The sequence below is a fragment of the Cupriavidus sp. LA-1 genome (assembly GCF_055385985.1).
In genome coordinates this window covers 2,256,826-2,482,872 of record NZ_AP031387.1, presented here as the reverse complement: position 1 = coordinate 2,482,872, position 226,047 = coordinate 2,256,826, and the positions used below count along the sequence as shown (strand labels likewise).

The window sequence follows — 226,047 nt, the reverse complement described above, 5'->3', positions numbered from 1 at the left end:
GCGTCTGGCGGATCTGCCACAGGATGTTGTAGGTGCCGTAGCTGGCGTTGCGTTCGAGCGGATCGTAGAACGTATAGACCGACGACAGCCCGTCGTCGAGCACGTCGATCATGCTGACCATGCGCAGGCGCCCGGCCTCGGGCGAGCCCGGCGGATCGCGGAATTCCACCAGGCGCGAGTTGACGCGGCTCTGCAGCAAAAACTGCTCGTACTGGTCGCGGCTGTCCTGGTCCATGCCGCCGCCGGCGTGGCGCATCGACTGGTACAGCAGGTACAGCGAATAATGCTCTTCGACGTAGGTCAGCGGCGCCACCAATGCCTGCAGGTGCTGGTGGCGGCTCCAGGCGCGGCGCTGCGAGCGGTCCGGCGTGAACTGGTCGACCACCACGCGGCACGGCGTGCAGGCGTGGCATTCGTCGCAATACGGCCGGTAGGTGAAGATGCCGCTGCGGCGAAAGCCCGCGCGTACCAGGCGCGAATAGACATCGGCGTTGATCAGGTGCGCCGGGGTGGCCACCTGGGAGCGTGCCATGCGGCCCTCGAGATAGCTGCAAGCGTAGGGCGCCGTGGCGTAGAACTGCAGCGCGGAGAGCGGTAGTTCCTTCAGCTTGCTCATGACTCAGGGGGCTCCGGGCGGGACGGTGCGGCCCAGCGCTCCAGCACCGATTTGTCGAACCGCCACGGACTGATCGCCGGCTGTGCCGTCGCCGCCCGCACATGGGACACGAACTGCGCGCGGGGGATCGGGTGCGCACCCAGCGAGGCCAGGTGGTCGGTTTCCTGCTGGCAGTCTATCATCGCCACGCCGTGGTTGCCGAGGAACGCGCACAACGCCGCCAGGGCAATCTTGGAGGCATCGGTGCGGTGCGCGAACATCGATTCGCCGAAGAACATCCGTCCCAGCGCCACGCCATACAGGCCGCCCACGCGCTCGCCGCGATACCAGCTTTCGACCGAATGGGCCATGCCGTTGCCGTGCAGCGTGCCATATGCGGCAATGATGTCGTCAGTGATCCAGGTGCCGTCCTGGCCGTCGCGCGGCGTGGTTGCGCAGGCGCGCATCACCGCCAGGAAGTCGTCGTCGACGCGGATCTCCCAGTCGGCATCGCGCAGCACGCGCCGCAGCGTCTTGCGCAGGTTGACCGAGACGCGCAGCGCCGGCGGGGCCAGCACCATGCGCGGGTCGGTGCTCCACCACAGCACCGGCTGGCCGCTCGAATACCACGGAAAGATGCCCTGGCGATACGCCAGCAGCAGCCGCTGGGGCGACAGCTCGCGGCTGGCGGCGAGCAGCCCCGGGGCCTCGGAATCAGGCCCGAGCGCGTGCTCTACCGGGGGAAACGGATCTTGCGGGTCCAGCCAGGCAATCATGCGGGCTGCGCCGGAGGGCGATGCGCGGCAGGCCGGCCGCTCAGGGGGTAACCGTGGCCCGGCTGGTCAGCGGGCGCATGGGTTTGTCGATGTCCAGGCTGTGCAGCCGGAAGCTGCCGTCCTGCAGCCGGCCGGCGGCGCGGTCGGCAAAAAAGCAGCGCAGCGTGTGGATCACGGTGGGGAAGGCCAGTTCATCCCAGGGCACATCGGCTTCTTCCACCAGCTTGACCTCCAGGCTTTCCTCGCCCGGGGCGATATCCAGGTCGTCCAGCGTGGCCAGGTAGAACAGGTGCACCTGGTGCACATGCGGCACGTTCAGGATCGAGAACAGTTCACCGACCTGGACGCGCGCGCCGGCTTCTTCCAGCGTCTCGCGCGAGGCCGCCTGCGCGGTGGTCTCGCCAATCTCCATGAAGCCGGCCGGCAGGGTCCAGAACCCGTAGCGCGGCTCGATCGCGCGCTTGCACAGCAGGACCTTGTCCTCCCACACCGGGATCGTGCCCACGACGTTGCGGGGATTGACGTAGTGGATGGTGCCGCAGTTGTCGCAAACGCTGCGCGGGCGGTTGTCGCCGTCAGGCACGCGCAACACGACCGCATGACCACAGTTCGAGCAGAATTTCATGAGGGGCGTCCGGGAGGAATGGCGAAAGTGTATCACCCTCGGGGAGGCGGCCGGCAGCGGTGATTGGGGCAGTGGGGCGCCAATGGGCAGCGCCGCCTGATGCGGCAGCAGAGGCTGCCATGCAGCCACCAGCGTGGCGTGCCGGCTGCCGGGTTGCAGCACAAAACAAAAAACCCGCCAGTGGCGGGTTTATCTGCTTTGACGGTGCCGCGCATGATATGCATCATGCGGTTGGTTGCGGGGGCAGGACTTGAACCTGCGACCTTCGGGTTATGAGCCCGACGAGCTGCCAACTGCTCCACCCCGCGTCCGTCGAAGAAAAGATTATATGGCACCCGGTTGCGCAATGCAACACCTGATTGAAAATACTTTCCTGCGGTGCGCATCGCCGCCTGCCATAACGATTAGATCGCCGGCATGGGGAGTAGGTTCAGCCGTCGCCGGGGTTATCGCTTGTGCGCTGCCACAGCGCGGCTTCGAACTCGAAGCTGTCGCGTTGCTGCAAGTCGTCGCGTTGCCAGATCACGCGCTCGCGGCGCACGGTCAGCATCCAGGTGGTGGTGGCCAGCGGCGTGGGGTGCGAGAACGCGCGCGGGGACAGCACGGCGCCGCAGGGGCCGTGCAGCGGGTCGCGTACCGAGGTGTAGCGGATCATGCCGAGGCCGGCCTCGCGTGCGATGCGGCCGAAGGCCTGGCAGGGCTCGTGGTGGTCGGGGTCGGTCCAGGTGGCGCGGTCCTGGTCGAAGGGCGGTGCGTCGAGTGCCACGCCCGAGGTGTCGATGCGCACTTCGAACAGTGTCTGCGCGCGGGCGTCGATGCGCGGCAGCGCCGGGCTGTCGTTGAGGAAGCGCCAGCGCCAGTAGCCGAGTTCGGCGCAGGCGGTGCGGATCTCGTTGGCGCCATAGAACACGCCGGGGTCCTGGCTGGCGCGAAAGCGCGAGCCCCAGGGCGAGGGCGGATAGCGGAACGGGGTGAACAGCAGGTAGTGCAGGTGGCGTGCCTCGGCGGGCACGGCGGGTTTGCCGGCGTCCAGCACGGCTTCGAGCACAGCCTGTTCTTCCAGGCTGTCGACCAGCGGCATGGTGGATACGACATGCTGGGCTTCCACCGCCCGCCACAGCGTGAGCGCGAACGGCCGGCGCTCAGATGCGACCGCGGGTGGCGTCCAGGTAGTGAACGACACGGACCAGACCTTCCGTTGTGCGGATCAATTCGACGGGCTTGCCGCCCAGTGCCAGGTTTTCATTGGTCAGCCATAGCCGGGCCTGGTCGCCGTGGCCCAGGATGGCATCCAGCGAGCGGAACAGGCGCACGAACAGGACGCCGAACTCCCATTCCTTGCGGTGCGCATCGAGCACATAACCACCCGATGCCATGCGCGACACCGAAGCCGTGCTGATGCCCAGCACGCTTGCCACCATGGCCTGGCTGATGCCGAGAAAGCCGGCGGCGCGCATGACCGCCTTGGTCAGCGTGGTGCCGGGGTCGGGGCCGCCGGCGGGATCGGTTTCCGGAATCCGCCTAGATTGCATCGCCTTTGCTCCTGTTTCTTGAGAAAGATTATAGGCGATGTATTTCAGAAGTGAAGCCCTTGCTGAATAAATCAGCACGCCGCGAGGGTGCTTTGTCGTTTTTGGCTAGTAAGTCTCGATATGCAGCCGGCCTTCCGCCTTCATCGTGGTTTCCAGCGCCTTCCAGTTGAGACCCGCGTTGGCGCAGACCGTTTCAAATGCCGCCAGCACACCTTCCTCCATCCCCTTCAGGCCGCAGATGTACACATGGCCATTGGTGTCGCCCAGCAGCGCGGCCACGCTGCCGCCCGCCTCGCGGATCGCATCCTGCACATAGCGGCGCGGTGTCGCCGGGTCGCGCGAGAAGGCGAAGTGGATATCGAGGAAGTCCCTGGGCAGCTTCAGCAGCGGGCCGAAGTAGGGCAGTTCGTTGGCGTTGCGCGCGCCGAAGAACAGCAGCCGGCGCCCGCTGAAGTGCGCCATGTTGCGGCGCATGCGCTCGGTCATGGCGCGCATCGGCGCCGAGCCCGTGCCGGTGCAGATCATCATCACGCTGGCCTCGGCATGGTTGGGCATCAGGAAGGTCGAGCCGAACGGGCCCACCACCTGCACCGTGTCGCCCTTGGCCAGGTCGCACAGGTAGTTGGAGGCCACGCCCAGCACCGGCTTGCCGTCGTGGTCCTGGTCCACCCGTTTGACCGTCAGCGCCAGGTTGTTGTAGCCCGGGCGCTCGCCGTCGCGCGGGCTGGCCACCGAGTACATGCGGATGTAGTGCGGCTTGCCCGACGCATCCGTGCCCGGCGGCATGATGCCGATCGACTGGCCTTCCAGGATCGGGAAGAAGTGCGTGCCGAAATCCAGCACGATATGGTGGATGTCGCTGGATGCGTCGTCGCCGGTCAGCCGGTAGTTGCCGGCCACGGTCGCCGCGACCGGCGCGCGCACGCCATGCAGGTTCACATAGGGATGGGCCGCCGACCACGGCGCACGCGCCGAGGTGTGGTGGCTGGTCTCCACGGACTGGAGGGCGGCGCCGGTGGCAGCCGCAGTTGCCACGCCGCTGTCGGCGGTGGCATCCGGCGCTTCGCCCAAGCTGGCCAGATCCGGCAACGGCACCTCGGCCGGCAGTTCGTCCCACAACAACTGGGCCTGGATCGGGTAGGCCTGGCCGCGCAGCATGGTGCGCCAGTTGTCGATGGCGCCAGTCGGGCAGGGCGACAGGCAGGCGTTGCAGCCGTTGCATACGTCGGCCCTGACCACGTAGTTGCGGTCATCGTGGGTGATGGCATCGATCGGACAGGTGTCCTCGCAGGTATTGCAGCGGATGCAGATTTCCGGATCGATCAGGTGCTGCTTGATGATGTCGGGGGCGCCCATGGCGTGTCTCCGGTGTCTCCCTGGCCTGCCTGGCAGTTCTGGTTCAGTTGAAACGCACGTACTCGAAATCCATCGGCTGGCGGTTGATGCCCACCGCCGGCGGCGCGATCCAGTTGGCGTATTTGCCGGGCTCGGTCACGCGGCCCATCAGCGAGGCGACGAAGGCACGGTCTTCCTCGGTGGCCAGCCAGTTGCGCTCGTTGGCCTGCCATTCGGCTTCGGATATCAACTGGCCCTCGGGCGACACATGGACATTGGCCAGCGTGCCGATCTTGCGGTTGAAGGCCTTGTGCGGCACGGTCAGGCGGAACGCGATCCCGGCCTTCTCGATGACCTTGTTCCAGCGCGCCACGCCGCCCATGCTGTCCTTGATATAGTCGTCGCGCAGCACTTCATTGAGCGCGTTGAGCATCGGCACCTCGCGCTCGCCCAGGTGGCCGTCGCGCACTTCCAGCACGCGGTAGACATCGCCCTTGAGCACGTGGTCGTCGGCGCGCTTGCCTTCCTCGAAGCGGCCTTTCAGGCCCGCGCTGTAGAAAATGGCGGCGTTGGACGACTGGTCGGCGCCGAACAGGTCGATGGTGACGCTGTAGTGGAAGTTCAGGTAGCGCTGGAGGGTCGGCAGATCGATCACGCCGGCGGCGCGCACCTCGGCCGGGTCTTCGATGCCGCGCTCGCGCATCACCTCGCAGGTGCGCTGGATCACGCGCGATACGCCCGATTCGCCGACGAACATATGGTGCGCCTCCTCGGTCAGCATGAAGCGCGTGGTGCGCGCCAGCGGATCGAAGCCGGACTCGGCCAGCGCGCACAGCTGGAACTTGCCGTCGCGGTCGGTGAAGTAGGTGAACATGAAGAACGACAGCCAGTCCGGCGTGCGCTCGTTGAAGGCGCCGAGGATGCGCGGATTGTCCTGGTCGCCCGAGCGGCGCTCCAGCAGCGCCTCGGCTTCTTCGCGGCCGTCGCGGCCGAAATGGCGGTGCAGCAGGTACACCATCGCCCACAGGTGGCGGCCTTCCTCCACGTTGACCTGGAACAGGTTGCGCAGGTCGTACAGGCTGGGCGCGGTCAGGCCCAGGTGGCGCTGCTGCTCGACCGAGGCCGGCTCGGTGTCGCCCTGCGTGACGATGATGCGGCGCAGGTTGGCGCGGTGCTCGCCCGGCACCTCCTGCCAGGCAGCTTCGCCCTTGTGCTCGCCGAAGTGGATCTTGCGCTCGGGGTCGGCCGGCTGCAGGAAAATGCCCCAGCGGTAGTCCGGCATCTTGACGTGGTCGAAATGCGCCCAGCCCGATGGATCGACCGACACCGCGGTGCGCAGGTAGACATCGAAGTTGTGCGAGCCATCGGGCCCCATGTCGCGCCACCAGTCCAGGAACGCCGGTTGCCAGTGTTCCAGCGCGCGCTGCAGCGCGCGGTCGTCGGACAGGTTGACGTTGTTGGGAATCTTCTGGCTGTAGTCGATGCTCACGTGCTGTCTCCTGTGTTGTCTGGTCGGGCGCGGCCGCTACACGCGGTCCCAGTCGAAGCGCGCCTTGTTGCCGCTGCCGAAGACCTTCAGCGCGCCGTTCTCGCCGACGGCGTTGGGTCGCTGGAAGATCCAGTTCTGCCATGCGGTCAGGCGGCCGAAGATGCGGGTTTCCATGGTTTCGGCGCCGCCGAAGCGCAGGTTGGCTTCCATCCCGGTGAGCGCATCCGGCGACAGGCTGGCGCGCTCTTCCAGCGCGATGCGGATCTCGTCCTCCCAGTCGATATCGTCGGGCGCGGCGGTAATCAGGCCGAGCGAGTCGGCGCTGAGCGCATCCAGCGGCGCGCCGATGTGTTCCTGCACCGCCGTGAGCGCGACCTCGTCGCCGTAGAAACGTGCCGACAGCCGGGTTTGCCCGTTGGGCATGGGGTAGTGGCCGAAGTTGAGCGCGGAGACGAATACGCGCGGCGCGTCGTCGGGGGCGTCGGGCAGGTGCAGCATGTAGCTGCGGTCGGCGGCCAGCGCCAACTCCAGCAGCGTACCGGCAAAGCAGGAATCCGGCTCGATCAGCGCGATCAGGCTGCGCGAGGACACGTCAAGCCGCGCCAGCGTGCGGCGCAGCATGCCGATGGTCTCGCGCACGAACCAGTGGCCGGCGTGTGCCTGCAGCAGGGCATCGGCCGCCAGCACCGCGGCGGGGGCGCCATCGGTCTTCAGTACCCAGATGCCGATATCGAGATGATTGGCGCGCAGCGTCAGGATGGCGTCGTCGAGTTCGCGGGCCATTTTCAGCGGCCACCATTGCGCGCCGGCAGCGACCAGGCCAGCGAGATCGGCTGGCTGGTGCTTGTCCGGCCCGAATACGGTCAGCGTGGCCCTGCGTGCCGCGGCGTCGACATGCACGCGCACGGTCTCGTAACGGTAGCCATCCGGCTCGACGGTACGCGACAGCGGCGTCAGCGTGATGCCGTGGTGGCCCTGCGGGCGATCGCTGGTGGCCGCCAGCGCCGCCGCGCGCTCGGCGATGTGCTCGGCAAAGCGGGCCGGCTTGACCACCTCGTCGACCAGCTTCCAGTCCTTGGCGCGCTGCCCGCGCACGCCCTCGGTGGTGGTGCAGAAGATATCGGCGTGGTCGCGGCGCACATGGCGCTTGTCGGTCACGCGTGTGAGCCCGCCGGTGCCGGGCAGCACGCCCAGCAGTGGCACTTCGGGCAGGCTCACCGCGGACGAACGGTCATCGACCAGCACGATCTCGTCGCAGGCCAGCGCCAGTTCATAGCCGCCGCCGGCAGTCGTGCCATTGCAGGCGGCGATGAACTTCAGTCCCGAGTGCCGGCTGGCATCCTCGATGCCATTGCGGGTCTCGTTGGTGAACTTGCAGAAGTTGACCTTCCACGCATGCGACGACTGCCCCAGCATGAAGATATTGGCGCCCGAGCAGAAGATGCGGTCGCGCGCGCTGGTCAGCACCACGGTGCGCACTTCCGGATGCTCGAAGCGGATGCGCTGCAGGGCGTCGTGCAGTTCGATATCGACGCCAAGGTCGTAGGAATTGAGCTTCAGCGCGTAGCCGGGACGCAGGCCGCCTTCCTCGTCGACATCCATGGCGAGCGTGGCGACGGGGCCGTTGAAGGTCAGTTTCCAGTGGCGGTACTGGTCGGGATGACGCTCGAAAGTGACGGGCGCGGGCGCGTCCGTGGCGTCTGCGTTGCCGGGGCGATGCAGGGCGGTTGCCGGCGTGGACATGGCTGTCTCCTGAGTGCACTATAGTGCCTTGCGGCTTTTGATGAAATATAGTGCATGGAGACGGCCGGTGCAATGACTTTGTCAGTCACACTTACTGGGGCGTGGGGGATCAGGCGCCGGCGGCCTGCAGCTGGGCGCGCAGTTGCTGCAGCGAGGTGGCGGCGTCCTGGCCGCTGGTGTCGATCGCGATATCGGCGCGGTCATAGAGCGGCGCGCGCGCCTGCAGGATGCGGCGCAGGTCTGCCATGGCCTCGCGATTGCCTTCCATCGGCCGCATGTCGCCCTGCGCCACCACGCGCGCCATGTGCTCTTCGGGCGAGGTACGTACCCAGATGGTGTAGCACTGGGCCAGCAGCAGGTTGAAGGTGGCGGGTTCCGAGACCAGGCTGCCGGGCGTGGCCAGCACCATGCGGTCGTGCTCGCGCAGGGTGCGCTCCAGCGCGCGCATTTCGTAGCGGCGGTAGGCGGCCTGGCCGTAGAGCGAGTGGATCTCGGACAGGCTGGCGCCCGCTTCGCGCTCGATCACGGTATTCAGCTCGACAAAGGGCACGTCGCGGGCGGCTGCCAGCGCGCGCCCGAGCGTCGACTTGCCGGCGCCGCGCAGGCCGATCAGCGCGATGCGGCGGTGGCGCGCATCGCCGGATTCTTCCGGTGCCAGCGCCTGGCGGCTGGCCTCGCGCACGCGCGCTAGGTCGCCGGGGGGCAACTGCGCCAGCCATTGCACCATCTGCGCGAACTCGGTGGCCTGCTGCCCGTTGAGGCTGTCCACTTCGGCCAGCACCACCGGCAGCGGCACATCGAGCGCGCGCGCCACCTGCCGCAGCAGCAGCACCGAGGCATTGCCGGTGCCGGTTTCCAGGTTGGCCAGGTAGCGCTCGGAGACGCCGGCGCCGCGCGCGAGGTCCTTGCGCGACATGCCGCGCGAGGCGCGCAGCGACCGGATGCGCTCGCCCAGTTGCGTCAGGTAGGGATCGCGTTCGCCGTTGGCGGCAGGCGCGGGGCGCGTGTCGGCCTCGGCGGCGCTGTCGGCATTCTCGGCATTGGCGGCGGGCAGCGGGGCGGGGTCGCGGCGCATGGTGGCGGTCGGGTTGGGTCCGGCGAAAAAAGCAAGGGCGCATTATACGGGCAGCCAGCGGGCAGTCCTGCCACGCCAAGTGGCGCCTCAGGCGGCTGCCATCGATAAGCACTGTCCTATAGTGCATCCCCTCGCTTGCATAATAGTTGATATGAAATAAAATGCATCAACAAGCGGATGCCGGCGTGCCAGATTGCCGGACACCACAACAGCGACTGGCCTGACGCCGGCGCGACGCCTGCCGGATCGCGGCGGGCACGCGGCGCGCGACACCAAGGAGTGGAGACATGACGCCCCCCAATACCGCCGCCGGTGCGCAGAGTGCCGCCACGGCGCTGCCGCCACGCTATAACGCCGCCGAGGACCTGTTGTCGCGCAACCTCGGGGCGGGGCGCGGCGGCAAGACCGCTTATATCGACGACACCACCTCGCTGACCTATGCCGAACTCGATGCCCGCGCGCGCCGCTTTGCCGGCGCGCTGCGCGAGGCCGGCTTCCGCCAGGAAGAGCGGCTGTTGCTGTGCGCGCTCGATACCATCGATTTCCCGACCGTGTTCCTCGGCTGCCTGCTGGCGGGCGTGGTGCCGGTGGCGGTCAATACCCTGCTGACCGCGGACGACTATGCCTACATGCTTGGCCACAGCGGCGCGCGCGCGGTGGTGGTATCCGAGCCGCTGCTGCCGGTGATGAAGGCCGCGATCGACAAGAGCGGGCTCTCTCCGACGGTGATCCAGGCCGCGCCGCATGGCGACGCCGCGCCGGCCTGCAGCGTTGGCGCGATGCTGGCGCGCACGCGTTCCCACGCGTCGGCGGCAGGCACGGGCCCCGACGACATGGCGTTCTGGCTGTACTCGTCCGGCTCCACCGGCCGGCCCAAGGGTACCGTCCACACCCACGGCAACCTGTTCCACACGGCCGACCTGTATGCGCGGCAGGTGCTGGGCATCCGCGAGGACGACGTGGTGTTCTCGGCTGCCAAGCTCTTTTTTGCCTATGGGCTGGGCAATGCGCTGACCTTTCCGATGTCGGTCGGCGCCACCACCGTGCTGATGGCCGAGCGGCCAACGCCGGCGGCCGTGTTCAAACGGCTGTGCGAGCAGCGGCCCACGGTGTTCTGCGGCGTCCCCACGCTGTTTGCGGGCATGCTGGCCGCGCCCGATCTGCCGCCGCGCGCCGGGGTGGCGCTGCGCGTCTGCACCTCGGCCGGCGAGGCGCTGCCGCGCGATATCGGCGAACGCTTCCTGGCGCATTTCGGCTGCGACATCCTGGACGGCATCGGCTCCACCGAGATGCTGCATATCTTCCTGTCGAACCGGCCGGGCGAGGTGCGCTACGGCACCACCGGCGTGCCAGTGCCGGGCTACGAACTGAAACTGCTGGACGAACAGGGCGAGCCCTGCGCGCCCGGCGAGATCGGCGATCTCTACATCAAGGGTCCCAGCGCCGCGCTGATGTACTGGTGCAACCGCGACAAGAGCCGCGATACCTTCGTCGGCGCATGGACGCGCAGCGGCGACAAGTATCTGTGCGACGCCGACGGCTACTACACCTATGCCGGGCGCAGCGACGACATGCTCAAGGTGGGCGGCATCTACGTCTCGCCGTTCGAGGTCGAGGCCGCGCTGGCGCAGCATCCGGCCGTGCTTGAGGCGGCGGTGATCGGCGTGGCCGATGCCGATGAGCTGGTCAAGCCCAAGGCGTTCGTCGTGCTGCGGCCCGGCCAGCAATGGCATGACGGCATGGCGGCGGAACTGCAGGCCTTTATCAAGTCGCGCCTCGCGCCGTACAAGTACCCGCGCCAGATCGAATGCGTGCCCGAGCTGCCCAAGACCGCGACCGGCAAGATCCAGCGTTTCCGGCTGCGCCAGCGCGAGGAAGCCGCGCGCGCCTGACCATCCCTTCCTGAACCGATGCAAGAGAACAAAGTGCCCATGCCAAGCAGCCTGGTTGAAATTCCCTTCGACAACCGCCGTATCCAGATCGAGTACCAGTGGCTGTGTCCTGAGCGCAAGGAGCGCCCGCTGGTGGTGTTCCTGCACGAGGGCCTGGGGTCGGTCAGCATGTGGCGGGATTTCCCGCGTGAATTCTGCGAGGCCGGCGACTACCGCGGGCTGGTGATTTCCCGCTATGGCTACGGGCGTTCCACGCCACGGCCGCACGACGAGAAGTGGCGGCCCGACTTCATGCACAGGCAGGCGCGCGAGGCGCTGCCCGCGCTGTTCGATGCGCTCGATATCGGTCCCGGCCGCGCGCACGGCGTGCCCTGGCTGCTGGGCCACAGCGATGGCGGCTCGATCGCGCTGATCTATGCGGCCAGCTTCCCGCGGGCAGTGGCCGGCATCACCGTGCTGGCGCCGCATATCGTGGTCGAAGACCTGTCGGTGCGCAGCATCGCCGCCACGCGCCAGGCCTACCTTGAAACCGACCTGCGCGAGCGGCTGGCGCGCCATCACGCGGATGTCGATTCGGCCTTCTGGGGCTGGAACGATATCTGGCTCGACCCCGATTTCCGCCACTGGGACCTGCGGCCGCTGCTGTCCGGACTGCAGTGCCCGGTGCTGGCGGTGCAGGGCGAGGACGACGAGTACGGCACCATGGCGCAGATCGAGGGTATCCATCGATATGCCCCCCAAACCACCTTGCTTAAACTCGCGCGATGCGGACATTCGCCACACCGGGATCAAAAAGATCCGTTGACGCTGGCTGCCGTTCGGCATATAAATCTGCATACTTCAAACCTAAAATAATTCGGCTTCCCGCCGGTTGCGAAGGGTCCCCAGGGTGCTTGCACCAGCGCGGGACACGCCACGGGCAGGGGTGACCGGCAACGGTCCAGCGAGCCACCGGCTTGACCACCAGGAGACACCATGCGTCGCTTCACCTCGCGCGGGCTTGCGCCTGCCTGCCTTGCCGTCGCCACCGTCTTTGCCATGGCCAGCGCCTCCGCGCAGCCGGCGGCCCCCGCGCCCGCGGCGCCGGGAGGCAAGATCAAGGTTGGCTTCATGCTGCCGTACACCGGCACCTATGCCGCGCTGGGCACCGCCATCGAGAATGGCTTCCGCATGTATGTGCAGCAGCAGGGCGGCAAGCTCGGCGGCCGCGACATCGAGTACTTCAAGGTCGACGATGAATCCGATCCGGCCAAGGCGCCGGAGAACGCGACCAAGCTGGTCAAGCGCGACCAGGTCGATGTGGTGGTCGGCACGGTGCATTCCGGCGTGCAGATGGGCATCGTCAAGGTGGCCAAGGAAAACAACACGCTGCTGATCATCCCCAACGCCGGCGTGGATGAAGCCACCGGGCCGCTGTGCGGGGCCAATATCTTCCGCACCTCGTTCTCCAACTGGCAGCCTGGCTACGCCATGGGCCAGGTGCTGGGCGAGCGCGGCCTGAAGAAGGTGGTGACGCTAACGTGGAAGTACGCCGCCGGCGAGCAGTCGGTGAAGGGCTTCAAGGAAGCGTTCGAAGCCAAGGGCGGCAAGGTGGTGAAGGAGCTGAACCTGCCGTTCCCCAATGTCGAGTTCCAGGCCCTGATCACCGAAGTGGCCTCGCTCAAGCCCGATGCCGTGTTCGTGTTCTTTGCCGGCGGCGGCGCCGTCAAGTTCGTCAAGGACTGGGCCGCGGCGGGGCTCAAGGACAAGATCCCGCTGTATGGGTCGGGCTTCCTGACCGACGGCACGCTCGAGGCGCAGGGCACTTCGGCGCAGGGGCTGGAAACCACGCTGCATTACGCCGATGGCCTGACCAACCCGCGCGACAAGAATTTCCGCCTGGACTACGCCAAGACCTACAAGCTGCAGCCCGACGTGTATGCGGTGCAGGGCTACGACGCCGCCCAGTTGCTGGCGGCCGGCGCCACCGCGGTGAAGGGCGACATGACGCGCAAGGCCGACCTGTACAAGGCCATGGGTGCGGCAAGGATCGACAGCCCGCGTGGTGCCTTCACGCTGTCCAAGGCGCATAACCCGGTGCAGGACTTTTACCTGCGCAAGGTCGACGGGCGCGAGAACAAGGTCAGCGCGGTGGCGGTGAAGGCGCTGGCAGATCCTGCGCGCGGCTGCCGGCTGTAAGGCCGTCCAGGCCTGACGGTTTGCGCCTCCTTCCCGCTTGCGGGAGAGAGGCGGGGGAGAGGGCAGGAGCCCCCACGAAGTCATGGCCTTCGCATCCCGCAAGCGCCGGCCCTCTCCCCCAACCCCTCTGCCGCGCGCGGGAGAGGGGAGCCTGCCACCGGCACGCGTGGCGCTGTCGGATATTTGGTGCATGACCCCGCATGGATATCGTCTCCTTCCTGATCCAGTGCCTGAACAGCGTGCAGTACGGCCTGCTGCTGTTCCTGGTCGCCAGCGGCCTGACGCTGATCTTCGGCATCATGGGCGTGATCAACCTCGCCCACGGCAGCTTCTACATGCTGGGCGCCTACCTGGCCTTCACGCTTGCCGGGCTGACCGGCAACCTGTTCATCGCCATACCGCTGGGCATCGTGCTGGCGGTGGCGTTCGGCTACGTGCTGGAGTGGGCCTTCTTCAGCTACCTGTATGAGCGCGACCACCTGCAGCAGGTGCTGATGACCTACGGCCTGATCCTGGTGTTCGAGGAACTGCGCAGCATCCTGGTCGGCGATGACGTGCATGGCGTGCAGGCGCCGGCGCTGCTGGACGGCGCGCTGGCGATCGGCAACGACATGACCTACCCGGTGTACCGCCTCTTTATCTCCGCCATCTGCCTGGTGGTGGCGGTGGCGATGTATTACGTGATCCGCCGCACCCGGCTGGGCATGATGATCCGCGCCGGCGCCACCAACCGCGAGATGGTGCAGTCGCTCGGCATCAATATCACGGTGTTGTACCGCTTTGTGTTCGCGCTGGGCGTGGCGCTGGCCGTGCTCGCCGGCATGATTGCCGCGCCGGTGTCGTCGGTCTATCCGGGCATGGGCGCGCAGGTGCTGATCGTCTGCTTCGTGGTGGTGGTGATCGGCGGCATCGGTTCGGTCAAGGGGGCGCTGGTGGCGTCGCTGTTGCTGGGTTTTGTCGATACCTTCGGCAAGGTGTTCTGGCAGGAGGCGGCCGGCGTGCTGATCTACCTGCTGATGGCGGTAATCCTGCTGTGGAAGCCGCAGGGGCTGTTCAAGGCGGGATGACATGAATCCGACGACACTGCCGGCGCGCCGGCACGCTGCCCGCAACGCCACGCTCGCCACCGCGCTGGGCTGGCTGGTGGCCTTTGCGGTACTGGCCGGGCTGCCGCTGCTGCTTACCGCTGACAGCCACAAGTTCTATATCGAGCTGCTCAGCAAGGTGATGATCATGGCGATCTTCGCGCTGTCGCTGCAGCTGCTGATCGGCTATACCGGGCTGGTCAGCCTGGGCCATGCCGCGTACTTCGCCATGGCGGCGTATGCCACCGCGATGCTGGCGCCGCAGGCCGGCCCGGGCAACGGCTGGCTGCTGCTGGCCGGTGCGCTGGCCGCATCGGCCTTGCTGGCACTGGCGGTAGGCGCGCTGGTGCTGCGCACGCGTGGCGTGTATTTCATCATGGTGACGCTGGCGTTCGCGCAGATGGTGTATTTCGTCTTTCACGACACCAGCGTCGCGGGCGGCAGCGACGGTACCTATGTCTACTTCCGGCCGGAATTCCCGGTGCCCGGGCAACAGCCGCTGACGGTCAACGACCCCATGCACTTCTACTGGATGGTGTGGCTGGGGCTGGTGGTGACGGTGGCGGTGCTGATGGTGGCGCTGCGCTCGCGCTTCGGCCATGCGCTGGTCGGCATCCGGCACAACGAGCAGCGCATGCGCGCGGCCGGCTATGCCACGTACCGCTACCAGCTTGGCGCCTTTGTCGCGGGCGGGCTGCTGGCGGGGCTGGCGGGGTTTCTGTATGCGATCCAGTTTGGTTTCGTCAATCCGGAGATCGCGTCGTGGCACCAGTCCGGCAACGCCATGCTGATGGTGATCCTGGGCGGCGTGGGCAGCCTGGCCGGCGCGGTGCTGGGGGCCTTCTCGTTCGTGCTGCTGGCAGAGTGGTTCAGTAGGCTGACCAAGCACTGGCAGCTGCTGATGGGCGGCTTCATCATCGTCGCGGTGGCGCTGCTGCCGCGCGGGCTGGTCAGCCTGCCGTCGGTGCTGCGGCACGGGCGGCGCGGACGCCGCAATGGCGACGCCGGCACCGGCACGGATGAGGCCGCAGGCACCGTGGACAGCCGCGGCGAAGGACGCCGGAATACGGAGGCCGCATGACATCGCAAGGCACCCCGATCCTGCAGGCGCAGCAGCTGACCCGGCGCTTCGGCGGCCTGACCGCCGTGGCGGGCGTCGACCTGTCGCTGGCGCTGCATGAAATCCATGCGGTGATCGGCACCAACGGCGCGGGCAAGTCCACGCTGATCAATATGCTGTCCGGTGAGTTGCCGCCGTCGTCCGGCCGCCTGCACCTGAAGGGCGAGGACGTCACGGGCTGGTCGCAGCCGCGGCTGGCGCGCCATGGGGTCGGGCGCAGCTACCAGCGCAACAACATCTTCCTGCCGCTGACGGTGCGCGAGAACTGCCGGCTGGCCGCGCAGTCGCGCGCGCAGCGCGCCTGGCGCCTGTGGGAAAGCGCCCAGGGCTGCCGCACCAGCGCCGCGCTGGCCGACGAGGCCATGGAGCGCGCCGGCCTGGCGCACCTGGCGGACCGGCTCGCCAGCGATCTTGCGCACGGCCAGAAGCGCCAGCTGGAGGTGGCGATGTGCCTGGCCACGCAGCCGGTCGCGCTGCTGCTGGACGAGCCGCTGGCCGGCATGGGCGCGGAAGAATCGGCGCGGATGCTGGCCTTGCTGCGCGGTCTGCGCGAAGGCCATGCCATCCTGCTGGTCGAGCATGACATGGACGCGGTGTTCTCGGTCGCCGACCGCATCACCGTGATGGTCAACGGCGCCGTGATTGCCACCGGCACCCCGGATGCGATCCGGACCAACCACGAAGTCCAGGTTGCCTACCTGGGCGAGGAAGAGGGCGAGGCCGCATGAATGCACCGAGCAAAGCAGCGACCAGCGCGCCGATGATCGAAGCCACCGGCATCAACGCCTGGTATGGCTCCAGCCACGTGCTGCGCGATGTCGACTTCACCGTGGGTGTGGGCGAGACCGTCGGGCTGCTGGGGCGCAATGGCATGGGCAAGAGCACGCTGTTGCGTACGCTGCTGGGCCATGTGCGCCAGCGCCAGGGGCAGATCCGGGTGGCCGGCCGCGATGTCTCGCGCGCGCAGGCGTTCGAGGTGGCGCGCCTGGGCGTGGCCTACGTGCCGGAGGGTCGTGGCATCTTCCCCAGCCTGTCGGTGCGCGAAAACCTGCTGATGGCCGCGCGCAAGGGCTGCAACGGCCGCCATGACTGGGACGAAGCGCGCGTGCTTGACCTGTTCCCGCGCCTGAAGGAGCGCCTGTCCCATGGCGGCCAGCAGCTGTCCGGCGGCGAGCAGCAGATGCTGTCCATCGGCCGCGCGCTGATGACCAACCCCGACTGCCTGGTGCTTGACGAAGCCACTGAGGGGCTGGCGCCGCGCATCGTGCACGAGATCTGGGAGGTCATTGCCACCGTGCGCGGCACCGGCATCGCCTCGGTGGTGGTCGACCGCAATTTCCGCTCGGTGCTGGCGCACGCCGACCGCGCCGTGGTGCTGGAGAAGGGCCGGGTAGTGATGGCCGGCCCCGCGTCGGACCTCGCCGGCAAGCCCGAAGCCCTGGACCGCTATCTCGGTGTCTGATTGAAGAGTGCCTTATAAGGCACTCATGTTGCTGTGCCGCAACGCCCCTTGCGGGCGCAAGGTCACGCAGTTTTGCTCAGCCGGGGCTTGACCATCGGCCGCTTCCCTCCCATCCTTGCGAAGTCACGAAAGCGGCATCCCTGTTTGCCGCAGTGGTCGATTACCGACAGTTCAACTAGAATTGCGCGCGTTTGTGCAATGCAATAAGAACCGCAAGATGAACCGGAAACGGGCGCAGCCTCCTGCTGCGCTGGATGGGACCGGACCGCGGCGGAGCCAACAGAGCTGCCGGCGAGCCGGCCGAGCAGACCCAATTTCATGACCCAGTCCACAACCAGCCATTATTTTGTCGAGAGCCCCAGCACGCGCGCCCTGGTGCTCGGTGCGGTAGGCGTCGTCTTCGGCGACATCGGCACCAGCCCGCTCTACTCGCTCAAGGAATGCTTCAGCCAGGAACACGGCATTCCGTTCAGCCCTGAGGCCGTGCTTGGCATCATCTCGATGCTGTTCTGGGCGATGATCATTGTCGTTTCGCTCAAGTACGTGATGTTCGTGATGCGCGCCGACAACGACGGCGAGGGCGGTGTGCTGGCCCTGATGGCACTGGCGCTGCGCACCGCGGCACCGCGTTCGCGCATGGCGCACCTGCTGATGATGCTGGGCATCTTTGGCGCCTGCATGTTCTATGGCGATGCGGTCATTACGCCGGCAATCTCGGTGCTGTCGGCGGTGGAAGGCCTGGAGATCGCGGCGCCGGGCCTGTCGCATTACGTCATACCGATCACGCTGGTGATCCTGTGCGCGCTGTTCTTCATTCAGCGCAGCGGCACGCAAGCCGTGGGCAAGCTGTTCGGCCCGATCATGGTTGTGTGGTTCCTCGCGCTCGGTGCGCTTGGGCTGCTGCACCTGGTGAAGGCGCCGGGCATCCTTCTGGCAGTCAGCCCGCACTACGCGGTCAGCTTCCTGATGGAGCATTCGCTGCAGGCCTTCGTCGTGCTGGGTTCGGTGTTCCTGGTGCTGACCGGTGCCGAGGCCCTGTATGCGGACATGGGCCACTTCGGCGCGCGCCCGATCCGCTACGGGTGGTTCGCACTGGTGATGCCCTGCCTGATGCTCAACTATTTTGGCCAGGGCGCGATGCTGCTGAACAATCCGGCCAACGTCTCCAATCCCTTCTACCTGATGGTGCCGGACACGCTGCAGCTGCCGATGGTGCTGCTGGCGACCGCCGCCACCGTGATTGCTTCGCAGGCCGTGATCTCGGGAGCCTTTTCGCTGACCAGCCAGGCTATCCAGCTGGGCTTCGTGCCGCGCATGCGCATCCGCTATACCTCCGCGGCGGAAATCGGCCAGATCTACCTGCCGGTGATCAACTGGATCCTGCTGGTACTGGTGGTGATCGTGGTGATGGCGTTCAAGAAATCTGACAACCTGGCTGCTGCCTACGGTATTGCCGTCACCACGACAATGGTGATCACGACCTTCCTGGCGGCGGTCGTGATGCGTAATGTCTGGAAGTGGAATCCGGTGCTGGTCACGCTGATCGGCCTGTCATTCCTGCTGGTCGACCTGGCGTTCTTCTCGGCCAACCTGCTGAAGATCGCCGAAGGTGGCTGGTTCCCGCTGTTGATGGGCGGTACGGCCTTCTTCCTGCTGATGACCTGGCACAGCGGCCGCAAGCTGCTGCGCGCGCGCAGCCTGGAAGACGGCATCCCGCTCGAGCCCTTCATCGCCGGCCTGCTGGCGCACCCGCCGCACCGCGTCGAGGGTACCGCGGTGTTCCTGACCGGCAATACCGAGTCCGTGCCGGTGTCGCTGCTGCACAACCTGAAGCACAACCGCGTGCTGCATGAGCGCGTGGTGTTCCTGAGCTTTGTCACGCGCGATATCCCGTACGTGGACGATGACAATCGCGTGAGCTGCAAGGACCTGGGCGGCGGCGTCTATATCCTCAAGTCCGAATACGGCTTCAAGGAAACGCCGGATGTGCAGCGGGTGCTGGACCTGGCCGACCGCAAGCTGGGCATGCACTTTGAACTCATGGAGACCTCGTTCTTCATCGCGCGCGAATCGGTGATCCCGTCCAAGCTGCCGGGCATGCCGATGTGGCGCGAGAGCCTGTTTGCCTGGATGCACCAGAACGGCGCCAAGCCGTCCGATTTCTTCCAGATCCCGGCCAACCGGGTGGTGGAGCTGGGCACCAAGGTCGAGATCTGAACGCGAGGGCCGAGGCGCCCGCATCCGTCTATCCTTCGCAACCCCCGGGGCGCGCCGCCAGGCCACCCGGGGGTTTTGTCATCCGCACGAACTTGCCCGACGGGCCGGGACTTTAGTCCTGGTTCACCAGGGTGCGGGCATCGCTCACGTGGCCGCGATACGCCTCGAAGATGCGGCGCAGCGCCGCTTCCATGCTGATCTCGGGCTTCCAGCCCAGTTCCTCGATGGTGTTGTCGATCTTCGGCACGCGGTGCTGCACGTCCTGGTAGCCCTTGCCGTAGAAGTCGCCCGACGAGGTCTCGACGATCTGCGACTTGCGCGCTTCTTCCGCGTATTCCGGATAGTCCGCGGCCATCTTCAGCATCATCTCGGCCAGCTCGCGCACCGAGTGGATATTGCCCGGGTTGCCGATGTTGTAGATCTTGCCGCTGGCCACGCCGTTGGGGTTCTCGATGATGCGCATCAGCGCGCTGATGCCGTCGGCGATATCGGCGAAGGCACGCTGCTGCGCGCCGCCGTCGACCAGCTTGATTGACTCGCCGCGCACGATATGGCCGAGGAACTGCGTCACCACGCGCGACGAGCCTTCCTTCGATTCGAAGATCGAGTCCAGCCCGGCGCCGATCCAGTTGAACGGGCGGAACAGGGTGTAGTTCAGGCCTTGCTCCATGCCGTAGGCGTGGATCACGCGGTCCATCAGCTGCTTGGAGCAGGCGTAGATCCAGCGCGGCTTGTTGATCGGGCCGTAGACCAGCGGCGAGGCCTCGGGATCGAATTCTTCGTCGCTGCACATGCCGTAGACCTCGGAGGTCGACGGGAACACCAGGTGCTTGCCGTACTTCACCGCGGCGCGCACGATCGGCAGGTTGGCCTCGAAGTCCAGCTCGAACACGCGCAGCGGCTGGCGCACGTAGGTGGCCGGGGTGGCGATGGCCACCAGCGGCAGCACCACGTCGCACTTGCGGATGTTGTACTCGATCCACTCCTTGTTGATGGTGATGTCACCTTCGAAGAAGTGCATGCGGGGGTGGTCGACGAGGTCGCCCAGGCGGTCCGACGACATGTCCATGCCGTAGACTTCCCACGGCGTGGTTTCCAGGATGCGGCGCGTCAGGTGGTGGCCGATGAAGCCGTTGACGCCAAGGATGAGTACTTTCTTGCCTTGCATGGGGTTTAACTGTGGCAGGGATTCAGGGATGCGCCGGCGCGTCTAGCGCTCGCCGGCGAAGGGAAAGTTGGTAACAGCAACGCGCCGCCAGTCGCGCGCGATGACATGCATCGGCGCGCGCGCGCTCAGCTCGGCGAACGCCGACGGCGACAGCAGGGCGACGGCGGGCGGGCCATGCTGCCAGGCTTCGACGAAGGCATCGCGGGTCGGGAGCCACTTCTGCGGCTCCTGCTCGGTGCCAAAGGCAAGCTCGTCGGCCTGGGCCACCATGGTGAGCGGATGGCGCAGGTAGAAGGGCAGGGTATGGTCAAGCAGGCCGACGGCGTAGAGCGGCATGGCGGGACGCAGCACGCGCTCGATCGGCGCGATCATGTCGATGCCGGACGCCGAACGGCCGATGGTTTCATGGCCGAGCAACGCCGTGGAGAATGCCAGCAGCATGCCGAAGGCATAGGCCGTGACGCTGGCCATGCTGCCCCGCCGCCGCAGCAGCCACAACGCGACGGCGGCGCTGGCAATCACCAGCGCGAAAGCCAGCGCCGCCCAGATCGCATAGGCGCGGTACAGCACGTTCGGCGTGTTGTTGGAATTCAGCGTGGCCACGATCGGGCTTGCCAGCAGGCCGATGGCGCCGATGACCAGCATGGCGCGCAGTTGCCGGGTCCAGGCGCGTTCGCCGGTCTGGGTGAAGGCCACGCCTGCGAGGATGGCCAGCGCCGGGAACACGGGCACGATGTAGCCCGGCAGCTTCGACCCCGACAGGCTGAAGAACACGAAGATCGACACCGCCCACAAGGCGGACAACAGTGCTGGCTGGAACGGCTTGCTACCGCCGGGGCCGCCGGTGTCGCGCACGCCGGCGCGCTGCCTGACGGCGCGGACCATGCCGGGCACCAGCCCCAGCCAGGGTAGGAATCCGCCCACCAGCAGCGGCACGAAGTACCACAGCGCACCCTTGCGCGCATGCACCGTCGAGGTGTAGCGCTGCCAGTGCTCATGGATAAAGAAGAAGCGCAGGAATTCCGGGTTGCGCTCTGCCACCAGCCAGAACCAGGGCACCGTCACCAGCAGCATCAGCGCAATCCCGGCCGGTGCATGCAGGCGCCGCCACAGTCCAAGGTCGCGCGTCACGCAGGTGTATACCACCAGCACCAGCCCCGGCAGCGCCAGGCCTACCAGTCCCTTGGTCAGAACCGCCACGCCCATTGCCGCCCAGCACGCCAGCATCCAGTTGCGGCGCGCCGCCGGCGTGGCGTCCGGATGCTGGGCCAGCAGCATGAAGGCAAGCACGCAGGCCATGACGCCTGACAGGGTCATGTCCAGCGTATTGAAATGCGCGGCAACGTTCCACATGGGCGCGGCCGCCAGCACCAGTCCGACCAGCAGCCCGGCACGCGCACCAAACCAGCGCGCGGCTGCCAGCATCGACACGCCCAGCCCGATCATGCCGGACAGCGCCACGCACAGCCGCGCCTGCCAGTCGCCGAGGCCGAACAATGCGAAGGAAACCGCGGTGGTCCACATGTGGAACGGCGGCTTTTCGAAGTACTTCAAGCCGTTGTAGCGGATCGTGACCCAGTCGCCGGTGCTCAGCATCTCGCGGGCGATCTCGGCATAGCGGCCTTCGTCGGGGCCCAGCAGGTGGCGCACATCCAGCGTGCCGAACCACAGCAGCGCGAAGGCCAGCGCCACCAGCGCAACCACGGGGATACCAGCGAAGCGGGCGGCATGCCACGGCGCGGCGGGCCGGGCGGTGTCGTGCCCAGGCTCGTCGGCGAGGCGATCGGAACGATGCTGCATGCGGGATGGGCTCGGCGTGAAAGGGGTGAACGAGGAATGGAGGGGGCGTGGGTGGCTAGGCTTGTCCACGCCAAAGTTCAGCGCCACGTTGAACCGCCAGGCGCTGGCAAGGAGAGCGGGAGGATAATTCGCGAACCTTAACGGAATATTAAGGCGGCTCGCGCACAATGCCGTGATACGTTCGCGATACTTGCGCCTGGCGTGGCGCGCACGCAACACACGCCGCAACCGATCAGAGCATGAGAATCCTTATTGTTGAAGACGACCCGATGCTGGGCGATGGTCTGCGGCGCGGCCTGCAGCTGCTCGACTATGCGGTCGACTGGTTCAGTGCCGGCGCCGAAGCCGACCATGCGCTCGACGTGGTCCACTACGACGCCGTGGTGCTGGACCTGGGCCTGCCGGGGGAAGACGGCATGTCGCTGCTGTCGCGCTGGCGGGCGCGCGGCTGCCGCATCCCGGTGATCGTGCTGACCGCGCGCGATGCGATCGACAGCCGCATCGGCGGCCTGGATGCCGGTGCGGACGACTACCTGGTCAAGCCGATCGCCCTCGATGAGCTGGCGGCGCGCTTGCGTGCCGTCACCCGCCGCGCCGCCGGCCTGTCGTCGCCCGTGTGGAAGCACGGCGCGCTGGAGTTCCACCCGGCCGCGCGCCAGGCGTACTGGCAGGGCAAGTCGGTGGAACTGACCAGCCGCGAAGCCATGCTGCTGGAGCTGTTGCTGGCGCATCCCAACCGGCTGCTGACGCGCGACTTCCTGCGCGACAAGCTCTATGACTGGCAGGGCGGGGTCGAAAGCAATGCGCTGGAGGTCCATATCCACCACCTGCGCCGCAAGATCCACCCCAAGATCGTGCGCACCTTCCGCGGCGCCGGCTACACCCTCGGCGCGGCCGAGGACTGCGCATGACGCTGCAGCGCCGGCTCATCCTTGCGGTGCTCATTGCGGCGCCGGTGGTATGGCTGCTGACCATCGGCATGACCTATGTGCGCGCCCGCCACGAGATCAACGAGCTCTACGACACCGACATGGTGCGCATGGCGCTGCAGCTGCACTCGGTGCTGCCGCTGGTGGACGTTGCCGCGGCGCCGTCGCGCGCGATGCAGCCCCACCTGGTCGAGGGCGACCAGGGCGACGCGGGGCTGGGCGACCTCGCCATTGCCGTGTGGCTGCCGGACGGCAAGCCCCTGCATATCGATCCGGACGGCGACCTGCTGCCGCGCGCGCCGGGCATCAAGGGCTTTACCGACGTCGCCATCAACAAGGTGCGGTGGCGCCTGTACTACCTCGACGATCCCGACCATGGCTGGCGCGTGTGCGTGGGCCAGCAACTGGGTGAGCGCAATGAGCTGATCCTGTCCTATATCGCCGCGCAGGTGCTGCCCTGGGCGGTGGGCCTGCCGGTGCTGATCGGCCTGCTGATCTGGTTCATGCGGCGCGCCATGACACCGGTGCGGGCCCTGTCGACGGACATCGAGGGCCGCGCCCCCGAGGACCGCCGGGCGCTCAGCCTGCAAGCCGTGCCGGGCGAACTGGTGCCGCTGGTCAAGGCGATGAACTGCCTGCTGGCGCGGGTATCGGATTCGATCGACCACGAACGGCGCCTGACCGCCGATGCCGCGCATGAGATGCGCACGCCGCTGGCCGCGCTCAAGGCGCAGTGGGAGATCGCCGAGCGCTCGCCCGACGAGGCCGAGCGCGCGCAGGCACGCGCCAACGTGGCCGCCGGCATCGACCGCATCAGCCGGCTGGTGTCGCAGCTGCTGACGCTGAGCCGGCTGGAAGATGCCGCCGGCCTGCCGTCGCGCCAGCCGGTCAACTGGGTACCGGTGGCGCAGCAGGCGCTGTCGGACTGCCTGGCGCTGGCGCAGCAGAAACAGGTCGACGTGGAACTGGAGTGGCCACCGGAAGGACAGGCGCCATTGCCGGTCGCGGGCGACACCAACCTGCTCTCGCTGTTGCTGCGCAACCTGCTCGACAACGCCATCCGCTACAGCCCGCCGGGCGCGCTGGTGACGATCGACTTCCGGCCAGACAGCGTCACCGTGCGCGACCAGGGCCCGGGCGTGGCGCCCGACGTCCTGGCGCGGCTGGGCGACCGCTTTTTCCGCGGCGGCTCGGGGCAGCGCGAGCAGGGCCACGGCCTGGGCATTTCCATCGCGCAGCGCGTGGCGCGGCTGCACGGGCTGGAGATCGCATTTGCCAACCGCGCGGATGGAGCGGGCGGGGGGCTGGCCGTGCGGATCGCATACAGCGGCTGAAATGATGGCGGCTGAAATGAAACACGCCCCGCACGGTTTCCCGTGCGGGGCGTGTTGCCATCCTGGTGCGGCTCAGCGCTTGAGCTTGGCGAAGGCCGCGGCCATGGCGCCAGCCGGCTCCGCATCGCGGCGCCCGCCGTTGGATCCCTTGCCGCCGCCATTGCGTTGGCCACCGCGGTCGCCACGGTCGCCGCCGGCGCGCGCCGCGGCCTGGCCGGGCTCGTCGTCCAGGCGCATCGACAGGCCGATGCGGTTGCGCTTGACGTCGACCTCCATCACCTTGACCTTGACGATCTGGCCGGCCTTGACCACTTCGTGCGCGTCCTTGACGAACTTGCTGGACAGCGCCGAGATATGGACCAGGCCGTCCTGGTGCACGCCGATATCGACAAACGCGCCGAAGGCCGCCACGTTGGTGACCACGCCTTCCAGCACCATGCCGGGCAGCAGGTCCTTCACGTCCTCCACGCCGTCCTGGAAGGTCGCGGTCTTGAACTCGGGGCGCGGGTCGCGGCCCGGCTTTTCCAGTTCGGTCAGGATGTCGCGCACGGTCGGCAGGCCGAACGACGCATCGGTGAATGTTTCGGGCGACAGGCCGCGCAGCGCGTCGCGGTTGCCCATCACATCGCGCAGGCCCTTCTTGATGTGCTCGAGGATGCGCTGCACCACCGGATACGCCTCCGGGTGCACCGAGGAGCGGTCCAGCGGATTGTCGCCGTCGTTGATGCGCAGGAAGCCGGCGGCCTGCTCGAAGGTCTTGTCGCCCAGGCGCGGCACTTTCTTCAGCGCGTCGCGGTTGGTGAAGGCGCCGTTGGCGTCGCGGAACTCGACGATATTGCGCGCCAGCACTGAATTCAGGCCCGACACGCGCGCCAGCAGCGGCGCCGAGGCGGTGTTGACGTCCACACCTACGGCGTTCACGCAGTCCTCGACCACGGCGTCGAGCGCGCGCGCCAGCTCGCGCTGGTTGACGTCATGCTGGTACTGGCCCACGCCGATCGACTTGGGATCGATCTTGACCAGTTCCGCCAGCGGATCCTGCAGCCGGCGGGCAATCGACACCGCGCCGCGCAGCGACACATCCAGGTCCGGGAATTCCTTGGCAGCCAGTTCCGACGCGGAGTAGACCGAGGCGCCGGCCTCGCTGACCACGATCTTGGTCAGCTTCAGCTCGGGCATCTGCTTCATCAGGTCCTGCACCAGCTTGTCGGTCTCGCGGCTGGCGGTGCCGTTGCCGATCGACACCAGTGCCACGTTGTGCTGTTTTGCCAGGCGCGCCAGCGTGGCGAGCGAGCCGTTCCAGTCGCGGCGCGGCTCGTGCGGGTAGATGGTGGCGGTTTCCAGCAGCTTGCCGGTGCTGTCAACGACCGCGATCTTGCAGCCGGTGCGGATGCCCGGGTCGACGCCCATCACCGACTTGGGGCCGGCCGGCGCGGCCAGCAGCAGTTCGTGCAGGTTGCGGCCGAACACCTTGATGGCCTCGCCCTCGGCGGTTTCGCGCAGCTGCGTCAGCAGTTCGGTCTCGAGGTGCGGCTGCACCTTGACGCGCCAGCACCAGCGGCACACGTCGCCCAGCCACTTGTCGGCCGGGCGGCCCAGGTTCTGGATGCCGACGTGGCGCGCGATCATGCCTTCGCACGGATGCGGCACCATCGCGTCCTGTTCTTCGCCCAGGCCCAGCTTGACCATCAGCACGCCCGCGTTGCGGCCGCGGAACAGCGCCAGCGCGCGATGCGACGGCACCGTGCGGATGGTCTCGCTGTAGCTGTAGTAGTCGCGGAACTTCTCTTCCTCGGCGGTTTCCTTGCCTTCCATCACGGTGGAGGCCACCACGCCGTTGTTCCACAGGTGCTCGCGCAGCTTGCCCAGCAGTTCGGCGGTCTCGCCGAACTGTTCGGACAGGATGTCGCGCGCGCCGTCCAGCGCGGCCTTGACGTCGGGCACGCCGCCGTCGGCGGTGGGATTGCCGTTGACGTACCTGGCGGCCTCGGCCTGCGGGTCCAGCGTCGGGTCCGCCAGCAGCGCCAGGGCCAGCGGCTCCAGCCCGCATTCGCGCGCGATCTGGGCGCGCGTGCGGCGCTTGGGCTTGTAGGGCAGGTAGAGGTCTTCCAGCGTCTGCTTGGTCTCGGCGGCCTCGATGGCGGCCTGCAGCTCGGGCGTGAGCTTGCCTTGCTCCTGGATCGACGCGAGGATGGCCGCGCGGCGGTCTTCCATGTCGCGCAGGTACAGCAGGCGCTCTTCCAGGTTGCGCAGCTGCGTGTCATCCAGGTTGTCGGTCACCTCCTTGCGGTAGCGGGCGATGAAGGGGACGGTGGCACCTTCGTCAAGCAGCGCCACGGCCGCAGCCACCTGGCGGGGCTGCACGGACAGTTCAGCCGCGATGAGCGAGACAATCTTTTGCGAGACGGATGCGGGCAGGTTGGACATCGGAGAGCAGCGTGAAACGCAGTCAGTCGAAAGCGGGGCATTTTGCCACAAGCGCGGGAGCGGTTTGACGGGGCGGACGACGGGGGCGCGGCGGGCGGCTTCCCGAGCACGTTTGGACGGGAGGCGGGGCGGGCCGGTGCACGGCCCGGATGCTAGAATCCGGTCATGATCGTCAAGTCCCGTCCGGCCGCCGTCCAGGCCACCCTCCTGGCCATGCCAACCTTCGCCAACGTGCCCGCATCTTCCCTGTTCCGCTTCGGCCGCCTGGCGGCACTGGCCGCGGCGGCTTGCGCCGTGCTGATGCCGCTGCGCGAGGCGCAGGCGCAGGCTTCCGCGCCTGCCGCCAGCGCTGCCCCGGGCGCCCCGCGCGACTTTGCCGCCGAGCGCCAGGCGATTGGCGATTCGCGCGCCTGGACCAACTACCGCTTTGCCGTGGCCGAGCGCGAGTGCTACGGCAAGTTCTTTGTCAACCACTGCATCGACAAGGCCAAGGAAGCCCAGCGCGAGGAACTGGTGGTGCTGCGCAAGCGCGAACTGGAAGTGGGCGAGGCCGAACGTGCCCACCGCGCCGCCGAGCGCGACCGCGAACAGGCGCTGCGCCGCGCCGAGTTCGAGGCCAGCCAGCCGCAGCGCGCCGCCAGCGAGCAGACCAGCCGCCAGGCCTTCGAGAAGAAGCAGCAGGAACAGCAGTTGCGCGACGCGCAGCGCCAGGGCGAGGCGCCGCAGCGTGGCGCCAATGCGCAGGCGTATGAGAAGAAGCAATCCGACTTCGATGCCCGCATGCAGGAGGCGCAGCAGAAGGGCGCGGAGCAGGCCCTCCAGCGCCAGGAGAACGTGAAGGCATACGAGGCCAAGCAGCGCGACCTCGAACAGCGCCAGAAAGAACTGGAAGAGCGCCGCGCCAAGGCGAAGGAGCAACAGGGCCAGGCGTCGGCGCCGCGCCCGTTCGGCTTCTGAGGCCCGGCACCGTGACTGCGCAGCGGAGGCATAGATGGACAGCAACCTGAACACCCTGGAGCGGCGCATCATGGAGTTGCAGATCGAGCACCGCGACCTCGACTTCCTGATCGACCGGCTCGCCAGCGACGCCGTGCATGACGAGCTGCAACTGCGCCGGCTGAAAAAGCGCCGCCTGAAGCTGAAGGACGCGATCACGCTGCTGCAGCTGCAGCTCGAACCCGACGTGCCGGCCTGAGCGCATCCGCGCCGGGCTGCCGAATGCCGCCGGCCTCGGCCGGCGGCCCATAAAATATTCCCCCCTGCCTTGTCCGATCTTCCAGATTCCCCTGAGCTGTCAGATGACCTCGGCGTGAGCGACGCCGAGGCGCCCGCACATGCCGGCCCCGCCGACGCGGGCGCCAGCCGCGGCGCCGAGCTTGCCACCATCTTCGCCGATACCGGCACGCTGGCCCAGGCCATTCCCGGCTACCGGCCGCGTGCCTCGCAGCACAAGATGGCAGAGGCCGTCGCCGACGCGATCGCACAGAGCGATTCCGTCATCGTCGAGGCGGGCACCGGCACCGGCAAGACCTACGCCTACCTAGTCCCGGCCATGCTGTGGGGCGGCAAGGTGATCCTGTCCACCGGCACCAAGAACCTGCAGGACCAGCTCTACCTGCGCGACATTCCCACGGTGCGCCACGCGCTCAACGTGCCGGTCTCGGTGGCGTTGCTCAAGGGCCGCGCCAACTACGTCTGCCACTACCACCTGGAACGCGCGCAGGCGGGCGGGCGCCTGGCATCGCGCCAGGATGCGGCGTGGCTGCGCGATATCGGCCGCTTTATCAAGGAAACTTCCACCGGCGACAAGGCCGAGCTGGCCTCCGTGCCCGAGAACGCGCCGGTGTGGCAGATGGTGACCTCCACGCGCGACAACTGCCTGGGATCCGAATGCCCGCATTACAAGGAATGCTTTGTGATGCGCGCGCGCAAGGAAGCGCAGCAGGCCGACGTGGTGGTGGTCAACCACCACCTGTTCTTTGCCGACGTGGTGCTGCGCGACACCGGCATGGCGGAACTGCTGCCCGCGGCCAATACCGTGATCTTCGACGAAGCGCACCAGTTGCCCGAGACCGCCACGCTGTTCTTCGGCGAGACCCTCTCGACCAGCCAGTTGCTGGAAATCGCCCGCGATACCGTGGCCGAGGGCCTGTCGCATGCGCGCGATGCGGTAGACTGGGTGGCGTTGGCCGCACCGCTGGAACGCGCCGCGCGCGACCTGCGCCTAGTCTTCAGCAAGGACAACGCGCGGCTGGCGCTGGGCCAGATCGAGGCCGACCGCCGCATCGCCGAGCCTTTCAACGAAACGCTCGATGCGCTGGACGAGGCCTTGTCCGATTTCGTCGAGATGCTCGAAAGCCAGGCCGAGCGCGCCGAGTCGCTGCAGCAATGCCACCGCCGCGCGCTGGAGCTCGCCAACAAGCTGGCGGCCTGGCGCACCGATGCCGCGCCGGCCCCGCAGCCGCCGGAAGGTGATGGCGAAGCAACGCCCGCGGTGTCCGCCGGGCCCGAAACCGTGCGCTGGGTCGAGGTGTTCTCGCAGACCGTGCAGCTGCACCGCACGCCGCTGTCGATCGCGCCGATCTTCACGCGCCAGCGCGACGGCCAGCCGCGCGCGTGGATCTTTACCTCGGCCACGCTGTCGGTGAAGGGCAATTTCACCCACTATGCAGCGCAACTGGGGCTGGACAAGGACCGCTCGCTGACGCTGCCCAGCCCGTTCGACTACGCGAAGCAGGGCCTGCTCTATGTGCCGCGCGACATGCCGGCGCCGCAGTCGCCGCAGTTCACCGATGCCGTGGTGCAGGCGGCGTTGCCGCTGATCGAGGCGGCCGGCGGGCGCACCTTCCTGCTGTGCACCACGCTGCGCGCCGTGCAGCGTGCTTCCGACCTGCTGTACGACGCCTTTGCCGAGCGCGGCCTGAACCTGCCGCTGCTGGTGCAGGGCCAGGCCAGCCGCACCGAACTGCTGGACCGCTTCCGCGAGCTGGGCAATGCGGTGCTGGTCGGCAGCCAGAGCTTCTGGGAAGGGGTGGACGTGCGCGGCGAGGCGCTGTCGCTGGTAATCATCGACAAGCTGCCGTTCGCGCCGCCGGACGACCCGGTGCTGGCCGCGCGCATGGAAGTGCTGCAGAAGAAGGGCCTGAGTCCGTTTGCCGTGCACCAGCTGCCGCATGCGGTGATCACGCTCAAGCAGGGGGCGGGGCGGCTGATCCGCTCGGAATCGGACCGCGGCGTGCTGGCGATCTTCGACACGCGCCTGGTCGAAAAGCCCTATGGCCGCCAGATCTGGCAGAGCCTGCCCCCGTTCACGCGCACGCGCGAGGCGGCGACGGTGGTGCGGTTCCTGGAGTCGCTGCGCAGTCCCGGCAAAGCGGCTGCGGCGGAGCCGGCCGACGCCAGCGCCGAAGACCCGGCAGAGGACTGATCGCCGCAGGCGCTGTCGCGGCGCCGGGCAAAGAAAAACGGGACGTACCGGATGATACGTCCCGTTTTTTATGGCCGCTGGCCGGCCGGCGTCAGAACACTTCCCACCAGGACTTGTCCTTGCGGCGCGCACCATACTTGATGAAGTCGCTCTCGGGGAAGTTCTTCTCCATCACGCGCGCGGTGTCGTCGCGCAGGTCCTTCATGCCCATCGCATCGTACGAGCGGATCATGATGTACAGGGCCTCTTCGTTGGCCGGTGCGCCATCGTAGTCCTTCAGCGACTGCTGGGCACGGTTGACCGCCGCCAGGTAGGCGCCGCGCCGGTAGTAGTAGCGCGCGGCATGCACTTCGTGCTGGGCCAGCGCGTTGACGATGTACTGCATGCGCAGCGTGGCGTCGGGGGCGTACTTGCTTTCCGGGTAACGCGTGATCAGCGTATGGAAGGCGTCGTACGCGGCGCGCGCGGCCTTGGGATCGCGCTCGCTCAGGTCCTGGCCCGAGAAGCGGCCCAGCCAGCCCAGGTTGTCGTTGAAGTTGATCAGCCCCTTCAGGTAGTAGGCGTAATCGATATTGGGATGGTTCGGGTGCAGCTGGATGAAGCGGTCCACCGCCGCCAGTGCCGCCGCGGTCTCGCCATCCTTGTAGTTGGCGTAGGCGGTATCGATCTGCGCCTGCTGCGCATAGCGGCCGAACGGATAGCGGCCTTCGAGCTTTTCATACAGCTTGACGGCGCGCGTGAAGTCGCCGCCGTCCAGCGCATCCTTGGCTTCCGAATATAATTTGTTGGCCGACCAGCCTGCGGTCTCGTCGGGCTGGTCCGCGAGCAGGCCGCATGCAGACAGCATAACGCAGCCGCCTGCGAGCAGAACCGCTCCTATTGTCGTGCGCCAGCGCGCGCGTTTCATGCTCTGCAATTGCATGGGCAATCGTATCCCGGATGAAGAAAAATAGCGTCAAGCATTATAGCCCAAGCCCCCAGCCCAACTCAGAAGCAGGAGATGGCGTGGGAGGACTTCCACCAGAACGGGTGCGCGCGGCCGCGTCCGTGGCCGATTTCGAGGCCAATCCCGAGGAATTCGAAGACCTTGCCGAGACCCCGTCCGTCAGCGCCAGAGTGGCCGTGAGCCTGTCGTTGGAGGTGGATAGCGCCTCCCACGGCGAGCGGCTCGATAAATTGCTGGCGCGTCACTTCAGCGAGTTTTCGCGCAGCCGCCTGCAGCAGTGGATCGAAAGCGGCGCGGTGCGCGTCGACGGCCAGGTGCGCCGTCCGCGCGACGCGGTGCAGATGGGCAACCGGATCGAGATCCAGCCGCAGGCCGCGCCGGAATCGTCCGCTTTCTCGCCCGAGGACGTGCCGCTGGACGTGGTCTATGAAGACGACACCCTGCTGGTGATCAACAAGCCCGCCGGGCTGGTGGTGCATCCGGCTGCCGGCAACTGGAGCGGCACCGTGCTCAACGGCCTGCTGCACCGCGACCCGGCCGCCGCAGCGCTGCCGCGCGCGGGCATCGTGCACCGGCTCGACAAGGAAACCTCGGGGCTGATGGTGGTGGCGCGCTCGCTGACCGCGCAGACCGACCTGGTGCGCCAGCTGCAGGCGCGCACGGTCAAGCGCGCCTATATCGCGCTGGTCTGGGGCCGCACTTACGACGAAGGCACCATCGACGCGCCCATTGGCCGCGATCCGCGCGAGCGCACGCGCATGGCGATCGTGCATACCGCTAGCGGCAAGCCGTCGCGCACGCACTTCCGCACGCTGGCCACGGTGCCGCTGGGGCGGAGCTTCGTGTCGATGGTGATGTGCAAGCTCGAAACCGGCCGCACGCATCAGATCCGCGTGCATTTCGAATCCATCGGCCATCCGCTGGTGGGGGACCCGGTTTATTTCCGCGCCACGCAGCGCGGCCAGCGCCCGGCGATCCGTGTGCCGTTGCCGGTGCCGTATGAGCGCCAGGCGCTGCATGCCTACAAGCTCGGCCTGGTGCATCCGGCCACCGGCCGGCACATGTCGTGGACCGCGCAGCCGCCGGAAGATCTGCAGGCGCTGATCGATGCGCTGGACTTCGAAAGTGCCCAGGCCGACGAAGAAGAAGAGGCCTGGGACGAGGTCTGGGAAGGCGGCGAAGCTCACTGGGAATACGCTGGCGATGATGACGACGCAGACGACGACAGTCATGACGATGAGCGCGACGCCTGATCCTGCCTGGCTGGTGCCCGACTGGCCCGCGCCGGCGCGGGTGCGCGCGTTGTCGACGACACGCCAGGGCGGTGTCAGCAAGGGCCCGTATGGCCTTGTCGACGGCGCGCAGGGCGGCCTGAACCTGGGCACCCACGTTGGCGACGATCCCGCCGACGTGGCGCGCAACCGCGAACGGCTCGCTGCGTGCCTGCCGTCGATGCCGCAATGGCTGGAACAGGTGCACGGCTGCGCGGTGGCGACCGTGGATCATGTGGCGGCGCCCGCCGATCCCGTGCCGCGGGCCGACGCCAGCCTGGCGGTGACGCCCGGCCACGTCTGCGCCGTGATGACGGCGGATTGCCTGCCGGTGCTGCTGTGCGACGCGCAGGGGACGGTGGTGGGCGCCGCGCATGCCGGTTGGCGCGGCCTGTGCAACGGCGTGATCGAAGCCACGCTGGCACGAATGCAGGCGGCTGCCGGCGGTGGTGCGGTGCGCTGGCTGGCGTGGCTGGGTCCTGCGATCGGCCCCGATGCCTTCGAGGTGGGTGCCGAAGTGCGCGAGGCCTTCCTCGCCCAGGCCTATCCCGGCGAACAGGCCGCGGTTGCCGCGGCCTTCCGCGCGGGTGCGCCGGGCAAGTACTTCGCCGACATCCATGCGCTGGCCCGCACGCGGCTCGCCCGCGCGGGCTGCGTGGATATCCATGGTGGCGACGCCTGCACCGTGGCCGACGCCGGGCGCTTCTACTCCTACCGGCGCGACGGCGTGACCGGCCGCATGGCCAGCCTGGTCTGGCTGGCGGACTGAGCCGGCCGCTGCCTCCTACTCGTCCTTGCCCCCGGCGGCCACATCGGCCGCCTCCTTGGCCCGCTGTGCGCGCTCGGCTTCGGCCTTGCGCCGCCGCCGGCCGGGCGTGCCCATGATGTAGAGCACCAGCGCCACCGGGGCGATTCCATACATCAGGAAGGTGGCAACCCCCGCCACCACGTTGTGCTCGGTGATCGCCATCATCAGCGCCACGTAGAGCCAGCCAATGGCCACGATGTACATCAAACTTTCATCCTTCTCGCCTATGCTTTGTGGCCTCGGCAGATGCGAGCGCTGCATACCGTCCGGTAGGTCGGGGAGCGCGCGGGGCCGGGGCTGATTCCCGCATTGACAGCGCGTGCGTTGCAAGGCAACAATGGGCTCAAATGTCTCGGGATCGCTGACGATTCCCAGGTTTTTCCGGCAAGCATACCGCATGGCACTGCCATGCCCGGGTGTTGCGCTTGCCGGATAAAAGGGGAGCCGCTATCGGGAAGGACGCAAGCCACGGCCGCAGCAGTGCGGTCGAGGCTTCCAGCCTGTTCCAGGGCAGATGTGCCGGCAGACCCCCCCTGTTATCGGGGAGGCGCAAGCCGGGTCCATTCGGATAGCATCTCCCCATGCAGAAAGCGCCGGCCAGGGCAATGCCCGGAGCCGGTTCGAATAGTGACGGCAGAGAGACAATCAGATCATGGCGACCGGCAAAGGTGCGGCAGCTTCCACACAGGAAGGCAAGTCCCAACCATTCAAGCTCACGCCGGGGCCATTCGATCCAGCCACGTGGCTGGAATGGTCCCGCCAGTGGCAGGGCACTCAGGGCAACGGCCACGCGGCCGCGGCAGGCATTCCAGGCCTGGACGCGCTGGCGGGCCTGAAGATCGAGCCGGCGCAGCTGGCCGATATCCAGCAGCGCTACATGAAGGACTTTGCGGCGCTGTGGCAGGCCATGGCGGAGGGCAAGCCCGAGGCTACAGGGCCGCTGCACGACCGGCGCTTTGCCGGCGACGCGTGGCGCAACAACCTGCCGTTCCGTTTTGCGGCCGCCTTCTACCTGCTCAACGCGCGCGCCATGACCGAACTGGCCGACGCGGTCGAGGCAGATGCCAAGACACGCCAGCGCATCCGCTTTGCGATCTCGCAATGGGTCGATGCGATGTCGCCCGCCAACTTCCTCGCCACCAACCCTGAAGCGCAGCGCCTGCTGATCGAGTCGGGCGGCGAATCGCTGCGTGCCGGCGTGCGCAACATGATGGAAGACCTGACGCGCGGCAAGATCTCGCAGACCGACGAGACCGCGTTCGAAGTCGGCCGCAATGTCGCGGTGTCCGAAGGCGCGGTGGTCTACGAGAATGAATACTTCCAGCTGCTGCAGTACAAGGCGCTGACCGAGAAGGTTCACGCGCGCCCGTTGCTGCTGGTGCCGCCGTGCATCAACAAGTACTACATCCTCGACCTGCAGCCGGAGAGCTCGCTGGTGCGGCACGCGGTGGAGCAGGGCCATACGGTGTTCCTGGTATCGTGGCGCAACCCCGACGCCAGCATGGCCGCGACCACCTGGGACGACTACATCGAGAACGCCGCCATCCGCGCCATTGAAGTCGCACGCGACATCAGCGGCCAGGACAAGATCAATGTGCTGGGCTTCTGCGTGGGCGGCACCATCATCTCGACCGCGCTGGCGGTGCTGGCCGCGCGCGGCGAGCACCCGGCGGCCAGCCTTACGCTGCTGACCACACTGCTGGACTTTGCCGACACCGGCATCCTCGACGTCTTTGTCGACGAGGGCCACGTGCAGTTGCGCGAGGCCACACTGGGCGGCGGCGCCGGCGCGCCATGCGGGCTGCTGCGCGGCCTCGAACTGGCGAACACCTTCTCGTTCCTGCGCCCGAACGACCTGGTGTGGAACTATGTGGTCGACAACTACCTGAAAGGCAACACGCCGGTCCCGTTCGACCTGCTGTTCTGGAACGGCGACGCGACCAACCTGCCCGGGCCGTGGTACTGCTGGTATCTGCGTCACACCTACCTGCAGGACGATCTCAAGGTGCCCGGCAAGCTGAACGTATGCAACGAGCCGGTGGACCTGGGCAGCATCGACGTGCCGACCTATCTCTACGGTTCGCGCGAAGATCATATCGTGCCGTGGACCGCGGCCTATGCCTCGACTGCGCTGCTGAAGAACAAGCTGCGCTTCGTGCTGGGTGCTTCGGGCCACATTGCCGGGGTGATCAACCCGCCGGCGAAGAAGAAGCGCAGCCACTGGACCAACGATGCACTGCCGGCGTCGCCGCAGCAATGGCTGGCCGGCGCCACCGAGCATCACGGCAGCTGGTGGCCGGACTGGTCGGCATGGCTCGCCAGCCATGCCGGCGCCAAACATGCCGCACCTGCCGGGTACGGCAATGCGCGCTACCCGGCGATCGAACCCGCGCCTGGGCGATACGTCAAAGCCAAGGCATGATGCTTGCTTGACGGCCGGCGTGCGCCATGCACGGCGCCGGCAGGCTTGCAGGTTTCCCCGTTTTCATTGAGAGGACTACACCATGACTGACGTTGTCATCGTATCCGCGGCCCGCACCGCGGTTGGCAAATTTGGCGGCTCCCTGGCCAAGATCCCGGCGCCTGAACTGGGTGCCATCGTCATCAAGGCCGCGCTGGAACGCGCCGGCATCAAGCCGGACCAGGTCAGCGAAGTGATCATGGGCCAGGTGCTGACCGCCGGCTCGGGCCAGAATCCGGCGCGCCAGGCGTCGATCAAGGCCGGCTTGCCGGCAATGGTGCCGGCCATGACCATCAACAAGGTGTGCGGCTCGGGCCTGAAGGCCGTGATGCTGGCCGCCAACGCGATCATGGCGGGCGATGCCGAGATCGTGGTGGCCGGCGGCCAGGAGAACATGAGCGCCGCCCCGCACGTGCTGCCGGGCTCGCGCGACGGCTTCCGCATGGGCGATGCCAAGCTGGTCGACACCATGATCGTCGACGGCCTGTGGGACGTGTACAACCAGTACCACATGGGCATCACCGCCGAGAACGTGGCCAAGGAATACGGCATCACGCGCGAAGCGCAGGATGAGTTCGCGGTCGGCTCGCAGAACAAGGCCGAAGCCGCGCAGAAGGCCGGCAAGTTCGACGAAGAGATCGTGCCGGTGCTGATTCCGCAGCGCAAGGGCGATCCGGTGGCCTTCAAGACCGACGAGTTCGTGCGCCACGGCGCCACGCTGGACAGCATGTCCGGCCTCAAGCCCGCTTTCGACAAGGCCGGCACCGTGACCGCGGCCAACGCCTCGGGCCTGAACGACGGCGCCGCCGCGGTGGTGGTGATGTCGGCCGCCAAGGCCAAGGAGCTGGGCCTGACCCCGCTGGCCACGATCAAGAGCTACGCCAACGCCGGCGTGGATCCGAAGGTCATGGGCATGGGCCCGGTGCCGGCCTCCAAACGTGCGCTGTCGCGTGCCAACTGGACCCCGCAGGACCTGGACCTGATGGAAATCAACGAGGCCTTCGCCGCGCAGGCGCTGGCGGTGCACCAGCAAATGGGCTGGGATACCTCCAAGGTCAACGTGAACGGCGGCGCCATCGCCATCGGCCACCCGATCGGCGCGTCGGGCTGCCGTATCCTGGTGACGCTGCTGCACGAGATGAAGCGCCGCGACGCTAAGAAGGGCCTGGCTTCGCTGTGCATCGGTGGCGGCATGGGCGTGGCGCTGGCAGTCGAGCGCAATTAAGGGTGCGCCGGCCCGCGCAGGTTCGCGCGGGCCGGCGGCAGATAACGAAAAGCCAATCAAGGAGTGGACATGACTCAGCGCATTGCGTATGTGACCGGCGGCATGGGTGGTATCGGAACCGCCATTTGCCAGCGGCTGGCCAAGGATGGCTTTCGCGTGGTGGCCGGCTGCGGCCCCAACTCGCCGCGCCGCGAAAAGTGGCTGGAGCAGCAGAAGGCCCTGGGCTTCGATTTCGTGGCCTCGGAAGGCAACGTGGCTGACTGGGACTCGACCAAGACGGCATTCGACAAGGTCAAGGCCGAAGTCGGCGAGGTCGATGTGCTGATCAACAACGCCGGTATCACCCGCGACGTGGTGTTCCGCAAGATGACCCGCGCCGACTGGGATGCGGTGATCGACACCAACCTGACCTCGCTGTTCAACGTCACCAAGCAGGTGATCGACGGCATGGCCGACCGCGGCTTTGGCCGGATCGTCAACATCTCGTCGGTGAACGGGCAGAAGGGCCAGTTCGGCCAGACCAACTACTCGACCGCCAAGGCCGGCCTGCACGGCTTCACCATGGCGCTGGCGCAGGAAGTGGCGACCAAGGGCGTGACCGTCAACACGGTGTCGCCGGGCTATATCGCCACCGACATGGTCAAGGCGATCCGCCAGGATGTGCTCGACAAGATCGTCGGGACCATCCCGGTCAAGCGCCTGGGCCTGCCGGAAGAGATCGCCTCGATCTGCGCGTGGCTGTCGTCCGAGGAGTCCGGTTTCTCGACCGGCGCCGACTTCTCGCTCAACGGCGGCCTGCATATGGGCTGACCTGCCGGGCTGGTTCAGACCAGTCGGCAGCCCGCGCCGGCGCCCGCGTATTGCGGTGCAGCCAGCGCGGCGCACAAGGCGGCGGACGCTTCGTTTCGCCACTCGTTTCGCGGGCCGTCATGGCCCGCGAATCGTTGCTGCCTGCGTGCTATTCCCTCCTTTTTGCGCCAATTCACCGGGTTTTCCTTAAGGCCGGTCGCTTTTCTTAGTGCCTTGTTGGGCATAGAATCAGGGCAGCGGCGCAGCCAGCACCATAGTCGTGCAGCGCGGCCCTCGCGGAGCGAGGTTGCCGGCCGCCACGCGCAGCCATGCGCGAACAGGCCACAAGACGGCAGGCACGACAACAAGCAGATGGGGCGGGCGGTACCGATTTGCGCACTGCACCCCATGCGGTGCAGCAGCGCGCAAACAGCGACGACACAAGGACAGAGCACCGATGGCCACGACCAAAAAAGGCGCAGAGCGACTGATCAAAAAATATCCAAACCGCAGGCTCTACGATACCCAGACCAGCACCTACATCACCCTGGCCGACGTCAAGCAGCTGGTCATGGACACAGAGGACTTCAAGGTCGTCGACGCCAAGTCTGGTGACGAACTGACCCGAAGCATCCTGCTGCAGATCATCCTGGAAGAAGAAACCGGCGGCGTGCCGATGTTCTCCAGCGCCATGCTGTCGCAGATCATCCGCTTCTACGGTCATGCCATGCAGGGCATGATGGGCACCTACCTGGAAAAGAACATCCAGGCCTTTATCGACATCCAGAACAAGCTTGCCGAGAACTCCAAGGGCCTGTACTCCGGCGAAGCCTTCAGCCCCGACATGTGGTCGCAGTTCATGAACATGCAGGGCCCGATGATGCAGGGCATGATGAGCAACTACATCGAGCAGAGCAAGAACCTGTTCGTGCAGATGCAGGAGCAGATGCAAAGCCAGGCCAAGAATATGTTCGGGACGTTCCCGTTCAACCAGCCGGACAAGAAGTAACACGCCAGCAGCGGCGGGCCCTGCGTCCGCCGCGCATCCCACACGCTGGCTGCCAGTCAGCCAGCGCTCGCATGCAGGCGGATGCCCAGCGCCCGCATCACCTTCCAGATCGTCCCGAACTCAGGATTGCCTTCGCCTGACAGCGAGCGGTAGAGGCTTTCGCGCGACAGGCCGGTTTCCCGCGCCAGTCGGGTCATGCCACGCGCGCGTGCCACCACGCCGAGCGCGTAGGCGATGAAGCGATCGTCGTCGCCAGCTTCGGCGAGGCAGCCATCCAGGTAGGCGGCGATTTCCTGCTCGGTCCTAAGATGCTCGGCGGAGTCCCAGGGGCGGGTTGGTTCTTTCATGGCTCACTCCAGATCAAGAATTGCCGCCAGATTGCGTGCTCTGTCGATATCAGCGTGCTGGGTCGACTTGTTGCCTCCGCAGAGAAGAATCACAAGTACCCGGCCGTGTTGCTGAAAGTAAATACGGTAGCCGGGGCCATGGTCCACGCGCATTTCGCTGAGTCCGCCGCCAAGGGCTTTTATATCGCCGGGATTACCGTTCAGTAAGCGATCGATGCGGACTTGAATGCGGATCCTGGCGGCGTTGTCGCGCAAGGCCGCATACCAGCGGTCGAAGGTTTGGGTTGTTCGGAGGCTGAGCATACCATACCGTAGCCTTTGGGCTACAGTATGTTAATCACCGATTCCTGAAAACCGCGTCAACCCAAAGCAGGTAGAATGCGCGCTTTGCGCCCGTCAGGGCTGCAGGCAATCACGCAAACTCTCAACAGCGGCGGCTCAGTGTGGACTCGCCTTTTACGCGCGAACTCCCATGATCTCCGTTATCCCATGTGCTCGTCAGGCGCCGGCCGTTAAGGCCCGGCCCTCTGTTTTGGTGAGGGCCTTGCCATGAGCCGGCTGTTCCTCGCCCCCATGGAAGGGCTTGCCGACTATGTCCTGCGCGACGTGCTGACCGATACCGGCGGCTACGACGGCTGTGTGTCGGAGTTCGTCCGGGTGACGGGTTCGTTGCTTCCGGCGCGCGTCTACGAGCGGGATACGCCCGAGATCCTCGCCGGCGGCTATACCCGCAGCGGGACGCCGATGGTGATCCAGCTGCTCGGCAGCGATCCGGAATGGCTGGCGCGCAATGCGGCCTATGCCGCGACCTTGTCGCCGCATGGCATCGACCTGAACTTCGGCTGTCCCGCCAAGGTCGTCAACCGGCATGGCGGCGGTGCGATGCTGCTGACGAACCCCGAGCTGCTGAACCGGATCGTTGCCTCCGTGCGCGCCGCGGTGCCGGCCGATATCCCCGTGACGGCAAAGATGCGGCTGGGCGTCTCCGATACCTCGCTGGCCATCGATTGCGCCACGGCGCTCGCCGAAGGCGGCGCGGCTTCGCTCGTGGTGCATGCCCGGACGCGGGACCACGGCTACCGGCCGCCCGCCCACTGGGACTGGATCGCGCGCATTGCGGCGGCCGTGGACGTGCCCGTGATTGCCAACGGAGACGTCTGGACGGTGGCGGACTGGGCGCGCTGCCGGGACGTCAGCGGTTGCGCCGACGTGATGATCGGGCGGGGCGCCGTGTCGGACCCGTTCCTCGCCTTGCGCATCCGCGGGCTGATGGACAGTACGCCGTCGGACGGGGAATGGCCGCTGGTGCTGCGCCAGATCGCCACCTATTTGAAGAAGCTGCATGCCCGCATCGCCTCCTGCCATGAACACGGGCGCGTGAAACTGTGGCTCAGCTATCTCAAGCGGACGTGGCCGCAGGCCGCCGAACTGCACGATGCCATCCGGCGCATGCAGGACTCGCTGGAGATAGCGCGCGTCCTGGACAGCTTGCCCGGGACCGCTGCCGCGCCGCAATGACGCGGCGTTACCGCCGCCTGCGCCACATGTGTGGAGTCAGGCGCCGAGAATTCATGGCAAACGGTTAAAATAGTCGATTGGCTGTTACCGCCTGGCGGCCCCATCCCTGCACTGTCCCTGCATTGGCCGCCACGCCTGCCCCACATTCGGATTGCATCGTGAAAAACCCTTCAGAATCAACGACCCAGAAAGACCATAGTCCACGTGTGGGATTCGTTTCCCTTGGCTGCCCGAAGGCGCTGGTCGACTCGGAGCAGATCATCACGCAACTGCGCGCCGAAGGCTACGCCATCAGCGGCACCTATGACGGCGCCGACCTGGTCGTGGTCAACACCTGCGGCTTTATCGACGAGGCCGTGCAGGAAAGCCTGGACGCCATCGGCGAGGCACTAACCGAGAACGGCAAGGTCATCGTCACCGGCTGCCTGGGGGCGAAGAAGGATGCGGCGGGCCACGACATCGTGTCGTCGGTGCACCCCAAGGTGCTGGCCGTGACCGGCCCGCATGCACTGGGCGAGGTGATGCAGGCGGTGCACACGCACCTGCCCAAGCCGCATGATCCGTTCACCGACCTGGTGCCGGCCGCCGGCATCAAGCTCACGCCCAAGCACTACGCCTACCTGAAGATTTCCGAGGGCTGCAACCACCGCTGCTCGTTCTGCATCATCCCGTCGATGCGCGGCGACCTGGTCTCCCGCCCGGTGGCCGAGGTCATGCTGGAGGCCGAGAACCTGTTCAAGGCCGGCGTCAAGGAACTGCTGGTGATCTCGCAGGACACCAGCGCCTATGGCGTCGACGTCAAGTACCGCACCGGCTTCTGGAACGGCCGCCCGCTCAAGACCCGCATGACCGAACTGGTGGCGGCGCTGGGCGAACTGGCGGCGCAGTACGGCGCCTGGGTGCGCCTGCACTACGTCTACCCGTACCCGCACGTGGACGAGATCATCCCGCTGATGTCGCAGGGCCACGTGCTGCCGTACCTGGACGTGCCGCTGCAGCACGCCCACCCGGACGTGCTCAAGCGCATGAAGCGTCCGGCCAATGCCGAGAAGACCATGGACCGCATCCGCGCCTGGCGCGAGATCTGCCCCGAGCTGACCATCCGCAGCACCTTTATCGCCGGCTTCCCGGGCGAGACCGAGGCGGAGTTCCAGACCTTGCTCGACTTTATCGCCGAGGCCGAGCTCGACCGGGTTGGCTGCTTCGCCTACTCGCCGGTGGAAGGCGCCACTGCCAACGACCTGCCGGGCGCGCTGCCCGACGAGGTGCGCGAGGAACGCCGCGCCCGCTTCATGGAAGTGGCTGAAGAGGTGTCGGCGCGCCGCCTGCAGCGCAAGGTCGGCCAGACCCTGCGCGTGCTGGTGGACGAGGTCAACCAGGATGGCGGCATCGGCCGTTCGTCCGCGGACGCGCCGGAAATCGACGGCCTGGTCTATATCGCGCCGCCGGAGCGTAACGCCGGACGCTACCGCGCCGGCGAGTTCGTCGACGTGAAGATCACCGGCGCCGACGGCCACGACCTTTGGGGCGAGGTCTGAAACGGGTTGAATAAGTAAAAGTACGCTCGTTCGATTTCGCTCCGATCCCGCTATACTGTGCGGTGCAACATACCCCCCTGGAGACAAAGTCATGACGCGTGAAGTCGTAGTGGTGAGCGGTGTCCGTACCGCGATCGGGACCTTTGGCGGCAGCCTGAAGGATGTGGCGCCGGCGGAACTGGGCGCACTGGTGGTGCGCGAGGCGCTGGCGCGCGCGCAGGTGTCGGGCGACGATGTCGGCCACGTGGTGTTCGGCAATGTGATCCAGACCGAGCCGCGTGACATGTATCTGGGCCGCGTCGCGGCGGTCAACGGCGGGGTGACGGTCAACGCGCCCGCGCTGACCGTCAACCGCCTGTGCGGCTCGGGCCTGCAGGCCATTGTCAGCGCCGCGCAGACCATCCTGCTGGGCGATACCGACGTCGCCATCGGCGGCGGCGCGGAAAGCATGAGCCGCGCGCCGTACCTGGCGCCGGCGGCCCGCTGGGGTGCCCGCATGGGCGATGCCGGCCTGGTCGACATGATGCTGGGCGCGCTGCACGATCCCTTCCATCGCATCCATATGGGCGTGACTGCCGAGAACGTCGCCAAGGAATACGACATCTCGCGCGCGCAGCAGGACGAGGCCGCGCTGGAATCGCACCGCCGCGCCTCGGCCGCGATCAAGGCCGGGTACTTCAAGGACCAGATCGTCCCGGTGGTGAGCAAGGGCCGCAAGGGCGACGTGACTTTCGACACCGACGAGCATGTGCGCCATGACGCCACCATCGACGACATGACCAAGCTCAAGCCGGTCTTCGTCAAGGAAAACGGCACCGTCACCGCGGGCAATGCCTCGGGCCTGAACGACGCCGCCGCCGCCGTGGTGATGATGGAGCGTGCCGAGGCCGAGCGCCGCGGCCTGAAGCCGCTGGCCCGCCTGGTGTCCTATGGCCATGCCGGCGTGGATCCGAAGACCATGGGCATCGGCCCGGTGCCCGCGAGCAAGATCGCGCTGGAGCGCGCCGGCCTGCAAGTGTCGGACCTGGACGTGATCGAAGCCAACGAAGCCTTTGCCGCGCAGGCTTGCGCGGTGACCAAGGCGCTCGGGCTGGATCCGGCCAAGGTCAACCCGAACGGCTCGGGGATCTCGCTGGGCCACCCGATCGGCGCCACCGGTGCGCTGATCACGGTCAAGGCGCTGCATGAGCTGAACCGCGTGCAAGGCCGCTACGCGCTGGTGACGATGTGCATCGGCGGCGGGCAGGGCATTGCCGCCATCTTCGAGCGTATCTGAGGTTTGCCTTGCGCCTGGCTTTGCTGACGAAGACCCTTTGCACGCTCGGCCTGGCCGCCGCGCTCGCCCTGGCGGGCACGGCGCAGGCCGCTTCGGCCACCGAGCTGTCGGCCGGCCCGGTGAACGCTGCCGGCGGCGGGGAGGGCCTGGGCATCAACCAGGCCATTCGCGACGGTGAAGCCCGGCGCGGCGCCACGCTGTCCACCGGCGCCCCCAGGCCGCTGGCGCCGCGGCCTGAGTATGCGTCGCTACCGGTCTATGTCGGCAAGGTCGGCGACCAGCCGGTGCGCTTGCGCCTGGGCCCCAAGCCCGACGAGCGCGACAGTGTGCGCGGCGAGTACAGCGGACGTGGCGCCGGTGTGCGCCTGCTGGCCGGCGAGTGGGAGGGCGGCGCCTTCCTGATGGAAGAGTCCGACGACGGCACGCGCGTGTCGGGCAACTGGGAAGGCAGCATCGACGCCAGTGGTGCGGTGCGCGGCACCTGGACCGATGCGTTCAACCCGTCCATCGTGCTGCCGTTTTCTATCCGCCCGCTGGGCCTGCTGGTGATCCCGCCGTTCGACATGACGCCCAACAGCGGCGTCACCTACGCACCGCCGCCGCCGAAGTCCTCGATTTCCGGCTGGTAAGCCGCTTCGCGGTGCCTGCCGCCGCCATCGCCGGTGGCGCGGCCGGCATTTGCTGGTAAGCTCGAAGGCTCATCGAGTCTCATTCCTGACCGTCCTACGCCCTTGCCTGAGCAACATCGCCGGGCAGCGCGCCGTGGCCGGCCAGCAGCCAGCAAGGAAACCGCCGTGTCCGATTCGCCATCCGACAAGCCCGCGTCCCCCGCCCATTACCTGCAAACCGTTGCGGTCCAGCCCGAGCTGGAGATCGCCCCCGGCTTTGCCTCGTTCTCTCCCGCCACGCACCGCGGCTCGACCGTGGTGTTCCGCAACCTGGCCGAACTGCGCGCGCAGGGCGACGGCAGCACCACCTACTGGCGCTATGGCCTGCACGCCACGCCGACCAGCGAGGCGCTGTGCCAGCACCTGGCGCTGCTCGAAGGCGCGCGCCACACGTTGCTGCAGCCGTCGGGCCTGGCGGCGATCTCGCTGGTCTACTTCGCGTTGCTCAAGAGCGGCGACGACGTGCTGGTGCCGCACAACGTCTACGGCCCCAACCGCGACCACGGCGAGTGGCTGGCACGCGAATTCGGCGTGACCGTGCGCTACTACGATCCGATGGACGCCGCCGCGCTGGCGGCGATGATCCGGCCCGATACGCGGCTGATCTGGATGGAGTCGCCCGGTTCGGTAACGATGGAAGTGCCCGACTGCGACGCCATTGTCGCCGCCGCCAGGGCGCGCGGCGTGCTGACCGCGATCGACAATACCTGGTCGGCAGGTATCTACTTCCGTCCGTTCGAACGCGGTATCGATATCTCGGTGCAGGCGCTGACCAAGTACCAGTCCGGCGGCAGCGACGTGCTGATGGGCGCGGTGCTGACCTGCGACGACGCCCTGCACGACCGCCTCAAACGCACCCGCATGCTGATGGGCTGGGGCGTTTCCGCCGACGACTGCCACCTGGTGCTGCGCGGGCTGCCGAGCCTGCCGGTACGCCTGGCCGCGCACGACCGCGCCGCCCGCGAAGTGGCCGAATGGCTGCACCAGCGGCCCGAGGTGGCGCGCGTGCTGCACCCCGCGCTGCCGGATTGCCCGGGCCATGCCAACTGGCGGCGCGAGTTCAGCGGCGCCAGCGGGCTGTTTGCCATCATCCTGCGTGCACGCTATACACGCCAGCAGGTGGATGCTTTCGTCGAGGCGTTGCAGTTGTTTGCCATCGGCTGGTCCTGGGGCGGGGCCCACAGCCTGGCCGTGCCCTACCATGTGCAGGGCATGCGCCCGGCGGGCACGTGGCCGCCGGCCGGCTGGCAGGATAGCGGCGAGCTGGTGCGGCTCTATATCGGCCTGGAAGACACGCGCGACCTGATCGCCGACCTGCGCCAGGCGATGGCTGCGACGCTGGGCGTAGGCGACCGACCCTAGGCGGGCTGCCTTAGCGCGAGGTTGAGCTGGTCGACGACTTCGGCCCAGTCGGCGTCGTCCAGCAGTTCGTCGCGCAGCAGCGTGGCCTGGGCGGGCGTCCAGAACGGCGCCTCGGCCAGTTCGATATCGTCGGGCAGCGGCGCATGCGTGCCGATAAAGCCGCGGATGCTGGCTTCGTCAGCGGGCAGGCCGAGTTGGGCGAACAGTTCGGAAAACTGATGGAAGGTCGATTCCATGACGGTCGGCTCCGTGTTGTTGGCCTCAGGTAGTGTAGGGCAGCGCGGCCAGGCCGGCGCGCCAGGAAACAAGAACGGACGCTGCTGCGTCCGTTTTGCATGCCAGGGCCGTGCGCTCAGGAGGCATCCGTGCCGGGCATCGTCCTGGCGCCCTGGGCCGCCGGTGCAGGCTGCGGCATCGCCCAGACCGACTCCGCCGGTCCGTTGCGCGCGCGGCGCCGGGTGGCGCGCGCCAGGGCGGCAAAGCCCGCGGCCAGCGCGATCGCGCCGATATCGAAACCGGCGATGATCCAGTGCCCGCTGGGGATGCTGTGCAGCAGATGGTCGCCGGTCAGGATCGCGTTGGACAGCGGCACCGTCAGCGACGCCAGCGCGGCGGCGTAGAGCAGTTCCACCGCGGCGCGCACCGGCGGGCGCAGCATTGCCCAGGCGCAGGCCAGGACGAACGCCGTGAAATACGTATAGCTCACCGCCAGCTCCGGCCACAGCAGCGCCGCCGGAAAGCACAGTGCCACGCCGATGCAGCAGCCGATGCACACGCCGACGGTGGCCTGCGCCAGCAGGTGGTGCAAGCGCGGCTGCTCGGCCTGGCGCGGCTTGCGCCGCGACTCGATCCACAGCAGGTTGCCCGAGTAGAACAGGAAGGCGCCGGCCAGCCCCGCCAGCAGGTAGACCAGCCGCACCGGCAGCTTGCCGAAGGTGCCGAAATGCAGCGCATACAGCGCGCTGTAGAGCCCGTGGTTGCTGTCACGCGTGCCGGCGGTCTGGTTCGCAGTCAGCTGGCCCGCGTCGGGCTCGCCGCTGGCGGCATGGATGCCGACCGAGCCCAGGTTGCCGAGTGCCCGCGTGCTGGTGCCGCGCACTTCCACCACGGCGTTGGCATCGCCATAGCGCTGGAAGCGGAACGATTCCGGCGTGAAGCGCTCGCCGCCGTGTTCGCGCGCGATCTGCATCAGCGTTGCCGTGGGCATGGTCGGCGCGGCGCGGCCGGCCGCTGCCACTTCCGGCACGGCGGTGGTGGCGCGCGGCACCGCCTCGAACAGGCGGCCATCGACGGTCAGCGTGTTGAACACCGTCATCAGCACCAGCGACAGGCAGAACAGCGCGCCGGTGATGGCAAAGACCAGGTGGAAGGGCAGGCTGAACAGGCCCAGCACATTGTGGGTGTCCATCCAGAAGCGCTTCAGGTTGCGTCCGGGGCGCACCGCGAACAGGTCCTTCTTCAGCCGCGGCAGGTGCAGCAGCACGCCCGACACCAGCGCCAGCCCGTACAGCACCGAGATCGCGCCCATGAAGTAGATGCCGCCGACCGGGATGCCGAGCGAATAGTGCAGGCTGTTCAGGAATGCCGACAACTCCCCGGTCATCCGGTCGCGCGAGGTGTCGCGCTGCATCGCGGCGTCGCCCGCCAGGCGCGCGTCGGTGGTCATCTGCCACTCGCCAGCCTTGTCCTGCCAGTAGGCCGAGATATCAGGCTCGCCCTCAGACGGCATGATCACGTAGGAACTGGCCGCGGCCTCGGGGTGGATCGTGACCAGCTTCTGCATGAAGCGGTCGACCGCGGCCGGGTCGGCCGTGGCCCTGACCGGCGCGCTGCCCTTGAGCCGCGACGGCGACTGCCACACATGCAGTTCGTGGTGGAATACGGTGACCGCCCCGGCAAAGAAGGCGATAAACAGGGCCCAGCCGGCCATCAGGCCGACCCAGGTATGCAGCGTCTGGTACAGGCGCAGGGTTGCGGTGTTCATGATGGCGATCTCAGGAGGCGGGCAGGGCGGCCAGTGCAACCGGCGCCAGCCCGGCCAGGCGCAGCGCCCACAGCGCGCTGAAGCAGAGCAGGTTGGCGCCGCCCAGCCAGACCCAGGCGGCACGGCTGGAACGGAACCGCAGGCTGGCGCTGATGATGGCCACCCAGACTGGCAAGCAGGCCACCACGGCCGCGACGATGCCGGTTTCCCAGCCGCCCGGCAACCACAGGATCGACAGCGTGCACAGTGCCACCGCCAGCGGCAGTCCGAGCAGCGCGCCGGCCAGCCATTTGGTGCCCATCGCGGACTGCACCGCGCTCATGCCCGCTGCCCCCGTGCGGCGTTGCGCCGGTGCGCGGCATAGGTGCCGACGAAGGGCCACACCGACAGCGCGCAGGGCACCGTCACCAGGCTGGCCGCGATCGCCACGGGCCAGCCGTCGGTCGTGCTCCAGAGCCAGGTACTGACCGTGACCAGGACCAGGCCCAGCCAGCCCGGCACACGCGGTCGTGCCATCGCGCCGGGCGGCAGCAGGACCTGGTTGGGCGCGGCCAGGTACAGGCACGCGGCACCAGCCAGGCCGAGAAGGACGGCCAGAACTTGCATGGGAAAATGTCAGATCAACGAAACATTAATGATAATGATTCGTATTTGATTGAGCAAGCGCCAGGCAGGCTCGCTTCCTGACGGGATTTATCTGCACTTGGGGAGGGATTTGCGCTGGCCGAAGCGCGAATTGTCGAGGTCGGCCCCGGTGAGCGGGGCCGGCCGGGCGCTTGCCGCCCGGCGTGCGATGCCTCGCTTGCCGCGGCCCGGGATCAGTGCGGGAACAGCGCCAGCAGGCCGTCCAGCCCGACGTGGTTGAAGGCGACGCTGGCTTGCGTGCGCACCACCGGCTTGGCCCGGAAGGCCACCGACAGGCCGGCCACGGCCATCATCTTCAGGTCGTTGGAGCCGTCGCCCATGACGATGGCCTGGTCCGGCGTGGCGCCGATCCGGGCGCAGACTTCCTGTACGGTGCGGGCCTTGACGTCGGCATTGACGATCTCGCCGACCACATTGCCGGTCAGCTTGCCGTCGACAATTTCCAGGGTATTGGCGCGGGTCACGTCGAGCTTGAGCCGGGCCTTGAGCTTCTCGGTGAAATGCACGAAGCCGCCCGACACCAGCAGCGTGCGCAGGCCCAGCGCCTGCACGGTCTGCAGCATGCGCTCGGCCCCCGGCGACAGCCGCAGCCGCTCGTCATAGACGCGGTCCAGCACGCTCGCGTCCAGGCCCTTGAGCAGGGCCACCCGGCGGCGCAGGCTTTCGTTGAAATCGGTGATCTCGCCGCGCATGGCGGCTTCGGTGATGGCGGAGACCTCGGCCTTGAGGCCGCAGAAGTCGGCGATCTCGTCGATGCATTCGATCGTGATCAGCGTCGAGTCCATGTCCATCGCCACCAGGCGGAAGTCGGACAGCTTGCGCCCCGCGGGCACCACCGCCCAGTCGATCGCGCGCGGGCCGCAGAAGTCATCCAGCGCATCGCGCAGCGCCGGCGTCAGCGGCGCGCAGTCCTCGGCGGCGGCCACGGTGTCGCTGCGCAGCACCGGTTCAGAGGCGCGGGCCAGGGTGCGGGCGGTGTCGAGGTCGGCGGCGGAAAGCGGGGCGGTGCTCTGGAGGATCAGGGGCATGACGAATGAGGATCGGGCGCCTGCCAGGCTGGCGACACAAAGCTGGCGGCAAGGCGGGGGGCTGCAACGCGGCAAAACCGTTATTGTAGCCCCCCGCGGCGCCCCGGGCGAGCCGCTCAGCGCTGCGCCATCACCATGTAGTCCACGGTCAGGCTGGACAGCGCGCGCACGCCGTTGATCAGCGCCGGCTCGTCCACATAGAACTCGGGCGAGTGGTTCGACGCCGCCTTGGTCACATCCTGGCCCTTGGGCGTCACGCCGAGGTTGAAGAACAGGCCCGGCACCTTCTCCTGGTAGAACGAGAAGTCCTCGGACGCGGTCGCCTTGGGCGTGATCATCCAGTTGCCGTCGCCGGCCACGCGCTGCAGCGTGGGCGCCATCTTCTCGGTCAGGGCCGGCTGGTTGACGGTGGCGTTGTACAGTTCCACCACGCGGAAATTCGCCTCGGCGCCGGCGCTGGTGGCGATGGCCTCGGTGGTGCGCTTCATGCGCGCGTGGATGTCCTTCTTCATGCCTTCGTCATAGGTGCGGACGGTGCCCATCATCTCGACCTTCTCCGGCACGATATTCATGCGGTTGCCGCCGTGGATGGCGCCCACGGTGATGACCGACGGCTCCAGCATGGCGTTGACCTGGCGGCTCTGGATGGTCTGCAGGCCCATCACGATCTGCGACGCTACCACGATCGGGTCGATCCCGCCCCACGGCCGCGCCCCGTGCGTCTGGCGGCCCTTGACGTCGATCCAGAACTGGTCGGCCGCCGCCATCGACGGGCCGCTGCGCCAGCCCAGCTTGCCCGATTCGATGCCGCTGCTCACATGCAGGCCGAAGATCGCATCGACCTTGGGGTTGTCCAGCACGCCCTCGGACACCATCTGCTTGGCGCCCCACATATTGGAGCCGTTGGGCTCGAAGTCGGCGGGGCTTTCCTCGGCCGGCTGGAAGATGAACTTGACCGTGCCGGGCAGCTGGTCCTTCATGCCGGCCAGCACCTCCGCGGTGGCCATCAGGATGGCGACGTGGGTGTCATGGCCGCAGGCGTGCATCACGTCCACTTCCTTGCCCAGGTACTGGCCCTTGGCCTTCGACGCGAACGGCACGTCCACGCGCTCCTTCACCGGCAGCGCGTCCATGTCGGCGCGCAGCGCCACCACCGGGCCGGGCTTGCCGCCCTTGAGTACGCCGACCACGCCGGTCTTGGCCACGCCGGTCTTCACTTCCATGCCGAGCTTGCGCAGATGGTCAGCCACGAGCCCGGCCGTGCGGGTTTCGTAGTTGCCCAGTTCCGGATGCTGGTGGATATCGCGGCGCCAGGCGATCAGCTGCTGCTCGACCGCCTTGGCGCGGGTCTCGATCTGTGCGTGCAGCGCGTCGGCGCTGGCGGGTGCGGCCGGCGCCTGGGCCTGCGCGGTGTGGCAGAGCAGGCCTGCGGCGAGGGCCATGCCGGCCAACGCGAAGCGGGTAGTGGAACGGGATGCGGAATCACGGACAGCCATGCAAGGTCTCCTTCATTATTGTTGGTGTGATGCAGGCAGTGCTGAGGCCACGCCGGACAGCGTGGCCGGAAGGGCGCCGCGCCGCGTGCCTTCGCCGGGCACACGACGCGGCAGAGGGGGATCAGGCCGCCACGCGCAGGCTGTCGACCACCTTGTGCAGGAAGGCCTCGCACGCGGCCAGCTGCTCCAGCGAAACAAACTCATCCGGCTTGTGCGCCTGCTGGATATCGCCAGGCCCGCACACCACGGCCGGAATGCCGGCGCGCTGGAACAGGCCGGCTTCGGTGCCGTAGGCGACCTTGTTGGTGTCGCGGTCGGCGGTCAGCGCACGCACCAGTTGCGTGATGGCCTCCTGCTCGGCCACGTCCAGCGACGGCGCGGCGGCGATCTTGCTCAGCGTCAGGCCGGCATCGGCATGCTCGGCGCGCATCTTCGGCAGCAGCACGTCGTTGGCGTAGGCCTGGATGCGCGCATAAATGGCTTCCGGATCCACGCCGGGCAGGTTGCGGAACTCGAATACGAACTCGCACAGCGCCGGGATGGTGTTCAGCGCGATGCCGCCCTGGATGGTGCCGGTCTGCGCGGTGGTGTAGGGCACGTCGAAGGCCTGGTCATACGGGCCGTTGGCCTTGAACTCATCGGCGATGTCGCGGATAAAGCAGATCATGCGCGCGGCGTATTCGATCGCATTGACGCCACGCGGCGTCAGCGACGAATGCGCGGCCTGGCCCCTGACGCAGCAGCGGTAGGCGTTGATGCCCTTGTGCGCCACGATCACGCGCATGCTGGTGGGTTCGCCGACGATGCAGCCGCCGGGCGTCACGCCGCGGTCGCGCAGCTCGGCCAGCAGGTAGGGCGCGCCCATGCAGCCGATCTCTTCATCGAAGGACAGCGCGTAATGCACCGGTTCGCGCAGCCTTGCCTGCAGGATGGCCGGCAGCAGCGACAGGCTGGTGCCGATAAAACCCTTCATGTCGCAGGTGCCGCGGCCGTAGAGCTTGCCGTCGCGCACCACCGGCCTGAACGGGTCGGTGGTCCAGTCCTGGCCGTCCACCGGCACCACGTCGGTATGGCCCGAGAGCACGATGCCGCCGTTGGTGTCGCCGTTGGCGGCGGGCACGGTGACGAACAGGTTGGCCTTGTCCTGCTGCGGGTTGTAGCTCAGATGCGGCTTCAGCCCCTTGGCCAGGAAATGGTCGCGCACCGACTCGATCAGGCCCAGGTTGGAGTTGCGGCTGGTGGTGTCGTACGCGACCAGCCGCTGGGTCCATTCAAGCGCGCTGCCGCGCGCGGCGGTTTCGGTGACGGGCTGGCGGTGGGAAGCGGCGTGGGCGGGCATGGGGCGATATCGCTAACTTGTTAAGGATTTGATGCTACACCCGGCCGCGCGCCGCGTCCATGCAGGACAGGCATGGCGCCTACGCCAGTTGCCGCAACGTATGCTTGATGGTCTGCGCGCGGATCGCCACGTCCGGCATCTTGGCCTCGATGCGCAGCTTGTCCTGCCCGGCCAGCTTGATATGGCGGTTCTTCTGCACCAGGTCGATGATGCGCATCGCGTCGATCGGCGGATTGGGCACGAACTGCACGCTGATGGTGGCCTCGCCCGCGTCGATCTTGCGCACGCCCAGCGGCGCCGCGGCGATGCGCAGCCGGTGGGTTTCGACCAGCGCCTGCGCTTGCGCCGGCAGCCGCCCGAAGCGGTCGATCAGCTCTTCCTGGATATCGTCCACGCGTTCCGCGGTCTCGCAGTTGGCCAGCCGCTTGTACAGCGACAGGCGCTCGTGCACGTCGGCGCAGTAGTCGTTGGGCAGCAGCGCCGGCGTGCCCAGGTTGATCTCGGTGGTGGCCGCCAGCGGCGCCATCAGGTCGGGCTCCTTGCCCGCCTTGAGCGCCTTGACCGCGGCGTTGAGCATGTCGGTGTAGAGCTGGAAGCCGATCTCGTGGATCTCCCCCGACTGCTTGTCGCCCAGCACCTCGCCCGCGCCGCGGATTTCCAGGTCGTGCATGGCCAGGTAGAAGCCCGAGCCCAGTTCCTCCATCTGCTGGATGGCTTCGAGCCGGCGCTGCGCCTGCTTGGTCAGGCCTTCGACGTCATGCACCAGCATGTAGGCATAGGCCTGGTGGTGCGAGCGCCCGACCCGGCCACGCAGCTGGTGCAGCTGCGCCAGGCCGAACTTGTCGGAGCGGTGGATCAGGATGGTGTTGGCGGTCGGCACGTCGATGCCGGTCTCGATAATGGTGGTGCACAGCAGGATGTTGTCGCGGCGCGCGACGAAGTCGCGCATCACGCGTTCGAGCTCGCGCTCGTGCATCTGGCCGTGGGCGACGGCGATGCGCGCTTCCGGCACCAGCTCGGCCAGCCGCGCGCGCTTGTTCTCGATGGTCTCGACCTCGTTGTGCAGGAAGTAGACCTGGCCGCCGCGCTTGAGCTCGCGCAGGATGGCCTCGCGGATCACGCCGTCTTCCTCGCGCCGCACAAAGGTCTTGATCGCCAGCCGCTTCTGCGGCGCGGTCGCGATCACCGAGAAGTCGCGCAGGCCTTCCAGCGCCATGCCCAGCGTGCGCGGGATCGGCGTGGCGGTCAGGGTCAGCACGTCGACCTCGGCGCGCAGGGTCTTCAGCGCCTCCTTCTGGCGCACGCCGAAGCGGTGTTCCTCGTCGATGATGACCAGGCCCAGGCGCTCGAACCTGACCTGGTCGGACAGGATCTTGTGCGTGCCGATGACGATGTCGACGGTCCCCTCGTTGATCTGCTTGATGGCCGCGTCGATCTCTTTTTTGGTCTTGAAGCGCGACAGCTCGACAATGCGCACCGGCCATTCGGCAAAGCGGTCGGACAGCGTCTGGAAGTGCTGCTCGGCCAGCAGCGTGGTCGGCGCCAGCATCGCCACCTGCTTGCCGCCCAGCACCGCGACAAAGGCCGCGCGCAGGGCCACCTCGGTCTTGCCGAAGCCCACGTCGCCGCAGACCAGGCGGTCCATCGGCTTGCCCGAGGTCATGTCGGCGATCACCGCGGCAATGGCGGCGGCCTGGTCCGGCGTTTCCTCGAAGCCAAAGCTTTCGGCGAAGGTCTCGTAGTCCTTGGGCGAGAGCGGGAAGGCGAAGCCCTCGCGCGCGGCGCGGCGCGCGTACAGGTTGAGCAGCTCGGCCGCGGTGTCACGGATCTGCTGGGCAGCCTTGCGCTTGGCCTTGTCCCACTGGCCCGAGCCCAGGTGATGCAGCGGCGCGGTTTCCGGGTCGGCGCCGGAGTAGCGCGAGATCACATGCAGCTGATGCACCGGCACGTACAGCTTGCTGCCCTTGTCATAGTCCAGATGCAGGAATTCCTCGTCGCCCTGGCCCATGTCGAGCGTGACCAGGCCCTGGTAGCGGCCGATGCCGTGCTCGCTGTGCACCACCGGGTCGCCGATCTTCAGTTCGGCCAGGTCGCGCACCATCGAGTCGACAGCGGAAGCCTGCTCCTGCTTGCGGCGGCCGGTGCGGCGCGTGGTGCCGGCATACAGCTCGGCTTCGGTGACAAAGGCGATCTGCCCCTGCGGCAGCGCAAAGCCGCTCTGCAGCGGCGCCACCGCGATCGAGAAATGCGAGTCGCCCGCCAGGAACGCGGCAAAGTCGTCCACCGGCTGCGGGCGCAGGCCGCTTTCGGCAAAGAGCTGCAGCAGCGTCTCGCGCCGCCCGGCCGAGTCGGCGCACATCAGCACGCGGGTCTGCTTGTCGAGCAGCAGCGCTTCCAGGTTGACCAGCGGGTCGTCGGCGCGGCGGTTGACCGAGACGTCGGGCAGGATCGCCGAGAACGCCGCCTGGTCCGCATTGGCCTCGGCCTGCAGCACCAGCCGCGCCATCGGCTTGGCGGCGACGAAGAACTGCTCCTCCGACAGGAACAGGTCCGCGGGCGGCAGCAGCGGGCGCTCGCGGTCGTGGCGCATGAAGTTGTAGCGCTGCGTGGTGTCGGCCCAGAAGCGGCGGATGGCCTCGTCGACATTGCCGGCAAAGGCAAGTTGCGTTTCGGCGGGCAGGTAGTCGAACACGGTTGCGCTGTGCTCGAAGAACAGCGGCAGGTAGTACTCGATGCCGGCCGACGGCACGCCGTTGCCGATGTCCTTGTAGATCGGCGACTTGGTCGGGTCGCCTTCGAACACCTCGCGCCAGCGCCCGCGGAAGGCGGTGCGCGCAGCTTCGTCCAGCGGGAACTCGCGCCCGGGCAGCAGGCGCACTTCCTTGACCGGGTACAGGCTGCGCTGGGTGTCGGGATCGAAGGCGCGGATGGTCTCGATCTCGTCGCCGAACAGGTCGATCCGGTACGGCAGCGCCGAACCCATCGGATACAGGTCGATCAGGCCGCCGCGCACGCTGTATTCGCCGGGACGCATGACCGCGCTGACGTGCTCGTAGCCGGCCAGCGTGAACTGCGCCTTGAGCGCGTTCTCGTCCAGCCGTTCGCCCTGCTTGAAGAAGAAGGTGTAGGCGGCCAGGAACGCTGGCGGCGCGACCCGGTACAGCGCGGTGGTGGCCGGCACCAGCATCACGTCGCATTGCCCGGTCTGGATGTCGTGCAGCGTCGCCAGGCGCTCGGACACCAGGTCCTGGTGCGGCGAGAAGCTGTCGTAGGGCAGGGTTTCCCAGTCGGGCAGCAGGCGCACGCGCAGTTCCGGCGCGAACCAGGGGATTTCCTCGGCCAGGCGCTGGGCATCGACGGCATGGGAGCAGACCACGGCCAGCATCGGCGCGCGCTCGCGGTGCTGGCGTGCGTACGCGGCCACCGCCAGCGCATCGGCCGAGCCGCGCAGGCCGGCCACGCTGTGGCGCAGCCCCGGCTTGACCAGCGGCAGGTTGACAAAGGGAAAGGCGGGCTTGGCGTCAGGCATGTCGGCAGCGGGGCGTTCAAAACGACGACACCCCGCCGGCATTGCGGGCGGGGGTCGGAACAGGGGACCTCAGGTGCCCATGGCACCTGCTGCGTACGATAGCGCGGCATGGCGACGGGCAAGGGCCGTATTATAGAATGCGCACCGGTTGTCCCGCTGGCCATGCTGGCCGGCGGGCGCCCGCGCCTCTTTCACTCCACGCCGATCCTGTGTCCGCTCGCCGCTTTGCCCTGATTCCCTGTGCCGGTACCGGCAGCCGCGCCGGCGGTGCCGTGCCCAAGCAATACCAGACCGTGGCCGGCCGGCCGATGATCTGGTATGCGCTGGCGGCGTTCTCGGCGTGCGACGCCATCAACGCCACCGCGCTGGTGCTGGCGCCCGACGACATGCCGCTGGAGTCGCGCTTCGGCGCGGCCACGTTTGCGGGGTTGCGTTTCGACACCGCCTTTGTCGGCGGCGATACCCGCCATGCCTCGGTGCTGGCCGGCCTGCACCACCTGGCGCAGCTGGGCGCAACCGACAGCGACTGGGTGCTGGTGCACGATGCCGCGCGCCCGGGCCTGACCCCGGCGATGATCCACGCCCTGGTGCGCGCGGTGGAAAGCGACGGCGATGACGATCCGGACGCCGCCATCGGCGGCATCCTGGCGGTGCCGGTGCCCGATACCCTCAAGCGTGCCCAGGACGATGCCCGCATTGGCGCCACGGTGCCGCGCGAAGGGCTGTGGCAGGCGCAGACGCCGCAGATGTTCCGCGTGGGCGTGCTGCGCCAGGCGCTGCAGGACGCCATGGTGGCCGGCGCGGTGGTGACCGACGAGGCCAGCGCGATCGAGCGCCTGGGGCTGCATCCGCGGCTGGTCAACGGCTCGCTGCGCAATTTCAAGGTGACCTACCCGGAGGACTTCGCGCTGGCCGAAGTGCTGCTGGGCAACGACAGCAAAGGAGCATAACCGCATGATGCCTTTCGATATCCGGGTGGGACAGGGCTATGACGTCCACGCACTGGTGCCCGGCCGCAAGCTGATCCTGGGCGGGGTCGAGATCCCGCACGATCGCGGCCTGCTGGGCCATTCCGATGCGGATGCGCTGCTGCACGCGGTGACCGACGCGCTTTTCGGCGCGGCCGCGCTGGGCGATATCGGCCGCCATTTCCCCGACACCGACGCGCAGTTCGCCGGCGCCGACAGCCGTGTGCTGCTGCGCGAGGCCGCGCGCCGCGTGCGCGAGGCGGGCTATGAAATCGGCAATGTGGATGCCACCGTGATCGCGCAGGCGCCCAAGCTGGCGCCGCATATCGGTGCGATGGTGGCGAACCTGGCGGAAGACCTGGGGATTACGCGCGGGCGTTGCAACGTCAAGGCCAAGACCAACGAGAAGCTGGGCTTCGAAGGGCGCCAGGAAGGCATCGTGGCGCAGGCCGCGGTGCTGCTCTGGCGCGCCTCGGTAGGCGACGCGCAGGACTGATCAGGGCTGCGCCGCGTCTGGCGCCGCGGCGTGATCCGGCGGGATGGCGTAGGCGTAGTCGATCAGGCGGGCCATCGCGCCGGTGCGCGCGCCGGCTTCGGTGCGCTTGGTAAAGCCCATCTGCTGGCATAGCCGGATGGCCGATGCCATTTCCGGCATGGTGCGCACCACCAGCGTGGACGCGCCGATATCGCGCGCGCGCTGGATGCAGATCTGCATCAGCGTGCGGCCCAGGCCCAGGCCCCGCGCCTGCGGGCTGACCGACAGCAGCCGCGCTTCCGGCTGGGTCAGGGTGATGGTGCTGCCGTCCAGTGCCGGCAGCGTGGCGCCGGGATGGCAGAACAGCACGGCACCCATGATGCCGTGATCGGTCTCCGCCACCCACCATTCCATGTCCGGATGGCTGGTCGCCAGCACCGCCTGCATGCCGCGCTGGAACGACGCGCGGCAGTCTTCCATGATGGCCAGCTCATACTGGCCGTAGGCTTGTTGCGTGACGGCGGCGATGTCGCCCCAGTCATGCGCCGCCGCGAGGCGGTAGTGGAAGCGGGGGGAAGTCGGCGAAGGCAGGGTCATGGCAGCCTGAAAGTGCGTGTCTTGCCTGGATTGTAGGCGGATCACCGCACCTGTGCAGCCCTGGCGCGGGGCGGTTGCAGGATCGGAACAGCCGGCAATTCCCGATGGGAAGCCGCCGGCTGCTGTGCTACGGCGCCCGTGGCGGGGCTTACTGCGCGGCGATCACGTTGGCGGCAGCCACGATCACCGCGGCGATGCGGCCGACGTCGCGCAGCTGCTGCGCGGTCATGCCTTGTTCATTCTTCAGCAGCTGGTAGTGCGACTTCACGCAGAAGTGGCACTTGCCCACGATCGAGGCGGCCAGCGCGTACATCTCGAAACGGCGCTTGTCCACGCCGCCATGGGTGGCGTAGGCGTTCATGCGCAGGCCGGCCGGCTGGGTGGCCAGGTCCGGATCGTCGGCCATTTCGACATACGGGTACCAGGTGTTGTTCATGCCCATCAGCGCAGCGGCAGTCAGCGCGCCGTTGGTTTCCTCGGGCGACAGCACACCGGCGTTGCGGATGGCATCCACCAGCACCTTGCTCTGTGCCGCGAACGCCGCCGCCAGCGCCACGCCCACCGCATCGTTGCCTTCCAGCGAAGAGCGCGCGATGGTGCCGTCCACGTTCAGTCGGATGTCCTTGGCGAAATCGGGGATAAGATTCTTAATCGTGCTGAGGAATTCCATCTATTTCTCCTATCGGTCGGGGCTCAAAAAACCCGCGCAAGCGGGTTTTGATGCGGAGGGCAGGGCCCTCCGCGAATCGCCACGGTGTCGGGCGACTGGCAGCAAATTACAGCGTGGCGCCACCAACGGCACGGTTGCACGGGCACAGCTCGTCCGTTTGCAGACCGTCCAGGATACGCAGGACTTCTTCCGGGTTGCGGCCCACGTTCAGGTTGTTCACCGACACGTGCTGGATCACATTGTCCGGGTCGACGATGAAGGTTGCGCGCAGGGCAACGCCGGCAGCGCGGTCACGCACGCCCAGCTGGTCGATCAGCGAACCGGTCACGTCGGCGAATTGCCACTGGTTCAGCTTGCTCAGGTCCTTGTGCTCGCGGCGCCATGCCAGCTTGACGAACTCATTGTCGGTCGAGCCGCCCAGCACGATCGCGTCGCGGTCGGCGAAGTCGCCGTTCAGCTTGGCGAAGGCCACGATTTCGGTCGGGCACACGAAGGTGAAGTCCTTCGGGTAGAAGTAGATGACCTTCCACTTGCCTTCGAACGACTTTTCGGTGATGTCTTCGAAAGCCGACTGGCCGTTCTCTTCGTGATTGTTGAATCCCGGCTTGACACCGACGACGTGGAAGGCTTCGAGCTTGTCACCAACGGTCTTCATAGACTTCTCCTGATACGGTTGCAATGAAACGGGTACGGCTGCAGCGCTGCCGGCGTGGGACCGGTACCAGACTTTGCTGCAATGCACCGCGACAAAACGTGATTATGCGTCATCATCCGGCACGGGGCTAATTGATATTCTCAAACAGCCCGATAGGCAAAGCATGTGACGCACGGAGCGAATCCCGGCACGGGCAGCTGCGCGGCGCCAGCCGCGCGGCCTCGATGCGGAAGGGCAAGTATGCCATGCGCGATGGGCCCGCTCATGGCAAGTTGGTGACGATTGCGGCGAGTTCAACCCGTCATGGTCAGGCCGGATGCATGGCAGGCTCCGCGCGGCGCGTACGGAAGATCACCAGCGTGGCGACCAGCCCGCACATGGCGGCGAACATCAGCCACAGTCCCGGTGCCGCCTTGTTGCCGGTGGCGTGGATCAGGTAAGTCGAGATTGCCGGCGTGAAGCCGCCGAACAGCGCGGTCGCCAGGCTGTACGCCAGCGAGAAGCCGGTGGTACGCACCGCGGCCGGCATGATCTCGGTCAGCGCCACCACCATCGCACCGTTATAGCTGCCATACAGGAACGACAGCCACAGCTCCACCATCAGCAGCCGCGAGAACGACGGTTCGGCCACCAGCCACGACACGGCGGGGTAGGCGGTCAGCAGCGTCGCCACGGTGAAGAACACCAGCAGCGGCTTGCGCCCGATGCGGTCCGACAGCGCACCCATCAGCGGCAGCCAGATAAAGTTGGACAGGCCCACGCACATGGTGACGATCAGGTTGTCGACATCGTCCAGCTTCAGCACGGTCTTGCCGAAAGTCGGCGTGTACGCGGTGATCATGTAGAACGACACCGTGGTCATCACCACCATCATGCAGCCGGCCAGAATGATGCGCCAGTTCTCCAGCATGGAGCGGTAGATCTCCCCAATGGCGGGGCGGTGCTTGCGCGCCTTGAAGGCTTCGGTCTCTTCCAGCGAGCGGCGGATCAGGAACAGGAACGGCACGATCAGGCAACCGACCAGGAAGGGGACGCGCCAGCCCCATTCGTCCATCTGCGCCGGTGCCAGCGTGGCATGCAGGATCACGCCGAGCAGGCCGGCGAAGATCACCGCCACCTGCTGGCTGCCTGACTGCCAGGCGACATAGAAGCCCTTGCGCCCGGGCTTGGCGATTTCCGACAGGTAGACCGAGACCCCGCCCAGTTCGACACCGGCGGAGAAGCCTTGCAGCAGCCGCCCGGCCAGCACCAGCAGCGGCGCGGCCACGCCGATGGAGGCATAGCCCGGCACGCAGGCGATCAGCAGCGTGCCCAGGGCCATCAGCGCCAGTGTCATGATCAGGCCCTTGCGGCGGCCGTGGCGGTCGATATAGGCGCCCAGCACGATCGCGCCCAGCGGCCGCATCAGGAAGCCCGCGCCGAAGGTGGCGAGCGAGAGCATCAGCGAGGCGAACTCGTTGCCGCTCGGGAAGAACGTCTTCGCAATGGCGGCGGCGTAGAAGCCGTACACCATGAAGTCATACATTTCCAGGAAATTGCCGCTGACAACGCGGAACACGGTGCGGAATCCGTGCTGCGAGCCAGGGGTGGCCGCGGAGGTATCTGACATGGCTGTCTCTCAGTCACCGCCGGTCGAGCCGGCGGCATGATTATTTCGGAGAAGTCAGCCAGGCGCGCGCGGGCCGCGCCGTGAGGGGAAGGATCGCCGCGGGCCTGATGACGGGGGCCAGTGTGCGCCGAGCCCCCTGTCATTGCCCTGTCAAATACCTTTCAGAAGGCTATCAACGGCTGTCGAAAACCTGTCAAAGTGCCGGATTCGCGTGCAATATGACTGATCAGGCGCGCCGGAAGCACGCGCTGACCACCAGCCCCGTGGCCGGGGCGGCGCGGTTGGCCAGCAGCAGCCGGCCGCCGTTGCGCTGCATGATGCGGTTGACGATGGACATGCCCAGCCCGGCGCCCTTGGCCTCGCTGCGTGCGCTGTCGAGCCGGTAGAACGGCCGCGTGAGCAGCGACAGCTGGCCGTCGGGCACGCCTATGCCATGGTCGGCCACGGTCAGCACGGCTTCCTTGTCGTCCACGCGCGTGGAGATTTCCACCACGGCCATGCCGCTCTGCTCGTCCTTGGCATAGCGGCGCGCGTTCTCGACCAGGTTGTCCAGGATGCGCTGCACTTCCATGCGGTTGGCCACCGCCATCACCGGCTCGTTGGCGCGCACATGCACGCGCACGTCGTCGTGCGCCGCATAGACGCCCACGGCATCGTGCACCAGTGCCGACAGGTCCACCGGCTCGACGGTCTCCAGCGGCGGGCGCGCGTAGTTGAGGAACTGGCCGATGATGGCGTCCATCTGCTCGATGTCGGCGATCATGGCGTCGCGCGTGACGCCGTCCATCGGCGACATCTCGGTTTCCAGCCGCAGCCGCGTCAGTGGCGTGCGCAGGTCGTGCGAGATGCCGGCCAGCATCACCACGCGGTCGTCGTCGAGCTGGCGCAGGTCGCGCACCATCTGGTTGAAGCTGTGGTTGGCCAGCGCCACTTCGCTGGCGCCATGCTCGGGCAGCGCCGGCGGGGCGCCGCCGGCACCGATGGCGCGCGCGGCGTTGGCCAGCCGCTTGAGCGGGTAGTTGACGCGCGCGGTGATAAAGGCGGCGCCGATGATCGACAGCAGCAGTGCGGCAATACTCCACCACAGCCACTGGATGCCGGGCACGCGCTCGAAGCGCTCGGGGCTGATCGCCACCCAGTAGTCGTCGCCCTCGATCTCGAAGCTGACCCACACGCCGGGGATGTCGTTGACGGTGGTGGCCAGCACCGTGTCCTCGCCCAGGCGGCTGCGGATCTCCTGCTGCACCAGCGTGGTCAGGAACGGGTTGGCAGTGGGCGCGGCGAAGTCGTCATCCTTCTCGCGCGGATAGACCTTGATGCCTTCGTTCTGCACCAGGTCGAGCAGCAGGAAACGCCGCCGCGCGGGGTCGGAATAGAGCAGCGCGGCGCGCGTGAGCTTGACCACGCTGACCACCTGCATGGCGATCTGCTGCGCGCGCGGGGCGCGTTCGAACAGCCGGTAGCTCTGGAACCAGATGCCCAGCGAGATCGCCAGCAACAGGGCGATCAGCATGAAGGTCCGCCAGAACAGCGAACCAAAGAACCGCGTTGCGGTACGGCCGATTACGGTCGCCACGATAGGAACAGCGGCCGCAATCGGTTATTTCACGCCATCGGGGATGAAGACGTAGCCCAGGCCCCACACCGTCTGGATGAAACGGGGGTTGCTCGGGTCCGGCTCGATCAGCTTGCGCAGGCGCGAGATCTGCACGTCCAGGCTGCGGTCGAACACTTCGTATTCACGGCCGCGCGCCATTTCCATCAGCTTCTCGCGCGACAGCGGCTGGCGCGGATGGCGGGCAAACACCTTGAGCACCGAGAATTCACCCGTGGTCAGCGTGATTTCCTCGTCGTTCTTGGTCAGCGTGCGCGTGGCCAGGTTCAGCACGAAGTCGCCGAAGGCGAAGGTCTCGGGCGTTTCCGACGGGGCGCCGGGCACTTCGGCCGGGCCCTTGCGGCGCAGCACCGCGTGGATGCGCGCGATCAGTTCGCGCGGGTTGAACGGCTTGGGCAGGTAGTCGTCGGCGCCCATTTCCAGGCCGACGATGCGGTCCACGTCCTCGCCCTTGGCGGTGAGCATGATGATCGGGGTCTGGTCATTGGCCCCGCGCAGCCGGCGGCAGATCGACAGGCCGTCTTCGCCGGGCATCATCAGATCCAGCACCAGCAGGTCGAAACGCTCGCGCAGCCAGAGCTTGTTCATCGCGGTGGCGTTTTCCGCCACCAGCACGGTAAAACCCTGTTCGCCCAGATAGCGGCGCAGCAAATCGCGCAGACGCGGGTCATCGTCGACGACAAGAATCTTGTGGCTGGTATTTTCCATGGCGGTATCTTAGCGACTATCGCTTTCGCTCAAAATGGCTTAACAAAACGTTACATACTTTACCCCGTGGTATGGCAGTGTGCACCATTCGTGCGATTACACTGCGCAATCCGTCTTTTTCGGCGCCATGCGCGGCAGATTTCCACGCATTTGCACCGGACGATCCACTGCTCCGGCCAGCCTGCCCAGCCCGCGCTGGCGCGATGCTTGCAGAGGGTGCGGCGCCTGACGGGGTACCGGAATTCCAGGCTTCAGGGCAGTCCAACCACTGCGTTTTCCCGAAGCCAAAACCGCCATTATCAATGAAAGTGAACCGAACCCGGCACGGGCATCCGCAGCAAGGTATCGCCGGCGCATGCCTTGCACTGGCGCTGGCCGCGCTGGCGCTGTGCATGCCGGCCGGGACGGCACTGGCGCAATCGGCAGGTATGGCCAACCTGCTCAAGCGCCATCCCTCGAGCCAGGCCAGCGATCCTGGCAACGGCCAGCGCGAGGCCCGGGCCCGTGCCGAGCGCCACCGCGCCGAGCAGCGCGAGGCCGAGCGCCGGCGCGTGGACGACCGCAGCGGCTCGCGCCTGTCGCCGGATGAGCGCCGCAAGCTGCGCAAGAACCTCTACGACTTCGGGCGCGATATCTATCGGGGCGGCTGAATCGTTCGTTTCGTGCTTCGTTCCATGGTACGCCACTGCGGCCATTAGCTGCGCGGCTGGAAGTGCCGCAGGAAATCCACGAAGACCTCCGCCGCCAGTTGCGCATCCTCCGCCGTGATCGTTTCCAGCGGATTGTGGCTGATGCCGCCGTTGCCGCAACGCACGAACAGCATGGCCACATCGGTGATGCGCTGCATCATCATGGCGTCATGGCCCGCGCCGGAGGGAAGCTCGAACGCCTGCAGCCCGCGCTTTTTCAGCACCGCCCCGAACTGGTCCATCAGCCAGCGCGCGCATGGCGCGTTGTTGACCGGGGGCACGCGCTCCACCTGCGCGGTCAGCCCGCGCCGCCCGGCGATCTCGCCGATGCCGGCGACGATGTCGGCGATGGCGGCCTCGCGGATGCCATCCTCGCCGGCGCGAATGTCCATCGAGAAGGTGCAGGCCGCCGGGATGACATTGCTTGACCCGTTGGGCACCTGCAACTGCCCCACCGTGCCGACCAGCGTCGGCGCCGCGGCGCAGCGCTGCTCCACCAGCAGGATCATCTCGGCTGCGCCCGCGGCGGCGTCGCGGCGCATGCCCATCGGCGTGGTGCCGGCGTGGCTGGCCAGGCCTTCGACCCGCACCGTGAAGCGGCTGCTGCCCGCGATCTGCGTGACCACGCCCAGCGCCAGGCCATGGTGCAGCAGCACCGGTCCCTGTTCGATATGCACTTCGATAAAACCCAGCAGCGACGCCGGATCGACCGCCGCGGCGCGCAGGGCTTGCAGCTCGCCCGCGCCGGGCAGGTCAGATGCCGCCAGGGCCTCGCGCAGCGTGATGCCGTCGGCGTCCTGGCGCTCCAGCAGCGCGGGATCGAAGCGGCCCGCCAGCACGCTGCTGGCCAGGAAGCTGGTCTTGAAGCGCAGGCCTTCCTCTTCGGCGAATCCCACCACTTCGAAGTGATAGGGCAGGCGGATACCGGCCTGGTTGAGGGCGCCGACCACGGCGATCGGCAGCAGGATGCCAAGCCGGCCGTCATAGCGCCCGCCATTGCGCACGGTGTCGAAGTGCGAGCCGGTCATCAGCACGCGCGCGTCGGGCACGGCCGGGTCGGCCGCATAGCGGCCGATGACGTTGCCGATGGCGTCGATCCGCACCTGCATGCCGGCCGCCTCCATCCACTGCGCAAGCCGGGCCTGCGCGGCGCGGTGGGCCGGGGTCAGGTAGGCGCAGGTCAGCCCGTCTTCCATGTCGGAGAAACGGGCGAGCTGGTCGGCGTGGGCGAGGATGGTGTCGCCGAGGGAAGCGGAGGTCTGCGTCATGGCGGTACGGCTCGGGACGGGGCGAAGTGGAGAAAGGAACAGGGGCCGGGGGGCAGGGCGCTAGCTGTTGCGCACCCAGGTCTTCCAGGCGATCCACAGCTTGCGCAGCGGCGTCAGCGCGATGCGCTGGTGCAGCACCTGGAACTGGCTGGCTTCCAGCTCGTCGAGCAGCGCGTGGTAGATCGCGCCCATCAGCAGGCCGGCACGCTGGGCCCGGCGATCCTGCCTGGGCAGCAGCGCCAGGGCCTCATGGTATAGCGCGCGGGCGCGGCCGGCGTGGTACTGCATCAGCGCGACAAAGCGCTCGGAATGCTGGCCCTTCAGGATCTCCGAGGCCGGCACCTGGAACTGCTGCAGCGTGTTGACCGGCAGGTAGATGCGCCCGCGCCGGGCGTCTTCGCCGACATCGCGCAGAATATTGACCAGCTGCAGCGACTGGCCGAGCTTTTCGGCAAAGACCAGTGTCCGGGGTTCGGTGTAGCCGAACAGCCGCGCGCTGAGGGTCCCGACCACGCCGGCGACGCAATGGCAGTAGCGGGCCAGGCCGGCTTCATCCAGGTAGCGGGTCTGGGTCAGGTCCATCTCCATGCCTTCCAGCACCTCGGCCATCTCGGCCTGGCTCAGGCCGGCGCCGGCCACGTGCGGCTGCAGGGCCTTGGTGGTCGGATGGGTCGGCGCGCCGTCGAACAGGCGGCGCAGTTCGGCGCGCCACCAGTCCAGCTGCTGGTGCGCCAGGCCGGCATCATGGCTGTCGTCGACCACATCGTCGACCTCGCGGCACCACGCGTACAGCGCGGTGATGGCGCGGCGGCGCTCGGCCGGCAGGAACAGGAAGCTGTAATAGAAGCTCGAGCCGCTCTGGGCGACTTTCTCTTGGCAATACTGATCGGGCGTCACGCCGGTCTCGGGTCGAAGATATGGGGGGAAGCGCCAGGGAGGGAGGCGGCAGCGGCGCGCCGGATTGTAGCATCGCGCCGGGCAGGGTATGGTCGCCCATGCCGAAGCGCTGTCAGCGCAACTTACCGGCCCGGAACGACATCTGAATGTTCATTCCAGCCGTTTCGTCGCCTGCCGTTTGACGCACCCCGGGGTCGTCGTTATATTGCTGACCGGCAAGTTATTTATTGCCGGCGCCGGTTCCCGGCGGCCCGTCCGCCAGCCCGCCGGCTTCCCCGGCACAAGGTCGGCACAGGGGGCTGCGGCCACCGGCCCGTCTCGTCAGTTGTACCCATCCGACTCGTTGCCTACCGATGCCAGTGCTTTGCCAAGTGCCGGAAGTTGCGGCTGCAGATACCCCTGTCGTTACGATGCTGCCGCGCCACACCGGCCGTGGCATGGTCGTGGCCGCACTTTTGACCGCCAGCATGCTCGTCCTGGCCGGTTGTGGCAAGAAGGCCGAGCCGGCGCCGGAGGTCCGCCCGGTGCGCCTGATGCAGCTGAGCCCGCACAGCGGCAAGACCGCCTTCGAGTTTTCCGGCGACGTGCGCCCGCGCGTCGAGTCGCGCCTGGGCTTCCGCGTGGGGGGCAAGATCGCCGCCCGGCTGGTGGATGTCGGGGCGGTGGTCAGCAAGGGCCAGCCGCTGGCGCGGCTGGACCCGACCGACCTGTCGCTGGCCGAAGCCGGCTCGCGGGCCCAGTTCGAGGCCGCGAAGACTGACCGCGACCTGGCGGCCAGCGACCTGAAGCGCTACAACGACCTGTTCGCCAAGGGCTTTATCAGTGCCGCCGAGCAGCACCGGCGCCAGGCCACCTACGATGCCGCCGAAGCGCGGCTGCGCCAGGCCGAAGCCGGGCTGCGCAGCCAGTCCAACCAGACTGCCTATGCCGTGCTGCATGCCGACGCCGACGGCGTGGTCACGGCCATCGATGCCGAGGTGGGCCAGGTCGTCACCCCTGGCCAGCCGGTGGTGCGCGTGGCGCAGACGGCGGAGAAGGAAGTGGCCATCGGCCTGCCCGAAGACCAGGTCGACCTGCTGCGCGGCATTAGCGACGTGACTATCCATACCTGGGCTGACCCGCAACGCGCGCTGCCCGGCCGCGTGCGCGAGATCGCCGCGGCGGCCGACCCGGTCACCCGCACCTATGCCACCCGCGTGACGGTGCCGAACCCGCCCGCCGACCTCAAGCTCGGCATGACCGCGGTGGTGACCTTCGTGCGCACCGGCGCCACCCCGGCGATCCGGGTGCCGCTGACCGCGCTCCTGCAGGAGCAGGGCCGCAACCAGGTCTGGATCTATGACGCCGCGGCCGGCACGGTGAAGCCGGTGGCGGTGACGCTGGGCGATGCCATCGGCAACGAGGTGGAGGTGCGCCAGGGCCTCGCGCCTGGCCAGACCATCGTCACCGCCGGGGTCCACCTGCTGCGCGCGGGCCAGAAGGTGCGTCCGCTGCAGACGGCCGCGCCTGCAGCGGCACCTGCGTCGGCCCCGGCATCGGTACCGGCCGCCACCCCGAGGCAGGGGTGAGCGGATGGACCATTCCCGCTTCAACCTGTCGCGCTGGGCGCTCGAGCACCAGCCGCTGACCCGCTACCTGCTGGTGGTGCTGCTGCTTGGCGGCATGCTGGCATTCTTCCAGCTGGGCCAGGACGAGGATCCGCCGTTTACCTTCCGCGTGATGGTGGTGCAGGCCTTCTGGCCCGGCGCCACCGCCGAGCAGATCGCTGTCCAGGTCACCGACAAGATCGAGCGCCAGCTGCAGGAAGTGCCCTATGCGGACAAGATCCGCAGCTTCTCCAAGCCGGGCGAGACCACGGTGATCTTCCAGCTCAAGGACACCTCGCCGGCCAAGGAGACCGCGCAGATCTGGTACACCGTGCGCAAGAAGATCGGCGACATCCAGCAGACGCTGCCCGCCGGCGTGCGCGGGCCGTTCTTCAACGACGAATTCGGCGATGTGTACGGCACCATCTACGCGCTCTCGGCCGACGGCTTCAGCTACAAGGAGCTGCGCGAGTACGCCGACCTGGTGCGCCAGGAGTTGCTGCGCGTGCCGTCGGTGGCCAAGGTGTCGCTGATCGGCCTGCAGGACGAGAAGGTCTATATCGACTTCAACCAGGCGCGCTTTGCCCAGCTGGGGCTGGATATCAACGCCATTGCCGACCAGATCTCGCAGCAGAACAACCTGACCGGCAGCGGCGTGCTGGTCACCCCGACCGACAACCTGCAGGTGCGCCTGTCGGGCCAGTTCGCCAGTGTCGAAGACCTGGAGAACCTGGTGCTGCGCGGGCCCAACGGCATCGCCAATATCCGCCTCGGCGACATCGCGCACGTCTACCGCGGCTATGTCGATCCGACCCAGACGCGCATGCGCTTCAACGGCAAGGACGTGATCGGGCTGGGGATCTCGATGCAGAAGGGCGGCGACATCATCGAGCTCGGCAAGAACCTGCGCACCGCGTTCGACGGGCTGCGCACCCAGTTGCCGGTGGGCATCGAGATGGACCAGGTGCAGGACCAGCCTGAGGCCGTCAAGCGCTCGGTCGGCGAGTTCGTGCACGTGCTGATTGAAGCGGTGGTGATCGTGCTGGCCGTCAGCTTTGTCTCGCTGGGCCTGCATACGCGGCCGCTGCGGCTGGACGTGCGCCCGGGCCTGGTGGTGGCGCTGACCATCCCGCTGGTGCTGGCGGTGACTTTCCTGTTCATGCATATCTTCGGCATCGGCCTGCACAAGATATCGCTGGGGGCGCTGATCGTGGCGCTGGGGCTGCTGGTCGACGACGCCATCATTGCGGTCGAGATGATGGTGCGCAAGCTGGAGGAGGGCCTCTCCAAGATGGAGGCGGCCACCTTCGCCTACACCTCCACGGCAATGCCGATGCTGACCGGCACGCTGATCACCGCGGCCGGTTTCCTGCCGGTGGGCCTGGCGCGCTCGACCGTGGGCGAGTACACCTTCGCGATCTTTGCGGTGACGGCGCTGGCACTGGTGCTGTCGTGGCTGGCGGCGGTCTACTTCACGCCCTACCTGGGCTACCTGCTGCTCAAGACCCGCGGCACCGGTGCGGCCGAGGCCCACGAAGTCTTTGACACGCCGTTCTATGCGCGCTTCCGCCGGCTGGTGGACTGGTGCGTGACCTGGCGCAAGCTGGTGATCGCGATCACGCTGGTGGCCTTTGCGCTGGGCCTCTACGCCTTCAAGTTCGTCGAGAAGCAGTTCTTCCCGGATTCCAGCCGCCCCGAGCTGATGGTGGAGCTCTGGATGCCCGAGGGCACCAGCTTTGCCCAGATGGAGACCGAGGCCAAGCGCTTCGAGCAACTGGTCGGCAAGGACAAGGACGTCGAAAGCCTGGCCACCTTCGTCGGCTCCGGGGCGCCGCGCTTCTACCTGCCGCTGGACCAGATCTTCCCGCAGACCAACGTGGCACAGGTGATCGTGATGCCGGTCAGCACCGAGGCGCGTGACGCGCTGCGCCGCCGCGTCATCAAGCTGCTGGATGCCGAGTTCCCGTACCTGCGTGGCCGCGTCAAGCTGCTGCCGAATGGGCCGCCGGTGGCTTATCCGGTGCAGTTCCGCGTGATCGGGCCGGACGCCGCCGGGGTACGCCAGCTGGCCGACCAGGTCAAGGCCGAGATGCGCGCCAACCCCAATACCGTCGGCGTCAACGACAACTGGAATGAGAACGTCAAGATGCTGCGCCTGGAGATCGACCAGGACAAGGCGCGCGCGCTGGGCGTGACCACCAATGCCATCGCCCGCGTCACGCAGACCGTGCTGACCGGCGTGCCGGTGGGCCAGTACCGCGACGGCGACAAGCTGATCGACATCCTGATGCGCACCCCGCGCAATGAGCGCGATGCGATCTCTGACCTGAACAACATGCTGGTGCCGACCAATACGGGCCGCATGGTGCCGCTGACGCAGGTGGCGCGCGTGGCGCTGCGCTCGGAACCGGGTGTGGTGTGGCGCGAGAACCGCGACTTCGGCGTGACCGTGCAGGCCGACGTGGTCGACGGCATCCAGGGCCCGACGGTGACCGCGCAGATCAGCCCGAAACTCGACAAGCTGCGCGCGCAGCTGCCGCCGGGCTACCGCATCAGCGTGGCCGGCGCGGAAGAGGAGAGCGGCAAGGCCGGTGCCTCCATCGCGGCGCAGCTGCCGCTGTGCATCTTCATCATCTTCACGCTGCTGATGCTGCAGCTGCACAGCTTCTCGCGCGCGACCATGGTGTTCCTGACCGGCCCGCTGGGGCTGATCGGTGCCGCCGCCACGCTGTTGCTGCTGCGCGCGCCGATGGGGTTTGTGGCGCAGCTCGGCATTACCGCGCTGCTGGGCATGATCATCCGCAATTCGGTGATCCTGGTCGACCAGATCGAGCAGGACGTCAGCGCCGGCGTGCCGCAATGGACCGCCATCGTCGAAGCCGCGGTGCGCCGTTTCCGGCCGATCATCCTGACCGCCGCCGCGGCGGTGCTGGCGATGATCCCGCTGTCGCGCTCGATGTTCTGGGGGCCGATGGCGGTGGCGATCATGGGCGGGCTGATCGTTGCCACGGTGCTGACGCTGTTGTTCCTGCCGGCGCTGTACGCGGCGTGGTTCCGCGTCAGGCGGCCGGAGGACGGGGTGGGGGCGCTGGCGGGCTGAAGCGCCGCGGGGCTCAGGCCGCGAGCGTCTCGCGCACGAAGTCGGTGATGGTGGCCTGGGGCTGCGCCAGCAGGGCCTGGCCGGCGAGGCGGTTCCAGTACGCCTCGGCGCCATCCGCCATGCGCCATTCGTGCAGGCGCCGGGTGTAGAGGTGCAGGTCGTATTCCTCGGTCACGCCGATGGCGCCGTGCAGGGCGTGCGCGGTGGCTGCGACCAGTGGCACCGCCATGCTGGTGCGGGCCTTGGCGATTGCCACCGGCATGCGGGCGGGAAGGGGGCCGTCGCCGGCAAAGGCGAGCTCCGCCGCGATGCCCGCCGCCGCCACATGCTGCGCCATCACGCTGAGCTGGTGCTGCACGGCCTGGAACTTGCCGATCGACTTGCCGAACTGGGAGCGGTCGTTGCAGTACTGCAGCGTCATGTCGAACACGCGTCCCATGGCGCCGGCCATGGCGGCGGCGTGGATGGCGGCGCTGAAGTCGCGCACGCGCTCGCCATGGTCGCCGGCCGGACCCGGCAGGTCGCCCGCGGCCCAGACCAGCGTGGCCGCCAGGCTGCCATGCACGCCGGACGGCTGGCGCGATGCCTGCGACGCATCGAGCAGCAGCATGCCGCCTTCCACGTTGGCCAGCACCCAGTCCGCGATCGCGCCAAAGGGCAGCAGCGGTGCGGTGATGGTGCCGTCGGCGCCGCGCAAGCATTGGCCGGCCAGCGTGATCATGCCGGCGGGTGCCGCCTTGCCCGTGGGCGCCAGCAGCGCGCGGGCAGCGATGGCCTGGGCCGCCGGCAGCGGCAGCGCGTGGCTGCCGAAGAGGGTGCAGACCGGTCCGATCGCCGGCAGCGGCAGGGCCGCGCCGCCCGCGGATTCCGGCGCCATCAGCTCCAGGAAGCCGGCATCGGCCAGTGTTGCCCACAGCGGCGCGGGTGAGGCACCGCCCTCGATGGCGCGCAGCGCGGCCGGGGTGGCGTGGTCACGCAGGATGTCTTCGATGGCTTCGGTAAACATGTGGTCCCTCTGTAGGTCTGGTTGGCTCAGCGCAGCCCGAGGCCGCGGGCAATCATGCCGCGCAGCACTTCGCGCGTGCCCCCGCGCAGCGAGAACGTGGGTGAGATCTGGCTCAGGAAGGCCACCGTGCGGTACAGCTCGGGGTCCGGCGCGGCGCCGGGGTCGGCGCTGATCACGGCTTCGAGCAGGGCGGGAATGGACTGCTCGAACTCCGTGCCCAGGTCCTTGACCAGCGCCGCTTCCACCACCGGGCTTTCGCCGCGCGCCAGGCGCGCGGTCACGGCCACCGACAGGCTGCGCAGCGTGGCCAGCTGGGTCACGAAGCTGCCGAGTAATGTGGCATTGGCGGCATCGGCGTCCGAGGGCTTGCCTGCGCGCAGCGCCTGCACCCAGCGATCCACCAGCACAATGCTGGAATAGAGCCGCTCCGGGCCGCTGCGCTCGAACGCCAGTTCCGCCGTGACCTGCTCCCAGCCGCTGCCTTCCTCGCCGACCAGCGCGTCCTCGCCCAGGAACACATCGTCGAAGGTGACCTCCGAGAAATGCGCGTCGCCGGTCAGGTCGACGATCGGGCGCACCGTGACGCCGGGCGCGGCCAGGTCGATGATGAACTGTGACAGCCCCTTCTGTCGCTCTTCCGGCGCGCCGGAAGAGCGCACCAGCGCGATCATGTAGTGGCAATGGTGCGCGTTGGTGGTCCAGATCTTGCGCCCGCTCAGGCGCCAGCCGCCAGCGCAACGCGTGGCGCGGGTGCGCACGCTGGCCAGGTCCGAGCCGGCGTTGGGCTCGCTCATGCCGATGCAGAAGAAGGCGCTGCCGTTGCAGATGCGCGGCAGGTAGAAGTCCTTCTGCGCCGGCGTGCCGTACTTCAGGAACAGCGGGCCGCTCTGGCGGTCGGCGACCCAGTGCGCGGCTACCGGGGCGCCGGCGGCCAGCAGCTCTTCCACCAGCACGAAGCGATGGAATGCATCCATGCCGGCGCCGCCATAGCTGGCCGGCAGCGTCACGCCGACCCAGCCGCGTTGCGCCAGCCGGCGGCTGAAACCGGCATCGAAACCCATCCACGAGCGCGCGCGGATATTGGCACTGGCGGCTGGCAGGTGCTCGGCCAGGAAGTGCCTGATTTCGGCGCGCAAGGCCTCCGCCGCGGGCGGCAGCGCGGTCAGGCGGAAGGTGTCCAGCAATTGGCTCACGTCGTACTCCTTGGTGGCGGCAGGCATTGCCGCCACGGTCATTGGGCTTTCCAGTAGCGGTCGCGCAGGGCCTGCTTGTACAGCTTGCCGGTGGGCAGGCGCGGCATGGCGTCGGTAAAGTCGATCGAGCGCGGCACCATGTAGCGCGCCACCTTGCCGCGCAGGTATTCGAGCAGGGTCTCGGCCAGCTCCGGAGATGGCGTGATACCGGTGGCCGGTTCGACGATGGCCTTGACCTCTTCGCCCATCTCCGGGTTGGGCACGCCGATCACGGCAGCGTCGCCGACACTGGGATGGACCACCAGCGCATCCTCGATCGCCTGCGGGTAGATGTTGACGCCGCCCGAGATGATCATGAACGCCTTGCGGTCGGTCAGGTACAGGTAGCCGTCTTCATCGAGCCGGCCGATGTCGCCCACCGAGGTCCAGGTGGGATGGCGCGGGTGCTGCGCGGCGCGGGTCTTGTCCGGATCGTTGTGGTAGTGGAACGGCAGGGCCTCGCGCTCGAAGTACACCAGTCCGCTTTCGCCGCAGGGCAGTTCGTTGCCGTCGTCGTCGCAGATATGCAGCACGCCCACCAGCGCCTTGCCGACCGAGCCCGGGTGCGCCAGCCATTCCGCCGTGTCCAGCGTGGCCACGCCGTTGCCTTCGGTGGCGGCGTAGTACTCGTGCACGATCGGCCCCCACCAGGCGATCATCTCGCGCTTGATTTCCTGCGGGCAGGGCGCGGCCGCGTGGATCGCCACGCGGTGGCTGGACAGGTCGAAGGCCGCGCGCTGCGCCGGCTCCAGCTTGAGCATGCGGATAAACATGGTCGGTACCCACTGGCTGTGGGTGACGCGGTAGCGCTCGATCATGCGCAGCGCCTCAACCGCGTCGAACTTCTCCATGAAGACCACGGTGCCGCCACCGAACTGGGTCTCCAGCCCGTAGCCGAGCGGTGCAGTGTGGTACAGCGGCGCGGGCGACAGGTAGATGGTGCCGGCATCGAAGCCATAGCGAACGAACTGCGCCCGGCGCGGCGAGCCCGAGCCTTCGGTCACATAGCCCTGCGGCTGCGCGCGCACGATGCCCTTGGGCCGGCCGGTGGTGCCCGAACTGTAGATCATGGTCGCGCCCATCCATTCCTCGGCCAGGCGCTCGGCCGGGTGCGCGGCGATGGCCGCTTCGTAGCTGTCCCAGCCGGGCATGGTGCCGTCCACCATCAGCCGGCTGCGGCAGCTTGGCATCAGGTCCGTCAACTGGGCGGCCAGTTCGCGCATCGCGTGGGAGGTCACCACCACCTGTGCCTGGCTGTCCTCGATCAGGTAGGCGGCCTCGGGGGCGGTCAGGAAGCGGTTGACCGGGGTGATCAGCAAGCCGGAACGCAGTGCGGCCCAGCACAGCTCGAAGCAGCGCATATTGTTCTCGAGCACCATCGCGATATGGTCGCCGCGACGCAGGCCAAGCGCGTACAGGTACCGGGCAAAGCGGTTCGAGCGCTGGTCCAGCTCGCCGTAGCTCAGGACCTCGCCGGTGGTGCCGTTGATGGCGGCGGGCTTCTCAGGGTTCAGGGCGGCGTGATCGCCCAGGTACTTGGGGGTCATGGTGCGGGTCCGTGGATGCGGTGCTCAGTGCGGTGCTCAGGCGGCAGGAATCTCGCCCGACGTGCCGGCATTGGGCGCGGCCTGGCGGACCAGCGCGGGAATCTGCCGACCCAGTTCGGCGGCGTCCCAGCGGCCGGCCTTCTCGATGCGCGGGCCGGCGTGCCAGCCTTCGGCCACCGTGATGCGCCCGCCGCGCACGCCGAACACGCGCCCGGTGACGTCGCCGGATTCGACACTCCCCAGCCACGCCACCAGCGGCGCCACGTTGCCGGCATCGAGCGGGTCGAAGCCCGGCGCGGCGCCGGCGGTGAACTCGGCGCCGCGCTTGGCGAAGATGTCTTCGGTGAGGCGGCTCATCGCCGTCGGGTAGATCGCGTTGACGGTGACGCCGTAGCGGTCCAGCTCGCGCGCGGCGATCACCGACATCGCGGCGATGCCGGCCTTGGCCGCGCCGTAGTTGGACTGGCCAGCGTTGCAGTACAGGCCCGACGACGAGCTGGTGTTGATCAGGCGCGCGGCGCGCTGGCGCCCGGCCTTCGATTGCTCGCGCCAGTAGGCGGCGGCGTGCCGCGACGGCGCGAAGGTGCCGCGCATATGTACTCGGATCACTGCATCCCAGTCTTCCTCGGTCATGTTGACCAGGGTGCGGTCGCGCAGGATGCCGGCATTGTTGACCAGCACGTCGAGGCTGCCAAAGGTGTCGATGGCGGCGCGGATCATGCGCTCGGCACCGGCCCAGTCGGCCACGTCGTCGAAGTTGGCGATGGCCTCGCCGCCGGCGGCGCGGATCTCGGCCACCACTTTCTGGGCCGGGCCGCTCGCGGCACCGCCGCCTTCGCCGCGCCCGCCGAGATCGTTGACGACCACCTTCGCACCCTGGCGGGCGAACTCCAGCGCATATTCGCGCCCGATGCCGCGGCCGGCGCCGGTGATGACGACCACGCGGTCCTTGCAAAGCTGTGACATGGTGAATCCTGTTCCTTGGGGTTGTGCAGGGTGATGCTTCAGCGTGCGCTGACGTCGTAGGTCTTGACCAGTTGCCCGTAGCGCCCCCGCTCCGAGGCGATCATGGCGCCCATCTGCTTGCCCGGCTCGGCCAGCACTTCGGCATAGGCGGTGCGCGCGGCGAAACTGCGGAATACCGGCGTGCCGAGCGCCTTCAGCAGCGAAGCTTCAAGCTTCTGCGCGATCGGCTCGGGGGTCTTGCTGCTGACGCCAAAGCCGATCCACACCGACAGCTCATAGTCGGCCACGCCGCTTTCGCGCACGGTCGGAACGTCGGGCAGTTCGGGATGGCGCGCGCGGGTGGTCACGGCCAGCGGGCGCAGCTTGCCGGCGCGCAGCAGCGGCAGGGCGCCGCCGACATCCAGCAGGGCCAGGTCCACCGCGCCGCCCATCAGGTCGGTCTGCACCTGCACCGCGCCTTTGTAGGGGATGTGGTTCAGGTCGATGCCTGCCATCTGCTGCAGCTGCAGGCCGCCCAGCCGATAGTGGTAGCTGTAGCTGGCCAGGCTGACCGTATGCGGCGTCCTGCGCGCGGCACTGAGCACGTCGGCAAAGCTCTTGTAGGGAGAGTTGGCGCCCGTGACCAGTACCGCCGAAGCGCGGATCGCTGCGGCCAGCGGGCGGATGTTGCGCGGGTCGTAGGGCAGCTTGTCGTTGACCAGCGGGTTGATGACCATGGCGCTGGGCGAGATCATCAGGATGCTGTAGCCGTCGGCCGGGGCGTTGAGCAGGCTCTGCACGGCAATGATGGCGTCGGCGCCCGGGCGGTTCTCGACCACGGCCGCCTGGCCCAGGTCCTTGCCCACCAGCTCGGCGACAAAGCGGGTGACGGTGTCCGAACCGCTGCCCTGTGTCAGGGGCACGATAAAGCGCAGCGGATGCGAAGGGAAGTTGTCGGCGGCACTTGCCGGCAGCGCCGGCAGCAGCATCACGCAGGCCAGGCCCAGGCCCGGCAGGCGGTAAAGCGGCGATTGTTTCATGGCAGTCTCCTTGCGGGGCACTGCCGGCAGCACGATGCCGCCGGCGCGCCGCGTCTTTGCTCTGCTTCGGTCCGTGGTTCAGTACTGGCCGTACAGCGTCACCACGCAGGCGCCGCCGAGGCCAAGGTTGTGCTGCAGCGCCAGCTTCGCGCCTGCCACCTGCCGATGCTCGGCGGTGCCGCGCAGCTGGTGCGTCAGCTCGTAGCACTGGGCCAGGCCCGTAGCGCCCAGCGGATGCCCCTTGGACAGCAGGCCGCCCGACGGGTTGACCACCACCTTGCCGCCGTAGGTGTTGTCTCCGTCCATCACGAACTTCTCGGCGCCGCCTTCGGGGCAGAAGCCCAGGGCTTCGTAAGAGATCACCTCGTTGTGCGCGAAGCAGTCATGCAGCTCGCACACATCGACGTCTTCGGGGCCGATGCCGGCCTGCTCGTAGACCTTGTTGGCCGCCGCGCGCGTCATGTGAGTGCCGACATAGTTCAGCATCGACGGCGGGTCGAACGAGGCCGGCGGATCGGTGGTGAGCGCCTGCGCCACGATCTGCACGCCGGTGCGCAGGCCGTGCTGGCGGGCAAAACGCTCCGACACCAGGATCGCCGCGGCGCCGCCACAGGTGGGCGGACAGGCCATCAGGCGCGTCATCACGCCCGGCAGCAGCTCGACGTCGTTCATCACGTCTTCGGTGGTGACGACCTTGCGGAACAGCGCCAGCGGGTTGTTGGCGGCGTGGCGGCTGGCCTTGGCGCGCACCGCGGCAAAGGTTTCCATGCTGGTGCCGTAGCGTTGCATATGCTCGCGGCCGGCCCCGCCGAAGGTGCGCAGCGCCTGCGGCAGGTGCGCCATGTCGGCGGTCAGGCCGTGCATGATCGGCTGGAAGCGGGCGCGGGTGACGGGGCGGTCATCCCAGTGCGACTTGAGCGCGCCGGCCTGCATCTGCTCGAAGCCCAGCGCCAGCACGCAGTCGGCATCGCCGGTCTCGATCGCCTTGCGCGCCAGATAGAGCGCGGTCGAGCCGGTCGAGCAGTTGTTGTTGACGTTGATGATGGGGATGCCGGTCATGCCGACTTCATACAGCGCGGTCTGGCCGCAGGTGGAGTCGCCGTAGACATAGCCGGCAAACGCCTGCTGCACCTGCTCGTAGCCGATGCCGGCATCCGCCAGCGCGCGGCGCGTGGCTTCCGCGCCCATTTCGGTGTAGCTCAGGCTTGCGCCGGGCTTGGCGAAGGGGATCATGCCAACGCCGGCAACCAGGGCTTTCTCGCTCATGATGGATTCCTGAAGGAAGTTTCGAAAGGGGGGCTCAGAGCTTGCGCGCGATCAGGTCGCGCAGCACTTCGCTGGTGCCACCGAAGATGCGGGTCACGCGCATGTCGGCAAAGGCGCGCGCGATCGGGTACTCGAGCATGTAGCCGTAGCCGCCGTGCAGCTGCACCATGTCGTCGATGCACTTCCACATGGTTTCGGTGGCGTACAGCTTGGCGATCGCGGCTTCCTGCAGCGTCAGCTTGCGCTCCATGTGCTTGCCGATGTAGTAGTCGACCATGGTGCGCATGGCCACGGCCTGGGCCTTGACGTCGGCCAGTTTGAACCTGGTGTTCTGGAAGTCCCACACGGTCTGGTTGAAGGCGCGGCGGTCCTTCACGTACTGCAGCGTCAGTTCCAGCTGGCGCTCCAGCTTGGCGGCGCAGTAGACGGCGATGATCAGGCGTTCCTGCGGCAGTTCTTCCATCAGGTGGATAAAGCCGCCGTTCTCGTTGCCGATCAGGTTGGCGACCGGCACGCGCACGTTGTCGAAGAACAGCTCGGCAGTGTCGGCGGCATGCTGGCCCACCTTCTCCAGCTTGCGCCCGCGGCGGAAACCTTTCCGGTCCGCTTCCACCATGATCAGGCTCACGCCCTTGGCGCCCGCTGCCGGATCGGTCTTGCAGACCGCCACGATCATGTCGGCATTCAGGCCGTTGGAGATGAAGGTCTTGCTGCCGTTGATGACGAACTCGTCGCCGTCGCGCACGGCCGTGGTACGGATCGACTTCAGGTCGGAGCCGCTGCCGGGCTCGGTCATGGCGATGGCCAGGATCTTCTCGCCGCGGCAGATCCCGGGCAGCCACTTGCGCTTCTGCGCCTCGGTGCCCAGGCGCACGATATAGGGCGCGGTGATGTCCGAGTGCACCGAGAAGCTCGGGCCGGAGATGCCGGAACGGTGGTACTCCTCGGCCAGCACGGCGGAGTGGCCGAAGTCGCCGCCGCCGCCGCCGTATTCCTCGGGCACGGTGACGCACAGCAGGCCCTCGCGGCCGGCCTTGAGCCAGGTCTCGCGGTCGACGCAGCCGGCCTGGTCCCAGGCGGCCTGGCGCGGCAGGCATTCGCGCTCGAAGAAGCGGCGCGCGGTTTCCCTGAACATCTCGTGGTCTTCGCGATAGACGTTGCGGATGATTTCCATCGATGGCTCCCGGTCTGGCTGGTGGGCGGCGGCGGTGTCGCTGCCTCGTTGGGTCCAGTGTGGCCGGGGGCGGGAGGGAAGTCCCTACACCGGTGGTGTAGGTGGGGCAGGTCAGGAGGAGGCGAGGGGGGTGGGCAGCGCGCCGGCATCGCGCAGCCGGGCCACGGCTTCGTCACGCCCGGTGACATCCAGCTTGGCGTAGACGTTGCGCAGGTGCCACTTCACCGTGTCGAGCGATACGTTAAGGATGCGGGCGATCTTCTTGTTCGGCATGGCCTGCGCCAGCAGGCCCAGCACTTCCTGCTCGCGCTCGCTGAGCGTGCCCAGGCGTGCGAGTTGCGCGGCGGGGGCCGGCGAGGCGCCGGGGCTGGCGCAAGCGCCCGCCCCGGCGGCGTCGGCCAGGCGCTGCGCGTAGAACGCCAGCACCGGGTCCAGGCTGTCGTCGCCAGCCAGCGCGGCCAGCATGGCCGGCACTTGCGGTGAGGCGTCGAGCAGGCTGCGCACCAGCCCGTGGCGGTGGCCGATGCGCAGGGCGTCGGCCAGTTGCCGGCGCGCGGCGGCCGGATCGCGGCGGCCCTGGTGGGCCAGTGCCATCAGCATGCGCAAGGTGGCCACGCGGGACCAGCGCCCGCCTGCCTCGGACAACGCGGCCAGCGGCTCCAGGCGCGCCAGCGCGCCGTCGAAGTCGTTGTGGTGCAGGCACATGCCGATGCGGGCCAGGTCGGCGTGGACCCGTACTTCCCAGGCGGTGCCGCGCACCGCGCCGGCATGCCGCGCCGCCAGCGCTTCCAGCCGCAGCAGGGCGTCGTCGGCGGCGTCGACATGGCCGTCCTCAAGCAACCGGCGCGAGCGCAGCCACAGGGCGCCAGCTACCAGACGGTCGACGCGTTGGCGCTGCCCGTAGCGCTCCAGCCGGTCCAGGCACGCCAGCGCGCCGGCGTGGTCGCCGGCATGCCAGCGAGCGCAGGACAGCGCCAGCAGCGCGCGCAGCACGGTGTCCGGGATCGAGATGCGCACCAGCACGTCGATGCGGGCATCGAGCAGGCTGGCGGCAGCCTCGACATCGTTGAGTTCGTACAGGGTCTCGCCCAGCAGCGCGGCCGCCATGCAGGCCACGCCGGCGCAGGCCGCGCCGCGCTGCCCGGCATCGGCCAGCACGTCATGCAGCACGCGCTCGGCCACCAGCACCTGGCCCTCGACCGCGTGCGTCATGCCGCCCATGCAGTGGCCCAGCAGCGTGCCGCGCGGCGCGCCGTCGCAGGGCGCGCCGTCCTCGATCACGCGCCGCGCCTGGTCGTATTCGCCGCGGTAGATATGCATCCACGACAGGATGTTGCCGCGCCCGGTCAGGGTGAAGTCGTCCGCGCCAGCGGGCACGCGCTGCAGCGTCGGCAGCAGGCTGGCGACCGCGTCGGAGTCGTCGCGCAGCAGCGCCATGCTGCCGCGCAATATCGCCAGTGCATAGTGCTCGCGCGGGCCCAGCCGCGCGGCCTGGGCCTGCATCCGCTGCAGGCTGTCCTGCAGTCCGTCGGCATCGCCGGCATACATCTGCAGGTGGGCCTGGACCAGCAGCAGGCCGAAGCGGGCCCGGATCTGCTCGGCGGGCAGTTGCCGCACCAGCGCGGCCAGCTGGCTGAGTTCGCCGCGCGCCAGCAGGCCGTGCGCGCGGCCGTGGACCATGTCGGCGGCTGCCGCGCCGTCGCCGGCGAGCACCGCGTGCCGCACTGCCTCATCCACGTCGCCATGCGCGTTGAACCATTGCCAGGCCGCTGCGTGCATCGCGGCCTGCGTGCCGGGCGGCTGCCCGCCCAGGCGACCCAGCAGCACCTCGCGCAACAGCGGGTGCAGGCGGTACCAGGCCTCGCCGTGGCTCTCGTTGCCGATCTGGGTGATAAAGAGGTCGTCGCGCGCCAGGCGCGCCAGCCGCGTGGTGATCTCGGCGGCGGCATCGGGGCGGCCCAGCAGGGTGGCGCACAGCGCGCCGCAAAAGCGGTGGCACAGTGCCATGCGGGTGAGCAGGTCGAGGTCGTCCGGCGTCAGCCGCACCAGTACCTCGCGCTCGAAATAGCTGGCAAAGGTCTGCGCGTCGCGCACCTGGACCGGGTTGTACGACCCGCCGCGCTTGCCCTTCAGGTCGATGGCAAAGAGCTGCAGGCCGGCGGCCCAGCCGTCCGTGAGTTCATGCAGCCGGCCCGCATCGCGGGCGTCGACGTGGCCCAGTTGCTCCTGCAGGAAGCGGGCGGACTCCTGTGCCGAGAAGCGCAGGTCGGGCAGCCCGAAGGTCGACAGCAGCCCCTGCGTGCGCAGCCGCGCCAGCGATACCGGCGGCGCGGTGCGCGATGCCAGCACCACATGCAGCTGCGGCGGCGCGTAGTCGAGCAGCCAGCGCAGCGCCAGCACCACGCCCGGGTCGTCCAGGTGATGGACGTCGTCGAGCATCAGCACCAGCTCGCGCCGGCGTGCGCCGATGGCCCGCACCAGCGTGATGACCCAGTGCTCCACCGCGGACTGGTGGCCGTCGCGGCCCATCAGCACCCAGGCGTCGCGCACGATGGCGGGGTCAACCATGGCCAGGCTGGCGACCAGTCCGTTGAAGAACGCCGCGACACTATTGTCTTCCGATGCGAGCGACAGCCAGGCGACGTCGAAGTCCAGCGTCAGCAGGGCCTGGCGCCACGCCGCCAGCGTGCTGGTCTTGGCGCAGCCGGCCGGCCCCTGGATCACGATGCAGCGCTGGCGCCGCGCCTCGGCCAGGCGTGCCAGCAGGGTGTCGCGCGCCATCAGCGGGCGGGCGCCGCGGGGCGGCACCAGCTTGGTCGGCGTGACCGGAAAGGCCGGCGCGGCGGACTGGCTGGCGGATGCTGCTGGCGCGGCTTCGGCCGGGGGCATGCTGGGCTCCTCCTGTCCGTGCGGCGCGGGCCGGCGGACCAATGCAATGACGGCATTGTAGGAGCGCCGTGCAGGCCGGCGGAGCCTTCCGGCGGTGGGCCACCTGATGCGGGTGGGGTGCGCTGTGCCCGACCGCATGCACGCGACCATGCGCGCGGCGTCAGCGCAGGGCCTGCCGCATATGAACGTGGCCAGCGGCGCCGGCCACGACGCCATCTACGTCGCGCGGCGAGCGCCCACCGGCATGAACTTCGTGCCGTGCAAGGACGGCATCAGGCACAACGAACTGGAAGACGCACTGCCCGAGCATATCGAGACAGGTGCCAGCGTACTGCCGCAGGCCATGCTGGCGCACGCGCCCGTGCCGGGGCTAGTTGCAGATCGTGCCTGGAACCGGCTTGCCGGAGGCGGTCAGCCCCTGGCACGCATCGCCGTGGCTCAGGCTGGTGTCCGACGCCGAGGATGGCGACAGCTTCAGCTTGCCTGCCACCGTGCAGCACCCGCGGACCGGCGGCGGCGCGGGTGTGCGCCTGGTTGCCGGCAGCGGCGCCGGCCCGCCGGCTTCCGCGGTATCTTCCGGGTCAGGAAAGACGCACTGCCCTTGCTGGCAGATCCGCTCTCCTTTGCACTGCATGTCGTACTGGCATCCGGCAGCCTGGGCGAGCGATGACCAGCCAGCGGTCATCGACGCTGCCAACAGCAAGGCGGGGAATTTCATATGCCCTCCGATCAGGGCTGAGGTGAAGACGCCGGAGACAGCCTGCGCAGCGCGCAACGCCGCCCGACATCTTCAGAATAGATCGCGGCACGGGCCGGCGAAAGGCGCTGCCACTCAGGTCTTCTACCACCCTTGCGGTGGCCTGCAATGGGCGATGGAGCGCGAGATCGGCCGCGCGCATTCCATCACTAGCGGCCCTTGCTTTTTCTGCGTCTCGGCCATGCTCCAGCGACTGGACGGCGGCGACACGGGGACCACGCCGACCGCCATGCCCCGACTGTTGACGATGGGCGTGGCCGGGCCCATGTCGCCGATGAACAGCGCCTCTTCGCTGCGGGTAAAGTGCGCAAAGCGCCTCTTTCTCGCGTGGCGGGCCGGAGGGGAGCTTGAAAAGGGGAGGTTGTCAGCCCGCCACTTGGAAGGCGGGTGGTGCGAGGGAGGGGACTCGAACCCCTACACCATTGCTGGCGTCAGGACCTAAACCTGGTGCGTCTACCAATTTCGCCACCCTCGCGGTCCTGCGGCGCTGCCCTGGCGGGCGGCCGCGATGCTCGTTGGCAGGGGCAGGACAGGAAAGCAAAAAAGGCGGCTGGAACTGCCCGCCTTTACGCTGTCCGCTGCTGGCGGCACCGGCTGCCGAAACGTGGTATCGGCATGGCTTGCGCCTGCACTGCAACGAGGCTGCGGATTGTAGCGCAAGGCGCGGGGGGAATCCAGCCCTGCCCGGCACTCCGGTGGCGGCGGCAGGCGGCCGGGATATATTGTCGGCTTTCTCGCTCCCACCCACATGCCGATGATTTCCCTCCCGACGCTGACTCCGTTGCGCTGGCGCCTGCTTTTCTGGGGCTGCGCGGCGGCGGTGCTGGTCCTGTCGCTGCTACCGCCGAGCCAGCCCCTGCCGACCACCGGCTGGGACAAGGCCAACCATATGCTGGCGTTCGCGGTGCTGGGCGTGCTGGGGCGGCGCGCCTACGCCGGGCGAGGCTGGGCCGTATGGCTGGGGCTGGTGGCGTACGGCGGCCTGATCGAGCTGCTGCAGGGGCAGACCGGCTACCGTGATGCGGACTGGCTCGACCTGCTGGCCGACTGCATCGGCCTGGCCGCGGGCATGGCGCTGGACTGGCTGGTGCGCCGCCTCAGTGCTCCTCGGCTTCGAGCGTGAACTTCGCGCCGTCGTCCTGGCCGAGCAAGTCGGCCAGCAACGGCATCGCCTCTTCCAGCGATTCCTTCAGGCGCCACGGCGGGTTGACGATGAACATGCCGCTGCCGTGCAGGCCGAGGCCACCCTCGACCGGGTGCCTGACGGTCAGGGTCACGTGCAGCCAGCTCTTGAGTGGCAGGCCCTTGAGCTGCACCGGCAACTGCACCGACTCGCGCCGCTGCACCTGCGGGTACCAGACCGCATAGACGCCGGTGGCAAAGCGCTCCAGCCCGTCGCGGAGGGTCTGCACGGTGCGGGCGTAGTCCTGCTTGTCCTCGTAGGACGGATCGACCAGCACCAGCGCGCGGCGCGGCGCCGGGGGCAGGATGGCCTTGATGCCGCTGAAGCCGTCGCCGTCATACAGCATCACGCGGCGCCCGGCGCCGCGGAAGTTGTCGCGCAGCACCTGGATCTCGGTGCTGTGCAGCTCGAACAGCCGCAGCCGGTCGTGCTCGCGCAGCATCTGCCAGGCCAGCCAGGGCGAGCCGGGATAGTGGCGCAGGTTGCCGTCCGGGTTGAGCGCGCGCACCTGGTCCAGGTACTCGTCCAGCATCGCCGGCAACTGCGTGCCGGCGGCGGCGCGCCACAGCGGCGCGATGCCGGTCTCGAACTCGGCCTTCTTCTGCGCGTAGGCATGGTCCAGCGCATAGAGGCCGGCGCCGGCATGGGTGTCGATGTACCAGAACGCCTTGTCCTTCTGCGTCAGGTGCTCGAGCAGTTGCACCACGACGGCGTGTTTGAGGACATCGGCATGGTTGCCGGCGTGGAAGGCGTGACGGTAGCTGAGCATGTGGGGCAGGGCGCCTTGTCGGCGCAAAATCAGGGGCAGGCGTGAGGTCTGCGGGAAGGCCGCTATGCTACCATCCGCCGCGGGTTGCCAACCCCGGCCCCTACCACGCCCGGCGCGTTCGCCCGGGCATTTTGCTTCCGCCGAGTTTCCTGTCCCATGCCGCGCGCACTCGAGCCCGCCGAGCCCATCCTGTCTGCCGAAGGCACCCCGTATTCGCCCCGCTACGACGACGTCTACCACAGCACCGAAGGCGGGCTGGCGCAGGCCGCCCATGTCTTCCTGGGCGGCAACGGCCTGCCGCAGGCGTGGGCCGGCCAGCGCCAGTTCGTCATTGCCGAGACCGGCTTCGGCCTGGGGCTGAATTTCCTGGCGACCTGGCAGGCGTGGCGCGACGATCCGCAGCGCTGCGGCACGCTGCATTTCGTTTCGATTGAAAAGCACCCGTTCACTCGCGAGGGGCTGGCACAACTGCACGCCGGGCTGGACGGACTGCGGCAGCCGCTGGCGCAGGCGCTGCAGGCGCAATGGCCGTTGGCGCTGCCAGGGCTGCACCGGCTGGCTTTCGACGAGGGCCGCGTGGTGCTGACGCTGGCCCTGGGCGATGTCGAACAGATGCTGCCGCGACTGGCGGCCGGGGTGGATGCCTTCTACCTGGACGGTTTCGCGCCGGCGCGCAACGCGCAGATGTGGTCGCCGCAGGTGTTCCGCGGACTGGCGCGGCTGGCCCGGCCGGGCGCCACGCTGGCCACGTTTGCGGCCGCGGGCTTTGTGCGGCGCGGGCTCAAGGAAGTCGGTTTCGAAGTCAGCAGGGCCCCCGGCTTTGGCGGCAAGTGGCACATGACCGTCGCGCGCTTCCGCCCGCAATGGAAAGCGCGCCGCCACGCACCGCCGCTGCCGGCGCAATGGGACGGGCGCCATGCCATGGTGATCGGCGCCGGCCTGGCCGGTTGCGCGGTGGCCGAGCGGCTGGCCGCGCGCGGCTGGCGCGTGACGCTGTTCGATGCCCACGACGGGCCGGCGCGGCAGACCTCGGCGCATCGCGCGGCGGCCATGCATGCGCATGTGTCGGCCGACGACAGCGTGCTGTCGCGGCTGTCGCGCGCCGGCAACCAGTACGCGCTGCGCACCTGGGCGGCGCTGGCCGAGGCCGGCCATCCCGTCGGCTGGCATGGCTGCGGCGTGCTGCAGATCGGCGAGGACGATGCCGAGGGCGAGGCCCAGCGCGCCGCGCTGGCGGCGATGGGCTTGCCTGAGGGATTCGTGCGCTGGATGAGCGCTGAAGAGGCCGCGTCGGCCCACTGTGCCGGTGTGCCGCGTGGCGGCTTGTGGTTCCCGCAAGGCGGCTGGGTGGCGCCGCCGGATATCTGCGCGGCGCAGCTCGCGCGTGCTGGCGATGCCGTGACCGCGCGTTTCGGCTGCCGGGTTGCCGGGATTGCATACGTTGACGGGCAATGGCAGGCAGTCGGGCAGGATGGTGCCGTGCTGGCATCGGCGCCGGTGCTGGTACTGGCCAGCGCGCACGAGGCGCAGCAACTGCTGCCGCAGCAGCACTGGACCATGCGGCGCGTGCGCGGGCAGCTGACCACGCTGGCGTCCGCGCAGGTCGATGCGCTCGGCGGCTGGCCGGATTGCGTGGTGACCGGTGCGGGCTACCTGCTGCCGCGTGCCGCCGATGGCACCGGCCGGGTCGGCTCCAGCTACGACGCCGACGAGGGCCCGCTGGTGGAGCAGCCGGCGGTCCACGCTGCCAACCTGGCACGCTTGTCCGGGCTGTTGCCGCGCCACGCCGATGACGTCGCCGGCATCGACCCGGCGGCCCTGTCAGGATACGTGGGTGTGCGCACCGTCACGCACAACCGGCTGCCGCTGGTCGGCCAGGTGCCCGATGAGGCCGTTGCGCTGGCGCAGGCCGCATCGCTGCGCGGTGCGCACCTGCGCGACCTGCCGCGCCTGCCTGGCCTCTACGCGGCCCTTGCATATGGGTCGCGCGGCCTCACATGGGCTGCGCTGGCCGCGGAACTGCTGGCCAGCCAGATCGAGGGCGAGCCGCTGCCGCTGGAGTCGGACCTGGCCGATGCGGTGGATCCGGCACGCCTGCTGCTGCGTGCACTGCGCCACGGGCAGGCCGGATAGCGGCGCATGGTGCGGCAGGGCGGCTCCGGGTGCGTTCCGGGCAAAAACTGCCGGAAGCGAATCGAAACCGTGCGATAATCCCCGTTTTCCGTTTGCGCGGAGCGTTCCGTTCGCCGGTGCGCCGCCCCGGCCGTCCTGTGGTGACGGCGCCGTGGCGGTAAAGCGGGCGGTACATGCGCAAGCGGTAGCACCTACGAACACAACTACATTTCTGGATTGGATCTACGACCATGTCGAACGTGATTGAGAACCTCGGCAAGCTGGACCGCAAGGTGACCCTGGCCATCCCCAAGGCCGAAGTGGAAAAGGAAAAGCAGGAGCGCCTGGTTCGCCTGTCGAAGACCGTGAAGATGTCGGGCTTCCGTCCGGGCAAGGTGCCGATGAAGATGGTCGAGAAGCAGTACGGCCAGCAGGTCGAGTTCGAAGTGCGCTTCGACAAGGCCGCGCGCAAGTTCTTCGACATCACCAAGGAACAGGACGTCAAGGTTGCCGGCCAGCCCAAGTTCGAGATCAAGAACGAGGGCGTGGGCGAAGACGAAGTGGCCTTCGACGCCACCTTCGAGGTGTACCCGGAAGTGACCATCGGCGACCTGTCGGCTGCCGAAGTCACCCGCACCGGCACTGAGATCACCGACGCCGAAGTCGACAAGACCATCGACATCCTGCGCAAGCAGCGCGTGCACTACCACGCCCGCGGCGAAGCCGGCGAGCATGGCGACGGCGGTGCCGACGTCACCGCCCAGAACGGCGACCGCGTCACGCTGGACTTCGTCGGCAAGATCGACGGTGAAGAGTTCGCCGGCGGCAAGGCCGAGGACTTCCCGTTCGTGCTGGGCGAAGGCCGCATGCTGCCCGAGTTCGAGCAGGCCGCGCTGGGCCTGAAGGTCGGCGAAAGCAAGACCTTCCCGCTGGCCTTCCCGGCCGACTACCACGGCAAGGAAGTGGCCGGCAAGACCGCCGAGTTCACGGTGACCCTGAAGAAGATCGAATGGGCCCACCTGCCGGAAGTCAATGAAGGCTTCGCCAAGTCGCTGGGCATCGCCGACGGCAGCGTCGACAAGATGCGCGCCGACATCCGCGAGAACCTCGAGCGCGAAGTGAAGCGCCGCACGCACTCCATGCTGAAGGATCAGGTCATGGACGCGCTGCTGAAGGCGAGCGAGCTGGACGTGCCCAAGGCCCTGATCGAGCAGGACCAGGAACGCCTGGTGGAAATGGCCCGCCGTGACCTGGAACAGCGTGGCATGCCCAACGCCAAGGACATGCCGATTCCGGCCGAGATGTTCGCGCAGCAGGCCGAGCGCCGCGTCAAGCTGGGCCTGATCCTGGCCGAGATCGTCAAAGCCAACGGCCTGGAAGCCAAGGCCGACCAGATCAAGGCCGAGATCGAGGACTTCGCCAAGAGCTACGAAGACCCGAAGGAAGTCATGCGCTGGTACTACGGCGACCAGCAGCGCCTGGCCGAGATGGAAGCCTACGTGCTCGAAAACAACGTGGTAAATTTCGTGTGCGACAAGGCCAAGGTCACCGACAAGAAGGTGTCCTTCGAGGAACTCACCGCCGAAGGCAACCAGCAGCAAGCCTGAGGCCGGAAGTGACCCGCAGCCCCGCGTCACGGCGTGGGGCCGGGCAACTTCCCGAGTTACCCCGGATTGCCTTGCAATCCGACGAATCCATGGAGAACATGCATGACTCGCAATGATTTGCTTGACCGTCTCGCCACCACGCAGGCCTCGGCACTGGAAACCCAGGGCCTGGGGCTGGTGCCGATGGTCGTCGAGCAGTCCGGCCGGGGCGAGCGCGCCTATGACATCTATTCGCGCCTGCTGAAGGAGCGCGTGGTGTTCATGGTGGGCGAGGTCAACGACCAGACCGCCAACCTGGTGGTGGCCCAGCTGCTGTTCCTCGAGAGCGAGAACCCCGACAAGGACGTGTCGCTGTACATCAACTCGCCGGGCGGTTCCGTCTCGGCCGGGCTGGCGATCTACGACACCATGCAGTTCATCAAGCCGGACGTGTCCACGCTGTGCATGGGCATGGCGGCAAGCATGGGCGCCTTCCTGCTGGCGGCCGGCGCCAAGGGCAAGCGTTCGGCGCTGCCCAACTCGCGCATCATGATCCACCAGCCGCTGGGCGGCGCGCGCGGCCAGGCCTCGGACATCGAGATCCAGGCTCGCGAGATCCTGTACCTGCGCGAGCGGCTCAACACCATCCTGTCGGAAGTGACGGGCCAGCCGGTCGAGAAGATTGCGCGCGACACCGATCGCGACAACTTCATGAGCGGCGACCAGGCGGTCGACTACGGTCTGATCGACAAGGTCCTGGCGCGCCGCGGCTGATGCTGCGGGCCGCCGTGGCGTCGCGGTTGCGTAATCCGGCGGCGGCCACCGGCCAGGCTGGCCAGGCCCAAATGGCGAAGGCTACACCGGAACGAGGCCCCGTGCCTCGTTTTGTGCTTTAGCCCCACAGCCGGGGGGAACCGCCGGTGGTGCCAATTGTTTTGGCGTATGATGCGTTTGAAGCGTATCGCCGAGGAGCCTGTCGCCCCGCGGTGTGCGCACTGCATAAGTGACTGATTCCTATGGCGGACAAAAAAGGTTCATCCAGCGAAAAGCTTCTGTACTGCTCCTTCTGCGGCAAGAGCCAGCATGAGGTCAAGAAGCTGATTGCCGGCCCGTCGGTGTTCATTTGCGACGAATGCATCGACCTGTGCAATGAGATCATTCGCGACGAGGCCACGGCATCCGAGAAAGACGCCGCCGCGGCCGCGCGCTCGGACCTCCCCACGCCCCACGAGATCCGCGAAAGCCTGGACCAGTATGTGATCGGCCAGGAACAGGCCAAGAAGATCCTGGCCGTGGCGGTCTACAACCACTACAAGCGCCTCAAGCACCTCGGCAAGAAGGACGATGTCGAGCTGTCCAAGAGCAACATCCTGCTGATCGGGCCGACCGGCTCGGGCAAGACGCTGCTCGCGCAGACGCTGGCGCGCCTGCTCAACGTGCCGTTCGTGATCGCCGACGCGACCACGCTGACCGAAGCCGGCTACGTGGGCGAGGATGTCGAGAACATCATCCAGAAGCTGCTGCAGAACTGCAACTACGAGGTCGAGAAGGCGCAGCGCGGGATCGTCTACATCGATGAGATCGACAAGATCTCGCGCAAGTCGGACAACCCGTCGATCACCCGCGACGTCTCGGGCGAGGGCGTGCAGCAGGCCCTGCTCAAGCTGATCGAAGGCACCATGGCATCGGTGCCGCCGCAGGGTGGCCGCAAGCATCCGAACCAGGACTTCCTGCAGGTGGACACGACCAACATCCTGTTCATCTGCGGCGGCGCCTTCGATGGCCTGGAAAAGGTCATCATGCAGCGCTCCGACAAGACCGGCATCGGCTTTGCCGCGCAGGTCAAGAGCAAGGAAGAGCGCGATGCCAGCGAAATCCTGCCGCAGACCGAGCCGGAAGACCTGATCAAGTTCGGCCTGATCCCCGAACTGATCGGCCGCCTGCCGGTGGTCGCGACGCTGGCCAAGCTGGACGAGGCCGCGCTGATGCAGATCCTGGTCGAGCCCAAGAATGCGCTGGTCAAGCAATACCAGAAGCTGCTGGCGATGGAAGGCGTCGAGCTGGAAATCCGCCCGGGTGCGCTGAGCGCCATCGCCCGCAAGGCGATCCGCCGCAAGACCGGCGCGCGCGGACTGCGTTCGATCCTGGAACAGTCGCTGATGGACGTCATGTACGACTTGCCCAACTACAAGGGCGTGCAGAAAGTGGTGATCGATGAAAATACGATCAACGGTGATGCACCCCCGCTGCTGATGTACGAGGAGCAGCAGCCCAAGGTGGCAGGGTCCAACTGACGCGAGGGCTGCCAGAGGTGGTAAGTGGTCGGGACCACACCGGCAGCAGGGCGGAAAGGCCGTTCGCGTAGAAGCGAGCGGCTTTTTTTGTTTATTTCTACCGACGAGAGGGAGGAAACGCGGGTATGCTGTTTCAGAGGGGCCAGCAAGTGCAGGGAGCGGCATCTGCCTGCCTTGGTGAATCGATTGGCGCAGTATCTTGTAATCGATTCGGGCGGCCCAATTTACGCCTTAAATGACTGACTTGGGGAAAATGATGTCCGGAACACAACTCCTCCCGGCCGAGCCGATTCGCCTCCCACTGTTGCCGCTGCGCGACGTGGTGGTGTTTCCGCACATGGTGATCCCGCTGTTCGTGGGACGCCCGAAGTCCATCAAGGCGCTTGAGACTGCGATGGAGGCGGGCAAGAGCATCATGCTCGTGGCCCAGAAGACGGCGGCGAAGGACGAGCCGACCGCCGACGACCTGTACGAGGTCGGCTGCATCGCCAATATCCTGCAAATGCTGAAACTGCCCGACGGTACCGTGAAGGTGCTGGTCGAGGGTACCCAGCGCGCGAATATCCGCGAGGTGAGCGAGGACGAATCGCACTTCATGTGCGAAGCCGTGCCCGTGCCGCCCGCACCTGGCGAAAGCGCCGAGACCGAGGCCCTGCGCCGCGCGATCGTGTCGCAGTTCGACCAGTACGTGAAGCTCAACAAGAAGATCCCGCCCGAGATCCTGACCTCGCTGTCGGGTATCGACGAGGCAGGCCGCCTGGCGGACACCATCGCCGCGCACCTGCCGATCAAGCTCGAGCAGAAGCAGAAGATCCTGGAGATGGTCAATGTGACCGAACGCCTGGAAAGCCTGCTGTCGCAGCTCGAGGGCGAGATCGACATCCTCCAGGTTGAAAAGCGCATCCGTGGCCGCGTCAAGCGCCAGATGGAGAAGAGCCAGCGCGAGTACTACCTGAACGAGCAGGTCAAGGCCATCCAGAAGGAGCTGGGCGAGGGTGAAGAAGGCGCGGACCTGGAAGAACTCGACAAGCGCATCAAGGCTGCGCGCATGCCGAAGGAAGCCAAGAAGAAGGCCGACGCCGAATTCAAGAAGCTCAAGCTGATGTCGCCGATGTCGGCCGAAGCCACCGTCGTGCGCAACTACATCGACACGCTGGTGAACCTGCCGTGGCGCAAGAAGAGCAAGGTCAACAATGACCTCGCCAACGCCGAGCGCGTGCTGGATGAAGACCACTACGGCCTCGAGAAGGTCAAGGAACGCATTCTCGAGTACCTCGCGGTGCAACAGCGCGTGGACAAGGTGAAGGCGCCCATCCTCTGCCTGGTCGGGCCTCCCGGCGTGGGCAAGACCTCGCTCGGCCAGTCGGTGGCGCGCGCGACGAACCGCAAGTTCGTGCGCATGGCACTGGGTGGCGTGCGCGACGAGGCCGAGATCCGCGGCCACCGCAGGACCTATATCGGCTCGATGCCGGGCAAGATCCTGCAGAGCCTGTCCAAGGTCGGCGTGCGCAATCCGCTCTTCCTGCTCGACGAGATCGACAAGATGGGCATGGATTTCCGCGGCGATCCGTCGTCGGCGCTGCTTGAGGTGCTGGACCCGGAACAGAATCACACGTTCCAGGACCACTACATCGAGGTCGACTTCGACCTGTCGGACGTGATGTTCGTGGCGACGTCGAACTCGCTGAACATCCCGCCGCCGCTGCTCGACCGCATGGAAGTGATCCGCCTGTCGGGTTACACCGAGGACGAGAAGGTCAATATCGCCCAGCGCTACCTGCTGCCCAAGCAGATCAAGAACAATGGTCTGAAGGCGGGCGAGATCGAGGTGGCCGAAAGCGCGATCCGCGACATCATCCGCTACTACACACGTGAAGCGGGTGTGCGATCACTGGAACGCGAAGTCTCCAAGATCGCCCGCAAGGTGGTCAAGCTGCTGCTGCTGAAGAAAGAGTCGGGCACGATCAAGGTCGACTCCGAGAACCTGGACAAATTCCTGGGCGTGCGCAAGTACGACTTCGGCCTGGCCGGCAAGGAAAACCAGGTGGGCCAGGTGACCGGTCTGGCGTGGACCGAGGTGGGCGGCGACCTGCTGACCATCGAAGCCGCGATCATGCCGGGCAAGGGCAACATCACCCGCACCGGTTCGCTGGGCGATGTGATGAAGGAATCGGTCGAAGCCGCGCGTTCGGTGGTGCGTTCGCGGGCACGCCGCCTGGGCATCACGGATGAGATGTTCGAGAAGCGCGACATCCACATCCACGTGCCCGAAGGCGCCACGCCCAAGGACGGCCCGTCGGCTGGCGGTGCGATGACCACCGCGCTGGTGTCGGTGCTGACCGGCATTCCGGTGCGCGCGGATGTCGCCATGACCGGCGAGATCACGCTGCGCGGCGAGGTGCTGCCGATCGGCGGCCTCAAGGAGAAGCTGCTGGCGGCCCACCGGGGCGGTATCAAGCTGGTGCTGATCCCGGAGGAAAACGTCAAGGATCTGGCCGAGATCCCGGACAACGTGAAGAACGCCATCGAGATCGTGCCGGTCCGCTGGATCGACAAGGTGCTGGAACTGGCGCTCGAGCGCAAGCCCGAGCCGTTGCCGGAAGAAGACGCCAAGCCCGCCGATGTGGCGGACAAGGCCGCGGCCAAGGTTGAACGTCTGCATCACTGACGCAACCTTGGCCGCATGAAGCAAACGCCGCGGGGCAGCGATGCCCGGCGGCGTTTTTTTGCGCGCGCGGGTCTTGGCAAACTGAAATCACCTGTATTACACTTGCGCCCTCGCAACGCAAACCACGGCAACTGCCGCGAGGTGTGGAGCGATCAGCAAGTTGCAGGCAGCCTGCCTGCGATGGTCGAGCGGGTGCTTAGCTCAGTTGGTAGAGCGGCGCCCTTACAAGGCGTAGGTCGGGGGTTCGAGCCCCTCAGCACCCACCACCGCTCGACTCACAAAAGCAAGGACTTAGAGCGATCTAAGGTAACTGCTCAATAACCCGGGGCAACCCCTCAGGCGCTGCGTCGCCCCCCGACCGGGAGCATCGAGCCAGGATGCAGGCGACGCCTTCTTGCGGGCGGCAATAAATTTCGGTTGTAAACCTTAGGCGGCGATGTTAACTTTTGTTGCATCGCCACTCCTACGTTGCCGGGCCATGAGCACCCCTCAAAAATTCATCCCGCCGGATATCGACCGAAGCGAGTTGACGCCGCGGGAGCTTGAATTGCTGGCGGTGCTCGAGCGGTTGACCGACATGGTCAATCACCAGCAGGAGCAGCTTCAAGGACTGGAAAAGGAAATCGCCCGGCTGCGTAAAGCCGGCAAGCGCGCATAGCCTCACGCAACCGTGAGGAAGAAACTCGCTGCGCCGTATATTCCCGAAGCCGAGCGCACACCCGCGGTCGTGAAGCTGCTCGCCTGGGGTGAAGGCCTCATGGAAATCATCCTTCGCCAACATGAGCAGGAGTTGCATCTGAAGGATGAAGTCGCTGTGCTCAAGGGCGAGAAGAAGCGCCCGAAGTTCAAGCCGAGCCGCATGCATGAGGAGGCCGGCAAAGTCCAACAGCAGGCCAAGCCAGGTAGACGACGCGGTTCGCCCGGCAGGAGCAAGACCGCCCAACTGAGGATCGATTGCGAAGAGATCATCGAGCCGGCCGGGCTGATCCCGCCGGGCTCCCGATTCAAGGGCTACCGGGATTATGTGGTGCAGGACTTGGTGATCGGCTCACGCAACACACGCTATCGGCTTGCACGTTGGCAAACACCAGACGGTCGGACCTTGACCGGGCAACTTCCCTGGGCCGTCGCAGGCAGCCACTTTGGCGCGACGCTGGTCAGCTATCTGCTCTACCAGCACCACCATTGCCACGTTACCCAGCCGCTGTTGTGTGAGCAATTGCGCGAATGGGGCATCGAGATCTCGTCGGGGCAGTTGAACGCGCTGCTGCAAGAGGGCAAGAAGCGGTTTCACGAGGAAAAAGACGGGCTGTTATCGACCGGGCTGGCGCTCTCAGCATATGTGACGGTCGATGACACGGGCACGCGTCATCAAGGCAACAATGGCTACGTCACCCATATTGGTAACGAGCACTTCGCTTGGTTCAAAAGCACGTGTTCGAAGAGCCGCATCAATTTCCTCGAACTGCTCGGCGCCGGACACGGCTACCAGATCAACGAAGACGCCCTCGCCTACATGAAGAAGCAAGGGCTCTCGCAGGTGTTCCTAAATGCGCTGCGTGAGCACGACCGCAGACGATTTGCCGATCAGGGTGCATGGCAACTCCACCTCAACGGCCTGGGCATGGACGTTGCCCGCTACCGCAACATCGCCACCGAGGGCGCGTTGCTGGGCAGTCTGAAGCGGCGTGGCGTGGCGCAGGATCTCGCCATCATCAGCGACGATGCAGGACAGTTCAACGTCCTGATTCACGGCTTATGTTGGGTACATGCGGAGCGCCTGGTTCACAAGCTGCTCCCGTTGAACGATCTACACCGCGAGGATATTGCACGCGTACGCAGCGACATCTGGTCCCTGTACGCGGACCTCAAGGATTACAAGCGACGTCCCACCCTCAAGCGCAAGCGCGAACTGCAAGCGCGCTTTGATGCCGTCTTTACCCAGAAGACCCGCTACACCACACTCAACCGTTTACTCAGGCGCATTCACCTGAACAAGTCCGAGTTGCTCCTGGTACTTGAGCGTCCTGAGGTCCCACTGCACACAAATGGCAGCGAGCGCGATATTCGCGATCACGTGAAAAAGCAGAAGATCAGTGGCGGCACGCGCAGCGAGCTCGGTCGGCAATGTCGCGATACGTTCTCCAGCCTGAAGAAGACCTGTCGCAAACTGGGCGTCTCGTTCTGGGATTACCTGACCGACCGCATCTCGTGCAGCGATCACATCCCACCACTGCCGCACCTGCTTGAACAACGCCTCCTGCGCTCTGCTTGAACAGGGTGCCGCCGTTCGCCCCGGGTTATTGAGCAGTTACGATCTAAGTCCTTTTTTGTTGGCATTTCACCTCCCTCCAGCCGAGCCTAAGAGAGGCTCTACCAACCAGGAAGAGCGGACCTGCAAGACTTCGAGCGTCTTGGTCGAGCAATAGACCTGGGGAGGACTGCGAGCGTCCCTTGGCATCCTAGCCAGACGAGCCGAGCGACCGTCGCGCCATCGACGACGTAGACTGCTTTATCTCGTTCAAGCAATAGGTCCGCTGCGTGCCGCTCTGCCAGCGTGCCACTGCATACGCATCGCGGCGCCTCTTCACTTTGCCAAGGCCTGTGTCCTTGTTGAGGAATGCCTGAACTGAGGCCGCCATGCAAGCCAGCATGCCCTCATGGATACGCCAGACCAGCCGACGCTGGCGTGCATGCGTTGCCATTCATCTGATTCTCACCCTGATCTGGTCAGATTCAGAAGGGCTAAGTAGTCCCCGTGTGACCAGACGGGCTTCGGGACGCACTAACAACTACGCTGACCATGCTGCGCGGCTAGCCATTGGGCAGCGTGCGCTCATCCTGCTTGACAGTCGACAGTCCCACGTCTATCTTTAATTGCGATCGCAATCAAAGTGGTGGTTCGACTATATGTGAATCCACAGCAACATTCCCGAACTGCACCTGTTAAAGCTGCGCGGCGGGGCCCGGGCAGTAGCCATTGCGTTTGGCTTGGCTGCGTATCCCGCATGGAGCGCATCGGTCACGGATGGAAGGCTTTGTGTCGACCGGTACTGACCGCGCGAACCAGGGCGATCATTCACAGTCCCCGTTTCTGGAGGAGACCATGGTGTACGTAAGACGCGAGCAGTCCGACGAGAACCGCGCAGCCCTGCTGGCAACGGCCGGCCGGTTGTTTCGCGAACGAGGAATCGATGGCGTGGGCGTCGCGGAAATCGCGCGCGAAGCCGGGCTGACACATGGCGCGCTGTATGCGCATTTCCGCTCGAAGGACGATCTTGCGACGGAAGCCTTTTCGCAGGGCCTGGCGCGGAGCCGCGAAGCGTTCCGGGGCGAGGCAACGGGCCGCAAGCGTAGCGTGTCGGGATATCTCGACTATTTGCTTTCGCCGCTAAGACGCGACGATCCCGGCATGAGTTGCCCGATGACTGCGTTGGCTAGCGAAATCGGGCGGCAAGGAAGGGACATCAGCGCGCGGTTCGCCAAGGGGTTTCAGGAAAAGGCGAGCGCATTCGAGGCCGTGCTGGACGAAGCTCTCCCCGAGGCCGAACGGCGCCGTCTGGCGATGACCATCGTCGCGGCGGAAATCGGGGCTATGGCCGCCGCCCGCGCTGTCGCCAAAAGCGACCCGTCGTTGTCCGATGAAATACTGAAAGCGGTGCATGCTGTGCTGGTGAAGGCATCGAAGGGACAGTGATGCGAAGTTTGAGATCTGGCTGCTCCACGTCACCCGAGAATGCGCGAGTCGTTTCTCTCAGGCTGGCTCGCGTGTTCATCGTCGACATTGAGAAGCACTAGCCAACCGTCATTACCGATACCCCAGAACGACGCGAAGGCGAGCGAAAAGATCAGGCCGAACAACTTGGCGCGGTCTCCGAACAGCATCTGAATGGCGACATATTTCATGACGCTTCATCCTCTTGCAATATGACCAGTGTAATAATCTGGCCCCGCGAAATTTGATCTTCCCTGGGTCAGGCCTGGCAGAAATTCGCGCGGTAGAACTCGCGGGCCTTCGCGAGCAGCATGTCGCTCATGGCGCGATCGGCAAGAACGCGAGAAACCATCAGCACACCGGCCATCGACGCAAGCATCAGCCCTGCCTGCTGCCGTCGCTCAACCGGGTTCTCGCCTGCAAGGTGGGGCGCGATACGGTCGAGCATGGCGAGGGCGCCGGCGGTGAACTCCTTGCGCAACTTCCGGTCACTGCGCGCGACGTCGCCCGCCAGGGCCGCCATCATGCAACCCGACTCCGGATGATCGCGATGGCGGGCGCTGAGGTAGGCGTCGATGAAGGCCTCTAGTTGCCTCTCGGAAGGCGAGGTGCCCGAATGGTCCCGCAGCCACTCGACGCTCCCCTCGAATCCTTCCGCGCTGGCCTCCCGGAACAGGGCTGCCTTGTCGGCAAAGTGGAAGTAGAACCCACCTTGCGTCAGGCCGGCGCGCATCATGATGTCGCGCACGCCGACCCCATCGATGCCACGCTCACGAAAGGCAGCTGCCGCCGCTCTGACAATCTTGCGGCGAGTCCTTTGGCTTTTGGGGCTTCGGTTTGGCGGGGGGGCTTCACGATAACCATAGCGGGCAGGTGGCTGCCTTCATACTAGGGCACGCGAAAAATATTACAAGTGACCGAATTTGGGTTGACCGGAGCTGACGGGCGGTCCGACGCGATCCCGGCACGACTGCCCGTTCTTTGATGAGCGAAGCGGCCGCTTGAATGGCCAACTGAGCCCGAAAGCGAACGGCACAAGATGGCTGCCGCCGTTGCGTTCCCCGTCCACTCAGACATGCAACGGGGTGCCTCAGCGAGCGGCGCTCGGCTGAACGTGACGCAGCAATGCTTCTTATCATTGAGTTCCTTCGCAGGCGAGGGCAGTTCGGCCGCAGCCCGACCACTGCCGGCCGGCGCCGCGAAAGGCCGAAAGTTGGGCGAGGTCGATGTTGCCGCCGTTCGGGCTCCGGTATCGGAGAATTCACGAGAAGCCAGCAATTCGTTAGGTAGGGCCGCGCGGTCGACCGACGTGAGGCCAAGACGAGTGAAATAGCCGGCAACAGTTTCAGCTCGGGTGACCGGGGATTCGATACGTTCACGCAAAGCGCGAGCCAGGAGATGGCCGTCACAGTGATGTCATTTGGATGCCGACATAATCGCTCACCAAGCAACTCCGCGGTTTCGAATGATATGCACGTAACGATTCGTACATTCACTATTCCAGGAAAGCGGAGCCGCGAGCCTCTGCACCAAGCGGCGGTCTACGCCACGATAGCACTGGACGCCGCACCACTAATGAGAAGTGATTGGAGTCAGCGAGAATCCGAGGTATTCAAAGCAGCGCTGATTTGGGCTCGACGGAGTTCTTATACTGTGTCGAATCCCAGGTCAGGCTCATCCTATGGAATCGCTGCCGGCCGCTGAGTGGAACCGTTGCCATGGCACCGCTGCCCAGTGCGATGGGACTCAGGCGCGATAGTACGGTGGCCCGATGGTCGAAGCAGTATCTCGAGGACGACGAGGCAGGCCGGCATCCGGCCATGGACCGGCTGGTCCAATGGCTGCCGGAGCATCTTCCAACGGCGGACAGGACAGCCATCACGCACGGGGATTTCCGCGCCGACAACATGATCTTTCATCCTGCCGAGCCGCGTGTGCTTGCGGTCCTCGACTGGGAGCTGTCGACACTCGGCGATCCGCTCGCCGACTTTGCCTATCACGCGATGATGTACCGGATGCCACGCGATATTCTTGGCGGCATTGCAGGCATCGACCTCGCGCAGGGGGGCCTGCCGAGCGAGGCTGCCTACGTGGCGGCCTATTGTGCACGGACGGGCCGAGCTGGCATCGACGACATGGACGCCTATGTTGCCTTCAACATGTTCCGCTTTGCCGCCATCCTGCATGGCATCAAGGGAAGGGCGGCACGAGGCACGGCGTCCAGTGCCGATGCGCATGCGATGGGAGAACGGTTTGCCCGGGTTGCCGATCTGGCCTGGGCACAGGCCGAGCGCGTGCGCTGATCAGCGTGGCATGACCGTTCTGGTGGCGTCGGCGCATTGCCCGCGCGCGGGGTGCGATGGGCCTGCGGCAAGGCGAGCCGTCACGTGCGCCACTTGCCGCCGCGCACGAGTTCCGTCACGGCGTCGGCGAACGCGTCGGGCGCTTCCTGCGGCAGATTGTGGCCCACGCCGGGTATCTGGCGATACGTGCGCGGACCGGTGAACCGCACGGCGGAGGCCTGGCCGTCCGTGGCGGGAACGACGCCGTCGGCGGTGCCATCGAGCGTGATCGCCGGGACGGAGATCGCGGGCAGGGCCGCCAGTTTCTTCTCGGTGGCCTCATGCAGCGGATAGCCGGGAGCCAGGCCGAGCCGGCGCGGCAGCGGCGATGCGGTGGCGCCGGATGCAAGGCGTCCGGCGGACGGCGACGCGAACGACGGCGCGGCGGCAAGCACCGTCGCACCGGCAATGCCGGCGCGCAGGAACGCGCGCCGCGAAGAGATGTGATCTGACACGATGTCGTTCCTCAGGGTTGGATCATGGGATGCGGCGATGACTCAGGCGCCTTCACTTTCATTTTCGACCGCGGCGACCAGGCCGTTGCCCAGCCACCGGGCGAGCATGGCGCCGGCGGCGTCGACGCCTTCGTCCTCGCCAAGCCGTGTCACGAGCCATTCGCAGAGCGCTTCGAAGCGATCGTCGGCCTGCACCTGGCGCAGCGCGTCAAGTTCCAGCGCGTCGACCAGGTTCAGGTAGCAACCAAAGGCGCGGCGCCAGACGATCAGGCCGGCGGGTGCTGCCAGCATCTCGCTGTCGGGCACCGGCGTGCCATCGTTGAGCGCGGTCCAGAGGTCCTGCGCGTTGGTGGTGGCGGTGCGCATCCGCAGCGATGGCACCAGAACCAGCCGCGCCGACTCCCAGTCGACGCCTGCCAGCGCCTGCGCGGACGGCGGTGCCGCATCGGCGGCGACGAAGGCGACGGACATGGCGTGCTCGATCCATGCCAGCTCATGCAGGTCCGGATTGTCGGGGTAGCGTGCGGCCAGCGTGGTGTCGAAGCCGTCGGCATAGGCATCTAGCGTCCAGGCGTGCGGGGGCTGTCTGTCGACATGTGCGACGGCCGAGGCAAGGAAGGCTTCGTCGCCCAGCCATGCGTGGACGTTCGGGTACGACGTTTCAAGGCAGCCAACCAGCTGCGCGCGGTAGTTGTTCTGGTAGACCGCAAGGCCCGCCGCGGTATCGGGGCCGAGGCGGAGCGCCGCCTCCGGCGATGCGGTTGTCAGCCAGGTGTGGAAGTCCTGTTGCAGCGTGGCGAGCTTCATGCCGCGTCTCCCGCGAGGGTCCGCGCGATGGCGAGCTCGTCGAGCAGTCCGGCCAGCGGCGGGATATTGTCGTCGCGCTCGATCATGGTGGCGACGGCGCCGAGGCGTGCGCGCACCTGGGCGTAGAGTTGCCACACTGGCTCGCACACGGCGTTGTCGTGCGTGTCGATCAGCAGCTCGCGCCCCTGGCAGTGTCCGGCCAGGTGAATCTGGCGCACGTGCGCGGCGGGAATGCCGTCGACGAACGCGTTCGCATCGAAGCCGTGGTTGGTGGCGCTGACGTAGATATTGTTGACGTCCAGCAGCAGGCCACAGCCGGTGCGCTGGCACATCGCGGCCAGGAACTCCCACTCGGTCATGGATGCGCCGTCGAAGGCGAGATAGCTTGAGGGATTCTCGAACAGCATCGTGCGGCCCATCACGTCCTGCGCCAGGTCGATATTGGCGCAGACGATATCAAGCGCCTCGTTGGTGTACGGTACCGGCAACAGGTCGTGCGAGTTGAAGCCGCCAATGCGCGACCAGCTCAGGTGGTCGGAGACGAAGAGGGGATCGGTCTCGTCGACCAGGCCCCGGAGGCGGCGCAGGTAGTCGCGGTCGAGGCCATCCGAGGAGCCGATCGACATCGACACGCCGTGCAGCACCACCGGATAGCGCTTGCGCACTTCGCGCAGGATATGGCGGGGCCTGCCGCCGTCGACCATGAAGTTCTCGGAGATCACTTCAACGAAGTCGACCGGAACATCCGTTTCGAGGAAGTCCTGGTAGTGCTCCTTGCGCAGGCCGAGGCCGTAGCCGGAGAAGGGAGGGCTGAGAACGGGCATGCTGACACTCATCGGTTTGCAAACGTGCTGGTGGGCCCCGGGTGGCCTGCGCCACCCGGGATCCGGTCCGGTGCTTACTTCGGCTCGGTCAGCGTGCCGCCTTCCTTCAGGCACACCGAGGCGGGCTTGACGACGACGCCCTTGCCCTTGCACTCGTTCAGGCCGGCGCAGTCATTGCTGGCAGTGGCGCACAGGCTGTTGCCCTTGCAGGCATTGACGCCGTAACAGCGGCCAGGCTCGTCGCCGCCGGCGGCCTGTGCCGGCATCGAGATCGAGGACAGGGAGCTCAGCGCAACAAAGGCGGCGGCAGTGGCAAAGCTGATGCGGGACTTCTTGGTCATGGTCATGATGAAACTCCGGTTGGGTTGGGGGAAACAGGTGCCGGCGCTACTGGACGTTGCGCGCGGCTTCTTCGATGACTTCCGCAACCTTCTCAGGCTGGGAGATCTGAACAGCGTGGCTGGCCTTGATCTCAGTCACGCGGGCGCCGGCGCGCTTGTACATCTGGCGCTGCAGCTCGGGATTCAGGAGACGGTCTTCGGTGGCGACGATGCCGTAGCTCGGCTTGTCGCGCCATGCGGCGGTCCAGACGTTGCCGCGGAACAGCGCGTCGGGCACCAGTGCCTGCGAATTGGCCAGGAAGCCGGTGCGGTTCGGCGTCAGGTCGGCGGCATAATCGGCGTTGAACCGGTCGGGATCGATATACAGGTGGCCATCCCGCGTCGGCCGCACGCTGGCTGCGGCGGCAGGCGGCATGGAGGCGTTGAGCTGGTTGATGCCTTCGCCAACGTCAGGCTCCACGGCGGCGACGTAGACCAGTGCCTTCACCTTGGGCCGGGCGCCGGCTTCGGTGATGACCAGGCCGCCGTAGCCGTGGCCGACCAGCACGACCGGGCCCGGCTGCATGCCGATACGGTCGCGCACCACGGCGATGTCCTCGCCCAGCGTGGTGTGGGGCAGCTGCACCACGCTGACCTTGTAGCCCTTGAGCTTCAGGCTGTCATGAACCACACGCCAGCCCGAGCCGTCGACAAAGGCATCGTGGACCAGGATGATGTGCTGCACGCCCGGGGGCTCCGGGCGTGTCGCCGCGGGGGCGAACGAAGGGATTGCCAGTGCCACGGTGGTGGCAAGCAACGGAATAAACCGCATTGTGAATCTCCGGTAGGCCCCAAGGGCGGGGCCCAGGTTGTTGTGGGAAGACAGATAAGGGTGGGGGTGGTGCCCGGCTAGACCTTGCGCACCCCGGTGCGCCACACCCCTTCGAGCGACCAGGCACCGCCGCCGTATGCCAGCAGCGGCAGCAGCAGGCCCGCCCAGGTGAGGTGCGTGGGCCAGGCAGCCGGATAGACGAAGATCTCGATCACCGCCGTCATGCCAAGCAGCGCCGCCGCCGAGAACCGCGTGAACAGGCCAAGCACGAGCAGCACCGGGAACAGGTGCTCGGACCAGGTGGCGAACTCGGCGGCCAGGTCTGGCGGAATCAACGGCAACGCGTACTCCGAGGCGAACAGCGCGTAGGTGGACGCCTTGATCGCCAGCAGCCCCTCCACCTTGGTCCGTCCCGACAGGAAGAACACCGAGGCGATACCCAGGCGGGCCACCAGCAGCAGCGCGGCGTTCACCGCGGCCGGGACCTGTCCAGGGCCGCTTGCGTATGGGCTGGTGCGCGACATCACACGATCGGCTTCAGCGAGCCGTAGCCCTTGGGCGTCTTGATGGCCGTGCAGGTGCCCTTCTCGACCATGGTCCAAGCGTCGCCCTGGTAGTCAGTCTTGGAGGTGGCGGCACAGCTGGTGCCGGGGCCAGCGGCACAGTCATTCTTGCCGGCGAGGGACACGCCGTAACACTTTTCCAGGGCCTTGGCGGGCTCGGCCGCGTGGGCGGCAAAGGCGAGGGCGTTGATGGACAGGGCGAGGGTGGCTGCAACGATAGCGTTCGAGCGCTTCATAGGAAACTCCTGCATCGAGAATTAAGAAGTAAAGCCAGCGACGGGTGCATCGCGGCGCGGGCGGCATCAGGCGCGGGCGCCGTCCTGGAAGACGTCGAAGCTGCGTGCCGGATCAGCCGAAGGGCCCGTGCGGTCCCAGCCGGCGAGGAAGCGCCCGCCCTTGACGAACGGGTCGACATTGCGCGCGCCCTCGCTGTAGGGGTCGCGTGCGTCCCGCACAGCGCGGGCGCCGTCGACGAACGGGGTGCGTGCGTCCTGCACGGCACGTGCGCCTTCGGTGAACGGGTCGCGCGCACCGGGGGCGGCGGCATGGGCGCCGGCCGCCCCGGCCAGCAGGGCGATGGCGAAGACAATGCGCTTGGTGAGATGGGTAGTCATGGTCGGTTTCCTGGAGGTCTGCGTTGGATGACGCGGCCGGGGGATCGTCTTGTCGACGTACGCCGCCGGTCCACGAGATGCATTAAAGGAAACCGGTGTATCTCTCCTATAGCGTCGGGACACCATTTCTGTCAGGGCGCGTATCGTTCGCTGCGCCTGATACATAGTGGTACAAACGGGCGCGAGCCTTTGGGCCTGTCAGGCGGGATGTGGAAGAGATTGGCGCGGTATCCGGCACATTTGTCGGATACCAGCGTTTCAGGCGGGGGTGCCCGAATGGGCTTGCGTGGGGAGTCTGTCAGCGCGTGACGCCGTAGCGTGCCGCCGGCTGGTCACGTGAAAGATTGGGGCCAAGGGCCGCTCGTGCAGCCTCGAATGCGTGCCAGTCGGCTGCGTCAGGCAACGACGGCACGGTAATCACCTCGCCTTGGTCCAGGCCTGCCAGGGCTGCATCGACCAGGTCGTCGCCACTCATGACGATTGCTTGCGGCAGATTCTCCACTGGCTGGCCGGCGATATCCCAGAACTCTGTGCGGACCGCGCCCGGCAGCACGGCCTGGACCCGCACGCCCTTTCCGGCAAGCTCATGTTGCAGCGACTGGGTAAAGGCCAGCACGAACGCCTTTGAACCACCATAGACGCCGTTCAGGACCTCGGGCGCCACCGCAACAATCGAAGCGATATTGATGATCGTGCCCTGGCCGCGCGCGACGAAGTCGGGGGCTGCGGCATAGGTCAGGCGCGTCAGCGCGGTGACATTGAGTTCGATCATTTCCTGCATCTTGTCGACATCCGACTGCAGCAGCTGCCCCGCGCCGCCGAAGCCGGCGTTGTTGACCAGCGTGGTGATGCTGGCGTCGGTGCGCAGCAGGTCTTCGATACGTCGTACATCCGCAGCCTGGCCGAGGTCTGCCGTCACGATCTCGACCGACCGGCCGGTCTCGTCGGTGATCCGGCGGGCCAGCGTTTCGAGCCGGCTGCGGTTGCGTGCCACCAGGATCAGGTCATGGCCACGGCGGGCCAGACGGTCTGCATAAATGGCGCCAATCCCGGAAGAGGCGCCGGTGATCAGGGCGGTGCCGGCGTACGAGTGCGTTGTCATGTCGATTCTCCAGATTCAATGTGGGTAGGTTCCGGCAGCCGGCGATGAATGCGGCGGCTGCGCGAAACGAAGATTAGGTGCACAATGGAGTGGCGCCAATGTCATTGATCCAACTTTTTCTGCCATCGCCCTTAGATTGCCCCTAGGGTGCCCCTGACTGCCGACTGGAGATCGACATGCATCACGTAGCCCTTGCCCTCTATCCGGGGTTCCAGGCACTGAACCTTGCGGTGTCGACGGTGCTTGAATTTGCCAACCGCTCGCTCGGGCAGCCGCTGTACCAGCTGCACCTGCTGTCCGAGCACGGCGGACCGGTGCTGTCGTCCGGCGGCTTTGCTGTGAGCACGGAGCCGTTTGGCAGGCGCCGCTTTGATACGGTGCTGGTCGTGGGAGACAACGATGTGCTGCCTACGTCGCCGGCGCTGGTGGAGTTCCTGCGGCGGGCGGCAAGAACGTCGCGGCGGATTGGCGCGACCTGCACCGGTGCCTTCAACCTGGCCGAAGCCGGGCTGCTCGATGGCCGCCGGGCCACGACGCACTGGTACTACGCGGGGCTGCTGCGCCGGCGCTTTCCGCATGTCCATGTGGAGGAGGATCGGATCTTTATCATTGACGGCGAGGTATGGACCTCGGCGGGCATGTCAGCCTGCATCGACCTGGCGCTGGCGCTTGTCGAAAAGGATGCCGGTGGCGCCGTCGCGCGCGATGTCGCGAAGCAGCTGGTCGTGTATCACCGCCGGGCCGGTGGGCAATCACAATTCTCGGCCCTGCTGGATCTCGAGCCCCGCTCCGACCGAATTCGTGCCGCGCTGGATTTCGCGCGGCAAAACCTGCAACAGGAGCTTTCGGTGGACCAGCTCGCGGATGCAGCGCACCTGAGCCCGCGCCAGTTCGCCCGCGCCTTCCGGGACGAGACCGGGCAGACGCCCGCCAAAGCCGTCGAGCACCTGCGCGTGGAGGCGGCCAGGCTGATGATGGAAGGCGGCCGCCACAGCATCGACGTGGTCGCACGGGACACCGGATTCGGCGATCGCGAGCGCATGCGCCGTGCCTTCCTGCGGGCCTTCGGCCAGCCGCCGCAGGCCATCCGGCGCATGGCGCGGGGCGCGGAACTGCAGGCCGCCTAGCTGCTGACGGAAGTCGAAGGCAAGCACCTGGCCGACTGCTGACGCGGCTCGGGCCGGGGCAGCGCGAATTACCCGCCGGGGCCGGGGAAGCCGCCACGCACTGTGCCGCTGATTGTCACCGGCAACAGCCAGCAATCGATCCCTCGAGCGTGCCGGCGCGAACCGTGTGCTGTTCAACCTCAAGTACGGCAGCCGCCCGGCCGAGGCGGTACTGGACGAGCTTGCCACGCACGTGCTGCCGCGCTTCCCGGCGCTGGACGGCGCGCGCTAGCGGCCATTCCCGCCGGCGTCGTGCCGCGCGAACATCGACATGTGTCGGGTGATGTGGTCCAGCAGTTCGAGTGCCGCCGCCGGCAACGGCCTGCCGGCCTTCACCAGCAGCCGGGCCTGGGTGCCCACGAGCAGGGGGTGATCGATGGGCACGACGGCGAGGGTTCCGGCCGCGATCTCGCGGTAGGCAGCGAACTCACCGATCAGCGTCATGTAATCGCCGTAGGCGACGAACTGCTTGAGCGCCGTCAGCGAGTTGCTGACCAGCGTCGCGCGGATCGAGATGTTCTCGGCGAACTCGACCATGCTTAATGCATGCCCGACGCCAAACGATGCCGGCATCATCGCCAGCGGATAGGCCTGCAGGTCCTGGACGCTGGCCGCGCCGCCGCGCAGGACCAACGGGTGCCCGGGGCGGACCAGCAGCACCACCGGCTGCGGAGCGCTGGCGCGGTATTCGATGCGCGGGTGCGGCGGCGGGTTGTAGGCCAGGCCGATATGCGCGCGGCTCTCTGCAACTTCCTCCAGGACGCCATCCACCGCCAGGATGTCCATGCGGATATCGAGCCTGGGGTAGCGCGCGCAGAACTGCGCCAGGACTTCGTTGACCAGGAGATCCACATAGCCCTCGCTCAGCACCAGGCGGACCTCACCTTGCTGCAGTCCCTTGAGCGAGTGCAACTGGTCCTCTAGCTTCTCCTGGTGCGAACGATAGCCGCGCCAGAACTCGAGCAGGTGCGTGGCCGCCGCGGTCGGCTTCAGCCCCCGCGGTTCGCGCTCGAACAGCGTCGCGCCAAGCTCTTCCTCGAGCAGACGGATCTGCCGGGTGATCACCGACGGCGAGGTGTTGAGGCTGTCCGCAGCCCCGCGGATGGTCCCGTGTGCCAGCACTTCGCGGAAGTACCGCAGCCGCTGCTGATTGATCTCTCGCATGTCGAACCGCCTGTTCAGCGCATGGTTGGCCGTGCAATAACGATACCCGAACCTGGTTTCCCCTTGCCTGCCACGTGCGGTGCGGAGCACGACCCGACCGCGGGAGGGGCGTTTGCGCCACGCGCGGAGGGGGTGTTGCCCAAAAGGGAACGGAACGTGGACTTAGTTGCTCTTTGCCCGCATCGCCGCCGCTGCCATGATCCACTCCATAAAAGATCCATCGACACGTAACCATCCGGAGACAGGCAGCATGCTGGCAATCCCTAACTCGAGCACCGTCGACGACGCCTCGGCGCTCTACAGCAAGGTCAACTGGCGCTTGCTGCCGTTCTTGCTGATCTGTTACCTGTTCGCCTACCTGGACCGCGTCAACATCGGTTTTGCCAAGCTGCAGATGCAAGGCGACCTGGGCTTCTCGGACGCGGCGTATGGCGTGGGAGCCGGCATCTTTTTCCTGGGTTATGTGCTGTTCGAACTGCCGAGCAACCTGCTGTTGCCGCGGGTCGGGGCACGCAAGACGTTCAGCCGCATCCTTGTGCTGTGGGGCATCACGTCCTCCTGCATGCTGTTCGTGAATAGTGTGCCGATGTTCTATGCCATGCGCTTCCTCCTCGGCATCTTCGAGGCCGGCTTCGCGCCCGGCATGATCTACTACCTGTCGTGCTGGTACGGGCCGCAGCGCATGGCCCGCGCCATTGCCATCGTGTTCCTGGCAGGCCCGATCGGCGGCATTGTCGGTGGCCCGGCCTCGGCGTGGCTGATGACCGCGCTCGCCGGCCATGCCGGCCTGGCCGGCTGGCAGTGGATGTTCCTGATCGAGGGCCTGCCCTGTGTACTGTTGGGCATCCTCGCGCTCCGGCTGGTGCCGGACCGTCCCGCGCAGGCGTCCTGGCTCAGCGAGCCGGAGCGGCGGCTGCTGGAAGCGGACGTCGGGCATGCGGCGGCACACAAGCACTCGTTCAAGGCGGTCGCAAAGGACGTCAGGGTCTATGTGCTCGCACTGGCGTACTTCTGCATCATCGCGACCATCTATGCCATCAGCTTCTGGCTGCCGACCATCATCAAGGCGCAGGGCGTCGCGGATACGGTGCAGCTGGGCTGGTATTCAGCCGTGCCTTACGTGGCGGCCGCATTCGGCATGTATTACATGGGCCGCAAGTCCGATCGCTCGGGAGAACGGCGCTATCACAGTGCGATCCCGGCGCTGGCTGCCGGCGCGCTGCTGGCCGCATCGATCCTGGCGGATGGCAACCTGACCGTGTCGCTGGTGCTGCTCACCCTCGCCACCATGGGGCTCTGGATGGCCTACACCGTGTTCTGGGCCATGCCTGCCGAATACATCAAGGGCCCCGCGGCCGCCGGCGGCATTGCGCTGATCAACACCATCGGGCTGTCGGGCGGATTCTGGGGCCCCGCCATCATCGGCTGGGCCAAGACGGCAACCGGCAACCACCATCTCGGCGTGCTGCTGATGGCCTGTCTGCCCTTGCTGGCAGCCATGATCCTCCTCGCCAACAAGCTTCCCGCGAAGCGGTGATCCCGCGCCGCGGGACACAACACCATCCATGACGTCCGGCGCACGGACCAAGACAGGAGTACCTATGCGACTACATCTTTCAACCTGGGCGGAGATCGAGCAATACCTGGCGCGCAGCCGCACCATCGTGGTCCCGATCGGCTCGAACGAGCAGCACGGTCCGACCGGGCTGCTGGGCACCGACTGGCTGTGTCCGGAAATCATTGCGCATGAAGCCGAGAAGAGTGCCGACATCCTGGTGGCGCCGACGTTCAATATCGGCATGGCCCAGCATCACCTCGGCTTCCCGGGAACCATCTCGCTGCGTCCGTCGACCTTTATCGCGGCGATCGGGGACTGGGTCCGTTCGCTGGCGGGGCACGGGTTTGAAAAGATCCTGTTCCTGAACGGCCACGGCGGCAACGTGTCCTCGATCGATGCCGCGTTCTCCGAGCTCTATGCCGAAGCCAGCTTCGGCAGGCGCCGCGCTGGATTTGCACTGAAGCTCTGCAACTGGTGGGACCTGGAGGGCGTCGGCGAGCTGGCGCGCGACCAGTTCCCGGTGGGCCATGGCGCGCACGCCACGCCCTCCGAGATTGCGATCACCCAGTGGGCCTTTCCAGACGCCGTGAAACATGCGGACTATGCGCCGAAGATCGCCCCCTCCGGGCCGATCCGTGAAGCGCTGGACTTCCGCGCGCGCTATCCGGACGGCCGCATCGGCTCCGACCCGGGGCTGGCGACGCCGGAGAAGGGCGCGGCGCTGGTCAGGCAGGCGGCGCAGAGCCTCGCCCGCGAGCTGGATGCATTCAGCCACGAGCCGCTGGCTCAATGATTCCCGCCGGATCCGCGGGATCCGGCAAGTTGCGGCACTCAGGTTCCGGTGCGTGCTGCCGTCTCTTCCAGCACGGCATGCAGGCGGTGTTCGAGCATTTCCGCCGACGAATAGCCGTTGGCAATCATCTGCAATTCGTTGCCGGCGCGCAGCAGCAGTGCCGGAAAGCTGCGGATGTTCCAGGACCGCGTCAGCGCAAAATCCGCCCGGGCTTGCGCCTGGATCTCTGGCGCCTGCCAGCGTGCGAGGAAGATGTCGGCGCTGACGACAAAGCCCAGACGCGTCAGCGCCTGCGATCCGGCCTCGGCCAGCACGCGGCCATCGGTCGTGTCCAGGGCATCGACATGGAAGGCGTGCTGCAGCGCACGGAATACTGCCAGCAGGTCGGCCTCTGGTGCGAGGTCGCGCGCGGTCACCACTGCCCGGCAGATGGGCTCGGTATCGTAGACAAAGCCGGTGCGGTCCAGCAGCCCCTGGCGGTTGAACGGCAGGCCGCTGGCCTGCTCCACGCGCGCCCAGTGTTGCAGCCGCATCTGCTTGCCCGCGTGGTCCAGCACATCGGTCGCACCGGCGCGGAGCCCGCCCACGACGATGCGCACGGGCAGTTGCGGGAAACGCGCGGTAAGCGCGGAAAGCTCCTTGCCAAAGCCGTAGCACCAGGAGCACATCGGATCGCCGACGAAAATCAGTTCCATTTTTTTATCCAGTCAGTTCAGGGAAGTGATGCCGGCCGCATGGCCGGCATTGGTCATGCGGCCCGCTTCAGGCTTCGACATGCGCATAGAGCTTGTTGACAATCCACCAGCGGCCATCCCGCTTCCGTAGCGAGAGGAGGTTGTAGTCGTTGTTGCCGAGCAGGGGCACATGGACTTTTGCTGATGCGATATCGCCCACGACTTGCACGGACAGTATCCGCATGCGGTAGGGTTCGCCCAGCGCCCGCGGGCTCTTTCGGTTTGCGACACCATCCAGGTAGGTCACCACCGGCTTGTGCACCGCCTTGCCGCGGACCATGCCGAACACGGCGGCGTCCGGGTCGAAGCGTTGCGCCAGCGATGGCGCATCGCCGTCATACAGGGCGTCGAGATATTCCTGCAGCAGGTGCAGGACCAGCAGTTGGTCTTCCATGGTTTTTCCAGAATCGAGGCTGAAATCGGGAGCTGAAGCGACCGGCAAGCCCCGGCATTGCCGTGGCGTGGGGCCCATTCGTTGCCCGATGCATTGCTGCAATGTATTTGGGGCAGCCCCGGGGAGGAAGGCAAGCGCGGTAACTACTGTTGGTTCGCCATGGCAACAATCGCCTGGCACGAGACCGTCCGGGAGTTTCTGCATGCGCCATCGGCCCATGTGCGATGTGGCCTGTCGGATCCTGCGATCCAGGGGCCGCGTGCGTGTCATCGGAGGCAGTCGATGCTGAAGGAAGCGTTGTGCCAGAACGTGGCGAACGGGATGCTTTACGCTCTCGGCAGCGGGTCGGTGTCGCGACTGACTTGTGCCCGCCACGCATGACTGTTGGTTGCCATAGCTACGGCTATGGCGCCTCCTCGCGCCTGGCCCGACGACCAACCGGACGATTTCATTTTGGCAAGCTATCTGCGGAACGGGACACTAGCCGAAGGTGAACGCATACGCCTGGACACCGGGATCCAGAAAGCGGATCTCGAAGGTGTGCTCGCCGACCTCGCCAGCCTGGCGTACCAGCTGGTAGAGCCGGGTCTGGGTGACGGCGCCATTGCCGCCGCTATCGGTGTCGGCGCCATGACTGGCGCCCGGGCGCTTGCCATCAACAGTGACGACGAAGCGCACCGCGCGGCCATCGGCGGCTGGTCCCAGCACCAGATGCAGGTCGCGCGCATGAAAGCGATAGGCAATGCCGCCGTCGCCGCGATTGAGCGTTGCCCGTTCGGCACCGACGGTCCATTGGCCCGACAGGCCCCACTGGTTGAGGCGAAGCCCGCCAACGCTGTACTCACGCGATGCGTCCGTACGCATGCCACCGGGCGAGGCGAAATTCTCCGCCTGCCTGTAACCGACGTAGGTCTCGTCCGAGCGAATATTGCCCAGGTCCGGCGCCGCCTGGGCGCCGCTCGCATCGGGCGCGACCACGCCGTTCGCGGCCGGCGGATTGCCGGCCTCCGCCAGCAGCGCCTGGATGACGTGCTCTGAGGTGGCATAGTCGCCTTCGCCGAACTGATGATGGCGGATGTTGCCGCGGGCGTCGACAAAATAGGCGGCTGGCCAGTAGCTGTTGCCGAATGCGCGCCAGATGCGGTAGTCGCTGTCGACCGCCACGGGAAAGCCGATGCGGAAATCCGCGATCGCCCGGCGCACGTTGTCCGGCTTCCTCTCAAAGGCAAACTCAGGGGTATGCACGCCGACGATGGTCAGTCCCTGATCCTTGTACTTGTCCGCCCAGGCGCGAAGGTAGGGGAGGGTGCGGATGCAATTGATGCAAGAGTAGGTCCAGAAATAGACCAGCGTGACCTTGCCTTGCAGCTTGTCGGCCGACAGGGGCGGGGAATTGATCCATTGCACCGCGCCATCGAGCGAGGGCAGGCGGCCTTCTACCGGAAGCTGGCGTGCGAAGCCGGCGGGCAGGTGACTGGCGGCCAGCAGCATGCCGCCATCGCCGCGCGCGGCGGTCGTCGCCTGCGGCGGGGGTGGCTGTTTGTGCAGCGCGTCGACCAGCGCCTGTTCGATGCGAGCGGTTCCGCTGGAGGACAAGCCTGCCAGCAGGCCGGTATCTGCGCCGATGCCAATCGCCGCCACCGCACCCAGAATCGCCACGCCGAGACCGCGGCGCAGCCATGCGCCCGTGCCCATGGCCCGCTTCATCAGGGCAAGCGCGCGCCCGCCGATGCCGAGCGCGGCAGCCAGCGAGGTCGCCGCGCCAGCGGCGTAGGCGGTCAGCAGCAGCACCGCGGACATGCCGCCGCCCTGGAGCGCCGCACCGGTCAGAACCAGCCCGAGGATCGGGCCGGCGCAAGGGGCCCACAGCATGCCCGTGGCAACGCCAAGCATCAGTGATCCCCATGGAGAAGCCTGCGCGGGTGAGGCCGCTGCGGCCAGCCGGTCACCAAGTGTCACAACCGGCCGCGTGAGGATTTGCGCCAGCCGCGGCACGAGCAGGGATAGCCCGAAAGCTGCCAGCAGCACCAGCGCCGCAATGCGCCCGTATTCGTTGGCGCGCACCGCCCATGCGCCGCCTGCCGACGCCAGCGCGGCAACCGACGTGAAGGTCAGCGCCATCCCCGCCAGCAGCGGCAGCCTGCCGCGCAGGAACGGCTGGCCGGTACGGCTAAGGACAAAGGGCAGGACCGGCAGGATGCACGGGCTCAGGATGGTGAGCACGCCTCCAAGGTAGGCAAGTATCAACAGGGTCATGATCGGGGTCCTCGCGGAAAGGCTGGGCTTGCCTTGCATCAGACGCCGCCGATGTCGCCCGGATGTGTCGTGATCGGGCGGATATGTACCGGACAGTGGATGTACCGCCGCCAGATACAGTGCGATACACAGAGCGTCCAGGGCACGCCTGCGGCGGCTGGTCGCGGGCGCTTCCTTTCCGGCTTCATCTCGTACCCGGGATGCGCACGGCTGCTGCCTGGCGCCGTTCCGGGTGAGCTTTGGTTCCGCCGATCCGCCCCCGAGCCGCCGTGCTTGTCTGGTTGTAATTTTCCTTATTTATCAAATAGTTGCGCTTGTCAGAGCGGGGGCTATCGGGCCGATAGAAAAGAATTTCCTTGACTATCTACCTAGTAGTAGATAGGATATGACTCATGGACGCGCTGCTCCACCTGCCAACGAAGCAGGAAGTCAACGGACAGCGGGACCATTGCACTACCGGAGGCGGTCTTTTTTTTGGCCTGGTTATCTATCTACTAGTAGATAACAATACCGAAAGCGACTGGCCCAGAAGCAACTGATACGAGACATTGCCAAGTTAGGAGCCCATCATGACCAAGTTCGCCAAGACCCTGATCACCGCCGCAACCCTTGCCGCCGCCTTTGTGGGCGGTGCTGCGCAGGCCGGCACGGTGCCCGCCGACAAGTACGGCTACGAGTTCCGCGTAGGCAAGACCGATGCCTTCACCGACGGTGCCCGCGCCGGCAAGTTCGACCCCTTCACCGAGGGTGCGCGCGTGGGCGGCAAGTTTGACACGTTCACCGACGGTGCCCGCACGGTAGCCGGCCTGGACCGCAGTGGTGTCTCGGCTGCCCCGGCCCGCAGCTTTGACCCGTACACCGATGGCGCACGCGTGGGCGGCAAGTTCGACACGTACACCGACGGTGCCCGCACGGTAGCCGGCCTGGACCGCAGCGGTGTCTCGGCTGCCCCGGCCCGCAGCTTTGACCCGTACACCGATGGCGCGCGTGTCCGCAAGTTCGACCCGTACACCGACGGCGCCCTGGCCTGATTAGCCGCCGGCCAGGTTGCCGGCACCTGCTGACAAAATCGGGCGAAGCCGCAGAGGCTGCGCTTCGCCCACTTCCCTGAGTTCATCATGAGTTTGCGTTGACCGGATGGGCCGGGCTTTGCCGGGTCTGCGGGCAGCGTTGTCAACGCATGTCATCTGTAGCCTTGCTGATACCAAGGCATTCAAAAAGGCTGTGCGTGCGACTTGTTACCTCAGGTACCGAGTCCTGTTCCCTGCCATGCCTTTATCCCCAGCCGTTGCGCACCTAGAGTTGGCCACATGCCCAAACTCTCATGGAGCCAACAATGTCTGTTCAGGAACAACTTACAGCGCGCGGCCTTGTGCTGCCGCGGCCCCCGCAGCCCCTGGGCAGCTATACCGCAGTCAGCCAGGCAGGGGACCTGCTGTTCATCTCCGGGCAGTTGCCATTGCAGGATGGCAAGGTGGTCTGGCAAGGCCAGGTCGGCAAGGACCTGACGCTCGAGGAAGGCAAGCGTGCCGCCGAACTGGCCGCGCTCAACGTGCTGGCGCAGATCCATGCCTACCTGGATGGATTCGATCGCCTCGACCACATTGTCCGCGTCGACGGCCACATCGCCGGTGCGCCGGGCTGGTTTGACCAGCCGGCGGTCCTTGATGGTGCTTCCGACTTGTTCCGTGACGTGCTGGGCGAGAAGGCCGGCCACGCCCGGACCATCTCCTCGCACTTCCAGCAACCGGGCAATGCGGCCGTGATCCTTGTTGTCGTTGCCCAGATTCGCCCCGCCTGAGGGCGGCGCGCCAGCCGCTATGCGGAAAACTTCTCCATCAGGAAGTCGACGAACACCCGTACCCGGCGCGTGACATGGCGTGCGGACGGGTAAAGCAGCACGAAGGGGCGCGAACTGCCGCCGTATTCCTTCAGCACCTCGACCAGCGTGCCTTCGCGCAGGTCATGTTCCACGACAAAGCGATAGGTCTGGAACAGGCCGGCGCCGGCGCGCACCAGCGTCGCCCCGCCCAGGATGTCCTCTGACACCGCATACGAACCGGTTGTCACGACGTCCGTGTCCTCTGCGTTGACCCGGAACGTCCATGGAATCCTGCGGCCGCTGCTTGGCCGCTCGAACTGGATGCACTCATGCCTGAGCAGGTCTTCCAGGGATTGCGGCGTGCCGGCGCGCCGCAGATAGCCGGGCGTGGCCACGACAACCAGTTCGGCGTCCTCCAGCTTGCGCGCGATCAGGTTCGAGTCATCCGGCGCGCGTCCGCGTACCGAGAGGTCGTAGGTGTCGTCCGAGAAGTCCACATTGCGGTTGCTGATGTGTACGTCGATCACGACTTCCGGGTACTGCGCCCGGAAGGCCGGCAGCACTGGCAGCACGCGGTAGTGGGCGTAGGGGGTCGGCAGGCTGATCCGCAGCCGCCCCGCGGGGGCAGCGTGCTGCCCGCTGATCTGACGCTCCGCGTCCACCAACTGCGCCAGCGCGCCGCGGCTCTGCTCGAAGTACAGCCGTCCCTCGTCGGTCAGTCGGATCTGCCGCGTGGTCCGCACAAACAGGCGCACCCCCAGGCGTTCTTCCAGCCTCTGCACGGTGCGGCTGACCGCCGGCGGTGTCACGCCCGCGGCTACCGCGGCTGCGGTGAAGCTGCCCAGCTCGGCGGCCAGGCAGAACAGCTCGATGCTGCCGAGCTGGAGGTCATCGAATTGCCGTTTCATTTCTGTTTGTGCTGGCAATTACCGCCAATCCGATTGTCCAGCGGCGCCCTGCGGATCTGCCAGCGCGGTCATCCGCCGGATTGCCTCCCCGAGCTCCGACTTGAGCTGCGCGACCAGGTCGGCGGCCGGAAGCGCTCTGGCCAGCGGGGCAGCCTGCCCGGCCCACTGCGCCGCGTACTCCGCGCTTCCCGTGGTCTTGGCCAGGCCATGCAGCGCCTTGCCCGCGTCATAGGCAATCGGGTAGTCCGGGACCGGGGGGGCGTCGGGGGCAATACCGAGGGCCGTCAGCTGATTGACAAAGCCCCTGGCCGCGCGGCCGGAGATGGCGCGCGTAAGCGTTGTCACGCGCGGGCTCGGCGCGGTCAATGCCGCGCGATAGGCGGCATCGGCCGAGGACTCCGGGCTGGCAACGAATGCCGTGCCAAGCTGCGCGGCTTCAGCGCCCAGGGCCAGAACCGCGGCAATGCCTTGTCCGTCCATGATGCCACCCGAGGCAATGACCGGCAGCCGCGTACCTTGCACCAGCAGGCGTACCAGCGCCAGCGTACCCAGGCCCTCGTCATATCCCGCTGTATCGAAGATGCCCCGGTGTCCGCCGGCCTCAATACCTTGCGCGACGATGGCGTCCAAGCCCGCGGCTTCGATCTGGCGCGCCTCGCGCGGCGACGTTGCGCTGGCGAGCAGGACAATCCCGGCCGCGCGCAGCGCATTGATCTTTGCCTGGGCTGGAAGGCCGAAATGGAAACTCACCACCGCCGGCTTTTCTTCCAGCAGCATCCAGAACATGGCATCGTCGACCACGAAACTCTTGTAGATCTCGCGCAGGCTGGCGGGCGCTGTCCCGCCGTGCTCGGCGAAATGCCGGGCAAGGTAGTCCAGCCAGGTCTTTTCACGCACGGCATCGGCCTTTGCCGGGGCATGGCAGAACAGGTTGACGTTAAATGGCTTGCCGGTGAGCGCTCTGGTTTCGTGAATCGCCTTGCGTGCGGCTTCCGCGTCCATCGCGCCAACCCCGAGCGAGCCCAGCCCACCGGCCTCGGACACGGCGGCCGCCATGGCCGGGGTGCTGACGCCGGCCATGGGCGCCTGGATGATGGGCGTGGCAATGCCAAGCATGGCGAGAAGGCCGCGGCGCTGGCTGGAAGGCTTGGAAGTATCCATGGATGTCTCTTTATGCTTCAGCAAAATATGTTCTCTATCCGGGCTTGCCCTGTGTATGGCGCCGACTGCAAGCACCCCGGCATCTTGCCGGATTCTCGCTCGTGGGCGGCCTGCCGCACAAGCGTCGCAATTGCCGGCAACAGGCCCGCGAGCGTCATGCCCATTGCGCCGCGCGGGACGGCCTGGAGGGTGCGCAACAGATCACCGTGATCCCAATTGGCTTTTCTGATAACCGGCTGGCCCGGGGCGCATGAATAATGCTAGCGAGGCTCTGATGAACCTGGGAACGGTTTATCGTGATCGAGTTATCTCGAAGAATGATGACAGCGTGAACCGCGGGAGCTGGCGGCGGTCGCGTGGAACCGTTGGCAGCTCCTGGCCTTGCCGCCGGCGCCAGGAAGCCCGTGAAGCCGTCGCCCGGCTTGGCAGCATGAACAAGGCGGCAGGAGAGCTGCACACGGTCCAATCCAACGTGACCGCAAGGATCCGTGCGCTCGAAGGCGAAATCGGCGTCGCGCTGTTCCTACGACATACCCGCGGTGTCAGCCTGACTCCGGCAGGACAACGCATGCTGCCGTATGCTGCACGCATTACCAAGCTTGTTTCGGATGCGCGCGCGGCTGCTCTGGACGACCGTCCGCCCAATGGCTCCCTTGTCCTTGGCACGCTGGAAACGACTGCGGCGCTGCGCCTGGCTCCCATCCTCAGCAGCTTTGCCAGGCTGTACCCGCAGGTCAGGCTGTCGCTGACGACCGGCACAAGCTGCAGCCTGTCGACCGACGTCATCGAATGCCGCCTGGATGCGGCCTTTGTTGCCGGCCCGGTCGAACACGCGGATCTCCATGCCGAGGCGGTATTCCAGGAGGAACTGGTGCTGGTGACGCCGAGGACCTTCAAGTCCCTGGAGGCCTTAAAGTCGGCGCAGGCGTTGAAGACGATCGTGTTCCGGCTGGGATGTTCATACCGGCAACGGCTGGAAGCGCTGCTGGCCGAAATGGGCGTGCTGGTGGCGAGCCCGCTGGAATTTGGTTCGCTGGATGCGATCCTCGCGTGTGTTGCCGGCGGCGTCGGGGTGACGCTCCTCCCGCGCAGCGTCGTCGCGGCCTCGAACCAGCAGGACGCGATTGCCATCCACGAGCTTCCACCCGAAAAGGCGCATGTCGAGACGCTTTTCATCAGGCGGCGCGACGCCTATGTTTCGAGTGCGATGGTCGCATTTGTCAAGGCCGCGCGATCGCGGTACGGGATGTTGGAAGCCGTGGCATAAAGACAGGTCCGCGCCGCGGGAACAGGCCGGCCTGATCTGCATTGAGATTTCAACGCCAGTCAGGTGCAAAAGCACTTGTACCTTGGTATCGGTTTGGATGCGTTGGCGCCAGCCAGCCGGGGTGAGAAGGCCTGCGCAGGCCGCCGTCGTCATCCTGCATATTCTCTGCACGCCCAACGTGACCTTCCTGGTCCCGATCGCGGGGAGCAGCCTGAATAGAAAGGCCGGGAGTCTGGATTGGCATGCCCCCGGCAAGGCGCCGGGCGATGCAACCGGAGGGGGTGCCGGAGGAGACGTTGCAAGCGCCCGCGTTGATGGGTCCCATGAAGGACGGACGGGGCCGGCATTGACAGGGTGCCCGCCATGGAGGGGCTGGCACCTGCCTACGCCAGCGCAGATGGCTCATGTTAGGCCGCAGGCCACGAGGGGCGCCATTGGACGATGGTATTGGCGAGCGAGCGCGGAACTCCCGGATTTCCGCGCGTCTTCGCCAGCCTTCTTGACGCCGTCCAGATCGACGATGGCGGGCGGGTAAAGCGTGAGATGCCAGATGCGGCGGCGCCGGGTTGGTCGCCGCCGCGACGGCGAGAATGGCCGCTTATGGATTGAGAGCGGATAACCGCCGCGAAGGCGCCGGGCGCTTCCCCGCGGTTTCCTTTCCTTTTTGTACGCGTTTGTATCAGCCGGCGGTACCAATACGCTACCTGACACTAAGACCCGTATTTCGCTACGAGCGCGATACGCACACCGTCTTAAATACGTTCCATGGCAGCGCAACGCACAACCGACAAAGCGAAAACGCTGCTGCGCCATACCTGGCAACGTAAGCCGCATATCGCAAACCAATCAATGCAAAGGAAACTGATCATGTCCAAGACCTACGCCAAGCGCCTCGTCCTCGCCGTCGCCCTGGTTGCCGCTGCTGCCGGCGCGCAGGCTTCCGTCCGCGATGCCCGTGACCCGTACTCGGGGGGCGCTCGCTCCGTCCAGGATGCCCACGAAGTATTCAGCGAAGGTGCCCGTTCGTCGAGAGATGCCCGCGACCCGTACACGGAAGGTGCGCGTTCCGTGCAGGACCAGCGCAGCCAGTACTACGACGGCGCGCACACCATTGCTGGCATGGACCGCACCGGCGTGTCGGCCGATCCGGCCCGCGCCGTCGATCCGTACTACGACGGTGCCCATACCGTCGCTGGCCTGGACCGCACCGGTGTGTCGGCCGATCCGGCCCGCAAGGTCGATCCGTACCTCGACGGCGCCTACGCCTGATCGCCGCACCGCGTGCAATCCCCGCCAATCCGCTATTGAACACCCATTGAACTGTAGAAGGAGCGCGTCATGACCCGCATCGAGAAAGTCCTGTACACCGGCAAGGTCCACATCACGTCCGGCGGCCGCGATGGTACCGCTCGCAGCGATGATGGCAGGCTCGATATCGCACTGTCGTCCCCGGGCAGCAAGGGGCAGGGGACCAACCCGGAACAATTGCTGGCCGCCGGCTGGTCGGCATGCTTCATCGGTGCCATCGGCCTCGCTGCAGGCAAGCAGAAGATCAAAATGCCGGAGGACTTGTCGGTGGATACGGAAGTTGACCTGGGTACTGCCGGCACCGAGTACTTGCTGCAGGCACGGCTGCGCGTGCACATCCCCGGTATCGAACGAGAGGTGGCTAAGGCGCTGGTAGACACCGCGCACCGCACGTGCCCGTACTCGAAGGCGCTGCATGGCAATGTCCATATCGAAACCATCCTGGTCTGATCCTTGCCCCCTCGCTCGCCGTGCGAACGGGGGGGCAAGTTATCCAAACTCTGAAGCCTGAATCATGCGTAACGTTATTCGTGCCATCCTGGCCGCAGCAGGCATTGCTGCGATCTATGCTTTCGGCACCGGCGCCATTGCAGAGGGCCCCAAGGTGGGTGATCAGGGCAAGGCCCCGGAGTTTGCGAACATCGACCACTGGTTCAATTCGGAACCGCTGACGATGCAGCAACTGCGCGGCAAGGTAGTGCTGGTGGATTTCTGGACGTACTCTTGCATCAACTGCGTGAACACGCTGCCGTACGTCAAGCAGTGGCACGAAAAGTACAAGGATCAGGGGCTGGTAGTCGTGGGCGTGCACACGCCGGAGTTTCCGTTCGAGAGATCGACGGACAACGTGCAGGCAGCAATCAAGCGGTTCGACATCCGCTATCCCGTGGCGTAGGACAACATGTATGCAACATGGTCAGCGTTCCGCAACCAGTACTGGCCCGCTACGTACCTGATCGATGCCAGCGGCCGCATCGTCTATCAGCACTACGGCGAGGGACGGTACAAGGAGACGGAAGCCGAGATTCAGAAACTCCTGACGGAGCGCAAGGCGGCGCAGATGCAGTGAAAGAGGGCTGGGCTGCTCCCATGCCAAGAAATGCCCGCCCTTGTCGAGCCGGTTGTAGTCGGTGAGCTTCGAACAGGCCCGCTCCGCCCGGCGTCCTGGTGCTGCTTAATGCAAGTACCGAGGCGTATGAAGAGATGTGTCGCCTGCTCAAGCGACGGTCGTGGGGTCGCTGGCAGTGTTCAACCCTGAATCGTATCGGATGGACAAATGAGTAATCTTTTGGATGAGGTGCATCTGAAATCCCCTGTTTGAGTGGGAAACTTGCAATACGCAAGATTCATGAGCAGTTGGCCAGCGGATGTATGAATACTCGCAGGCGCCGGTCGACGTCGGTATACGCGACCAGTTGAGCGGGCCGGCCAATGCCCTGGTGTCTAGCGGTCCCAGCGGGTCCGCAGAAATCCAACCAGACTGATGGTCGCCGCCAAGGCAATGCTGACGGCCACCAGTACGAAAGCAGTGTGCAGGCTCGCGTAGCCTTGCAGGACCAGCACCATGGCGGCCAGCGCAAATACGCAGCGCACCACGCTTGCGGTCAGCGGCCAGAGGATGCGTTGCGCCCCCTGACCTGCAAAGTAGAGCTCGAAAATCACGCCGATCACCGCATACAGAGGCGCTATTGCGTGCAGGTATTGTGCGCCGACCGCCATCACGGCCCTATCGCTGGTAAACAAGCCCAGCCAGAATTGCGGGAAGAGCGAGACAACCAGTCCGCCCAGGCCAACCACGCCTGCAACAAGCAGTAAGTTCACGATCGCCACGCGCCGGGCACGCACCACGTTGCCTGCACCCAGGTTCGCGCCTACCAGCGTGATCGCGGCAGTTCCGAATCCGAACATCACCGGTACCAGCAGCAGCTCGAGGCGGGAGGCAATGCCATAGCCGGCGATGGCGGCGACGCTCACGGCACCGGCCGCAGCGGTCAGCGCATTGGCTGATATGGCCGACATGACGGCGTTGATCGACGACAACAGGCCGACGCCGAGGATCGCACTGAAATGCTTGCGCTGCAGCGGATAGCGGCGCAGGCGCAGCGTCGACGAGGGCGAACGCATGTAGACGACCACCACGCCGAGCGCGGCGATATTGCACAGTACCTGGGCGACGCCGGCGCCCGCCACGCCCATGCGCGGCGCATCCAGCCAGCCATTGATCAGCACCGGTGAGAGTATCAGGCCGGCGACCGCGCCGCCCAGTATGATCGTCGCCGGCACCTTGACGTTGCCGGCTCCGCGCAGCGCCGCCTGCAGCAGCAGTATCCAGAACGGGATCGCGCCTCCGAACAGGATGTCGGAGTAGAGTACCGCCTGGTCCAGCGATGGTCCGCTGCCGCCAAGGCTGCGGTACAGTGCCGGGCCGGCCAGCAGCACCGCCAGGGAGGACAGTCCGCCTGCTGCGGCGCCGATGACTACCGCATGCCAGGCCAGGCTTGCCGCCTCGTCCTGGCGGCGGGCGCCGGTGGCGCGGGCGATGGCCGACGATACGCCGCCGCCGATGCCGGCACTCGCCAGCGTGGTCATCATCACCATGACGGGAACCACCAGGGATGCGGCGGCGATCGCCTTCAGGCCCAGTGAGCTGACAAAATAGGTCTCGGCGACACTGACGAAGGTCGTCATGAACAGCACTGCGACCGTCGGCAAGGCCAGGCGGATCAAATTTGGCAACAACGGACCGTGGAGCAGTCTGTTGGCCGGCAGGTTGTCAGGAGGAGAAATCTTCTCGGCCGGACCAGCAAGAGTAGCGGACATAATCTTTTGTAAGCTAAGAAGAAGAGAACCGCCCGACGATGGCCGGGCGCAGACAGATAGTCGGATGCGTGGGCCTCATTCAGGCGGTCATCGTGTGCCGTGTGAACGCCGCGGCGTGGGTTTGGACGAACTCGCGCATGCTCATCGGCGCACGGCCTGTCATCCGCGTGAAGTCGTCCGTCATGCGGTCGTAGCGGCCCTGTTGGTGCAGGCGCGCCATTGCGGCGAAGTGGGCCAGCAGGTGAGCCGGAACACCGGCCTCGCGCAGTTTGCCGATCCAGGCGTCGACCGGCACATCGCGGTAGGTGATCGTGCGCCCGAGCGCGTCGGAGAAGACCTTCGCAAAGTGCGTCAGGTCGGCCGACTCGTGTCCCGTGAGGTTGTACGTGCGACCGAGGTGCGGAGCGGGCTCGTCCAGCACCAAGGCGACAGCGAACGCGACGTCCAACGCGGAGATGGGCGCGGTGCGGCCGCCGCCGAGCGGCAGCACAAGCGCATCGCTGTCGCGCACGCCCGCTGCGGCGAGCAACTGGAAGAAGCCCTCCAGGAATACCGTCGGCCGTATCGTGACGACCGGCAGGCCGGACCATGAGAGCGCCTGCTCGGCGAGCCAGTGCAGTTTGTGCTGGGGACTGTCGGTAGTCTCGGTAATGCTCATCTGCGTGACCGTCATCTGCGACATGTTCACGATGGCCTCGACGCCATGGTGGCGGGCGACCGCGGCGATGTTGACGGTGGCCTCGAGATAGGCTGCGGAGACCGACATGCCGAAGTAGATGCGCTTGCAGCCCTCGACGGCGCGGTGCACCGAGGCGAGGTCGGTCAGGTCGCCCACGACCACCTCGGCGCCGAGGCGGCGAAGGCCTTCGGCGCGGGTGTCCTCTCGTCGCACCATGGCGCGCACCTTGTAGCCCTGGGCCAGCAGCATCTCGGTGACGCTGCGGCCGATGGCGCCGACCGCGCCGGCGGCGCCGGTCACGAGGATGGGGGAGTCGTGTTTTGAAACGGTGGCCATAACGTATCCTTGGGAATCAGGTAGTGATGAAAGAGCTCGGGTGGGATCGGCGCTGCATACTGCACATGCGACAGCCATCGAGAAATCGCAGTTCGCGCGACACGGCAGCTCGCCCGCGATCGCCTTGGTCGAGTGCACGCCAACCGTCTGCCGCGCTGGGACCGCACCGCCGCTGAGGTGGCAATGCGGGTCGTGGCGGCGGAAGGAGGGGCGTGATGGGGCTGATATGACTCCCCGTGTCAATCGAGATTGGTTTGATTTAGTTTCACAGTTGGATGTTGTTCCTCCATTCAATTTCCTGAGGGCGACGTAGCAGTAAGTCTCGACGGTGGATCACGCTGATATCCGCGGGTTGGTTACCGCATTACAGAGGTCCGCCCAATGAGCCTGCCGCTATCTAGTGCCGCAAGTCGGATCAAATCCATTGCTTAGCCATCGCGCGGGTTGCTCGTGTGCCGGGCTACGCCGCCTTCAGGAAACTGGCTTCTACCGTAGGTGTCAGATAGGTTGATATCGGGCGCTGGGTTAGGTTGTCTGCGCCTGATTCGGTACGGCAAGCGACATGGCGAGCTGGCTGATGTCCCAGATGAACCCGCTGAGTTCGCGGGCCACCGCAACCACCGCAATGTTCGGGTTCTTGCCGCGCGCGGCAAGTTTCCGATAGCGCCGGCACAGTCGAACCTGGGCGTCCCAGGACCGGTCAACGATGGCCTTGGGAATGCCTTCGTGCCGGCGCTGAATCTCGGGGCTCACCCGTGCCGGGTGCCGGTAACTCCAGGCGGCTTCGATCAGCAGCTTTCTTGCATAGCTATTGCCGTTCTTGGTGATGCTGCCTTGGCGCCGCTTGTCCCCCGATGAGTGTTCGGAGGGTGCGACGCCAAGCCAGGCCATCAGTTGGCGCGGATGCGCGAAGCGCGAGAGATCGCCCAATTCGGCGAGCATGCCTATCGCGGTGGTGAACTGCACGCCGCGCATGGCCTGCAAGCCGAGTACGGCCGGATAGAAGCGCCAGTTGACCACGGCTTCGCGCAAGGCCGCCTCGAGACGGCTGCATTGCGCGAGCCGATCCTCGATGGCACGTCGATATTCGTCAAAGGCAAGTTGTTGCCACACGGCATCGAAGGCAAAGGCACTAATCCAGCGGCGGTGCGCTGGTCCCCAGTCGGCTCTGCCGGTGTAGCGGACACCGTGCGAGAGCAGAAAGGCCTTTAGCCTTTGTCGGGCCCGCTTCAGATCGTCCTTGGCGCTGACCCACGCGCGGGACAGATCCCGGAATGCTTCGTCTTCGACGCTGGGCACGTACACGGCCGAGAGGTCACCGGCGCGCAGCGATCGCACCAGTTTGACCGCATCGCGCCGATCGGTCTTGACGCGCTCGCCGGGCTTCCTCGGGATCAGCGACGGCGCGCACACCATGCACTCAAATCCCTTCCCTGCAAGCTGTCGGTAAAGGCCATAGCCGCAGGGGCCGGCCTCGTAGACGATGCGGATCCGGCGCGCTTTGGACTGCAGGCGCTTGCACAGGCGGTCTATATCGGCCTTCGAGGTACCGATCTTGCCAAGCAGCTCGACCTCACCCATGCCGAGTGCATAGGCGACCGTGATCGAGTCCTTATGGACATCCAACCCGACATACAAAGTGATATCGTGTTCCATGCTGGCCTCCGTGCTGGAAATCGCCGGGTGTGGCACTGTCCACACCATGCGGCTCTGGCAGTGATGCTAACCCGCGTTAGATTCCTCGCGGCGGGCCAGCCCTCTTGCCCTCCAGGGGAGTCATATTGACTAGTCTGGATCTGCCGGACCCACTTGACCAGTGCAATGTTCTGAAGCCAATATTGCACAGCATGAAAACATATGACCTGAACCTGCTGCGCACGCTTGACGCGCTGCTGGCCGCCGGAAGCGTCACCGGTGCCGCCGAACGGCTTCACCTGAGCGTGCCGGCGACCAGCCACGCGCTTGCGCGCCTGCGCGAACTCACTGGCGATCCGCTCCTGGTGCGCGCTGGCCGGCGCCTGGTGCCCACGCCGCGTGCCGTGGCGCTGCGCGAGCCGGTGGCGCAGTGGATTGCGCAGGCCGCGGCGCTGGTGCAGGCGCCGCGCGGGGACGACTTGGCGGACACTGAGCGGAGCTTCGTCGTGCGCGCGCCGGACGGCTTCGCGATCGCCTTCGGCGGTGCCCTCGGCGCCGCACTGGCGGCAGAGATGCCGCGCGCCCAGTTACGCTTCGTGACCGAGACACAGGACGACGACGGTGCGCTGCGCGACGGTCGCGTCGACCTCGACATCGGTACGTTCAGGCCGCGAGAGCCGGAGATCGAAGCCGTCGACCTCTTCCCCCAAGCGCTGATCGCGGTCGTGCGCGCCGGGCATCCGTTCGCCGCCCGCCCTGCGACCGCGCGCCGCTACGCGGCACAGTCGCACATTGACGTGCAGCGCCGCGCCGGGGCGCCATCGGCAGTCGACGACGCGCTGGCCGCGCTTGGCCTGGCGCGGCGCGTCGTGCTCACCGTGGCGCACGCCAGCGCGGCGCCCGTCATCGCCGCACGGGGCGACTTTGTCGCCACGCTCAGCGAGCGACTGGCGCGGGCGATGGCGCCCGGCCTCGGCCTCGTGGTGGTGCCGCTGCCGTTCCTGCCGCGCGGCGAGACGGTGGTCATGGCATGGCATCCGCGCCACGCGGCCGACCCGGCGCACGCATGGCTGCGGCGGCAGGTGCCGGCCGCGATCGCCGCCGCGAGTGCCCCCCTGAGCTATGGGATGGACTCGGCCCCTTCGACGTGAGCCCAGGCGCGCCGGCGGCGCGCGGCGATTGACGCGGAGAGGGTTCCGCTTGCGGGCTGGGGCACAACGGTGCCCGGCCTCAGCAGGTCTGATGAGGCAAGCGAAGCGTTACCCGCGCGCGGGTAGTCCTCATACCCTTACTTCAGAAGCTTGCTGAAATCGCGGTCCAGTCGCGCCAATGACGCGTCAATGCTGCCGCGCATTCCCTTGATCCAGGCATCCTGCTGCGCAAGTCGCTGGTCTGCCTCCTTCAGCATGCGTGCCATCTCCGAAGGTTGCGGTCCCCCGCTCGTGACGCGGTGGTTGACGATCGCAACCGGATCCAGTGCCGCGCGAAACTCGGTTTCGGTCATCGGGAAGTCAGTGTTGCTGCTGTAGCCACGCACGGACTCGGCATAAATGCGACGAGCCTCCGCGTAGGGAAATGCGCTCGGCCGGATGTCGTGCGCCTTCGCGTAGTCGACGAGCTCCGAGGCGAAATGATGTCCGATGCGGAACGGTAGCTTGTACTTGCGCATGAGTTCGTCGGCCAGTTCCTGCGACGAGGTCCAGTCGCGGTCCAGTTCCTGCAGCGCACGCTGCGGGTCGATGACCAGTGCTTGCATGACCCTGTCCCAACCCTGCAAAACCCGAATCGCGCTGTCGACCATCTCACCATTCACGACGGCGTCCTTGGCATCGGACATGCCAGGCGGCAGGTTATGTGCCCGCATTACCGGACCCATCGCCAGCGTCAGTGCGGTCGAGGCGCGTTCCCGCGTGGAGTTCAGCAGTCCAGGATTGTGCTTCTGTGGCATCGCGCTCGATATATATGTATTGCCGCCGCCTTCCCGGAGGAGAATCCACGGACGCGGCTGGGCATACTGTGTCATCACATCCTCGATAAAGCTCCCGGCGTGCAATGCGATGCTGGTTACGATCGACGCTACCTCGACCGGAAGATCCACTGCACTGATCTGCGACGCGTCATAGGCGTTGTCGACCAGTGCGGAAAATCCGAGGTAGCCCGCCATCCTCGTACGATTCAGGGGCCAGCCGGTCCCATTCAGCACGGTGGTGCCCATCGGCGAGCGGTCGATGCGGCGATAGGCTTCACGGATTCGCTCCGCATCGCGGTCGAGCCCCGCGGCAATACCCAGCAAATAATGCCCGTAACTGTTCGGCTGCGCAGCCACCCCGTTCGTGTAGTTTGGCACGATGGTGCCGGCATGCTGCCTGGCCAGTCCAACGATCAAGGCGGATGTCTTGTTCAGTTGATCAGCCAGCGACAGCACGTTTTCGCGCAGCATCGCCGCGCGCACCGTGGCAAGCATGTCCTGGCTGGAGCGGCCGGCGTGCAGCAGGGTGACCTCCTGGCCTGCCGCCTGGATCATCAGCGGCTCGAAGGTAATCACGGTCGCAGGGCGCTTGCCGCCGGGCTTATCGCCGTTGGCCAGCACGGTTGCAATCCCTTTGGCGACCTTCGGCGCCAGAGGCTTGTCTAGCAGGCCTTCGTCGGTATTGATGACGGCAGATGCCTTGTTGATCTCGCCGAGCCAGAAGAAGGCGTCGCGGTGGGCACTGTCGGCGGCGAAAGCGGCATGGGGGTGGATCGAGGCGGCAACGACGATGAAGGCGGACGATTTGAGGATGTGGGAGGCTTTGTGCTTCCACCGCGTAAAGGACATGGATTCTCCTGAGTTTCGGTGTGGGTCATTGCCGGCAATATTGGTGCGTCGTTGCGCCTTTGTCTACACCGATCAGTCGAGCATGACATGGAAACCGCCGGCCATTCCGATGCCAGCGGCCTTCGTTGCGGGGGGGGCGCGACGTCCGATCATGCTCCAGCGCTGGCGCCCACTGCCACCCAGGCAAGCCTTGGCGTTCTGGCGCATCTGCGCCCCGACAGCCTCGGGAATTGCTCCCTCCGGCGCCACCGCGCGCACTACGCCTCTCGGGGCGGCATTGTCCAAGTTTGCCGAACCCTGCGTACAACCTGTGACGGCTGCCCAATCGGTATCTGCCGTCATAAGCTGTTGCACAGGAGCGGCTATGCGCTGTTTCCACATGTCTGTTTCAAACTGGAGAGGACAATGTTAATGCTCAAGGGATTTCATCATCTGACCCTCGGCGTGAGGCACGCACAGGAGGATGTGGACTTCTACGTCAAGCTGCTCGGGCAGAGCCTCGTGAAGAAGACCGTGCTTCTCGACGGCGAGGATCCCATCTACCACCTTTACTACGGCAACGCGAACGGCGATCCTGGGACCCTGGTGACGTCGTTCCCGTTCCGTCAGCGGGGTGTCATGGCGCGTCCGGGATCGGGCCAGGTGCGGGTCATCAACTACTCGGTTCCCAAGGACTCGCTCGAATTCTGGCGCAGCCGCTTCGATGCCATGGACGTCCCGTATGACAGCGAGATCGTCGAGCGCTTCGGAGAGCGCCGCCAGCGATTCCAGCATCCGTGCGGCATCGAGTTCGATCTTGTCGAAACGGATCTCGATTCGCGTCCGGCTTGCGTGGCCAGCGATATCCCCGAAGCCCATGCCATCCGCGGCGTCCACAGCATCACGCTGTCGCTGCGGGAAGTCGACGAATCGATCCGCTTCATGAGCGAAGCTCTCGGTTTCCGGAACGCAGGCCAGGCGGGATCCTACTATCGCTTCGAGACGTACAACGGCGGCCCGGGCATGCTCGTCGAGTTCCTGCATGAGCCGGAACGGCACCAGGGTTCGTCGATCTACGGCGAAGGCACGGTCCACCATGTGGCCTTCGCGGTGGACAACGTGGAGCAGCAGGCGATCCTGAAGGAGAGAATGTTTGCCCTGGGCTACATCGATACGTCCGAATCGGTGCACCGCAACTACTTCCGTTCGATGTACTTCAAGATGCCCGGCGGCGTGATGTTCGAGGCGACCACCACCGACATCGGCTTCGCGATCGATGAAGAGCCCGGCCATTTTGGCGAGGAGTTCCAGCTCCCGCCGTGGCTGGCGGAGCGCAAGGACGAGCTGCTGGGCCGGCTCGAGCCCATCTCTGTATGACGTTGCCGGGAATCACCATGCAAAAACCGAAAGTACTGATAGTTTTCTACTCACGAAACAGCTCCACCGAGATGCTGGCCAAGGCTGTCGCCGAGGGGGCCCTCGAGGCTGGCGCAGAAATCCGCATGCGGCGTGTGCGGGAGGTTGTCGGCCCCGACGTGATGCGGCAGGCGCCGGGCTGGCTCGAGAACGCCACGGAGATGAACGCGAAATACGAGGCGCCGACCGAAGCCGATGCCGAGTGGGCTGACGCCATCGTGTTCGGCACGCCGACGCGGTTCGGGTCGATCTCGTCCGAACTTAAAGCGTATATCGACGGGCTCGGCGGCCTCTGGTTTGCGGGAAAACTCAATGGCAAGGTGGGCTCGGTCTTCGGCTCGACGTCCTCGCGCCACGGCGGCAATGAGGCCACGCTGCTGGCAACCTATGCGCCCATGGCGCACCTGGGCCTGATCATCGTGCCGCTGGGCTATGCCGACGCGGCGATGTTCAAGGCAGGTACTCCGTACGGCGCGACGCACGTCTCGCAGCGTGACGCCGTGAAGCCCGACGACGATCACCTGGCGGTTGCCCGGTTCCAGGGCCGCAGGGTGACGACCGTCGCCCGCGCCTTGCACGTCCAGCCGCAGCACGTGGCAGCCTGAAAGTAGAAGCCTGATGGTAAAAAAGGGCGGAGATTCGCAGTCTCCGCCCTTCTTTTTGCACCGGCACAGGCCGGTGGCACGATGGCATGGCAACCACTCAGGCCAGGCGGCAACAAGTCCTGCGTCCCCGGCATGATTGACGCGTCATGGACGCGAGCGCCGCAATCTTGTGATTGTTGACCCTTGCCATGACCGTCCTGAGCGTGTCACTCCGCAGCCCGGGCATTTCCCTGGCCGCGCGCGTGCGGACACACCGCAGGCGGATCGCCGATGAAGCCGCGCGCAGACCAGAGTTCCGGGAATGGGATCTCGTTCATGGTCGGCAGGAGCCAGGCAATGCCCTCGGTGCCGAAGTAGGCTGGCCGGGCGCCGAACGTCCGGCGCGTTGCCATCAGGTGCAGGTGCTTCCACGCGGAGAATCCCTCCGCGATGTCGGCCAGCGTCTCGCCGAGCTGCTGCAGTTCCCGGTGCTGGTCCGGGTCGGCATAGACCTCGCGCCAGACGTTCTCGACCACCTTGTCCGGCGTGTAGGGCACGCTGAAATCGCGGTCGAGTACCACCGCCGGCACGGCGAAGCCCTTGCGGCCCAGGTGGGCGAGCACGTCGTCATACAGGCTCGGCTCTGCCAGCGCCTTGCTGAGTTGTTCCCAGCGCCGGGGTTGCGGCAGGAAGTGCTGCAGGTGCTCTCCCTGCTTGATGCCGAGCAGGTAGACCATCTGCCGGTACGTCCAGCCCTGGAGGGCGGTGTCCTTGCCGTACTTCGGGCCAACGCAGGACAGGATGGCGAGCAGGTCGACAGGCGTCATCCACGCGATGGAGCGCCATGTGGCATTGAGCGGCTCGTGGTGGGCGACCACGCGCCGCAGCGTCCGGCAGGCGCCGCTCAGGTCATCGGCACGCAATTGCGCCTGCGCGGCCTCTATTTCCTTGATGATTAGCATCCAGTAGAGCTCGGACACCTGGGCCGATACGATCCAGGCGTGCTCGCCGGGATGATCGCTGACCGGGCGCTGCAGCGAGTGGAGCACGTCTGTCTGTAACCAGTCGCTGTATGGCGTATGCCCGGCCGGGGTTCCGGCCGGCGCCGGGGATGCGGGCTTGACGGTATCGTTCACTTTGGTCTCCTCGTGGTGGTGGGGTCAGGCAAGTTCTGTGGAACGGCGACGGTCTGCAGCATCGACTGCATCGGCGTCGGGCCGGTCGCGGTGATCAGGGCATCGGGGGGCGGGAAGCTGCCGGATGGCCGGCCGGTCATTACCACAGGCTCTCCAACAGCGCATCCAGCTTCGTGCCGGCATCCTCGCCAAGGTCGCCGACCTCGGAGGGATAGTTCTGCTTGAGCAGGGCCGCCATCTCGGGAAGCTTCGCCCGGTCGAAATCGAGGTCGCCTAGCCGGCTCGGCAATTCCAGTGCGTCCACGGCTGCCTCGATGCGGTCAGCGAGGCATGCGGCGGGCGTGCGGCCGCCACGGTCCGTTGAGAAAATCTCGAGCTTTCGGCCATAGGCGTCGGCGCAGGCGCGGATAACGGGCGCCAGCGCAATGCACGATGTCACGCTGTGCGGAACCCCGAACGTCCCGCCGAGGATGTGCCCGATGCGATGGCTCAGGCCGTAGATGACCGAAGCAGGGTAGAAGTAGCACTGCCATGCGGCGAGCTGGAGCTGCAACAGGTCGTCGGTCGAGACGTGGCCGCCCGCGATGGCCTCGCGCGTTTCGAGCTTGCGCGGCCACTTCTCCAGCACGGCAAGGAAGCGCTCCACGCCCCTGGCGGCCAGGATGGCGTGAGGGTGATCCACGTCGACCCGGCGCATGCCTTCCACCGCATGGTCGATCCCCTTGATGGCCGAACTCAGCAGCAGCATACGTGGCGTGCCGACGATCATCCGGGGATCGATCACCACCAGCCTGGGCGTCGTCTCGCGCACGGCATAACTGCGCTTGAACTTCTGGGGACCGTCCGTTTCCGTCACGCCGAAGTAGTGGGAGAACTCCGAACCCGACAGGGTCGTCGGAATCGCGGCAATCGGCAGGTAGCTGCCTGTCTGCTGGAAATGCCGGTAGGAGACTGCCTTCGCGGCATCGAGTACAGAGCCGCCGCCGAGGGCGATGATCGATCCCGCATTGGCCTCGATGCATGCACGCAGTCCGTCGCGTACGGCGAAGTCTGGCAAATGCGGCGGCAGCCCGGTGAAGGTGCCCACGCCGTCGGCGATGGCAGGCTGCAGGTGCTCGCGGTTCAATGCCTCAAGGAATTCCACCGTGAACGTCATCGGACGGCGGATGCCGTAGTTCCCCATGGAGGGGGCGACGGCTTTCAGCACGTCGTGTCCCCACACAATCTCTTCCTGCGGCAAGCATTTCAACTGGTTCATTCCACTTCTCCACCATGTTTTCGTATGCGATCGGGGGCTCCGATCCCGAGTAGGAAGATAGGCGAATCGGGTTCGCGCGTGCGCGCGGGATTTGAGAACAGAGCGTCCAGGATTTTGGACGCCGCACATATGCGAATGGGGCCTGTCGTTCGTTGTTTCCGGACGAAGCTTTCAAGTTTTGCCGTCTTCACAAGGCAGGGGACGTGTCTATGATCCTTTCCACCGTAGCGACCCCCACCACTAGAACGGAGACATGAAGATGGAGGCAATCCAGATTACAGAAGCGCTGATCCGCGGACGCCACAGCAAGCGCGGCTTCCTTGACCAGCCGGTGCCGATCGAGACTGTCAGGGACATCCTGTCGGTCGCGAAATACGCGCCGAGTTCGAGCAACACGCAACCCTGGCGCTGCCATGTGCTGACCGGAAAGGCGCGCGAGAAGATTGCGGGAGCCGCGGTCGAGGCGTATCGCGCCGATCCTGAGGGACTGACGCCCGACTACCCGTTCTTTCCAAAGGAATTGCCGGCGCCATACTCGTCGCGCTTCAATACGTTTCGCGGGACGCTGGGCGATGCGCAGGGCGTGCACAGGAGCGATCTCGTCGGGCGCCGGCGCGACGTCGAACGGCAGTTCCGGTTCTTCGATGCGCCGGTGGGACTGATCTTCACCATGGACCGGCGCCTGGAATGGGCCAGCTTCATCTGCTACGGCTGCTTTCTCCAGAACATCATGCTGGCCGCGCGCGCCCGGGGGCTGGACACCTGCCCGCAGCAGATCTGGTCGCTGCAATCGGCCGTCCTTCGTGAAGGCCTCGCCATTCCCGACGGGGAGATGATCGTGGCCGGAATGTCACTCGGCTATGCAGACAACAGCTTCCCGGAAAACAACATGGAGCTGGGCAAGATGGACCTGGACGAGTTCGTCTCGTTCGTCGATGGCTGACACGCGGAGCCGTCCAGGTCGCTCGTTGGCCTGGAAAAGCGCGAATAAGCGATAGCCATCGTTAGCGAGTTTCGGCAAGTTGCGGAGGTGTCGAATAGTCAGCGTAGGCGCGCTCAACCGGCTGATCCGGATGCCCGGAGCCCTCAGCCGAGAAAGAAAATATAGAGAGACGGAGGAGACATGATTAAAGTGCCCGCGAGATTTCTGGCGGTGGTTGCGCTCGCATGCTTGCTGGCCTCGAATGTCGAGGCAACCGAGAATGGCCAGACCAGTTACCCTATTGGCGTCAATACCGTATTGAATGGAATCTTGCCACCGCCTGGTGAAACCCAGTTCTACAACTACACGCTCTACTACGATGCCGGAAAGTTCGCTGGCCCGCATGGAGAAAGTCTCCTGCCCGGGTTCCAGTTGAACGCGTTTATTGATGCCCCGCGTTTCGTTCACACCTGGGGCACTACCTTAGGCCCCTTTACCCTGTCTAGTGGTGTAATCGTCCCGCTCGTTCATGTTCGGGCGGACACGCCGGGCGGCAGCGACAAGCGCAATGGAATTGGAGACATCATCGTTGAGCCGTTCTACATCGGTTATTCAAATCTATCGCGATCACTCTTCGCCTACCTCACCACCGAAATTTCAGTGCCGAGCGGGTCCTACTCCGCGAACCGAGTGGCGAACACTGGCCGCAATGTATATGCGCTGACGCCGCAACTCAGTACGACATGGTTCCCCACGCCCGCAGTTGAAGTCTCTACCACCATGTCGGTAGAGTTCAGTTCACCGAATTCAGCGACTCGATATCACTCTGGCGCTGTTGCAGCACTTGAGTATCTTGTTGGCTATTCGCTGAACAGCAAGTTCCAGCTCGGACTTCAGGGATATCTGCTGAAGCAGTTCACCGATGACAAGGTCAATGGTGCGCCCGTCCCAGGGGATGGGTTTCGCGGAAAAGCTGTCGCGATCGGGCCGCAACTACGATACATGTGGTCGCCGGCGGCTGGCATTGCGTTCAAGTACCAGCGCGAGTTCGACGTGCAGAATCGGCCACAAGGCAGCAAATTCTGGATTGAACTGTCCTTCCCGCTTTGATCGGAATGCGGCGAGGTTCGAAGCGAATACGCGGCTTGCCGAACCCGGCAAGCTGCGCATGCGTGCGCTCGCGGTTTACGCCGACGTAGTGTCGTTTGCTGCCAGGTTTGCCGCGATCGGTGGGATTCGGGCGGTCGTGGCGCGAGCGGGCGCCGGCCACGGCAATGGCGGTCATTGGGGGCCCAACCGTGGCACTGTGCGCACCCCTTGCAGTACCATGCGATGGAAAGCACACGCCATTGGCCCCGACCCAACCGTTACCAAGGCAGCCCGATGCTGGACCTGAAAGACGTTTTTCACTTCGTGCAAGTGGTCGACCGCGGGGGCTTTACGTCTGCCGGCAACAGCCTGGGGCTGCCCAAGTCCACGTTAAGTCACAGGGTCAAGGAGCTGGAGGCTTCGCTGGGCGTTCGCCTGATCAACCGGACCTCGCGCCAGTTTGCCTTGACCGACGTAGGCGCTGAGTTCTACCAGTACGCTGTCGCCTTGCTGCAGAGCGCAGACGTCGCGGAACAGGCAATGCGCCAGAGGCTCGCGGAGCCCAGCGGGATCATCCGCGTGACGGTAGCGGTCGAGCTTGCGCAGTTTGCGCTGCGCCAGGTCCTGCCGACGTTCCTGAGCAGCCATCCCAAGGTCAGCATCGTGGAAATCGCCACGGACAGGCTTGTCGACGTTGTCGGCGAGGGCTTCGACCTCGCGCTGCGCGGACATACCTCGGCACTGCAGGATTCGAACCTGGTCCAACGGCCCATTGTCCGGGCGCCATGGTACCTGTTTGCCGGTGCCGACTACCTCGAACGGATGCCACGCCTGGAGGAACCGGAGCAACTTGCATCCCATGCCATCGTCTCGATGGTGCGCAAGGGGCCGCTGCAGTGGCAACTGCGCGGCCCCCAGGGCAGGCTCGTCACCGTCCCGATCGAGCCAAGATTCCAGAGCAACAGCATGATGTCCCTGAAGGAGGCAGCCTGCGCCAACGTTGGCGTGGCAGCCTTGCCCGGGTATATCTGCCGGTCCGAGCTGCAGGCTGGCGTGCTGCGGCAGGTACTGCCGGGCTGGATCGCCGCGGATGCGCGCATCTCCGCCCTCATGCCCTATCGGACCGGACTGCTTCCCGCGGTGCGGTCGCTGGTCGATTTCCTTGCCGTAGAACTGCCCAAGGTCACGGCGTTCGACGGCCGCTGACCCGGCACTACCTCCTCCGCCTCCAATGCTATGCGGACCACGCCCCGTGTGGCCCGCCAGGCGTTCCGTATTCATGGACGCTGCGTTCGGCGCCAGCCAGCTTCCAAGGCCGAGCCGATCAACCTATCGTTTCCAACCAGGGATAAGCCAACCGCAACGCCACCCTGGAGTGGAAAACATGAACCAGCTGAACTGCCAGCCACAAGACGCGATCTTCTCTGGCCACGACATACTACCGACGGCTGTCGCGTCGCTCGATCAGCACGGCAGCCGACGCCCATCCCGAACGACGGCCCCGCATGCCATGGGCTTGCGCGACACGCTGGATGCCCTTGCCACGCGGCAGATCACGGCGACGGCATTGACGGAGCAGGCACTCGAACGCGCGGAAGCCAGCAAGCGGCTGCTCAATGCATTCTCGGCGATCGATTGGGACCGTGCGTTGAAGGCGGCGGCGGAAAGCGATCGCCGCTATGGCGAACGCCGGCCGCGGCCACTGGAAGGACTGCCCATTGCGGTCAAGGATCTGATCGACACCAGGGGCATGGAGACCCGCTACGGTTCCGCAGCCTATCTCGGTCATGTGCCAGCCGCCGATGCGGACATCGTGAAGACTCTGGTGGAGCGCGGCGCGATCATCATCGGCAAGACCACGACCCACGAATTCGCGTGGGGCGTGACAACCGCCAGCGCCAGGTTCGGCGCCACCCTGAATCCGCTGGACCATGCGCGCATACCCGGGGGTTCCAGTGGTGGCGCCGCGGCGGCGATTGCGCACGGTGCCATCACGGCGGGCGTGGGCACGGATACCGGCGGCTCGGTCCGGATTCCCGCCGCGCTGTGTGGCGTCGTCGGATACAAGCCCACGCTCGGCACGTTATCGACGCGCGGCGTGTTTCCCCTGGCGCCCACTTGCGACCACGTTGGCCTGCTCGGCGAGCAGGTCGACGACGTGCTGTTGCTCGCCGATGCCATTGACATCAAGGTTCCCGAGAGCGATGCGTGGCTGTCCGCACGGCTGGGCGTCATTCGTGACATCGCACCGGTTCCGCTTAGCCCGGAAGTTGCCGCGGCATTTGACGGCGCGATAAAGCGGCTGGCGCAAGACTTTGCCTGCATGAGCGTCGGCACGTCCGGTCTGTTCGATGCGGTATTCGATGCCTTCGCGAGCATCGTCCTGATCGAAGGCGGCATCGAGCATTTCCGGCGAAACGACTGGGGCTGTATCTCGACGCACTACAACCCGGAAACCGTCGACCGGCTGAAGCGCGCCGAAGCCATGGACCTGCGCGCCTATGCGGTGGCGCAGCAGGCCAGGAGAGATTTCACGGCAAGGCTGCACGAGGTGATGTCGACGGTTGACTATCTCGTGCTGCCGACATGCCCCTGCACCGCACCGCATCTCGATGCCGGAACCGTCAGCATTGGCGCCTGGACCGGCACGGTCCGCGAGGCGCTGATGACCTACACCGCACCGCTCAATGTCGCGGGATTTCCTGCCATTTCGATTCCCCTGGCGACCGGCGAGCGCAGCCTTCCCGCTGCCTTGCAGATCGTCGCGAAGCCTGGCGACGACGGTGCGCTGCTGCAGATTGCACAGCAGATGGAGCTGATGCTGCGAACGGGCTCCGCACACAAGAGTAGGTAAACGTCAGCCCCACAATCAGGAGACAACGATGAGCGATGCAACAATTCACGACAAATTGATGAATATGGCGGCCGGTGCCCGTGCCGGCATCGCGGACCCCGCGCGAATCTCCGTCGTGGGTAGTGACGCCAACCCCCGCTTCGAACTGTTCCACGCGTCCAGTTCGCTCTGCTCGCAGAAAGTGCGCGCGGTACTGTTCGAGAAGCAACTGCCATACCGTTCGAACAATATGATGATCCTCGGCTCGATGGGCCCGGATGGCCTTGTTCCAGCCGAGCACTACCATCCGCCCTACGTCCGTCTGCGGTTGCTTGCAGGCCGGGAAGTGGGTCAGGATCTTGTCAGCGGCTATAGCGGGCGCACTGCGGTGGAGACCGAGGGCTTTGATCCCTGCGCGGTCCCGCTGCTTGTGGACTACAAGGCGGGCCGGGTCATTGCCGATTCCAGACGAATCTGCTGCTATCTCGATGCGGTTTCACGCGATCCCATTCATCTGGTGCCGGAAGGTGCCGATGCGCGTGCCCAGGTGATGCATCAGGTGAGCATCGTCGATCAGATCCCGAACGGCACCTTGCTCTATGGCTTTCATCCCGATGCCGACTTGCGGCCTGAGGCGCTCAAGGCGGCCATGGAAACAGTCTACGACTACAAGATCAAGGCGCTCGAAGCCATGATTGACGCCAATGCCGACGATGGGGAACTCGTTGCGGCTTATCGCGCGAAGATCGCGAAGGAGCGGGGCGGCAAGTCGGTCCGCCGCGATGCGGCATTTCAGCGCGCCGCCCGTCGGCACGTCGCGGCCCTCTTGAAGGACCTCGACCACGCGCTTGGTTCGTCGACGCCGTACCTCAGCGGGGAATCATTCTCGCTCGGCGATGTGCTGTGGGGTGTCAACCTGGTGCGGATGGCTTATCTGGGGCTTGCGTCGATGTGGGAAACCCTGCCCAACGTCGAGCGATATGTGAATGCGCTGGTCAAGCGTCCGTCCCTGTGCAAGGAAGCGGTCCAGGCCACGGTCGATTCCATGCCGCCTTCGCGTTATATGCATGTCATGGCCGGCTGCGGGGAGGCGGTGCCGGCGTAGTTCTCCAGCCCGATGGCACCGGTCAGTGCCGGTGCCTGTGGCAAGAGGGGAATGGGCGGGGACCCTGAATCTCCGCCCATTTGCTTTCTCAGGCTGTCACGGGCCGGATCCCGGCGGATGCGCGCCCTGGGGTATGATCGGAGGTCAAGATCACACCCAAATCCGATCCGTTGCCACCGCCGGCAATGATTCGCGTTCCCATGCATCGGCGTTGCGGCACTGCCCGGATACGTCTGCCAGGCTATGACGAAGTCACCGGCTCAGAATCCATCCAATGCTGCGCCGCTGCATGAGCAGATCTACGCACGGATTCGTGCCTCGATCCTGCAAGGGCAACTGAAGCCCGGTCAGCGGGTGCCATCCTTGCGTGCGTTTGCGAGCGAGCTCGGCGTGGCCCGCGGGACCGTTCAGGTTGCCTATGACCGGCTCTTGGGCGAAGGTTACCTGATCGCCAGAGGCCCTGCGGGGACGTTCGTTTCCGAACAATTCGCGCCATCGCGCCCCCACCGCGTGGCCGCAGCGGCCGGATCCAGCCGCACGCCACCGCACCAGGAACATACCGATTTTTCGATCGATGCAGAACGTGGAATCCCCGCGCCGTTGCAACTGGGGCTTCCCGCGCTGGATGAGTTCCCGCGAAAACTATGGACGAGGTTGATGGCGCGGCAAATACGTAGCGCCGGCTCGCTGACCAGGCCGGCGTCAGCCGGATTTGGCCCGCTGCGGGAAGCGTTGGCCGCTTACCTGCAGCGCTCACGGGGCATCGACACCCAGCCGCACCAGGTGTTCGTCGTGCCGGCATATACGGCCAGCCTTGCGCTGCTTGTGGATGCGCTCAGGCTGGCGGGCGAAAGCGCCTGGGTTGAGGATCCCAGCTATCCACTGACAGCCCAGTCACTCAGGCGCCTGAACCTGCAGGTCCGGAATGTGCCAGTGGATGATCATGGCCTCGACGTCGAATTTGGACGTCAGCATTTTCCAGAGGCGCGCCTGGCCGTAGTGACGCCATCGCACCAGAGCCCGACTGGCGTGGCACTGACACTGCAACGTCGCGTCGAACTGCTCGACTGGGCCGGTGAGCGGGGCGCATGGATCATCGAGGACGACTACGACGGCGAGTTTCGTTACCGTGGCCACCCGTTGCCGGCCTTGAAGAGCCTGGACACAGGCGACCGGGTGATCTATTGCGGCACGCTTAGCAAGGTGCTGTACCCGGGGCTACGGCTCGCCTACGTGGTCGTGCCGCCAAGCCTGGTGCCGACCATGGAGCTGGCCTGCAGGCGCACGGTGCATGGCGGCTGCCCCGAACTCTTGCAAGCCGTGGCGGCGGAGTTTATTGCGCAGGGGCACTTCGCCCGGCACGTCAAACGCATGCGCACCCTTTACGCGCGACGACGCGCAATGCTGGCCGAGGCGCTGGCTCCATACAAAACGGACGGCTTCACTGTTTGCCTGCAGGATGGCGGCATGCACCTTCTGGTCGACGTCAGGGACGATCTTGACGATCTGGCGATGGCCGGTCGTGCGCGCGAGGCAGGATTCGCCATCCATTCGCTGACCGCCTGGCGGCATGGGGCGCCAGGGAGGCGTGGCTTGATGATGGGCTTTACCAATCTGCGCAGTCAGACTGAAGCCGATCGCGTGGTTGCCGAACTGATGCGCGCGCTGAAAGCATAGGCGATCGTCATGGGATGGCCCCATGTCGATGGCCCAGTCAAAAACGATAAACATGTGCCTGTTGACTGTGTCATCGCCCGACTACATTGAAGCCTGCACAAACCAGCACGCGTCGGCACCATGACCAGGAACCCGACGCTCAGACATATTCAAGGCAACGCGCGCACGCGCCAATAATGGAGTCTCACCATGTCTTCAGATCGCAGCCTCGATCACGGCCTGTCGCGACGTCACCTGCTGTTGGGCAGCGCGGCCGCAGCCGGCGCGCTGGTGGCTTCCGGCTTGCCCGGACCTGCGGCGGCAGCACCGTCGGCAGAAAAGAGGAATACCGCAACGGCAAGCGGCAAGGCTTCAGGCGGCTACATCACGGCAAAGGACGGCACCCAGCTCTATTTCAAGGACTGGGGTACCGGTCGCCCCGTTGTATTCAGTCATGGCTGGCCACTGAGCTCGGACAGTTGGGAATCCCAGATGATGCTCGTTGCGTCGGAAGGGTATCGCGCCGTTGCACATGACCGCCGTGGCCACGGCCGTTCAAGCCAGCCATGGCATGGCAATGAGATGAACACTTATGCCGACGACCTAGCCACTGTGTTCGAAACCCTTGACCTGCGGGATGCCATCCTGGTGGGCTTCTCCACAGGTGGAGGCGAGGTGGCCCGGTATATCGGCCGGCATGGGACGCGACGCGTTTCAAAAGTGGTGCTGGTTTCTGCGGTGCCGCCTTTGATGGTGAAGACCGCCGCCAATCCGCGCGGACTGCCAATTGAAGTGTTCGACGGCCTGCGTGCCGCACAACTTGCCAATCGGTCGCAGTTCTACAAGGACGTGCCGGCAGGGCCGTTCTATGGCTTCAACCGTCCCGGTGCAAAGCCGTCGCAGGGGTTGATCGACGCATGGTGGGCGCAGGGCATGCAGGGTGGACACAAGAATACTTACGACTCGATCAAGGCATTTTCTGAGACCGATTTCACCGAGGATCTCAGGAAGATCGATGTGCCGACCCTGATCATCCACGGCGACGACGATCAGATCGTGCCGATCGACGCCGCTGGGCGCGCATCGGCAAAGGTCGTCAGGCACTCGAAGCTGATCGTCTACCCCGGTGCGCCGCATGGGCTCACCGACACCCACAAAGACAGATTCAACGCCGACCTGCTGGCATTCATCCGTAGTTGAAACGACGCCGCATCTGCCGGGCCCACGAAGGCGCCGGCAGACTGGTTCACCGATCGCATGACAAGCCACTCTCAGGTCATACCGTCCTATGTCGATGGCCTGGTTGAAAGCGATAAACATGTGCCTGTTGGCTGTGTGATCGCCCAACTACATTGAAGCCTCCACAAACCAGCACGCATCGGCACCATGACCAGGAACCTGACTGTCAGACATGCGGAAACGGAGGCCGAGATTCGTGCCTGCTTCCCAGTCATGCGGCAACTGCGCCGCGACCGGATGGATGCCAGACAGGCAACGCGGTGCGCTCCGGGCCGATCTGGCGCGGGGATGCCGCGTTCCCTAACATGGAATCGTTCCACCTTCCTCAGCACGGAGAAGCATCATGAAGATTGTCGTCATTGGCGGGACCGGCCTGATCGGCTCGAAGACCGTTGCCATTCTGCGCCAGGGTGGCCACGAGGTCGTCGCCGCCTCGCCCAGGAGCGGTGTCAACAGCATCACCGGCGAGGGGCTCCATGCGGCCCTGACCGGCGCTCAGGTGGTGATCGACCTTGCCAATTCCCCATCGTTTGAAGACAAGGCGGTGCTGGAATTCTTCGAGACCTCCGGCCGCAACCTTCACGCGGCGGAGACCGCAGCGGGCGTTCAGCACCATGTCGCGCTGTCCATTGTCGGCACCGACCGGACGCCCGAGAACGGCTATTTCCGCGCCAAGGTCGCGCAAGAAAAACTGATCGTGGCCTCCGGCATCCCCTACACCATCATCCGCTCGACCCAGTTCATGGAATTTATCGGCGGTATCGCCGATTCCAGTACGCAAGGAAATATCGTCAGCCTTTCGCCTGGGCTGTTCCAGCCGATTGCGTCGGACGACGTTGCCGCCCTCGTTGCCGATGTCGCGCTCGCGCCGCCGCGAAACGGCATCGTCGAGATCGCCGGCCCGGAACGAGCCCCGTTCAACGAGATCGTCGCCCGCTATCTCAAGGCGGTGGGCGACCCGCGTGAAGTCGTGCGCGACCCCGAGGCCCGCTACTTCGGCGGCCGGGTCGAGGAACATTCGCTCGTGCCATTGGGCGAGGCTCGCCTCGGGCGCATCGGCTTGGAGGAATGGATGCGTCAAGCGCAGCACCGATAGTCCGCAGGGCGCATGCCACGTAAGCAGCACCGGTTTCGTCAGTACCACATTGAGCAGATCACCAGGAGCAAACATGACCCAACGTTCGAATTACTTCCAGCAATCCCCGGAGCTGTCCAAGAAGCTCATGGAGTTCGGCGCGCTGTTCCAGAAGACCACGATCGAAGAGCCCATTCGCGAGCTTGTCGAGATTCGCGCATCGCAGCTCAATGGCTGCGCATTCTGCGTCGACATGCATATCAAGATGGCGAAGATCCACGGCGAGCGCGAATTGCGCCTGCATCATGTGGCGATCTGGCGCGAGTCGACGCTGTTTTCGCCGCGCGAACGCGCCGCGCTGGCCTGGACCGAGGTGCTGACCAGGCTTCCCGCCGACGGCGTGCCCGACGATATCTATGAGCGCGTGCGCACCCAGTACAGCGAGAAGGAACTGTCGGACCTCACCTTCCTCGTAGGGGCGATCAATACCTGGAACCGCCTGAACGTGGCATTCCGCATGGTGCCTGGTTCGTCGGACAAGGCGTTCGGGCTCGACAAGGCCAACCTGGAGTGATGCCATGAAGACGGTCACTTCCGTTGCGGCAGCGCTTGTGTGGTCATGCCTGACGGTCGCGCAGCCGGCCGCCGCCGCGCCGGAGGCAAGTGTCACGCCCTTGCTCACGGAGGCGTTGTCCGAATACCCGGGGAAGGAGGCCACGATGATCATGGTGGAGTATCCGCCGGGCGCCGTCGATCCCGTGCATCGCCATGACGCGCACGCCTTCGTCTATGTGCTCGAGGGCAGCATCGTCATGGGCGTCAGGGGCGGCAAGGAGGTGACGCTCAAGGCGGGCGAAACCTTCCACGAACGTCCCAACGATATCCACACCGTCGGACGCAACGCCAGCAATACACAGCCAGCAAGGTTCGTCGTGTTCCTGCTCAAGAAAAAGGGCGCGCCGATCCTGACGCCGGTGCAGTAGGCGCCGTCCATGCGGGCGCCGGCAATGCCGGTGCGCACCATCCGGCACGGCAAGAGCGGCGCTAGCGCATGCTCTTGCCGTGCCGCTGCTTTTTTAGGGTGGCGTGAAAGGGTTGTGGGACGGAAATTGATACGACGCCGGCTTCTTGGCAATATCACCATGACAAAATCAGGTCCTGGGCAGCGATCTGGTCAGTAGTGAGGGCGGTTGGCCGTATTGCCTGCCGGCAGTTCGGACCTCGGACCTGCGACCTGCCGCACCCCCGCGAGATGCGCACCATGCACCTGGGAAAATCATACACAGTATCCGAGTTCACATTCTGGTCGAGACGGCAACTTTATGCCTCGCTGGCATGCGGTTCGCTGCCCGTCGTCCTTTATCAGTGCTTCGGGCTGAAATGGCTGTCGATCCCGGTCTCGGTTGTGGTGCTGCTGGGCACCGCCACGTCATTCATCGTGGGTTTCCGGAATGTTCAGACCTACAGCAGGGCCCTGGAGGCACAGCAGATCTGGACTGAGATCCTGAACGGCAGCCGGTGTCTGGGTGTGATGAGCCGGGACTTCCCGGCAGGGCAGGCGGCCGGGCGGGATCTGGTTCTCCGGCATTGCGCATGGCTGACGGCGCTCCGCTATCAACTGAGAACCCCAAGGATCTGGGAAACCGCGGGCAAGGCATCCAACGTGGAGTACCGGAAGTACTACCGGGTTCCAGAGTGGGAGACTCCGTTGGATGAGGCGCTTGCGCGGTATCTGCCACAGGCCGAACTCGACTCGCTCGCGCATGCCGAGAGCAAGACAAGCCGGTTGCTGGGAACGCAGTCATCAATGATCAGGCGGCTCCTTGACGCTGGCGAGATCGGCAATGCCTTCTATCTGGAGTTGGTAGGATCGATCAGAGGCTTCTTCGTGCAGCAAGGACGGGCGGAGCGTATCAAGGACTATCCGTATCCCAGGCAATATGCGGTCGTCAACAAGCTCTTTGTCCGTACTTTTTGTCTGCTGCTGCCTTTTGGCATTCTTACGGAATTCGAAAAGCTCAATGCCAGCGTTTCAGGCGTCATGCATGGCAACATGATCTGGCTGGTCATTCCATTCAGCACGATGATCTCCTGGATGTACCTCGCGCTGGAGCAAGTGGGCGAAAGCACGGAGAACCCGTTCGAAGGAAACGCCAATGATGTGCCCATGGCACAGATCTGCCGGAAGATCGAACACGAACTCATGGATATGCTTGGCGAGAAGTGCGACATCCCCGCGCCGACGGCCGGGCACGGTATAGTCCTCTGACCACTCAAGGTTATCGCTTTAGTCAGGCGTCCTGTCATGTCTGCGGGGCCGTGCGTCGTCTTATCGCTCAGTGCGCAGCCGCTGCGGCGGCCGCGGAGCCGCCCCTGGCGGGCTTCGTGAACCAGATCAGCGGCACGATGGCGACAAAGATCACGCCCGAAATCCAGAAGATGTCGTTCAGGCCCAGCATGATGGCCTGCGTGTTCAGGCTGCGCTCGAAATAGGCGACAGCCTGGTCCTGCGTGAAGCCCATCGTCGCTTGCAGCAATTCGATCGTCCTGGCGTACAGCGGGTTGTGCACGCTGGCCTGTTCCGCCAGTTGCGCGTGGTGCAGGATGGTGCGGTTGTTCCAGCCGGTGGTGGCGAGCGACGTACCCACCGCACCGCAGAAGACGCGGACGAAGTTTGACAGGCCTGCGGCGGCAGGAACCTTCTCGGCCGGCTGGCCGGACAGGATGATGGCCGTCAGCGGCACGAAGAAGAGCCCGGTCGGGATGCCTTGCAGCAGGGTAGGCAGCACCAGGGTGTAGGCATCGACGCCCGTGGTGTAGTGCGAGCGCATGAAGTACACCGCCGCGAATCCCAGGAAGGAGAGGGTGGCGAGCACGCGCAACTCCGACTTCGGCAGGATCTTGCCCACCACCGGGGCTGTCAGCACGGCGAAGATGCCCAGCGGCGCGGTCACCAGCCCGGCATTGACGGCCGGATAGGCCAGGTACTGCTGCATCCACTGCGGCAGCACGACCAGGTTGGCGAAGAACACCGCAAAGGCGACCGAGATGGCCACGGTGCCGGCCAGGAAGTTGCGGCCCTTGAACAGGCGCAGGTCGATGATCGGGTTCGGCTCGGTCAGCTCCCAGATCACGAAGAAGATGAAGCTGAGCAGCGCGACGATGCCCAGCCCGATGATGACGGGCGAGCTGAACCAGTCGAGGTCCTTGCCCTTGTCGAGCATGATCTGCAGCGACGCCACCCAGGTGACCAGCGAGGCCAGGCCCACCACGTCGATCGACAGCTTGCGCGTCGGCGTTTCGCGGTCGCGGTAGATCGCCCAGGTAACGGCGGCGGCGAACAGGCCGACCGGCACGTTGATGTAGAAGATCCACGACCACGCGTAGCTGTCGGTCAGCCAGCCGCCCAGCGCCGGGCCGGCGATGGGGCCGACGGTGGCGGTGATGGCCCACAGTGCCAGTGCGGCAGCGCTTTTTTCCCTGGGATACGACGACAGCAGGATCGACTGCGACAACGGGATCAGCGGCCCGGCCACGGCGCCCTGCAGGATGCGCGCGGCGAGCAGCGTGGTCAGGTTGGGCGCCACGCCGCATAGCCAGGACGACAGCACGAACAGCAGGATGGCGCCGACGAACAGGCGGACCTGGCCGATCCGCTGCGTGAGCCAGCCGGTCAGCGGGATCGCGACAGCATTGGCCGCGGCAAACAGCGTGATCACCCAGGTGCCTTCGTCAATCGACACACCGAGGTTGCCGGCGATCGTCGGGATCGCCACGTTGGCGATCGACGAATCCAGCACGTTCATGAAGGTGGCCAGGGCCACGGCGAAGCTTCCCATCAGGAGCTTGCCGCCGGTGAGCGGGGCTGGCACGAGTGAGGTCTGGGCTTGAGATTGCAAGATGCGCTCCGGGGTTTTGGGGCCGATTTTCCTGATGGGTCAGTCAAATTGGCGCGGGAAGGCGATTGGCGTGATGCCGCTCATGCGCCGGAGGCGGTGCCGGCAGCTTGCGCCGTGCGCTTGGTCGCCTGAGGTTGCTGCGCGACTTGCGAAGCCTGGGATGACTGCACCACAGCTGACTTGCCGTTGCTGTTCTGCGCAATGATCCGCGTGATCTCGCGGTCGGCCTCTTCGCCGTAGCGCTGGAACACGTCGGTGCGATAGGCGGTGCGATAGGTGGTGTGTTCGGGCACTTCCGCGCCTGGGCTCAGGTGTGAACCGGAAGCCTGGCGCGTCTCCACGTCGACCTGCATCGACAGGCCGATCTGCAGCGGATGTTTGCGCAGCTCCGCCGGATCGAGCTGAATGCGCACCGGCAGGCGCTGCACGACCTTGATCCAGTTGCCCGTGGCGTTCTGCGCCGGCAGGGCCGAGAACGCGCTGCCGGTACCGGCCGACAAGCCGATCACCTTGCCGTAATAGGTCACGCTGCTGCCATACAGGTCGGCGTGGAGCTCGACCGGCTGGCCGATGCGGATGTGCTTGAGCTGGACTTCCTTGAAGTTGGCATCGACCCACACACCGTCGAGCGGCACGATCGCCATCAGCGGGTTGCCGGGGGCCACGCGCTGGCCCACCTGCACGGAGCGCCGCGCCACATAGCCGGTCACGGGAGCCGGCAGCGTGTTGCGGGCGTTGGCCAGGTAGGCGTCGCGCACCTTGGCGGAGGCGGCCTGCACGCTGGGATGTTCGGCGACGCTCGTCTTGTCGGTCAGCGCCTGGTTGGCGGCAAGCTGCTGGCGGGCGGTCTCGAGCGCGGCTTCGGCGGTCTTGACGGCGTCACGGGCATGCGCCACATCTTCCGCCGCGACGGCGCCGGATTCGGCCACCCCGGTGCGGCGGCGCAGGTCGTCCCGGGCGCGGGCCAGGTCAGCCTGGCGTTGCCGGATGGTGGCACCGAGCACGTCATTGTTGACATAGAGCGCGCTGACCTGGCGCACCGTCTGGCCGAGGGTGGCCTCCGCATTGGCCAGCGCCACCGTTGCATCGGCAGCATCGAGCGTCACCACGGGTTCGCCGGCCTTCACGATCTGCGTATCGTCGGCGTTCACCGCGATCACCGTGCCGGCGACCTGCGGCGTGAGCTGAACCAGGTTGCCGTTGACGTAGGCGTCGTCGGTGTCCTCGTGGAAGCGGGCCACCGTGTAGTAGTAGACGCCGTAGCCGGCGGCGGCGAGCGCGCTGGTCAGGCCGAGCAGGGCCAGCAGGCGCTTGCGGGTGTTCCTGGCGGACGTCGGGGCGGCCGCGGCGGGTGTGGTCTGCTGGTCGGCCGGGGTGGTCTTGGTCGTATCGTTCATGGCAGCACCTGTAGCTGTGTTCGTTTGCGTCAAGAGGCGAGTCAGCGGACCTGGGCCGCATTCATGATCGACTCGGAGGTATCGGTGAAGCCACCGCCCAGCGCGGCGGCCAGCGCAATCTGCCGGTCGCGGCGGTTCATGCGCAGGTTGGCCACTACCTGGCTGCTGGCCAGCGCGTTGGTCTGCGCGTTCAGCACCGTCAGTTGCGTGGTCAGGCCGGCCTTGTACTGCGCCAGCGCCAGGCTCAGGGCGCGTTGCGCGGCGGTGTCGGTGCGCACGGCGTTGTCGAGCTGCGCATCGACGGCACGGATGTCAGAAAGCTGGGTGGCCACATCGGTCAGGGCGTTCACCAGGGTCTCGTTGTAGTTGGCTACCGCGAAGTCGAAGTCGGCATAGCGGCCCTTGAGCTGGGCGCGCAGCGCGCCGCCGTCGAAGATCGGCAGGTGAATGGCGGCGCCGGCCGAGGCGGTGCGGCTGGCGGCGCGCAGGAAGCGGCCCCACCCTAAGGCATCCAGGCCGATCATCGCCGTCAGGTTGATGTCCGGATAGAACTCGGCCTTGGCCACCTTGATGTCGTGCAGGGTGGCGTCGACGCGCCAGCGCGCGGCAACGATGTCGGGCCGGCGCGAGACCAGGTCGGCCGGCAGGTTGTCGGGCAGGCGGACTTCATCACCGGCGCGGAGGTTCGGGCGGGTAATCGCCAGGCCGCGGTCCGGACCCTGGCCGAGCAGCGCGCCTAGCTGGTAACGAGTGCGCTGGATGCTGCCTTCCAGCGCGGCGACGGCGACTTCACTGGCGCCAAGGTTGGCTTCGGCCGTGCGCTTCTCGACTTCGGTCTCCAGTCCCATGGTCACGCGGCCGTTAGTCACGCGCAGCACTTCGCGGCGCTGCGTCACTTCGTCCTGCGCGATGTCGAGCAGCGTGTAGAGACGGGCCAACTCGTTGTAGGCGCGCGCGATGGCGGTGCTCAGCGTCAGCTTGACCTGTTCGGCCTCGGCTTCGCTGGCATGCACGCCAGACACCGCGGACTTCAGCGCCTCGCGGTTCTTGCCCCACAGGTCGAGGTCGTATGAGGCGTTGATGAACGCCTTGTTCTCCGACTGCCACGACCCGGCGAATTGCGGCGGCACCATCGCGTTTTCCGTGTAGCGCTGGCGGTTGAACGCATAGCCTGCGCCCACCTGCGGCAGCGTGTTGGCATTGGCGCCCTCGCTGAATGCCACCGCGGAGGCCACGCGGGCACGGGCCTTTTCCAGCGACGGGCTGCCCTGCAGCGCTTGCGCGATCAATGCCTTGAGCTGGGCGTCGCCGAACTGGTCGGCCCAGTCCGCCGAAGGCCAGTGGCCTTGCCCGGCCGGGATGCTTTGCGTGGTGGCGTAGTTGGTGGGTTCGGCGATTCGCTTGTCGCTACGGATACCGGCGTAGTTGGCACAGGCGCTCAGCACTGCAGCGATCAGCGCCGCGAGCAGGGGACCGGCAAAGCGGCGGGTCAGGCGGGGCGCGGCTGGGCGATTCGTTTGACTAGGCATTTTCTGATCCGTCAGTTAAATGGGTAAAAAAGGGAGGGCTCAAGCCTTGCACCTTTTGACCCATCAACCAGATGGGCAAAAAAGACGCGCTCAGGCGTCCGAAAATTTGGCGAGCAAGCGACGGAATTCGGTAAATTCTTCCTTGCTGAAGTTCCTGAGGCGTTGATTGAGTACTTTGGGGGCCACCTCCGGGATGCGCTCGGCAACTTCCAGGCCCTTCCGGGTCACAGTCAGGTTGACCACACGGCGATCATCGATACTGCGGCTGCGTGACAGCAGGCCCTTGGCCTCCAGCTTGTCCAGCATGCGGGTCATCAGGCCGGTGTCGATGCCGAGCAACTTGCTCAGCTCGAATGGGGTGGCAGCAACACCATGCGTGAGCGACATCAGGATCCCCATCTGCTGGCCGGTGATGTCCAGATCCTTCAGTGCCGCATCCATTTCCATCAGCAGCGTGTTGCGGGCACGGTTGAGGAAGAAACCGATGCTCTGGGTGATCTGGAAGTCTTCCTTCGAGTAGTGGTCCATGGTGGGTTTCCTTGCTTACTGACGAGACAATAGTTGATCTGTCAGATAATTGCAAGGTGGAGGCCTCATTCGATGGGTGGGCCGGATGTGTCGGACTTTATGGCTTTGGTATCGCAACGCATATGGCTACTGAGCCGACCCGGAATGAGCCAGGCAAGGAACGGTTCTATCCCATTGATGGGGATCGACTAATCCTTCGAGCCAGCGAATGGACGACGCTCAATGTCAAATTTATCGCGGCGGATACGGTCACGGTGGACCCGCCACCAGGCGAACACGCTTAGTGGCATCTCCGCACCATCTGGCAGCAGCGGCGTACGCTGTGCGGGCTGGGCCGATTGCGCTCAGAACGTGCGGGTATTGCGCAGATGATTAACACGAGCTATAGTTCGGCCTCTCGCAGCTAGGCATGGCCGGCACGGGGAAGTTGGTAGGCGTTGTAGGCATATGATTTGTAAGGAAATCCGATTCCCTTGCAAGGCGTAGGTCGGGGGTTCGAGCCCCTCAGCACCCACCGCTCTCCATCGCAATGGGTATGAGCCAGCCGGCAGCAAGCACCGACACAGGAGTGGTAGTTCAGTCGGTTAGAATACCGGCCTGTCACGCCGGGGGTCGCGGGTTCGAGTCCCGTCCACTCCGCCAGTTTCAAGGAAACGCCCGCGCTAGCGGGCGTTTTTCATTTATGCGGAGTGGAGGAAGCCGCCTGCGCGGCTTCCGGCGGGAATCGAAGGGCTGCGCTTGCAAGCGCAGCCGCGGCCCGCGGGACGTGGGCGAGTCCCGTCCACTCCGCCAGTTTCAAGGAAACGCCCGCGCTTGCGGGCGTTTTTCATTTGCACCCCCATGTTTCCCACCCTGCACAAGGGTGCCTGCCCAGCGGCTCCTGATAGAATCGTGGAGTTTGTCTTTCGTGCCAATCCACTACCCGAATCCGCATGCTTGATTTCGTACGCAACAACCGGCGCCTGATGCTCTTGCTGCTGCTGGTGCTTGTTTTCCCGTCGTTCGTGTTCTTCGGCGTGGAAAGCTATTCGCGCTTCATGGACAGCTCGCACGATGCCGCCAAGGTCGACGGCCATGCCATCAGCGTGCAGGAAGTCGACAACGTCGTGCGCGACCAGAGCGAGCGCGCGCGCCAGATGCTGGGCGCCAGCTATGATCCGCGCCAGTTCGAAGGCCCGGACGCACGCAAGACTGTGCTGGACCAGCTGATCCAGCAGCGCGTGATGGCCAATGCCGTGGCCAATGAGCACCTGACGGTGTCCGATGCCAAGCTGCTCGAAGAGATCAGCAACCTGCCGGCGATCGCGCAACTGCCGCGCACCAAGGACGGCAAGGTCGACGACAAGGCCTACGTGCAGCTGCTGATGTCGCAGGGCATGACGCCCGAGCAGTTCGATGCCCGCATGCGCTTCGAGCTGGCCACGCAGCAGCTGGGCGCTTCGGTTGCCGCGACGGCGTTCATGCCCAAGTCGCTGATCGAGCGCCTGCTGGCCGTGCGCGACCAGCAGCGCGATGTGCAGACGCTGCTGTTCAAGCCGGCCGGCTATGCCGCCAAGGTGCAGCCCGATGCCGCCGCGCTGAAGGCTTACTATGACGGCCACCAGCAGGCTTTCTCGGTGCCGGAACAGGCCAAGGTGGAATACGTGGTGCTGTCGGGCGAAGCGCTGGCCGCGTCGCAGGCGGTGACGCCGGAAGAGCTGAAGTCCTACTATGAAAGCAATATCGCGCGCTTCCGCGTTGACGAGCAGCGCCGCGCCAGCCATATCCTGATCGCCGCGCCAAAGGATGCACCGGCAGCGCAGCGCCAGGCGGCGAAGGACAAGGCCACCAAGCTGCTGGAAGACCTGCGCAAGCATCCCGACACCTTTGCCGAGGTGGCGCGCAAGAACTCGCAGGACCCGGGCTCGGCCGAGAAGGGCGGCGACCTGGGCTTCATGGGCCGCGGCGCGCTGGTCAAGCCGTTCGAGGATGCCATGTACGCGCTCAAGGACGGCCAGATCAGCGACGTGGTGGAGACCGACTACGGCTACCACATCATCAAGCTGACCGGCATCAAGCCTGCGGAAACCAAGCCGCTGGACGCCGTGCATACGGAGCTGGAAGCCGAGCTGCGCAAGCAGTTCGCCGACAAGAAGTTTGCCGAGCAGGCCGATGCCTTCGGCAATAACGTCTACGAGCAGGCCGACAGCCTCAAGCCCGCCGCCGACAAGTTCAAGCTGACCATCCAGACCGCTGACAATGTCACGCGCCAGCCGAACCCGGCGCTGGGCGAGCAGAGCCCGCTCAATAACGAAAAGCTGCTCAAGGCGCTGTTCAGCGACGACGCGGTCAAGAACAAGCGCAATACCGAGGCCGTCCAGGTGGCCCCGAACACGCTGGTGGCTGCGCGCATCGTCGAGTACCGCCCGGCGGCCGTGCGCAAGTTCGAGGACGTCGAAGCCAAGGTGCGCGAGGGCTATATCGCCCAGCAATCCGCAGAACTGGCTCGCAAGGATGGCGAGGCACGACTGGCCGCGCTGAAGAAGGCCGACAGCGCGGACGGCTTCGGCGCGGTGCAGACCGTGTCGCGCACCAAGGCCGAGGGCATGGCGCCGCAGGCCGTGGAAGCGGTGATGCGCGCCGATGCCGCGAAGCTGCCGGCGGTGGTGGGTGTCGACCTGGGCGCCCAGGGTTATGCGGTCTATCGCATCACCAGGATCAGCCAGCCGCCCGAGGCCAATCCGGCCCAGCGCCAGGCCGCGGCGCAGCAGCTGTCGCAAGTGGCCGGCCAGACCGACCTGCAGGCCCTTTATGAAAGCCTGAAGGCCCGTTCCAAGGTCAAGATGCTGACGCCGGTGGGTGCCACGCAGGCGCAAGGCGGCGAGTAAGCCCCGGCGGCAACGCTGCAAGCAAAAACCCCTGCCACGCGGCAGGGGTTTTTCTTATTGGTGCTTCGCGCCGCCGCGCTTGAGCAGGGGCTTGAGCTGCGGCCACACCGTATCAAGCAGAGTCGGCTGTGCCGCGGCGGTGGGGTGGATGCGGTCCGGCTGGAACCAGTCCTGCCGCGCAATCACCTGGTCGAGGAAGAAGGGCACCAGCCGCACCTTGTATTCGCCGGCCAGTTTCGGATACAGCGAGACGAACTTCTCGGTGTAGTCCTGCCCGTAGTTGGGCGGGATGCGCATGCCGATCAGCAGCACGCCCGCGCCGGCCTGCTGCGCCGTGGCGACGATATTGCGCAGGTTGGCCTCGGTGGTCTGCAGCGGCAGGCCGCGCAGCGCGTCGTTGGCGCCGAGCTCGACCACTACGATGGCCGGCCGGTGGCGCGACAGCAGGTCCGGCAGCCGCGTCTTGCCGCCGATGGTGGTCTCGCCGCTGATGCTGGCATTGACGACGCTATAATCGAAGCGCTCCTGCCGCAGACGGTCCTGCAGCAGCGTGACCCAGCCCGTGCCGCGCGCGATGCCGTACTCGGCGGACAGGCTGTCGCCAAGCACCAGCAGCGCGGGTCCGGCGCCCTTGGCCGGTGCCGGGGCTTGCGCTTGTGCCGTGGCCGATATCGCCAGTGCCATGCCGGCTGCCAGCAGCAGCCTGCGCCTTTTCCCTCGGATCCCTATATCCATGTCTTCTTCCATTCTCGCTGTCGAGTCCCTCGGAAAGACCGTTGCCGACACGACCGGTTCGCTGACGATTTTGCACGACGTGACCTTTTCCGTCACGCCGGGCGAAACGCTCGCCATCGTGGGGGCGTCCGGATCGGGCAAGTCGACGCTGCTGGGGCTGCTGGCCGGGCTGGACCTGCCCAGCACCGGCACGGTGCGGCTGCAGGGCCAGGACCTGTACGCGCTGGACGAGGACCAGCGCGCCGCGGTGCGCGGCCGCCATGTCGGCTTTGTGTTCCAGTCCTTCCAGCTGGTGGCGCACCTGACCGCGCTCGAGAACGTGATGCTGCCGCTGGAGCTGCGCGGCGAAACCTCGCAGGTGCGCGAGCGTGCCGTGGACATGCTGCAGCGCGTGGGCCTGGGCGCGCGCCTGGGGCACTACCCGCGCACGCTGTCGGGCGGCGAGCAGCAGCGGGTGGCGCTGGCACGGGCGTTCGTGGCGCGCCCGGATATCCTGTTTGCCGACGAACCCACCGGCAGCCTCGATACCGCCACCGGCGAAGCGGTGATCGCGCTGATGTTCGAACTCAACCGCGATGCCGGCTCCACGCTGGTGCTGGTCACGCACGACCGCTCGGTGGCATCGCGCTGCGGCCGCATCCTGACCATCGACGCCGGCCGCGTGGCCAGCGACGAATGGATGGGCGCCGAGGTCTAGCTGGCGGCGCCCGCCTTCAGCACCGCGCGGGCGCGGTCGATCAGCGCGGAGGTGGAGGCATCGTGCTGGCCTGCCGCATTGCCGGTCAGCTCGGCCTCGATCGGGCGGGCCAGGATCTTGCCCAGTTCCACGCCCCACTGGTCGAAGGAGTTGATCTTCCACACCACGCCCTGCACGAAGGTGCGGTGCTCATACAGCGCGATCAGCGCGCCCAGCACGTGCGGTGTCAGGTTCTCCATCAGCAGTGTGTTGCTGGGGCGGTTGCCATCGAACACCATATGCGCGATGCGCACCTCATCCTTCAGTCCGGCGGCGCGCAGCTCATCGGCGCTGCGGCCGCGCATCAGCGCCTCGGCCTGCGCGAAACAGTTAGCCAGCAGCTTGGCGTGATGGCCCGGCAGCCGGCGCGGCGGCACCAGCGGCGCGACGAAGTCCACCGGCACCACCTGCGAGCCCTGGTGGATCTGCTGGAAATAGGCATGCTGGCCGTTGGTCCCGGCCGTACCCCACACCACCGGCGAGGTATGCGCGCGGATGGGCTGTCCGTCCAGCTGGACGGACTTGCCGTTGCTTTCCATCTCCAGTTGCTGCAGGAAGGCGGGAAACAGCTCCAGCGAGGTGGAGTAGGGCGCCATGCAGCTGGTCGGCAGGTTCCAGAAATTGCGGTACCAGATGCCCAGCATGCCCAGAATCACCGGCATGTTGCGCTCCAGCGGCGCGCTGCGGAAGTGCTCGTCCATGGCGCGCCCGCCGGCCAGCAGGTCGGCAAAGGCATTGAAGCCCACCGCCAGCGTGATCGACAGGCCCACCGACGACCACAGCGAGAAGCGTCCGCCGATCCAGTCCCAGAACTCGAACATATTGGCCGGGTCGATGCCGAATTCGCGCACCGCGTCGGTATTGGTCGAAACCGCGACGAAATGCTTGGCAAGGTCCTGCTCGGCCACGCCGTTGGCGACAAACCAGGCGCGCGCGCTGCACGCATTGGCCATGGTCTCCAGCGTGGTGAAGGTCTTGGAGCAGACAATCACCAGGGTCCGCTGGGGGTCCAGCCGCAGCAGGGTCTCGGCCAGGTCGGTGCCGTCGACATTGGAGACGAAGTGCATGCGCGGCCCGGGATTGCCGTCGGCATCCGCCAGGTGCGACAGCGCGCGGCACACCATGCGCGGCCCCAGGTCGGAGCCGCCAATGCCGATATTGATGACATCCGTGATGCGCTCGCCGGTGGCACCCTTCCAGGCACCGCTGCGCACGCGCTCCGAGAATTCGCGCATGCGCACCAGCACCTTATGGATCGCCGGCACAACCGGTTCGCCATCGACCTTGTAGCCGGCGCCGGCGGTGGCGCGCAACGCCACGTGCAGGGCCGCGCGGTCTTCGGTGGTGTTGATATGCTCACCGGCGAACATGGCGTCGCGGCGTCTGGTCACGCCGGCCCCGGTCGCCAGTTGCACCAGCAGGCGCATGGTGTCGGGCGTGATCCGGTTCTTCGAGTAGTCGAGATAGAGCCCGGCGGCTTCCAGCGAAAATTGCGCGACGCGCTGCGCGCCTTCGCGATCGAACCAGTCGCGCATCGTTGCATCGCGAAGGGTGTCGTGGTGCCGCAAGAGGGCGTTCCAGGCGTGAAGGTCAGTGGGCATGCAGGACAACCGTTGTTGCGCGAGCCGCGTGGCGTTGCCGGCTCACAGGACAGAGTGGCAAGTATATCGTCTGCGCTGCCGGCATCCGGCCCGGCAGCGGTGTCATATCGTTACCACTTGCAACATAGCAGCCGGGGCGTGGGCCAGGTATCGGACATTGTCTGACGGCGTGTGCCGCCAGGCCGGGCGGCGGAGCACGGCGCGATCAGCGTGATCCGGCAGGCACTGGTTGCGCCGCTCTGGATCAGCGCGTCATGCGCGCGGCCCATTCAGCAACTGGTTGAAGACGGTGCGCGCCGGCCCGTACAGCTCGCTTGCCGTGACGCCGGCGGGCCCGGTGCCCTGCGCGACGAGGGCATCGGCGGCCCGGCCGTGGATCCACACCGCCGCCTGGGCCGCGGCGAGCGGCGCCATGCCTTGCGCCAGCAGCGCGCCCAGCATGCCGGCCAGGACGTCGCCGGTGCCGGCGCTGGCAAGTGCCGCATTGCCGGTCGGGTTCAGCGCGCATGGACTGCCGTCGGGCGCGGCGATCACCGTGCCCGATCCCTTCAGCACGACCACGGCCTGCCATTGCGCGGCCAGCGCCGCGGCGGCGGCGGGGCGGTCGCGCTGTACCTCGGCAAGCGGCACGCCCATCAGCCGAGCGGCTTCGAGCGGGTGCGGCGTCATCACGCAAGCCGCGCCGCTGGCGGCCAGCGCCCCCGCCAGCGCCGGATCGGCGGCCAGCAGGTTCAAGGCATCGGCATCCAGCACCAGCGGCAACGGCGCGGCTTGCAGCAGCCGCGCGAACTGCTTGTGTGCGTTGGCATCCGTGCCCAGGCCCGGACCGATCACGAGTGCCGACATCGAAGCGAGGGCCAGTGCATCGACGGCATGCAGCATGAGCTCCGGATGCAGCGGATCGATCAGCGGTGCGGGTTGCGCCAGGAAGCCGATATGCACCTTGCCCGCGCCGAGGAACTGCGCGGCCCTGGCGCCGAGCAGCGGCGCGCCGGTCATGCCCAGGTTGCCGCCGATGACCGCCAGCGAGCCGTGCGTGCCCTTGTTGCTGGCGTGGCGGCGGCGCGGCAGCGCGGCACTGAACAGCGCCGGGCCGTTTACCAGGCAATGGGGCGTTTCGTCCGGCGGATAGCCGAGGCCGATCGGCGCGATATCGACCTCGCCGGCGCAGTCGCGCCCGTCCAGCGTCAGCAGCCCGGGCTTGGCGGCGATAAAGGTCAGCGTGCGCCGGGCGCGCACGGCAGGCGCGCCCGCGCCGGTGTCGGCAAACAGGCCGCTGGGGATGTCCAGCGCAAACACCGGCAGCGCGCTGCGGTTGAGTTGTCCGATCCACCACGCCATGGTGCCGTCGGCGGGGCGGTTCAGCCCGATGCCGAGCAGGCCGTCGATGATCGCGGCGGTGCCGGCGGGCCAGTCCGCGTCATGCGAGGCATCCATGCCCGCGACCACGCTGACGGGCACACCGGCGGCGTGCGCCTGCTGCCAGGCGGTCGCGGCATCAGCGGGCAGGCGCTGCGGGTCCGCAGCCAGCCATACCTGCACCGCGCGGCCAGCGCTGTGCAGCTGCGTGGCGGCGACCAGCGCATCGCCGCCATTATTGCCGGGGCCTGCCAGGAACAGCAGCGGGCCGGCGGGCGCATGGCAGGCTAGCCAGCGCGCGGCCGCGGCGCCGGCGCGCGACATCAGCGTAAAGCCGGGCAGTTGCGTGAAGGCGGCGTTCTCGATCCGGCGGATGGCGGCCACGTCGTACAGCGGCACCGGCGCGGATGCGGCCGCATCGAGGGCAAACCAGCCGTCGCCGCTTTCGGGCGAGCTGGCGGTAGAGGCGGAGGGTGTCATGTCTGGTTATCTGGCGGGCCCCAGGCCGTAGCGGTCGGCCAGCTGGGCCTCCATGTCGATGTCGGGGCCGCCATGGCTGCGCCGCGGGCTCAGTCGTCGCGCTGTGTCGGTTGCACGATGCGCTCCAACGCGAGGGCCGTGCCCAGCAGGTCGGCATCGCGCATCGGGCCGTGCGACAGCATCAGCCCCACCGGCAGCTCGTCCGGCGCATGGCAGGGCATCGACACCGAACAGCCGTCAAGGAAGTTGAAGGCCGAGGTATTGCGCAACAGCAGGGCATTGACGCGGAAGAACTGCGCGTCATCGGTGCGCAGCGGCGCAATCTCGGGCGCGACCATCGGCACGGTCGGGCAGACCACGGCGTCGAAGCGGGCCAGGCGCGCCTCCATGCGGGCAATCCAGTCCAGCCGGGCGCGGCCCAGGTCGATATAGTCGGCGGCGCTGATGTTGGCACCACGGTCGATGCGCGAGGCCACGCGCGGGTCGTACAGATCGCGCCGGGTGCCCAGCACGTGGCGGTGGATGGCATAGGCCTCGGCCGAACTGAACCCGCCCTGGGCGTTCAGGCCGGCCAGTTCGCCGAGCTCGGGCAGGTCGACGTGCTCTATCTGCACGCCGGCGGCCGACAGCCGGCCCAGGGCGCGGTCGAAGGCGCGGGCCACCACCGGGTCGAGATCGTCCAGCAGGAGCTGGCGCGGAATTGCCAGCCGCGTGGCGGCGGGGTTGGTCACGCGCGGGATCACCGCGCTGTCGGCGATCACGCTGTCCACCGCGATGCAGTCGCTGACCGTGCGCGCCATGGCGCAGGCGGTGTCCAGCGTGTACGACAGCGGGAAGGCCCCGGTCAGTGGCACGCGCCGCGTGGTGGGCTTGAAGCCGGTGATGCCGCACAGCGCGGCCGGGATGCGGATCGAGCCGCCGGTGTCGCTGCCCAGCGCCGCGACCGCCAGCCCCAGCGCGACCGAGACGGCCGCGCCCGACGATGAGCCGCCCGGGATGCGGGCCACGCCATCGGTGCCGGCCGGATTGACCGGCGTGCCGTAATGGGGGTTGATGCCTACGCCCGAGAATGCGAACTCGGTCATGTTGGTGCGCCCGACCAGGGCCGCCCCGGCCGCGCGCAGCCGGGCGACCACGGTGGCGTCCGCGGCGGCCGGCGCGGCATCCTTGCGCACCAGCGAGGCGGCACGGGTGGTTTCGCCCGCCACGTCGTACAGGTCCTTGACCGAAACCGGCAGGCCCGCCAGCGGATGCAGGGCCTTGCCGGCGCGGCTGGCCGCATCGGCGGCGCGCGCAACCTGGCCGGCGGCCTCGAAGGTGCTGTGCAGGAACACGGCTTCGGCAGCCGGCGTGGCGGCCCGGGCTGCGGCCTGCTCGATGATCTGCGCGCGGCTGGCGGCGCCGTCGCGCAAATGGGTGTTCAGGGTGTCGAGGTCGGGAAGCATGGGTGGCATGAGGTCTGCAAACGGCGAGCGAGGAGGACGGGGCGGGCAGCGCCGTGGCGGCGCTTGCCTGCCAGCGCGAGGAAGGGCGGTGCACAGGCGCCGGGCCAATTGTGGCCGGCGTCCTTCCTCATGCTTTACCTGTATTTATTAGGTGTTCATGCTCATAATTCGCCAATAAACTGTCAAGCTAAAATTGCCGGGGCGCGCTCGGGGCTTATACCTAGCAGCGCCAGCGCCGCCCCCATCGAAAGGAGTCTCCTGCATGCCACGCAAGTCAGCCGAGAGCGGGCCCGCCACCGCCACCGCCGCCGTGGCCGATGCGCCTGCCGCCGCGCTGTCGCGCACGGCCGGGTCCAATATCGTGTCGTCCTCGCACCTGGTGTCGGTGCGCAGCCCTGAGCTGTCCGAGTTCGAGTTCGGGCTGAACACCGCCTACAACGCCTACAGCCGCTGGGTGGTGCGCTGCATGGGCGCGGCCGGCGTGCGCGACCTGACCTTCCTGGATGTGCTGGTGCTGCACCACGTCAACCATCGTGGCCGGCCCAAGCGGCTGGCCGACATCTGCTTCGTGCTGAACGTGGAAGACACCCACCTGGTGACCTACGCGCTGAAAAAGCTCCAGGCACTGGCGCTGGTGAGCGGGGAGCGGGTTGGCAAGGAGGCCACGTATTCGACCACCCCGGCCGGCGCCGAGGCCTGCGGGCGCTACCGCGAGATCCGGGAACAATGCCTGACCAGCAACTTCACCGAGGGCAGCGAAGAGAACGCCGAGATCGGCGAACTGGCCCGGCTGATGCGGGTGCTGACCGGCCTGTACGAGCAGGCCGCGCGCTCGGCGACGTCACTCTGAGCCGTTTGTACGGGAAAAGTGATGCATAGGCATTATCACGAAATCCCGCAACACGGGGTCGCCGTGATGCCGCAGTGCAAAATCCGGGTGCCGGCAAGGTACAATAGGGGTTTCCGTGCGACACGCACTCTCGTGTCCGGGTAGCTCCAACGTAAGGAGCATCGACCTTGTTGGGACAAGGGGAAGGCTTCGGCCCGAACCGTCCAATCCCAACCATTTCTTGCTTAGACGAACCCGGCCGAACAGCTAGGGGGAGTCCGATGTGCTGCAGACAGTCGGAAAATTGGCTGACCTGCGGCTTGCTTTTGCTGGATGGATTTCCAGCCATTGCCCAAGGGCGGGGACGCTCGCCTTTGGGCGAGTTCTCTGTAAACGCCCCTCCACGGAGGGTGCGGGCAGGTATGCAACGGTAATTTTGTTGCATAAACGCCACATAGCTCTAAACCGGTCCGGATTGGATCGGCGCTACGTTCTTTGGGACGGAGGTCTGCGCTCGCAAGAGTCCGCCGCCGTCAAGCGCTCGCTAGGACAGGAGCACGTGGGTAAGGAAGTGAGGCCCGGAGCGTAAGCTCTGCGCGTTATGGTTCGGTCAGACACGCCTGTGAGGGCGCTTTGATAGAGAACCTGCTATGCGACTAGCAGTAGCCTAGGGAGACATGCGTCACTGGTAACGGTGGGGTGTGAAGCTTTCCTGACAACGTAGCCCCCGCAAGGGTGCTCAGGGACCGTGAGGTCCGTGGGTAGTAGGCCGAAGTAGCATCGGTCGAGGAGCTAGGCTGGCTGGTATGGGCAATGTATGTGAATTGCTGATAAACGTCGTGACTATTGCGGTGCTTAAGCTACTAAGTGGCACTAACCAAAATGGTACGTGGTCGGTTATCCCGCTGGAAACTCGGGATACGTCGTCAATAGACCACCGGCGAAGAGGCAGGCCCTAACCCAGTCGTGTAATGCGCAGGGAACGTGGTAAGCCCGTATGGCTGCCGGGGCGCAGTAAGGCTCAGGCAGGCGAACCGCAAGGAACGCTGTTGGCTGTGCGGGTATGGGAGGTTGGAGAAAGCGAATGCCGGGCTGTAATGGTCCGGATAGGGGTTGAAACATCATCCCACGCGAAAGCGGGCAGACTTCCAACTGGTCTTCTCGTCGCAAGACGGCTGACTGAACTCGCTTGTTTAACTTTTCTTCCCTTGAGGGACAACCTGTCCCTCAAGGGGCATGTTGTCTCTCGATGTTGGGGAAGATCCTCAAGATAGGAGGGCAGCATGGAAGCATTGATCCGCAAGGATGAATCTGCGCCTTCCGGCGTACCGCAAAGATGGGGCGACATTGATTGGCGCCGCGTCGACCGGAACGTTCGGGTAATGCAGATTCGAATTGCGAAGGCAACACAGGAAGGGGATTGGCGCAGGGTGAAAGCCTTGCAGAGGTCCCTGACCCGCTCGTGGTCCGCCAAGGCATCGGCGGTGCGGCGAGTGGCGATGAACCAAGGTGCGCGGACGGCGGGAGTCGATCGCGTAAAGTGGGAAACGTCTGAAGCCCGGTGGGAAGCCATCGGGCGGTTGAGGCGCCGGGGGTACCGACCTTTGCCATTGCGGCGGGTCTACATCCCCAAGGCGAACGGGAAGAAGCGCCCTCTGGGCATTCCGACCGTGCACGACCGAGCCATGCAAGCGCTGTATCTGCTGGCGCTGGAACCGGTGTCCGAAGGGACGAGCGATCCGAACTCTTACGGGTTTCGGATTAATCGCTCGACTCATGATGCCATGTCTCAGCTATTTGTCTCCCTATCCCTGAAGGCCTCGGCTCAATGGGTACTGGAAGCGGATATTAAGGGGTGCTTCGACCATATCAGTCACGACTGGCTGGAGCGCAATGTCCCGATGGACAAAGCAATCCTTCGGAAGTGGCTGAAGGCTGGCGTGGTATTTCAGGGCCAGTTTCAGGCGACCGACGCTGGAACGCCACAGGGGGGCATTATTTCCCCGACTCTGGCAAATGTGGCACTGAATGGGTTGGAACGGCAATTGACCAATGCCCTCCGGGCGAGGTTAGGGGCCCACAACCTGCGAAGGCATAAGGTAAACGTAGTGCGTTATGCGGACGACTTCGTCATCACCGGTAACACACCGGAGGTATTAGAGAACGAAGTGAAGCCGTGGGTGGAACAGTTCCTTGCTGTTAGGGGGCTGGCGCTATCGACGGAGAAAACGCGGATCGTACACATTGCTGAAGGCTTCGACTTTCTAGGGTGGAATTTCCGGAAGTATTCGGGAAAGTTGCTCATCAAGCCGAGCAAGAAGAACGTGAAAGCGTTCTACAGCAAGGTGAGGGAGGTCATCAGTCGCAACAAGGGGGCCAAGCAGGAGAATATGATTCGACTGCTAAACCCGATGCTGAGGGGCTGGGCGCAGTATCACAGCCCAGTGGTAGCAACGGCGGCGTTCACCCGAATGGAGCACCTGGTCTTTAGGGCTCTATGGAGGTGGGCAAAACGGCGACATCGAGGAAAGAACTCCGAATGGGTGCGAAAGAAGTATTTCGACTCAGTTGGAAATCGGAACTGGGTGTTCGGAACCACTGCTGTGAACAAGGCAGGTGAAGGCTACTGGATGGAGTTGTATTCGATTGCGGGTACGCTCATCCGGAGGCACAAGAAAGTGCGGGCGGACTACCATCCGTTCGACCCGGCGCAGGAAATGTATGGCGAGAAATTGCGGCAGGAACGCATGGCAGAGCGCATGTCGTACCGAAAGCAATGGGCAAGGCTGTATGTTTCTCAGCGAGGCTTGTGCGCGGTGTGTCAAGGCGAGCTTACCGACGAGACTGGATGGGATGACCATCACATTGAACCCCGGATTCTTGGGGGCTCAGATGCTCTAGGAAATCGCGTATTGTTGCACCCCGATTGCCATGTCCAAGTTCATCACTACGGCAAAAGTGCTGTGAAACCGGTGCTCGAATAAGTTCAGTCACTTTGTAAAGACTTGAGCCGTATGCGGGGAAACTCGCACGTACGGTTCCTAGGGGGGAGTGTCACCAGCAATGGTATACTCCTACCCTCCCGCCGGCCGGCGCCCCATGCAGCGGTGCCGGCTAAGCAGCAGCCCCTACCTCACCGCCTCCCGACCGCTACGATCATGGCGCATTTCTCGTGCTTCCCCGGCGCTTTGGCGCTTTCCGCCTTCCGTCAGCAACGCCTGCTCACCGCCCTGCGGCAGATCGACGCCGATATTGAATCGGTGCATGGCCAGTTCCTGCACTTTGTTGACGCCCAGACGCCGCTGTCGGCCGAAGAGCAGTCCCGCGTCGCCGCGCTGCTGACCTACGGCGCCCCGTTCGCCGAGCAGCCCGAGGGCGACCGCTTCGTGGTGATCCCGCGCTTCGGCACGATCTCGCCGTGGGCCAGCAAGGCCACCGACATCGCCCACAACTGCGGCCTCGCGCATATCCACCGCATCGAGCGCGGCATCGAGATCACCGTGCTGTGCAAGAAGGGCCTGCTGCGCGGTCGCAAGACGCTGGATGCAGGCACCCGCGCCGCGGTCGCCGCGCACCTGTTCGACCGCATGACCGAGACCGTCATCGCCACGCGCGATGACGCCGCCGGGCTGTTCCAGGAACTGCCGGCCAAGCCGCTGCGCTTTATCGACATCTCGGCCGGGCGCGGCGCGCTGGCCGCGGCCAACGTCGAGATGGGCCTGGCGCTGTCCGAAGACGAGATCGACTACCTGGTCGACGCCTACGCCAGGCTGGAGCGCAACCCGACCGACGTCGAGCTGATGATGTTCGCGCAGGCCAACAGCGAGCACTGCCGCCACAAGATCTTCAACGCCACCTGGACCATCGACGGCGTGCAGCAGGACAAGTCGCTGTTCGCGATGATCCGCAATACGCACCAGCTCAATCCGCAGGGCTCGATCGTGGCCTACTCGGACAACTCCGCGGTGATGGAAGGCGGCATGGCCGAGCGCTGGTTCCCGCGCGGCGACAACCACAAGTACGGCCGCCACGAGGCGCTGACGCACACGCTGATGAAGGTGGAGACGCACAACCACCCGACCGCGATCTCGCCGTTCCCCGGTGCCTCCACCGGTGCCGGCGGTGAAATCCGCGACGAGGGCGCCACCGGCCGCGGCGCCAAGCCCAAGGCCGGCCTGACCGGCTTCACGGTGTCCAACCTGATGCTGCCCGAGGCGGTCGAATCCTGGGAAAACGACCGCGATGCCGCCCAGCCGGTGACGCACCGCAACCCCGACGACAAGCCCGGCGTGACCGGCAAGCCGGACCGCATCGCCTCGCCGCTGCAGATCATGATCGACGGCCCGCTCGGCGGCGCCGCCTTCAACAACGAGTTCGGCCGTGCCAACCTGGGCGGCTACTTCCGCGTCTACGAGCAGAACGTGGGCGGCACCGTGCGCGGCTACCACAAGCCGATCATGATCGCCGGCGGCATCGGCAATATCGACGCCTCGCACACGCACAAGAACCCGCTGCCGGCCGGCACGCTGCTGATCCAGCTGGGCGGCCCGGGCATGCGCATCGGCATGGGCGGCGGCGCCGCCAGCTCGATGGCGACCGGCACCAATACCGCTGACCTGGACTTCGATTCGGTCCAGCGCGGCAACCCCGAGATGGAGCGCCGCGCGCAGGAAGTGATCAACGCGTGCTGGCAGCTGGGCGAGGCCAACCCGATCCTGTCGATCCACGACGTCGGCGCGGGCGGTATCTCCAACGCCTTCCCCGAGCTGGTGGACGGCGCCGACCGCGGCGCGCGCTTCGACCTGCGCCAGGTGCACCTGGAAGAGTCCGGCCTGTCGCCGGCGGAAATCTGGTGCAACGAGTCGCAGGAACGCTATGTGCTGGCGATCGCGCCGGACAGCTTCCCGCAGTTCCAGGCCATGTGCCAGCGCGAGCGCGCACCGTTCGCCGTGGTGGGCATTGCCACCGAGGAAAAGCAGCTGCAGCTGGTCGACGCCAATGTCGACGCCGCGCTCAAGGAACACTACACCGTCAACATGCCGATGGACGTGCTGCTGGGCAAGCCGCCACGCATGCACCGCGACGTCAAGCGCGTGGACGAGGCGCTGCCGGCCGTGGACGTGACCGGCATCAGCCTCGAGCAGGCCGTGCGCGACGTGCTGCGCCACCCGACCGTGGCCAGCAAGTCGTTCCTGATCAGCATCGGCGACCGCACCGTGGGCGGCATGAATGCGCGTGACCAGATGGTCGGCCCGTGGCAGGTGCCGGTGGCCGACGTGGCCGTGACCACGCTCGACTACCAGGGCCATGCCGGCGAGGCCATGACCATGGGCGAGCGCACCCCGCTGGCCGTGATCAACGCCCCGGCCTCGGGCCGCATGGCAATCGGCGAGGCGCTGACTAACCTGGCCGCCGCGCCGGTCAAGGACCTGGGCAAGGTCAAGCTGTCGGCCAACTGGATGGCGGCTTGCGGCGTGGAAGGCGAAGACGCGAAGCTGTATGACACGGTGCATGCAGTCGGGATGGAACTGTGTCCGGCGCTGGGCATCAGCATCCCGGTCGGCAAGGATTCGCTGTCGATGCGCACCAAGTGGCAGGACGACGGCGTCAACAAGGAAGTGGTGGCGCCGGTGTCGCTGATCATCTCGGCCTTTGCCGCGGTGGACGACGTCAACCGCACGCTGACCCCGCAACTGCGCACCGACGCCGGCGACACCGTGCTGATCGGCATCGACCTGGGCCGCGGCAAGAACCGCATGGGCGGCAGCATCCTGGCGCAGGTGACGCAGCAGGTCGGCGACAGCGCCCCGGACGTCGACAATGCCGAAGACCTGAAGAACTTCTTCAACGTGATCCAGCGCCTGAACCGCGAAGGCAGGCTGCTGGCCTATCACGACCGCTCGGACGGCGGCTTCATGGCCGCGCTGGCGGAAATGGCCTTTGCCGGCCACTGCGGCATCTCGCTCAACGTCGACATGCTGGCGCTGGACCCGCAGCAGGAGCAGGACTACGGCGACGCCAAGAACTGGGCGCAACAGGTGGCCGAGCGCCGCAACGACCAGACCTTGCGCGCGCTGTTCTCGGAAGAGCTGGGCGCGGTGGTGCAGGTGCGCATGGAGGAACGCGACGCGGTCTTCGCGGTGCTGCGCGAAGCCGGCCTGTCGGCCTGCAGCCATGTCGTGGGCAAGCCCAACGCAACCGACCAGATCGAGGTCTACCGCGACGCCAGGAAGGTCTTCGGCGCCTCGCGCACCGACCTGCAGCGCAACTGGAGCGAAGTCAGCTGGCGCATCGCACGCCTGCGCGACAACCCGGCCTGCGCCGACAGCGAATACGACCGCCTGCTGGACGCCGCCGACCCCGGCATCAGCCCGGTGCTGACCTTCGATGCGGCCGAAGACATTGCCGCGCCGTTCATTGCCACCGGCGCGCGTCCGCGCGTGGCGATCCTGCGCGAGCAGGGCGTCAATTCGCAGATCGAAATGGCGTACAGCATGGACCGCGCCGGCTTCGACACGCACGACGTGCACATGAGCGACCTGATCGCCGGCCGCGCCAACCTGGCCGACTTCACCGGCTTCGTCGCGTGCGGCGGCTTCAGCTACGGCGACGTGCTGGGCGCGGGCGAGGGCTGGGCCAAGACCATCCTGTTCAACGGCCAGATGGCCGAGCAGTTCGCGGCCTTCTTCAACCGCCAGGACACCTTTGCGCTGGGCGTGTGCAACGGCTGCCAGATGATGAGCAACCTGGCCCCGATCATCCCCGGTGCCGGTGCCTGGCCGCAGTTCACGCGCAACCAGTCGGAGCAGTACGAGGCGCGCTACGTGACCGTGGAAGTGCAGTCCTCGCCGTCGATCTTCTTCGCCGGCATGGAAGGCAGCCGCATCCCGATCGTTGTTGCCCACGGTGAAGGGTTTGCGGACTTCTCGCAGCAAGGCAATATCGACCAGGCCCATGTGGCGCTGCGCTTTGTCGACAACTACGGCGCGGCGACGCAGGCCTATCCGCTCAACCCGAATGGCTCGCCCGATGGCATCACCTCCGTGACCACCGTCGATGGCCGTTTCACCGTGCTGATGCCGCACCCGGAACGCGTGTTCCGTGCCGCGACCATGAGCTGGGCGCCGGACGCGTGGAAGCAGGTCGCCGACGGCGGCAGCCCGTGGATGCGGATGTTCCGCAATGCGCGGAAGTGGGTGGGGTAAGCATCAGCCCAGGGCCTGCGCCCCTTGTCCCAAGCAAGAGCCACCGGCAGCGCCGGTGGCTTTTTAGTTTTTCGGCGATGCACGCAGCCGATGCCCGGATCGCGGCGGCCATTTCCTGCCGGATCTTGGAATCTTCCGCATTTCCTGCCGTTTATGCATTGATACGCTTGCGCTGACTCACGATCGGATACGGGCCTCTTGCCCGAGCCGCAATGGTGGATTCGGAGGGCCAGATGAATCGGAAGGCGCAGTCGTCCCAGGCAGTCGATGCAGACTATATGTTCGCCCCGGTCCCGCGCGATGCGCGCAGGCCGACCTGGAAGCAGGTGATGGTGTGGGTCGGGTTTGGCTACGTTGCCACCGGCCTGTTTATCGGCGGCACCCTGGCCGGGCCGGCGGGCGGCGCGGGCGTTTCCTTCCCCATGGCGTTGCTGGCCATTGCCATCGGCATGGGCATCCTGTTCGTGCTGACCTCGCTGCTGGGCGTCATCGCGCAACGAACCGGGCTGAGCCTGGCCCTGCTGTGCCGTTATGCCTATGGTGCAAAAGGCATGAACCTGCCGATGCTGGCGATGGGGCTGCTGACGCTGGGCTGGTTCTCGGCGATCACGGGCATGGTGGGGGATATCTGGGGGGCCTTCATCGGCAACCCGAGCGGCATCGTGGTGCTCGACCCGGGCCGGATGGGATACCCCATCGCCCCCATTACGCTGGAGGTCTTTGCGGCATGCCTGCTCTGCGGGCTGTTGTTCACCGCGACTTCCATGTCCGGCATGAAAGGGCTGGAGCGCCTGGCGGTGCCGGTAGCGCCCGTCATCATGCTGATCGCGGTGCTGGTCGGCATTGGCATGCTGGATGAGGGCGGCGGGCTCGGCAGCTTTATCGCGGCCTCCTCGCAGAAGAGCGGTTTGCCGCTATCGTCCGCCGTCACCATGCTGGTGGGGAGCTGGATTGCCGGCGCCATCATGGGCGTCGACCTGTTTCGCTTCAGCAGGAACGCCCGGGCGGTCTGGCTGGGCTCGGCAGCCTGCTTCCTGCTGACGAATCCGTTGCTCAATATTGTCGGCTATATCGGCACCGTCACCGTCGGTGAATACAACTACGTGTCGTGGATGCTGGAAAAGAGCTTCCTGCTGGCACTGGCGGGCGCAGTCACGTGGACCTTGTCGCTATGGACCACCAACGATGCCGAGCTCTATTGCAATGCGCTCTACACAGGTCCAGTGCTGCAGTCCTGCGGCATCGGGGTCGGCAAGAGGCAGCTCGTCCTGGTGGCAGGCCTTGCCGGCACCGTGCTCGGCGCGCTCGGCTTCTATCAGATGCTCTTTGCGCAGTTCATCAACTACCTCGGCATCATGGCGCCGCCGCTGGCCGGCCCGCTGCTGGCGGACTACTACGTCAAGCACAAGGGCCGCTATGACGTTCGCGAACTGAATACCCAGCCTGCGTTCAACCGGGCTGGCGTGGGCTCGGCGCTGATCGGCATGATGCTGGGGCTTTGCCTCGAGCTGAACCAGTGGCTGGCTTCCTGGCCGAACGGCCTGGTGGCGCTGCTGGCCACCGTGCTGCTGTACCTGCTGTTGCACCCGATACTGAACGCGAAGCCGCGCCCGCTGACGCAGAGGGCATCATGAAGAAGGTCTTCCTGAATGAATTCTCCACGGCCGAGCTGGAGGCCATGTTTGCCGCCGGCGACATCGACAGTGCGATCACGGTCTTCGGCAGTTGCGAAAGCCACGGCGGCCACCTGCCATTGGGGCCGGACCTGTTCGTTCCCACCGAAGTGGCCCGGCAGGCCGCGCAACGGCTCGCCCGCACCGTCGTGGTCCCGGGCGTGCCGTTCGGCACCTCGATGCACTACAACGCCAATCCGATGGCGATCTCGCTTCGCTTCGAGACGGTGACGGCCGTCGCCGAGGATATGTTCGAGAGCCTGCTAGCCTACGGCATCCGCCATATCTTTGTGCTGAACGGCCATGACGGCAATATCGCGCCGCTGGAAATTGCGCAGCGCAAGGTCAAGCAGCGGCATCCCGAAGCCGTGTTCGCCTATATGCCCGCCTGGTGGTACGTGGTCGGCAATGTGCTCGGGGACGGCTTCTTCGCCGAGTGGGACGGGCTGGGGCACGGCGGCGAAGGAGAAACCTCCATCACCATGGCGGTGCGCCCGGAATTGTGCGACCTGAGCAAGGCCGTGCGCCAGATGCCCGACGACAGCATCCGCCTTGGCGAGCGCGTGCAGATCATGTGGGATATCGCTGAAGTTTCCGCGACGGGTGCCACGGGCGATCCTACGCGGGCCAGCGCGGAGAAGGGCAGCAAGATGCTTGACGCCCTGGTGGGGCTGGTGGTCGGCAGTATCAGGCAGCTTGACGACGAAGGGTGGCGTTACGATCGCCGTCGGTAACTGGCGAATAGTAAAGGGCGAATCAGTCCGGTATCGGCGCGCGCAAGCGTGAACTCCACGACGCATACGCATAAGTCAGCATCCGCCCGGCTTCAAAACCAGAGGGCGGCCTGATCTCGCCGCGAGCCTCTCTGTACGCCACCACGGCGTGCAGGATCTTCTCGGGCGCGTAACGGTCACGCAGGGGGAGATGCGGATGGAGCCGGCGCCAGCCAGGGGCGGCGCCGTCCAGGGTCGCCCAGGCCAGTGCGCAATAGCACATGCCCCGGGACGAGAGATACCAGAGTTGCCAGTAGCGGCCAGTCGACTCCACGCGCTGCATCCTTGGATATGACAGGACCGGCGGGGGCGACCGGGCCGATGCTTACTGGATCCTGGCCTTGTCCTTCAGCGCCTTCATCATGGCCTGGAACTGCTCGCGCTGCCAGTTCTGGTCGCCCATCAGCATCTGCGTCAGCTGCGGCTTGACCTCTTCGAACGACGGGATCTTGGCGTCGCGCGTGTCGACCAGTTCGATGATGTGCCAGCCAAACTGGGTCTTGACCGGGGTATCGGTCATCTGGCCTTTCTTCAGGCCGGTCATGGCTGCCGAGAACTCAGGCACGTAGCTGCTGCTGTTGGCCCAGTCCAGGTCGCCACCGTTGGCGGCCGAGCCCGGGTCCTTGGACGAGGCCTTGGCCATGTCCTCGAACTTGGCGCCACCCTTGATCTTGGCGATGATCGCCTTGGCGTCGGCTTCCTTTTCCACCAGGATATGGCGGGCGTGGTATTCCTTGCCGTTGCCGAACTGCGACTTGATCTTGTCGTACTGCTTGAGCAGTTCGGCGTCGCTGGCGCCGTGGGTCTTGACGTAGTCTTCGAACACCGCGCCGGCCAACACGTTCAGGCGAGCCTGTTCCAGTTGCTCCTGCACGTCGTCGCGCTGGGTCAGGCCGCGCTTGTTGGCTTCCTGGGAGAGCAGTTCGCGGTCGATCAGCATGTTGCGGGCGCGCGTGCGCAGCTCCGGGTTGTCGGGCTGGCCGGTGCCGGCGATCAACTTGTCCAGCTTTGCCGATGGAATGGCCTTGCCATTCACCACGGCGGCATTCTGGGCGAAGGCCGGCAGGCTGCCGGCAGCAAGCACAGCCGCCAGGCTGAACGAGAGGACGGTGGTCTTCATGGAATCAGGTCTGAGAGTTGCTGGAAGAATCGCGTGATTGTGCGAAGGATTGTGTGCGGGATTGATACTCTTGGTCGGTGAACGCAGTCACGGCGAGTGCGTGGATCTGCGTTGGGAACAGACCGCGCAGCGCATCATACACCATGCGGTGTCGGGCAACCCGGTTGTGACCTGCAAAGCGCTCGCTGACGATTGTCACGTCGTAATGTCCGCCGCCGGACGCGGCGCCGGCATGCCCGGCGTGCGCCGCGCTGTCATCGCGCACGGCGAGGTGGCTGGGGGCGAGCGCTTCGCGCAGCATCGCCTCGATCGTGGCGGGATCGGCTGCCATGATGGTTTCCTTCGGTTCGGAGATGCGGGGGAAAAAGGGGAAAAGAGGCAGGGCCGTCAGTCCTGGCTGTTCTCGGGCATGTGGCGCGACAGCCAGACGCTCTGCGCGACGATGAAGACCAGCATCAGCCCCATGCTGCCGAACAGCTTGAAGTTGACCCAGGCCTCGGTCGAAAACTGGTAGGCCACGTACAGGTTGAGCACGCCCATGGCGGCGAAGAAGCCGGCCCAGGCGGCGTTCAGCCGCGCCCACACGGCATTGGGCAGGGTCACCTGCTTTTCCATCATGGCGCGGATCAGGTTCTTGCGCCAGCCGATCACCGAGCCCAGCAGCGCGGCCGCAAACATCCAGTACAGCACGGTCGGCTTCCACTTGATGAAGGTCTCGTTGTGCAGCACCAGCGTGGCGCCGCCGAAGACCCCGATGATCAGCAGGCTGACCCACTGCATCGGCTCGACCTTGCGGTGGCGGAACCAGACCCAGCCGATCTGCAGCACCGTGGCGCCAATGGCCACGGCGGTGGCGGTGTAGATGTCGGCCAGCTTGAAGGCGGCAAAAAACAGGATGACCGGGAACAGGTCGAACAGGAATTTCATGCGGTACCAGGTTGGGTCCGGCGTCCTTGCCGGAGCATTAGCGCTGCGGGTCGCGCCGGGGTTCGTCGCCGCTGCCGGCACCGTGGGCATCATCCGCCGCACGCTGTGCCGGGTCGCGATCATCGAATTTTAGCGCAGCCGAGTTGATGCAATAGCGCAGGCCGGTCGGGGCGGGGCCGTCTTCGAAGACATGGCCCAGATGGCTGCCGCATTCCTTGCAGCGTACCTCGACCCGCGTCATGCCGTGGCTGTGGTCGACATGCTCGGCAATCACCTCGCCGTTGATCGGGCGGAAATAGCTGGGCCAGCCGCAGCCGGCGTCGAACTTGGTGGCGGATTCGAACAGCGGCGTGCCGCAGCCGACACAATGATAGATGCCGTTGTCCCAGTGGTCCCAGTAGCGCCCGGTGAAGGGGCGCTCGGTGGCGGACTCGCGGGCCACGCGGTATTCGATGTCGGAGAGTTGTGCACGCCACTCGGCGTCGGTCTTGGTGGTGGTCATGGTTTGTCCTCGGCGGGTCTTCGTCTGAAGGGTTTCCTCAGGTCAGGCGTTGGTCGTGCGAACTGCGCCAACCTTACACCGGCCGGCGCCGGCGTGCAGGGCGCGTCACGATGAGCAGCTGACCTCCAGTCCCGATGCCCAGTCCGGCGGCAGCGCCGCGTAATGCTCAGCCTCCGGCTGTTCGTCGAACGGGCGCGACAGCACCGCCAGCAGCCGGTCCACTTCGCTGAAGTCCTTGTCGCGGGCGTGCCGGATGGCGGTCTCGGCCAGGTGGTTGCGCAGCACGTATTTGGGGTTGACCGCCAGCATTTCCAGTGCGCGGGCGGCATCGTGCGACGACTCGGTCCGCAGGCGCGCGCGGTAGTCGGCCACCCAGGCGTCGAAGGCGGCGCGGTCCGGGAACAGGTCGCGCACCGGCGCGTCGCACGAAGCGTCGGTGGACGAAATCCCGCACAGCTTGCGCCAGAACAGCGTGTAGTCCACGCGCTGGCCATGCAGCAGCTGGAACAGGCTGGTCAGCAGCGGCTCGTCGGACTTGTCGTCGCCGCCCGCGGGCGGGCGCAAGCCCAGCTTGGCGCGGTAGTGGCGGAAGAACGCCGCGGCGTAGCGGTCGCGGAACGGGTCGAGCGCGGCGCGCGCGGCTTCCACGGCGGCGTCGCGCGCGCCCTCCTTGTCGGCATCCTCCGGTGCCAGCCACAGCGGCAGCAGCGCCTGCGCCAGGCAGTGCAGGTTCCAGAATGCCACCTGCGGCTGCTGGCTGTAGGCGTAGCGGCCCTGCGTGTCGGAGTGGTTGCAGATATGGTTGGCGTCGAACGCGTCGAGAAAGCCGAACGGGCCGTAGTCGATGGTCAGGCCCAGGATCGACATATTGTCGGTGTTCATCACGCCGTGGCAGAAGCCCACCGCCTGCCAGTGCGCGACCAGGTCGGCGGTGCGCAGCGAGACCTCGCGCAGCAGTGCCTGGTAGGGCTGGGCATGGTCGCGGCACGCGGGCATGAAGTTGTCGATGACAAAGTCCGCCAGCTTGCGCAGCGCGGCCACGTCGTCGTGCGCGGCGAAGTGCTCGAAGTGCCCGAAGCGGATAAAGGTCGGCGACAGCCGCGTCACCACTGCCGCGGTCTCGATGGTCTCGCGGCGCACCGGCGCGTCCGAGCCCATGATCGACAGCGCGCGCGTGGTCGGCACGCCCAGCGCAGCCATGGCTTCGGAGCAAAGATACTCACGGATCGACGAGCGCAGCACCGCGCGGCCATCGGCCATGCGCGAGTAGGGGGTCAGGCCCGCTCCCTTGAGCTGGATTTCCCACGGACCGGTGGCGGTCTCGGCCTGCGCCAGGCGGATGGCGCGGCCGTCGCCAAGCTGGCCGGCCCAGACCCCGAACTGGTGCCCGGAATACACGCTCGCGAGCGGGTCGGCCCAGTCCGGCACCTGGTTGCCGACAAAGGTATCGATAAAGTCCTGCCGGCTGCCGATGCCGGCGTCCCAGCCGAGCAGCGCCGCCGCGGCCGGCGCCACGCTCACCAGGTACGGCGACGGCAGCGGCGTGGGACGCAGGCGCGTGAAGAACTGCGCGCCGAGTTCGGCGAAGCCGGGCGCGGTGCGAAAGGGCACGGACAACGTGTCCGGCGTGGCTGCGTCGGCGGGCTGCGTGGCTTGTGGCTGGAGCGTGTCTGGCATCGCGTAGGGGCGCATCGGGGCGCAAGTGGGGCGGTGCGAATTCCGTGCGGTCGTCGATATGCCGGGAACCGCGTAAAAGGCGGTGCGGCGCGGCATGCCGAGGGCACGAAAATGCGATGGTGGCTAGGGAAAACGACATGTTGAGGTGCAACATGCCACGCAGTATTGTACGTCCTCAACGGCACTCGCCCGCTCTCGGCCGGGTAATGCCGCCATGCACCGCACGGTTATTTTCCTCCTTCAGTGCGCACATGAATCCGGTGCATGGACTTCCGCAGAATTGCGGCCCGACGACCAGCAGCACGCGACGACGGCAACACACAGCAACGCGACGACAGTACAGCAGTGCACAACTGGATCGGCCCGATGCTGATTCCATGCATGCGAACGACCGCCAAAAAATAGTACGGTTGTTCGTTTTTTGACGGAAAAGACAAGACTTTCAGGAGGCAGGTACATGGCATTGATGGGTCAAATGATGAGCGCGCCGCTGCTCATTTCCTCCATCATCAAACACGCCGCGCGTTACTACGGCAGCACCGAGATCGTCTCGCGGCGCACGGAGGGCGACCTGCATCGCTATACATACCGCGACTGCGAACTGCGCGCCCGCAAGCTGGCGCAGGCGCTGGGCGCCCTGGGCGTGAAGCCGGGCGAGCGCGTCGGCACGCTGGCCTGGAACGGCTACCGCCACCTGGAGATCTACTACGGCGTGTCCGGCATGGGCGCCGTCTGCCATACCGTCAACCCGCGCCTGTTCCCCGAGCAGGTCGCCTATATCGTCAACCACGCGGAAGACGGCTATGTCTTCTTCGACCTGACCTTCCTGCCGCTGGTGGAGGGCGTCGCGCCGCATTGCCCCAACGTCAAGGGCTGGGTGGCGATGACCGACCGCGCGCATATGCCGGCCGAATCCAGGGTGCCGCTGCTGTGCTACGAGGAACTGGTCGAGGCCCAGGACGGCAACTACGAATGGCCGCAGTTCGACGAGAACCAGGCGTCGAGCCTGTGCTACACCTCGGGCACCACCGGCAACCCCAAGGGCGCGCTGTATTCGCACCGCTCGACGGTGCTGCACTCGTATGCGTCGGCGATGCCGGACGCGCTGGGCTGTTCCGCCAGCGACGTGATCCTGCCCGTGGTGCCGATGTTCCACGTCAATGCCTGGGGCCTGCCGTACTCGGTGCCGCTGGTCGGCGCCAAGCTGGTGCTGCCGGGTGCCAGGCTGGACGGGGCCTCCATCTATGAATTGTTCGAGCAGGAGAAGGTGACCTTCTCCGCCGGCGTGCCGACGGTGTGGCTGGGCCTGCTGCAGCACGTGCAGTCGAACCAGCTGAAGTTCTCGACCTTCCACCGCACCGTGATCGGCGGCTCGGCCGCGCCGCCGGCGATGATCCGCGCGCTCGAGGCGCTCGACGTCGAGGTGATCCACGCCTGGGGCATGACCGAGATGTCGCCGCTGGGCACCTCGTGCAAGCTGCTGGCCAAACATCAGGGCCTATCCGACGCCGACCGGCACAAGATCCAGGAAAAGCAGGGCCGCGTGATCTACGGCGTCGACATGAAGATCGTCGATGGCGACGGCAAGGAGCTGCCGTGGGACGGCAAGGCCTTCGGCGACCTGATGGTGCGCGGCCCGTGGATCATCGACCGCTACTTCCGCAATGATGCCAGCCCGCTGGTCGATGGCTGGTTCCCGACCGGCGACGTCGCCACCATCGACGCCGACGGCTTCATGCAGATCACCGACCGCAGCAAGGACGTGATCAAGTCCGGCGGCGAATGGATTTCGTCGATCGATATCGAGAACGTCGCCGCCGCGCACCCCGCGGTGCACATGGCGGCCTGCATCTCGGCCTACCACCCCAAGTGGGACGAACGCCCGCTGCTGGTGGTGGTGAAGAAGCCCGGCGCCGAGGTCACGCGCGAGGAACTGCTGCAGTTCTTCGAAGGCAAGGTCGCCAAGTGGTGGATTCCGGACGACGTGGCCTTTGTCACCGAGATCCCGCTGACCGCCACCGGCAAGATGCAGAAGCTCAAGCTGCGCGAGCAGTTCAAGGACTACAAGCTGCCGACTGCCTGAGGCCGGCACACCCGCAGTCCGGTGCGCCATGCCAGCTTGCGGCGTGGCGCATCCGGGGCGGGCCGGGGGCGCGACGGAGGGCGCGCGCGGCCAGCCGCCATCAATGACAAGCCAACGAAAAGAGTGAAGGAGACAGGTATGACCAAGATGCGTCCGCTGGTGGCCGGTGCGGCCATGTTTGCCGCAGTCGGTTCTGCGCTGGTTTCGGGTACCGCACTCGCGGATACGGTGAAGATCGCCTTTATCGATCCGCTTTCGGGGCTGATGGCTCCCGTCGGGCAGAACCAGCTCAAGAGCTGGCAGTATGTTGCCGACATGGCCAACCAGAAGGGCTGGGCAGGCGCGCACAAGTTCGAGGTGGTGGGTTTCGACAACAAGCTGTCGCCGCAGGAAAGCCTGACCATCCTGAAGCAGGCGGTCGACCAGAACATCCGCTATATCGTGCAGGGCAACGGCTCGTCGGTCGGGATGGCGCTGGAGGACGCGGTGGCCAAGCACAACGAGCGCAATCCGGGCAAGGAAATCGTCTACCTGAACTACGCGGCGGTGGACCCGGACATGACCAATTCCAAGTGCAACTACTGGCATTTCCGGCTCGACGCCAACTCGGACATGAAGATGGAGGCGCTGACCACCTTCCTGGCCAAGGACCCGAACGTCAAGAAGGTCTACCTGATCAACCAGAACTACTCGTTCGGCCACCAGGTGGCGCGCGCGGCCAAGGAGTACCTGAAGCGCAAGCGCCCGGACATCCAGATCGTGGGTGAAGACCTGCATCCGCTGGCCCAGGTCAAGGACTTTGCCCCGTACGCTGCCAAGATCAAGGCCTCCGGCGCCGACACCGTGATCACCGGCAACTGGGGCAGCGACCTCGCGCTGCTGATCAAGGCAGGCAAGGACGCCGGCCTGACCGCCAACTACTACACCTACTACGCCGGCACCACCGGCGTGCCCACCGCGATGGGCGCGACCGGCGCCGAGCACGTCAAGTACGTTGGCTACTACAACCCCAACAACAAGGGCTTCAAGGGCGCCGACGTCATCGAGGGCTTCAAGAAGAAGTACAACGACGACTTCTACGTGATGGCCTCGTATACCGGCATCGCCATGCTGTCGAAGGCGTTCAAGGACAGCGGCTCGACCGACCCGGTCAAGGTCGCCAAGGCGCTGGAGGGCATCAAGGTCGACAGCATGAACGGCGCGGTCGAGATGCGCAACTCCGACCACCAGGCGCAGCAGCCGCTGGTCGTCGCCACCTGGACCAAGGTTGACGGCAAGGACGTCAAGTACGACCAGGAGAACACCGGCTACGGCTGGAAGACCAATGCGCTGATGGACCAGTACGTGTCGGCCCAGCCGACCTCCTGCCAGATGAAGCGGCCGGGCTGACCCTGCCGACGGCGGGCCGGCCACGCTGACAAAGTGGCCGCCCGGCTTGCATACTTCCGGTCTTTCCGGCCGTAATTTCGGCCTTTGTTTCGGACGATAACGGGGAGCGTCCGGGGGCGCTGTCCGCTCCCCGGGAGGGGAACGCTCACCCTCAATCCCACCGGACGGATGCCGGGATGCTCACGCATGGCGGCACCAGCTTGAAGGACACGCTGTGGAATTCTTCATCATCTCACTGCTGAACGGCATCAGCTACGGGCTGCTGCTGTTCATGCTTTCATCGGGCCTGACGCTGATCTTCAGCATGATGGGCGTGCTCAACTTCGCTCACGCCAGCTTCTACATGCTGGGTGCCTACTTTGCCTACACCGTCGCCAGCAAAGTCGGCTTCTGGCCGGCGCTGATCTTCGCGCCGCTGCTGGTGGCCGGCGCGGGCGCGCTGGTGGAGCGCTTCGGCCTGCGCACGGTGCACAAGTTCGGCCACGTAGCAGAACTGCTGTTTACCTTCGGCCTGGCCTACCTGATCGAAGAGGGCGTCAAGCTGGTGTGGGGCCTGGCCGCGGTGCCGTACCGGATTCCCGAGGTGTTGGATGGTCCGCTGTTCACGGTGTTCACGTCGTCCTTCCCCAAGTACCGCGCCTTCATGATGCTGGTGTCGCTGGGCATGCTGGTGGCGATCTACCTGGTGCTGACGCGCACCCGCATCGGCCTGGTGATCCAGGCCGCGCTGACCCACCCGGAAATGGTCGAGGCGCTGGGCCACAACGTACCGCGCGTGTTCATGATGGTGTTTGGCGGCGGCGCCGCGCTGGCCGGGCTGGCCGGGGTGATCGGCGGCAATGCCTTTGTCACGGAGCCGTCGATGGCGGCGGCGGTCGGGTCGATCGTGTTCGTGGTGGCGGTGGTGGGCGGCATGGGATCGCTGGTGGGCGCGTTCATCGCGTCGATCCTGATCGGCGTGCTGCAGACCTTCGCGGTCACCATCGACGCCTCGCTGGCGGGCCTGATGGCCAGCCTGGGGCTGGCCGTCAGCGACGCCACGCCGTTCTATTCGTTGTGGAAGCTCACGGTGGCCCAGGTGGCGCCGGTGCTGCCGTACCTGTTGCTGGTGGTGATGCTGATCTTCCGCCCGCGTGGACTGATGGGAACCCGGGAGAGCTGACACCATGGAGCAAGCGATGCAACAACCGCGCGAGCCGGTGGTGACCGGCCGCACCCTGCGCTACCGTCCGCTGAACCTGGCGCGCTGGATCATCTGGAGCCTGACCGTGCTGGTCATGCTGGTGATGCCGCTGATCTTCACCGGGGGCTTCGCCATCACGCTGATGTCGCAGATGGGCATCATGATCATCTTCGCGCTGTCGTACAACATGCTGCTCGGGCAGACCGGCATGCTTTCGTTCGGCCACGCGGTGTATGCCGGCCTGGGCGCCTTTATTGCCGTGCATGTGCTGAACATGGTCGGCGCGGGCAAGGTGTGGCTGCCGGTGTCGATGCTGCCGCTGGTGGGCGGGCTGGCCGGCGCCTTCTTCGGCGTGATCTTCGGTTATGTCACGACCAAGAGATCCGGCACCACCTTTGCCATGATCACCATGGGCATCGGCGAGATGGTGTTCGCCAGCTCGCTGATGTTCCCGGATTTCTTCGGCGGCGAGGGCGGTATCTCCACCAACCGCGTGATCGGCGATCCGTTCCTGGGCATCACCTTCGGGCCGGGGCGCCAGGTCTACTACCTGATCGCGGCGTGGTGCCTGCTGTCGATGGTGGCGATGTACGCCTGGACCCAGACGCCGCTGGGCCGCATCGCCAACGCCGTGCGCGACAACCCCGAGCGGGTCGAGTTCATCGGCTACAACACCCAGCGCGTGCGCTACCTGGTGCTGATCCTGTCGGCGTTCTTCGCGGGCATCGCCGGCGCGCTGGGCGCCATCAACTTCGAGATCGTCTCGGCCGAGAACGTCAGCGCGGTGCGCTCGGGCGGCGTGCTGCTGGCGGTGTTCATCGGCGGCGCGGGCGTATTCTTCGGGCCGGTCATCGGCGCGGTGGTGTTCGTGCTGTTCGCGGTGGCGCTGTCGGACCTGACCAAGGCCTGGCTGCTGTACCTGGGCCTGTTCTTCGTGCTGATGGTGATGTTCGTGCCGGGCGGGCTGGCCAGCCTGCTGCTGATGCAGATGCCGCTGCTGGGCAAGGGCAAGCTGGGCCGCATGCTGCCGTCCTATGCGCGTGCGGGCGGGGCCGGCGTGGTGCTGCTGCTGGCCATGATCCTGACGGTCGAGCTGGTCTACAAGGTGCAGGTCGACAGCGCCAACGGCACCGCGATGTCGCTGTTCGGCGTCGGCTTCGATGCGGCAAGCTGGACGCCATGGCTGGTGGCGGCGGTGCTGTGGGCGGTCGGGCTGGCCGCGTGGCGGCTGGCGGTGCGCGCCGCGCGCGCGCAGTGGGACAAGGTGCAGGCAGAAATCGCAGGAGGCAGGGCATGACCGCAGCGGCACTGGAACTGACCGATGTACGCAAGAAGTTCGGCCAGACGGAGATCATCCGCGGCGTGAACCTGAGTATCCCCAAGGGTGAGCGCCATGCGCTGATCGGCCCGAACGGGGCCGGCAAGTCGACCACCTTCAACCTGATCTCGGGCCGCTTTGCGCCGACGAGCGGCACGGTGCGCCTGAACGGCGAAGAGATCGGCGGGCTGCAGCCCTTCGTCATCAACCGCATGGGGCTGTCGCGCAGCTTCCAGATCACCAATATCTTCCACCGGCTGACGGTGTTCGAGAACCTGCGCTGCGCGGTGCTGTGGTCGCTCGGCTACAAGTATTCATTCTGGCACCGGCTCACCGGCCTGCGCGATGCGCGCGAGCGTGCCGACGAAGTGCTGGAGCTGATCGGCATGCAGCATCGCCGCGATACCCAGGCGGGCCTGCTCACCTATGCCGAGCAGCGCGCGCTGGAGATCGGCATCACCATCGCCGGCGGCGCCGAGGTGATCCTGCTGGACGAGCCCACCGCGGGCATGAGCCGATCGGAATCGGACCATGCGGTCGAGCTGATCCGCAAGGTCACCGTGGGCAAGACGCTGGTGATGGTGGAGCACGACATGAGCGTGGTGTTCGGCCTGGCCGACCGGATCTCGGTGCTGGTCTATGGCGAGGTGATCGCCACCGACACCCCGCAGGCCATCCGCAACAACCGCAAGGTCAAGGAAGCCTACCTGGGCACCACGCTGGACGAAGACACCACCGAAGGAGCGCACTGATGGGCAAGCGCATGCTGGACGTGACGGGCCTGCACGCCTACTACGGCAAGAGCCATATCCTGCACGGCGTGGATGCCCATATCGATGAAGGCGAGATCGTCGCGCTGCTGGGCCGCAACGGAGTGGGGCGTTCGACCATGGCCAAGGCCATCCTGGGCATGGTCAGGGCCGAAGGCTCGGTAAAGTTCCGCGACGAAGAGATCCTGGGCCGGCGCACCTTCGAGATCGCGCACCTGGGGATCGGCTATGTGCCGGAGAACCGCGATATCTTCCCGACCCTGACCGTGCGCCAGAACCTGCTGCTGGGCGAGAAGCGCAATCCGCGCCAGGCCAAGCCGCGCTGGACCGTCGAGGACATGTACAACATGTTTCCGCGGCTCAAGGAGCGCGAGAACACCTCGGCCGGCGTGCTCTCCGGCGGCGAGCAGCAGATGCTGACGCTGTGCCGCACCCTGATGGGCGACCCCGACCTGATCCTGATCGACGAGCCCACCGAGGGGCTGGCGCCGATGATCGTGACGCTGGTGGGGGACTACCTGAAAACGCTGAAGGAGCGCGGCGTGTCCGTGCTGCTGATCGAGCAGAAGCTGGCGATCGCGCTGGATATCTCGCAGCGCGTCTATGTGATGGGGCACGGGCACATCGTGTTCGAAGGCACGCCCGCCGAGCTGAAGGCGAATTCGCAGGTGAGAAAGGAATGGCTCGAGGTCTGATGCGGCACTGACCGCATCATGCGCCGGGTCGGTGTTTTGATCCCGGGCATTCCATTGTCGCCCGCCGGCTAGCTTCAACCCATCAAGATAGCCGGCGTTCCCGCTGCGACTCAAGCGGCGCCGGAAACGCAGACGGCATACCCTCATAGCCGGTCAGCTGCGACTTCTTCACTACCCGACCCCCTCACCAGGGCGCCGAAAACGCCGGCACGCCGCTTTCTCCGTATCGCTCAAATAAAGACCGATACTGGTTTAGAGGCGAGGCTCGGTTCCACTTTAAAAGTGCGCTATCAGGCACGATTAGGGTGATGCGGTGCCGGTTAAGCGCAGGCTCCATGCATGGCGATAACGGGCGGCATTCGTGCTGCGCATGTCACCGGAAAAGTCCGAAAATTAAAATTGAACGACCGTGCTATTTTGTGTATGCTTGTTTCGCCCAAGCGCCGGAAGGCGTTGCGGGGCGCGGGAAAGCAGCAGGCCGGGCGGAGGGTTTACCCGCCCTGACGGTCGCCTCCCGAGGTAGTCGCCGGCGGCCGCCGCTGGCCGCGTCGTGCAGTAAAAAATGCATTCGAGAATTCGAATCCCGAGACAACTTCTGACACCAAAGGAACCAGCATGACAGCGCAGTATCAGGTTCAGGACGGCGTAGCCGTCATCACGCTCGACAATCCCCCTGTCAACGGCCTGGGTCACAGCACCCGGCTTGGCATCGTCGAAGGCATGACCCGTGCGCTGGACGATGCCGCCGTCAAGGCCATCGTCATCACCGGCGCTGGCAAGGCGTTCTCGGGCGGCGCCGACATCCGTGAATTCAATACGCCCAAGGCCATGCAGGAGCCGACGCTGCATTCGGTGATTCGCGTGCTGGAAGCTTCGTCCAAGCCGGTCGTGGCCGCCGTGCACTCGGTTGCCATGGGTGGCGGCCTGGAACTGGCGCTTGGCTGTAACTACCGCGTGGCCGCCGAGGGCGCCCAGATCGCGCTGCCGGAAGTGAAGCTGGGCCTGCTGCCCGGCGCCGGCGGCACCCAGCGCCTGCCGCGCGTGATCGGCCTGGAGGCCGCGGCCAACATGATCGTGTCGGGCACCCCGGTGCTCTCCGAAAAGTTCGCCGGCACCAAGCTGTTCGACGAGATCGTCGATGGTGACGTGCTGCCCGCCGCAGTCAAGTTCGCGCAGAATGTGGCAGCCGCCAACGGCCCGCACCCGAAGGTGCGCGACCTGAAGGTGCGCCACGAGAACGCGGAAGGCTACCTCGGCTTTGCCCGCAACACCGTGGCCGCGATGGCCAAGAACTTCCCGGCGCCGCTGAAGTGCCTGGAAGCGGTGGCCGGCTCGCTCAAGCCGTTCGAACAGGGCCTGAAGGAAGAGCGCGACGGTTTCCTCTACCTGGTCACCACGCCGGAATCGCGCGCGCTGCGCCATGCCTTCTTCGGCGAGCGTGCCGCCAGCAAGATCCCCGACGTGCCCGAAGGCACGCCGACCCGCAAGATCGAGAAGGTTGCCGTGATCGGCGCCGGCACCATGGGCGGCGGCATCAGCATGAACTTCCTGAACGCGGGCATCCCGGTCACCATCCTGGAAACCAAGCAGGAAGCGCTGGACCGCGGCGTGGGCATCATCCGCAAGAACTATGAGAACAGCGCCAAGAAGGGCAAGCTGACCCAGGAAAAGGTCGAGCAGCGCATGGGCCTGCTGTCGACCACACTGTCCTATGAAGAGATCAAGGATGCCGACCTGGTCATCGAAGCCGTCTTCGAAGAAATGGGCGTCAAGGAAATCGTCTTCAAGAAGCTGGACGAAGTGATGAAGCAGGGCGCGATCCTGGCTTCGAACACCTCCACGCTGGACGTCAACAAGATTGCCTCGTTCACTAAGCGTCCGCAGGACGTGGTCGGCATGCACTTCTTCAGCCCGGCCAACGTGATGAAGCTGCTGGAAGTGGTGCGCGGCGAGAAGACCGGCAAGGACGTGCTGGCCACGGTCATGCAGCTGGGCAAGAAGATCAAGAAGACCGCGGTGGTGTCGGGCGTGTGCGACGGCTTTATCGGCAACCGCATGATCGAGCAGTACAGCCGCCAGGCCGGCTACCTGCTGGACGAAGGCGCGCTGCCCGAGCAGGTCGACAAGGCCATCGAGAAGTTCGGCTTTGCCATGGGCCCGTTCCGCATGGGCGACCTGGCCGGCAACGACATCGGCTGGGCCATCCGCAAGCGCCGCGCGGTGGACAAGCCGGACATCCAGTACTCCAAGACCGCCGACCTGCTGTGCGAGATGGGCCGCTTTGGCCAGAAGACCGGCGCGGGCTGGTACGACTACAAGGCGGGCGACCGCAAGCCGTACCCGAACCAGCAGGTCAACGACATGATCGTGCAGCATTCGAAGGATCTCGGCATCACGCGCCGCAAGATCTCGGACGAAGAGATCGTCGAGCGCCTGGTGTTCGCGCTGGTCAACGAAGGCGCCAAGATCCTGGAAGAAGGCATTGCTTCCAAGGCCTCGGATATCGACATGGTGTACCTGACCGGCTACGGCTTCCCGCTGTTCCGCGGCGGCCCGATGCTGTACGCGGACCAGGTCGGCCTGTACAACGTGGCGCTGTCGATGAAGCGCTACGCCAAGGGCTACCACGGTGAGGCCTGGCAGGTCGCGCCGCTGCTGCAGAAGCTGGCGGACGAAGGCAAGGGCTTTAACGGTTAAGACTGCCAAGCAAGGTTCAGACTGGAGCTGAGATGAACACCACCATCGGACCTGACGATTGCCTGCTGGTGATCGACGTGCAGAACGACTTCATGCCGGGCGGCGCGCTTGCCGTGCCCCACGGCGATGAAGTGGTGCCCGTCATCAACCGGCTGGCGAGCGCGTTCGGTCACGTGGTGCTGACGCAGGACTGGCATCCGGCCGCGCATGTTTCCTTTGCGGCCAACCATGCCGGGACGCAGCCGTTCCAGACGCTCACGCTGCCGTATGGCGAGCAGGTGCTGTGGCCGGTGCACTGCGTGCAGGACACGCCGGGCGCCGCGCTGCATGCGGGGCTGGACGTGCCGCACGCGCGGCTGGTGATCCGCAAGGGCCACCATGCCGACGTGGACAGCTACTCCGCCTTCCTGGAGGCGGACCGCGCCACGCGCACCGGACTGGCTGGCTACCTGCATGAACACGGCGTCAAGCGCGTGTTCTGCGCGGGACTGGCCACGGACTACTGCGTGGCGTGGAGCGCGCTGGATGCGCGCGCCGCGGGCTTCGCGGCGGTGATGATCGAGGATGCCTGCCGCGCCATCGACCTGGAAGGGTCGCTGGCCAGGGCATGGCAGGACCTCGGCGCCGCCGGCGTGGCACGCGTCACGTCCGCTGAACTGCTCAAGGCCCAGCGCTGAACCGAACCACCGAACTGAACGACACAAGAGATTCCGAGGAGCAAGACATGAACGAAGCAGTCATCGTATCCACCGCGCGGACCCCTCTGGCCAAGAGCTGGAAGGGCGCCTTCAACATGACCCACGGCGCCACGCTGGGTGGTCATGCCGTCCAGCACGCCATTGCCCGCGCCAGGATCGAGGCCGCCGAAGTGGAAGACGTGCTGATGGGCTGTGCCAACCCGGAAGGTGCCACCGGCGCCAACATCGCGCGCCAGATCGCACTGCGCGCCGGCTGCCCGGTCACCGTGCCCGGCGCCACCGTCAACCGCTTCTGCTCGTCCGGATTGCAGACCATCGCCATGGCCGCGCAGCGCGTGATCGCCGATGAGGGCGACATCTTCGTGGCCGGCGGCGTGGAAAGCATCTCGTGCGTGCAGCAGGAGATGAACCGCCATATGGTCCAGGAAAGCTGGCTGACGAAGAACAAGCCGGAAATCTACTGGAACATGCTGCAGACCGCCGAGAACGTGGCCAAGCGCTACAACATCTCGAAGGAGCGCCAGGACGAGTACGGCGTGCGCAGCCAGCAACGCGCCGCCGCTGGGCAGGAAGCCGGCAAGTTCAAGGACGAGATCGTGCCGATGACGGTGCTGGCGGGCGTGGCAGACAAATCGACCGGCCAGCTGGTGACCAAGGAAGTCACCATCTCCGCCGACGAAGGCATCCGCGCCGATACCACGCTGGAAGGCGTGGCCAAGATCCGCAGCGCCGTGCCGGGTGGCGTGATCACCGCCGGCAATGCCTCGCAGTTCTCGGACGGCGCATCGGCTGCCGTGGTGATGAGCGCGCGCGTCGCGGCCGCCAAGGGCCTGCAGCCGCTGGGCGTGTTCCGCGGCTTTGCCGTGGCCGGCTGCGAGCCGGACGAGATGGGCATCGGTCCCGTCTTTGCCGTGCCCAAGCTGCTGAAGAAGGCCGGCCTGAAGGTCGACGACATCGGCCTGTGGGAGCTGAACGAAGCCTTCGCCGTGCAGGTGCTGTACTGCGCCGACACGCTGGGCATCCCGATGGACCGCCTCAACGTCAACGGCGGCGCCATCGCCGTGGGCCACCCCTACGGTGTGTCGGGCGCGCGCCTGGTCGGCCATGCGCTGATCGAAGGCAAGCGCCGCGGCGTCAAGTACGTGGTCGTGACCATGTGCATTGGCGGCGGCCAGGGCGCTGCCGGGCTGTTCGAAGTCCTGTAACTGCCGACGAAGCCGGCTGCCGGTTTGCTCCCTCTCCCGCTTGCGGGAGAGGGAGCACCCATCCGGTGATGCAAAGCCAGGCGGTTCGCACAAGACGGCAATAAAGAACCCGCGGCACGCCACGCAGTGCGCCGCATGGAGACCCCATGTCGATGATCCTTTCCCGCCGCGACCTGAACTTCGTGCTGTACGAATGGCTCAAGGTCGACGAACTCACGCGCATCCCGCGCTATGCCGACCACTCGCGCGAGACCTTCGACGCCGCGCTGGACACCTGCGAGAAGATCGCCACCGACCTGTTCGCGCCGCACAACAAGAAGAACGACCAGCAGGAACCGCATTTCGACGGCGAGACGGTCAGCATCATCCCCGAGGTCAGCACCGCGCTGAAGGCCTTCTGCGAGGCGGGCCTGATGGCCGCCGGCCAGGACTATGAACTGGGCGGCATGCAGTTGCCGGTGGTGGTCGAGAAGGCCGGCTTTGCCTATTTCAAGGGTGCCAACGTCGGCACCAGTTCTTACCCGTTCCTGACCATCGGCAATGCCAACCTGCTGCTCACGCACGGCACGCCGGCGCAGGTCGAGACCTTTGTCAAGCCGGAGATGGAAGGGCGCTTCTTCGGCACCATGTGCCTGTCCGAGCCGCAGGCGGGTTCGTCGCTGTCGGACATCACCACGCGCGCCGAGTATGAGGGCGAATCGCCGCTGGGTGCACAGTACCGGCTGCGCGGCAACAAGATGTGGATCTCGGCCGGCGAGCACGAGCTGTCGGACAATATCGTCCACCTGGTGCTGGCCAAGATCCCCGGCCCGGACGGCAAGCTGATCCCGGGTGTGAAGGGCATTTCGCTGTTTATCGTGCCCAAGTACCTGGTCAATGAAGATGGCTCGCTGGGCGAGCACAATGACGTGGTGCTGGCGGGCCTGAACCACAAGATGGGCTACCGCGGCACCACCAACTGCCTGCTGAACTTCGGCGAAGGCATGAAGTACCAGCCGGGCGGCAAGGCCGGTGCAATCGGCTACCTGGTGGGCGAGCCGCACAAGGGCCTGGCCTGCATGTTCCACATGATGAACGAGGCGCGCATCGGCGTGGGCCTGGGCGCGGTGATGCTGGGCTATACCGGCTACCTGCATGCCGTGGACTACGCGCGCAACCGCCCGCAGGGCCGCCCCGTCGGCCCCGGCGGCAAGGATGCGGCCAGCCCGCAGGTGAAGCTGGTCGAGCACGCCGATATCCGCCGCATGCTGCTGGCGCAGAAGAGCTATGTCGAAGGCGGCCTGGCGCTGAACCTGTACTGCGCGCGCCTGGTCGACGAGGAAGAGGCCGCGGCGGCTGCCGGCGACGAAGCCGCGCATGCGCGCCTGGCGCTGCTGCTCGATATCCTGACCCCGATCGCCAAGAGCTGGCCGTCGCAATGGTGCCTGGAGGCCAACAACCTGGCGATCCAGGTGCACGGCGGCTACGGCTATACGCGCGAATACAACGTCGAGCAGTTCTACCGCGACAACCGCCTGAACCCGATCCACGAAGGCACGCACGGCATCCAGGGCCTGGACCTGCTGGGCCGCAAGGTGGTGATGAAGGATGGGGCGGCCTTCAGGCTGCTGGGCGAGCGTATCCAGGACACCATCGGCCGCGCGCTCGCCGCGGGCAATGCCGAGCTGTCGCACCAGGCGGGCGCCCTTGGCGCGGCCACCAAACGCCTGGCCGAGGTCACGCAGGTGCTGTGGAGCGCGGGCGACCCCAACGTGACGCTGGCCAATGCCTCGGTCTACCTGGAGGCCTTCGGGCACGTGGTGGTGGCGTGGATCTGGCTGGAGCAGGCATTGCTGGCGCAAGCCGCGCTGCCGCGCGCCAACGGCAAGGAGGACGAGGACTTCTACCGCGGCAAGCTGGCCGCGGCGGCGTACTTCTTCCGCTGGGAACTGCCCAGGGTCGGCCCGCAGCTGGCGCTGCTTGAATCGCTCGACCGCACCACGCTCGACATGCAGGACGCGTGGTTCTGAGCGGCGCCCGCTCATCCCGAACACCACAGAACGAAGGAAGACAACATGCGTACCATCCAGCAACTGTTTGACCTGAAGGGCAAGACCGCGCTGATCACCGGCGGCTCGCGCGGGCTCGGCCTGCAGATCGCCGAGGCACTCGGCGAGCAGGGCGCCCGCGTGGTGCTGTCGGCGCGCAAGGCCGACGAACTGCAGGCGGCGCAGGCACACCTGAAGTCGCTCGGCATCGAGGCCGACTGGATCGCCGCCGACGGCTCGAAGGAGTCGGAGATCGCCCGCCTCGCCGACGAGGCCATCGCAAAACTGGGCCACGTCGACATCCTGGTCAACAACGCCGGCGCCACCTGGGGCGCCCCGGCCGAAGACCATCCGGTCGAAGCCTGGGACAAGGTGATGAACCTGAATGTCCGCGGCCTGTTCCTGCTGAGCCAGCGCATCGGCAAGCTGTCGATGATCCCGCGCCGCTACGGCCGCATCATCAACGTGGCGTCGATCGCGGGCCTGGCCGGCAACCCGCCGGGCAGCATGGAGACCATCGCCTACAACACCTCCAAGGGCGCGGTGGTCAACTTCACGCGCACGCTGGCAGGCGAGTGGGGCGAGCACAACATCACCGTCAACGCGCTCGCGCCGGGCTTTTTCCCGTCGAAGATGACCCAGGGCTCGCTCGATCGCATGGGCGTGGACGCCATGTGCGCCGGCGTGCCGCTGCACCGCCTGGGCGACGACGAAGACCTGAAGGGCGCCGCGCTGCTGTTTGCCAGCGACGCCGGCAAGCACATCACCGGGCAGATCCTGGCGGTGGACGGCGGCGTCAGCGCGGTCTGACGCAGGCAAGGGGCAACCCGGCGCCGCTTGGCGGAACGCCGGATTGCCATCAAACTTGGGGCCGACACCCAACTCCGGACTCGCAATCGCCATGAACCAGTTCAAAGGCCCCCTGACTCACATTCCCTTCCTCGCCGACCTCGGCGTGACCTGCAACTTCGCCGAAGGCGGGCGCAGCGAGATCGCGCTGCCGATCGAGAAGCGCCACCAGAACAGCTGGGACATGGCCCACGGCGGCGTGATCATGACGCTGCTCGACGTGGCCATGGCGATCGCCGGCCGCAGCAGCGACGCCGATGGCCGGGGCGTGGTCACCATCGAAATGAAGACCAGCTTCATGGCACCGGGCCGCGGCGCGCTGACCGCGCGCGGCACCACTGTGCACCGCACAACCACCATGGTGTTCTGCGAAGGCGAGATCGTCGACGCCGACGGCAAGACCGTGGCGCGTGGCTCGGGCACCTTCAAGTACATCCGGCGCATGCCGCCGCAGCGCCCGGGTGAAACCGATACCGGTGCCGACGGCTGAGCGCCGGCACCGATGCAGCAGACGGGGCAGCGCCGCTGTCCTGCCCGAGGCAATATTCCAGCAGTTCCCATTCCTACTGAAAGGAATCGACCATGTCCAACACGTTCAAGCGCATCGTCCTGGCCTCGCGTCCCGAAGGCGCGGTGACGCCGGCCAATTTCCGCCTGGAAGAAGTGCCCGTGCCGCAGATCGCCGACGGCCAGGTGCTGGTGCGCAACCATTACCTGTCGCTGGACCCGTATATGCGCGGCCGCATGAACGACAGCAAGTCCTACGCCGCGCCGCAGCCGCTCGATGAGGTCATGATCGGCGGCACCGTGGGCGAAGTGGTGGAAAGCAAGAACAGCAAGTTCAAGCCGGGCGACAAGGTGGTCGGCATGTTTGGCTGGCAGGAAATGGGCGTCAGCGACGGCACCGGCCTGCAGCCGGTCGACACCACGCATATCCCGCTGTCGGCCTACCTGGGTTCGGTCGGCATGCCGGGCGTGACCGCCTGGTATGGCCTGAACAAGATCATCATGCCCAAGCCGGGCAAGACCATCGCGGTCAGCGCGGCCTCCGGCGCGGTGGGCAGCGTGGTCGGGCAACTGGCCAGGCTGGCCGGCTGCCGTGCGGTCGGCTTTGCCGGCGGCAAGGACAAGTGCGACTACGTGGTCAATGAACTGGGCTTCGACGCCTGCATCGACTACAAGGCGGCCAGGGATCCCAAGGAGCTCTACACGATGCTCAAGGAAGCCACCCCGGACGGCATCGACGGCTATTTCGAGAACGTCGGCGGCGATATCCTGGACGCCGTGCTGGCGCGCATGAATGCCTTCGGCCGGATCGCCCTGTGCGGCATGATCGCCGGCTATGACGGCCAGCCGATGCCGCTGAAGAACCCGCAGCTGATCCTGGTGTCGCGCCTGACCGTCGAGGGCTTTATCGTCTCCGAGCACATGGAGGTCTGGCCGCAGGCGCTGAAGGAACTGGGCACCGCCGTCGCGCAGGGCAAGCTCAAGTTCCGCGAGAGCATCGCCGAAGGCCTGGCCAGCGCGCCGGAAGCCTTTATCGGCCTGCTCAAGGGCAAGAACTTCGGCAAGCAGCTGGTCAAGCTGGTCTGACCGGCCTGCATGCAGGGCCGCGGCGCGCCACCCGGGCGTGCCGCGCGCAACGGATATCACCCAAAAAAACAGGAGACACCGATGAATGCCCCGCAAGCCCCGCAAATCCAGAGCGCCGACGAGATCGGCGCCGGCCTGCCCGAAGAGGTGAAGGCCCGCTACCGCAACCTGCCGCGCCCGCCGCAGTTCGCCACCGCCGCCGAAGAGCGCCTGCACCGCAAGCAGCGCCTGGCCGCGGCCTTCCGGCTGTTTTCCAAATTCGGTTTCGATGAAGGCGTGGCCGGCCATATCACCGCACGCGACCCGGAGTTTCCCGATACGTTCTGGGTCAATCCCTTCGGCGTGCATTTCAGCCAGGTCAAGGTGTCCAACCTGATCCGCTGCGATCACCACGGCGACGTGGTGGAGGGCGACTACCCGGTCAATGCCGCGGCCTTCGCCATCCATTCGCGCGTGCACCAGACCCGCTCCGACGCAGTCGCGGCCGCCCATTCGCACAGCACCTATGGCCGCGCCTGGTCAACGCTGGGCCGCCCGCTCGATCCGCTGACGCAGGACGTCTGTGCGTTCTACAACGACCATGCGGTCTATGACGATTTCGGCGGCGTGGTGGTGGAGCTGGACGAGGGCCAGCGCATTGCCAACGCGCTGGGCCAGAACAAGGCCGCCATCCTGCAGAACCATGGCCTGCTGACGGTGGGCAAGACCGTCGACGAAGCCGCCTGGTGGTTCATCACCATGGAGCGCTCGTGCCAGGTCCAGTTGCTGGCCGAAGCCGCCGCCGCACGCACCCAGGCGCCGCTGAAGGTGATTTCGGACGCCGCAGCGCGCCAGGCTTATTCGATCGTCGGCACGGCGCAGGCAGGCTGGTTCCAGTTCCAGCCGCTGTATGCCCGCATCGTCAGGGAACAGCCGGACCTGCTGGACTGACCTGCGCGGCGCGCTTCGGCACGTTCAGCAATCATGGAGGTGGACCGCATGGCCGACATCATTCTTCATCAGTACGCAACTTCGCCGTTCTCGGAAAAGGTCCGCCTGCTCCTGGGTGCCAAGGGGCTGGCCTGGCAGGCGGTGGAAATCCCCGCCATCCTGCCCAAGCCTGACCTGCTGGCGCTGACCGGCGGCTATCGCCGCACGCCGGTGATGCAGGTGGGTGCCGATGTCTATTGCGACACCGCGCTGATCTGCGAGGTGCTGGATGCGCTGGCGCCCACGCCGGCGCTCTATCCGCCGGCCCAGGCCGCGGTGGCGCGGCTCGCGGCCGCGTGGTTCGATACGGCGCTGTTCACCGCGTCGGTGACCTATGTGTTCCAGCCGGCCGGTGTCGCCAGCATGCTGGGACACCTGTCGCCGGCGCAGATCCAGGCGTTCACCGCGGACCGCAAGGCCATGCGCGGCGATACCAACGCGCTGCGCATGCCGCTGGCGGAAGCGACCGCGTTGCTGCATGAGACTTTCGGACACCTGGAAACGCAATTCGCGGCTGGCATCGGGCATGTGGCCGGTCCGGCGCTGTCGATTGCCGACTTCTCGCTGTACCACAACCTCTGGTTTATCCGCCGCGCCGGCGCGCTGGCGCAGCTGCTGGAGGCTTATCCGCGGCTGCAGGCCTGGTATGCGCGCATGAACACCTTCGGCCATGGCCGGCCGCGCGTGATCGGGGGCGAGGATGCGATCGGCGCCGCGCTCAGGGCCGACCCGGCTGCGCTGGACGAGGGCGTGATCGCCGATACCGGACTGCAGGCGGGTGACGCCATCACCGTCACGCCCACCGACTACGCGCGTGACCCGGTGGCCGGCGTGCTGCTGGCGCTGACCGCGCACCGCGTCACGCTGCGCCGCCAGGACACACGGGCAGGCGCGCTCAATGTGCATTTCCCGCGGCAGGGCTACCAGGTGCAGCGCGCCGCCTGAGTGCGCGCAGAGCATCCAGCCCCCCATTCCACACACGATCTACGCGACAGGACAGGACAGACAATATGAAGGATTTCTCCAACAAGGTGGCTGTCATTACCGGCGGCGCTTCGGGCTTCGGGAAGGAATTCGCCCGCGTCGCCGCCGACCTCGGCATGAAGCTGGTGCTGGCCGATGTGCAGGAAGACGCGCTGGACGCGACCGTAGCGGAGTTCAAGTCACGCAATGTGCCGGTGATCGGGTTGCGCACCGACGTCTCGCGCGCCGAGCAGGTCCAGGCGCTGGCCGATGCCGCGATCGAGGCCTTCGGCCAGGTCAACCTGCTGTTCAACAACGCCGGCGTCGGCGCGGGCGGCCTGATCTGGGAGAACTCGGAGAAGGACTGGGAGTGGGTGCTGGGCGTCAACCTGTATGGCGTGGTGCACGGCGTGCGCATCTTCACGCCGCTGATGCTGGCGGCCGCAGCGAAGGATCCGGCCTACCAGGGTCATATCGTCAATACGGCATCGATGGCGGGCCTGCTGAACCCGCCGGCGATGGGCGTGTACAACGTGTCCAAGCATGCGGTGGTGGCGCTGAGCGAAACGCTGTACCAGGACCTTGGGCTGGTCACGGAGCAGGTGCACTGCTCGGTACTGTGCCCATACTTCGTGCCGACCGGCATCAGCCAGTCGCAGCGCAACCGGCCCGCCGACATGGCCAACCAGGCGCCACCGACGCGTTCGCAGCTGGTGTCGCAGGCCTTGTCGGACAAGGCCGTCGGCTCCGGCAAGGTGACCGCCGCGGAGGTGGCGCAGGTGACGTTTGATGCCATCCGCGACGAAAGCTTCTATATTTATTCCCACCCCCAGGCGCTCGCCCCCGTGCGCCAGCGTTTCGAGGATATCGTCGGGCAGCGCAATCCCGGCGATCCGTTTGCCGACAAGCCCGAGGTCCGCGCGGGCCTTGTTGCCGCGTTGCGCGGCTGACCTTCGCCAGCACAACGCAACAACGAGGAGGACCGCATATGGAGAACAACATGGCCGCCCCCGCCGCCGTGATCCGCCACCTGCAGTACGCCACGCTGCCCAATGGCACCCGCCTGCACTACGCCAGCGCGGGCGAGCGCGGCAAGCCGCTGATGCTGTTCGTGCACGGATTTCCTGAATTCTGGTTCGAATGGGAGGCCCAGCTGGCCGAGTTCGGGCACACGCATTTTGCCGTGGCGCCGGACCTGCGCGGCTACAACCTGTCGAGCAAGCCCGCCGACGTCGACGCCTACCGGCCGCGCCATATCGTCGAAGACCTGGTGCAGCTGGTCAGTGCGCTGGGCTATGACCAGGCCGTGGTGGTGGCGCACGACTGGGGCGGGGCGATCTGCTGGAACCTGGCAATCCAGTTCCCGCAGCTGGTGCGCCAGCTCATCATCGTCAACTCGCCGCATCCCTACCTGTTTGCGCGCGCGCTGGCCACCGATCCGGCGCAGCAGGCGGCTTCCGCCTACATGAACTGGCTGCGCAAGCCGGGCTCGGAAAAGGCACTGGCTGCCGACGACTTCGAGCTGCTGGACCGGATGCTGGCCGACGCCGACGGCAAGTCGGCGGCTTGGTACACGCCCGAGACGCGCGCCAGGTACCACGCCGCGTGGTCCCAGCCTGGCGAAGGCAAGGATGCGGACGTCCATCCGCTCACCGGTGGCGTCAATTTCTACCGCGCCTCGCCCATGCACCCGCCGGGCGAGGGCGAGCCGCCGCCCGATATCTCGCGCCTGGACCCGGCTGCTTTTGTGGTCAAGGTGCCGACGCTGGTGATCTGGGGCGAGCGTGACCGCGCGCTGCCAAAGTCACTGGTGGACGGGCTGGGCGATTTCGTGCCGGACCTGCGCCTGGAACGCATCCCCGAGGGCACGCACTGGGTGATCCACGAGCAGCCGGAACGGGTCAATCAGCTGATCCGCAGCGCGCTGTCGGCGTGACCTGGGCGTGCGGCTGCCTTGGGGCAGCCGCACGCGGCTTCAGGTCAACCGCTCGCGGTACAGCCGGTAATTCTCGTCATCGAAGCAGACGAAAGTGATCTGCTCGATTTCCGGCGCCGTGGCCAGGGCCTCGCGCACCGCGGCGATGGCGATATCCGCCGCGCGCTCGCGCGGGAAAGCATAGATGCCGGTGCTGATATTGGGAAAGGCCAGCCGGCGCAGGTGATGCTGCGCCGCCACGCGGATGCTGTTGCGGTAGGCATTGGCCAGTTGTTCGTCCTCGCCCTTGCCGCCGCCTTGCCAGACCGGCCCGACCGCGTGGATCACGTAAGGCGCCGCCAGGCGGCCGCCGGTGGTGATCACCGCCTCGCCGGTGGGACAGCCGCCCTGCGCGTCGCGGATCGCGCGGCAGGCCTCCATGATGGCAGGGCCGCCGGCCCCGTGGATGGCCCCGTCGACCCCGCCGCCGCCTAACAGGCCGCTATTGGCCGCGTTAACGATGGCATCGACTTCCATCCGGGTGATATCGCCATGGACTACCTGCAAGTGCTCGCCGCTCATGGTGTCTCCTGCGCTGTGAGGGAGGGCCGCCGGACAGCCGCTTGGTCGGTCAGGCCGGCGGGAGGCTGCTTTGTGCTACATGGTGTACTACATGGACTGCTCAAGCATACGCCGATAATCCGCGGCGCTGGCTTCTTTCGGGTTGGTCTTGTGGCAGTGGTCGACCAGCGCGCCGGCAATTACCTTGTCGAACATGTTCTCGGTGACGCCCATCTGGCGCAGGCCGGTGGGCAGGCCCAGGCGCGCGGTCATGTCGTGCACGGCCTGCGCGATATCGGCGCCGTCGGGCAGGTGCATGGCGCGGCGCAGGCGTGCGTAGCGGTCGTCGCGCACCACCGTGGGCGCGTCGGCGTTGAAGCGCAGCACCGCGGGCATCACCACTGCATTAAGGGTGCCGTGGTGCAGGCCGGTGCGACCGTCGATCTTCAGCCCGCCCAGCGGGTGCGACAGCGAATGCACGCAGCCCAGCCCCTTCTGGAACGCCATCGCGCCCTGCATCGATGCGCTCATCATGTTCAGGCGCGCGTCGCGGTCCTGGCCGTCGCGGGTGGCGCGCTCGATATGGCCCCAGCCGCGCTCGAGGCCGTCCAGCGCAATGCCGTCCGCGGGCGGGTTGAAGGCAGGGGCCAGGAAGGTCTCGATGCAGTGTGCAATCGCGTCCATGCCCGTGGCCGCGGTCAGGCCGGCGGGCAGTCCCAGCGTCAGTTCCGGGTCGCACACGGCGGACTTGGGCAGCAGGTGCCACGAATGGAAGCCCAGCTTGCGGCCGTCGTCCAGGATGATGATGGCGCCACGCGCCACTTCGCTGCCGGTGCCTGAGGTGGTGGGCACCGCAATCAGCGGCGCCGCCTTGTCGGTGATCTTGCCGCTGCCGCCTTCGATGGTGGCATAGGTGGTCAGCTCGCCCTCATGCGTGGCCAGGATGGCGATGCCCTTGGCCAGGTCGATCGACGAGCCGCCGCCCACCGCCACCAGCCCGTCGCAGCCTTGCTCGCGGTACTGCGCGGCGGCCTTGCGCACCATAGCCTCGGTCGGGTTCGACGGGGTCTCGTCGAAGACCGCGACCGGCAGGCCCTGCATCGCATCGATGGCGCGTTGCGCCACGCCCGCGGCGACCACGCCCTTGTCGGTCACCAGCAGCGGGCGGCGGATGCCGATGCGCGCGCATTCGGCCTTGAGCACGCTTACCGCGCCGAAATCCAGGTGAATGTGGGTCAGGTAATAGATAAACGCCATGTTTGCTTGTCTCCTGCCGGGATATGCCGCGAAATCATTCTTCAGCATGCGTCTGCAACATTGCTCGCCACGCGTGCTGTCTTGGGTTTCAATAGCCTGTGCAGTATTGTTTCCGGAGCGCTTCGCATTGCTTCAGCCGATCATCGCGCAAAAACTTCCCGCGTGGCAGCCTGGGCGGGACTTTTCGGGGTTATCTCGTACTGCCCGGCTCCTGGAACATCTGGCATCATACTAAAATCGAACGATCGTTCACTATTCGAACTTCTCCCGATGCGGGCGACGCGGCAGAGCTTCCGCGTGGCGCTGGCGCCGGGTCCGGATCCGCATCCTTGCCTATGTCCGCCGCACCGCCTCCCAATCCTGATGCGCCAGCCACGCCCGGCCTGCCGTCCAGCCCGCTCGACCCGCAGGTTGCCGCGCTGCTGGAGCTGATCTCGCGTGTCAAGGGTCCACCGCTCTACGAGATGGAGCCGGAGGACGCCAAGATCGCCTACGAGAAAAGCGCGTCGATCCTGGATATCAACCCGCCGCCGGTGCATATGGCGGAAGACCTGCTGGTGCCGGGCCGTGACGGGCACGCCATCCCGGTCAGGCTGTACACCCCGCGCGAGGCCAGCTGGACCGAGCCGCTGCCGCTGCTGGTGTATTTGCACGGCGGCGGCTTCACGGTCGGCAGCGTCAATTCGCACGATCCGCTGTGCCGGCTGCTGTGCTGCCAGGCGGACTGCATGGTGCTGTCGGTCGATTACCGGCTCGGGCCGCAATGGCGCTTCCCGACGGCGGCCAACGATGCCTTCGACGTGCTGCACTGGGTTTTCGCCGAAGCCGACAAGCTGGGCGCCGACCCCGCGCGCATCGCGCTGGGCGGCGACAGCGCCGGCGGCACGCTGGCCGCCGCCTGCGCGGTCGAGGCCCGCAATGCCGGCCTGGCGCCGGCGCTGCAGTTGCTGATCTATCCGAGCACCTGCGCGCGCCAGGACACGCCGTCGCACCGCGCGCTGGCCGACGGCTACCTGCTGACGGCGGAGATGATCCGCTGGTTCTTTTCCCAGTATCTGAACGGGGAAGCCAGCCGCGACGATTGGCGCTTTGCCCCGCTGGACGGCGGCGGCACCGGCGCCGAGGTGCGTGGCGTCTGCCCGGCCTGGGTCGCCGTGGCCGGCTACGACCCGCTGCACGACGAGGGCGTGGCCTACGCGGAGAAGCTGCGCGCCGCCGGCGTGTCCGCCACGCTGGTGGAGTACCCCGGCATGATCCACGATTTTTTTAAGCTGGGCCGGTTCGTGCCGGCGGTGGCGCAGGCACATGCCGATGCCGTTGCCGCGCTGCGCGCCGCGTTCGGCACATCACAAGACTAGCCTCGCGGCCGGGCCACGCCGGCCCGGCCTTCATTTTTCAGCAGTGAATTGCAGCACAAGGAGACATAGTCAAAATGCAACGCCGCCACTTTATCGCCCGCGCGGGCATCGCCGCCGCCGCCGCCGCGGCCATGGGTCTTGCCGCCATGCCTGCCCAGGCACAGGCTGACAAGTTCCCGCAGCGCCCGATTCGCCTGGTGATCGGCTATACCGCCGGCGGCTCCACGGATATCCCGTTCCGCGTGCTTGCCGACAACGCCTCGAAGATCCTGGGCCAGCCCGTGATCGTCGAAAACAAGCCCGGTGCCGGCGGCGTGCTGCCCGCGCAGATGATGCAGACCACCGCGCCGGACGGCTACACGCTGGCCCAGGTCGCCATGCCGGTCTACCGCCTGCCGTACACCACCAAGATCAACTGGGACCCGGTCAAGGACCTGAGCTACGTCATCAACCTCGCTGGCTACTCGTTCGGCCTGGTGGTGCCGGCCGATTCGCCGATCAAGACGATGCAGGAGTACATCGCTTACGCCAAGGCCAATCCGGGCAAGCTGACCTACGGCTCGCCGGGCTCGATGACCACGCTGCACCTGACCATGGAAGAGCTGGCGATGAAGCAGGGCGTGCAGTTCTCGCACATCCCCTACAAGGGCAATTCCGAGTCGATGCAGGCGCTGCTGGGCGGCCACGTGATGTCGGTCGCTGACACGCCGGCCTGGGCGCAGTACGTGGAGCAGGGCAAGCTGCGCCTGCTGTCGACCTGGGGCGAGAAGCGCTCGGCGCGCTTCCCCAATGTGCCGACGCTGAAGGAATTGGGCATGGGCATCGTGCAGACCTCGCCGTTCGGCCTGGTCGCGCCCAAGGGCACCGACCCGAAGATCGTGCAGAAGCTGCATGACGCCTTCAAAAAGGCCATGGACATGCCCAACTACCGCGAAGCGCTGGCCAAGTTCGACATGGAGCCGTACTACATGAACAGCCAGCAGTACGCGCAGTTCGCGGCCGATACGGTCAAGAAGGAAAAGGCGATCATCGAGAAGCTGGGGCTGGCCAAGGCGCAGTAAGCGCAATCTGCCTGCAGCCATCACAGCATCCATCCAGGCCGCCGCGCCTGCCGGCCCAGTCCGGCGGGCCGGCGGCCTGGTGTTTTGACAAGCACGACTACGAACAAGGAGACCACGCCGATGGCCAAAGAGGATTTCCGCCACAGCATCCCGCTGCGCGTGCGCTGGGCCGAAGTCGATCCGCAATCGATCGTCTTCAACGCGCACTACCTGACCTATTGCGATATCTGCGTGACCGAGTACTGGCGTGCGCTGGGCATCCGCTACCCCGAAGACGTGCTGCACGCGCACGGCGTGGATATCTTCGTGGTCAAGTCCACGCTGGAGTATCACGCCTCGGCGCGCTTTGACGATGAGCTGGAAATCCGCGGCCGCATGTCGCGGCTGGGGCGCTCCAGCATGCTGTTCCGGGTCGAGATGTTCCGCGGCGACGAACACCTGATCACCGGTGAGATCGTCTATGTGTGCGCGGATCCGGCCACGCAGAAATCGGCGGCGATTCCGGGGCCGGTGCGGGAGATCATCGAGGGGTATGAGGTGGTGAAGCCGGCTGCGTGATGCCGGCGGCGAACGGCCCTCAGCAAATCAGAGGGCCGTCGCAACAACGTAGTTGGAGCCGCTTACTTGCCCAGCCCCGCATCCTCCATATACGCCCGAATCGCGTCATCGAAGCTCGCGTCGCTCAGGAACCCCAGCGACAGCGCACGCTCCGCATTCCACGCCGCCGGCCAGGTGCCGACGATGTTCTCCACGCGCGCCTCACGTTCCCACGTCACGCGGTCGGCCACGGCATCGCCCGCCACGCGGCGCAGCGCGTCGACCATGCCGGCAGCCGTGACCGACAGGCCCGGCAGGTTCACCACGCGGCGGTTGCCCAGCCGCTGGCCGGCCAGTTCGATGCCGTTGACCAGCGCGGCCACGGCAGCGCGCGGCGACAGCAGCCACAGCGGCGTATCCGGTGCCACCGGGCAGTTGGCGCCGACGCCCGACAGCGGCTCGCGGATGATGCCGCTGGCGAACGACGAGGCCGCCGCATTGGGCTTGCCCGGGCGCACGCTGATGGTGGGCAGGCGCAGCACGCGGCCGTCGACAAAGCCGCGGCGGCTGTAGTCCGACAGCAGCAGCTCGCCGATGGCCTTCTGCACGCCATACGACGATTGCGGGTTCAGCGCGGTGTCGTCCTGCACCACCGGCGGCAGCTGGCCGCCGTAGACCGCGACCGAGCTGGTGAACAGCACGCGCGGCTGGTGGCCCAGCTCGCGGCAGGTTTCCAGCAGCGCGCGGGAGGCGTCCAGGTTGACGCGCATGCCCAGGTCGAAATCGGCCTCGGCCTGGCCGCTGACCACGGCGGCGAGGTGGAATACGGCGCCGGTGTCCGTGTCGATGGCCTGGCGCAGCACCGCGGGGTCGGACAGGTCGCCGGTGACCACGCGCACGCGCGCATCGTCCAGGCCCTGCGGCGCCACCACGTCCAGCAGCGTCAGGCGCGTGATGGCGACGGGCTGGCCGTCCAGGTTCAGGGCGCCGCGCTGCAGCAGCAGGCGGGCGAGTTGCAGGCCGAGGAAGCCGGCGCCGCCGGTAATCAGTACGTTCATGGCAGGATGGGAGCGGTTGTTCTTGGGGTTTGCCGCGATCAGCGGCCAAGGTAGGGCTTGAGCCAGCCCAGCCCCGCCGAGGTGCCGGCGCGCGGGCGGTATTCGCAGCCGATCCAGCCGCCGTAGCCAAGCGTGTCCATGACCTCGAACAGGTAGGGGTAGTTCAGTTCGCCCACGTCCGGCTCATGGCGCTCGGGCACGCCGGCGATCTGGATATGGCCGATGCCCGCGATGTCGCGCCTGAGCTTCATCGCGATATCGCCTTCGACGATCTGGCAGTGGTAGCAGTCGAACTGCACCTTCAGGTTGGCCGCGCCGACTTCCTTGCAGATGGCCTGGCCGTCGTCCTGGCGGTTCAGGAAATAGCCCGGCATGTCGCGCGTGTTGATCGGCTCGATCAGCACGGTCACGCCCTGGGCGGCGGCAGCGCTGGCGGCAAAGGCGAGGTTGTCGAGGTAGATTGCGCGGCAGCGCGCGCGGTCGGCATCGGCGGGGATCAGGCCCGCCATCACGTGGATGCGGTCATTGCCGATCACGCCGGCGTATTCCAGCGCGCGGCCGATGGTGCCGCGGAATTCCGCCTCGCGCCCGGGCAGGGCGGCCAGGCCGCGTTCGCCCGCTGCCCAGTCGCCCGGCGGCGCATTGAACAGCGCCTGCGCGAGACCGTTCGCGTCCAGGCGCGCGCGCAGTTCGGCGGCGGCGTGCTCGTACGGGAACAGGTACTCCACCGCCTGGAAGCCGTCCGCCGCGGCAGCGGCGAAGCGGTCCAGGAAAGCGTGCTCGTGGTACATCATCGACAGGTTTGCGGCGAAGCGCGGCATGGGAACTCCAAAGCGATAGCAGGGGCGGGCCCGGCCGCGGCCGGGCCCGCCGGATTCAACGATTGACCAGTTTAGCTGGCGTCAGCCACACCAGCGCGGCGCCGACCACCAGGATCGCCGACAGCACATACATGCTCGACTGCGTGCTGTGGGTCAGGTCGGTCAGGTAGCCCACCATGTACGGCGCGACAAAGCCGGCCAGGTTGCCCACCGAGTTGACCACGGCAATCCCCGAGGCGGCGGCGATGCCGGTCAGGAACGAGGTCGGCAGCGACCAGAACAGCGGTGCGCAGGTCAGCACACCGGCGGCGGCCAGCGACAGCGCGGCGATGGCCACTCCCGTATTCTTGGTGAACGAAGCGGCAATGGCAAAGCCCACCGCGCCCATCAGCGCCGGCACGATCAGGTGCCAGCGGCGTTCGCGGCGCGCATCGGCGCTGTGGCCCAGGATGTTCATCACGACCACGGCGCAGAGGAAGGGGATGGCCGACAGCAGGCCGATATTGAGGTTGCCGGTGACGCCGCTGGTTTTCACCAGCGTGGGCATCCAGAAGGTCAGCGCGTACTGGCCGGTGACGAAGCAGAAGTAGATCAGGCACATCCACCACACGCGGCGGTCGGCGAACACCGCGCCCAGCGAGTGGCCGTGGGCCTTGCCGGCGGCGGTGGCGGCGCTCTGGGCGCTGCGCTGGTCTTCCTCGATATTGCGCTTGAGCACGCGCTTTTCATCGGCGTCGAGCCACGGCGCCTTGTCGATGCCGTCGCGCAGCACGAAGACCGTTACCACGCCGATCACAAACGCGGGCAGCGCCTCGAGCAGGAACATCCATTGCCAGCCGCGCAGGTCATGCGTGCCGTTGAAGGCGTCCATGATCAAGCCCGACAGCGGGTTGCCGAACATGCCCGCGATCGGGATGCCCGACATGAACAGCGCGATCATCCTGGCGCGGCGGTTGGCCGGGAACCAGTAGGTCAGGTACAGGATCACGCCGGGGTAGAAGCCCGCTTCCGCCAGGCCGAGCAGGAAGCGCATCGCGTAGAACTGGGTCGGCGTCTTCACGAACAGGAACAGCGCCGAGATGATGCCCCACGTGATCATGATGCGCGCGATCCAGATGCGCGCGCCGATGCGATGCATCAGCAGGTTGCTGGGCACCTCGAACAGGAAGTAGCCGATAAAGAACAGGCCGGCGCCGAGGCCGAACACGGTTTCGGAGAAGGCCAGGTCCTGGGCCATCTGCAGCTTGGCGAAGCCGACGTTGACGCGGTCCAGGTAGGCAACCACGTAGCACAGCATCAGGAACGGCATGATGCGCCAGAACACCTTGTTGTAGGCGCGTTTCTCGACTAAGGCGTCGCTGTCCAGCCGGGCGTTGCCGCCCAGGCTGTCAAGGGCGGGCACGCTTGCCGCCGGTTGGTTTGGGTTCACGGTAGTCTCCGGGTATGTTGGTGGGTCTAGTAATGCGGCGGCGCGCGGAATGCAGGCATGCGCGTCCCCCGCACGGTGGCCGCAAGGCAACCGCGCCGGGTGAAGCCGTCGTTTATCGGGGAAAAGCGGTGTTACCAGCGCGCCTGGAAGGCGTCGCGCAACTCAGCCAGTGCGCTGTCCGGCAGCGCCGCGCGGGCGGCAAAGCCCGGCACGTCTTTCATCGTCATCCATAGCTTGGCGGTCTCCTCCAGTTCTTCCAGCGCGAACGCGGCGCGCGAGACGCTGGACTCCCACACCACCGGCCCGAGGCGCTCCAGCAGCACGCCGCGCACCTGCGCGGCCAGCGTGGCCACGCGCGCGGCCACTGCCGGATCGCCGGGGCGATGGTAGGGAATCAGCGGGATATGGCCGACCTTCATCACGTAGTAAGGCGTGAGCGGCGGCAGTACGTCGTCCGGTTGCCAGACACCGGCCAGCGTCAGGGCCACGAGGTGCGTCGAGTGCGTATGCACCACGGCGTGCGCCCCGGGGTTGTTGTCGTAGATCGCGCGATGCAGCGTCAGCGTCTTGGAAGGCTTGTCGCCCGACACCCAGCGGCCATCGGTAGCCACCTTGGCGACGGCGGCAGGATCCATCATGCCCAGGCAGGCATCGGTCGGCGTGATCAGCCAGCCGTCGTCCAGCCGCGCGCTGATATTGCCGGCGGAGCCCACGGTATAGCCGCGCTGGTACAGGCTGGCGCCGATGCGGCAGATCTCTTCGCGCAGTTTGCTTTCGGAACTCATGCCTGGCCTCCAAGCTGGCGCAGCGCCTCGTCAAAGAAGTCCGGGCCGCCGAAGTTGCCCGACTTGAGCGCCAGCGCCAGCGGCTTCGCGTCCAGCGTGACGGTGGCCGGCACGCCCGGTGCAATCTGCGCGCCGATGCGCAAGGCGCGCACGCCCAGCGCCTGCACCACCGCGCCCGAGGTTTCCCCGCCCGCGACCACGAAGCGGCGCGTGCCGCGTGCCAGCAGCCCGGCGGCAACCGTGGCCAGGCATTGTTCGACCAGGTGGCCCGCGCGCTCCACGCCCAGCTCGGCCTGCACGGCCTTGACCTGGTCGGGGCTGGAGGTCGCGTAGATCAGTACCGGCTCGTCATGGCCGGCGGCAAAGGCCAGCGCCGCATCGGCCACGGCTTCGCCGCGCGCCAGCGCCAGCGGGTCGATGCGCAGCGCCGGGCGGCCTTGTTCCAGCCAGCGTGCCACCTGGCCGTTGGTCGCGCGCGAGGCGCTGCCGGCCAGCACCACGCCCGGGCTGTCGATGGCCGGCACCGCGTCGGCGTCGCCGCGCTGCGGCAGCAGGCCGGCACGGCGGAAGTTCTCGGGCAGGCCCAGCGCGATGCCGGAGCCGCCGGTGATCAGCGGCAGGCCGGCGCAGGCTTCGCCCAGCGTGAACAGGTCGGCGTCGGAAACCGCATCGGCAATCGCCAGCCGCACGCCGTCAGCGCGCAGCGCGGCAATGCGCTCGGCCGTGGCCTGCGCGCCGCGCGCCACGGCGTCGTAGCGCAGCAGGCCCACCTTGTCCTGGCTCTGGCGCTGCAGCACGCGCACCAGGCTGGCATCGGTCATCGGCGTCAGCGGATGGTGCTCCATGCCCGATTCATTGAGCAGCACGTCGCCCACGAACAAGTGGCCGCGGAAGATGGTGCGGCCGTTCTCCGGGAAGGCCGGGCAGGCGATGGTGAAGTCGCTGTCCAGCGCCGCCAGCAGCGCCTCGGCGACCGGGCCGATATTGCCGGCATCGGTCGAGTCGAAGGTCGAACAGTACTTGAACACAAACTGGCGGCAGCCTTGCGCGCGCAGCCATTGCAGCGCGGCCAGCGACTGGGCCACGGCCTCGGCGGCCGGGATGGTGCGGGACTTGAGCGCGACCACCAGCGCATCGGCTTCGCCGATGTCCTGCACGGTGCCGCCATCAGGCAAGCCAATGGTCTGCACCGTGCGCATGCCGTTGCGCACCAGGGTGTTGGCAAGATCGGTGGCGCCGGTGAAATCGTCGGCGATGCAGCCCAATAGTGGGCGATGGGGGCGATGGGTGAGGGTGCCTGCGGTCATCTTTGCTTCCCCCGCTTACTCGGCCTTGCCCGGCAGCCCGATGCCCGGGAAGATCTTGATCACGGCCGAATCGTCCTCGCCACCATGGCCGGCGGTGGACGCCATCATGAACATCTGGTGCGCGGCCGCGGACAGCGGCAGCGGGAATTTGCTGTGGCGCGCGGTGTCGAGCACCATGCCCAGGTCCTTGACGAAGATGTCGACCGCCGACAGCGGCGTGTAGTCGCCCTTCAGGATATGCGGCACGCGGTTCTCGAACATCCACGAATTGCCGGCGCTGTGCGTGATCACGTCATAGAGCGCGTCCGGGTCCACGCCTTCGCGCAGGCCCAGCGCCATGGCCTCGGCGGCCGCGGCGATATGCACGCCGGCCAGCAGCTGGTTGATGATCTTGACCTTGGAACCCGCGCCGTGCGCGGCGCCCAGGCGATACACCTTGCCGGCGATGGCGGCCAGCACGTCCTCGGCCAGCGCATAGGCTTCGGCGGGTCCCGACGTCATCATCGTCATCTCGCCGCTGGCGGCGCGCGCGGCGCCGCCCGAGACCGGCGCGTCCAGCATCAGCAGGCCCTGTTCGGCGAGCCGGCGGCCCAGCGCCTCGGCAAAGCCCGGTGGCACCGTGGCGCTGGCGATCACCAGCTTGCCCGGCTCCATCGCCGCCGCGGCACCGTTGGCGCCGAACAGCACCGCCTCGGTCTGCTGCGCATTGACCACCAGCGTCAGCACCACGTCGCAGCGGCTGCCCAGCTCGGCGGGTGAGGCGCACGGCACGCCGCCGGCATCGGCAAAGCGCTGCAGCACCTCGGGGCGCAGGTCGCACGCGTGCACATTGAAGCCGGCACGCAGCAGCGACTGCGCGACACCAAAGCCCATGGCACCAAGGCCGATGACGCCGATATTCCTGGACATGAAGGGACTCCTGAAACAGATACGGATGATTCGATGGTCTGGGGTTACGTGCGCGTCAGTTGGTGGCGCCGTGCGCTTCGCCGCTCTCGTCTGCGCCCTGCTGGGCCAGCCGGTGCGCGGCGTTGTACATATGGTTCTGCGCGGCATTGCGCGCGGCCAGCGGGTCGCCGGCGCGGATGGCGGCGACGATGGCCTGGTGTTCTTCACGCACCTGGCGCGAAAAGTCCGCGCGGCGCGCCTCGTTGGTCCGCGTTACGCGCGTGGCGGCTTCCAGGTACTGGCTGAGGAAGGCCAGCGTCTTCAGGAAATACGGATTGCCGGTGGCCTCGGCGATGGCGCGGTGGAACGCTACGTCAGCGGCAACACCGTCGCCGCCGTGCGCGACCTCTTCGTCGAGGCGGGCGAGCGCGGCGTCGATGGCCGCCATCGACGCATCGGTACGGCGCCGGGCGGCCTGCGCGGCCACCTCGGCCTCGATCGCGCGGCGCAGCTCGACGATCTGCAGCACCGATTCCAGCGTGCCGGTGTCGGTGTAGTCGATGCGCAGCGGCCGGATGCCGGCCTGCAGCGTCACGAACACGCCGCTGCCCTGGCGCGACTCGACCACGCCTTCGTACTTGAGCCGGGAGATGGCCTCGCGCACCACGGTGCGGCTGACGCCGAACTCCTCGGACAGGACCGCCTCGGTCGGCAGCTTGTCGCCGCGGGCGAAGGCGCCGTTCTGGATCTTGTCCAGCAGTTGTTCGGCGACGTTGTCGGTGAGGGCGCGGGCAGGGACTTTCTGGAACACGGCAGCTTCCCGGGTTATTCGGTAATAAGGTCATCATACAAATTTGCTAAAGCGATGCCGATCCCGGGAAAACCCTGACGTGGTGCATATCATGTACCGAATGATCCGCTTTGGTGCGTCGGCGATCGCGGCGGCACTGGCGTATCATGGGCGCCCGTCCGCAAGCCGCGTCGGACGCTATCATTCCCCAAGTGCCTGAATTCATCGTCATGTCCGTCACCGTCCTGATCTGCCCCTGGTCCGAAGCCCGCGAACGCGCGCGCGCCATCCGCTACACCGTCTTTGTCGAAGAGCAGGGCGTGCCGGTGGAACTGGAATGGGACGAATGGGACGAGCCGAGCTGGCACGCGCTGGCGCTGGCCGAGGACGGCACCCCGGTGGCCACCGGCCGGCTGCTGCCCGATGGCCATATCGGGCGCATGGCGGTGCTGCAGTCAGCGCGCGGCACCGGCGTCGGCGCGCTGGTGCTGGAGGCACTGATGGGCAAGGCTGAAGCGCTGGGCTATCCGGAACTGGTGCTGAACGCGCAGACGCACGCGGCGCCGTTCTATGCGCGCGTGGGTTTTGCGCAGGTGGGACCGGAATTCGAAGAGGCGGGCATCCCGCACGTGGAGATGCGCAAGCGGCTGGTCGGCTGAGCCGGAGCGGTCAGCGCGGTGCCTGCACGATGCCGGTGTCGCGCGACAGATTCAGCTTGCCGTGATAGGACACATCGCCGATGCGGCCGTCGGCGTCGAAGCTGCGCTCGCTCAGGTCGAAACGGCCATCGTGGCGCACCCGCAGTACCGTGCTGGCGCGCGTGCCGTACAGCGGCGAGCGGATGAACGCGGACGACAGCAGCTTTTCCCACTCCGGTGCAACGCCCGTGGAAGGCAGCTCGAAATCCGCCGCCTGGCGCTCGTCGGCCAGCATCTGCAGGTAGGGCTCGGCGCTGGCGTTGGCGTTGCCGCTGTCGGCGGCCAGCACTTCGGCCAGCGCGCCCACGCGGCTGCGCACCTTGGGCCAGGGCGTGTCGAGCAGCGCGTTGGACAGGCCGTACAGCCCCGGGCGCAGCCGTTGCGGCTGGCGCGAGGCGGAGCGGTTGCTGTACCACCAGAGTTCACGCAGGTCGCTCGCCAGCAGGTTGAAGCCGTTGTAGCAGCCGTCTTCGCCGGCGAGGCCGTCCAGGTAGTCGAACGGCGCCGCGTGGCCGCGCAGGAAGCCGGCCACCAGTTCGCCGCGCGAACGGGCATCGGTGCGTTTTTCGGAAGGGGCGCGGTAGTTGGTCAGCGCGGCAAAGCGGCCGTCGGCGTTGACGCCCATCCAGGTGCCGGGCTCGCCGATGACTTCCGCCAGGTCGCGCCCGGCCAGCACCTGCGGCGCATCCTGCCACCAGTGCGCGGCCGCCGCGGGGCGGACGTAGAATTCATCGCGGTTGCCGGCGACGACCAGGGCATAGTCCGGGTGGGATTGCCAGGCAACCAGGATCAGGCACATTGCTTTGCTTCCTTTGCCGCCGGGGTTGCTGCAGTAGCGCCCGACGTACTTCAGTCCAACGGCAGTCAAGACGCCTACAGCACGTCAAGGTCGACAAAGTGCTCGGCCCGCCGCTCGCCATCCACCCACTGGTCCAGCCCGCTCTGCCGCCACAGGCCTTCCAGCGTGGCATCGAACGCGGGCGGCACGTCGGCGTAGCACTCCATCCAGGTCTGCACGCCGGCGCGGGTTTCCGGCCTGCGCATCAGCGTACCACCAATTCCGGTCGCTTCGGCGACCGTCTCCATCCAGCGGTGCCAGTGCGGCAGCGCCTCGGCGGCGACGGCTTCCGGGACGCGGAAATAGACGTAGAGGTGATCGCTCATGGCGGCTCCTGCAGGGTTTCAGCCAGCAGCCTGGGCGGCCTCGCCCAGCGGCACCTCGTAGGGCAGGGAGGCGGTGGTCACGTCCGCGCCCTCGGCACTGCCCAGGCGCAGCGCGCTGGCGGCGGCGTCGATCTTGAGTTCGGCCAGCCCGGCCCAGCCGCCCCGGGGCGCGGGCGTGGCGTTGACGATCATGCCGCACGGCTGGCCCGGATCTTCCGGGCGATAGATCTCGGCCGCGGGCGCCGGCACTTCGCCTTGGCCCTGTACCAGCCACATGCGGCGCTTGAGCGTGCCGCGGTACTGGCTGCGCGCGACGATTTCCTGTCCGGGATAGCAACCCTTGCGGAAATTGACGCCGCCCACCAGTTCTAAATTGATCATCTGCGGCACGAACTGCTCCTGCGTGGCCGCGACAATGCGGGGCAGGCCCGACTGCACTTCCAGCCAGTCCCACAATGCGGGCGAGGCGCCTTGCAGCGTGGCGGAAAGCGCCGCGCGCACCGCGTCGGCCCGCTCGGCCGGCAGCACCAGCTGCCAGCGCGGCTGGCCGGCGCCATCCGGCAGGCGGATCACGGTGACGCCGTCGGTCTCGGTCACGGCAAGGGCTGCTTCCGGCGCGGGCAGGCCAGCAGCGGCAAGCGCCTTGGCAGCGCCGATCCCGGCGACGCCGAGGACCGCATGGGTAGGGGTGATATCGGACAGCTTGGCCTTGGCGCGCAGCACGAACATCGACAGCCGCTTCTGCACCGGGGCCTGGATATCGGCAGACAGCTGCAGCACGATGCCTTCGGCGTCGCGCCACATCAGGAACGTGGCGAGCAGCCGCCCCTTGGGCGAGCAGTAGCCGGCCAGGCGCGCCGCGCCCGCATCCAGGTCTTCGACCGCATTGGTCAGCTGGGTGTGCAGGAAGCTGGCGGCGTCGTCGCCGGCCACGCGAACGAGGCCGAGCCCGGCCGGGGTGCAAACGATGCCGCCGCCGTTCAGCGCGTCAAGGTTTGCGGCGAGTTCCTGGGCTTGGGCATTCAATTCTGGCATTGCGTGGCAATCGTCGAGGCAAATCGGAGAGGGAACAAAGCACTTGTCGCACCCGTTGTGCGAGGCGCCGGGCGGGGCCCGCGGGCGGCGCCGGCGTCACGGGTCATGGTCGGTGCGAGGCTGCCGGTTATTATATGGGGCTATGAGATTTTCGGCCGGTGCCGGCGGCGCGGGGTGGTGCGCAAGCCCTCCGACGGTCCCCGACAGCCGCCTTTATTCCTGATACATGAAACGTTTTTTCCTTAGTCTTGGGTTGGCCGTGCTGGTGTTCGCGCTGGCGGCAGCAGGCGCGTTCGCGTGGTGGGCCAATCACCCGCTGCGCCTCAATAATTCGCCGCTGGAGGTGGTGATCAAGCCCAGTTCCGGGGTTGCCAGCGTCGGCCGCCAGATCCAGCGCGGCGGCGTCGGCATGGACCCGCGGCTGTTCATGTTGCTGGTGCGCCTGACCGGGCATGGCCCGGACCTGAAGGCCGGCGGCTATGAATTCGAGACCGGCGCCACGCCGCTGTCGATCATCGGCAAGCTGGCGCGCGGCGAGGTCACGCACTACGTGGTCACGGTGATCGAGGGCTGGGAATTCCGCAAGATGCGCGCCGCCGTCGACGCCAGCCCGGCGCTGAGCCACGACACCCGGGGCATGTCCGACGCGGAACTGATGAAGGCCATCGGCGCCGCCGAGACCGCGCCCGAAGGGCTGTTCTTCCCCGATACCTACCTGTTCGCGCGCGGCAGCAGCGATATCGAGCTGTACAAGCACGCCTACCACGCCATGCAGCGGCGCCTGAACGAAGCCTGGAACGCGCGCGCGCCCGACCTGCCCTACAAGACCCCGTACGAGGCACTGGTGATGGCGTCGATCGTCGAGAAGGAAACCGGCCAGGCCGCGGAGCGCCCGATGATCGCCGCTGTCTTCGTCAACCGGCTCAGGAAGAACATGATGCTGCAGACCGACCCGACCGTGATCTATGGCCTGGGCGAGCGCTTCGACGGCGACCTGCGCAAGCGCGACCTGCAGGCCGACACCCCGTACAATACCTACACCCGCACCGGCCTGCCGCCCACGCCCATCGCGCTGCCGGGGCTGGCCTCGCTGGCGGCGGCTACCACGCCGGCGCCGTCCGACGCGCTGTACTTCGTCGCCCGCGGCGACGGCAGCAGCCATTTCTCCAACTCGCTTCCCGAACACAACCGCGCGGTCGACAAGTACCAACGCGGCAAATAGGCATTCCATGCGCGGAAAATTCATCACGTTTGAAGGCATCGACGGCGCCGGCAAGAGCACCCATATCGACTGGGTTGCCGACCGCCTGCGCGCACGCAGCGATATTGCCGGTGTCGTCACCACCCGCGAGCCCGGCGGCACGTCGCTGGGCGAGGACCTGCGCCAGATCCTGCTGCATCGCAAGATGCACCTGGAAACCGAGGCGCTGCTGATGTTCGCGGCCCGCCGCGAGCATATCGCCGAAGTCATCGCCCCCGCGCTGGAGCGCGGCAAATGGGTGATCTCCGACCGCTTCACCGACGCCACCTTCGCCTACCAGGGCGGCGGCAGGGGCCTGGCCACCGAGCGGCTGGAAGTGCTGGAGGACTGGGTGCAGGGCGGCCTGCAGCCGGACCTGACGCTGCTGTTCGACGTGCCGCTGGAAACCGCCAGCGCGCGCCTGGCCGGGGCGCGCGCGCCCGACAAGTTCGAGGCCGAATCGCGCGCCTTCTTCCAGCGTACCCGCGACGAATACCTGCGCCGCGCGGCCCAGTCGCCGCAGCGCTTCCGCGTGATCGACGCCACGCGCAGCATTGCCGATATTCGCGATGAACTTGAGAAGATCATCGCAACCATCTGATTTTTAAGCACTGAATCACATGCTATATCCCTGGCAGAAGGAAGACTGGCAACGGCTTGGCGCGCTGCGCGAGCGGCTGCCGCATGCCTTGCTGATCCATGGCCAGCAAGGCATCGGCAAGCGCGACCTAGCCCTGCATTTCGCGCAGGGGCTGTTGTGCGAGGCGCCGCTGCCGGACGGCCAGCCCTGCGGCCAGTGCGCCGCCTGCCACTGGTTCAGCCAGGGCAATCACCCGGACTTCACCGTGGTGCGGCCCGAGGCACTGGACGCCACGTCCGAGGCCGAGACCGACGAAGGCGGCAAGAAGAAGGCGCCCAGCAAGATCATCCGCATGGAGCAGGTGCGCGCGCTGATCGAGGCCGTAGGCGTGGGCACGCACCGGGCCGGGCTGCGCGTGGTGGTGGTGTATCCGCTCGACGCGCTGCAGACCGAAGGCGCCAATGCGCTGCTGAAGACGCTGGAAGAACCGCCGCCGTCCACTGTGTTCCTGCTGGTGACCGACCGGCTGGACCGCATCCTGCCGACCATCCTGTCGCGCTGCCGCCAGTTCTCTGTCCAGCGCCCGACGCCGGAAGCCGCGCTGGCGTGGCTGCGCGGACAGGGCGTGGCCGATGCCGAAGCCCAGCTGGCGCTGGCCGGCGGTTCGCCGCTGACCGCGCTGCATGCGGCCGAGGCCGAGGAGCAGCCGCTGCAGCGCTGGCTGGTCGGCCAGCTGGGCGCCGCAGCCGCCTTCGACGCCTCTGCCGCGGCCGAGCAACTGCAGAAGCTGTCCGTGCCCGCCGTGCTTGGCATCCTGCAGCGCTGGACGTACGATCTGCTGACACTGCGCCTGGACGGCAGCGCCGCCCCGCGGTACTTCCCCAAGGAGCGGGTCGTGCTGGCGCGCTGCGCCGAAGCCACCGATGCGCACCGGCTGCAGGCCTTTGCCTCGCGGCTGGCCGCGCACCGCCGCAGCGAGAACCATCCGCTGGCGGCCCGGCTGGTGATGGAAGCGGTATTCCTGGAATACCGGCAACAGTTCCGGTAGCAGGCAGGCAGGCAGTCAAAACAAAGCCATAACAACAAGCAGCATCGTCATTCTGGGGGTCAGTCATGAACACAGCAGTCGCCGGCGTACCGCTGGGTGCGCCAACGGGAAGCGGGGCGGCGTCACGCCCCAATGTGCTGTCCTTGTCGCTCAAGGACCAGGCCGGGTTGTACGCGGCCTATATGCCGTTCCTGGCGCGCGGCGGCATCTTCGTGCCGTCGAACCGGCCGTTCCGGCTGGGCGAGCAGGTGTTCCTGGTGCTGTCGCTGCTGGACCGGCCGCAGAAATACCAGATCGCGGGCCAAGTGGCCTGGATCACCCCGGCGGGCACGCCGATGAAGACCCCCGGCGTCGGCGTGCATTTCCCCGACGACGACAACGGGCGCAACCTGCGCCGCGCGGTGGAGGAGATCCTGGGCAAGATGCTGGAGTCCGGGCGCCCCACGCAAACCTTATGAACGTTGTGAAGTTATTCTCACAACTTTTTGATTTACAATGAATTTCTCGCTACGTACCGCTGAGCCCCGCGACCTGCCTGGCATCGTCGCCATCTATAACAGCACCGTGCCCTCGCGCATGGTCACCGCCGACACCGAGCCGGTCACCGTGGCCTCGCGCCAGGCCTGGTTCGATGCCCACCAGCCCGGGCGCCGGCCGCTCTGGGTGTGCGAGGACGCCGACGGCCACATGGCCGGCTGGATGAGCTTCTCAGACTTCTATGGCCGCCCAGCCTACGGCGCCACGGCTGAAGTGTCGATCTACCTGGATGCGCAGCGCCGTGGCCAGGGGCTGGGGCGCTACCTGCTGCAGCAGGCCATCGACCAGGCGCCCCAGGTCGGGGTGAACACGCTGCTCGGCTTTATCTTCGGCCACAATGCGCCCAGCCTGGGCCTGTTCGCGTCGCTGGGCTTTGCGCGCTGGGGCGAGCTGCCGCGCGTCGCCGTGCTCGACGGCGTCGAGCGCGACCTGATCATCGTCGGCCGCCGCGTGGACGTGGCCTGAACGTGGCCTGACCCACCAGAGATTCCCCATGTTTGTCGATTCCCACTGCCATATCGATTTCCCCGAGCTGGCCGCGCGCCTGCCGGAGCTGCTGGAGAACATGCGCGCCAACCAGGTCACGCATGCGCTGTGCATCTCGGTCACGCTGGAAGACTTCCCGCGCGTGCTGGCGCTGGCCGAGCAGCATCCCAACCTGTACGCGTCGGTCGGCGTGCATCCGGACTACGAAGAGGGCGAGGACCCGACGCTGGAGCGGCTGGTGGAGCTGTCCGCCCACCCGCGCGTGGTCGGCACCGGCGAGACCGGGCTGGACTATTACCGCCTGAACGGCCGCAGCATCGCCGAGATGGAATGGCAGCGCGAGCGCTTCCGCACCCATATCCGCGCCGCGCGCCAGACCGGCAAGCCGCTGATCATCCATACCCGTTCGTCCGCCGACGACACGCTGCGCCTGATGCACGAAGAGAACGCGCGCGAGGCCGGCGGCGTGATGCACTGCTTTACCGAGACCTGGGACGTCGCCCGCCAGGCGCTGGATGAGGGCTTCCATATCTCGTTTTCCGGGATCGTCACCTTCAAGAGCGCCGCGGACCTGCAGGAGACCGCGCGCAAGGTGCCGCTGGAGCGCATGCTGATCGAGACCGATTCGCCCTACCTGGCACCGGTGCCGTACCGCGGCAAGACCAATGAGCCGGCCTGGGTGCGCCATGTGGGCGAGTTCATCGCGCAACTGCGCGGGCTGCCCGTGGAACAGGTTGCGGAACAGACGACCGAAAATTTCTTCAATCTATTCAAACATATTGATAGGAAATCTCATGTTTGACATGAAGTTTGTCCGGCGCACCGCCGGCGCCCTGGCGCTGGCCGCCGCGACGCTGGCGCACGCCGCGCCCGCCGACGACATGCGCAAGGCCGTCGAATTCGACGACGCCAATACCGTCAAGAAGCTGCTGGCCAGGGGCGTCGATCCCAACGTGGTCGACAGCCGCGGCAACCCGGCCCTGGTGGTGGCGCTGCGCGAGAAGTCGCTGAAGGCGGCCACGGCGCTGATCCGCGCCAAGGACATCGACTTCGACAAGGCCAACCCGGCCGGCGAGACCCCGCTGATGATGGCCGCGCTGCAGGGCGAACTGGACATGGTCAAGCTGATGGTCGACGACATGGATGCCGAGATCAACAAGACCGGCTGGACGCCGCTGCACTATGCGGCCACCAACGGCCACAACGATGTGGTCAAGTACCTGGTCGACCATGCCGCGTATATCGATGCCGAAAGCCCCAACGCCACCACGCCGCTGATGATGGCCGCGCGCGGCGGCCATATCGAGACCGTCAAGCTGCTGCTGGATGAAGGCGCCGACATGCGCCTGAAGAACCAGCAGGGCATGACCGTGATCGACTTTGCCGAGCGCTACAACCAGGCCGAGATTGCCAACGGGCTGAAGTCGCGCTGGCAGAAGCTGTACCCGCAGACGCCGATCGTCGCGGCACCGCCGCTGAAGGCCCCCACGGGCGAGCCCGGCGGCCAGCGGCCCGCGGCGCCGCAGAGCAAGAGCCGGTAAGCCGTGCCGGCTGCGGTGGCTACCGGTTCGCGCCTGCGCCAGTGGGCGCGCGGGCTCAAAAGCAGCCTGCTGACGCTGTGGTTCTGCAGCCGCCACCCGGGTACCCCGTGGGCGGCGCGGCTGCTCGGCGCGCTGGTGGTGGCCTATGCCTTCAGCCCGATCGACCTGATCCCGGATTTCATCCCGGTGCTGGGCTATGCCGATGACGTGCTGCTGGTGCCGCTGGGCATCTGGCTCACGCTGCGGATGATCCCGGCGGCGGTGAAGGACGAATGCCGCGGCCGGGCGGAAGCCTGGCAGGCTGCCCATGCGCAACGGCCGCGCAATCGCGCGGCCGCCGTGGTCATCGTGGTGGTGTGGGTGCTGCTGGCCTGGCGCTGGCTGGCGCCGCTCGTTAATGCGCTGTCCTAGGAGTTTGTCGGATTTTCGGGATCTCCAGTCGTCCGGCGGGACGGGTTGGGCGTTGATAAATTCACAGTTCGCTGAGTGAGCCCATAGATGAGTCGTTTCGTGCCCGTTGATCGTCAGACCGACTATCTGTTGCCACCGTCAGTGGAGGACTGGTTGCCGGAAGGTCATCTGGCGCGGTTCGTAGTGGAAGTCATCGAGCAGATGGACCTGTCGGAGCTGAGTGGGGCGTACGCGGGTCGCGGCATGGCGGCGCATCACCCCGAGGTGCTGCTTGGCTTGCTGGTGTACGGGTATGCGACCGGAGTGTCTTCGAGCCGCAAGATTGAGAGAGCGACCTATGACTCGGTGGCGTTCCGCTACATTGCGGCGAACACGCATCCGGACCATGACACGCTGGCCACCTTTCGCAAGCGGTTTGCGAGCCAGTTAGAGAAGCTGTTCGTGCAGGTGCTGCTGATCGCGAAGGAGATGAAGCTGGTCAAGCTGGGCCGGATTGCGCTGGATGGCACCAAGGTGAAGGCGAATGCGAGCAGGCACCGCGCGCTGTCGCACGGGTATATCGGCCGGATCGAAGCGCAGTTGCATGAAGAAGTGCAGCAGTTGATGGCGATGGCCGAGACCGCCGATCGAGAGAGTCTGCCAGATGGGATGGATGTACCGGCGGAGATCGCACGGCGCGAAGCGCGACTGAAGGCGTTGGCCGAAGCGAAGGCGAAGATCGAGGCACGGGCGCAGGAACGGTTCGAGCAAGAGCAGCAGGAGTATGAAGCCAAGGTGGCGCGTCGCGAGGCGCAGCGCAAAGACGGCAAGAAGCCGCGGGGCAAGGACCCGGAGCCGCCGCAAGGCGGTGCCAAGGAACGCGACCAGATCAACCTGACGGACGAAGAGTCGCGCATCATGCCGGTGTCCAGCGGCGGCTTCGAGCAAGGCTACAACGCGCAGGCAGCGGTGGATGTCGAGACGATGTTGATCGTGGGCACCTCAGTGACCCAGCAAAGCAACGACAAGCGCCAGGTCGCACCGATGATCGACGTGCTGGGGGCGCTGCCCGAGCCATTGGGCCAGCCTGAGATTTTGCTGGCGGATGCGGGCTACTTCAGTGCGGCCAACGTCGTCACCTGCGAGGCGGCGGACATCACCCCGCTGATTGCGATCCAGCGCGACGCCCATCATCTGCCGCTGATGGAACGCTTCGCCGACGATCCGGCGCCGCCTGAGAGCACCGATCCAATCGTCAGGATGACACACCGACACAAAACGAAGGCGGGGCGAGCACTGTACGGGCTGCGCAAGAGCACGGTCGAGCCGGTGTTCGGCATCATCAAGCGAGTGATGGGATTCCGGCAGTTCTCGCTGCGCGGACTGTCCAACGTCGCGGCGGAATGGTCGCTGGTGGCGCTCGCGTGGAACATCAAGCGGATGAACGTATTACGGGGTGCATAGGGCCGATCAGCGGGCTTCTTGTGCGGTCAAAAAGCACCCGATTGCCTTCCTCATCCACTCTCAAATACCTTCATCGCGTATCACGACTGCGATGAGCCCGCCAACCGAAGCGAACCCCGTCACGACCTGATGTTTTGAATCACGCTTCACCTCAACTCCGACGAACTCCTAGACATCGTCCGCCAGCCGCACCCCTGTGAACTGCCAGCGCTGGTGCGGGTAGAAGAAGTTGCGGTAAGTCGCCCGGATATGCGATTCGGGCGTGACGCACGACCCGCCGCGCAGCACCATCTGGCTGCTCATGAACTTGCCGTTGTACTCGCCCACCGCGCCCGCGTTGGGGCGGAAGCCCGGATACGGCAGGAAGGCGCTGCCGGTCCATTCCCACACGTCGCCGAACATCTGGCGCAATGCGCCTGAGGTGTTCTGCCGGTCCGGCAGCGGCCGCAGCACGCGTCCTTCGACAAAATTCCCGGTGGCCGGCAGGCGGCTGGCCGCGTGCTCCCATTCGGCCTCGGTCGGCAGCCGGCGCTCGGCCCAGCGCGCGAACGCGTCGGCCTCATAGAAGCTGATGTGGGTGACGGGGCTGTCCGGGTCGACCGGATGCATGCCGCGCAGCGTCATCTGCCACCACGTGCCTTCGCGTTCTTCCCAGTAGAGCGGGGCCTGTATGCCTTGCTCGGCCACCCAGCGCCAGCCGTCGGACAGCCACAGCCCGGCGGTCTGGTAGCCGCCATCCTCGATGAACTCGAACCATTGCCGGTTGCTGACCGGGTGCGAGCACAGCGTGAACGGCGCCAGGTAGACCTTGTGGCGCGGCCCTTCGCAGTCAAAGGCAAAGGCCTCGCCGCGGTGGCCGATCTCGACCAGGCCACCGTCAAAGCCGATCCAGTCCGGCGCGGGCCGCGGGTCGGCGATCACCGGCGCCGGCAGTTCCGGGGCGAACGCGGGACGCAGCGGGTTCTGCGCGAACAGGTGCAGGATGTCGGTCAGCAGCAGTTCCTGGTGCTGCTGTTCATGCTGCAGGCCAAGCATGATCAGCGCGGCCTCGTCGTCAGTCTGGGCGCTGCCCAGCAGCGACAGCATCGATTCGTCCACGGCCTCGCGGTAGGCCAGCACTTCGTCCAATGACGGGCGGGACAGCAACCCGCGCTGCGGCCGCGGGTGCCGCGGGCCGACTGCCTCATAGTAGGAGTTGAAGAGGTAGCGGTAGTCCGGGTCGACCAGCTCGTAGTCCGGGATGCGCGCAGCCAGCACGAACTCCTCAAAAAACCACGTAGTGTGCGCCAGGTGCCATTTTGCCGGGCTGGTGTCGTCCATGGACTGCACGGTGGCATCGGCGTCGGACAGGTCGGCCACCAGGGTCTCGGTGGCGGCGCGTACGTGGCGATACTGCGAAAGCAGGGCGGGTTCGTGCGGCGGATGGAGGGCGGCTGCGGGCAACAGGGCTGAAGTCATGCGGGCTCCCGGGGTTGGATCGGTCGATGACTGCAGGCGGCTGGCCGCCACGGCCAATGAGCCGCGGCGGCGCGCCGCCCATGGCACGCGGGGCGCCGTAGCGCCCCGATCCATCATAGACCTGATCTGTCCCCGGGGCGAGCCGGCACCGTCCTGCGGCGCCGGCCGGGCCCGTGGCCTCAGGCGGCCAGGCGGCTGGCGTCGTTCAGCGCCGCGATCTCGGTGCGGGCGCTGGCCAGGCCGGCTTCGCGGAACTCCGGACCCATGGCCAGGCCGTGGGCGCGCACGTAGGTGATGTCGGTAATGCCCAGGAAGCGGAGCACGATATCGACGGTCTTTTCGTGCAGGTCCAGCTCATTCGCATCCTGGCGCACGCCGCCGCGCGACGACACCACGATCACGCGCTTGCCGCCGGCCAAGCCCACCGGGCCGTTCTCGGTGTACGTGAAGGTGCGGCCAGCCTGCGCGATGCGGTCGATCCAGGCCTTGAGCTGGCTGGGGATGCTGAAGTTGTACTGCGGCACGCCCACCACCAGCACGTCGGCGGCCAGGAATTCGGCCAGCCATTGCTCGGTGCGCTGCAGCTCGGCTTCCTGGACGGCATTCAGGCCGTCCTTCGGGCCGCCCAGCACGGGCAGCAGGTTGCCGGACAAGTGCGCCGGGGCGTCCTGGTCCAGGTCGCGCACGGTCAGCTTGGCGCCCGGGTTGGCGGCGACCAGGTCGGCCACCACGCTGGCGGTCAGGCTGCGCGAAACAGAGTTGTCACCGAGGACGCTGGAATCGATCTGCAGGATGTTCATGTCTTTCTCCACTAGGGTGCGGTTGCGATGGATGAAAGATAGCGGCTGGCCATTGGTATCGGTAGTGAGGCAAAATGCAAATGATTGTTCTACCGATGCAACGCCAGTCCGGGCGACGCTCCCTGCCGGGACGGCGCCGCCCGCGTGATCCCGGAGCCATCCATGCAAGACCTCAACGACCTGTCCCTGTTCGCCCAGGTGGTCGAACACGGCAGTTTCTCCGCGGCCAGCCGTGCCACCGGCGTGCCCAAGTCGCGCCTGAGCCGGCGCATCGCCCAGCTGGAGCGCGACCTGGGCGTGCAGTTGCTGCGCCGTACCACGCGCCAGGTGCGCGTCACGACACTGGGTGAGTCCTATTACGCGCGCTGCCGCGCCATGCTCAACGAGGCCGAGGCGGCGCGCGAGGTCATCGAGCAGGCCCGCGAACAGCCCGGCGGCACGCTGCGCGTGAGCTGCCCGGTCGCCATTGCGCAGATCCTGCTGGCGCCGGCCATCGGGCACTTCATGCGCGCCAACCCGGCCGTGCGCATCGAGCTGGAAACCACCAACCGGCGCGTGGACGTGATCGGCGAGGGCTTCGACCTGGCCCTGCGCGTGCGCGAGGCGATGGAAGACTCCAGCCTGGCCGTGCGCACCTTCGGCGAAAGCCAGCTGATGCTGGTGGCGAGCCCGTCGCTGCTGGATAGCATCGGCCGCCCGCGTACGCCGCAGGCGCTTGACGGCATGCCGGGCGTGGGCCAGCAGCCGCACGACGGCAAGCATGTCTGGATCTTGCGCTGCAAGACCGGCGACTCGATCCAGATTGCCTACGACCCGCGCCTGGTCACCGATGAATTCGCGCTGCTGCGCGAGGCAGCGATCGCCGGCGTCGGCGTGGCCATGCTGCCGCGCATGTACTGCCGCGAAGCGCTGGACCGCGGCGACCTGGAACTGGTGCTGCCGCAGTACGACATGCCGGTCGGCACGCTGCATGCGGTGTTTCCGTCGCGCAAGGGCGTGACGCCGGCGACCCGCCGCTTCCTGGATTTCCTGGGCGAGGTCCTGCCGGAGGGCGCACACAAGGCCGGCATGCATGAGTCAAGGCCGCCGTCGATGCATCGGGTGGTGTAGCCCCTTTGCCGGCGCCGTGGCCGGACCGGCGAGGTGTTGTGCCGGCCGCATCGGGACTGGCGGCTGTTGCACATTTGCGGCTTTACCTTCACGCCGGCTCGCACTAAGGTACATGGGCGAACCCTCGCGCGTGAGGGTAAAGACGCTTGAATCGACAACCAGTTCGACAGACAACGCGACAGACAACGGCAAGGAGAATGGCCATGGGTGGCTCTCAGGGTTCCCAGGACTTGGGCAAGGCGCTGCTGCGCATCATGCTTGGCGTGCTGATCCTGATGCACGGCATCGCCAAGCTGGCCGGTGCGGTCGGCATGGGCTTTGTGGCGAAGGTAGTCGCCGACGCCGGGCTGCCGGCATGGCTGACCTACGGCGTCTACATTGGGGAAGTCGTGGCCCCGATCCTGCTGATCATCGGGCTGTGGAGCCGGCTGGCGGCGCTGATCGTGGCCATCAACATGCTGTTTGCGCTGTTCCTGGTGCACGCCAAGCAGTTCGGCATGCTGGCCGATACCGGCGGCTGGGCGCTGGAGTTGCAAGCCATGTACCTGGGTGCTGCGCTGGCGGTGCTGCTGCTGGGGGCGGGCCGGTTCAGCGTGGGCGGCATCAACGGCAAGTTCAACTAGGGCGCGGTCAGGCCGGCGGCGTGGCCGCCGCCCGGTCGATAGCATCGGCGATGAAGATTTCCGCGGGCTTGGGCGCGGACCACAGATAGCCCTGGCCCAGCGGGCAGCGCAAGGCCAGCAGCGCGGCCCGCTGGGCGTCGGTCTCGACGCCTTCGGCCACGCATTCCAGACCCAGTTCCCTGGCCAGGCCGATCATGCTGCGGCAGATCGTGGCGCGCTGGCCATGCCCGTCGACATCCGCCACGAACGACCGGTCCACCTTCAATTTCGTGAATGGCAGGTCCGCCAGCAGCTTGAGCGTGGCGATGCCCACGCCGAAATCGTCGATCGCCACGCCGTAGCCCAGCAGCCGCAAGCGGTTCATGACGACCGACAGGGCCAGCGTATCGGGGACCGGGTAGCCCTCGGTCAGCTCCACCGTTAACGACTGCCGTGGCATGCCGCTGGCGGCCACCAGCGCATCGAATTCTTCCAGCACGCCGGGCCGGCACAGGGTTTGCGCCGAGGCATTGATGCCCAGCGCAATGCCGATGCCCGCCGCGCGCAGCCGCTGCTGCGTTGCCAGGCACTGGCGGGTGACAAAGAAGAACACCGGGTCGACCGCGTCCAGCGCTTCGAGCCGCGGGATGAAGAGGTCGGGCTGCACCAGGCCGTGCTCGGGATGGCGCCAGCGCACCAGGGCCTCGGCGCCGGCCAGGCGTCCGCTGGCAATGTCGTGCTGGGGCTGCAACATGACCAGCAGGTCCGTGCCCGCCTGCGTGGCCGCGATCAGTTCCGCGTCGTCGGGCGACCAGGCGGGCTCGGCTGCATCGGAAGCCTGGCGCAACAGCGCATCGGCCAGGATCTCTTCCACCGCATCGCGCGACAGCGGCTTGCGCAGCGCGTGCACGCGCGGGATGCCGGCGGCGTGCGCCAGGCCGCGGTTGGAATCCAGGATGTCTTCGGCCAGGGCCGTGAGCCAGACCCAGACCGGCGGCGCCCCCGCGAAGGCGCGCTGGCCGCGCTGGTGCAGTTCGGCGATCAGCTCGGGGCCATTGCCGCCGGGCATCTCGATGTCGCAGAGCACGACGTCGAACGGCTCGCGCGCCAGGACTTCGGCCGCCTGCGTGCCGTTGTCCGCGCAGACCACGGTCTGCACGCCGACATGGCGCAGCAGCCCTTCGGCCGCGGCCTGCTGGAACGGGTGGTCTTCAACGACGAGAATACGCAGCCTGGCGTAGCGGATCGGCATGGGGGAGGGGAGGCGGCAGGGCGCCTGTCTGAAATGCGATGGGGTTTGGCGCATGGTAGCGCGGTGCCGCTGCGCCAGACGCGCGCGAGCCTGCGGCCTGCGGAATGACTCCCGCAATGCGCCAGAAACGCGCAGCGTTACGAATATTTGCGCTTTCCAATTCAATGGCCGCCTGTCATAACCGCTACAATCGCTGCCCGTAGTTTTGAACATGGCATGTCGATAATGGGTTTTGGCTGGTTCGGATTCTCGACTCTCTGGATAGTACCCCTGGTCTGGCGCCTGGTGACGCGCTGGCTTGCCGGCGAGCGCCGGCTGGCCGGGCCGGGCTCGCTGCGCGTATGGCTGGGCACGCTGGCCGTGCTGTGCGCAAGCGCCTGCCTGGAAGCGCTTACCAGCGGATCCGATCCGGCATCGACCGCCGGTGGCTCCGCCGGCCGCGCGCTGGCCGGCATGATCGGCAAGCTGTTTGGCTGGACCGGCTCCTTGCTGCTGATGTTGGGCGTGCTGGCACTGGTCGCGCCGATGGTGTTCGGCGAAACCTGGCGCAGCCTGTTCTCGCGCAAGCCGCGCCGCGCGGCAGCGCCCGACGCGGCGCCGGAAGAGCCGCCGGTGTCCTTTGCCGCCACCCAGCCGATGCGCGAGGCAGAGCGCTGGGATACGCCGTCGGCAGGCAACGCCGGCTGGAGTGCGCCGGCCACGCGCCATCGCAGCTTTGAAGCCGTCTCCGCACGCCGCCAGCCCGCCTGGCAACCGCCGCGCCGCACGCGTGAATCGCCGCCGCAGCCGGGCGAGATCTGGCTGCACCATGCTGAATCCCCGGGCGCGGTCAAACCGGTTCGCAGCACCCAGCCAGCGCCCGCCGCGGCGGCGCCGGCTCCGCGTCCTGCCCAGCCGGCCGCACGCAAGCCGGTCAAGACTGCAGCGCCCGCGCCTGCGCCAGCACCCGCGCCTGCTCCGGCACCGCGGCCAGCGCAGCCGCTGCGCGGCACGGTCGTCAGCAGCCCGTTCCGCCAGCCGCAGCCGCTGGTGCGTTCGGCGATCACGACGCTGCCGGAAGCTTCCGCCAGGGCCGCTGCCGCGGCCACCGTGGCGGCGGCCGTGACGGTTCCGGCCGAGGCTGCAGTTACGGCCGCGGCGCCCGCCATTGCCGAGCAAGACGTAGCCGCCCCGGTGGAGCCGGTTGTCGTGTCCGAGCCTGAGCCCGTGATCGACACCGATGCGCCAGCCAGTCAGCCGGTATCCACCGAAACCCCGATCGCAGATACCCCGATCGCCGACGACCCGCCACAGGCAATTGCGACGAACGAGGCCGACGTAACCTCGCTGGCAGCGATCCGGCAGGAAGCGCTCGAGCTGCTGGCCGAACTGCAAGCCCTGGTAGGCAAGCCACCGGTATTGCAAGCGCCTGCGCCTGAACCGCAGCCGTTGGACGCGTCCGCTGCAGAATCGGCAGCCGAGGTTGTCGTTGACGCCGAACCGCCCGCGCCGGCTGGCGTCATCCTGCAACCCGAGCCGGAAGCCGAAGCCGAGGCCGAACCCGAATATCGCGTCGAGCCTGAGCTTGAAGCGCTGCCGGCAGACACGCCGGAAGACACCGCCGCGGAGTTTGAAGCCCAGGTAATCGAGTCGGAGTCCGAGTCCGAGGCCGTAGCCAATGCGGTGGCGAGTTCCGCGATGGAGGAGGGCAGCGAGCCCGATGCCATTGCCCACGCTCCGGCAGAGGACATCGGTACGGAAGCGCCGATGGACGGCAACGGCCTCGTCGGCGAAGCGGCCGAGCCGGACGAGTCCCAGCCTGCTGACGTAGTCGAAGCGTCGGAAGTCACGGAAATCGCTGAAGTAGCCGAACTCCCCGAACTCCCAGAACTCCCGGACACGGCTGAATCGCCCGAAGCAACCCCGCCACCGGTTCCGGCCGCCAAGCCCCGCATCGTGTTGCCCGCTGTCGTCGGCCGCACCGTGCCGCTGTCCGCTGCGGTCCAGCCGGCCCCCGCGCCGGTACCGGTTGCCCCGCCTGCGCCGCGCCCGGTCGTCGACTATCGCCTGCCGCCGGCTGAATTGCTTGAGGGGGAAGTCGACAGCGCCGAACAGGTGTCCGAAGAACGCCTGCGCGAAACCGGCGAGCTGATCGCGCAACGGCTGGCCGAGTTCAAGGTGCCCGTCGCCGTGGTCGGCGCCGGTGCCGGCCCCGTGATCACCCGCTTCGAGGTCGAGCCCGCCATGGGCGTGCGCGGCGCGCAGGTGGTCGGGCTGATGAAGGACCTGGCGCGCGCGCTGGGCGTGACCTCGATCCGCGTGGTCGAGACCATTCCCGGCAAGACCTGCATGGGGCTGGAGTTGCCCAACGCGCGCCGGCAGATGATCCGGCTGTCGGAGATCGTCAACGCGACCTCGTTCCAGGCGCACCATTCGCGGCTGGTGCTGGCCATGGGCAAGGACATCACCGGCAATCCGGTGGTGACCGACCTGGCCCGCGCACCGCACCTGCTGGTGGCCGGCACCACCGGCTCGGGCAAGTCGGTGGCGGTCAACGCCATGATCCTGTCGATGCTGTACAAGGCCACGCCCGAAGACGTGCGCATGATCATGATCGACCCCAAGATGCTGGAACTGTCGGTCTACGAGGGCATCCCCCACCTGCTGGCGCCGGTGGTCACCGACATGAAGCAGGCCGCGCACGCGCTCAACTGGTGCGTCGGCGAAATGGAAAAGCGCTACAAGCTGATGTCCGCGCTGGGCGTGCGCAACCTGGCCGGCTACAACCAGAAGATCCGCGCCGCCGAGGCCGCCGAACTGAAGGTGCCGAATCCGTTCTCGCTGACGCCGGACGCGCCCGAGCCGCTGTCGCGCCTGCCGATGATCGTGGTGGTGATCGACGAGCTGGCCGACCTGATGATGGTCGCCGGCAAGAAGATCGAAGAACTGATCGCGCGCCTGGCGCAGAAGGCGCGTGCCGCCGGCATCCACCTGATCCTGGCCACGCAGCGCCCGTCGGTGGACGTGATCACAGGCCTGATCAAGGCCAATATCCCCACGCGCGTGGCGTTCCAGGTCTCGTCCAAGATCGATTCGCGCACCATCCTCGACCAGATGGGCGCCGAGAGCCTGCTTGGCCAGGGCGACATGCTGTTCCTGCCGCCCGGCACCGGCTATCCGCAGCGGGTGCACGGCGCCTTTGTCGCCGACGACGAAGTGCACCGCGTGGTGGAGCACTGGAAGCAGTTCGGCGAGCCGGACTACGATGAAGCCATCCTCGCCGGCGATCCGGCCGAGGCCGGCAGCGCCGACCTGTTTGGCGAAGGCGGCGGCGATGGCGAGGCCGATCCGCTCTACGACGAAGCCGCCAGTTTTGTGCTGACCAGCCGCCGTGCCTCGATCTCCGCCGTGCAGCGACAGCTGCGCATCGGCTACAACCGCGCGGCACGGCTGATCGAGCAGATGGAAGTCGCCGGGCTGGTGACGCCGATGGGCCGCAACGGCGCGCGCGACGTGCTGGCGCCGGGACCGGGCGACTGACGCGTTCCGTAACCATGACCGCGAGGGGGCAGCATGCAGCCTGAACACGGAAACCTGTTGGCAAACGTCCCGGCTGGCGCTGCGCAGGAAGTCTTCGAGCCGCTGCTGGAACGCCCCGGCCTGCGCATCGAACGCATTGTCTCCAACGGCCAGGCCAGCCCCGAGGGCTTCTGGTACGACGGTCCGGAGGCGGAATGGGTGCTGCTGGTCAGCGGCAGCGCCGGCATCGAGATCGAAGGACGGCCCGGCCTGCATGTCATGAAGCCGGGTGACTGGCTTCACCTGCCCGCCCACTGCCGCCACCGGGTGGCGTGGACCGATGCCAGCCAGCCCAGCGTCTGGCTGGCGGTGCACCACACCGCCGGCTGAGCGCATCCCCCGGCGGTCAGCCCCGATCGCGTTCCGCCTGCAATAATTTCAGCCGGGTCCGGCCATCGGGTGTGAAGTGGGTGCCGAACCGCACCAGCCCGGCCCGATGCAGCTGGCAGCTCATGGTGAAGCTGAGCAGCATGCCGGGCTCGGTCTCTTCGATGGTCAGGTCGATGGCCCGCAGCCGCGGCTCGTAGCGCAGCAGCGTGGTCTCGATTTCGCGCCTGAGCGTATGCGCGGAGGCGGGCAGGTGGCGGTAGATCTTCGACAGGTCGCCCAGGCCATAGTCAGGCAGGTGCGCCAGGCAGCCGCGCCGGCTGTTGAGGATGCGCTGGATGTTGTCCTGCACCGACAGGAAGGTCTGGGTCACCGGGTCGAATTCGTCGACCGCGATCCCGTTGGCAAAGTACCCGGTGACGGCTTCGAACAGGCCGGGTCCGCCGCCCATCACGCGGCCTCCGCGGCCTCGGCCGATTCGTCGAATGCCAGGCCGATGCCGTCCGTCTCGGAAAACGACAGCAGCATCGAAGTCGGCACCCGACTCCCGCCCATGCGTACCAGCAGCTCACGCGACAGGACCGGCAGGATCTGCTGGTCGAGCAGGCTGTCGATATTGCGAGCGCCGGAGTCCGGCAGCAGGCAGGCCCGCACCAGCTCTGCCACCAGGGCCTCGTCGCAATGCAGCGGCACGCCGAAGCGCCGCGCGATCCGGCCGGCCACCTTGCCCAGCTTCATGCGGACGATCGCGGCCATGGCCTGGGCCGACAGCGGGCGATACACCACAGTCTGGAAGCGCGCCAGCAGCGCCGGCTGAAAGTGATCGATCAACTGGGGGCGAATCGTTTCCATCAGCGCGCCGGCAGCGAGCGCTGTGCCTGCTTGCTCCGCTGCGTCGATCGCCGTCACCAATGCCTCGCTGCCGAGATTGGAGGTCATCAGGATCACGGTATTACGGAAGTCGATCACGCGGCCTTCGCCATCGCGCATAAAGCCGCGGTCAAAGACCTGGTAGAACAGGTTGAGCACATCCCGGTGGGCCTTCTCGACTTCGTCGAGCAGCACGATGCTGTAAGGGCGCTGGCGCACCGCCTCGGTCAGCACGCCGCCTTCGCCGTAGCCGACATAGCCCGGCGGCGAGCCCTTGAGCTGCGAAACGGTATGGGCTTCCTGGTATTCGGACAGGTTGATGGTGATCAGCGAGCGCTCACCGACGAACATCAGGTCAGCCAGCGCCCGCGCGGTCTCGGTCTTGCCGACCCCCGACGGCCCCACCAGCAGGAACACGCCCAGCGGCGCGTCTTCGGATTTGAGTCCCGCCCTGGCGGCCCGCAGGCTTTTGCCGAGCGCTGCCAGGGCGTCGTCCTGGCCGACCACGACTTGGGCCAGCCTGGCTTCCAGCTCCAGCAGCGTCGCCAGCTCGCTCGACAGCAGGCTGTCGACCGGCACGCCCGTCCAGTCGGCGATGACCTGCGCGATGGCGGACTCATCGACCTCGGCGTGGAGCAGCGCGGCCTGGCCGTGCTTTGCCAGGGCTTGATGGGCAGCCTGGATCGACGCCGTCAGGTCCCCGCGCGCCGAGGCATCCGATGCAGCCTGCCATTGGGCACGCAATGCGTGCAGCGTTTCGGCCGCATCCTTCTGCTCCGCAAACGCATGCCTCGACTGTTCCAGTTCGATGGCCAGCGCGGCCAGCCGGACATCGATGGCGGCCAGGCGCTGGTTGACCTCCGCGCCCGTTGCGCCCTGGTCGTCCAGCAGCGCGGTGCGTTCGACCTCCAGTGCCGCAAGCTCGGCCTCGCGGGCGGAGATGGCGAGCGGGGTAGCCTGC

At 66.5% G+C, this 226,047-nt stretch carries 199 protein-coding genes, 4 tRNA genes and 2 pseudogenes (2 of these 205 cut by a window edge); 108 read left to right on the top strand and 97 right to left on the bottom strand.

Translation table 11 applies throughout. The features are described 5' to 3' along the window. The 10 genes from ACZ5MJ_RS11595 to ACZ5MJ_RS11550 form a co-directional block, all read right to left on the bottom strand. Positions 1-616, bottom strand: the 5' portion of a protein-coding gene (locus ACZ5MJ_RS11595; protein WP_464219460.1) for an arginyltransferase. Its footprint begins 185 nt before the window's first position; only the first 616 of its 801 coding nucleotides appear in the window; it begins with the start codon at positions 614-616; its stop codon lies off the left edge, out of view. Beyond that, positions 613-1,371, bottom strand: a complete 759-nt coding sequence (gene aat / locus ACZ5MJ_RS11590) for a leucyl/phenylalanyl-tRNA--protein transferase (protein ID WP_464219458.1) — start codon at positions 1,369-1,371, stop codon at positions 613-615. The genes ACZ5MJ_RS11595 and aat overlap by 4 nt, the downstream gene beginning before the upstream one ends. A gap of 40 nt (positions 1,372-1,411) precedes the next feature. Then, entirely contained in the window at positions 1,412-1,996 is a 585-nt protein-coding gene (locus tag ACZ5MJ_RS11585; RefSeq protein ID WP_035815703.1) for an NUDIX hydrolase, read from the bottom strand. A 232-nt stretch (positions 1,997-2,228) separates the two neighbouring features. Further along, a tRNA-Met gene (locus ACZ5MJ_RS11580) sits at positions 2,229-2,304 on the bottom strand. Between the two features lie 122 nt (positions 2,305-2,426). Next, positions 2,427-3,179, bottom strand: a complete 753-nt coding sequence (locus ACZ5MJ_RS11575; RefSeq protein ID WP_464219456.1) for an RES family NAD+ phosphorylase — start codon at positions 3,177-3,179, stop codon at positions 2,427-2,429. After that, positions 3,139-3,528: an antitoxin Xre/MbcA/ParS toxin-binding domain-containing protein gene (locus tag ACZ5MJ_RS11570; RefSeq protein WP_464219454.1), complete on the bottom strand. Its 390-nt coding sequence runs from the start codon at positions 3,526-3,528 to the stop codon at positions 3,139-3,141. Before ACZ5MJ_RS11570 ends, ACZ5MJ_RS11575 begins: the two co-directional genes overlap by 41 nt. 105 nt (positions 3,529-3,633) lie before the next feature. Then, positions 3,634-4,884: a benzoyl-CoA 2,3-epoxidase subunit BoxA gene (gene boxA / locus ACZ5MJ_RS11565; protein ID WP_464219453.1), complete on the bottom strand. Its 1,251-nt coding sequence runs from the start codon at positions 4,882-4,884 to the stop codon at positions 3,634-3,636. A gap of 43 nt (positions 4,885-4,927) precedes the next feature. Beyond that, on the bottom strand, positions 4,928-6,352 hold the full coding sequence (gene boxB / locus ACZ5MJ_RS11560) for a benzoyl-CoA 2,3-epoxidase subunit BoxB (RefSeq protein WP_464219451.1): 1,425 nt from the start codon (positions 6,350-6,352) through the stop codon (positions 4,928-4,930). A gap of 36 nt (positions 6,353-6,388) precedes the next feature. Then, entirely contained in the window at positions 6,389-8,095 is a 1,707-nt protein-coding gene (gene boxC / locus ACZ5MJ_RS11555) for a 2,3-epoxybenzoyl-CoA dihydrolase (protein ID WP_464219449.1), read from the bottom strand. 109 nt (positions 8,096-8,204) lie between these two features. Next, positions 8,205-9,170 carry a helix-turn-helix transcriptional regulator gene (locus tag ACZ5MJ_RS11550; RefSeq protein WP_464219447.1) on the bottom strand — a complete coding sequence of 322 codons (966 nt, stop codon included), beginning with the start codon at positions 9,168-9,170 and terminating at the stop codon, positions 8,205-8,207. 287 nt (positions 9,171-9,457) lie between these two features. Between ACZ5MJ_RS11550 and ACZ5MJ_RS11545 the strand changes: the two genes are divergently transcribed. From ACZ5MJ_RS11545 to ACZ5MJ_RS11510, 8 genes are all read left to right on the top strand, one after another. Next, complete coding sequence (locus ACZ5MJ_RS11545; RefSeq protein WP_464219446.1) at positions 9,458-11,062, top strand: benzoate-CoA ligase family protein; 1,605 nt, start codon at positions 9,458-9,460, stop codon at positions 11,060-11,062. Between the two features lie 39 nt (positions 11,063-11,101). Beyond that, positions 11,102-11,917 carry an alpha/beta fold hydrolase gene (locus ACZ5MJ_RS11540; RefSeq protein ID WP_464219445.1) on the top strand — a complete coding sequence of 272 codons (816 nt, stop codon included), beginning with the start codon at positions 11,102-11,104 and terminating at the stop codon, positions 11,915-11,917. A gap of 120 nt (positions 11,918-12,037) precedes the next feature. Next, complete coding sequence (locus ACZ5MJ_RS11535) at positions 12,038-13,240, top strand: ABC transporter substrate-binding protein (protein WP_464219443.1); 1,203 nt, start codon at positions 12,038-12,040, stop codon at positions 13,238-13,240. 200 nt (positions 13,241-13,440) lie between these two features. Continuing rightward, positions 13,441-14,307 (top strand): branched-chain amino acid ABC transporter permease, encoded by an 867-nt coding sequence (locus ACZ5MJ_RS11530; RefSeq protein WP_464219441.1) that lies wholly within the window; start codon positions 13,441-13,443, stop codon positions 14,305-14,307. 1 nt (position 14,308) lies between these two features. After that, a complete protein-coding gene (locus ACZ5MJ_RS11525) occupies positions 14,309-15,406 on the top strand; it encodes a branched-chain amino acid ABC transporter permease (protein ID WP_464219440.1) in 1,098 nt (365 codons plus the stop codon). Further along, a complete protein-coding gene (locus ACZ5MJ_RS11520) occupies positions 15,403-16,173 on the top strand; it encodes an ABC transporter ATP-binding protein (protein ID WP_464219438.1) in 771 nt (256 codons plus the stop codon). The genes ACZ5MJ_RS11525 and ACZ5MJ_RS11520 overlap by 4 nt, the downstream gene beginning before the upstream one ends. Then, complete coding sequence (locus ACZ5MJ_RS11515) at positions 16,170-16,907, top strand: ABC transporter ATP-binding protein (RefSeq protein ID WP_464219437.1); 738 nt, start codon at positions 16,170-16,172, stop codon at positions 16,905-16,907. The genes ACZ5MJ_RS11520 and ACZ5MJ_RS11515 overlap by 4 nt, the downstream gene beginning before the upstream one ends. Positions 16,908-17,225: 318 nt before the next feature. Continuing rightward, complete coding sequence (locus ACZ5MJ_RS11510; RefSeq protein WP_464219436.1) at positions 17,226-19,124, top strand: potassium transporter Kup; 1,899 nt, start codon at positions 17,226-17,228, stop codon at positions 19,122-19,124. Between the two features lie 112 nt (positions 19,125-19,236). Here the strand turns inward: ACZ5MJ_RS11510 and ACZ5MJ_RS11505 are convergent, their stop codons facing one another. Beyond that, positions 19,237-20,292, bottom strand: coding sequence for a bifunctional UDP-4-keto-pentose/UDP-xylose synthase (locus ACZ5MJ_RS11505; RefSeq protein WP_464219435.1), 1,056 nt, complete (start codon positions 20,290-20,292; stop codon positions 19,237-19,239). Positions 20,293-20,334: 42 nt separating this feature from the next. After that, on the bottom strand, positions 20,335-22,092 hold the full coding sequence (locus ACZ5MJ_RS11500; RefSeq protein WP_464219433.1) for a glycosyltransferase family 39 protein: 1,758 nt from the start codon (positions 22,090-22,092) through the stop codon (positions 20,335-20,337). A 239-nt stretch (positions 22,093-22,331) separates the two neighbouring features. Between ACZ5MJ_RS11500 and ACZ5MJ_RS11495 the strand changes: the two genes are divergently transcribed. Together ACZ5MJ_RS11495 and ACZ5MJ_RS11490 are read left to right on the top strand one after the other, a co-directional pair. Further along, positions 22,332-23,003 (top strand): response regulator, encoded by a 672-nt coding sequence (locus tag ACZ5MJ_RS11495; RefSeq protein ID WP_464219432.1) that lies wholly within the window; start codon positions 22,332-22,334, stop codon positions 23,001-23,003. Then, complete coding sequence (locus ACZ5MJ_RS11490) at positions 23,000-24,355, top strand: ATP-binding protein (protein WP_464219430.1); 1,356 nt, start codon at positions 23,000-23,002, stop codon at positions 24,353-24,355. The genes ACZ5MJ_RS11495 and ACZ5MJ_RS11490 overlap by 4 nt, the downstream gene beginning before the upstream one ends. 72 nt (positions 24,356-24,427) lie before the next feature. Here ACZ5MJ_RS11490 and ACZ5MJ_RS11485 read toward each other — a convergent pair whose 3' ends face one another. Continuing rightward, positions 24,428-26,782 carry a Tex family protein gene (locus ACZ5MJ_RS11485; RefSeq protein WP_464219429.1) on the bottom strand — a complete coding sequence of 785 codons (2,355 nt, stop codon included), beginning with the start codon at positions 26,780-26,782 and terminating at the stop codon, positions 24,428-24,430. 165 nt (positions 26,783-26,947) lie between these two features. On the opposite strand from ACZ5MJ_RS11485, the gene ACZ5MJ_RS11480 reads away from it, so the two are divergent. From ACZ5MJ_RS11480 to ACZ5MJ_RS11470, 3 genes are all read left to right on the top strand, one after another. Continuing rightward, positions 26,948-27,739, top strand: coding sequence for a hypothetical protein (locus ACZ5MJ_RS11480; RefSeq protein WP_464219428.1), 792 nt, complete (start codon positions 26,948-26,950; stop codon positions 27,737-27,739). A gap of 34 nt (positions 27,740-27,773) precedes the next feature. After that, positions 27,774-27,977 carry a DUF465 domain-containing protein gene (locus ACZ5MJ_RS11475; protein ID WP_013956445.1) on the top strand — a complete coding sequence of 68 codons (204 nt, stop codon included), beginning with the start codon at positions 27,774-27,776 and terminating at the stop codon, positions 27,975-27,977. A 69-nt stretch (positions 27,978-28,046) separates the two neighbouring features. After that, positions 28,047-30,209 carry an ATP-dependent DNA helicase gene (locus tag ACZ5MJ_RS11470; RefSeq protein WP_464219424.1) on the top strand — a complete coding sequence of 721 codons (2,163 nt, stop codon included), beginning with the start codon at positions 28,047-28,049 and terminating at the stop codon, positions 30,207-30,209. A 91-nt stretch (positions 30,210-30,300) separates the two neighbouring features. Here ACZ5MJ_RS11470 and ACZ5MJ_RS11465 read toward each other — a convergent pair whose 3' ends face one another. After that, entirely contained in the window at positions 30,301-31,131 is an 831-nt protein-coding gene (locus tag ACZ5MJ_RS11465; RefSeq protein ID WP_464219422.1) for an outer membrane protein assembly factor BamD, read from the bottom strand. 17 nt (positions 31,132-31,148) lie between these two features. Between ACZ5MJ_RS11465 and ACZ5MJ_RS11460 the strand changes: the two genes are divergently transcribed. Both ACZ5MJ_RS11460 and pgeF read left to right on the top strand, forming a co-directional pair. Continuing rightward, the gene (locus ACZ5MJ_RS11460) at positions 31,149-32,408 is read left to right on the top strand and encodes an RluA family pseudouridine synthase (protein ID WP_464219420.1); all 1,260 of its coding nucleotides are present in this window, start codon (positions 31,149-31,151) and stop codon (positions 32,406-32,408) included. After that, the gene (gene pgeF, locus ACZ5MJ_RS11455) at positions 32,392-33,195 is read left to right on the top strand and encodes a peptidoglycan editing factor PgeF (protein WP_464219419.1); all 804 of its coding nucleotides are present in this window, start codon (positions 32,392-32,394) and stop codon (positions 33,193-33,195) included. Before ACZ5MJ_RS11460 ends, pgeF begins: the two co-directional genes overlap by 17 nt. 15 nt (positions 33,196-33,210) lie before the next feature. Here the strand turns inward: pgeF and ACZ5MJ_RS11450 are convergent, their stop codons facing one another. After that, positions 33,211-33,438: a hypothetical protein gene (locus ACZ5MJ_RS11450; protein WP_464219418.1), complete on the bottom strand. Its 228-nt coding sequence runs from the start codon at positions 33,436-33,438 to the stop codon at positions 33,211-33,213. Between the two features lie 448 nt (positions 33,439-33,886). Between ACZ5MJ_RS11450 and phaC the strand changes: the two genes are divergently transcribed. The 4 genes from phaC (at position 33,887) to phaR (ending at position 38,718) form a co-directional block, all read left to right on the top strand. Next, the gene (gene phaC / locus ACZ5MJ_RS11445; protein WP_464219416.1) at positions 33,887-35,656 is read left to right on the top strand and encodes a class I poly(R)-hydroxyalkanoic acid synthase; all 1,770 of its coding nucleotides are present in this window, start codon (positions 33,887-33,889) and stop codon (positions 35,654-35,656) included. Between the two features lie 82 nt (positions 35,657-35,738). After that, positions 35,739-36,920, top strand: a complete 1,182-nt coding sequence (locus tag ACZ5MJ_RS11440; protein WP_464219415.1) for an acetyl-CoA C-acetyltransferase — start codon at positions 35,739-35,741, stop codon at positions 36,918-36,920. 69 nt (positions 36,921-36,989) lie between these two features. Next, positions 36,990-37,730 (top strand): 3-ketoacyl-ACP reductase, encoded by a 741-nt coding sequence (locus ACZ5MJ_RS11435; RefSeq protein ID WP_432259923.1) that lies wholly within the window; start codon positions 36,990-36,992, stop codon positions 37,728-37,730. A gap of 436 nt (positions 37,731-38,166) precedes the next feature. Further along, entirely contained in the window at positions 38,167-38,718 is a 552-nt protein-coding gene (phaR, locus tag ACZ5MJ_RS11430; RefSeq protein ID WP_464219413.1) for a polyhydroxyalkanoate synthesis repressor PhaR, read from the top strand. A 56-nt stretch (positions 38,719-38,774) separates the two neighbouring features. Here phaR and ACZ5MJ_RS11425 read toward each other — a convergent pair whose 3' ends face one another. Then, positions 38,775-39,065, bottom strand: a complete 291-nt coding sequence (locus ACZ5MJ_RS11425; protein WP_464219412.1) for an addiction module antidote protein — start codon at positions 39,063-39,065, stop codon at positions 38,775-38,777. A gap of 3 nt (positions 39,066-39,068) precedes the next feature. Next, positions 39,069-39,368, bottom strand: a complete 300-nt coding sequence (locus ACZ5MJ_RS11420; RefSeq protein WP_464219411.1) for a type II toxin-antitoxin system RelE/ParE family toxin — start codon at positions 39,366-39,368, stop codon at positions 39,069-39,071. A 246-nt stretch (positions 39,369-39,614) separates the two neighbouring features. Between ACZ5MJ_RS11420 and ACZ5MJ_RS11415 the strand changes: the two genes are divergently transcribed. The 5 genes from ACZ5MJ_RS11415 to ACZ5MJ_RS11395 all read left to right on the top strand — a co-directional run bounded on the left by ACZ5MJ_RS11415 (position 39,615) and on the right by ACZ5MJ_RS11395 (position 45,427). After that, complete coding sequence (locus ACZ5MJ_RS11415; RefSeq protein WP_464219410.1) at positions 39,615-40,583, top strand: tRNA dihydrouridine synthase; 969 nt, start codon at positions 39,615-39,617, stop codon at positions 40,581-40,583. 158 nt (positions 40,584-40,741) lie between these two features. Continuing rightward, positions 40,742-42,121: a 30S ribosomal protein S12 methylthiotransferase RimO gene (gene rimO, locus ACZ5MJ_RS11410; RefSeq protein WP_464219409.1), complete on the top strand. Its 1,380-nt coding sequence runs from the start codon at positions 40,742-40,744 to the stop codon at positions 42,119-42,121. 91 nt (positions 42,122-42,212) lie between these two features. Then, a complete protein-coding gene (gene bktB / locus ACZ5MJ_RS11405) occupies positions 42,213-43,397 on the top strand; it encodes a beta-ketothiolase BktB (protein ID WP_464219408.1) in 1,185 nt (394 codons plus the stop codon). Positions 43,398-43,405: 8 nt separating this feature from the next. Continuing rightward, positions 43,406-44,026: a hypothetical protein gene (locus ACZ5MJ_RS11400; RefSeq protein WP_464219407.1), complete on the top strand. Its 621-nt coding sequence runs from the start codon at positions 43,406-43,408 to the stop codon at positions 44,024-44,026. A 165-nt stretch (positions 44,027-44,191) separates the two neighbouring features. Beyond that, a complete protein-coding gene (locus ACZ5MJ_RS11395; protein WP_464219405.1) occupies positions 44,192-45,427 on the top strand; it encodes a cystathionine beta-lyase in 1,236 nt (411 codons plus the stop codon). Here ACZ5MJ_RS11395 and ACZ5MJ_RS11390 read toward each other — a convergent pair. The 8 genes from ACZ5MJ_RS11390 to mfd form a co-directional block, all read right to left on the bottom strand. Then, a complete protein-coding gene (locus ACZ5MJ_RS11390; protein ID WP_432259932.1) occupies positions 45,424-45,663 on the bottom strand; it encodes a DUF2789 domain-containing protein in 240 nt (79 codons plus the stop codon). The two genes, ACZ5MJ_RS11395 and ACZ5MJ_RS11390, sit on opposite strands and share 4 nt — an antisense overlap. Positions 45,664-45,779: 116 nt before the next feature. After that, positions 45,780-47,411: a PepSY-associated TM helix domain-containing protein gene (locus ACZ5MJ_RS11385; protein ID WP_464219404.1), complete on the bottom strand. Its 1,632-nt coding sequence runs from the start codon at positions 47,409-47,411 to the stop codon at positions 45,780-45,782. A gap of 10 nt (positions 47,412-47,421) precedes the next feature. Beyond that, positions 47,422-47,733: a hypothetical protein gene (locus tag ACZ5MJ_RS11380; protein ID WP_464219403.1), complete on the bottom strand. Its 312-nt coding sequence runs from the start codon at positions 47,731-47,733 to the stop codon at positions 47,422-47,424. Then, the gene (locus tag ACZ5MJ_RS11375; protein ID WP_464219402.1) at positions 47,730-48,017 is read right to left on the bottom strand and encodes a hypothetical protein; all 288 of its coding nucleotides are present in this window, start codon (positions 48,015-48,017) and stop codon (positions 47,730-47,732) included. The genes ACZ5MJ_RS11380 and ACZ5MJ_RS11375 overlap by 4 nt, the downstream gene beginning before the upstream one ends. Positions 48,018-48,229: 212 nt before the next feature. Beyond that, positions 48,230-49,084, bottom strand: a complete 855-nt coding sequence (gene serB, locus ACZ5MJ_RS11370; protein WP_464219401.1) for a phosphoserine phosphatase SerB — start codon at positions 49,082-49,084, stop codon at positions 48,230-48,232. A gap of 116 nt (positions 49,085-49,200) precedes the next feature. Beyond that, a complete protein-coding gene (locus tag ACZ5MJ_RS11365; RefSeq protein WP_464219400.1) occupies positions 49,201-50,580 on the bottom strand; it encodes an amidohydrolase in 1,380 nt (459 codons plus the stop codon). A gap of 121 nt (positions 50,581-50,701) precedes the next feature. After that, positions 50,702-51,919, bottom strand: a complete 1,218-nt coding sequence (gene argE, locus ACZ5MJ_RS11360) for an acetylornithine deacetylase (RefSeq protein ID WP_464219399.1) — start codon at positions 51,917-51,919, stop codon at positions 50,702-50,704. A 79-nt stretch (positions 51,920-51,998) separates the two neighbouring features. Further along, positions 51,999-55,448: a transcription-repair coupling factor gene (mfd, locus tag ACZ5MJ_RS11355; RefSeq protein WP_464219398.1), complete on the bottom strand. Its 3,450-nt coding sequence runs from the start codon at positions 55,446-55,448 to the stop codon at positions 51,999-52,001. Between the two features lie 137 nt (positions 55,449-55,585). Here mfd and ispD point away from each other — a divergent pair, with 137 nt between their 5' ends. After that, a complete protein-coding gene (ispD, locus tag ACZ5MJ_RS11350) occupies positions 55,586-56,398 on the top strand; it encodes a 2-C-methyl-D-erythritol 4-phosphate cytidylyltransferase (RefSeq protein ID WP_464219397.1) in 813 nt (270 codons plus the stop codon). A gap of 4 nt (positions 56,399-56,402) precedes the next feature. Then, positions 56,403-56,912: a 2-C-methyl-D-erythritol 2,4-cyclodiphosphate synthase gene (ispF, locus tag ACZ5MJ_RS11345; protein ID WP_464219396.1), complete on the top strand. Its 510-nt coding sequence runs from the start codon at positions 56,403-56,405 to the stop codon at positions 56,910-56,912. Here ispF and ACZ5MJ_RS11340 read toward each other — a convergent pair whose 3' ends face one another. The 6 genes from ACZ5MJ_RS11340 to ompR form a co-directional block, all read right to left on the bottom strand. Continuing rightward, positions 56,913-57,488, bottom strand: coding sequence for a GNAT family N-acetyltransferase (locus tag ACZ5MJ_RS11340; protein WP_464219395.1), 576 nt, complete (start codon positions 57,486-57,488; stop codon positions 56,913-56,915). Between the two features lie 148 nt (positions 57,489-57,636). Then, positions 57,637-58,158, bottom strand: a complete 522-nt coding sequence (locus ACZ5MJ_RS11335; RefSeq protein WP_078196041.1) for a carboxymuconolactone decarboxylase family protein — start codon at positions 58,156-58,158, stop codon at positions 57,637-57,639. 106 nt (positions 58,159-58,264) lie between these two features. After that, the gene (locus ACZ5MJ_RS11330; protein ID WP_432259943.1) at positions 58,265-58,813 is read right to left on the bottom strand and encodes a peroxiredoxin; all 549 of its coding nucleotides are present in this window, start codon (positions 58,811-58,813) and stop codon (positions 58,265-58,267) included. A gap of 307 nt (positions 58,814-59,120) precedes the next feature. Further along, positions 59,121-60,422, bottom strand: coding sequence for a tricarballylate/proton symporter TcuC (gene tcuC / locus ACZ5MJ_RS11325; protein ID WP_464219393.1), 1,302 nt, complete (start codon positions 60,420-60,422; stop codon positions 59,121-59,123). A gap of 226 nt (positions 60,423-60,648) precedes the next feature. Further along, positions 60,649-61,998 carry an ATP-binding protein gene (locus ACZ5MJ_RS11320; protein WP_432259945.1) on the bottom strand — a complete coding sequence of 450 codons (1,350 nt, stop codon included), beginning with the start codon at positions 61,996-61,998 and terminating at the stop codon, positions 60,649-60,651. Positions 61,999-62,022: 24 nt separating this feature from the next. Next, positions 62,023-62,745 carry an osmolarity response regulator transcription factor OmpR gene (ompR, locus tag ACZ5MJ_RS11315; protein WP_010810107.1) on the bottom strand — a complete coding sequence of 241 codons (723 nt, stop codon included), beginning with the start codon at positions 62,743-62,745 and terminating at the stop codon, positions 62,023-62,025. A 302-nt stretch (positions 62,746-63,047) separates the two neighbouring features. On the opposite strand from ompR, the gene ACZ5MJ_RS11310 reads away from it, so the two are divergent. After that, the gene (locus tag ACZ5MJ_RS11310) at positions 63,048-63,395 is read left to right on the top strand and encodes a hypothetical protein (protein WP_464219390.1); all 348 of its coding nucleotides are present in this window, start codon (positions 63,048-63,050) and stop codon (positions 63,393-63,395) included. A 44-nt stretch (positions 63,396-63,439) separates the two neighbouring features. On the opposite strand, the gene ACZ5MJ_RS11305 is transcribed toward ACZ5MJ_RS11310, so the two are convergent. Together ACZ5MJ_RS11305 and hpnD are read right to left on the bottom strand one after the other, a co-directional pair. Further along, on the bottom strand, positions 63,440-64,702 hold the full coding sequence (locus ACZ5MJ_RS11305; protein WP_464219389.1) for a Zn-dependent hydrolase: 1,263 nt from the start codon (positions 64,700-64,702) through the stop codon (positions 63,440-63,442). A gap of 60 nt (positions 64,703-64,762) precedes the next feature. Then, complete coding sequence (hpnD, locus tag ACZ5MJ_RS11300) at positions 64,763-65,599, bottom strand: presqualene diphosphate synthase HpnD (RefSeq protein WP_464219387.1); 837 nt, start codon at positions 65,597-65,599, stop codon at positions 64,763-64,765. A gap of 353 nt (positions 65,600-65,952) precedes the next feature. Here hpnD and ACZ5MJ_RS11295 point away from each other — a divergent pair, with 353 nt between their 5' ends. Next, a complete protein-coding gene (locus tag ACZ5MJ_RS11295; protein WP_464219385.1) occupies positions 65,953-67,167 on the top strand; it encodes an efflux RND transporter periplasmic adaptor subunit in 1,215 nt (404 codons plus the stop codon). 4 nt (positions 67,168-67,171) lie between these two features. Further along, the gene (locus ACZ5MJ_RS11290; RefSeq protein ID WP_464219383.1) at positions 67,172-70,285 is read left to right on the top strand and encodes an efflux RND transporter permease subunit; all 3,114 of its coding nucleotides are present in this window, start codon (positions 67,172-67,174) and stop codon (positions 70,283-70,285) included. Between the two features lie 13 nt (positions 70,286-70,298). Here the strand turns inward: ACZ5MJ_RS11290 and ACZ5MJ_RS11285 are convergent, their stop codons facing one another. The 8 genes from ACZ5MJ_RS11285 to ACZ5MJ_RS11250 form a co-directional block, all read right to left on the bottom strand. Further along, complete coding sequence (locus ACZ5MJ_RS11285) at positions 70,299-71,291, bottom strand: acyl-CoA dehydrogenase family protein (protein ID WP_464219381.1); 993 nt, start codon at positions 71,289-71,291, stop codon at positions 70,299-70,301. Positions 71,292-71,317: 26 nt separating this feature from the next. After that, positions 71,318-72,484: an acyl-CoA dehydrogenase family protein gene (locus tag ACZ5MJ_RS11280; protein ID WP_464223706.1), complete on the bottom strand. Its 1,167-nt coding sequence runs from the start codon at positions 72,482-72,484 to the stop codon at positions 71,318-71,320. A 38-nt stretch (positions 72,485-72,522) separates the two neighbouring features. Continuing rightward, entirely contained in the window at positions 72,523-74,070 is a 1,548-nt protein-coding gene (locus ACZ5MJ_RS11275; RefSeq protein ID WP_464219380.1) for an acyl-CoA synthetase, read from the bottom strand. 36 nt (positions 74,071-74,106) lie between these two features. Next, positions 74,107-75,036, bottom strand: coding sequence for an SDR family oxidoreductase (locus ACZ5MJ_RS11270; protein ID WP_464219378.1), 930 nt, complete (start codon positions 75,034-75,036; stop codon positions 74,107-74,109). A 38-nt stretch (positions 75,037-75,074) separates the two neighbouring features. Further along, on the bottom strand, positions 75,075-76,055 hold the full coding sequence (locus ACZ5MJ_RS11265) for a Bug family tripartite tricarboxylate transporter substrate binding protein (protein WP_464219377.1): 981 nt from the start codon (positions 76,053-76,055) through the stop codon (positions 75,075-75,077). A 78-nt stretch (positions 76,056-76,133) separates the two neighbouring features. Continuing rightward, the gene (locus tag ACZ5MJ_RS11260; RefSeq protein ID WP_464219376.1) at positions 76,134-77,321 is read right to left on the bottom strand and encodes a lipid-transfer protein; all 1,188 of its coding nucleotides are present in this window, start codon (positions 77,319-77,321) and stop codon (positions 76,134-76,136) included. Between the two features lie 34 nt (positions 77,322-77,355). Next, entirely contained in the window at positions 77,356-78,495 is a 1,140-nt protein-coding gene (locus ACZ5MJ_RS11255; RefSeq protein ID WP_464219374.1) for an acyl-CoA dehydrogenase family protein, read from the bottom strand. Between the two features lie 111 nt (positions 78,496-78,606). Next, positions 78,607-81,384, bottom strand: a complete 2,778-nt coding sequence (locus ACZ5MJ_RS11250) for a LuxR C-terminal-related transcriptional regulator (RefSeq protein WP_464219373.1) — start codon at positions 81,382-81,384, stop codon at positions 78,607-78,609. A gap of 130 nt (positions 81,385-81,514) precedes the next feature. On the opposite strand from ACZ5MJ_RS11250, the pseudogene ACZ5MJ_RS11245 reads away from it, so the two are divergent. Continuing rightward, a pseudogene (locus ACZ5MJ_RS11245) lies at positions 81,515-81,742 on the top strand (M20/M25/M40 family metallo-hydrolase); the annotation flags it as partial. Positions 81,743-81,754: 12 nt separating this feature from the next. Here the strand turns inward: ACZ5MJ_RS11245 and ACZ5MJ_RS11240 are convergent. Together ACZ5MJ_RS11240 and ACZ5MJ_RS11235 are read right to left on the bottom strand one after the other, a co-directional pair. Beyond that, complete coding sequence (locus tag ACZ5MJ_RS11240) at positions 81,755-82,102, bottom strand: hypothetical protein (protein ID WP_464223705.1); 348 nt, start codon at positions 82,100-82,102, stop codon at positions 81,755-81,757. A 427-nt stretch (positions 82,103-82,529) separates the two neighbouring features. Continuing rightward, positions 82,530-82,616: transfer RNA gene (locus ACZ5MJ_RS11235), tRNA-Leu, on the bottom strand. A 273-nt stretch (positions 82,617-82,889) separates the two neighbouring features. Between ACZ5MJ_RS11235 and ACZ5MJ_RS11230 the strand changes: the two genes are divergently transcribed. Next, on the top strand, positions 82,890-83,264 hold the full coding sequence (locus ACZ5MJ_RS11230) for a VanZ family protein (RefSeq protein ID WP_464219372.1): 375 nt from the start codon (positions 82,890-82,892) through the stop codon (positions 83,262-83,264). Here the strand turns inward: ACZ5MJ_RS11230 and ACZ5MJ_RS11225 are convergent. Then, entirely contained in the window at positions 83,239-84,093 is an 855-nt protein-coding gene (locus ACZ5MJ_RS11225) for a 23S rRNA (adenine(2030)-N(6))-methyltransferase RlmJ (RefSeq protein ID WP_464219370.1), read from the bottom strand. The two genes, ACZ5MJ_RS11230 and ACZ5MJ_RS11225, sit on opposite strands and share 26 nt — an antisense overlap. A 156-nt stretch (positions 84,094-84,249) precedes the next feature. Between ACZ5MJ_RS11225 and mnmC the strand changes: the two genes are divergently transcribed. The 9 genes from mnmC (at position 84,250) to ACZ5MJ_RS11180 (ending at position 96,450) form a co-directional block, all read left to right on the top strand. Next, on the top strand, positions 84,250-86,226 hold the full coding sequence (mnmC, locus tag ACZ5MJ_RS11220; RefSeq protein ID WP_464219369.1) for a bifunctional tRNA (5-methylaminomethyl-2-thiouridine)(34)-methyltransferase MnmC2/FAD-dependent 5-carboxymethylaminomethyl-2-thiouridine(34) oxidoreductase MnmC1: 1,977 nt from the start codon (positions 84,250-84,252) through the stop codon (positions 86,224-86,226). Positions 86,227-86,456: 230 nt separating this feature from the next. Beyond that, positions 86,457-87,812, top strand: coding sequence for a trigger factor (gene tig / locus ACZ5MJ_RS11215; RefSeq protein WP_464219368.1), 1,356 nt, complete (start codon positions 86,457-86,459; stop codon positions 87,810-87,812). A gap of 102 nt (positions 87,813-87,914) precedes the next feature. Further along, positions 87,915-88,565, top strand: a complete 651-nt coding sequence (gene clpP, locus ACZ5MJ_RS11210) for an ATP-dependent Clp endopeptidase proteolytic subunit ClpP (protein ID WP_011615108.1) — start codon at positions 87,915-87,917, stop codon at positions 88,563-88,565. A gap of 242 nt (positions 88,566-88,807) precedes the next feature. Continuing rightward, a complete protein-coding gene (clpX, locus tag ACZ5MJ_RS11205; RefSeq protein WP_464219361.1) occupies positions 88,808-90,085 on the top strand; it encodes an ATP-dependent Clp protease ATP-binding subunit ClpX in 1,278 nt (425 codons plus the stop codon). 256 nt (positions 90,086-90,341) lie between these two features. After that, positions 90,342-92,753, top strand: a complete 2,412-nt coding sequence (gene lon, locus ACZ5MJ_RS11200; protein ID WP_432260370.1) for an endopeptidase La — start codon at positions 90,342-90,344, stop codon at positions 92,751-92,753. Positions 92,754-92,943: 190 nt separating this feature from the next. Further along, positions 92,944-93,019, top strand: a tRNA-Val gene (locus ACZ5MJ_RS11195). Between the two features lie 212 nt (positions 93,020-93,231). Next, the gene (locus ACZ5MJ_RS11190; protein ID WP_464219360.1) at positions 93,232-93,411 is read left to right on the top strand and encodes a hypothetical protein; all 180 of its coding nucleotides are present in this window, start codon (positions 93,232-93,234) and stop codon (positions 93,409-93,411) included. Between the two features lie 12 nt (positions 93,412-93,423). Next, on the top strand, positions 93,424-95,028 hold the full coding sequence (locus ACZ5MJ_RS11185) for an IS66 family transposase (RefSeq protein WP_464219358.1): 1,605 nt from the start codon (positions 93,424-93,426) through the stop codon (positions 95,026-95,028). A gap of 753 nt (positions 95,029-95,781) precedes the next feature. Beyond that, on the top strand, positions 95,782-96,450 hold the full coding sequence (locus ACZ5MJ_RS11180) for a TetR/AcrR family transcriptional regulator (protein WP_464219357.1): 669 nt from the start codon (positions 95,782-95,784) through the stop codon (positions 96,448-96,450). 29 nt (positions 96,451-96,479) lie between these two features. Here ACZ5MJ_RS11180 and ACZ5MJ_RS11175 read toward each other — a convergent pair whose 3' ends face one another. Next, positions 96,480-96,659: a hypothetical protein gene (locus tag ACZ5MJ_RS11175; protein ID WP_464219355.1), complete on the bottom strand. Its 180-nt coding sequence runs from the start codon at positions 96,657-96,659 to the stop codon at positions 96,480-96,482. A gap of 68 nt (positions 96,660-96,727) precedes the next feature. Then, entirely contained in the window at positions 96,728-97,270 is a 543-nt protein-coding gene (locus ACZ5MJ_RS11170) for a TetR/AcrR family transcriptional regulator (protein ID WP_464223704.1), read from the bottom strand. Positions 97,271-98,186: 916 nt separating this feature from the next. On the opposite strand from ACZ5MJ_RS11170, the gene ACZ5MJ_RS11165 reads away from it, so the two are divergent. Beyond that, the gene (locus ACZ5MJ_RS11165) at positions 98,187-98,771 is read left to right on the top strand and encodes a phosphotransferase (protein ID WP_464219353.1); all 585 of its coding nucleotides are present in this window, start codon (positions 98,187-98,189) and stop codon (positions 98,769-98,771) included. A gap of 80 nt (positions 98,772-98,851) precedes the next feature. Here the strand turns inward: ACZ5MJ_RS11165 and ACZ5MJ_RS11160 are convergent, their stop codons facing one another. From ACZ5MJ_RS11160 to ACZ5MJ_RS11120, 9 genes are all read right to left on the bottom strand, one after another. Continuing rightward, a complete protein-coding gene (locus ACZ5MJ_RS11160; protein ID WP_464219351.1) occupies positions 98,852-99,265 on the bottom strand; it encodes an alpha/beta fold hydrolase in 414 nt (137 codons plus the stop codon). Positions 99,266-99,307: 42 nt separating this feature from the next. Continuing rightward, positions 99,308-100,072, bottom strand: coding sequence for an HvfC/BufC family peptide modification chaperone (locus ACZ5MJ_RS11155; RefSeq protein ID WP_464219350.1), 765 nt, complete (start codon positions 100,070-100,072; stop codon positions 99,308-99,310). Further along, positions 100,069-100,896, bottom strand: coding sequence for an MNIO family bufferin maturase (gene bufB / locus ACZ5MJ_RS11150; RefSeq protein WP_464219349.1), 828 nt, complete (start codon positions 100,894-100,896; stop codon positions 100,069-100,071). Before bufB ends, ACZ5MJ_RS11155 begins: the two co-directional genes overlap by 4 nt. 74 nt (positions 100,897-100,970) lie before the next feature. After that, positions 100,971-101,243, bottom strand: a complete 273-nt coding sequence (gene bufA2 / locus ACZ5MJ_RS11145) for a BufA2 family periplasmic bufferin-type metallophore (protein WP_464219348.1) — start codon at positions 101,241-101,243, stop codon at positions 100,971-100,973. 40 nt (positions 101,244-101,283) lie between these two features. After that, entirely contained in the window at positions 101,284-102,048 is a 765-nt protein-coding gene (locus ACZ5MJ_RS11140; RefSeq protein ID WP_464219347.1) for an alpha/beta hydrolase, read from the bottom strand. Positions 102,049-102,125: 77 nt separating this feature from the next. Next, complete coding sequence (locus ACZ5MJ_RS11135) at positions 102,126-102,572, bottom strand: DoxX family protein (protein ID WP_464219346.1); 447 nt, start codon at positions 102,570-102,572, stop codon at positions 102,126-102,128. Beyond that, entirely contained in the window at positions 102,572-102,847 is a 276-nt protein-coding gene (locus ACZ5MJ_RS11130) for a BufA1 family periplasmic bufferin-type metallophore (protein ID WP_464219344.1), read from the bottom strand. The genes ACZ5MJ_RS11135 and ACZ5MJ_RS11130 overlap by 1 nt, the downstream gene beginning before the upstream one ends. 66 nt (positions 102,848-102,913) lie before the next feature. Continuing rightward, positions 102,914-103,225: a hydroxyquinol 1,2-dioxygenase gene (locus ACZ5MJ_RS11125; RefSeq protein ID WP_464219343.1), complete on the bottom strand. Its 312-nt coding sequence runs from the start codon at positions 103,223-103,225 to the stop codon at positions 102,914-102,916. Positions 103,226-103,523: 298 nt separating this feature from the next. Beyond that, a complete protein-coding gene (locus tag ACZ5MJ_RS11120) occupies positions 103,524-104,327 on the bottom strand; it encodes an SDR family NAD(P)-dependent oxidoreductase (protein WP_464219342.1) in 804 nt (267 codons plus the stop codon). A 176-nt stretch (positions 104,328-104,503) separates the two neighbouring features. Between ACZ5MJ_RS11120 and ACZ5MJ_RS11115 the strand changes: the two genes are divergently transcribed. Next, positions 104,504-105,454 (top strand): GlxA family transcriptional regulator, encoded by a 951-nt coding sequence (locus tag ACZ5MJ_RS11115; protein ID WP_464219341.1) that lies wholly within the window; start codon positions 104,504-104,506, stop codon positions 105,452-105,454. A 112-nt stretch (positions 105,455-105,566) separates the two neighbouring features. Beyond that, entirely contained in the window at positions 105,567-105,725 is a 159-nt protein-coding gene (locus ACZ5MJ_RS11110; RefSeq protein ID WP_464219340.1) for a hypothetical protein, read from the top strand. On the opposite strand, the gene ACZ5MJ_RS11105 is transcribed toward ACZ5MJ_RS11110, so the two are convergent. Further along, positions 105,722-106,657, bottom strand: a complete 936-nt coding sequence (locus ACZ5MJ_RS11105) for a LysR family transcriptional regulator (protein WP_464219338.1) — start codon at positions 106,655-106,657, stop codon at positions 105,722-105,724. The two genes, ACZ5MJ_RS11110 and ACZ5MJ_RS11105, sit on opposite strands and share 4 nt — an antisense overlap. 250 nt (positions 106,658-106,907) lie before the next feature. Between ACZ5MJ_RS11105 and ACZ5MJ_RS11100 the strand changes: the two genes are divergently transcribed. Both ACZ5MJ_RS11100 and ACZ5MJ_RS11095 read left to right on the top strand, forming a co-directional pair. Beyond that, a complete protein-coding gene (locus ACZ5MJ_RS11100; RefSeq protein ID WP_464219337.1) occupies positions 106,908-108,194 on the top strand; it encodes an MFS transporter in 1,287 nt (428 codons plus the stop codon). 64 nt (positions 108,195-108,258) lie between these two features. Beyond that, positions 108,259-109,008: a creatininase family protein gene (locus tag ACZ5MJ_RS11095; protein ID WP_464219335.1), complete on the top strand. Its 750-nt coding sequence runs from the start codon at positions 108,259-108,261 to the stop codon at positions 109,006-109,008. A 38-nt stretch (positions 109,009-109,046) separates the two neighbouring features. On the opposite strand, the gene ACZ5MJ_RS11090 is transcribed toward ACZ5MJ_RS11095, so the two are convergent. From ACZ5MJ_RS11090 to ACZ5MJ_RS11080, 3 genes are all read right to left on the bottom strand, one after another. After that, a complete protein-coding gene (locus tag ACZ5MJ_RS11090; protein ID WP_464219333.1) occupies positions 109,047-109,703 on the bottom strand; it encodes a DsbA family protein in 657 nt (218 codons plus the stop codon). Between the two features lie 67 nt (positions 109,704-109,770). After that, positions 109,771-110,136, bottom strand: a complete 366-nt coding sequence (locus ACZ5MJ_RS11085) for a nuclear transport factor 2 family protein (RefSeq protein WP_464219331.1) — start codon at positions 110,134-110,136, stop codon at positions 109,771-109,773. A gap of 480 nt (positions 110,137-110,616) precedes the next feature. Further along, complete coding sequence (locus ACZ5MJ_RS11080) at positions 110,617-112,392, bottom strand: cytochrome c biogenesis protein DipZ (RefSeq protein WP_464219330.1); 1,776 nt, start codon at positions 112,390-112,392, stop codon at positions 110,617-110,619. A gap of 392 nt (positions 112,393-112,784) precedes the next feature. On the opposite strand from ACZ5MJ_RS11080, the gene ACZ5MJ_RS11075 reads away from it, so the two are divergent. The 3 genes from ACZ5MJ_RS11075 to ACZ5MJ_RS11065 all read left to right on the top strand — a co-directional run bounded on the left by ACZ5MJ_RS11075 (position 112,785) and on the right by ACZ5MJ_RS11065 (position 114,193). Next, positions 112,785-112,931, top strand: a complete 147-nt coding sequence (locus tag ACZ5MJ_RS11075) for a hypothetical protein (RefSeq protein ID WP_464219329.1) — start codon at positions 112,785-112,787, stop codon at positions 112,929-112,931. Between the two features lie 30 nt (positions 112,932-112,961). Next, positions 112,962-113,423 (top strand): copper resistance protein CopQ, encoded by a 462-nt coding sequence (locus ACZ5MJ_RS11070; RefSeq protein ID WP_464219328.1) that lies wholly within the window; start codon positions 112,962-112,964, stop codon positions 113,421-113,423. 305 nt (positions 113,424-113,728) lie between these two features. After that, the gene (locus ACZ5MJ_RS11065) at positions 113,729-114,193 is read left to right on the top strand and encodes a RidA family protein (RefSeq protein WP_464219326.1); all 465 of its coding nucleotides are present in this window, start codon (positions 113,729-113,731) and stop codon (positions 114,191-114,193) included. 17 nt (positions 114,194-114,210) lie between these two features. On the opposite strand, the gene ACZ5MJ_RS11060 is transcribed toward ACZ5MJ_RS11065, so the two are convergent. Together ACZ5MJ_RS11060 and ACZ5MJ_RS11055 are read right to left on the bottom strand one after the other, a co-directional pair. Continuing rightward, complete coding sequence (locus ACZ5MJ_RS11060) at positions 114,211-115,122, bottom strand: LysR family transcriptional regulator (RefSeq protein ID WP_464219325.1); 912 nt, start codon at positions 115,120-115,122, stop codon at positions 114,211-114,213. Between the two features lie 18 nt (positions 115,123-115,140). Beyond that, positions 115,141-116,283, bottom strand: coding sequence for an NAD(P)H-dependent flavin oxidoreductase (locus ACZ5MJ_RS11055; RefSeq protein ID WP_464219324.1), 1,143 nt, complete (start codon positions 116,281-116,283; stop codon positions 115,141-115,143). A 274-nt stretch (positions 116,284-116,557) separates the two neighbouring features. Between ACZ5MJ_RS11055 and ACZ5MJ_RS11050 the strand changes: the two genes are divergently transcribed. From ACZ5MJ_RS11050 to ACZ5MJ_RS11035, 4 genes and pseudogenes are all read left to right on the top strand, one after another. Next, on the top strand, positions 116,558-117,550 hold the full coding sequence (locus ACZ5MJ_RS11050) for a LysR substrate-binding domain-containing protein (RefSeq protein WP_464219323.1): 993 nt from the start codon (positions 116,558-116,560) through the stop codon (positions 117,548-117,550). A gap of 867 nt (positions 117,551-118,417) precedes the next feature. Continuing rightward, complete coding sequence (locus tag ACZ5MJ_RS11045) at positions 118,418-118,819, top strand: hydroxyquinol 1,2-dioxygenase (RefSeq protein WP_464219322.1); 402 nt, start codon at positions 118,418-118,420, stop codon at positions 118,817-118,819. A gap of 69 nt (positions 118,820-118,888) precedes the next feature. After that, entirely contained in the window at positions 118,889-119,308 is a 420-nt protein-coding gene (locus ACZ5MJ_RS11040) for an organic hydroperoxide resistance protein (protein WP_464219321.1), read from the top strand. 64 nt (positions 119,309-119,372) lie between these two features. Further along, positions 119,373-119,927 (top strand): annotated as a pseudogene (locus ACZ5MJ_RS11035) (thioredoxin family protein). A gap of 374 nt (positions 119,928-120,301) precedes the next feature. On the opposite strand, the gene ACZ5MJ_RS11030 reads toward ACZ5MJ_RS11035, so the two are convergent. The 3 genes from ACZ5MJ_RS11030 to ACZ5MJ_RS11020 all read right to left on the bottom strand — a co-directional run bounded on the left by ACZ5MJ_RS11030 (position 120,302) and on the right by ACZ5MJ_RS11020 (position 124,349). Beyond that, entirely contained in the window at positions 120,302-121,678 is a 1,377-nt protein-coding gene (locus ACZ5MJ_RS11030) for an MATE family efflux transporter (RefSeq protein WP_464219320.1), read from the bottom strand. A 79-nt stretch (positions 121,679-121,757) separates the two neighbouring features. Beyond that, positions 121,758-122,693: an NmrA family NAD(P)-binding protein gene (locus tag ACZ5MJ_RS11025; protein ID WP_464219319.1), complete on the bottom strand. Its 936-nt coding sequence runs from the start codon at positions 122,691-122,693 to the stop codon at positions 121,758-121,760. Between the two features lie 525 nt (positions 122,694-123,218). Continuing rightward, positions 123,219-124,349: an IS110 family RNA-guided transposase gene (locus tag ACZ5MJ_RS11020; RefSeq protein ID WP_464219317.1), complete on the bottom strand. Its 1,131-nt coding sequence runs from the start codon at positions 124,347-124,349 to the stop codon at positions 123,219-123,221. Between the two features lie 191 nt (positions 124,350-124,540). On the opposite strand from ACZ5MJ_RS11020, the gene ACZ5MJ_RS11015 reads away from it, so the two are divergent. Continuing rightward, positions 124,541-125,479, top strand: coding sequence for a LysR family transcriptional regulator (locus tag ACZ5MJ_RS11015; protein ID WP_464219315.1), 939 nt, complete (start codon positions 124,541-124,543; stop codon positions 125,477-125,479). Positions 125,480-125,616: 137 nt separating this feature from the next. Here ACZ5MJ_RS11015 and ACZ5MJ_RS11010 read toward each other — a convergent pair whose 3' ends face one another. After that, a complete protein-coding gene (locus tag ACZ5MJ_RS11010; RefSeq protein ID WP_464219314.1) occupies positions 125,617-127,146 on the bottom strand; it encodes an argininosuccinate lyase in 1,530 nt (509 codons plus the stop codon). A gap of 405 nt (positions 127,147-127,551) precedes the next feature. Between ACZ5MJ_RS11010 and ACZ5MJ_RS11005 the strand changes: the two genes are divergently transcribed. Next, positions 127,552-128,502 (top strand): ring-cleaving dioxygenase, encoded by a 951-nt coding sequence (locus ACZ5MJ_RS11005; RefSeq protein ID WP_464219313.1) that lies wholly within the window; start codon positions 127,552-127,554, stop codon positions 128,500-128,502. A 17-nt stretch (positions 128,503-128,519) separates the two neighbouring features. Then, the gene (gene wrbA / locus ACZ5MJ_RS11000; protein ID WP_464219311.1) at positions 128,520-129,146 is read left to right on the top strand and encodes an NAD(P)H:quinone oxidoreductase; all 627 of its coding nucleotides are present in this window, start codon (positions 128,520-128,522) and stop codon (positions 129,144-129,146) included. Between the two features lie 206 nt (positions 129,147-129,352). Here wrbA and ACZ5MJ_RS10995 read toward each other — a convergent pair whose 3' ends face one another. Together ACZ5MJ_RS10995 and ACZ5MJ_RS10990 are read right to left on the bottom strand one after the other, a co-directional pair. Further along, positions 129,353-130,261, bottom strand: a complete 909-nt coding sequence (locus tag ACZ5MJ_RS10995; RefSeq protein ID WP_464219309.1) for a tryptophan 2,3-dioxygenase — start codon at positions 130,259-130,261, stop codon at positions 129,353-129,355. A gap of 139 nt (positions 130,262-130,400) precedes the next feature. Continuing rightward, the gene (locus ACZ5MJ_RS10990; protein WP_464219307.1) at positions 130,401-131,519 is read right to left on the bottom strand and encodes an iron-containing alcohol dehydrogenase; all 1,119 of its coding nucleotides are present in this window, start codon (positions 131,517-131,519) and stop codon (positions 130,401-130,403) included. 259 nt (positions 131,520-131,778) lie between these two features. Between ACZ5MJ_RS10990 and ACZ5MJ_RS10985 the strand changes: the two genes are divergently transcribed. From ACZ5MJ_RS10985 to ACZ5MJ_RS10935, 11 genes are all read left to right on the top strand, one after another. Then, entirely contained in the window at positions 131,779-132,462 is a 684-nt protein-coding gene (locus ACZ5MJ_RS10985) for a nitroreductase (RefSeq protein ID WP_464219306.1), read from the top strand. Positions 132,463-132,642: 180 nt separating this feature from the next. Beyond that, the gene (locus ACZ5MJ_RS10980) at positions 132,643-133,551 is read left to right on the top strand and encodes a SphA family protein (RefSeq protein WP_464219305.1); all 909 of its coding nucleotides are present in this window, start codon (positions 132,643-132,645) and stop codon (positions 133,549-133,551) included. Between the two features lie 273 nt (positions 133,552-133,824). Next, complete coding sequence (locus tag ACZ5MJ_RS10975) at positions 133,825-134,736, top strand: LysR substrate-binding domain-containing protein (protein ID WP_464219304.1); 912 nt, start codon at positions 133,825-133,827, stop codon at positions 134,734-134,736. Between the two features lie 178 nt (positions 134,737-134,914). Further along, positions 134,915-136,384: an amidase gene (locus tag ACZ5MJ_RS10970; RefSeq protein WP_464219303.1), complete on the top strand. Its 1,470-nt coding sequence runs from the start codon at positions 134,915-134,917 to the stop codon at positions 136,382-136,384. Between the two features lie 28 nt (positions 136,385-136,412). After that, positions 136,413-137,468 carry a glutathione S-transferase family protein gene (locus ACZ5MJ_RS10965; protein WP_464219302.1) on the top strand — a complete coding sequence of 352 codons (1,056 nt, stop codon included), beginning with the start codon at positions 136,413-136,415 and terminating at the stop codon, positions 137,466-137,468. A 243-nt stretch (positions 137,469-137,711) separates the two neighbouring features. Continuing rightward, complete coding sequence (gene pdxR, locus ACZ5MJ_RS10960) at positions 137,712-139,145, top strand: MocR-like pyridoxine biosynthesis transcription factor PdxR (RefSeq protein WP_464219300.1); 1,434 nt, start codon at positions 137,712-137,714, stop codon at positions 139,143-139,145. A 189-nt stretch (positions 139,146-139,334) separates the two neighbouring features. Continuing rightward, positions 139,335-140,324, top strand: a complete 990-nt coding sequence (locus tag ACZ5MJ_RS10955) for an alpha/beta fold hydrolase (protein ID WP_464219298.1) — start codon at positions 139,335-139,337, stop codon at positions 140,322-140,324. A gap of 382 nt (positions 140,325-140,706) precedes the next feature. Continuing rightward, on the top strand, positions 140,707-141,459 hold the full coding sequence (locus ACZ5MJ_RS10950) for an SDR family oxidoreductase (RefSeq protein ID WP_464219297.1): 753 nt from the start codon (positions 140,707-140,709) through the stop codon (positions 141,457-141,459). A 73-nt stretch (positions 141,460-141,532) separates the two neighbouring features. Further along, positions 141,533-142,012, top strand: coding sequence for a carboxymuconolactone decarboxylase family protein (locus ACZ5MJ_RS10945; RefSeq protein WP_464219295.1), 480 nt, complete (start codon positions 141,533-141,535; stop codon positions 142,010-142,012). A gap of 4 nt (positions 142,013-142,016) precedes the next feature. Then, positions 142,017-142,421, top strand: coding sequence for a cupin domain-containing protein (locus tag ACZ5MJ_RS10940; protein WP_464219294.1), 405 nt, complete (start codon positions 142,017-142,019; stop codon positions 142,419-142,421). A 278-nt stretch (positions 142,422-142,699) separates the two neighbouring features. After that, entirely contained in the window at positions 142,700-143,707 is a 1,008-nt protein-coding gene (locus ACZ5MJ_RS10935; RefSeq protein ID WP_464223703.1) for a bestrophin family protein, read from the top strand. A gap of 67 nt (positions 143,708-143,774) precedes the next feature. Here the strand turns inward: ACZ5MJ_RS10935 and ACZ5MJ_RS10930 are convergent, their stop codons facing one another. From ACZ5MJ_RS10930 to ACZ5MJ_RS10915, 4 genes are all read right to left on the bottom strand, one after another. Then, positions 143,775-145,277, bottom strand: a complete 1,503-nt coding sequence (locus ACZ5MJ_RS10930) for a DHA2 family efflux MFS transporter permease subunit (RefSeq protein WP_464223702.1) — start codon at positions 145,275-145,277, stop codon at positions 143,775-143,777. A gap of 140 nt (positions 145,278-145,417) precedes the next feature. Further along, positions 145,418-146,734 carry an EmrA/EmrK family multidrug efflux transporter periplasmic adaptor subunit gene (locus ACZ5MJ_RS10925; protein ID WP_464219293.1) on the bottom strand — a complete coding sequence of 439 codons (1,317 nt, stop codon included), beginning with the start codon at positions 146,732-146,734 and terminating at the stop codon, positions 145,418-145,420. A 41-nt stretch (positions 146,735-146,775) separates the two neighbouring features. Beyond that, complete coding sequence (locus tag ACZ5MJ_RS10920; RefSeq protein ID WP_464219291.1) at positions 146,776-148,263, bottom strand: efflux transporter outer membrane subunit; 1,488 nt, start codon at positions 148,261-148,263, stop codon at positions 146,776-146,778. A 90-nt stretch (positions 148,264-148,353) separates the two neighbouring features. Next, positions 148,354-148,791, bottom strand: a complete 438-nt coding sequence (locus tag ACZ5MJ_RS10915) for a MarR family winged helix-turn-helix transcriptional regulator (protein ID WP_464219289.1) — start codon at positions 148,789-148,791, stop codon at positions 148,354-148,356. Between the two features lie 565 nt (positions 148,792-149,356). Between ACZ5MJ_RS10915 and ACZ5MJ_RS10910 the strand changes: the two genes are divergently transcribed. After that, a tRNA-Asp gene (locus tag ACZ5MJ_RS10910) sits at positions 149,357-149,433 on the top strand. A gap of 290 nt (positions 149,434-149,723) precedes the next feature. Further along, complete coding sequence (locus tag ACZ5MJ_RS10905) at positions 149,724-151,658, top strand: SurA N-terminal domain-containing protein (protein WP_464219288.1); 1,935 nt, start codon at positions 149,724-149,726, stop codon at positions 151,656-151,658. 54 nt (positions 151,659-151,712) lie between these two features. Here the strand turns inward: ACZ5MJ_RS10905 and ACZ5MJ_RS10900 are convergent, their stop codons facing one another. Next, positions 151,713-152,393, bottom strand: coding sequence for an arylesterase (locus ACZ5MJ_RS10900; RefSeq protein ID WP_464219286.1), 681 nt, complete (start codon positions 152,391-152,393; stop codon positions 151,713-151,715). Between ACZ5MJ_RS10900 and ACZ5MJ_RS10895 the strand changes: the two genes are divergently transcribed. Next, on the top strand, positions 152,392-153,090 hold the full coding sequence (locus ACZ5MJ_RS10895) for an ABC transporter ATP-binding protein (protein ID WP_432259966.1): 699 nt from the start codon (positions 152,392-152,394) through the stop codon (positions 153,088-153,090). The two genes, ACZ5MJ_RS10900 and ACZ5MJ_RS10895, sit on opposite strands and share 2 nt — an antisense overlap. Here ACZ5MJ_RS10895 and pgi read toward each other — a convergent pair. The 3 genes from pgi to ACZ5MJ_RS10880 all read right to left on the bottom strand — a co-directional run bounded on the left by pgi (position 153,087) and on the right by ACZ5MJ_RS10880 (position 158,023). After that, positions 153,087-154,730: a glucose-6-phosphate isomerase gene (gene pgi / locus ACZ5MJ_RS10890; RefSeq protein ID WP_464219284.1), complete on the bottom strand. Its 1,644-nt coding sequence runs from the start codon at positions 154,728-154,730 to the stop codon at positions 153,087-153,089. The two genes, ACZ5MJ_RS10895 and pgi, sit on opposite strands and share 4 nt — an antisense overlap. 252 nt (positions 154,731-154,982) lie before the next feature. Then, positions 154,983-156,569: an NAD(P)H-hydrate dehydratase gene (locus ACZ5MJ_RS10885; RefSeq protein ID WP_464219282.1), complete on the bottom strand. Its 1,587-nt coding sequence runs from the start codon at positions 156,567-156,569 to the stop codon at positions 154,983-154,985. An 89-nt stretch (positions 156,570-156,658) separates the two neighbouring features. After that, positions 156,659-158,023, bottom strand: coding sequence for an amidase (locus ACZ5MJ_RS10880; RefSeq protein ID WP_464219281.1), 1,365 nt, complete (start codon positions 158,021-158,023; stop codon positions 156,659-156,661). Between the two features lie 253 nt (positions 158,024-158,276). On the opposite strand from ACZ5MJ_RS10880, the gene ACZ5MJ_RS10875 reads away from it, so the two are divergent. From ACZ5MJ_RS10875 to ACZ5MJ_RS10855, 5 genes are all read left to right on the top strand, one after another. Next, positions 158,277-158,864, top strand: coding sequence for a winged helix DNA-binding protein (locus ACZ5MJ_RS10875; RefSeq protein WP_464219280.1), 588 nt, complete (start codon positions 158,277-158,279; stop codon positions 158,862-158,864). 1,262 nt (positions 158,865-160,126) lie between these two features. Further along, positions 160,127-161,827: a group II intron reverse transcriptase/maturase gene (gene ltrA, locus ACZ5MJ_RS10870; RefSeq protein WP_464219279.1), complete on the top strand. Its 1,701-nt coding sequence runs from the start codon at positions 160,127-160,129 to the stop codon at positions 161,825-161,827. Between the two features lie 174 nt (positions 161,828-162,001). Next, positions 162,002-166,048 (top strand): phosphoribosylformylglycinamidine synthase, encoded by a 4,047-nt coding sequence (gene purL / locus ACZ5MJ_RS10865; protein ID WP_464219278.1) that lies wholly within the window; start codon positions 162,002-162,004, stop codon positions 166,046-166,048. Positions 166,049-166,281: 233 nt separating this feature from the next. Continuing rightward, a complete protein-coding gene (locus ACZ5MJ_RS10860; protein ID WP_464219277.1) occupies positions 166,282-167,682 on the top strand; it encodes a purine-cytosine permease family protein in 1,401 nt (466 codons plus the stop codon). Then, positions 167,679-168,455: a creatininase family protein gene (locus ACZ5MJ_RS10855; RefSeq protein ID WP_464219276.1), complete on the top strand. Its 777-nt coding sequence runs from the start codon at positions 167,679-167,681 to the stop codon at positions 168,453-168,455. The genes ACZ5MJ_RS10860 and ACZ5MJ_RS10855 overlap by 4 nt, the downstream gene beginning before the upstream one ends. A gap of 364 nt (positions 168,456-168,819) precedes the next feature. Here the strand turns inward: ACZ5MJ_RS10855 and ACZ5MJ_RS10850 are convergent, their stop codons facing one another. The 5 genes from ACZ5MJ_RS10850 to ACZ5MJ_RS10830 all read right to left on the bottom strand — a co-directional run bounded on the left by ACZ5MJ_RS10850 (position 168,820) and on the right by ACZ5MJ_RS10830 (position 172,720). Then, complete coding sequence (locus tag ACZ5MJ_RS10850; RefSeq protein ID WP_115013737.1) at positions 168,820-169,614, bottom strand: peptidylprolyl isomerase; 795 nt, start codon at positions 169,612-169,614, stop codon at positions 168,820-168,822. A gap of 4 nt (positions 169,615-169,618) precedes the next feature. Continuing rightward, positions 169,619-169,945, bottom strand: coding sequence for a BolA family protein (locus tag ACZ5MJ_RS10845; protein ID WP_464219273.1), 327 nt, complete (start codon positions 169,943-169,945; stop codon positions 169,619-169,621). A 56-nt stretch (positions 169,946-170,001) separates the two neighbouring features. Further along, positions 170,002-170,541 carry a septation protein A gene (locus ACZ5MJ_RS10840; protein ID WP_464219272.1) on the bottom strand — a complete coding sequence of 180 codons (540 nt, stop codon included), beginning with the start codon at positions 170,539-170,541 and terminating at the stop codon, positions 170,002-170,004. 37 nt (positions 170,542-170,578) lie between these two features. Then, entirely contained in the window at positions 170,579-171,043 is a 465-nt protein-coding gene (gene msrB / locus ACZ5MJ_RS10835; protein WP_464219270.1) for a peptide-methionine (R)-S-oxide reductase MsrB, read from the bottom strand. A 105-nt stretch (positions 171,044-171,148) separates the two neighbouring features. Beyond that, positions 171,149-172,720: a protein adenylyltransferase SelO gene (locus tag ACZ5MJ_RS10830; RefSeq protein WP_464219268.1), complete on the bottom strand. Its 1,572-nt coding sequence runs from the start codon at positions 172,718-172,720 to the stop codon at positions 171,149-171,151. Between the two features lie 457 nt (positions 172,721-173,177). On the opposite strand from ACZ5MJ_RS10830, the gene ACZ5MJ_RS10825 reads away from it, so the two are divergent. The 17 genes from ACZ5MJ_RS10825 to ACZ5MJ_RS10745 all read left to right on the top strand — a co-directional run bounded on the left by ACZ5MJ_RS10825 (position 173,178) and on the right by ACZ5MJ_RS10745 (position 193,095). Continuing rightward, a complete protein-coding gene (locus tag ACZ5MJ_RS10825) occupies positions 173,178-174,803 on the top strand; it encodes a 3-(methylthio)propionyl-CoA ligase (protein ID WP_464219266.1) in 1,626 nt (541 codons plus the stop codon). Positions 174,804-174,941: 138 nt separating this feature from the next. Further along, complete coding sequence (locus ACZ5MJ_RS10820; RefSeq protein ID WP_464219265.1) at positions 174,942-176,192, top strand: branched-chain amino acid ABC transporter substrate-binding protein; 1,251 nt, start codon at positions 174,942-174,944, stop codon at positions 176,190-176,192. A gap of 214 nt (positions 176,193-176,406) precedes the next feature. Continuing rightward, positions 176,407-177,354, top strand: a complete 948-nt coding sequence (locus ACZ5MJ_RS10815) for a branched-chain amino acid ABC transporter permease (RefSeq protein ID WP_464219263.1) — start codon at positions 176,407-176,409, stop codon at positions 177,352-177,354. 4 nt (positions 177,355-177,358) lie between these two features. Further along, positions 177,359-178,672, top strand: a complete 1,314-nt coding sequence (locus ACZ5MJ_RS10810) for a branched-chain amino acid ABC transporter permease (RefSeq protein ID WP_464219262.1) — start codon at positions 177,359-177,361, stop codon at positions 178,670-178,672. Next, entirely contained in the window at positions 178,669-179,445 is a 777-nt protein-coding gene (locus ACZ5MJ_RS10805; RefSeq protein WP_432259984.1) for an ABC transporter ATP-binding protein, read from the top strand. Before ACZ5MJ_RS10810 ends, ACZ5MJ_RS10805 begins: the two co-directional genes overlap by 4 nt. Beyond that, positions 179,445-180,158 carry an ABC transporter ATP-binding protein gene (locus ACZ5MJ_RS10800; RefSeq protein ID WP_464219260.1) on the top strand — a complete coding sequence of 238 codons (714 nt, stop codon included), beginning with the start codon at positions 179,445-179,447 and terminating at the stop codon, positions 180,156-180,158. Before ACZ5MJ_RS10805 ends, ACZ5MJ_RS10800 begins: the two co-directional genes overlap by 1 nt. A 615-nt stretch (positions 180,159-180,773) precedes the next feature. Further along, a complete protein-coding gene (locus ACZ5MJ_RS10795; protein ID WP_464219259.1) occupies positions 180,774-182,855 on the top strand; it encodes a 3-hydroxyacyl-CoA dehydrogenase NAD-binding domain-containing protein in 2,082 nt (693 codons plus the stop codon). 32 nt (positions 182,856-182,887) lie between these two features. Further along, entirely contained in the window at positions 182,888-183,532 is a 645-nt protein-coding gene (gene pncA, locus ACZ5MJ_RS10790; RefSeq protein WP_464219257.1) for a bifunctional nicotinamidase/pyrazinamidase, read from the top strand. A gap of 47 nt (positions 183,533-183,579) precedes the next feature. Next, a complete protein-coding gene (locus ACZ5MJ_RS10785) occupies positions 183,580-184,758 on the top strand; it encodes an acetyl-CoA C-acyltransferase (RefSeq protein ID WP_464219255.1) in 1,179 nt (392 codons plus the stop codon). A gap of 146 nt (positions 184,759-184,904) precedes the next feature. After that, a complete protein-coding gene (locus tag ACZ5MJ_RS10780; protein WP_464219253.1) occupies positions 184,905-186,767 on the top strand; it encodes an acyl-CoA dehydrogenase in 1,863 nt (620 codons plus the stop codon). Positions 186,768-186,812: 45 nt separating this feature from the next. Further along, on the top strand, positions 186,813-187,595 hold the full coding sequence (locus ACZ5MJ_RS10775; RefSeq protein ID WP_464219251.1) for an SDR family oxidoreductase: 783 nt from the start codon (positions 186,813-186,815) through the stop codon (positions 187,593-187,595). 91 nt (positions 187,596-187,686) lie between these two features. Then, positions 187,687-188,124 carry a PaaI family thioesterase gene (locus ACZ5MJ_RS10770; RefSeq protein WP_078196102.1) on the top strand — a complete coding sequence of 146 codons (438 nt, stop codon included), beginning with the start codon at positions 187,687-187,689 and terminating at the stop codon, positions 188,122-188,124. Positions 188,125-188,216: 92 nt separating this feature from the next. Further along, positions 188,217-189,227 carry an NADP-dependent oxidoreductase gene (locus tag ACZ5MJ_RS10765; protein WP_464219249.1) on the top strand — a complete coding sequence of 337 codons (1,011 nt, stop codon included), beginning with the start codon at positions 188,217-188,219 and terminating at the stop codon, positions 189,225-189,227. A gap of 81 nt (positions 189,228-189,308) precedes the next feature. Continuing rightward, positions 189,309-190,157: a class II aldolase/adducin family protein gene (locus tag ACZ5MJ_RS10760; protein WP_464219248.1), complete on the top strand. Its 849-nt coding sequence runs from the start codon at positions 189,309-189,311 to the stop codon at positions 190,155-190,157. Positions 190,158-190,205: 48 nt separating this feature from the next. Then, positions 190,206-191,141, top strand: coding sequence for a glutathione S-transferase family protein (locus ACZ5MJ_RS10755; RefSeq protein ID WP_464219247.1), 936 nt, complete (start codon positions 190,206-190,208; stop codon positions 191,139-191,141). 65 nt (positions 191,142-191,206) lie between these two features. Then, on the top strand, positions 191,207-192,109 hold the full coding sequence (locus ACZ5MJ_RS10750; RefSeq protein WP_464219245.1) for an SDR family oxidoreductase: 903 nt from the start codon (positions 191,207-191,209) through the stop codon (positions 192,107-192,109). Positions 192,110-192,147: 38 nt separating this feature from the next. Then, the gene (locus ACZ5MJ_RS10745) at positions 192,148-193,095 is read left to right on the top strand and encodes an alpha/beta fold hydrolase (RefSeq protein ID WP_464219244.1); all 948 of its coding nucleotides are present in this window, start codon (positions 192,148-192,150) and stop codon (positions 193,093-193,095) included. 39 nt (positions 193,096-193,134) lie between these two features. Here ACZ5MJ_RS10745 and ACZ5MJ_RS10740 read toward each other — a convergent pair whose 3' ends face one another. Beyond that, positions 193,135-193,656 carry an O-acetyl-ADP-ribose deacetylase gene (locus tag ACZ5MJ_RS10740; protein WP_464219242.1) on the bottom strand — a complete coding sequence of 174 codons (522 nt, stop codon included), beginning with the start codon at positions 193,654-193,656 and terminating at the stop codon, positions 193,135-193,137. Positions 193,657-193,743: 87 nt separating this feature from the next. Next, positions 193,744-194,892: an iron-containing alcohol dehydrogenase gene (locus tag ACZ5MJ_RS10735; RefSeq protein ID WP_464219240.1), complete on the bottom strand. Its 1,149-nt coding sequence runs from the start codon at positions 194,890-194,892 to the stop codon at positions 193,744-193,746. A gap of 335 nt (positions 194,893-195,227) precedes the next feature. On the opposite strand from ACZ5MJ_RS10735, the gene ACZ5MJ_RS10730 reads away from it, so the two are divergent. The 3 genes from ACZ5MJ_RS10730 (at position 195,228) to ACZ5MJ_RS10720 (ending at position 197,869) form a co-directional block, all read left to right on the top strand. Then, positions 195,228-196,250, top strand: coding sequence for an alpha/beta hydrolase (locus tag ACZ5MJ_RS10730; protein WP_464223701.1), 1,023 nt, complete (start codon positions 195,228-195,230; stop codon positions 196,248-196,250). Positions 196,251-196,324: 74 nt separating this feature from the next. Next, positions 196,325-197,311: a tripartite tricarboxylate transporter substrate binding protein gene (locus ACZ5MJ_RS10725; protein WP_464219238.1), complete on the top strand. Its 987-nt coding sequence runs from the start codon at positions 196,325-196,327 to the stop codon at positions 197,309-197,311. 120 nt (positions 197,312-197,431) lie between these two features. After that, the gene (locus tag ACZ5MJ_RS10720) at positions 197,432-197,869 is read left to right on the top strand and encodes a YbgC/FadM family acyl-CoA thioesterase (protein ID WP_078196113.1); all 438 of its coding nucleotides are present in this window, start codon (positions 197,432-197,434) and stop codon (positions 197,867-197,869) included. A gap of 62 nt (positions 197,870-197,931) precedes the next feature. On the opposite strand, the gene denD is transcribed toward ACZ5MJ_RS10720, so the two are convergent. The 7 genes from denD to ACZ5MJ_RS10685 all read right to left on the bottom strand — a co-directional run bounded on the left by denD (position 197,932) and on the right by ACZ5MJ_RS10685 (position 204,947). Further along, positions 197,932-198,906: a D-erythronate dehydrogenase gene (gene denD, locus ACZ5MJ_RS10715; protein WP_464219236.1), complete on the bottom strand. Its 975-nt coding sequence runs from the start codon at positions 198,904-198,906 to the stop codon at positions 197,932-197,934. A gap of 38 nt (positions 198,907-198,944) precedes the next feature. Continuing rightward, positions 198,945-199,727 (bottom strand): 2-oxo-tetronate isomerase, encoded by a 783-nt coding sequence (otnI, locus tag ACZ5MJ_RS10710; protein WP_464219235.1) that lies wholly within the window; start codon positions 199,725-199,727, stop codon positions 198,945-198,947. 55 nt (positions 199,728-199,782) lie between these two features. After that, positions 199,783-201,156 carry an MFS transporter gene (locus ACZ5MJ_RS10705; protein WP_464219234.1) on the bottom strand — a complete coding sequence of 458 codons (1,374 nt, stop codon included), beginning with the start codon at positions 201,154-201,156 and terminating at the stop codon, positions 199,783-199,785. A 131-nt stretch (positions 201,157-201,287) separates the two neighbouring features. Then, positions 201,288-201,941 carry a 3-oxo-tetronate 4-phosphate decarboxylase gene (gene otnC / locus ACZ5MJ_RS10700; protein ID WP_464219233.1) on the bottom strand — a complete coding sequence of 218 codons (654 nt, stop codon included), beginning with the start codon at positions 201,939-201,941 and terminating at the stop codon, positions 201,288-201,290. Continuing rightward, positions 201,938-203,248 carry a 3-oxo-tetronate kinase gene (otnK, locus tag ACZ5MJ_RS10695; protein WP_464219232.1) on the bottom strand — a complete coding sequence of 437 codons (1,311 nt, stop codon included), beginning with the start codon at positions 203,246-203,248 and terminating at the stop codon, positions 201,938-201,940. Before otnK ends, otnC begins: the two co-directional genes overlap by 4 nt. 15 nt (positions 203,249-203,263) lie before the next feature. After that, complete coding sequence (ltnD, locus tag ACZ5MJ_RS10690; protein WP_464219231.1) at positions 203,264-204,157, bottom strand: L-threonate dehydrogenase; 894 nt, start codon at positions 204,155-204,157, stop codon at positions 203,264-203,266. Positions 204,158-204,212: 55 nt separating this feature from the next. Further along, entirely contained in the window at positions 204,213-204,947 is a 735-nt protein-coding gene (locus ACZ5MJ_RS10685; RefSeq protein WP_432260010.1) for a FadR/GntR family transcriptional regulator, read from the bottom strand. A gap of 209 nt (positions 204,948-205,156) precedes the next feature. Here ACZ5MJ_RS10685 and ACZ5MJ_RS10680 point away from each other — a divergent pair, with 209 nt between their 5' ends. Next, a complete protein-coding gene (locus tag ACZ5MJ_RS10680; RefSeq protein ID WP_464219229.1) occupies positions 205,157-205,585 on the top strand; it encodes a GNAT family N-acetyltransferase in 429 nt (142 codons plus the stop codon). A 10-nt stretch (positions 205,586-205,595) separates the two neighbouring features. On the opposite strand, the gene ACZ5MJ_RS10675 is transcribed toward ACZ5MJ_RS10680, so the two are convergent. From ACZ5MJ_RS10675 to ygfZ, 3 genes are all read right to left on the bottom strand, one after another. Next, positions 205,596-206,423, bottom strand: coding sequence for an NRDE family protein (locus ACZ5MJ_RS10675; RefSeq protein WP_464219228.1), 828 nt, complete (start codon positions 206,421-206,423; stop codon positions 205,596-205,598). Positions 206,424-206,497: 74 nt separating this feature from the next. After that, positions 206,498-206,788: a DUF4936 family protein gene (locus tag ACZ5MJ_RS10670; protein WP_013956564.1), complete on the bottom strand. Its 291-nt coding sequence runs from the start codon at positions 206,786-206,788 to the stop codon at positions 206,498-206,500. Between the two features lie 18 nt (positions 206,789-206,806). Next, positions 206,807-207,823, bottom strand: coding sequence for a CAF17-like 4Fe-4S cluster assembly/insertion protein YgfZ (gene ygfZ / locus ACZ5MJ_RS10665; RefSeq protein ID WP_464219227.1), 1,017 nt, complete (start codon positions 207,821-207,823; stop codon positions 206,807-206,809). 226 nt (positions 207,824-208,049) lie between these two features. On the opposite strand from ygfZ, the gene mltG reads away from it, so the two are divergent. The 9 genes from mltG (at position 208,050) to ACZ5MJ_RS10620 (ending at position 215,109) form a co-directional block, all read left to right on the top strand. After that, on the top strand, positions 208,050-209,045 hold the full coding sequence (mltG, locus tag ACZ5MJ_RS10660) for an endolytic transglycosylase MltG (RefSeq protein ID WP_464219226.1): 996 nt from the start codon (positions 208,050-208,052) through the stop codon (positions 209,043-209,045). A gap of 7 nt (positions 209,046-209,052) precedes the next feature. Further along, positions 209,053-209,664 carry a dTMP kinase gene (gene tmk, locus ACZ5MJ_RS10655; RefSeq protein WP_432260015.1) on the top strand — a complete coding sequence of 204 codons (612 nt, stop codon included), beginning with the start codon at positions 209,053-209,055 and terminating at the stop codon, positions 209,662-209,664. Between the two features lie 19 nt (positions 209,665-209,683). Further along, the gene (locus tag ACZ5MJ_RS10650; protein WP_464219225.1) at positions 209,684-210,691 is read left to right on the top strand and encodes a DNA polymerase III subunit delta'; all 1,008 of its coding nucleotides are present in this window, start codon (positions 209,684-209,686) and stop codon (positions 210,689-210,691) included. Between the two features lie 65 nt (positions 210,692-210,756). Then, positions 210,757-211,149, top strand: coding sequence for a PilZ domain-containing protein (locus ACZ5MJ_RS10645; protein WP_464219224.1), 393 nt, complete (start codon positions 210,757-210,759; stop codon positions 211,147-211,149). Positions 211,150-211,186: 37 nt separating this feature from the next. Then, positions 211,187-211,693 carry an N-acetyltransferase family protein gene (locus tag ACZ5MJ_RS10640; protein WP_464219223.1) on the top strand — a complete coding sequence of 169 codons (507 nt, stop codon included), beginning with the start codon at positions 211,187-211,189 and terminating at the stop codon, positions 211,691-211,693. A gap of 28 nt (positions 211,694-211,721) precedes the next feature. After that, positions 211,722-212,516, top strand: coding sequence for a TatD family hydrolase (locus ACZ5MJ_RS10635; protein WP_464219222.1), 795 nt, complete (start codon positions 211,722-211,724; stop codon positions 212,514-212,516). Continuing rightward, positions 212,509-213,255 (top strand): ankyrin repeat domain-containing protein, encoded by a 747-nt coding sequence (locus ACZ5MJ_RS10630; RefSeq protein ID WP_464219220.1) that lies wholly within the window; start codon positions 212,509-212,511, stop codon positions 213,253-213,255. Before ACZ5MJ_RS10635 ends, ACZ5MJ_RS10630 begins: the two co-directional genes overlap by 8 nt. Before the next feature lie 15 nt (positions 213,256-213,270). After that, positions 213,271-213,666: a YkvA family protein gene (locus ACZ5MJ_RS10625; RefSeq protein ID WP_464219219.1), complete on the top strand. Its 396-nt coding sequence runs from the start codon at positions 213,271-213,273 to the stop codon at positions 213,664-213,666. An 87-nt stretch (positions 213,667-213,753) separates the two neighbouring features. Next, entirely contained in the window at positions 213,754-215,109 is a 1,356-nt protein-coding gene (locus ACZ5MJ_RS10620) for an IS1182 family transposase (RefSeq protein ID WP_464219218.1), read from the top strand. A gap of 168 nt (positions 215,110-215,277) precedes the next feature. Here the strand turns inward: ACZ5MJ_RS10620 and egtB are convergent, their stop codons facing one another. After that, the gene (gene egtB, locus ACZ5MJ_RS10615) at positions 215,278-216,567 is read right to left on the bottom strand and encodes an ergothioneine biosynthesis protein EgtB (RefSeq protein WP_464219215.1); all 1,290 of its coding nucleotides are present in this window, start codon (positions 216,565-216,567) and stop codon (positions 215,278-215,280) included. A 179-nt stretch (positions 216,568-216,746) separates the two neighbouring features. Next, complete coding sequence (locus ACZ5MJ_RS10610) at positions 216,747-217,367, bottom strand: FMN-dependent NADH-azoreductase (RefSeq protein ID WP_464219214.1); 621 nt, start codon at positions 217,365-217,367, stop codon at positions 216,747-216,749. A gap of 162 nt (positions 217,368-217,529) precedes the next feature. On the opposite strand from ACZ5MJ_RS10610, the gene ACZ5MJ_RS10605 reads away from it, so the two are divergent. Together ACZ5MJ_RS10605 and ACZ5MJ_RS10600 are read left to right on the top strand one after the other, a co-directional pair. Next, positions 217,530-218,477 (top strand): LysR family transcriptional regulator, encoded by a 948-nt coding sequence (locus ACZ5MJ_RS10605; RefSeq protein WP_464219213.1) that lies wholly within the window; start codon positions 217,530-217,532, stop codon positions 218,475-218,477. Positions 218,478-218,680: 203 nt separating this feature from the next. Then, positions 218,681-219,100 carry a DoxX family protein gene (locus ACZ5MJ_RS10600; RefSeq protein WP_464219211.1) on the top strand — a complete coding sequence of 140 codons (420 nt, stop codon included), beginning with the start codon at positions 218,681-218,683 and terminating at the stop codon, positions 219,098-219,100. A 7-nt stretch (positions 219,101-219,107) separates the two neighbouring features. Here ACZ5MJ_RS10600 and ACZ5MJ_RS10595 read toward each other — a convergent pair whose 3' ends face one another. Further along, on the bottom strand, positions 219,108-220,331 hold the full coding sequence (locus ACZ5MJ_RS10595) for an EAL domain-containing response regulator (RefSeq protein WP_464219210.1): 1,224 nt from the start codon (positions 220,329-220,331) through the stop codon (positions 219,108-219,110). A 225-nt stretch (positions 220,332-220,556) separates the two neighbouring features. On the opposite strand from ACZ5MJ_RS10595, the gene ACZ5MJ_RS10590 reads away from it, so the two are divergent. Beyond that, the gene (locus ACZ5MJ_RS10590; RefSeq protein ID WP_464223699.1) at positions 220,557-223,850 is read left to right on the top strand and encodes an FtsK/SpoIIIE family DNA translocase; all 3,294 of its coding nucleotides are present in this window, start codon (positions 220,557-220,559) and stop codon (positions 223,848-223,850) included. Between the two features lie 33 nt (positions 223,851-223,883). Beyond that, positions 223,884-224,219 (top strand): cupin domain-containing protein, encoded by a 336-nt coding sequence (locus ACZ5MJ_RS10585; RefSeq protein ID WP_464219209.1) that lies wholly within the window; start codon positions 223,884-223,886, stop codon positions 224,217-224,219. A 16-nt stretch (positions 224,220-224,235) separates the two neighbouring features. Here ACZ5MJ_RS10585 and tssE read toward each other — a convergent pair whose 3' ends face one another. Further along, entirely contained in the window at positions 224,236-224,667 is a 432-nt protein-coding gene (tssE, locus tag ACZ5MJ_RS10580) for a type VI secretion system baseplate subunit TssE (protein ID WP_464219208.1), read from the bottom strand. After that, positions 224,667-226,047: the 3' portion of a type VI secretion system ATPase TssH gene (tssH, locus tag ACZ5MJ_RS10575; protein WP_464219207.1), read on the bottom strand. The gene runs 1,328 nt beyond the window's last position; only the last 1,381 of its 2,709 coding nucleotides appear in the window; the start codon falls outside the window, past its right edge; it ends in the stop codon at positions 224,667-224,669. Before tssH ends, tssE begins: the two co-directional genes overlap by 1 nt.

Bases quoted from the DNA above. Each gene is read 5' to 3' on its own strand.
- aat (WP_464219458.1), bottom strand. From the start codon at position 1,371: ATGATTGCCTGGCTGGACCCGCAAGATCCGTTTCCCCCGGTAGAGCAC.
- ACZ5MJ_RS11585 (WP_035815703.1), bottom strand. From the start codon at position 1,996: ATGAAATTCTGCTCGAACTGTGGTCATGCGGTCGTGTTGCGCGTGCCT.
- ACZ5MJ_RS11570 (WP_464219454.1), bottom strand. From the start codon at position 3,528: ATGCAATCTAGGCGGATTCCGGAAACCGATCCCGCCGGCGGCCCCGAC.
- boxA (WP_464219453.1), bottom strand. From the start codon at position 4,884: ATGGGCGCCCCCGACATCATCAAGCAGCACCTGATCGATCCGGAAATC.
- boxC (WP_464219449.1), bottom strand. From the start codon at position 8,095: ATGTCCACGCCGGCAACCGCCCTGCATCGCCCCGGCAACGCAGACGCC.
- ACZ5MJ_RS11550 (WP_464219447.1), bottom strand. From the start codon at position 9,170: ATGCGCCGCGACCCCGCCCCGCTGCCCGCCGCCAATGCCGAGAATGCC.
- ACZ5MJ_RS11545 (WP_464219446.1), top strand. From the start codon at position 9,458: ATGACGCCCCCCAATACCGCCGCCGGTGCGCAGAGTGCCGCCACGGCG.
- ACZ5MJ_RS11540 (WP_464219445.1), top strand. From the start codon at position 11,102: ATGCCAAGCAGCCTGGTTGAAATTCCCTTCGACAACCGCCGTATCCAG.
- ACZ5MJ_RS11535 (WP_464219443.1), top strand. From the start codon at position 12,038: ATGCGTCGCTTCACCTCGCGCGGGCTTGCGCCTGCCTGCCTTGCCGTC.
- ACZ5MJ_RS11530 (WP_464219441.1), top strand. From the start codon at position 13,441: ATGGATATCGTCTCCTTCCTGATCCAGTGCCTGAACAGCGTGCAGTAC.
- ACZ5MJ_RS11525 (WP_464219440.1), top strand. From the start codon at position 14,309: ATGAATCCGACGACACTGCCGGCGCGCCGGCACGCTGCCCGCAACGCC.
- ACZ5MJ_RS11520 (WP_464219438.1), top strand. From the start codon at position 15,403: ATGACATCGCAAGGCACCCCGATCCTGCAGGCGCAGCAGCTGACCCGG.
- ACZ5MJ_RS11515 (WP_464219437.1), top strand. From the start codon at position 16,170: ATGAATGCACCGAGCAAAGCAGCGACCAGCGCGCCGATGATCGAAGCC.
- ACZ5MJ_RS11510 (WP_464219436.1), top strand. From the start codon at position 17,226: ATGACCCAGTCCACAACCAGCCATTATTTTGTCGAGAGCCCCAGCACG.
- ACZ5MJ_RS11505 (WP_464219435.1), bottom strand. From the start codon at position 20,292: ATGCAAGGCAAGAAAGTACTCATCCTTGGCGTCAACGGCTTCATCGGC.
- ACZ5MJ_RS11500 (WP_464219433.1), bottom strand. From the start codon at position 22,092: ATGCAGCATCGTTCCGATCGCCTCGCCGACGAGCCTGGGCACGACACC.
- ACZ5MJ_RS11495 (WP_464219432.1), top strand. From the start codon at position 22,332: ATGAGAATCCTTATTGTTGAAGACGACCCGATGCTGGGCGATGGTCTG.
- ACZ5MJ_RS11490 (WP_464219430.1), top strand. From the start codon at position 23,000: ATGACGCTGCAGCGCCGGCTCATCCTTGCGGTGCTCATTGCGGCGCCG.
- ACZ5MJ_RS11485 (WP_464219429.1), bottom strand. From the start codon at position 26,782: ATGTCCAACCTGCCCGCATCCGTCTCGCAAAAGATTGTCTCGCTCATC.
- ACZ5MJ_RS11480 (WP_464219428.1), top strand. From the start codon at position 26,948: ATGATCGTCAAGTCCCGTCCGGCCGCCGTCCAGGCCACCCTCCTGGCC.
- ACZ5MJ_RS11475 (WP_013956445.1), top strand. From the start codon at position 27,774: ATGGACAGCAACCTGAACACCCTGGAGCGGCGCATCATGGAGTTGCAG.
- ACZ5MJ_RS11465 (WP_464219422.1), bottom strand. From the start codon at position 31,131: ATGCAATTGCAGAGCATGAAACGCGCGCGCTGGCGCACGACAATAGGA.
- ACZ5MJ_RS11460 (WP_464219420.1), top strand. From the start codon at position 31,149: ATGAAGAAAAATAGCGTCAAGCATTATAGCCCAAGCCCCCAGCCCAAC.
- pgeF (WP_464219419.1), top strand. From the start codon at position 32,392: ATGAGCGCGACGCCTGATCCTGCCTGGCTGGTGCCCGACTGGCCCGCG.
- ACZ5MJ_RS11450 (WP_464219418.1), bottom strand. From the start codon at position 33,438: ATGTACATCGTGGCCATTGGCTGGCTCTACGTGGCGCTGATGATGGCG.
- phaC (WP_464219416.1), top strand. From the start codon at position 33,887: ATGGCGACCGGCAAAGGTGCGGCAGCTTCCACACAGGAAGGCAAGTCC.
- ACZ5MJ_RS11440 (WP_464219415.1), top strand. From the start codon at position 35,739: ATGACTGACGTTGTCATCGTATCCGCGGCCCGCACCGCGGTTGGCAAA.
- ACZ5MJ_RS11435 (WP_432259923.1), top strand. From the start codon at position 36,990: ATGACTCAGCGCATTGCGTATGTGACCGGCGGCATGGGTGGTATCGGA.
- phaR (WP_464219413.1), top strand. From the start codon at position 38,167: ATGGCCACGACCAAAAAAGGCGCAGAGCGACTGATCAAAAAATATCCA.
- ACZ5MJ_RS11425 (WP_464219412.1), bottom strand. From the start codon at position 39,065: ATGAAAGAACCAACCCGCCCCTGGGACTCCGCCGAGCATCTTAGGACC.
- ACZ5MJ_RS11420 (WP_464219411.1), bottom strand. From the start codon at position 39,368: ATGCTCAGCCTCCGAACAACCCAAACCTTCGACCGCTGGTATGCGGCC.
- ACZ5MJ_RS11415 (WP_464219410.1), top strand. From the start codon at position 39,615: ATGAGCCGGCTGTTCCTCGCCCCCATGGAAGGGCTTGCCGACTATGTC.
- bktB (WP_464219408.1), top strand. From the start codon at position 42,213: ATGACGCGTGAAGTCGTAGTGGTGAGCGGTGTCCGTACCGCGATCGGG.
- ACZ5MJ_RS11390 (WP_432259932.1), bottom strand. From the start codon at position 45,663: ATGGAATCGACCTTCCATCAGTTTTCCGAACTGTTCGCCCAACTCGGC.
- ACZ5MJ_RS11385 (WP_464219404.1), bottom strand. From the start codon at position 47,411: ATGAACACCGCAACCCTGCGCCTGTACCAGACGCTGCATACCTGGGTC.
- ACZ5MJ_RS11380 (WP_464219403.1), bottom strand. From the start codon at position 47,733: ATGAGCGCGGTGCAGTCCGCGATGGGCACCAAATGGCTGGCCGGCGCG.
- ACZ5MJ_RS11375 (WP_464219402.1), bottom strand. From the start codon at position 48,017: ATGCAAGTTCTGGCCGTCCTTCTCGGCCTGGCTGGTGCCGCGTGCCTG.
- serB (WP_464219401.1), bottom strand. From the start codon at position 49,084: ATGCCCCTGATCCTCCAGAGCACCGCCCCGCTTTCCGCCGCCGACCTC.
- ACZ5MJ_RS11365 (WP_464219400.1), bottom strand. From the start codon at position 50,580: ATGGCTGTCCGTGATTCCGCATCCCGTTCCACTACCCGCTTCGCGTTG.
- argE (WP_464219399.1), bottom strand. From the start codon at position 51,919: ATGCCCGCCCACGCCGCTTCCCACCGCCAGCCCGTCACCGAAACCGCC.
- mfd (WP_464219398.1), bottom strand. From the start codon at position 55,448: ATGCCTGACGCCAAGCCCGCCTTTCCCTTTGTCAACCTGCCGCTGGTC.
- ispD (WP_464219397.1), top strand. From the start codon at position 55,586: ATGCGCACCGGTTGTCCCGCTGGCCATGCTGGCCGGCGGGCGCCCGCG.
- ispF (WP_464219396.1), top strand. From the start codon at position 56,403: ATGATGCCTTTCGATATCCGGGTGGGACAGGGCTATGACGTCCACGCA.
- ACZ5MJ_RS11340 (WP_464219395.1), bottom strand. From the start codon at position 57,488: ATGACCCTGCCTTCGCCGACTTCCCCCCGCTTCCACTACCGCCTCGCG.
- ACZ5MJ_RS11335 (WP_078196041.1), bottom strand. From the start codon at position 58,158: ATGGAATTCCTCAGCACGATTAAGAATCTTATCCCCGATTTCGCCAAG.
- ACZ5MJ_RS11330 (WP_432259943.1), bottom strand. From the start codon at position 58,813: ATGAAGACCGTTGGTGACAAGCTCGAAGCCTTCCACGTCGTCGGTGTC.
- tcuC (WP_464219393.1), bottom strand. From the start codon at position 60,422: ATGTCAGATACCTCCGCGGCCACCCCTGGCTCGCAGCACGGATTCCGC.
- ompR (WP_010810107.1), bottom strand. From the start codon at position 62,745: ATGGAAAATACCAGCCACAAGATTCTTGTCGTCGACGATGACCCGCGT.
- ACZ5MJ_RS11310 (WP_464219390.1), top strand. From the start codon at position 63,048: ATGAAAGTGAACCGAACCCGGCACGGGCATCCGCAGCAAGGTATCGCC.
- ACZ5MJ_RS11305 (WP_464219389.1), bottom strand. From the start codon at position 64,702: ATGACGCAGACCTCCGCTTCCCTCGGCGACACCATCCTCGCCCACGCC.
- ACZ5MJ_RS11295 (WP_464219385.1), top strand. From the start codon at position 65,953: ATGCCAGTGCTTTGCCAAGTGCCGGAAGTTGCGGCTGCAGATACCCCT.
- ACZ5MJ_RS11290 (WP_464219383.1), top strand. From the start codon at position 67,172: ATGGACCATTCCCGCTTCAACCTGTCGCGCTGGGCGCTCGAGCACCAG.
- ACZ5MJ_RS11285 (WP_464219381.1), bottom strand. From the start codon at position 71,291: ATGTTTACCGAAGCCATCGAAGACATCCTGCGTGACCACGCCACCCCG.
- ACZ5MJ_RS11275 (WP_464219380.1), bottom strand. From the start codon at position 74,070: ATGACCCCCAAGTACCTGGGCGATCACGCCGCCCTGAACCCTGAGAAG.
- ACZ5MJ_RS11270 (WP_464219378.1), bottom strand. From the start codon at position 75,036: ATGTCACAGCTTTGCAAGGACCGCGTGGTCGTCATCACCGGCGCCGGC.
- ACZ5MJ_RS11265 (WP_464219377.1), bottom strand. From the start codon at position 76,055: ATGAAACAATCGCCGCTTTACCGCCTGCCGGGCCTGGGCCTGGCCTGC.
- ACZ5MJ_RS11260 (WP_464219376.1), bottom strand. From the start codon at position 77,321: ATGAGCGAGAAAGCCCTGGTTGCCGGCGTTGGCATGATCCCCTTCGCC.
- ACZ5MJ_RS11255 (WP_464219374.1), bottom strand. From the start codon at position 78,495: ATGGAAATCATCCGCAACGTCTATCGCGAAGACCACGAGATGTTCAGG.
- ACZ5MJ_RS11250 (WP_464219373.1), bottom strand. From the start codon at position 81,384: ATGCCCCCGGCCGAAGCCGCGCCAGCAGCATCCGCCAGCCAGTCCGCC.
- ACZ5MJ_RS11240 (WP_464223705.1), bottom strand. From the start codon at position 82,102: ATGAAATTCCCCGCCTTGCTGTTGGCAGCGTCGATGACCGCTGGCTGG.
- ACZ5MJ_RS11230 (WP_464219372.1), top strand. From the start codon at position 82,890: ATGCCGATGATTTCCCTCCCGACGCTGACTCCGTTGCGCTGGCGCCTG.
- ACZ5MJ_RS11225 (WP_464219370.1), bottom strand. From the start codon at position 84,093: ATGCTCAGCTACCGTCACGCCTTCCACGCCGGCAACCATGCCGATGTC.
- mnmC (WP_464219369.1), top strand. From the start codon at position 84,250: ATGCCGCGCGCACTCGAGCCCGCCGAGCCCATCCTGTCTGCCGAAGGC.
- tig (WP_464219368.1), top strand. From the start codon at position 86,457: ATGTCGAACGTGATTGAGAACCTCGGCAAGCTGGACCGCAAGGTGACC.
- clpP (WP_011615108.1), top strand. From the start codon at position 87,915: ATGACTCGCAATGATTTGCTTGACCGTCTCGCCACCACGCAGGCCTCG.
- clpX (WP_464219361.1), top strand. From the start codon at position 88,808: ATGGCGGACAAAAAAGGTTCATCCAGCGAAAAGCTTCTGTACTGCTCC.
- lon (WP_432260370.1), top strand. From the start codon at position 90,342: ATGTCCGGAACACAACTCCTCCCGGCCGAGCCGATTCGCCTCCCACTG.
- ACZ5MJ_RS11190 (WP_464219360.1), top strand. From the start codon at position 93,232: ATGAGCACCCCTCAAAAATTCATCCCGCCGGATATCGACCGAAGCGAG.
- ACZ5MJ_RS11180 (WP_464219357.1), top strand. From the start codon at position 95,782: ATGGAAGGCTTTGTGTCGACCGGTACTGACCGCGCGAACCAGGGCGAT.
- ACZ5MJ_RS11175 (WP_464219355.1), bottom strand. From the start codon at position 96,659: ATGAAATATGTCGCCATTCAGATGCTGTTCGGAGACCGCGCCAAGTTG.
- ACZ5MJ_RS11165 (WP_464219353.1), top strand. From the start codon at position 98,187: ATGGCACCGCTGCCCAGTGCGATGGGACTCAGGCGCGATAGTACGGTG.
- ACZ5MJ_RS11155 (WP_464219350.1), bottom strand. From the start codon at position 100,072: ATGAAGCTCGCCACGCTGCAACAGGACTTCCACACCTGGCTGACAACC.
- bufB (WP_464219349.1), bottom strand. From the start codon at position 100,896: ATGCCCGTTCTCAGCCCTCCCTTCTCCGGCTACGGCCTCGGCCTGCGC.
- bufA2 (WP_464219348.1), bottom strand. From the start codon at position 101,243: ATGACCATGACCAAGAAGTCCCGCATCAGCTTTGCCACTGCCGCCGCC.
- ACZ5MJ_RS11140 (WP_464219347.1), bottom strand. From the start codon at position 102,048: ATGCGGTTTATTCCGTTGCTTGCCACCACCGTGGCACTGGCAATCCCT.
- ACZ5MJ_RS11135 (WP_464219346.1), bottom strand. From the start codon at position 102,572: ATGTCGCGCACCAGCCCATACGCAAGCGGCCCTGGACAGGTCCCGGCC.
- ACZ5MJ_RS11130 (WP_464219344.1), bottom strand. From the start codon at position 102,847: ATGAAGCGCTCGAACGCTATCGTTGCAGCCACCCTCGCCCTGTCCATC.
- ACZ5MJ_RS11125 (WP_464219343.1), bottom strand. From the start codon at position 103,225: ATGACTACCCATCTCACCAAGCGCATTGTCTTCGCCATCGCCCTGCTG.
- ACZ5MJ_RS11120 (WP_464219342.1), bottom strand. From the start codon at position 104,327: ATGACAACGCACTCGTACGCCGGCACCGCCCTGATCACCGGCGCCTCT.
- ACZ5MJ_RS11115 (WP_464219341.1), top strand. From the start codon at position 104,504: ATGCATCACGTAGCCCTTGCCCTCTATCCGGGGTTCCAGGCACTGAAC.
- ACZ5MJ_RS11105 (WP_464219338.1), bottom strand. From the start codon at position 106,657: ATGCGAGAGATCAATCAGCAGCGGCTGCGGTACTTCCGCGAAGTGCTG.
- ACZ5MJ_RS11100 (WP_464219337.1), top strand. From the start codon at position 106,908: ATGCTGGCAATCCCTAACTCGAGCACCGTCGACGACGCCTCGGCGCTC.
- ACZ5MJ_RS11095 (WP_464219335.1), top strand. From the start codon at position 108,259: ATGCGACTACATCTTTCAACCTGGGCGGAGATCGAGCAATACCTGGCG.
- ACZ5MJ_RS11090 (WP_464219333.1), bottom strand. From the start codon at position 109,703: ATGGAACTGATTTTCGTCGGCGATCCGATGTGCTCCTGGTGCTACGGC.
- ACZ5MJ_RS11085 (WP_464219331.1), bottom strand. From the start codon at position 110,136: ATGGAAGACCAACTGCTGGTCCTGCACCTGCTGCAGGAATATCTCGAC.
- ACZ5MJ_RS11080 (WP_464219330.1), bottom strand. From the start codon at position 112,392: ATGACCCTGTTGATACTTGCCTACCTTGGAGGCGTGCTCACCATCCTG.
- ACZ5MJ_RS11075 (WP_464219329.1), top strand. From the start codon at position 112,785: ATGGACGCGCTGCTCCACCTGCCAACGAAGCAGGAAGTCAACGGACAG.
- ACZ5MJ_RS11070 (WP_464219328.1), top strand. From the start codon at position 112,962: ATGACCAAGTTCGCCAAGACCCTGATCACCGCCGCAACCCTTGCCGCC.
- ACZ5MJ_RS11065 (WP_464219326.1), top strand. From the start codon at position 113,729: ATGTCTGTTCAGGAACAACTTACAGCGCGCGGCCTTGTGCTGCCGCGG.
- ACZ5MJ_RS11060 (WP_464219325.1), bottom strand. From the start codon at position 115,122: ATGAAACGGCAATTCGATGACCTCCAGCTCGGCAGCATCGAGCTGTTC.
- ACZ5MJ_RS11055 (WP_464219324.1), bottom strand. From the start codon at position 116,283: ATGGATACTTCCAAGCCTTCCAGCCAGCGCCGCGGCCTTCTCGCCATG.
- ACZ5MJ_RS11050 (WP_464219323.1), top strand. From the start codon at position 116,558: ATGAACCTGGGAACGGTTTATCGTGATCGAGTTATCTCGAAGAATGAT.
- ACZ5MJ_RS11045 (WP_464219322.1), top strand. From the start codon at position 118,418: ATGTCCAAGACCTACGCCAAGCGCCTCGTCCTCGCCGTCGCCCTGGTT.
- ACZ5MJ_RS11040 (WP_464219321.1), top strand. From the start codon at position 118,889: ATGACCCGCATCGAGAAAGTCCTGTACACCGGCAAGGTCCACATCACG.
- ACZ5MJ_RS11030 (WP_464219320.1), bottom strand. From the start codon at position 121,678: ATGTCCGCTACTCTTGCTGGTCCGGCCGAGAAGATTTCTCCTCCTGAC.
- ACZ5MJ_RS11025 (WP_464219319.1), bottom strand. From the start codon at position 122,693: ATGGCCACCGTTTCAAAACACGACTCCCCCATCCTCGTGACCGGCGCC.
- ACZ5MJ_RS11020 (WP_464219317.1), bottom strand. From the start codon at position 124,349: ATGGAACACGATATCACTTTGTATGTCGGGTTGGATGTCCATAAGGAC.
- ACZ5MJ_RS11015 (WP_464219315.1), top strand. From the start codon at position 124,541: ATGAAAACATATGACCTGAACCTGCTGCGCACGCTTGACGCGCTGCTG.
- ACZ5MJ_RS11010 (WP_464219314.1), bottom strand. From the start codon at position 127,146: ATGTCCTTTACGCGGTGGAAGCACAAAGCCTCCCACATCCTCAAATCG.
- ACZ5MJ_RS11005 (WP_464219313.1), top strand. From the start codon at position 127,552: ATGTTAATGCTCAAGGGATTTCATCATCTGACCCTCGGCGTGAGGCAC.
- wrbA (WP_464219311.1), top strand. From the start codon at position 128,520: ATGCAAAAACCGAAAGTACTGATAGTTTTCTACTCACGAAACAGCTCC.
- ACZ5MJ_RS10990 (WP_464219307.1), bottom strand. From the start codon at position 131,519: ATGAACCAGTTGAAATGCTTGCCGCAGGAAGAGATTGTGTGGGGACAC.
- ACZ5MJ_RS10985 (WP_464219306.1), top strand. From the start codon at position 131,779: ATGGAGGCAATCCAGATTACAGAAGCGCTGATCCGCGGACGCCACAGC.
- ACZ5MJ_RS10980 (WP_464219305.1), top strand. From the start codon at position 132,643: ATGATTAAAGTGCCCGCGAGATTTCTGGCGGTGGTTGCGCTCGCATGC.
- ACZ5MJ_RS10975 (WP_464219304.1), top strand. From the start codon at position 133,825: ATGCTGGACCTGAAAGACGTTTTTCACTTCGTGCAAGTGGTCGACCGC.
- ACZ5MJ_RS10970 (WP_464219303.1), top strand. From the start codon at position 134,915: ATGAACCAGCTGAACTGCCAGCCACAAGACGCGATCTTCTCTGGCCAC.
- ACZ5MJ_RS10965 (WP_464219302.1), top strand. From the start codon at position 136,413: ATGAGCGATGCAACAATTCACGACAAATTGATGAATATGGCGGCCGGT.
- pdxR (WP_464219300.1), top strand. From the start codon at position 137,712: ATGACGAAGTCACCGGCTCAGAATCCATCCAATGCTGCGCCGCTGCAT.
- ACZ5MJ_RS10955 (WP_464219298.1), top strand. From the start codon at position 139,335: ATGTCTTCAGATCGCAGCCTCGATCACGGCCTGTCGCGACGTCACCTG.
- ACZ5MJ_RS10950 (WP_464219297.1), top strand. From the start codon at position 140,707: ATGAAGATTGTCGTCATTGGCGGGACCGGCCTGATCGGCTCGAAGACC.
- ACZ5MJ_RS10945 (WP_464219295.1), top strand. From the start codon at position 141,533: ATGACCCAACGTTCGAATTACTTCCAGCAATCCCCGGAGCTGTCCAAG.
- ACZ5MJ_RS10940 (WP_464219294.1), top strand. From the start codon at position 142,017: ATGAAGACGGTCACTTCCGTTGCGGCAGCGCTTGTGTGGTCATGCCTG.
- ACZ5MJ_RS10935 (WP_464223703.1), top strand. From the start codon at position 142,700: ATGCACCTGGGAAAATCATACACAGTATCCGAGTTCACATTCTGGTCG.
- ACZ5MJ_RS10930 (WP_464223702.1), bottom strand. From the start codon at position 145,277: ATGGGAAGCTTCGCCGTGGCCCTGGCCACCTTCATGAACGTGCTGGAT.
- ACZ5MJ_RS10925 (WP_464219293.1), bottom strand. From the start codon at position 146,734: ATGAACGATACGACCAAGACCACCCCGGCCGACCAGCAGACCACACCC.
- ACZ5MJ_RS10920 (WP_464219291.1), bottom strand. From the start codon at position 148,263: ATGCCTAGTCAAACGAATCGCCCAGCCGCGCCCCGCCTGACCCGCCGC.
- ACZ5MJ_RS10915 (WP_464219289.1), bottom strand. From the start codon at position 148,791: ATGGACCACTACTCGAAGGAAGACTTCCAGATCACCCAGAGCATCGGT.
- ACZ5MJ_RS10905 (WP_464219288.1), top strand. From the start codon at position 149,724: ATGCTTGATTTCGTACGCAACAACCGGCGCCTGATGCTCTTGCTGCTG.
- ACZ5MJ_RS10895 (WP_432259966.1), top strand. From the start codon at position 152,392: ATGTCTTCTTCCATTCTCGCTGTCGAGTCCCTCGGAAAGACCGTTGCC.
- ACZ5MJ_RS10900 (WP_464219286.1), bottom strand. From the start codon at position 152,393: ATGGATATAGGGATCCGAGGGAAAAGGCGCAGGCTGCTGCTGGCAGCC.
- pgi (WP_464219284.1), bottom strand. From the start codon at position 154,730: ATGCCCACTGACCTTCACGCCTGGAACGCCCTCTTGCGGCACCACGAC.
- ACZ5MJ_RS10885 (WP_464219282.1), bottom strand. From the start codon at position 156,569: ATGACACCCTCCGCCTCTACCGCCAGCTCGCCCGAAAGCGGCGACGGC.
- ACZ5MJ_RS10880 (WP_464219281.1), bottom strand. From the start codon at position 158,023: ATGCCACCCATGCTTCCCGACCTCGACACCCTGAACACCCATTTGCGC.
- ACZ5MJ_RS10875 (WP_464219280.1), top strand. From the start codon at position 158,277: ATGCCACGCAAGTCAGCCGAGAGCGGGCCCGCCACCGCCACCGCCGCC.
- ltrA (WP_464219279.1), top strand. From the start codon at position 160,127: ATGGAAGCATTGATCCGCAAGGATGAATCTGCGCCTTCCGGCGTACCG.
- purL (WP_464219278.1), top strand. From the start codon at position 162,002: ATGGCGCATTTCTCGTGCTTCCCCGGCGCTTTGGCGCTTTCCGCCTTC.
- ACZ5MJ_RS10860 (WP_464219277.1), top strand. From the start codon at position 166,282: ATGAATCGGAAGGCGCAGTCGTCCCAGGCAGTCGATGCAGACTATATG.
- ACZ5MJ_RS10855 (WP_464219276.1), top strand. From the start codon at position 167,679: ATGAAGAAGGTCTTCCTGAATGAATTCTCCACGGCCGAGCTGGAGGCC.
- ACZ5MJ_RS10850 (WP_115013737.1), bottom strand. From the start codon at position 169,614: ATGAAGACCACCGTCCTCTCGTTCAGCCTGGCGGCTGTGCTTGCTGCC.
- ACZ5MJ_RS10845 (WP_464219273.1), bottom strand. From the start codon at position 169,945: ATGGCAGCCGATCCCGCCACGATCGAGGCGATGCTGCGCGAAGCGCTC.
- ACZ5MJ_RS10840 (WP_464219272.1), bottom strand. From the start codon at position 170,541: ATGAAATTCCTGTTCGACCTGTTCCCGGTCATCCTGTTTTTTGCCGCC.
- msrB (WP_464219270.1), bottom strand. From the start codon at position 171,043: ATGACCACCACCAAGACCGACGCCGAGTGGCGTGCACAACTCTCCGAC.
- ACZ5MJ_RS10830 (WP_464219268.1), bottom strand. From the start codon at position 172,720: ATGCCAGACACGCTCCAGCCACAAGCCACGCAGCCCGCCGACGCAGCC.
- ACZ5MJ_RS10825 (WP_464219266.1), top strand. From the start codon at position 173,178: ATGGCATTGATGGGTCAAATGATGAGCGCGCCGCTGCTCATTTCCTCC.
- ACZ5MJ_RS10820 (WP_464219265.1), top strand. From the start codon at position 174,942: ATGACCAAGATGCGTCCGCTGGTGGCCGGTGCGGCCATGTTTGCCGCA.
- ACZ5MJ_RS10810 (WP_464219262.1), top strand. From the start codon at position 177,359: ATGGAGCAAGCGATGCAACAACCGCGCGAGCCGGTGGTGACCGGCCGC.
- ACZ5MJ_RS10805 (WP_432259984.1), top strand. From the start codon at position 178,669: ATGACCGCAGCGGCACTGGAACTGACCGATGTACGCAAGAAGTTCGGC.
- ACZ5MJ_RS10800 (WP_464219260.1), top strand. From the start codon at position 179,445: ATGGGCAAGCGCATGCTGGACGTGACGGGCCTGCACGCCTACTACGGC.
- ACZ5MJ_RS10795 (WP_464219259.1), top strand. From the start codon at position 180,774: ATGACAGCGCAGTATCAGGTTCAGGACGGCGTAGCCGTCATCACGCTC.
- pncA (WP_464219257.1), top strand. From the start codon at position 182,888: ATGAACACCACCATCGGACCTGACGATTGCCTGCTGGTGATCGACGTG.
- ACZ5MJ_RS10785 (WP_464219255.1), top strand. From the start codon at position 183,580: ATGAACGAAGCAGTCATCGTATCCACCGCGCGGACCCCTCTGGCCAAG.
- ACZ5MJ_RS10780 (WP_464219253.1), top strand. From the start codon at position 184,905: ATGTCGATGATCCTTTCCCGCCGCGACCTGAACTTCGTGCTGTACGAA.
- ACZ5MJ_RS10775 (WP_464219251.1), top strand. From the start codon at position 186,813: ATGCGTACCATCCAGCAACTGTTTGACCTGAAGGGCAAGACCGCGCTG.
- ACZ5MJ_RS10770 (WP_078196102.1), top strand. From the start codon at position 187,687: ATGAACCAGTTCAAAGGCCCCCTGACTCACATTCCCTTCCTCGCCGAC.
- ACZ5MJ_RS10765 (WP_464219249.1), top strand. From the start codon at position 188,217: ATGTCCAACACGTTCAAGCGCATCGTCCTGGCCTCGCGTCCCGAAGGC.
- ACZ5MJ_RS10760 (WP_464219248.1), top strand. From the start codon at position 189,309: ATGAATGCCCCGCAAGCCCCGCAAATCCAGAGCGCCGACGAGATCGGC.
- ACZ5MJ_RS10755 (WP_464219247.1), top strand. From the start codon at position 190,206: ATGGCCGACATCATTCTTCATCAGTACGCAACTTCGCCGTTCTCGGAA.
- ACZ5MJ_RS10750 (WP_464219245.1), top strand. From the start codon at position 191,207: ATGAAGGATTTCTCCAACAAGGTGGCTGTCATTACCGGCGGCGCTTCG.
- ACZ5MJ_RS10745 (WP_464219244.1), top strand. From the start codon at position 192,148: ATGGAGAACAACATGGCCGCCCCCGCCGCCGTGATCCGCCACCTGCAG.
- ACZ5MJ_RS10740 (WP_464219242.1), bottom strand. From the start codon at position 193,656: ATGAGCGGCGAGCACTTGCAGGTAGTCCATGGCGATATCACCCGGATG.
- ACZ5MJ_RS10735 (WP_464219240.1), bottom strand. From the start codon at position 194,892: ATGGCGTTTATCTATTACCTGACCCACATTCACCTGGATTTCGGCGCG.
- ACZ5MJ_RS10730 (WP_464223701.1), top strand. From the start codon at position 195,228: ATGTCCGCCGCACCGCCTCCCAATCCTGATGCGCCAGCCACGCCCGGC.
- ACZ5MJ_RS10725 (WP_464219238.1), top strand. From the start codon at position 196,325: ATGCAACGCCGCCACTTTATCGCCCGCGCGGGCATCGCCGCCGCCGCC.
- ACZ5MJ_RS10720 (WP_078196113.1), top strand. From the start codon at position 197,432: ATGGCCAAAGAGGATTTCCGCCACAGCATCCCGCTGCGCGTGCGCTGG.
- denD (WP_464219236.1), bottom strand. From the start codon at position 198,906: ATGAACGTACTGATTACCGGCGGCGCCGGCTTCCTCGGCCTGCAACTC.
- otnI (WP_464219235.1), bottom strand. From the start codon at position 199,727: ATGCCGCGCTTCGCCGCAAACCTGTCGATGATGTACCACGAGCACGCT.
- otnC (WP_464219233.1), bottom strand. From the start codon at position 201,941: ATGAGTTCCGAAAGCAAACTGCGCGAAGAGATCTGCCGCATCGGCGCC.
- otnK (WP_464219232.1), bottom strand. From the start codon at position 203,248: ATGACCGCAGGCACCCTCACCCATCGCCCCCATCGCCCACTATTGGGC.
- ltnD (WP_464219231.1), bottom strand. From the start codon at position 204,157: ATGTCCAGGAATATCGGCGTCATCGGCCTTGGTGCCATGGGCTTTGGT.
- ACZ5MJ_RS10680 (WP_464219229.1), top strand. From the start codon at position 205,157: ATGTCCGTCACCGTCCTGATCTGCCCCTGGTCCGAAGCCCGCGAACGC.
- ACZ5MJ_RS10675 (WP_464219228.1), bottom strand. From the start codon at position 206,423: ATGTGCCTGATCCTGGTTGCCTGGCAATCCCACCCGGACTATGCCCTG.
- ACZ5MJ_RS10670 (WP_013956564.1), bottom strand. From the start codon at position 206,788: ATGAGCGATCACCTCTACGTCTATTTCCGCGTCCCGGAAGCCGTCGCC.
- ygfZ (WP_464219227.1), bottom strand. From the start codon at position 207,823: ATGCCAGAATTGAATGCCCAAGCCCAGGAACTCGCCGCAAACCTTGAC.
- mltG (WP_464219226.1), top strand. From the start codon at position 208,050: ATGAAACGTTTTTTCCTTAGTCTTGGGTTGGCCGTGCTGGTGTTCGCG.
- tmk (WP_432260015.1), top strand. From the start codon at position 209,053: ATGCGCGGAAAATTCATCACGTTTGAAGGCATCGACGGCGCCGGCAAG.
- ACZ5MJ_RS10650 (WP_464219225.1), top strand. From the start codon at position 209,684: ATGCTATATCCCTGGCAGAAGGAAGACTGGCAACGGCTTGGCGCGCTG.
- ACZ5MJ_RS10645 (WP_464219224.1), top strand. From the start codon at position 210,757: ATGAACACAGCAGTCGCCGGCGTACCGCTGGGTGCGCCAACGGGAAGC.
- ACZ5MJ_RS10640 (WP_464219223.1), top strand. From the start codon at position 211,187: ATGAATTTCTCGCTACGTACCGCTGAGCCCCGCGACCTGCCTGGCATC.
- ACZ5MJ_RS10635 (WP_464219222.1), top strand. From the start codon at position 211,722: ATGTTTGTCGATTCCCACTGCCATATCGATTTCCCCGAGCTGGCCGCG.
- ACZ5MJ_RS10630 (WP_464219220.1), top strand. From the start codon at position 212,509: ATGTTTGACATGAAGTTTGTCCGGCGCACCGCCGGCGCCCTGGCGCTG.
- ACZ5MJ_RS10620 (WP_464219218.1), top strand. From the start codon at position 213,754: ATGAGTCGTTTCGTGCCCGTTGATCGTCAGACCGACTATCTGTTGCCA.
- egtB (WP_464219215.1), bottom strand. From the start codon at position 216,567: ATGACTTCAGCCCTGTTGCCCGCAGCCGCCCTCCATCCGCCGCACGAA.
- ACZ5MJ_RS10610 (WP_464219214.1), bottom strand. From the start codon at position 217,367: ATGAACATCCTGCAGATCGATTCCAGCGTCCTCGGTGACAACTCTGTT.
- ACZ5MJ_RS10605 (WP_464219213.1), top strand. From the start codon at position 217,530: ATGCAAGACCTCAACGACCTGTCCCTGTTCGCCCAGGTGGTCGAACAC.
- ACZ5MJ_RS10600 (WP_464219211.1), top strand. From the start codon at position 218,681: ATGGGTGGCTCTCAGGGTTCCCAGGACTTGGGCAAGGCGCTGCTGCGC.
- ACZ5MJ_RS10595 (WP_464219210.1), bottom strand. From the start codon at position 220,331: ATGCCGATCCGCTACGCCAGGCTGCGTATTCTCGTCGTTGAAGACCAC.
- ACZ5MJ_RS10590 (WP_464223699.1), top strand. From the start codon at position 220,557: ATGGGTTTTGGCTGGTTCGGATTCTCGACTCTCTGGATAGTACCCCTG.
- ACZ5MJ_RS10585 (WP_464219209.1), top strand. From the start codon at position 223,884: ATGCAGCCTGAACACGGAAACCTGTTGGCAAACGTCCCGGCTGGCGCT.
- tssE (WP_464219208.1), bottom strand. From the start codon at position 224,667: ATGGGCGGCGGACCCGGCCTGTTCGAAGCCGTCACCGGGTACTTTGCC.